Origin of the sequence: Micromonospora sp. R77 (genome assembly GCF_022747945.1) — a bacterium.
In the GTDB taxonomy this organism is placed as follows: Bacteria; Actinomycetota; Actinomycetes; order Mycobacteriales; family Micromonosporaceae; genus Micromonospora.
On sequence record NZ_JALDST010000001.1, the window covers coordinates 4847228 to 5074243 of the forward strand.

Genomic DNA, 227016 nt, shown 5'->3' on the forward strand with positions numbered 1-227016 from the left:
CTGGACGGCACGGTCGGCTTCGGCGGCGAGGAGAGCGCCGGCGCCTCGTTCCTGCGCCGCGACGGCAGCACCTGGACCACCGACAAGGACGGCATCCTGCTCTGCCTGCTCGCCGCCGAGATCATCGCCAGCACCGGGAGGACGCCCAGCCAGCACTGGGCCGAGCTGGCCGAGCGCTTCGGCGCGCCCGCGTACGCCCGGATCGACGCGCCGGCCACCCGGCAGGAGAAGGCCGTGCTCGGCAAGCTCTCCCCGGAGCAGGTGACCGCCACCGAGCTGGCGGGTGAGCCGATCACCGCCATCCTCACCACCGCCCCCGGCAACGGCGCCTCGATCGGCGGGCTGAAGGTGACCACGGAATCGGGGTGGTTCGCCGCCCGGCCCTCCGGCACCGAGGACGTCTACAAGATCTACGCCGAGTCGTTCCAGGGACCCGACCACCTCGCCCGGATCCAGGAGGAGGCGAAGGGGCTCGTCTCCGACGTGCTCGGGCAGGCCTGAGCCACCCGTCCCAGCAACCTCCCCCGGGGACGCCTCGTTGCTCCCCGGGGGAGCTGCCGTTCCCCGCGCGGGCGCGTACGCCGGCCGCGCCGGGCACGAGGAGGGGACCCTGCCATGACCCGCGTGATGACGGTGGTCGGCACCCGGCCGGAGATCATCCGGCTGTCCCGGGTGATGGACCGGCTGGACCGTACGGTCGAGCACGTGCTCGTGCACACCGGGCAGAACTGGGACCCGTCCCTCTCCGACGTCTTCTTCACCGAGCTGCGGCTGCGCCAACCGGACCGGTTCCTCGGCGTGGACACCTCCTCGCTGGGCCGGGTGCTCGGTGGCGTCCTGGTCGGGGTGGAGGAGGCGATCACCGCCTACCGGCCGGACGCGCTGCTGGTGCTCGGCGACACCAACAGCTGCATCGCCGCCCTGATGGCCCGGCGGATGCGGGTGCCCGTCTACCACATGGAGGCGGGCAACCGCTGCTTCGACCTGAACGTGCCGGAGGAGACCAACCGCCGGCTGGTCGACCACGTCGCCGACTTCAACCTGGTCTACACCGAGCACGCCCGGCGCAACCTGCTCGCCGAAGGGCTGCACCCGCGGCGGATCCTGCACACCGGTTCCCCGATGCGGGAGGTGCTGGAGCACCACCGCGCCGACATCGCCCGCTCCACCGTCCTGGACCGGCTCGAACTCACCCCCGGCGGATACTTCGTGGTCAGTTCGCACCGGGAGGAGAACGTCGACCGCCCGGACCGGCTGCACCGCCTGCTCGACTGCCTCCGGGCGGTACGCGACGAGTGGCGACTGCCGCTGCTGGTCTCCACCCACCCGCGGACCCGCAAGGCCCTGGAGGGGCTGGCGGTGGACGACACCGCGCTGGAGGGGATCGCCTTCCACGAGCCGTTCGGGTTCCTCGACTACGTGCACCTGCAGACGCACGCCCGGTGCACCCTGTCGGACAGCGGCACGATCAGCGAGGAGGCGGCGATCCTCGGCTTCCCGGCGGTCACGCTGCGCGAGTCGATCGAACGCCCCGAGGCGCTCGACGCCGGCGGCATCATCATGACCGGCCTCGACCCGCACGGCGTGGTCGAGGCGGTCCGGGTGGCCGTCGCGCAGGTCGACGCGGAGGGGGTGCCGTGCCCTGCCGACTACCGGGTGTCGGACACCTCCCGTCGGGTGGTGGACTTCATCCTCTCCACAGTCCGCCGGCACCACGGGTGGGCGGGCATCCGGGCCTGAGCGACCTCATGGCCCACCCTCGCGGCGGTCGAACTCCTCCCGCATCGGTGCGGGCAGCAGCTCCCGGAGCTGGTCCGGCAGCAGCGGCAGGTCCAGCAGGCTCAGCCGCAGCTGACTGCGCTCGCGGTGCCGCCGCGGGTCCAGGCGGACCACCAGGCCGGCGTCGCGCCGGTAACGGACCTCGATCGCGCCATCGTCGTCGATGTGCTTGATGACCTGCCCGTCGACCTCGACGGCGGCCCTGGCCGAGCCCGGTCGCAGCTCCAACCGGAGCACCTCGTCGGGGGAGAGCACCACCGGCCGGGAGATGCCCGCCATCGGCGCCGACGGGGTGACCACCACCGCCTGGGCCGCCGGGGAGACCAGCGGCCCGCCGGCCGCGTAGCTGTACGCGGTCGAGCCGGTGGGGGTGCTGACGATCAGCGAGTCGCAGCGGTAGTAGCCGTAGCGCTGGCCGTCGATGACGAGGGTGGCCAGCACGAAGCCCTCGCCCGGGTGCCGGCCCAGCACGATGTCGTTGAACGCGGTCACGTCGTCGCCGCAGACCTCGCAGGTCAGGCAGCTGTGCGGCTCCAGCGTGACGCTGCCGGCGGCCAGCCGGTCCAGCGCGGCCGGCAGGTCCGCCGGCTGCACCTCCACCAGGAAACCGAGCTGCCCCAGGTGCACCCCGAGCACCGGCGTCGGGTGGTCCACGGTCAGTCGGAGCGCGCCCAGCATCGTGCCGTCGCCGCCGATGCTGATCAGGGCGTCGCACTCGCGGGCCAGGGCGGTGGCCGGCAGCGCCGCCACCTCCGGCGGCACCCGGTCCCGATCCTCGGCCCGGACGGCCAGCCCGACACCGTGCCGGCTGGTCCAGTCGACGACGGTCCGGACCACCTCGGCGACGTCCCGGGTGGGATGCAGCACCAGACCCCACCGCCAGCTGCGCATGGCTACAGCTCACCACAACCCCTGGGGCCCGGCACCCGGACCGGGGGATCACCGGCCGGTCCGACGCCGGACCGGGTGCGGGCGGGCGCCCGGGGACCTCCCCGCAGCACCCGCCCGCACCGGCGTCACGGTCGGCTACGCGCGCCGGTCAGGTGGGCCAGCGACCGGGCGACCAGGTCGTCCCGGGCCGCCGGGGCCAGCCCCTCCAGGCCGAAGCCGAGGTACACCGAGTCGTCGGTGACCACCGCCGAACCCTCCTCGAACGCCTGCTGGCTGCGTGCCCAGTCGTTCGCCGCGGTGGCGGAACCGGCCGGCGGGCCGGCGACCGTCCAGCCACCCAGGTCAGGCGTCTCGAACGAGGTCTCCGCGAGCACCGCACCGTCGGCGAGCACCCGCGCGTCGTCGAGGAACACACCGAGGCCCTGGGTGCCCCAGTCCGACGCGTACGAGATGGAGACCTCGACCTTCTTGCCGGCGTACGCGGAGAGGTCGACGGCGAACTCCTGCCAGCCGTTGGAGGCGCCGGTGGCCGCGTTCCAGCTGCCGGTGCTGCCCGTGGCGGAGCAGTCCGCGCCCTGGTAGTGGCCGAGGAACGGGTGCAGCTGCGCCACCCAGCCGGACTGGCAGCTCTCCCCGGTCGACGTGCCGGTGTGCCCGTTCGCGTCCGGCAGCGTGGTCCACTGGTCGCTGCCCACCTCGTGCGCCTCGACGAACAGGAAGTCCCAGTCCTGCTCCACGTCGTACGAGGCGAAGAAGCGCAGCTGCGCGGCGCTGGCCGAGCTGAGGTCGACGGTCCGGGTCAGCCGCTTGTACGACTGGTCCGCCCGCCCGCTGTACAGGTACCAGTCGCCGGTCCGCGGGTCGAACGGCGCCGCCCCGGGCCGGGCCCAGTCCACCGTCGCCGAGCTGGCGAACTGCGGGAACTGCGCCGGCGGCAGGAAGCTCGACGTGGTCAGGAAGGACGCCGTGTGGTCCTGGTTGCCCGCCGATCCCGCCGCGTTGAGTCGGCCGTCGAACCCGGCGAACACCCCGTCCGACCCGCGCACCGGGTACGGGTTGCCGTCCGGGTCGGTGCCGCCGTCGCTGACGTAGTTGTACGCCCCCAGGTAGTACTGCTGGAAGTCGTTCAGCAGCGGCAGGCAGGCCACGTCGGCCGGGTCGGTGCACTCCGGCGGGGCGTCCGGCCGGTAGACGTAGCTGCCGTTGGCGCCCTGGGCGAAGAGCGCGTACTTGCCGCTCACCAGGACCTTGCCGCCCTCGTTGAGATAGTCACGGACGGCCAGTTCGGTGCCGAGCGCGGCCTCCGCGGTGGTCCCGCCGACCTGGCCGGGGGAGCGGAGGATGACGTCGTCCCCGGTCTCCCAGACCACCGCCCGGTAGTGCGACAGCACGCCGAGCGGGTGCGGCGCCTTCCGGCCCATCGCATCGAAGTCGTACACGTCGGCGTGGTGGCCGGCGGCCTCCACCGACGCGGCGATCCGGTCGGCGTACTTGGCGGTGGTGGCGTCCTGCGCCGGGCTGAGGCCGGTCACGTCCTCCACCGCGAGGACCAGCACGTCACCGCCGATGTCGGTGTGCACGCGGTAGGTGAAGTGCTCGCTGGCCACCGGTCCCGTGCGGGGCTTGACCCCGGTGAACCACACCTCCACCCGGTCGCCGGGCTTCGTGCCGGTCACCGTGCCGCGCAGCTCGGCGAAGTAGTCGTCGTTCCCGTCGCCGTACCGTTCGCCGCCGCGCCACTCGCGGACCTTGGCGGTCCTCGGCCGGCCACCGTTGACCACGTAGTGCATCCGGACGTCCCTGAGTGCCCGCCGGGCGATCGTGGCGACCTGCTGGGTCCGCCCGTACGAGGTGTCGAAGGCGTCCACCTGGAAGTCCGGCGTGCTCCGCCCGACCACCGACACCGGGTCGTCCGGGTGGGCCGCCGACTTCGCCACGGCGAGCGCGAACGGCAGGTTCTTCGCCACCTCCGCCGAGATCAGCTTCTCGTCGTCGGGGAAGATGAAGCCGCTGACGCAGTCCTCCGGGCGCCACTGGTCGTCCGGGTCGGAGGCGGCGGCGGTCTCGCAGGTGGACATCTCCGGGGTGAAGCCCAGGGTGCCGTACCGGGCCTGGGCGTGCGCGTCGGTGTCGCCGTTGGTCGTGTACAGCTCGGCGGAGATGTCCGGGTCGTAGCCGGGCACCGCCGGGTGGGCGTCGTCGCCGGCCATCGCCTGATAGATCACGTCGTCCGGCGTCCGGGTGCTGACCTGCCAGCCGACGCCGTAGAGCAGCAGCTGGGCGGCCGAGTGGTAGTTGACGAAGAACTCGAAGCCGACCCGCTTGAACAGGGCGTCGAGGGCCTTCGTCTCCGGCTCCGAGTCGGGACCGGTGCCCCGGTACGTCTCACTGGCCGGCTCCGGTGAGGAGCCCTCGTTGTCGTAGCCCCACTTGTAGGCGAAGTTGCGGTTCAGGTCGACGCCGTCGGTGCTGGTCAGCTGGCCGTCGCCGTCGTTGTCCCGCAGGTTCTTGCGCCACAACCGGTTGCCCGGGGTGAAGGTGTAGTCGTAGCCGTCCGGGTTGGCCACCGGCAGGAACCACAGCTCGGTGGTGTTCACCAGCCGGGTGATCCCCGGGTCGGTGCCGTAGTTGTCCAGCACGTGGTGCAGCAGCCGCCGGGTCATCTCCGGCGTGATCCACTCCCGGGCGTGCTGGGTGCTGGCGTACAGCACCGCGGGACGCCTGCCGTCCGGCACGGTCCGCGCGTTGCTGGTGACCTTCACCGCCAGGATCGGCTTGCCCTGCACCGTGCGGCCGATCGTCTCCACCTTGGCCAGCTTCGGGAAGCGGGCGGCGGTGGCGGTGAGCTCGTCCCGGATGCCGCCGGGCTCGCTGTACGAGCGGAACGCCTTCCAGCCGGCGGCGGCCTGTTCCCGTAAGGCCTGCGAGGCGTCCCTGCCGTGCACCTTCTTCACGGTGAGCTCGACGCCCTGGTCGGCGAGGCGGCGCGCCTCCCGCCGGCTGAGCACCGTCTCCACCGTCGTCGCACCGTCGGCCCGGGTGCCGCGACGGTCGTGGCTGAGGTCGACACCGGACGCCCGCAGCGTCTCCAGCTGCTCGGCGTTCACCGTGCCGACGTACACCTCCATGCCGTCGCGGCCGTCCGGTGCGGACGGTGGCCGCGCGCTCGCCGGTGCGGTCAGCGCCAGTGTGCCGACCAGAGTGACCACGCCGGCGATCGCCAGCCGTCTGCGCCTCATCGAGCCCCCTTCGTGGAAGGACCTGTGAGCGCGAGCTTTCTTTGCGTGACGATCGATGTCAATGGCCGGCCGGCAGGTGGCCCGATCGGAGCGGGCCCGGGCGCTCCTTTTCAGTCACCTTGCCTGGTCTGCGTCGTTGGGAGAGCGGATGCACGCCACCGCAGACCCGGCCGCCGCCGGTGACCGGATGAGCCGTCGGACAGGCAGAGGGGCCATGGACGAATCGACGACCGGTGCCGTCCCGCCACGGCGGAGCGGCAGCTTCCGGGCCCGGCTCGTCGGCCTGGTCCCCAGCGCCTTCTATCGCCAGGTGTCCTACCTGACGGCCGCGACCGCGGCGTCCCAGGTGGTCTCCCTGGGTGCCACCGTCCTGCTGGCCCGGTTGTACGCGCCGGTCGACTTCGGCCGGTTCTCCATCGCCGTGGCCGTCGCCACCATCCTCGCCACCGCGGCCACCCTGCGGCTGGAGATGGCGGTGCCGCTGGCCGAGGACGACCGGGAGGCGGCCACGGTGGCGCTCGCCGCGTTCCTGCTCGCCGTCCTGGCCGCCGTCGGCCTGGTGGCCGCACTGGCGGTGACGGTGCTGCTCACCGGCTCGGCCCGGGTCGGCCTGGGTGCGGGGCTCTCCATCTGGCTGGTGCCGCCGGCGGTCGCGGCGCTGGGGGCGCAGGCGGCGTTCCGGATGCTGCTGAGCCGGCAGCAGCGGTTCGGCGTGATCAGCCGGACCCGGTTCACCGCCTCGCTGGCGCAGAACGTGGTGCAGCTCGGCGCCGGCCGGGCCGGACTCGGTGGGGTCGGTCTGACCGTGGGCTTCGTGGTCGCCCAGGTGTGGAACACCGTGGCGATGTGGCGGAGCTGCGGCGTACGGAGCGTCCGGCTGCGCGACTGCCGGGCGGCCGTGGCCAGGTGGCGACGCTTCGCCCTGCTGCTGCTCGGGCCGAGTCTGCTCAACACCGCCACGGTCAGCGCCGTCGCGCCCCTGGTCGCGGTCTGCTACGGCGTGGCCGTGTCCGGCCTGTTCACCTTCTCCACCAGGATCCTCACGCTGCCGGCGACGCTGGTCGGGCAGGCGGTCGCCACCGTCTTCTATCCGAAGATGGCCGAACAGGAACGGACCGGGGTGGACCTGGAGCCGGCGATCCGGCGGGCGGTCACCGGACTGGCCATGCTCGGTACGCCGTTCTTCGGGCTGGTCATGCTGCTCGGCCCGGATCTGTTCGCGGTGGTCTTCGGCGAGCAGTGGCGGGCGGCCGGGCTCATCAGCGCGGTGCTCGCCCCCTGGCTGGCCGTCTCCTTCGTGTCGTCGCCGCTGAGCACCCTGATGACCGTCAAGAAGCAACTGGGCCGGCTGCTGGTGCTGTCGGTGCTGGAGACCTCGCTGCGCTTCGCCGCCCTCTCCGTCGGGGTGCTGCGGCACCGACCGATGCTCGGCATCGCCGCGTACTCGGCCAGCGGGGTGCTGATCTGCCTCTACTACGTGCGGTGGGCCCTGCGGGCGGCCGGTTCCCGGCTGCGGTCGTGGGCCTGGGCGAACCGGGGCTACCTGCTGGTCACCGGGGTCGGCTATCCGGCGCTGCTGCTGCTGCGCCAACCCCTGCCCCGTCCCTGGTACGTGGCCCTGACCCTCGCGTTGACCCTGCTCCTGCTCGGCTGGGCGGCGCGCTGGCTGTGGCGGGCGGGCCGGGGCGGCGACGGCGTGCCCTCGCCGGTGGCCCGCCGGGTCACGCCGGTGGCGGTCGGCGCGACCGAGTAGTGGACGAACGAGCCCTTTCCACGGCGACGAACCCTTTCCACGGCGACGGTGCGACGAGGAGACCTGATGACCCGAGCGGCGACCCGGCTGGCCGTCGGACCGGCGAACTACGCCGGGCAGGCGTACCGCTGGGCGGTGGCGGCGGAGCGGCACCTGGCCGTCCCGGCCACCTCGTTCACCTTCGACCCGACGCCGCCCGGCCGGCGGGGCCGGGCCGACTTCCGCTTCGCCGTCCACCAGCCCGTGCGGGCGCACCGGTTCACGACGCGCCGGGGCCGGGCCGCCCGGCTGGAACAGGTGCTGGGGCCGGCGACGCACGTCGCCCTCGACGGGTTCCTGCCGCTGACCGGCGCGGACCTCGGCGCCGACCTGCGCCGGCTGGGTGGCCGGGGGCAGCGGCTCGCCCTGATCGCGCACGGGACCGACGTCCGGGACCCGGACGCGCACCGGGAGCGGTACCCGTTCTCCTACTACGCGGACGCCGACCCGGAATGGGTGGCCGAGGCCCGCCGCCGGGCCGCCCGCAACCGGGCGCTCGCCGCCGAGTCCGGCCTGCCGGTCTTCGTCAGCACCCCGGACCTGCTGTCCTACCTGCCGTCGGCCACCTGGCTGCCGGTCACGGTGGACCCCCGGCAATGGTCCACCCCGCGACCGGCGTTCGCCGGCGGGCCACCGGTCGTCCTGCACCGGCCCAGTCGCAGCCGGCCGCCGATCAAGGGCACCCAGGTGATCGACCCGATCCTGCGCGAGATGGCGGCGCGGGGCCTGATCCGTTACCTGGCACCGGAGCGGGTCCCGCACGATGCCATGCCCGCGCTGGTGGCGCGCGCCGACGTCGTGGTGGACCAGATCCTCGGTGGCTACTACGGGGTGGCCGCGGTGGAAGGGCTCGCCGCCGGACGCCTGGTCGTCGGCTACGTCTGCCCGGCCACCCGGGCGGCGATGCCGGAGGAGCCGCCGGTGGTGGACGCCCCCGCGCAGGCCTTCGTCGAGGTGATGGCGCGCATCGTCGCGGACCCGGGGAGCTTTGCGCAGCAGGCGGCGGCCGGCCCCGCTTTCGTCCGGCGGTGGCACGACGGTACGGCCGCCGCCGAGGCGCTCGCCGCCTTCTGCGGTGTGGGCGACGGTGCGCGGGGAACGGCGGACGACGCAGAACGTGAAACAGCGATAAATCGGGATATGCCTCTTTAGGCTGGCAGGACGACCCCATGCCAGGAAGGTGGAGCAACCAGTGGGACACGGCTGCGAGAACACATGCGACTGCTGATCACCGGCGGTGCCGGATTCATCGGCGCCAACCTCGTCCGCAACGCCCTGGCCGAGCCGGCCGTCACGGACATCCGAGTCCTCGACGACCTCTCCACGGGCAGCCGGGCCAACCTCGCCGGTCTCGACGTCGACCTGCGCGAGGGCTCGATCCTGGACGAGACCCGGCTCGCCCGGGCCATGACCGGCCGGGACGTCGTCGTCCACCTGGCCGCCATGTCCAGCGTGCCCGGCTCGGTCGAGCACCCGATCGCCGCGCACGGCGCCAACGCCACCGGCACCCTCTGCGTGCTCGAGGCCGCCCGCCGCGAAGGCGTACGGCAGGTCGTGCTGGCGTCGTCGTCCTCCGTGTACGGCGCCAACCCGGACCTGCCGAAGCACGAGCTGACCTGGACCAGCCCGCTCAGCCCGTACGCCGCCGGCAAGCTGGCCGGCGAGGCGTACGCCTCGGCCTACCAGGCCTCCTACGGGCTGGCCACGCTCGCGTTCCGCTTCTTCAACGTCTACGGTCCCGGCCAGCGCCACGATCACCCGTACGCCGCCGTCATCCCGCGGTTCGTGCACGCCGCGCTGCACGGCGAGCCGGTGGTGATCCACGGCGACGGTCGACAGACCCGCGACTTCACGTACGTCGACACCGTGTGCGCGGTCATCCTCGACGCGGCCCGGCGCTCGGTGCACCACCCGCAGCCGGTGAACCTCGCCTTCGGCACCCGGACCGACCTGCACGCGGTGCTGGCGGAGCTGGAGCAGATCCTGGGCCGCCCGGTCGAGCGGAGCTTCGCGCCCCGCCGGGTCGGCGACGTCCTGCACTCCGAGGCGGACAACCAGCTCCTGCGGCGGCTCTTCCCCGAGGTGACCGCGGCGTCCCTGGCGGACGGGCTGCGGGCCACCGTGGCGTGGCACCGGGCGCAGGCCGCCCGGCGCGTGGACGTGGTCCCGCAGGGCAAGCGGCGGGTCGAGCCGGTCGCCGGCTGAGCGCCGCGGCACCGGCGCGTACGAGCGGAGGGGAACTGGTGTATCACCGAGACGGTGGCGGGACGGCGTCCCCGGTGGCGGTCCGGCACCCGGGTCCGCCCGGTACCCCGGCCGCCGGGACCGACGGGCGTCGGGTACCCCGGCGCGCCACCGGGCCGGACCCGGCGGGCCGCCGGACGACCGTCGCTGGCCTGCTGGTTGGCCGTCGCATACGTCGCCAGCGTGCCGTTCGACGGGCTCCCGCTGAACGGGCGCAGCGTCCCGTTCCTGGTCGGCGCCGTGCTGATACCGATCGTGCTGCTGGACCTGATGCGGCCGAAGCGGGTGCCGCTGTCCGGCTCGACGGCCGCGACGTTGGCCGTCTGCCTCTTCGTCGGTTACGCCACGGCCTCCTACTTCTGGGCGTTCGATCCGGACACCGTGATCGCCCGGCTGCCGGGCATGTTCATCCTGGCGGTGGTGACCCTGCTCCTGCCCGGCTACCTGCGCCCGGTCTGGCGGATCGCCCTGTGGGGCTACTGCGCGAGCGCCACGATCCTCGCGGTGGCCGTGCTCATGGCACCCGCCGACGCGTACGCCCAGCGGCGGACCGCGTCCGGCAACGCGAACGACGTCGCCACCTTCCTGGGCATCGCCGTCGTCCTGGCGCTCTACCTGGCGCTCACCACGTCGCGGGGCCGGGCCTGCCTCGCCCTCCTGCTGGCGGTGCCGAACACCGTCGGTCTGGTCGCCACCGGCTCCCGCACCGGGCTGATCGCGCTGATCGTCGGGACGGTCCTGGTGGTGGTCCAGGCGTTGTGGCGACAGCGCGGTGGCGCGGCCGCCCGGCTGCCCGTGCTGGCCGGTGCCGGGATCCTCGTCTCCCTCTTCCTGTCCACCCAGTACGTCCCGCCGCGCCTGCTGAAGGTCGTCGACTCCCTGGAGGAGGGCAGCCTCTCGGGCCGGGAGATCATCTGGAACGCGGTGCTCTCCGACGGGTTCACCCTGCGGGGTGTCGGACTCGGCGGGTCACCGAGCTATCTGGAGGCGGTGCACGGGATCCGGGCGGTGACCCACAACGTCCTGATCGAGCTGCTGCTGGAGCTGGGGCTTCTCGGGGTGCTGCTCTTCGCCGTCCTGGTGGTCACCGTCGCGGTACGGTGCCGCCGGTCCGTCTTCGCGCCGGTGCTGCTGCCGCTGGTCGCCTTCGTCGGCCTGATGTCGACGACGCTCTCGCTGGAGTGGCGTCGGGCGCTCTGGCTCGTGTTCGCCTTCGCGCTGACCGCCACCAGTTCCGTTCGGGCCGCACACCGGGAGCGCCGGTGAGCCGGCCGAAGGTGCTGCTGCTGGCACCGACCACGACCACCGGCGGGATCGCCTCGTGGGCGGCGATCCTGCGGGCCCGGGCCGCCCGGACCGACTTCGTGGTCGAGGACACCTCCCGGCGGTTCGCCGTGCTCGGGGCGCGGGAGACACCGCGACACCGCTGGCTGGCCGGCCGGGCGGCGGTGGCCCGGGTGATCCGGGTGGTCCGCCGGGCCCGCGCGGAGGCCGTCGACGCGGTCTACCTCACCTCGTCGCCGGGGCTCGGCTTCCTGCTGCGTGATCTCGTGCTGGTCCTGGCCCTGCGGGCCCTGCGTGTGCCGGTCGTCGTGCACCTGCACGGGGGCGACCACGCCGGCTTCTTCGGCGCCGGCCGGGCCCGGCAGCGGCTGACGCTCGCCGTGCTGGACCGGGCCGCCCTGGTCATCGCCATCACCCGGCCGATCGAGCGTCACCTCGCCGAGCGGCTGACCAGGGCAGCGGTGCGGTACGTGCCGAACATGCTCCCCGACGGGCACGGTGCGGAGGCGGCCGGCCGGCCCCGTCCCGACGGCATCCGGACCGGTGCCGAGCTGGCCCTGGTGGCCTGGCAGGCACCGCAGAAGGGCACCTTCGTCGCGCTGCGCGCCCTCGCCCGGCTGCCCGGCGACGTCCGGCTCCGGCTCGTCGGGCAGGCATCGGCCGAGAATGCCGCCGCGATCGACGCGATGGTCGCCGACCTGGGCCTGACCGGTCGCGTCGTGGTCACCGGCCCGCTGGACCGGGCCGGCGTCGACGAGGTCCTGGCGCGTACCGACGTGCTGCTCCTGCCGTCCGCGACCGAGGGCTTCCCCATGGTCCTGCTGGAGGCCATGGCGCACGGGGTGCCGATTGTCGCCACCCGGGTGGGTGCCGTCGCCGAGATCCTCGCCGAGGACCGACCGGACCGGTGCGGCCTGGTGATCCCGCGGCGCTCCGGCGACCCGTCACTGCCGGCGGAACCCGCCGACCTGGCCGGCGCGGTACGCCGGCTGCTCACCGATCGCGACCTGGCGGAGACGCTGGGTGCGGCCGGTCGACGACGGCTGGCGGACCGGTACCGCGCCTCCGTGGTGCTGCCCGAACTGGAGGACCTCATCGCGACGGTGACGTCCGGCCGCGCCGTGGGCAGGCGGGCGCCCGGACCGGCCGATCCGGTCGGTGCGCGGCCCCGGTGACCGGCCGGCGGGACGTGGATGACAGCGAGAGGGATGGCATGAAGATCCTCATGGTGGGACCGTTCCCGGTGGACACCGGCGCACCGACCGGCGGGGTGGAGGCGGCCACGGTCAACCTGGTCACCGGCCTGGCCGGGATCGACGGGGTCCGACTGGAGATCCTCGCCAACGCCGGTCCGGCCGTGCGCGAGCACATCGTCGAGCACCCGTTCGGGCGCGTCCACTATCTGCCCTGTGCCACCGGTTACCGCGGTTGGTTGCGGGACCTGCACGGTCGCTTCGTCCGCGCCGCCCGCCAGGAGGCGGACGTGGTGCACGTCCAGGGATGCGCCTCGGTGGCGGCGCGGCTGCCCCGGTCGGTGCTGACCGTGCACGGCATCGCCGAACGGGACACGCTGCTGACCCGCAGCGGGCCCGGTCGGCTGCCCCGGACCGCTGCGGCGATCGCCCTGGAGGGCCTGCCGAGACGCCGGGTCCGCCGGGTGATCGCGATCTCCGCCCACGTCGAACGGCGGGTGGGCCGCCCCGATCGACTCTGGCGGATCCCGAACGCGATCGACCCGACCTTCTTCGCCGGGGTCGACCAGCCGTCCGCCGGTGACCCGGACCTCTTCCTCTGGCTCGGCCGGATGACCCCGCTGAAGGACGTCGCCGGGCTGGTCCGGGCCTTCCGGGCCGTGGCGTCCGCCTCCGGCTCCGCCCGGCTGGTGGTCGCCGGCAGCGGCATGGACACCGGGTACGCGGGCCACTGTCGACAGCTCGCGGCCCGGCTCGGGTTGCGCCGGGTGGTCACCTTCCTCGGCCAGCAGTCCGTGACCGGTACCGCCGGGCTGCTGCGCGAGGCCGGCACGCTGGTGCTGTTCTCCCGACAGGAGAACGCCCCGATGGTGATCGCCGAGGCGCTGGCGAGCGGTCGGGGGGTGGTCGCCACGGAGGTCGGCGGGATCCCCGAGATGGTGCAGGGCCTGCCGGGCTGCCACCTCGTCCGGCCCCGGGACGAGGCGGCCCTGGCGGACCGGCTGCTGCGCCGCTGCCACGACGAATCCACCGCGGACGTGGCCGCCCGCCGGCAGGCCGCCCGCCGCTTCGATCCGGCGCACGTCGCCCGGGCGACCCACCAGGCGTACGCCGAGATCGTGGCGGCGGACCGCGGGACGCCGCGCCGACGGGTCGTGCCCCGGGTCGACGCGCCCGCGGCGAGCCACGGGCGGTCCCGCTGAGCGTGCGTCAGGAGGACCGCCGAGGCGCGGGCTTCCTCCCCCGCGAGCACCCGCCCCGTCTGCTGATCGTCGCCCACCACTTCCCGCCGGACGAGGCGGTCGGCGCGCGCCGACCCGCCGCGCTCGCCCGGATCGCGGCCGGGGACGGCTGGGACGTCCGGGTGCTCTGCGCGGCGGCGGCGGGCGACGGGGCGTCGGTTGTCGGGCTCGGTCCCGACGCCGTCATCCGGGCCGCGTCGTGGCGACTACCGGGCCGGCGTCGTCCCCGGTCGCCGCCGATCCGCCGGCCGCGTCCGGCCCGTCCGGCCGCCCGACGACGGGACGCGTGGTGCTCGGTCCGATCGTCCGGTCGATCCGGTATCTGGCCCGGGAGGCGCTGCACCTGCCGGACCCGCAGGCCGGCTGGATCGTGCCGGCCCTGCGGGCCTTCCGCCGGACCGGCCCGGGCTGGACGCCGGACGTCATCCTCGCCACCGGTCCGCCCTTCTCGGTCTTCGTGGTCGCCGCCGCGCTGGCCCGCCGTCACGGTGCGCCGTGGGTGGCCGACTACCGGGACCTGTGGACGGTCGGGAACGAGTACTGGGCGCACGGTCGCTCACGGCTGCGCCGTCTCCTCGACCACCGGCTCGAACGCCGCCTGCTCCGTACCGTGTCGCGGTGCGTCACCGTGTCGGAGCCGTTGGCCCGGTCGGTGCGGGCCGCCTTCGGGGTCCGCACCGACGTGGTGATGAACGGCATCGACCGGCAGCCGACGACCCCGGCCGGCGGTGCCGCGCGCGCGGCGCTCGGCGTCCCCCCGGGGACCCTGCTGCTGGCGCACACCGGGCTGCTCTATCCGGGACGACGCGATCCCACGCCGCTGCTGCGTGCGCTGTCGCTGCTCGGTGCCGAGCGGCAGCAGGTCCACGTCGTGCTCGCCGGACCGGAGACCGGCGTGGCCGGGGCGGCGGTGACGCGGTGCGGCGTGGCGGAGCTGGTCTCGGTCACCGGTCGGGTGACGGCGGCGGAGTCCTGGCAGCTCCAGGCCGAGGCCGACGTCCTCGTCCTGCTGATGTGGGACGACCCCCGGGACGCCGGGACCGTACCCGGGAAGCTCTTCGACTATCTCCGGGCCCGTCGGCCCATCCTGGCGATCGGCTGTGCCGACGGGGTGGCGGCGGACCTCGTCCGGTCCCGGGGCGCCGGGGTGGTGCTCAACGACCCGGTGGAGATCGCCGACCGCCTGCGGACCTGGCTCACCGAGAAGAGGACGACCGGGCAGGTTGCGGCGCTGCCCGGATCCGCCCTCGACGGCCTCTACCGGGAGGACCGGATGCGGGCGTACGTGGAGCTGCTCGGTGCGGTGGTGGCGGCGCGACGGTGACCGGAGCGCGTCGCTCAGCGTGCGCGCAGCGCGTCGTCCCGGCGGGCCGGTTGCGGCACCGGGGCGCCGGACCGGTAGGCCGCGCAGGACCGACGGACGAGACCGGCGACCCGGTCCAGGTCGCTGCCGTCGTAGCGCACGTCGGTGTGCAGGTGCAGCAGCCGGCGGGACAGGTCGAGCTGGCGCGGCGGGGTGTCCTGTTCGGGCAGGGTCCAGAGGGCCGCCGGATAGACCCGGTGCGCGATCAGCGCCTCTCGTACGGCGGCGCGCCGGTCCGGCGTGTCGAACTCCAGCAGCACCCCGAACGACCGGGGGTGTGCCCGTACCCCGTCGGCCCCGTCGAGCGCCGCGGCGAGCCGGTCCGCGTTGGCGACCCGGGACCGCCGCAGCGCCGCGGCGGGGAGTATCCGCAGTGCCTCCCGGGAGAAGTCCGAGATGCCGCTGACGGTACGCGACCGCAGGCCCGCCTCACCCGCCGCGTACAGCCGCAGGTAGTGCTCCTTGTCGCTCCCGGCGCCGGCCAGGTAGGCGGCCTTCAGGCACATGGCGGCGAGGTTGTGGCCGGCGGTGACGAGGTGCTCCGTGGTGGCCGCCACGGGCGGTGGCAGTGGGCCGCCGTCGGCGCTGAGCAGCAGGCCACCGTCGGGGATCGGCAGGGTCTTGCGCAGCGACGCGAGCACGTATCCGCTCCGCAGCCCGGACAACCACGGTGCGGTGGGGTCGTGGGTCACGTCCACCACGACGGTCGCCGGGGTGTCGGGCAGGACCGGCGGTTCGCCGAAGTAGGAGAGGGTCAGCACGACGTCGTCCGGCCCGGCGTCGGGGCCGGTGTCCGGTCCGAAGGGGCCGGTGTCGAAACGGTGGACCGGCAGGAGGTCGGTGACGCTCTCCACCACCTCCGGGCAGTAGTACCCGGGCACGTGCAGCCGGCGCCAGCCCAGCTCGTCCCGGCCGAACCGGAGCAGGGCGCGCAGGGCGTGCCGGCCCGAGCCGTACAGCCGTGCGTCGTCCGGCCAGTGCCGTTCGCCGTCGCCCGGCGGCAGCAGCAACGGGTAGCTGGAGCCGACCTCCCAGCGGTTCATCGGACGCGCTCCAGCACCGGCGGCACCAGACCCACGTCGTCGACCTCGGCGAGGGTCTGACCGACGATCTCGCCGCGGTGGAACGGCATCGCGAGGGTACGCACCAGGATCTTGACGTCCAACCAGAGCGACCAGTTGTCGATGTAGTCGATGTCGAGGTCCAGCCGTTGACCGAAGGTGAGCGTGCGGCGGCCGTTGACCATGGCCAGACCGGTGACGCCGGGACGCATCTCGTGCCGCCGGGCGTGCCTCGGGCTGTAGCGGGGGAGGTACTCCATCACCAGGGGTCGGGGCCCCACCAGACTCATCCGACCGGTGACCACCAGGGCCAGCTCCGGCAGCTCGTCGAGGCTGGTCCGGCGCAGCAACCGACCGAGGGTGGTGGACCGCACCTCGTCGGTGGTCCAGGGCTGTTCGCCGGGGCGGGGCGCCCGCATGGTGCGGAACTTGCACATGGTGAACGGCCTGCCGTGCCGGCCGGGCCGGACCTGTCGGAACAGGATCGGCCGCCCGGCGGTGGCCAGGATCGCCAGCGCGATGACCGCCATCACCGGACTGAGTACGACTAGCAGGAGGGACGCGATCAGCACGTCCATGATTCGCTTCACCTGCAGGGCGGACATGGGTTTCAACTCCTCGTCGGGTTCGGCGGCTCGGGAAGCGGCTGCCGGTAGGCGGGGAAGTAGCCGGGGTCGGGCTGCCAGCCCGGGTCCCGCCGGCGTGCCTCGGCCTCGTGGGCGGTGGTGAGCAGGCGGTAGGTCGGCGCGTCGAACACCCGCTGCCCCGTGCAGTACGGCAGGGTCGCGTGCGGGGCGAAGGACCGCTTGTAACGGAAGATGCCGTCGTCCGGCGCGTATCCGCCGCCGAGGACGAACCGGTCCGTGCCCTGTTCCCGGCCCCACCGGCAGATCTCGAACTTGAGCAGGTCGTTGGGGCGCAGGTCGAAGGCGTCGGCCGCCGTTCCGCCGAGGAAGGAATAGAGCTCACGGGCCGACCGGAGGACGAGTTCGGTGGAGACCACCCGACCCTCGTGCCGGGCGTGGAAGAACGCGATCTGCCCGCCGAGCCGGTCGACCAGCGTCCGGAAGAAGCCCTCGGAGAACAGGTAGTCCGACGCCGCGCGGCGACGCCGCATGGTGTCGAGGTAGACGGCCAGGAACTCGTCGAGCCGGGCCCCGGTCTCGTCGACCTCCACGGTGACCCCGCTGCGCCGGGCCTTGTTGACGTTCTTGCGGACCTTGTGCTCGACGTCGCGCCAGATCTCCTCCAGCGGCGGGCGCAGGTCCCGTACGACGTTCGGCAGCCGGGGTCGGACCTCCCCCGGGTAGGGCAGCAGCTCCGCCGGGAACAGGTGCAGCCGGACGAACTCGCTGACCACCCGCCGGGCCCGGCAGAAGTCGTCGAACAGGTGCCAGAACTCCTTGGCCGCCACCTCGTCGACCCGGTGCTGGAAGGCCCCGCCGCTGCTGCTGCCGTACGGGCTGGCGATGTCGTGCACCGGCCCGCCGTCGGTCGGCAGGTGCGGTGCGTCCACCGGGCGCAGCAGGAACGGATAGAGGACGAAGCCCTCCGCCGTCTCGGCGTAGGCGGCGAGCGGCTCGTCCCGGGCCGTGGCGAAGAGCGCGACGTACTCGGGATGCGCGGCGACCTGCCGCGCCGGCCATGCGGCGTGCACCGCCCGCCACCGGCGGGCGTCGGTGGGGTTACGGGCGTTCCAGATCTCCAGCTTCATCGGCCGTGGACGAACCCTTCGATGGTGCGGAGCACCCGGCCGATCTCCCGCTCACCCATCCCGGAGCCGCTGGGCAGGGCGATACCGTGCGCGAAGAGTCGTTCGGCGGCGCCGGTCAGGAAGGCGCGCGCACCGGCGAAGACCGGTTGCAGGTGCATCGGCTTCCACACCGGCCGGGTCTCGATCCGCTCCTGCGCCAGGCGGGCGGCGAGGTCGGCGGCGGACCAGCCGGCCTCCGCCGGATCGACGACGAGGGTGGTCAACCAGCAGTTGGCCCCGGCGTCGTCGTCGGCGAGCAGGCGTACGCCGGGCACGGCGGCCAGCAGCTTGGCGTACCGTTCGCGCAGCTGCCGCCGTCGCGCGATCATCGTGTCCAGCCGGGCGAGCTGGGCCCGGCCGAGCGCGGCCAGCAGATTGCTCAGCCGGTAGTTGTAACCGATGTCGGTGTGCTCGTAGTGGGGCACCGGTTGGCGGGCCTGGGTGGCCAGGTACCGGGCGCGACCGGCCAGGTCGGCGTCGTCGGTGACCAGCATGCCGCCGCCGGAGGTGGTGATGATCTTGTTGCCGTTGAAGGAGAAGACCGCCGCCCGCCCGAAGGCCCCGGCCGGCCGGCCGTCGCGCACCGCGCCGAGCGCCTCGGCGGCGTCCTCGACCACCGGCACCCCGGCCTCGGCGCAGATCGGCAGGATCCGCGCGTAGTCGGCGCAGGAGCCGAACATGTCCACCGGCAGCACGGCGGCGATCCGGGCGCCGCCGGTCCGCAGCCGGTCCAGCGTCTCCCGCAGCAGCGCCGGGTCGAGGTTCCCGGTGGCCGGGTCGCAGTCCACGAAGACCGGTTCGGCACCGGTGTAGGCCGCCGCGTTGGCGGTGGCCACGAAGGTGAGCGTGGGTACGACGACCACGTCTCCCGGGCCGGTGTCGAGCGCGAGCAGGGCCAGGTGCAGCGCCGCCGTGCCCGAGGAGACCGCCACCGCGTGCCGCCGCCCGGCCCGGGCGGCGAGTTCCGCCTCGAACGCCTCGACGTCCGGCCCCAGCGGCGCCACCCAGCCGGAGCGCAGGGCGCTGGCCAGGTAGGCCTCTTCCAGGGGGCCCACGTCCGGCGGCGACAGCAGGATCGGTGCGGACCTGTCGTCGGGTGCCACGCGGTGCCTCCGTTGCGGACGGTGGACGGGAGCAGCCGCGGACGCGGCTCGGGTTGCTCAACGACGGTCCCGGTGGTCGGTATCGGATCAAGAATGATTTGTTGGTCTTATAACCCTTATTGGGGATTAGGCCGCCACTTACCGTTCGGCCCTCTCGTTGTCAGGAGGTCCACCAACGAACGGGAGCAGCAGTGAGCGTTGTGCCTGCAGGCAGCCGGATCCTGATCACCGGGGGCACCGGTTCCTTCGGTCGGACGATGGTCCGTCGCCTGCTCGAACAGGACGTCGGCGAGGTGCGCGTGCTCAGCCGCGACGAGGCGAAGCAGGACGAGATGCGACGCCAGGTCGGCGACGACCGGGTCCGCTACCACGTCGGCGACGTCCGGGACCACGACAGCGTGCTGCTGGCCAGCCGCGAGGTGGACTTCGTCTTCCACGCCGCGGCGCTCAAGCAGGTGCCGTCCTGCGAATTCTTCCCGCTGGAGGCGGTCCGCACCAACGTGCTCGGCAGCACCAACGTGATCGAGGCCGCCCAGCGCAACGGCGTCGCCTCGGTGGTCCTGCTCAGCACCGACAAGGCCGTCTACCCGGTGAACGCGATGGGCCTGACCAAGGCGCTGATGGAGAAGGTCGCCCAGGCGCACGCCCGGAACAACCCGCGCAGCCCGACCGTCGTCTCGTGCGTCCGCTACGGCAACGTCATGTACTCCCGAGGGTCGGTCATCCCGCTCTTCATCGAGCAGGTCAAGGCGGGCCGCGCCCCGACCGTGACCGATCCGGCCATGACCCGTTTCCTGATGTCGCTGGCCGACTCCGTCGAACTCGTCGAGCACGCCTTCCAGCACGCCCGACCGGGGGACGTCTTCATCCGCAAGGCCGCCGCCTGCACCATCGGCGACCTCGCCGAGGCCGTCTGCCGGCTCTTCGACGTGCCGGCCAAACTCGACGTCATCGGCATGCGGCACGGCGAGAAGCTCGACGAGACCCTGGCCAGCCGGGAGGAACTGGTCCGCGCCGACGACTTCGGCGAGTTCTTCCGCGTGCCGCTGGACGCCCGCGACCTCAACTACGCGCTCTACGTCTCCGAGGGCGAGCTGGGGGAGAGCACGGTCGCGGAGTTCAACTCGGCCAACGCGCCACGGATCGACGTACCGCAGATCATGGACCTGCTGCTGACCCTGCCCGAGGTCCGGGCGGAACTGGCCTCGACCGACCCGGTCCTGTCGTGTTGAGACTGGCCCTCACCGGCGGCGACGGCTTTCTCGGCTGGCACGTCCGGGTGCTGGCCCGGGCGCTCGGCTGGCCGGAGCCGGTGCGGCTCGGCCGGGTCGAACTCGCCGACCCGGCCGTCGCGGCGGCCCGGATCGACGGGGTGGACCGGCTGCTGCACCTCGCCGGGGTGAACCGGGGTGACCCGGCCGACGTGGTGACCGGTAACGTCGAACTCGCCGCCGCGCTCGCCGCCGCGCTGCGCCGGTGCCCGGCACCGCCCCCGGTGGTGGTCTTCGCCAACTCGGTGCAGTGCGGCAACGGCACCCCGTACGGCGACGCCAAGGCGGTCGCCGCGGCCACCCTCGCCGAGACCGTCCCGCACCTGGTCGACGTACGGCTGCCGAACCTGTACGGCGAGCACGGCCGCCCCTTCTACAACTCCGTGGTGGCCACCTTCTGCCGACTGCTCGCCGACGGCGGACGCCCCCAGGTGCACGACGACCGCGAGCTGGAACTGGTGCACGTCACCGACGCGGCGGCGCACCTGATGGACGCGCCGTCGACGGGTGCCTGGGACGGCACGATGCCCGCCCTGCGGCTCTCCGTACGGGCGCTCGCCGACCTGCTGACCGGCCAGGCCGCCGACTACCGCACCGGGGACGTCCCCGCGCTGCGGGACCGGCACGCGGTACGGCTGTTCAACACCTACCGGTCGCACTGCTTCCCCGGCCACTACCCGATCCCGCTGCGGCGGCACGGCGACGCCCGGGGCGAGCTGGTGGAGACGGTCCGGGTGCACGACGGGCCCGGCCAGACCTTCTGCTCGACCACCCGACCGGGTGCCACCCGGGGCGAGCACTTCCACCTGGCCAAGGTGGAACGTTTCGTGGTGCTGCGCGGCACCGCCGAGATCAGCCTGCGCCGGATCGGCCACGACGACGTGGTCACCTTCCCGGTGCGCGGCACCGACCCCGTGGTGGTCGACATGCCGACCATGTGGGCGCACCGCATCGTCAACACCGGTCCGGACGAACTGGTGACCCTGTTCTGGACGAACGAGCTGTTCGACCCGCAGCGGCCGGACACCTACCGGGAGTCCGTCACGCCGGCCGGTCACCCCGCGGACCTGGTGACGGCATGAGGATCGGCCTGGTCAGCCAGTGGTTCCCGCCGGAGTCGGCGTTCATCCCCGGTAACCTGGCCGGGGAACTCGCCCGCCGCGGGCACGAGGTACGCGTCCTCACCACCTTCCCCAGCTACCCGTACGGGCGGATCTTTCCCGGCTACCGCCAGCGGTGGAACGAGCGCAGCAGCTCGTCCGGTGTGACGGTGCGCCGGGTGCCGTCGTACCTCAGTCACGACCGCTCCGCGGCCCGCCGGATCGCCAGCTACGTCTCCTTCGGGGTGACCAGCACCGCCGCGGCGGTGCGCTACCTCGCGGACACCGACGTCACGTACGTCTACCACCCGCCGGCCACCGCGGCCCTGCCCGCCCTGCTCGCCCGGCTCGGCCGGCGTACCCCGATCGTGCTCCACGTGCAGGACCTCTGGCCCGAGTCCGTCACCCAGTCCGGGATGACACCGGGTGGGCGGGCCGGCCGGCTGCTCGACCGGGCCCTCGGCGGGTCGATGCGGCGCCTGTACGGACTCTCGTCGGCGGTGGTGGCCATCTCCCCGCCGATGGGGGACCTGCTCGTCTCCCGGGGGGCGGACCCGGCGCGGGTCCGGGTGGTGCTGAACTGGACCGACGAGACGCTGTTCCGGCCGGTGCCGGTGACGCCGGAGGCCCGCGCGACGATCGGCCACACCGGTCGCTGCACGGTGATGTTCGCCGGCAACATGGGCGCGTTCCAGCGGATCGAGACCGCCGTGCGGGCCGCCGCGGCCGTCCGGGACCGGGTGGACCTCGTCCTGGCCGGCTCCGGCTCGGACGAGCAGTACGCGCGCCGGTTGGCCGCGGAACTCGGCGCCGACAACGTCCGGTTCCTCGGGCAGCGGCCGGCGGCGGAGATGGCCGCGCTCTACGCCGCCGCCGACTACCAGCTGATCTGCCTGCGGGACCTGCCGATGCTGCGCGGCACCGTGCCGTCCAAGCTGCAGGCCGCGCTCGCCTGCGGCGTACCGGTGATCATGTCTGCCGGCGGATACCCGGCCGACCTGGTCCGGGGCGCGGACGTCGGGTTCGACGCGCCGCCCGAGGACTGGTCCGCGCTGGCCGACCGGTTCGCCGCCGCGGCGGCCCTGCCGCCGGACCGCCGGGCCGAACTGGGCCGCCGCGCCCGATCGGTCTACCTCGAGCGGATGTCGCTGGCGGTGGCCGCCGACCAGTTCGAGGACGTCCTCGCCAAGGCTGCAGGGTCGGGCCCGGACCGGTGACGCCGGCCCACCGGTAGAGTGCTGCCCGGCCGGTGGCGTGGTGCCACCGGACGACCGCGGGAGGCGCGTCGGTGCTGCACCTGAGGATCATCGCGCCGGCCGACCTGTCGGCGGCGGTGGCGGAACTGCTCGCCGACGACCCCGGCGTGGCCCACCTGGCCGTCATTCCCGGCGCGGGCCGGCAACCCGCCGGTGACCTGGTCCTCTGCGACGTGGTGCGGGAGAGCGCCGACCGGGTCCTGCGCCGGCTCCAGGAGTTGGGGGTCGAGGCGCGCGGCGGCATCTCCGCCGACGACGTCGAGCTGACCCTCTCCGAGGCGGCGAAGCGGGCGGCCCGCGACGCGCCCGGGCACGGCGAGGACGCCGTGGTCTGGGACGAGATCGCGGCCAAGACCGGTGAGCAGACGGTGCTCACCGGCACCTACCTGGTGCTCATCATGGTGGCCACGATGATCGCCGGCATCGGCGTGCTGCTCGACCAGCCGATCCTGATCGTCGGCGCGATGGTGGTCGGTCCCGAGTTCGGTCCGCTGGCCGCGCTCTGCGTCGCGTTGCTGCGCCGCAACCGGCGGGTCGTCGCCCGGTCCCTGCAGGCGCTGGCGGTGGGATTCCTGGCCGCCATGGTGGTCACCGTGCTGAGCACCTGGGCGCTGACGGCCGCCGGCCTGGTCGACCGGTCCATGCTGCTGGCCGACCGGCCGCTGACGGACTTCATCTGGCGACCGGACGCGCTCTCCTGGGTGGTCGGCCTGCTCGCCGGGGTGGCCGGCATGCTGTCGCTGACCGCGAAGAAGTCCGGCTCGCTGGTCGGCGTGCTGATCTCGGTCACCACCGTCCCGGCGGCCGCCAACGTCGCCGTCGCCGCCGCGTACGGGGTGTGGCGCGAGGCCGGCGGTTCGGCGCTCCAGTTGGTGATCAACCTGGCCGCGATCGTGCTCGCCGGGCTGCTCACGCTGGGGGTGCAGCGGCTCTGGTGGTGGCACGTCGGCCGGCAGGTCCGGCGGCGGACGACTCGCGAGCGGGTGGCCGGCGGCTGAGCCGGTTCAGCCCCAGTCGTCGCCGGCGGCCAACCGTCGGGTGAGCAGGTCGCGCAGCGGGACGGACTCACCGTCCCGGCCGCCCCGACCGACCACCAGCGGCGCGGGGTCCGGCGCCGGAGTCGCGCCGAACAGCCGGGACCGCAGGCTGGCCGGCACGGTGAGCAGGTGGAAGCGCCCGTCGGTGTCCACCGCCCGGGTCCGTGCCCGGTCGACGTACCAGCCGGTGAGCCGGGTGCGGTAGTGGGCCCGCCCGTCGTAGGAACGGGCGGTCAGCCGGGTGGTCCGCAGCCCGCGGCGGTGCGCCTCGGCGGCGAACCAGGACACCAGTTCGGCCGCGGCGGCGTGCTCGGCGGCCCGGGCCCGCTCGTCCGCCTCGGCGTGTGCCCGCACCGCGCGGCGCTGCCGCTCCCGCCACTCCAGCCCGTCCTCCACCCCCACGACGCTACCCTCCCCTCCCACCCTCCACCCCTCCCGCCCACCCAACTGTTGATCATGAGGTTGGCGGCAGTGAAGGAGATCCACTTCGCCGCCAACCTCATGATCAGCCGAGGGTTCGGGAGGGGGAGGGGGTGGGGGTGGGGGAGGTCAGGCGAGGCCGGCGCGGCGGAGGGCCTCCAGCATCTCGCTGTTGGCGGGTGCGGGGGCGCCTCGGCCCTGCCGCTGCTGCGGGCCACCCCGGGAGCTGCCCTGGGCGCCGCGACCGCTGCCGGCCGGCGATCCGGCCCGGCCCCCTCGACCCGTGCCGGCGGGGGAGCCGGCCTCGCGACCCTGGCCACCGCCCTGCGGACCGCGCGGCCCGCCACGCTCCCGGCGACCGCCGTCGCCGCCGGCCGGCGCCTCGTCCGCCAACCGCAGGGTCAGCGAGATCCGCTTGCGGGGCACGTCCACGTCGAGCACCCGCACCCGCACCACGTCACCGGACTTCACCACGTCCCGCGGATCCTTGACGAAGGTCTGCGACATGGCCGAGACGTGCACCAGGCCGTCCTGGTGCACGCCGACGTCGACGAACGCGCCGAACGCGGCCACGTTGGTCACCACGCCCTCCAGCACCATCCCCGGCGTCAGGTCGCTGATCTTCTCGACGCCCTCGACGAAGGTCGCGGTGCGGAACTCCGGACGCGGGTCGCGGCCGGGCTTCTCCAGCTCGGCCAGGATGTCGGTGACCGTGGGCAGGCCGAAGGTGTCGTCGACGAAGTCGGTCGCCCGCAGGCCGCGCAGGATGGCGGACTTCCCGATCAGTGCGCGCAGGTCCTGCCCGGTGCTGGCCAGGATCCGCCGCACCACCGGGTACGCCTCGGGGTGCACGCTGGAGGAGTCGAGCGGGTCGTCGCCGCCGGGGATGCGCAGGAAGCCGGCGCACTGCTCGAACGCCTTCGGCCCGAGCCGGGCCACCTTCTTCAGCTCGGCGCGGGTGCGGAACGGTCCGTTGGCGTCCCGGTGCAGCACGATGTTCTCGGCCAGCCCGGCCCCGATGCCGGAGACCCGGGTGAGCAGGGGAGCCGAGGCGGTGTTCACGTCGACGCCGACCGCGTTGACGCAGTCCTCGACCACCGTGTCCAGCGAGCGGGAGAGCTTCACCTCGGACAGGTCGTGCTGGTACTGCCCGACGCCGATCGACCGCGGATCGATCTTGACCAGCTCGGCGAGCGGGTCCTGCAGGCGGCGGGCGATGGAGACCGCGCCACGCAGCGACACGTCCAGCCCGGGCAGCTCCTGGGAGGCGTACGCGGAGGCGGAGTAGACCGACGCGCCCGCCTCGGAGACCACCACCTTGGTGAGCTTCAGCTCCGGGTGCTGCCTGATCAGGTCGCCGGCCAGCTTGTCGGTCTCCCGGCTGGCCGTGCCGTTGCCGATCGCCACCAGCTCCACGCCGTGCGCCGCGGCCAGTCGGGCGAGGGTGGCCAGCGAGGCGTCCCACTGCCGGCGCGGCTCGTGCGGATAGATCGTGTCGGTGGCGACCACCTTGCCGGTGGCGTCCACCACGGCCACCTTCACCCCGGTGCGCAGTCCCGGGTCGAGACCCATGGTCGGTCGCGCGCCGGCGGGCGCGGCGAGCAGCAGGTCGCGCAGGTTGGTGGCGAAGACCCGGACCGCCTCCTCCTCGGCCGCCTGCCACAACCGCATCCGCAGGTCCGCGCCGAGATGGATGAGGATCCGGGTACGCCAGGCCCAGCGCACCGTGTCGGTCAGCCACTTGTCGGCGGGCCGTCCCCGGTCGCCGACCCCGAACCGGCCGGCGATCGCCGCCTCGTAGCGGGTCGGGCCGGTGGCCACGGCGTCGGAGTCGCCGTCGGCCTCCGGGTCCATGGTCAGGTCGAGCACGCCCTCCTTCTCGCCCCGGAACATGGCGAGGATCCGGTGCGAGGGCAGCCGGGTGTACGGCTCGGCGAAGTCGAAGTAGTCGGCGAACTTGGCCCCGGCGGTCTCCTGACCGTCGCGTACCCGGGAGACCAGCCGGCCCCGCGACCACATCTGCTCGCGCAGCGTGCCGATCAGGTCGGCGTCCTCGGCGAAGCGCTCGATCAGGATGGCCCGGGCACCGTCCAGCGCGGCAGCGGCGTCGGCCACGCCCCGGTCGGCGTCGACGAAGCCGGCGGCGGTGGCGCGCGGGTCCTGCGTCGGGTCGGCCAGCAGCGTCTCCGCGAGCGGTTCCAGCCCGGCCTCGCGGGCGATCTGCGCCCGGGTCCGCCGCTTCGGCTTGTACGGCAGGTAGATGTCCTCCAGCCGGGACTTCGAGTCGGCCGCGAGGATCTGCGCCTCCAGCGCCTCGTCGAGCTTGCCCTGGCCGCGGATGGACTCCAGCACCGCGGCGCGCCGCTCGTCCAGCTCGCGCAGGTAGCGCAGCCGCTCCTCGAGGGTGCGCAGCTGCGCGTCGTCGAGCAACCCGGTGGCCTCCTTGCGGTAGCGGGCGATGAACGGCACGGTGGCGCCGCCGTCGAGCAGCTCCACGGCCGCGCGTACCTGACGCTCGGCGACGCCGAGCTCCTCGGCGATCCGCTGGTGCACAGACTGGGTCACGATCTTGATCCGCCTTCTCCGGTGGGTTCCGCTGTGCATTCTGCCGGTCCGCCCCGACGCTCGCCGCCACCCCCGCCGGCTGCGCTAGCGTGGCGATCATGGAAGCACCTGTCGACCCGCGCGCCCGGCGGCTCTTCGGCGGCAGCGCCCGCGCCCTCGGTGACCTCGCCGCGAGCCCGTTCCGCGCGGACCGGGACCGGATCGTCGCGTCGCCCTTCTTCGCCCGGCTGGGCGGGGTCACCCAGGTGATCAGTCCGGGTGGCTCGGGGCTGCTGGTGCACAACCGGCTCACCCACAGTCTCAAGGTGGCCCAGGTGGCCCGCGCGATCGCCGAACGGCTCACCGCCGACGACGAGCACCGCGCGCTGCTGGACAAGCTCGGTGGCTGCGACCCGGACGTGGTGGAGGCGGCGGCGCTCGCCCACGACCTGGGTCACCCGCCGTTCGGGCACCTGGGGGAGCGGGTGCTGGACCGCCTGGCCCGACAGCGTCTCGGCCTGGCCGACGGCTTCGAGGGCAACGCGCAGTCCTACCGGATCGTGACCAGCACCGAGATCCGGGGCGCGGCCACCACCGGGCTGGACCTGACCGCCGCGGTCCGGGCGGCGATGCTGAAATACCCGTGGACCCGGCTGGACCACCCCGATCCGCACCCGCGCCACCTGGAGCCGGCCCCGCGCGGGGCCACCCCGCCGCCGGACGACGCGGAGAGCGGGTCGTCGAAGTTCGGCGCGTACCGGACCGAGGTCGACGACCTGCGGCAGGCCCGGGAGCCGTTCGCCGGTCGGATCCCGGACTGGCAGCAGACCGTCGAGGCGTCGATCATGGACACCGCCGACGACATCGCGTACGCCATCCACGACGTGGAGGACTTCTATCGGGTGGGGGTGCTCCAGCAGGGCGCGGTGGCCGCCGAGCTGATGGCCTGGCAGCGCGAGGGCGGACACCTGCGGTCGATCACCGACGCGGCGCTGGGCGGGGCGGGCCGCCGGCCCGGGGCGGCCATCGAGCGGCTGCGCCGCCAACTGCACCGCAAGGACGGCTGGATCGCCGACGACGACGCGTTCGCCGCCGCCGTCGAGCACGTCCGTGAGGAACTGGTGGAAGGGCTGCTCGCGCTCCCCTTCGACGGCTCGATCGAGGCGGAGCAGTACGTGGCCCGCTTCTCCGCCCGCTGGTCCACCCGGTTCGTCGACGCGATCACGGTGATCGGCGACCCGTCGGTGCGCTCCGGCCACGTGCTGCTGGCCGAGGCGCAGTGGCACGAGGTGCAGGTGCTCAAGTTCGTCCACCACCGGTTCGTGCTGGCCCGTCCGGATCTCGCCCTGCACCAGCGTGGGCAGGCCCGGCTGCTGGGCGCCCTGGTGGAGGCGCTCTGGGAGTGGCTGCTCGACCCGGAGGAGGAGTCCCGGCTGCCCCGTCGGCTGCACGACCTGGTGGAGCTGGCCGAGGCGGAGCTGCACCCGCGTACCCCGGACCGGATCGGCCGGGCCCGCGGCCGGGCGATCATCGACTTCGTCGCGCAACTCACCGACGGTCAGGCGGTGGCCATGCAGGACGCCCTGTCCGGCCGCTCCGGGGCCCTCTGGACCGACGCCTTCGTGCTCTGACCGGCCGCCAAGGCGCGGCAAAGGGCACGCCGCTCCCGCGTTTTGTCCCTGTTGATCCGGTCTGCCCTCCTACGATGCCGGAGTGACGGCCGTGACCCACGGGACGGGCGGGCCGCGCGAGGCGGAGGGGAGCGGGATGACGAAGCGGATCGTCTGGGTCAGTTTCGACACCATCGGCAGGGCCTGCCTGGAGGCGGCGGCCGAGGTCGGGGCGGAGGTGGCCGGGGTGGTCACGCTGCCCGGCCCGGTCCGTCCGGAGGTCTCCGGCATGTGCCGCTTCGACGACGTGGCGGAGCGGTACGGCGCCGAGCTGATCGAGGCCCGCAACGTCAACGACCCGGAGTGCGTGGCCGCCGTACGCCGGCTCGCCCCGGACACCCTCTGGGTGGTGGGCTGGTCGCAGCTGCTCCGCGACGAGTTGCTGGCCGTACCGCGGGCCGGAACCTTCGGCATGCACCCCACCCTGCTGCCCCGGCACCGGGGGCGGGCGCCGATCCCCTGGGCGATCCTGACCGGGCTGGCCCGGACCGGGGTGACCCTCTTCGAGATCCCGGACGCCACCGCGGACTCGGGGGCCGTGATCGGTCAGTCGGTCGTCGAGATCGCGCCCGACGAGACCGCCGGCACGCTCTTCGCCAAGTGCGCGGACGCCCACGTCGAACTGGTACGCGAATACTTCCCGCAGATCGCCGCCGGCACCGCCCCCCGTTTCCCGCAGGACCCGACCCGGGCCAGCCACTGGCCGAAGCGCACCCCGGCGGACGGCCTGATCGACTGGGAGACCAGGGCCGGCCATCTCGACGCCTGGGTCCGCGCCCAGACCCGGCCCTACCCCGGTGCCTTCACCTGGCTGGGGGACCGGCGGGTGGTGATCTGGCAGGCCCGGCCGGAGGCCGTGGACCACTCGGCGGTGGCCGGTGCCGTCCTGGCGCACCGCCGGGACGGGGTGCTGGTCGCCGCCGGCGACGGTGCCCTGCTGCTGCGTGAGGTCTCGGTCGACGGATCGGCACCGGCCCGGGACGCCGACCTGCACGGCCTGCTCGCAGTCGGGGCCGTGCTCGGATGAGCGCCCGGGTCCTGATCTTCGCCGCCCACCCGGACGACGAGATCCTCGGCATGGGTGGCACCATCGCCCGGCACACCGACCGCGGCGACGCGGTGCGGATCTGCTGCGTCACCGACGGCTCGTCCACCCAGTACGCCGGCAACCTGGAGATCCTGCGCCAGAAACAGCAGGAGGCGCGGAAGGCGGCCGAGACCCTCGGGGTGCACGACTACGTCCACCTCGACCTGCCCGACATGCGGCTCGACACGCTGCCGCACGTCGACGTCAACCGCGTGGTCGAGCGACAGATCGCCGAGTTCCGACCGGACACCGTCTATTCGGTCCAGGCCGACGTCAACCTCGACCACCGGACCGTGTTCGAGTCGGTGGCGGTGGCCACCCGGCCGGTGCCCGGTCAGACCGTGCGGCGACTGCTCACCTACGCGCCCACCTCCAGCACGGAGTGGACCCCCGCGCCGGTGACCTGGTGGCAGCCGAACTGGTTCGTGGACGTCTCCGCCACGCTGGAGCGCAAGCTGGAGGCGTTCCGGCACTACCGGTCGGAGTGGCGTGACTGGCCGCACCCGCGCAACGACCGCGCCCTGCGCGTCCACGCCGAGCACCACGGCACGATGATCGGCCGCTCCGCCGCCGAACCGTTCATGCTGGTCCGCGCCGTCCAGGACTGAGTACGTCGGCGGCGGGCAGCCGGTCGATCCGCCCGCCGCCGGCGTACCGGCGTGGCTACGGCCGGGCGGACGCCTCGACGGTCAGCGGTTCGTCGACCCGGCCGGACTGCGCCGGCACCCGGGTCGACGTCCCGCAGACCCGGTCGAGGTACTCGTCCGCGTGTGGCAGCGCCTCGAACTCGGGCCGCAGGATCGCCACCCGGAGCAGGTCGTGCCAGTGGCCTCCGCGGAACACCGCCTCCCGGTCCCGCCCCTCGACCTGCCAGCCGCACTTGCGCACGTACGCGCCGAGGCTGGCCTGGTTGAACGGCAGGATCGTGCTGTGCAGGCGGCGGAGCCCCACCTCGTAGAACGCCCAGGCCATCACCAGCATGATCGAGTCGCTGCCGGCGCCTCTCGGGCTGACCCCCGGCATCAGCTTGATCGCGGTGAGCGCCGAGCGGTTGTGCCAGTCGACCTCCCACAGGCCGGTGAGCCCGAGCGGCTCGTTCGTCGACCGGTCGACCACGGTCAGCCGTTGGACGTGCGGGTCGGCGTGGGACCGCAGCAGCCAGTCCTGCTGCGTGTCCCGGGAGATCGGCCAGTGCCAACCGCCCACGTTGTGCCGTACCTCGTCCTGGTTGGCCAGATCGGCCAGGAAATCGAGATCGTCCTTCCAGGTGGGACGGATGGCCACCAGTCGACCGTTCAGCATGTGACTCCTCGCGCATGACGACGGAACGGTGGGGGTGGCTGCACCGCCTCCGGTCTACCAGACCCCCGGGGCCGGACCGCCGCGAAACGCCCACCGGAACGCCGACACCGGCGCGGGAGTCGTCAGGCGACCGCCTGCCACCAGCCGTCCACCGGCGGCGGGTCGTCCACCACGACCCGCTCGCCGGGGCGGGGGACCGCCAGCCGGACGTCCCGGGCCTTCGCCTCGGCCCACAACCGGTCCACCGGCTCCGACCAGTCGTGCAGGGCCAGGTTGAACGTCGCCCAGTGCACCGGTACGAAGAGCCCGCCGCGCAGGTCGAGGTGGGCGGCGACCGCCTCCTCCGGGAACATGTGGATGCTCGGCCAGGCCCGGTCGTACGCCCCGATCTGCATCAGCGTCACGTCGAACGGGCCGTGCTCCGCGCCGATCGCGGCGTAGCCGTCGAAATAGCCGGAGTCGCCGGTGTAGAAGACCTTCCGGTGCGCGCCGGCGATCACCCAGGAGCTCCAGAGCGTGCCGTCGCGGCGCAGCCCGCGCCCGGAGAAGTGCTGGGCCGGGGTGGCGGTGAGGGTCAGCCCACCCACCTGGTGGCTCTCCGACCAGTCCAGCTCGACGATCCGCTCCGCCGGTACGCCCCACCGGTCCAGGTGGGCGCCGACGCCCAGCGGCACCAGGAACGGGGCGGACTGGTGGGCGAGCAGCCCTCGCACGGTCTCCAGGTCCAGGTGGTCGTAGTGGTCGTGGGAGATGAGGACGGCGTCCACCGGCGGCAGCTCGTCGAGGCGTACCGGCGGTTCGTGGATGCGGCGCGGGCCGACCAGCGCCGACGGGGAACACCGGTCGCTCCACACCGGGTCGACCAGCACCCGACGCCCCTCGATCTCGATCAGCGTGGACGCGTGGCCGTACCAGACGACGTTCAGTTCCCGCCCGGGGTCACCGGTCGGCACCGGGGCCGGGCGCAGCAGCGGGACGGACGTGGTCGGCCGGCGCTTCTGCTTGCCGAAGACCAGTTCCTTGAGCAGGTTGCGGTCCGGGGCACCGGCCATGCTGCGGCTGCTGCCCCGGTTGTGGAACGTGCCGTCGCGGAACTGCGGCGAGCGCGCCGCGCGTTCCGCGCGGGCCCCGGTGAGCCGGCCGCCGAGCTGGGCCGGCACGTCCCGGCCCACCCAGGCGAGCCCGGCCAGCGCCGCCACCCCGGCGACCCGCCACAGTCCCCGCCCCGCCGCCCGCTCGGCCGCCTCTTCCTCTGCTGCGCCCATCGTCTTCCCTCCGCCGTGTCCCGCACTACACGGTAGCCACCGGTCAGCGCAGCCGGCGCAGCACCGCCGCGCCGACCGTCGAGGTCGCCCCGCCCACCGACCGGACCACCTGGGACAGGTCGGGCAGCCAACCGCCCCGGACCGCCTCGCCGGCCGGGTTCGGGGCGAACACCGCCCCGTCGGTCGGGGCGACCGCCCGGTTGGTCAGCCCGCCGAGCCGCATCAACGGTCCGACCAGCACGTCGTAGACGGCCGGCAGCGCGGTGAAGCCGACCCGCATGAGGAGGTTGACCCGGCCCACCGAGGTCTCCCGGCGGGGCTTGTCGGCGCAGTGCGCGATCGCCCGGCCCACCCGTTCGGCGGTGGTGATCGGCAGCGGCGGCCGGCCGGCCCGGCCCAGGTAGTTCGCGGCCTGCTGGTAGACCGGGGTGTCCACGCTGCCGGGGGTGACCAGGCAGATGTTCACCCCCGGCAGGTCCCGGGACTCCTGGTGCAGCGCCCGGGCCAGTCCCTGCAGGCCCCACTTGCTGGTCACGTAGCCGCTCATGTACGGCGCGGTGATGTGTCCGAGCACCGAGCCGGTGAGGATCAGGGTGCCCCCACCGGCCCGGGTGAAGTGCCGCAGCGCCACCCGCGCCGCCCCGGCAGCGCCCAGCAGGTCGGTCCGGACCACGTGGTCGAAGACCTCCGCCGGGATCTCCTCGAAGCGCCCGTACGCCATCACCGCGGCGGTGTGCACCCAGACGTCGATCCGGCCGAACTCCCGCACCGCCGTGTCGGCCAGGGCGTCGAGGTCGCCGGCCACGGTGACATCCGTGGGCACCTCGCGTACCTCGGCGGCACCGGCGTCGGCGCACTCCCGGCGGACGTCGGCGAGGGTGGTCCGGGAGCGGGCCGCGAGGACCAGACGGTCCCCGCGCCCCGCGAACTCCCGGGCCGCCGCCCGGCCGATCCCGCTGGTCGCGCCGGTGATCACCACCGTCCTGGTCACGGCGCGAGCACGACCTTGACGCAGCCGTCCTCCTTCTTCTGGAACATCTCGTACGCCTGCGGCGCCTGCGCCAGCGGCAGCCGGTGGGTCCGCAGGTCCTCCACGCCCAGCGGGTCGTCGTCGCCGGAGAGCAGCGGGATGATCTCGTCCACCCAGCGCTTGACGTGGCACTGCCCCATCCGCAGCTGGATGCCCCGGTCGAACATCTCCATCAGCGGCATCGGGTCCTGCTCGCCGCCGTACACGCCGGAGATGGAGACGGTGCCGCCCCGGCGGACCGCCTTGAGTGCGGCGTGCAGGACGACCAGCCGGTCCACGCCCACCTTGTCGGTCATCGTCTGGGCCAGCTTGTCCGGCAGCAGCCCGGCGGCGGTCTGGGCGAACTTGCCCAGCGGTGCGCCGTGCGCCTCCATCCCGACCGCGTCGATCACCGCGTCCGGCCCGCGCCCGTCGACCAGGTCGATCAGCGCGCCCGGCACGTCGTCCAGCGCCGTGACGTCCAGCACCTCGATGCCGTGCCGGCGGGCCATGTCGAGGCGCTCCGGCACCAGGTCCAGCCCGATCACCCGGTCCGCGCCGAGGTGCCGGCCGATCCGGGCGCAGAGCTGCCCCACCGGGCCGAGCCCGAAGACGGCCAGGGTGCCGCCGCGCGGGGTGTCCGCGTACTTCACCGCCTGCCAGGCGGTGGGCAGGATGTCGGAGAGATAGAGCCAGCGCTCGTCCGGGCCGGTCTCCGGGATCTTGATCGGGCCGAACTGGGCCTGCGGTACGCGCAGGTACTCGGCCTGCCCGCCGGGGACCGAGCCGTAGAGCGAGGTGTAGCCGAACAGCGCGGCACCCTTGCCCTGCGCGGTGACCTGGGTGGTCTCGCACTGGGCGTAGAGCTGCCGCTCGCACATCCAGCAGTGCCCGCAGGAGATGTTGAACGGGACGACCACCCGGTCGCCCTTCTTCAGCCGGGTCACCCCCGGGCCGACCTCCTCGACGATGCCCATCGGCTCGTGCCCGAGCACGTCACCCGGCTTGAGGTACGGGCCGAGCACCTCGTACAGGTGCAGGTCGGAGCCGCAGATCGCGGTCGACGTGATCCGCACGATCGCGTCGGTGGGCTCCTCGATACGGGGATCCGGCACGTCCTCCACCCGGACGTCCCGCTTGCCTTGCCAGGTCAGTGCCTTCATGCCTCGATGTCCCCTCGTCGGTGCCGTCCATGGGACTGCTACCCGCGCCGGCCCAGTTGAACCAGCCACCCCCCGCCCTGTCCGAGCCCGCACATCCACGCGTCCACCCCACGTCGCCGACATGGCCCCGTCCGAGGCCTCCTGTCCGCGCCGTGTCGCGGACGTTGGCCCGTTCGAGCCCGCCTGTGCGCGCCGTGTCGCCAACGTGGCGGTGTCCGAGCCGGCGTGTCCGCGCCATGTCGGCGACGTGGCGGCGTCCCGGCTGTGCCGCGCCGGGGGTGTCCGGGACTGCGAGAGGTGCCCGTCTCGGGGATGTGGTGCCGGGTGTCCGGCGAGAGGTGCCCATCTCGGGGATGTGGTGCCGGGTGTCCGGTCCGGCGGTGGGTGGATCGGGCGCCATGGGGCGGGATGTCCGGTTCGGGGTGTGGCCGGGCGCACCGCTGGGCCGGAATCGTCGGGGGCTCGGGGTCGTTACATTCACCGTGCGACCGCGTAGCCGCCCGGTCGACGGGGCGGGTGGAGAGGCCCCGGAGATCGTGCCGGCGGCCAGCCTCCGGGAATGATGCTGGACCGGCGGTCGTTACCCATGGTCCCGGCGCCGCGAAGTGGCGAACCTCCTCTGCCCCGCGAGCTGCCGGTCGATGACTTCCCCCCTTTGTGATCGAGCGCCTGACGGTGCTTGCGTTCCCCACCCCCATGGGGAGCGCCAACCCCTGAGGAGCTTTCGATGAACACGATGCTGCGTAAGAGCGTGCTGGGTATCGCTGGTCTGGCGTTCGCCGGTGGTCTCGCGGCGGGTCCGCTGCACCACGGGGACACCACCCCGGTCACGTCGATGACCCCGGTCGCGGCCGTGCAGGCCGACAAGCCCGACACCAGCAAGCTGATCCCGCACGGCGTGCAGGGCAGCCAGTCGCACGTCGACCTGAACGACGAGCAGACCGCCAACGCCAAGGCGATCATCGCCGCGACGAAGAAGGCCGGCCTGCCCGAACGCGCCGCGGTCATCTCGATCGCCACCAGCCTGCAGGAGTCGAAGCTGGAGAACCTTGGCCACCTCGGCGACCGCAACGACCATGACTCGCTGGGTCTGTTCCAGCAGCGCCCGTCCAGTGGTTGGGGCACCCCCGAGCAGATCACCGACCCCGAGTACTCCACCCTCGCGTTCCTCAAGGGCCTCAAGCAGGTCGACGGCTGGCAGGACATGCCGCTGACCGACGCCGCCCAGACCGTGCAGGTGTCGGCCTACCCGGACGCGTACGCCCAGTGGGAGCAGCAGGCCGCCGACCTGGTCGCCCAGCACTGGACCAGCTGACCGAAGCAACAACCCGCCGCTGGCCGGCACCCCACGACGGGGTGCCGGCCAGCGGCATATCCAACCGCCGAATCTTGGACAGTTTCCGTTCGCTACGAACGACAACTGTCCAAGATCGGCGGGCGGGCGGGCGGCGGAGCGGGGCGGCGGAGCGGCCAGGGGTGGGGTGGTGGAGGAAAGGATGGCGAGGGGAGGAATGGCGAGGGAGGGATGGCGACGGGGGAGGAGGCGTTTGGGGTGTGGGGTCGTGGTGATGGCGGCCGGTCAGGCGCGGGCGGACCAGGTGCGGGTCGGGCTGGGGGCGACCGTGCCCGGCGCAGGGATCAAGCCTGACCGCCCGGAGCCGGGCACGGTCGCCCCCAGCCCCCAACCGCAACCCCCCGGAGCCCGACGTGCACGGAAGCCCGGCGAGGCCAACCCGGGAGCCCGACGTGCACGGAAGCCCGGCGAGGCCAACCCGGGAGCCCGACGTGCACGGAAGCCCGGCGAGGCCAACCCGGGAGCCCGACGTGCACGGAAGCCCGGCGAGGCCAACCCGGGAGCCCGACGTGCACGGAAGCCCGGCGAGGCCAACTCCGGAGCCCAAAGCGCACCGAAGCCCGGCCAGGCCGTCGGGACCCGTACCCCTTCGGAAACGGCGACCGCCGCGCCCCCGGAAGGGCGCGGCGGTCGGTGGGACGGTCGGGTCAGGCGCCCGGGGTGCCCGCCCGCTTGGAGGTGGCCGCGAGGTAGTCGCGGTTGAGTCGGCCGATGGTGTTCAGCGGGATGCCCTTCGGGCAGACCGCGGTGCACTCGCCGGCGTTGGTGCAGCCGCCGAAGCCGGCCTCGTCGTGCGCGTCGACCATGCCGATCACCCGGGTGTACCGCTCCGGCTGGCCCTGCGGGAGCAGCGAGAGCTGGGTGACCTTGGCGGCGGTGAAGAGCATGCCGGAGCCGTTCGGGCAGGCCGCCACGCAGGCGCCGCAGCCGATGCAGGCGGCCGAGGAGAAGGCGGCGTCCGCGTCGGCCTTGGCCACCGGGGTGGAGTGCGCCTCGGGGGCGCTGCCGGTCGGCGCGGTGATGTAACCGCCCGCGGCGATGATCTTGTCGAAGGCGTTCCGGTTGACCACCAGGTCCTTGATGACCGGGAAGGCGCGGGCCCGCCAGGGCTCGATGTCGATCGTCTCGCCGTCGCGGAACTGCCGCATGTGCAGCTGGCACGCGGTGGTGCCGCGCTGCGGCCCGTGCGCGTCGCCGTTGATCATCAGGCCGCACATGCCGCAGATGCCCTCGCGGCAGTCGTGGTCGAACGCCACCGGCTCCTCGCCGGCGAGGATCAGCCGCTCGTTGAGCACGTCGAGCATCTCCAGGAACGACATGTCCGGGGAGATGTCCTCGACCGGGTAGGTCACCATCCGACCCTTGTCCTCGGGGCCGGACTGGCGCCAGATGCGCAGGGTCAGGTTCACTTGTAGCTCCGCTGCGTGGGGTGGACGTATTCGAACTTCAGGTCTTCCTTGTGCAGCACGGCCGGCTCGCCGGTGCCGGTGTACTCCCAGGCCGCCACGTACGCGAACCGGTCGTCGTCGCGCTGCGCCTCGCCGTCCGGGGTCTGGTGCTCGGCCCGGAAGTGGCCGCCGCAGGACTCCTCGCGGTGCAGGGCGTCGACGCACATCAGCTCGGCCAGCTCGAAGAAGTCGGCCACCCGGCCGGCCTTCTCCAGCGACTGGTTGAGCCCCTCGCCGTCGCCCGGCACGCGGACCCGCTGCCAGAACTGCTCGCGCAGCGCCCGGATCTCGTCGATCGCCTTGCGCAGGCCGGCGTCACTGCGCTCCATGCCGCAGTGCTCCCACATGATCTGGCCCAGCTCCCGGTGGAACGAGTCCACCGTCCGGTCGCCGTTGACGGCCAGCAGCCGGGCGATCCGGTCCTCGACGTCGGTACGCGCCGCGACCGCCTCGGGGTGGCTGGCGTCGACCTTGTCGAGCGGGCCGGTGGCCAGGTAGTTGGCGATCGTGGCGGGCAGCACGAAGTAGCCGTCCGCCAGCCCCTGCATCAGGGCCGAGGCGCCGAGCCGGTTGGCGCCGTGGTCGGAGAAGTTGGCCTCACCGATCACGAACAGGCCGGGGATGGTGGACTGGAGGTCGTAGTCGACCCAGAGGCCACCCATCGTGTAGTGCACGGCGGGATAGATCCGCATCGGGACCTCGTACGGGTCCTCGCCGGTGATCCGTTCGTACATCTCGAACAGGTTGCCGTACTTGGCCTCGATGGCCTTGCGGCCGAGCCGGTTGATCGCGTCGGCGAAGTCGAGGTAGACGCCGAGCCTGGTCGGCCCGACGCCCCGGCCCTCGTCGCAGACGTTCTTCGCGGCGCGGGAGGCGATGTCCCGGGGGACCAGGTTGCCGAAGGAGGGATAGATCCGCTCCAGGTAGTAGTCCCGCTCGTCCTCGGGGATGTCCCTCGGGCTGCGGTCGTCGCCCTTGGCCTTCGGCACCCAGACCCGGCCGTCGTTGCGCAGCGACTCGCTCATCAGGGTCAGCTTCGACTGGTGGTCGCCGGAGACCGGGATGCAGGTCGGGTGGATCTGCGTGTAGCAGGGGTTGGCGAAGTACGCGCCCTTGCGGTGCGCCCGCCAGGTGGCGGTGACGTTGCAACCCTTGGCGTTGGTGGAGAGATAGAAGACGTTGCCGTAGCCGCCGGAGGCGAGCACGACCGCGTCGGCCATCTCGGTGCTGATCTCGCCGGTGACCAGGTCGCGCACCACGATGCCGCGCGCCTTGCCGTCGACGACCACCAGCTCCAGCATCTCGTGCCGGGAGTTCATCTCCACGTTGCCGAGGCCGATCTGCCGCTCCAGCGCCTGGTACGCGCCGAGCAGCAGCTGCTGGCCCGTCTGGCCCCGGGCGTAGAAGGTGCGCTGCACCTGCGCGCCACCGAAGGAGCGGGTGTCGAGCAGGCCGCCGTACTCGCGGGCGAACGGGACGCCCTGCGCGACGCACTGGTCGATGATGTTGACCGACACCTCGGCGAGCCGGTGCACGTTCGACTCGCGGGAGCGGAAGTCGCCGCCCTTGACGGTGTCGTAGAAGAGGCGGTGCACCGAGTCGCCGTCGTTGCGGTAGTTCTTGGCGGCGTTGATGCCACCCTGCGCGGCGATCGAGTGGGCCCGGCGCGGGCTGTCCTGGTAGCAGTAGGACTTGACGTGGTAGCCCTGCTCGGCCAGGGTCGCGGCGGCCGAGCCGCCGGCCAGCCCGGTGCCGACCACGATCACGGTCATCTTCCGCCGGTTGGCCGGGTTGACCAGCTTGGCCTCGAAGCGGCGGCGGTCCCAGCGGGTCTCGATCGGCCCGTCGGGAGCCCTGGTGTCGGCGATCGGGTCGCCCTCGGTGAAGAGATCCATGTCAGGACACCAATCCGGTGAGTACGGCGAACGGAACCACCAGGTAGCCGACGGTCAGCGCGACGGCGAAGACCAGGGCGAGGGCGCGGGCACGGCGCTCACCCTTCGGCGTCTGCTGACCGAGGCTGCGGAACGCGCTGAAGGCGCCGTGGCGCAGGTGGAAACCGAGCGCCACCACGGCCAGGGTGTAGAAGAGCGTCACGTACCAGCGCTCGGGGGCGAAGTCGGCCACCACGTTGCTGTGCGGGCGGGCCGAGTCGCCGACCGGGTTCAGGGTGCCGGTGGTGAGGTCCAGGATGTGGTAGATCACGAACAGCAGGATGATCACCCCACCCCAGCGCATGGTCCGGGCCGCGTAGCTGCCGTGCACCTTCTTGCGGTGCGCGTACTGCACCGGGCGGGCGGCCCGGGCGCGCAGCGCCAGCACGGTGGCGGCGGCGATGTGACCGAGCACGGCCACGGTGAGCACGCCCCGCTGCAGCCACAGGTACCAGCCGGGCGCGAGCAGGGGGGTGCCCAGGTCGCGCAGCCAGTGCGCGTAGTGGTTGAAGGCCTCGGCACCCGTGAAGATCTTCAGGTTGCCGAGCATGTGCGCGATGAGGAAGAGCACCAGGAGAATGCCCGTCACCGCCATGACGGCCTTGAGGCCGACGTTCGAGCGGATGGGCGACCGAGTTTTCGTGATTACCACGCCATCGACGCTAGGAGCAGTTCGATCAGGCGTCCAATGCATCGACTTCGCAGTCTTGATAGCCGTAGGCTATAGAGATGCAGCTGCATCAGTTGAAGTACTTCGTCGCGGTCGCAGAAGTACGACATTTCACCCAAGCTGCCGATCTGGTGGGCATCACCCAGCCTTCGTTGAGTAAGCAAATTCACGCCCTGGAGGCCGACCTCGGGGCCCCGCTCTTCGAACGGGTAAGGGGCAACATCGCCCTCACCTCGGCCGGCGAGGTGCTGCTGCCGCTGGCCAAACGGATCCTCGCCGACGTGGACACCGCCACCCGCGAGGTCCAGGAGCTCGTCGGTCTGCGCCGGGGCCGGGTCCGGCTCGGCGCCACCCCCAGCCTGGCCACCTCCCTCGCCCCGCCGGTGCTGCGCCGGTTCCGCGACGCCCACCCGACCGTCGACCTGCGCGTGGAGGAGGGCGGCTCGCAGGACCTGGTCCGCGACCTGGTCCGCGGCGACCTCGACCTGGCGCTGATCATCATGCCGGCCCAGGGCACCGACCCCGGCCTGCGCGCCGACCCGATCCTGCGGGAGAGCCTGGTGGTCGCCTCGGTGGACCCGCTGCCCGCCGCCGCGGCCGGCGGCGAGCTGCGCATCACCGACCTGCGCGACCAGCCCCTGGTCATGTTCCGCGAGGGGTACGACCTGCGCGACGCCACCCTCCAGGCGTGCCGGGAGGCCGGCTTCGAGCCCACCCTGTCGGTCGACGGCGGCGAGATGGACGCCGTGCTCAGCTTCGTCGAGGCGGGGCTCGGCGCCGCCCTGGTGCCCGGCATCGTGGTCGCCCGCCGGCCCGGCATCCGGGTCACCCGGCTCGCCCCGCCGGGCGTCCGGCGGACCATCGCGGTGGCCCGGCGCCGGGACGTCGTCCCCACCCACGCCGGCCGCGAGCTGCGCCGGATCCTGCTGGAGTACGTCCACGACGCCACCGCCACCGACCAGCTCCCGCCCGGCGTGGAGCCGTTGACCTAGCCCGGGCCGGCCGCGGGCCAGTTGCGCAGCAGGGCGTCGACCCCGTCCAGGACCCGGGCCCAGCTCTCCTGCGGGTCGGGGGCGCTGTGGTCGAACCCGCCGGCGAGCTCCAGGCTGACAAAGCCGTGGAAGACGCTGCCCAGCAGGCGGACGGCGTGCGTCCGGTCGGGTTCCGGCAGGTCGTAGGCGCGCAGCACCGCCCACGTCATCCGTGCGTGCCGGCCGCCGCCGCTGGCGGCCGCCGTCTCCGGGTCGAGCCTCAGCTGGGCGGCGGCCCAGCGGCCGGGGTGCTGGCGGGCGTAGTCCCGGTAGACGTTCGCGAAGGCGGTCAGGGCGTCCTTGCCGGACCGCCCGGCCAGCGCGTCGGCGGCCCGGTCGGCAAGCTCGTCCAGCGCGAGCAGCGCGATCCCGGTCCTGAGGTCGGACGAGTTCCGGACGTGCGAATAGAGGCTGGCCACCGTGACGCCGAACCGACGGGCCAGCGCCGAGACGGTCACCTGGTCGAACCCCACCTCGTCGCCCAGATCCGCCCCCGCCCGGATCAGCCGTTCCCTGGTCAGTCCCGCACGTGCCATGAGGGTCCCCTTCTTGTGTCTAGGCTCATTATGCATTTGCCTAACACCTTTAGGAAAATTACCGTGCCATGCATGACACCGCTGACCGAGTCCGAGATCCGTGCCGCCTTCGTGAACTGCACCAAGGGCGAGGCGAAGCGCCTGACCGTTCCGCGTGACCTGGCCGACCGCCCCTGGGCCGACCTCGACTACCTCGGCTGGCGGGATCCGCAGGCGCCCGACCGGGCGTACCTCGTCACCACGCTGGACGACCGGCCGACGGCCCTCGCGCTGCGCTGCCCCAGCCCCGGGCCCCGGCAGTCGCGGCGCAGCATGTGCTCCCTCTGCCTGACCGCGCCGGCCGGCGGCGTCGACCTGATGGTCGCGCGCAAGGCGGGCAAGGCCGGGCAGCAGGGCAACTCGGTGGGCACCTACCTCTGCGGCGATCTCGCCTGCTCCCTGTATCTGCGGGGGAAGAAGGACGCGGGGGCCGGTGCGCGGCTGCCCGAGTCGCTCACCCTCGACGAGAAGATCCAGCGGACGGTGGCGAATCTCGCCGCCTTCGTGGCCCGGGTGGTCGCCTGACCGCCGGCCGGTCCCGCCCGCCCGTTCGCGCACGCTGGAAGGCGCGTCCGACCCGGGGTGCTGCCTACGCTCCCCCCATGGCACCTGCCGGACGCGCCGTGGTGATCGGCGCCAGCATGGGCGGGCTGCTCGCGGCCCGCGCCCTGAGCGACGCGTACGCCGAGGTCGTCCTGCTGGACCGGGACGTCCTGCCGGACGGCCCGGCCAGCCGGCGCGGTGTCCCGCAGGGGCGCCAGCTGCACGTGCTGCTGGACCGGGGCCGGCAGGTGCTCGGCGAGCTCTTCCCCGGTCTCGGCGCCGAGCTGACCGCCCGCGGAGTCTGCCCGGTCGACCTGCACGGCGAGGTGCACTGGTACAACGACGGGCACCGGATGCGGCGGGCCCCGTCCGACCTGATCGCCTACGGCATGAGCCGCCCGCTGCTGGAGCAGGTGGTCCGCGAGCGGGTCCGCGCCCTGCCCGGGGTGCGGGTGCTGGCCGGGCACGAGGTGACCGGGCTGCTCCTCACCACCGACCGACGGCGGGTCACCGGCGTCCGGGTGGTCACCGCGGACCGGACCGAGCTGGCGCTCCCGGCCGACCTGGTGGTGGACGCCGGCGGCCGGGGCAGCCGGAGCCCGGTCTGGCTCGCCGACGCCGGCTTCCGGCCCGCCCCCGAGGAACGGGTCGAGGTGGACGTCACCTACGTCACCCGCACCTACCGGCGGGAGCCGGGCCAGCTGGAGGGGATGCTGGGCGCGCTGGCCAACGCGGTGCCCGGACGCCCGCGCGCCGGCATCGTCGCCCCGCAGGAGGACGGCCGGTTCGCGGTGGTGCTCAGCGGGGTGCTCGGGGAGCAGCCGCCCACCGACGACGAGGGGATGGCCGCGTTCGCGGCGACGCTGCCCGCCCCGCAGATCGGCGCGCTGCTGCGCACCGCACGGCCGGTGGACCCGCCGGCCCGGATGCGTTTCCCGGCCAGCGTCCGGCGCCGCTACGAGCGGCTGCGCCGGCTGCCCGAGGGCCACCTGGTCTTCGGCGACGGGCTGTGCAGCTTCAACCCGATCTACGGCCAGGGCATGACGGTGGCCGCCCTGGAGGCGCTGCTGCTGCGCCGGCTGCTCGCCGAGGGCGGCGACGGGCTGGCCCGGCGCTTCTACCGGGGCGCGGCCCGGCTGATCGACGCGCCCTGGCAGATCTCGGTCGGCACCGACCTGCGCTTCCCCGAGGTCACCGGCCGGCGCACCCTGCGGGTCCGGCTGGTCAACGCCTATCTCGCCCGGCTGCACGCGGCGGCCACCACCGACGCCCGCCTCGGCGCGGCCTTCCTGCGGGTGCTCAACCTGGTCGACCCGCCGACCCGGCTGCTCACCCCCGCCCTGCTGGTCCGCGTGCTGCGCGGCCCGCGCCGGCCGGAGCCGGTACCTCAGCGCCCCTCGGCGTCGTCCATCGCCCGGTAGATCCGCTGCTCCGACACCGGGTACGGGGTGCCGAGCGCCTGCGCGAAGACGTTCACCCGCAGCTCCTCGATCATCCAGCGGATCTGCCGTACCGCCGTCGACTGCCGTCGGCTCGGCGGCAGCGCGGCCAGCATGTCCTGGTACTCCTTCTGCACCACCGCGATCCGGTCCTGCTGCTGTTTGTCCCGCTGCGGGTTGCCGGCCAGCCGGTCCAGCCGCCGCTCGATCGCAGTCAGGTAGCGCAGCAGGTCGGGCAGGCGGGCGTAGCCGGCCTCGGTGATGAAGCCGGCGTGCACCAGGCCGCCGAGCTGGGCGCGGATGTCCGCCAGGGCGGCCACCACGGCCAGGTTCCGGGTGGCGCCGAGGCGCTGCTCGACGGCGTACGCGGCGGCCAGCACCCGGCGGACCCGGTCCATCACCTCGACCACGGTGTCGACCAGGTCGGCGCGGACCCTGTCGCGCAGCGCGGCGAAGCCCTCGGCGTCCCAGGCCGGGCCGCCCGCGTCGCCGATCAGCTTGTCGATCGCCGCGCCCGCCGCGTCCTCGATGAGCTGCTGGACCCCGCCGTGCGGGTTGCGCGACAGCGCCAGCTTCGCCTCGTTGCTCAGCCGCCCCTGGAGGAACTTCGCCGGCGACGGCACGGTGAGCCGCAGCAGCCGCCGGGTGCCCGCCCAGTGCGCGGCCTCCTGCTCGCCGGGGGAGTCGAACACCTTCACCCCGACCGTCGCGCCCTCGTCCACCAGCGCCGGGTACGCGGTCACCGCGTAGCCGGCCCGCACCTGCTCGATGGTGCGGGGAAGGGTGCCGATGTTCCATTCCTTGAGGCCGGTCCGGGCGACGTCCGGCGCGGCGGCGGCGACGACCTGGCGTACCTCCTGGCGGAGCTGGCGTTGCAGGGCCGGCAGGTCCTTGCCCTCGGCGACCGGCTTGTCGTCGTCGCCGAGCACCCGGAAGGTGACCCGCAGGTGCGGCGGGAGCTTCGGCAGGTCCCAGGCGTCCCGGGGGACGGTGACCCCGGTCATCCGGCGCAGCTGCCGGGTGAGCGCGTCGAGCAGCGGCTCCTCGCCGGCCGGCATCGCGGCGAGGGCCGCGCGGGCGTAGTCGGGCACCGGGACGAAGTTGCGCCGGATCGCCTTGGGCAGCGACCGGATCAGCGCCACCACCAACTCCTCGCGCAGGCCGGGCACCTGCCAGTCGAAGCTCTCGGCCGGCACCTGGGTGAGCAGCGGCAGCGGGATGTCCACGGTGACGCCGTCGGTGGGGGTGCCCGGCTCGAACCGGTAGGTCAGCGGCAGCGCCACCCCGTCGGCCCGCCACTCGTCCGGGTAGTCGGCCTCGTCCACCCCGCCGCGACCGGAGTTGACCAGCAGGTCGCGGGTGAAGGTGAGCAGGTCCGGCTGGTCGCGGCGGGTCTTCTTCCACCACGAGTCGAAGTGCCGGCCGGAGACCACGTCGGCGGGGATCCGCGCGTCGTAGAAGCCGAAGATCGTCTCGTCGTCGACTAGGATGTCCCGCCGGCGGGCCCGGCTCTCCAGCTCCTCGATCTCGGTGAGCAGCCGGCGGTTGTCGGCCCAGAACCGGTGGTGGGTGGACCAGTCGCCCTCCACCAGGGCGTGCCGGATGAACAGCTCCCGGCTCAGCGCCGGATCGATCCGGCCGAAATTGACCTTGCGGGAGGTGACCAGCGGGATGCCGTACAGGGTGACCTTCTCGTAGGCCATCACGGCGGCCTGCTTCTTCTCCCAGTGCGGCTCGCTGTAGCTGCGCTTGACCAGGTGCTGGGCGAGCGGTTCCACCCACTCCGGCTCGACCCGGCCGTTGACCCGGCCCCACAGCCGGGAGGTCTCCACCAGTTCGGCGGCCATCACCCAGCGCGGCGGCTTCTTGAACAGCGCCGATCCGGGGAAGAGGCCGAACTTCGCCCCCCGGGCGCCGAGGTATTCGTGCTTCTGCGCGTCCTTGAGCCCGACGTGCGACAGCAGGCCGGGCAGCAGCGACTGGTGCACCTTCGGGGTGTCGATCTCCTCCGGCAGGTCGGCGGCCGGCCCGCGCCGACCGTCACCCTTGTCCGGGGTACGCAACACCTGGCGCAACTGACTGACGATGTCCTGCCACTCGCGCACCCGCAGGTAGTTGAGGTATTCCGCCTTGCACATCCGGCGGAACGCGCTGGAGGACAACTCCCGCTGTTGCTCCCGCAGGTAACGCCACAGGTTCAGGAAGGAGACGAAGTCCGACTCCTTGTCGGCGAACCGGGCGTGCGCCTGGTCGGCCTGGGCCTGCTTGTCGGCCGGCCGTTCCCGGGGGTCCTGGATGGAGAGCGCGGCGGCGATCACCACCACCTCGGTGGCGCAGCCGTTGCGCTCGCCCTCCAGCACCATTCGGGCCAGCCGGGGGTCCACCGGGAGCTGCGCCAGCCGCCGGCCCAGCGCGGTGAGCCGCTTCGCCGGGTCGGTCTCGGCCGGGTCGAGCGCGCCCAGCTCGTGCAGCAGGTTCACGCCGTCGGTGACGTTGCGCCGGTCCGGCGGGTCGAGGAACGGGAAGGCGGCGACGTCACCCAGCCCGATCGAGGTCATCTGGAGGATGACCGAGGCCAGGTTGGTCCGCAGGATCTCCGGGTCGGTGAACTCGGGCCGGGCCGCGAAGTCCTGCTCGTCGTAGAGGCGGATGCAGATGCCGTCCGAGGTACGACCGCAGCGCCCCTTGCGCTGGTTCGCCGACGCCTGGGAGACCGGCTCGATGGGCAGCCGCTGCACCTTGAGCCGGCTGGAGTAGCGGGAGATCCGGGCCGTACCCGGGTCCACCACGTACTTGATGCCGGGGACGGTCAGTGAGGTCTCCGCGACGTTGGTGGCCAGCACCACCCGCCGTCCGCCGTGCGGGGCGAAGACCCGGTGCTGCTCGGCGGCCGAAAGCCGCGCGTACAGCGGCAGGATCTCGGTGCCCAGCAGCGAGCGCTTGGACTCCACCAGCTTGCCGAGCGCGTCGGCGGTGTCCCGGATCTCCCGCTCGCCGCTGAGGAAGACCAGGATGTCGCCGGGTCCCTCGGCGGCCAGCTCCTCGACCGCGTCGCCGATCGCCTGGATCTGGTCGCGGACGTTCTCCTCGTCCTCGGCGTCCTCCCCGTCGGCCTCGGTGACCTCCACCAGCGGCCGGTAGCGCACCTCGACCGGATAGGTCCGCCCGGAGACCTCGACGATCGGCGCGGGCTCGCCGTCGGCGTCGGCGAAGTGCTTCGCGAACCGGTCGGTCTCGATGGTCGCCGAGGTGATGATCACCTTGAGGTCGGGACGCCGGGGCAGCAGCTGCTTGAGGTAACCGAGGATGAAGTCGATGTTGAGGCTGCGCTCGTGCGCCTCGTCGATGATCAGCGTGTCGTACTGGCGCAGCATCCGGTCGGTCTGCAGCTCGGCCAGGAGGATGCCGTCGGTCATCAGCTTGACCAGGCTGTTGTCGCCCACCTGGTCGGTGAAGCGGACCTTGTAGCCGACCACGTCGCCCAGCTCGGTGCCGAGCTCCTCGGCGATCCGGTCCGCCACCGTCCGCGCGGCGAGCCGCCGGGGCTGGGTGTGCCCGATCAGCCCGGTGATCCCGCGCCCCAGCTCCAGGCAGATCTTGGGCAGCTGGGTGGTCTTGCCGGAGCCGGTCTCGCCGGCCACGATCACCACCTGGTGGTCGCGGATCGCCGCCGCGATGTCGTCCCGCCGCTCGCTGACCGGCAGCTGGGCCGGATAGGTGATCGTCGGGACGGCGGCCCGGCGGCCCGCCAGCCGCGCCTCGGCCCGGGCGACGTCGGCGCCGATCTCGGCGAGCGCGGCCTCGCGCCGCTGCGGGTCGCGCAGCTTGCGGACCCCGTCCAGCCGGCGCTGGAGCCGACGCTGGTCGCGGAACATCAGGGTGGGCAGGCGGCGGTGCAGCTCGCGGACGGAGTCGGGCGCGGCGGGTACGGCTGGATTCTGCATGTCGTCGCCAAGGATAGGCAGGCTCGCGGCGGACCGCCCCCGGGTTACCGGCCCGGCGGTCGGCCGGGGCGCGTTCCGGGCTCCACCGCGCGCGCCGTCCGAGGTCGGGGCCGGTGATCGGGCTAGAGTGGCCGCCGAGCGACGTCGAGCACGGGGGCGGGATGATCATGCGGGACACCGACCGGGCGCTGGTGCAGGCCGCCACCGCCGTCGCCAAGCTCCGCTGCCGCAGCGCCCAGCACACCGTCGCCGCCGCCGCGCGGACCACCGACGGCCGGCTCTTCACCGGCGTGAACGTCAACCACTTCACCGGTGGGCCGTGCGCGGAACTCGTGGTCGTCGGGGCCGCCGCCACCCAGGGGGCGGGCGAGCTGGAGACCATCGTCGCGGTGGGGGACCGGGGCCGGGGAGTCGTCCCGCCGTGCGGTCGCTGCCGGCAGGTGCTGCTCGACTACTTCCCGTCGCTGCGGGTCATCGTCGGCCCGCCGGACGCGCTGCGTCCGGTGCCGATCACCGAGCTGCTGCCCGAGACGTACGTCCGGACGGACCACCCGGTCGAGGTGCCGGCGGCGCCCCGGACCGGGGTGTGGCCGATGCCGGTGGTGCCGGGGAGCCGGGCCGCCGCCGAGGACTGAGCCGCAGGTCGGCGGGGCTCAGTCCCCGGCGGCCACCTCCAGCATCGAGGTCGGCACCGGCACCCGCTCGAATCGCACGTTGCCCTCCGGGACCATCCAGCTCATCACCTGGGCGACCAGCCGGCCGGCCCGGACCGCCGGGTCGTTGGCGTAGAGCTCCCGCGCCATCTCCGGGTCCACGGAGAGCACGGCGAAGCCGCGTACCCGCTCGTCGTCGCCGCCGAGGAACGGCCCGGCGGCGAGCACCGCGCCCTGCTCCACCAGCCCCGCCTGGTGGGCGAGGTGCGCGTCCTGCAACCGGTCGGCGACATCGCGGGGCAGGTCTGGCGCGTCGGTCGGGCGGACCAGGAGCACGACCGTGTGCTGGTCGAATCGCATGTGCCCAGCGTATGGCCGGGCGGTCCGTCAGAGGGGGCCGAACCGGATCGACACCCACGAGTTAGGTTCACCTAACATGCTCCGCTAAGGTAAGGCGAACCTAAGTTGAGGGGTGACATCGTCGTGACCACCGTTGCCGCCCGGCCCGTGCAGGCCGGTGCCCCGGCCCGCCGACCGGGCGTCCGCCGGCCCGTGGTCGTCGCGGCGGCGGTGCTCCTGCTGGTGCTGGCCCTGCTCGCCAGCCTCGCCCTCGGCAGCCGGCCGCTCGCCCTCGCGCAGGTGTGGCAGGCGCTGACCGCACCGGACGGCGGGGAGGCCAGCAGCATCGTCCGCGAGCTGCGGCTGCCGCGGACCGCCCTCGGACTCACCGTCGGCCTCGCGCTCGCCGTCGCCGGTGTGCTCTTCCAGGCGCTCACCCGCAACCCCCTCGCCGAGCCGCGGATCCTCGGCATCAGCGCCGGTGCCTCCTTCGGCGTGGTGCTGGCCATCGCGGTGTTCGGCGTCGGCACCCTCGGCGGATACGTCTGGTTCGGCATCGGCGGCGCCCTGCTGGCCGGCCTGCTGGTCTTCGCGGTGGCCAACCGCACCCGCGAGGGCGCCGGCCCGGTCACCCTCGCGCTGGTCGGCGCGGCCCTCGACGCCAGTCTCGCCTCCGTCGTGTACGCCCTGCTCAGCATCGACGCCCGCACCTTCGAGGAGTACCGGTTCTGGGTCGTCGGCGGCCTCACCGGCCGGGACCTCGCCGTCGCCGGGCAGGTGCTGCCCTTCGTCGCGGGCGGCGTGCTGCTGGCCGCCCTGGTCGCCCGGGGCCTCGACGCGCTCGCCCTCGGCGACGACGTCGCCCGCGGCCTGGGCCACCGCACCGGCCGGGTACGCCTCACCGGTGGCGTCGCCGCCGTGCTGCTCACCGGCGCCGCCGTCGCCGCCGCCGGCCCGATCGCCTTCGTCGGGCTCGCCGTGCCGCACCTGGCCCGCGCCCTGGTCGGCGCCGACCACCGGTGGACCCTGCTGGTCGCCGCCCTGCTCGGACCGACCCTGCTGCTCGGCGCCGACGTCGTCGGCCGGCTGATCGCCCCGCCCGGCGAGGTGCCCGCCGGCATCGTCACCGCGCTGGTCGGCGCCCCGCTGCTCGCCCTCCTCGTCCGCCGCGCCCGCGTGGTGACCGCGTGAGCGCGAGGAGTGAGCCGGGTTTGCGAGCCCCGCAGTCGCGAACGGAAGGCGGCTCGGTGAGCGCGAGGAGTGAGCCGGGTTTGCGAGCCCCGCAGTCGCGAACGGAAGGCGGCTCGGTGAGCGCGTTCGTCTCCACCACCGGTTCCGGCGTCGGTCACCTGCCGGGGCGGTGGCTGCTGCGGACCGGTCCGGTGAGCGTGCACGTCCGCCGCCGCTCCGTCGGCGTCGCCGTCGTGCTCACCGTGCTGCTGGCCGCCGCCGGGGTGCTCAGCCTCTCCCTCGGCACCCCGTACGTCGCCCCGGCCGACGTGCTGCGCGCGCTCACCGGCGCCGGCACCCCGTACGACCTGGTGGTGCTGGACCTGCGGCTGCCGCGGCTGGTGCTCGCGGCGGTGGCCGGCGCGGCGTTCGGGGTGGCCGGCACGCTGATCCAGAGCGTCGCCCGCAATCCCCTCGCCAGCCCCGACGTCATCGGCATCACCCAGGGCGCCGGGCTGGCCGCGACGGTCGCGTTGACCAGCGGGGCCGCCGCCGTCCTGGTGGCACCGGCCGCGCTGGTCGGCGCGCTGGCGGCTGCCGCCCTGGTGCTCGCCCTCGGTGCCCGGCACGGCCTGGCCGCGCAGCGGTTCGTCCTCGCCGGGGTGGCCGTGGCGTTCGCGCTGCGCGCGCTCACCGAGGTGGTCATGCTCACCGCCGACCCGATCGACGGGCGCGCGCGCGCAGCTGGCTGATCGGCACCCTCGCCGGCAAGGGCTGGTCCGAGGCCACCTGGATCGCGCTCACCCTCGCCGCGCTGCTGCCCGTCCTCGCCTGGGCGGGCTGGGCGCTGAACAGCACCGCCCTGGACGACGACACCGCCCGGGGATCGGGCTACGCCCGGCGGCCCGCCGCGTCGGCCTGGCCGCCACCGGGGTGGTCGCCGCCGCCAGCGTCACCGCCCAGGTCGGCGCGGTCGACTTCGTCGCCCTGGTCGCCCCGCAGGTGGCCCGCCGGCTGGTCCGCGCGGAGCGCCCGCCGATGCTCTGCGCCGCCCTGCTCGGGGCGTTGCTGTTGGTGCTGGCCGACCTGGCCGGCCGGCGGCTGTTCGCCCCCACCCAACTGCCGGCCGGGGTGCTCACCGCGGCGATCGGCGGCCCGTACCTGATGTTCCTGCTGCTCCGCGCCCGGCGGCGGTCCTGATGGCCGACGTCTCCCGCTCCGCGGCCCTGCGTCTCCGTGCGGCCCTGCGCCGCGGGGCTGACCTGCCCGGTGTCGTCGATCTGCCCTGTCCGTCGAGTCGCCCGAGGCCGCCGGTGTGCCAGGGTCCGGAGCTGCTTGCTCTCCCGGTACCCGACCGGGCCGGCCGCCCTGCCCCGCCGCCCGTTCCGGCCGGCCTGCTGACCCTGCCGAGGAGGACCCTTGCTCGCCACCCGTGACCTGGTCGTCGGCTATGACGACCGGCCCGTCCTCGACGGTCTCGACCTGGACCTGCCCGCCGACGCCTTCACCGTCATCGTCGGGGCGAACGCCTGCGGCAAGTCCACCCTGCTGCGCACCCTGGCACGGCTGCTCAGCCCGCGCCGGGGCGGCGTGCTCCTCGACGGCTCGGCCATCCGTGACCTGCCCACCCGGGAGGTGGCCCGACGGCTCGGCGTGCTGCCGCAGAGCCCGCTGGTGCCCGAGGGGGTGACCGTCGCCGACCTGGTCGGCCGGGGCCGGCAGCCCTACCAGCGCTGGTGGCGGCAGTGGTCCGCGCAGGACGCCGAGGCCGTACGACAGGCGATGGTGCTCGCCGACGTCGACGCGCTCGCCGACCGCCCGGTGGACAGCCTCTCGGGCGGCCAGCGGCAGCGGGTCTGGATCGCGATGACCCTCGCCCAGGACACCGAGGCGCTGCTGCTGGACGAGCCGACCACCTTCCTCGACCTGGCCCATCAGGTCGAGGTGCTGGACCTGCTGCACCGGCTGCGCGCCGAACGGGGTCGCACCGTCGTCGCGGTGCTGCACGACCTCAACCAGGCCGCCCGCTACGCCGACCACCTGATCGCCATGCGCGCCGGCACGGTGGTCGCCGCCGGACCGCCCCGGGACATCCTCACCGCCGACCTGGTCCGGGACGTCTTCGGTCTCGACTGTGTGGTGGTGCCCTGCCCGGTCACCGGCGCGCCGCTGATCGTCCCCGGCCGCCCCGGCCCTTCGCTCGTGCCGGCGACTCCGTCCGCCGATCCAGCGGGGGAGCCGGCCGTCCCGGGCCAGGCCGCACCGGTCACCCCGTCGGCTACTGCGCCCGCCACCGCGCCGGTCGCCTCACCGGTCACTGCGCCCGCCTCGGGGTCGGCGCCGGCCGGCTCCGTCACCGACGGCGCGGCTTCTCCGCCCGCCGATCCGTACCCCTCGAAAGGACACTGATGCGTCGTCTCGCCGCCGCCCTGACCGCGGCCGTCACCCTCGGCGTGGGCCTCACCGCCTGCGGAGAGAGCGATCCGGTCGCCGGTACCGCCACCGGGCAGACCCGGGAGATCACCCACGCGATGGGCACCACCAAGGTGCCGGCCGAGCCGAAGCGGGTGGTCGTCCTCGACACCGACAAGATCGACACGGCGCTCTCGCTGGGCGTGACGCCGGTCGGCGCGGCCACCGCCGGTGAGGCGAAGAGCTGGCCCACCTACTTCGGCGCCGAGAAGCTGGCCGGCATCACCGAGGTGGGCGTCCTGACCGAACCCGACCTGGAGGCGATCACCGCCCTCAAGCCCGATCTGATCCTCGGCAGCAGGTTCCGCCAGGAGAAGTTCTATGACGAGCTGGCCGCCATCGCGCCGACCGTCTTCACCGAGAAGGTGGGCATCACCTGGAAGGAGAACTTCCTCCTCGACGGCCGAGCCCTGGGTCGCGAGCAGCAGGCCCGCGACCTGCTGGCGACGTACGAGAAGCGGGCCAAGGACTTCGGCGCGAAGCTGGGCGACGCCGCGTCGCGGGAGATCTCCATCGTCCGCTTCATCCCGGGCAACATCCGGGTGTACGGCCCGGACTCCTTCTCCGGCATCGTCGTCGGCGACACCGGGCTGGGCCGCCCCGCGCGGCAGCGCCTCGACGGCAAGGAGGACAAGCGCTTCGACCTGGTCAGCCCCGAGCGGGTCAACGAGGTCGACGGCGACGTCATCTTCGTCACCGCGTACGGCGAGAAGGCCGCCGCCGAGCAGGCGAAGCTCACCGCCGGCACCCTCTGGCGGAACCTGTCCGCCGTACGGGCCGGCAACGCCCACGTCGTCTCCGACGAGACCTGGATGACCGGCATCGGCGTCACCGCCGCCAACAAGATCCTCGACGACCTACAAACCCACCTCCCCTCCTGACCCCCCACGCCCCACCCCCCGCGCGAATTCACGGAATGAGTGGCTATCCCGCTGGTAATAGCCACTCATTCCGTGAAAGTTCAGGCCGTACAGGAGGCTCGGCGGGCGGCCAAGGCGGTGCGGATCTCGGCGAGGACGGCAGGGAAGTCCTCCTTCATGCGTTTGCTCGTGACGTGAAGGACGATCCAGTCGTCGCCGAGCATCTTGTTCAGGCGCTGCCGGTCGCGATGAAACTGGTCCGGATCGCGGTGCCAGAGGCCGTCGTATTCGACGGCCACCTTGAGTTCGGGCCAGGCGAGATCGACCCGCGCGATGAAGCGGTTACCGCGTTCGATGACGTACTGGGTCACCGGTCGGGGAAGCCCCGCCCGAACGAGGCGCACTCGAAGCCGGGACTCGGGAAGCGACCCGGCGCCCCCGTCGACAAGGCTCAACACCTCGGCGAACCTCCGGACTCCTCGGGCCCCTCGGCGTCGAACCAGATAGGCCTTCAGTTGGGCCAGCCGAACGACGCCGACATGCAGTAACGCGTCGACCAGTGCGACTGCCTCCACCACGTCGAGCCAGCAGGCGAGATCCCAGCATGTGCGGACGGCGTTCGTCACCGGGACCTGCTCGATTCGCTGCACGTCATCTTCGGACCACCGGCAGACGTGAATGAGCAGTCCCGCCAGCGGACCGAATCGGGAGGCAGGGTCCACCAGCACCTCCACGGGTTCGTCCGGCCCGGGCACGGGGCCCCCGAGCAGTGCGACAGCGGAGCGGCCCGCCACCAGACACCCGGGCGGGAAGAGCCACGATGCGGCGGCCAGGCAACGGGTGCGGTGGGAGACGGCCAGGCGTGCGTCGGCGTACACGTTGTGGAACAACTGCCGCCACGCGCTGCTCCGCAATTCATTCCTGGTGAGCAGGCCGCGCTGAATCGCGTCCCGCGCAAAGAACACCTTCCCGGCAAGTTCGGCCGGACGACGAGGATGACGAGCCACCCTCCCACCCTCGACCCCCACCCCACCCCGCCGAAAGCCCCTGTGGACAACGCCCCGCTAAGCGCCGCACTTACACGGAAAGAGTGGCTATCCGACGAGGAATAGCCACTCTTTCCGTGAATTAGCGGCGGCGGGGTGCGCGCGGCGCGCGGCGCGCGGGGTGCGGGTGGGGTGGGGGTGGGTCAGGCGGCGGTGGACCAGATGGCGCGGAAGGCGGCGGCTTCGCCGGCCAGCCACTGTTCGACGTGGTCGGGCTTGATCGCGTCGGGCATGCGGTGGGTCTCGCCGCGGCGAACGTCCACCAGGACCGGCTCGGCGTGCGGCAGGACCGCGTCCATGTGGCGGGCCATCAGGTGCAGGGTCGCCAGCACCGCCTCCTCGCTGGGCGGGGTCTCGTCGAAGTGCAGCCGGACGGCCTCGGCGCGGCCGTCGGCGTACCGGATGCCGAAGTGGGGGTTGATCTTGACGGGGAGGTCGCCGAGCATGGCCAGGGCGTCGCGGGTCCGGGCCAGGTCGACCCCGGTCGGCTCGCCGAGCGACTGGAGCCATTGGGTCGCGCCCGGCACGAGCGCCTCGTAGAGCGGGCGCCAGCGCGGCTTGACCAGGTCGGCGACCTGGGCCAGGTGGGTGCCCCCGGTGTGGAAGGCGACGTCGGCCTTGAGCGCCTTGACGAACTGACCGTGCGGGTTGAACCCGTGCCGGCTGGCGCGCTGCTTGCGCAGGCCCCCGACGAAGCTGGCCTTGGTGGGCCCGGTGCGGTCCACGTACCGGGTGAAGCCGAGGAGGGTGGCGTACGGCGTGAGGGGGGCGGAGACGGGCGCAGTCACGAGCGTCCTCCCAGGTCAGGAACTCGATTAGTACATACATTCTAATCGACGGGGGTGACATCGCCCAGGGCGCAAAAGGGGCCGTCCGGACGCACCGGACGGCCCCTGGAAAGAACTTCTTACAGCTGGCCCACGGAGACGATCCGGACCACCGCCGCGCCCACCTCGTCGGAGGCCGCGAGGTCCACCTCCGCGCTGATGCCCCAGTCGTGGTCGCCGTCCGGGTCGTCCAGGATCTGCCGCACCGTCCACCGCTCCCGACCCTGTTCGATCATGAGCAGCGCCGGTCCACGTGCGTCCGGCCCCACCCCGATCGAGTCGTACGACTCGAAGTAGGGCTCCAGCGCGTCGGCCCAGGCGTCGGCGTCCCAGCCCGAGGCGGAGTCCAGCTCGCCGAGGTCGTACCAGCGGCGCAGGGCGGCCAGCTCGACCCGACGGAACAGCGCGTTGCGCACCAGCACCCGGAACGCCCGCGCGTTGCGGGTGACCGCGGGCGGCCGGTCGTCCAGGGCGGCGTGCGCCTGGGCCACCTCGGCCACGTCGGACGGGTTGCGCAGCCGCTCCCACTCGTCGATCAGACTGGAGTCGACCTGGCGGACCAGCTCGCCCAGCCACTCGATGAGGTCGACCAGCTCCTCGGTCTTGGCGTCCTCGGGCACGGTCTGCCGCAGCGTCTTGTACGCGTCGGCGAGGTAGCGCAGCACCAGTCCCTCGGAGCGGGTGAGGGAGTAGAACTGCACGTACTCGGTGAAGGTCATCGCCCGCTCGTACATGTCCCGGACGACGGACTTGGGGGAGAGCTGGTGGTCGGCGACCCACGGGTGCCCCTGCCGGTACATCTCGTAGGCGCCCTCCAGCAGCTCGGCGAGCGGCTTGGGCCAGGTCACCTCGTCGAGGAGTTCGAGGCGGGCCTCGTACTCGATGCCCTCGGCCTTCATCGCGGCGACCGCCTCGCCGCGGGCCTTGAACTGCTGCGCGGAGAGCACCTGGCGCGGGTCGTCGAGGATCGACTCGATCACCGAGAGCACGTCCAGGGCGTACGACGGGGACTCGGTGTCGAGCAGTTCGATGGCGGCCAGGGCGAGCGGGGAGAGCGGCTGGTTGAGGGCGAAGTCGAGCTGGAGGTCGACGGTGAGCCGGACCCGCCGGCCGGTCTCGTCAGGCTCGGCGAGCTGTTCGACCACGCCGCCGGCCAGCAGCGCCCGGTAGATGGCGATGGCGCGGCGGATGTGCCGACGCTGGGCGGCCGGGTCCTCGTGGTTGTCGGTGAGCAGGTGCCGCATCGAGGCGAACGCGTCACCGGGGCGGCCGATCACGTTGAGCAGCATCGAGTGGCTGACCTGGAAGCTGGAGGTGAGCGGTTCCGGCTCGGCCTCGACCAGGCGCTGGAAGGTCGGCTCGCCCCAGCCGATCGAGCCCTCCGGCGGCTTCTTCTTGACCACCTTGCGGCGCTTCTTCGGGTCGTCGCCGGCCTTGGCCAGGGCCTTCTCGTTCTCGATGACGTGTTCGGGGGCCTGCACGACGACCCGGCCGAGGGTGTCGAAGCCGGCCCGCCCGGCCCGGCCGGCGATCTGGTGGAACTCGCGGGCCTTGAGCAGCCGGGTCCGCACCCCGTCGTACTTCGACAGGCCGGTGAAGAGCACCGTGCGGATGGGCACGTTGATGCCGACGCCGAGGGTGTCCGTGCCGCAGATGACCTTGAGCAGGCCGGCCTGGGCGAGGGTCTCCACCAGCCGGCGGTACTTGGGCAGCATGCCGGCGTGGTGCACGCCGATGCCGTGCCGGACCAGCCTCGACAGCGTCTTGCCGAAGCCGGAGGTGAACCGGAAGTTGCCGATCGCGGCGGCGATCATGTCCTTCTCGGCGCGGGTGCAGACGTTGACGCTCATCAGCGCCTGGGCGCGTTCCAGGGCGGCGGCCTGGGTGAAGTGCACGACGTACACCGGGGCCTGCTTGGTCTGCAGCAGCTCCTCCAGGGTCTCGTGCAGCGGCGTCATCGCGTACGAGAAGAGGAGCGGGACCGGCCGCTCGGCCGAGCGCACGACGGCGGTCGGCCGCCCGGTGCGCCGGGTCAGGTCGTCGACGAACCGGGTGGTGTCGCCGAGGGTGGCGGACATCAGCACGAACTGCGCCTGCGGCAGCTCGATGATCGGCACCTGCCACGCCCAGCCCCGGTCGGGCTCGGCATAGAAGTGGAACTCGTCCATCACCACCTGGCCGACGTCGGCGCGGGCGCCCTCGCGCAGCGCCAGGTTGGCCAGCACCTCCGCCGTGCAGCAGATGATCGGGGCGTCGGCGTTGACGCTGGCGTCGCCGGTGAGCATGCCGACGTTCTCCGCGCCGAAGACCTCGCAGAGCGCGAAGAACTTCTCCGACACCAGCGCCTTGATCGGCGCCGTGTAGAAGCTGGTCCGGTCGTCGGCCAGGGCGGCGAAGTGCGCGGCGATCGCCACCAGGCTCTTGCCCGAGCCGGTCGGCGTATTCATGATCACGTTGGCGCCGGAGACGATCTCGATGACCGCCTCCTCCTGGTGGGGATAGAGGGCGAGGCCGCGCTCGGACGCCCAGCCGGCGAACGAGTCGTAGAGGGTGTCTGGGTCGGCGCTTCTCGGGAGCGCGGCGGTGAGCGTCATAGCGCCCCCATCGTGCCCGGATCATGGCCTCCCGCGCCAACCGGGTCGGCCGCGACGCCCGCCGGGCGCACCGCTCGTCCCGCGCGTCCCGCGCCGCGCCGCCCGTCGACCCGGGTCAGGGGTACGCGGCTCAGCCGGCCGCCCGGTGGTGGACCAGGTCGAAGATCGGCCGCCCCGCGGTCAGCGCGCGCCGCTCGAACTTGGTCACCGGACGGTGCGCCGGGCGGGGGGCGAAGCCGTCGTGCCCGTCCACCAGCCCGGGGTCGCCGGTCAGCGTCTCCCGCATCGCCTCGGCGTACTCGGCCCAGTCGGTGGCGCAGTGCAGCGTCCCGCCGGGGACCAGCCGGGAGCGCAGCAGGGCGACGTGGCTCGGCTGGATCAGCCGGCGCTTGTGGTGCCGGGCCTTGGGCCACGGGTCGGGGAAGAAGACGTGCACCGCGTCCACCGACGCCTCCGGCAGGGCCCGGACCAGGTCCAGCGCGTCGCCCCGGGCGACCTGGACGTTGCCCAGCCCGGCCCGTTCGGTCAGCTCCAGCAGGTTGGCGATGCCGGGCGTGTGCACCTCGACCGCCAGATAGTCGCGGTCCGGGTCGGTTGCCGCCATGGTCGCGGTGGCGTCGCCCATGCCGGACCCGATCTCCAGCACCAGCGGGGCCCGCCGGCCGAACAGCGCCGCCGGGTCGAACGCGCCGTCGAGGTCGGCGATCTCCAGCCCGTACGCCGGCCAGAGCCGGGTCAGCGCGTCGCGCTGCCGGTCGCTCATCCGCCCGCGGCGGGGGTGGAAGGTGCGGATCCGGGCGGCGTGCGCCGGCCCGGTGGCGGGGTTCTGGTCGGTGGAGGTCACAGCGACCCGAGGGTACGCGACGGTTCCGGTGGATCGGATGTGCGGTGCGCCCGGGAGTGAGAGGATTCATCCCTGAGGACGGGCGTTCCGTCGCCCGGGACCGTCCAACGGCGCCGGGAGGGGTCATGGTGTCAGTCACGCGCCGCGCCGCGCTGGTGCTCGCCGGGGCCGCGCTCGCCGTTCCCCTGCTCGGGATGCGTCCCGCCCTGGCCGCCGAGCCGGCACCCGGTCCGCCGCCGGGCGGGGAGCAGGGGCAGTTGCCGAGTGACCTGATCTTCGTGGAGGTCACCCCGAGCACCGTGCAGCCCGGCTACCTGGTGGGCATCCGGGCCAGCTGCCGGGACAACTCGATCCCCGCGATCGTGGTGTCGGACGCCTTCGGCCGGGTCCAGGTGCAGCCGCAGCGGGGCCTGCTGACCGCCTCCCCGATGGTCCGGGAGCGCACCCGCCCCGGCAACTACCGGGTCAAGCTGGAGTGCCCGAGCGGTCAGACCGCGTCGACGATGCTCCAGGTGGTCAAGGGGATGTCACCCACACCCACCCACGCGCCGCCCACCCGGGTGCCGCCCAGTCGTGGGCCGGCCACCGGCTTCGGTGGCACCGCCGACGGCCCGGGTCTCGGTGGCCTGCTGGTGCCCGGCGGGCTCGGCCTGACCCTGGCCGGCGCGGTGGTGGGGCTGATGGCGATCCGCCGGCCCGGTGCCGCCCGACGGTGAGCCGCGTCGTGGGCAGCCACCCCGCTCCGCAGCCGGCCGCCCGCCCGGTGGGGCGGATCCGCGGCCGGGGCGCAGTCCCTGGTCGGCGCCGCTCGCGGTGGTGCTGGTGCTGCTCGGCGTCTTCGCCACCGGGGCCGGGCTGGGTCGGACCGTGGGCCCGTTCGACCAGGTGGCCGGGGCGGCGCGACCGGCCCCCCACACCGCCGGTGCGGAGCCGGCCCGGCTGCCGGCGAGCCGGCCGGTACGCCTGGCGGTGCCGTCGATCGAGGTGTCCGCCCCGGTGACCCCGGTCGGGCAGGCCCCCGACGGTTCGGTCGACGTGCCGCCGCTGAGCCGGCACCACGAGACCGGCTGGTACGACCGCGGCCCCACCCCCGGTGAGCCGGGCCGGGCGATCATCGTCGGGCACGTGGACACCAAGAGTGGCCCGTCGGTCTTCTATCGCCTGCACGAGCTGGAGCCGGGCGACCGGATCGAGGTGACCCGGTCGGACCGCAGCGTGGTGACCTTCGCGGTCGAGAGCGTGGAGCACTTCGACAAGTCGAACCTCCCCGCCGACCGGGTGTACGGCGACGACGGCCCGCCCGCCCTGCGCCTGATCACCTGCGGCGGCGAGTGGATCGGCGGGCGGACCGGCTATGCGGACAACGTGATCGCCTTCGCGTCGCTGGTCGGCACCCGCCGCCCCTGAGGCCGGCGCAGGCCGCCCGGTCAGCCCTTGCCGGTCACCTGCTGGACCACCTCGAACTCCAGCAGCGTCGCGCCGGACGCGACCGGCCTGCGCTGCTCGCCACCCTCACCGCCCGCGTGCGCGGCGCGGGACGGCCCGGCGGCCCACGCCTGGTAGGCCTCCTCGGTCTCCCAGCGGGTGTAGACGAAGTAGCGGCTCTCCCCGGCGACCGGGCGGAGCAGTTCGAAGCCGAGGAAGCCGGGGGAGTTCTCCACCGCGCCGGCCCGGGCGGCGAACCGCTTCTCCAACTCCTCGCCGGCACCCGGCGGGACGTCGATCGCGTTGATCTTCACGACTGCCATGGCTCCACCCTAGCCACGCCCGGCGGATCGGGTCGGCCCGCCGCCGCGGCGGCTCAGAACGACTCGACGGCCGGCACCAGTTCCGCGTCGACCACGATCGGCGCGTGGTCGGAGGGCCCCTTGCCCTTGCGCGCCTCCCGGTCCACGTACGCGGAGGTCACCACGCGGGCGAACGGGGCGGAGGCGTACACCAGGTCGATCCGCATGCCCTTGTTCTGGTGGAACATTCCCGCCCGGTAGTCCCAGTAGGTGTAGGGGTGCGGGCCCTTCATCGGGGTGGGCACCACGTCGCTGAGCCCCAGGTCGCGCAGCGCCGCGAGGGCGGCCCGCTCGGCCGGGGTGACGTGGGTGGAGGTGGCGAAGAGCGCCGGGTCCCAGACGTCCGCGTCGGTCGGCGCGACGTTGAAGTCGCCGCAGACCGCGAGCGGCAGGCCGCCGGCCAGTTCCGCCTCCAGCGCGTCCCGCAGGCCGGCGAACCAGGCCAGCTTGTAGACGTAGTGCGGGTCGTCGGGGGAGCGGCCGTTGGGCACGTAGATCGACCAGACCCGCAGCCCGCCGCAGGTGGCCGAGATGGCCCGGGCCTCCGGCTCGGGAAAGCCGGGCTCGTCGGGGAAGCCGACGGCCACGTCGGCGAGGCCCACCCGGGACAGCAGCGCCACGCCGTTCCACCGGCCGTCGCTGTGGCTGGCCACCTCGTAGCCCAGTTCGCCCACCTCGGCGACCGGGAACGCCCCATCGGGGCACTTGGTCTCCTGCAGGCAGACGACGTCGGGCTTCGTGGTGGCCAGCCAGTCGAGCAGTCGGGGCAGGCGGGCCTTCACCGAGTTGACGTTCCAGGTCGCCAGGCGCATGGGTCCAGCCTGCCGCATCCGGTCCGGTCCCGCCGCGCGACCGCCCCGGGGTGTCGCGGCGGGGCGGACCGGCGTCGGGGCTGTCGGTCAGGTGCCGGGGGTGTCGCCCGGTCGCGGCTGTTCGGCCAGGAACCGTTCCAGCTCGGCGCCGAGCTCGTCGGCGGTGGGCAGCGGACCGGTCTCGGCGGCCAGCAGGTTCTTCTCGCCACGGCCCCGGGCGAAGGCGTCGTACTGCTCCTCGAGGGCCTGGACCAGGGTGGCCGCCTCGTCGGTCTGGGCGACCTGCCGGTCGATCTCCACCCGGACCACCTCGGCGGCGCTGCGCAGCCCGTCCCGGGGCAGCAGCAGCCCGGTGCTGCGGGACACCGAGGCGAGCAGCGCCTCCGCGGCGGCCGGGTATTCGGCCTGGGCCACGTAGTGCGGCACGTGCGCGGCGAACCCGAGGGCGTCGCGGCCCTGCTGACCGAGCCGGTATTCCAGCAGGTGGCCGACGCTGCCGGGGACCTGCACCCGCTGGAGCCAGGGCTCGTAGCCGGAGATCAGCTCCGGCCGGGTGGCGTGCGCGGTCACCCCGGCCGGCCGGGTGTGCGGCACGGCCATCGGGATCGAGTTCAGCCCGACGGTGAGCCGGACGTCCAGCCGGGCGGAGAGGGCGGCGACGGCGGCCACGAACCGCTCCCACTGCAGGTCCGGCTCGGGTCCGGTGAGCAGCAGGAAGGGCGTCTCGTCGTCGTCGTGCAGCAGGTGCAGCGCCAGCTCCGGGGCGTCGTAGTCGGCCCAGTGGTCCTCGACGAAGGTCATCACGGGGCGCCGGGAGCGGTAGTCGAAGAGCTGGTCGATGTCGAAGCGGGCGATCGGCCGGGCCTCGAGGGAGGTGAGCAGCTGCTCCCGGGCCAGCCGGGTCGCGCTGCCCGCGTCGACGAAGCCGGTGAGGGCCTGGATCAGCACCGGCTGACCGAGGTCGGGCAGCTCGTCGCTGAGTTCGTAGAGCTCGTGTGGGTCGAGCACCGGTTCGGACCTCCCTGGGAACGCGCGTCCGGGCGCCGCACGCCGACGGCACCCGTTCGGGGCAACGTACCCGCCATCCTCCTGCATTCCGGCGTGGGCCGGTCGGCCGGCGGCAGCATGATCACAGTTGGGTCACCGGAAGATCAAACCGGGACGGATCCGGTCGACCGCCCCGGCGGGTCGGCGGTAAGGACGAGGGGCTAGTCCACTGAACGGTGGAACTTAAGGATCATGGTGGTGGTCGGCCGGAACCGCGTGCTACCTACCCTCCGTCACCCTGCCGGGCGCGGGACGGAGGTTTGCGAGGTGGGAGAGGTGCGTCCCCGGCCTTCCGTGCCTGGTCAGCGACGTCCGATTGAATACGCCAGGAATGTGGCGAGGGCCACATAATCACGCTGGGTGATCTAGCCTCGCCCTGCCTAGCCTCGTCGGATGCGTGACGACGGCACCCTCGACGACCAGCGTGGCCTCGGCGGTTCGGCTGACCGTTCGGACGATACCCAATCCACCGAACGTTCTGCCACCGCTTCCCGGCTCTTCCCCCTCGGCTCCCTGCGTACCCGCCTCGGCGGCCTCGCTAACCCCCTCGCCGCCCGCCCCGGCCGGACCAAGGTGGCCGCCGCCACCGGCCTGGTCTGCTGCCTCGGACTGGTGGGCTTCGCCCAGGTCGGTGACGCCGCCGTCGGCGGTCCCCCCACCGCCGACCAGCGCGCCGAGCTCGCCCAGCGGGCCGCGCCCGAGGTCGCCTCGCGCGGCGAGGCCCGGCAGGCCCCGGCCCCGGTCGTCCCGAGCACCTCGGCGCCCAACCCCGACGTCTCCCCGTCGGCGACGACGAAGCCCAAGCCGAAGGCCAAGCCGAAGCCGAAGCCCAGGCCGAAGCGGATCGCTCCGGTCGCCGGGCTGGACCAGGCCCAGATGGACAACGCCAAGGCGATCGTCCGCGCCGGCCGCGCGATGGGCGTCCCCCGCCGGGGCCTGGTCATCGCCGTGGCCACCGCGATGCAGGAGAGCAACCTCTACAACTACGCCAGCGGCGTGCTGCCCGAGTCGCAGAACTACCCGCACCAGGCCATCGGTTGGGACCACGACTCGGTCGGGCTGTTCCAGCAGCGGCCGAGCAGCGGTTGGGGCTCGGTGGCCGACCTGATGCAGCCCGCGTACGCCACCCGCCAGTTCCTCACCGCCCTGGAGGAGATCCCCGGCTGGGAGGACCTGCCGCTGACCGTGGCCGCCCAGCTGGTGCAGGTCTCCGCCTTCCCCGACGCGTACGCCCAGCACGAGTGGCGGGCCGAGACGGTGGTGGCCGCGATCCTGGCCTGACCCGGTCGGGCCTCACCACTGTGGACGCTTACCGGTCGGCCGTCCCGGGTACAGGAGGTTGCCGGTCCCGAGTACACATGATGAGGGACCACGACAGGAGGACGACATGTCACTGGTGCAGCGGATCAGCACGTTCCTGCGGTCACCGCGGGGTCAGCAACTGGTCGACCAGGGTCGCCGCCAGCTGGCCAAGCCGGAGAACCAGCGCAAGCTCAAGCAGCTGGCCGGCCGGCTCTCCAGCCGTCGTCCCTCCTGACGTCCGTCCGACCCCTCCGGGAGCCCAGGTGACCGACCCCGTACCCGTCGACCCGACCGTTCCCGCGCCGCCGGCCGCACCCCAGGACGTCCCCGAGGCACCGCCGGCCACCCTCTGGGACCGGATGCGGGACGACCCGCAGTACGCGCCGGAGCACCTGGCCCTGGAGGCGGTCCGCCGGCTCGGCCCGGAGGCCGCCCAGTGGGTCGCCCGGGAACGCGCCGCCCGGCCCGGCGTCCCCGCCGAGGAACTGGCCGACCAGGCGGTCCGCCGGTTCGTCAACCGGGCCCGGCTCTCCGGCGCGGTGTCCGGGGCCGCCGGGCTGCCCGGCGCGGTCATCGACATCGGGGTGCTGGCCTGGACCCAGGCCCGGCTGGTGCTGCACGTCGCCGCCGCGTACGGCGTCGACCCGACGCACCGGGACCGGGCCACCGACCTGCTGGTGCTGCAGAAGGTGCACAAGGTCGCGGAGAGCGCCCGGCTGGCCCTCGGGGTGGCCGCCGGGCGGGAACGCGCCGGGGCGCTCTTCGGGCTGGCCGGCGAGCGTCCGCTGGGTCGGGTGATGCTCCAGCTCGGGGTCCGGCTGGCCCAGATGGCCGGGGTACGCGCCGCGAAGCGGATCGTCGCCAAGGTGGTGCCCGGGGCGGCGATCGTCCTCGGCACCTGGGCCAACTCCTCGGCCACCAAGGACCTCGCGGACCGGGCCCGCGCCCTCTACCGGGGTGGCCCGGAACACCTTCCGCAGCAGCGCCGCCCCTGAACCGGCCGCCGCCGGTTGCTCCGGCCTAGTGCGACCAGCCGGCGGCCGGCCAGCTCACCTCGGCGAGGCGGTTCTGCCCGGTCACGCTCGGGTGGAACCAGTCGAGGGTGTTGACCAGGTCGAGGTCGAAGCGGAGCCGGTGCACCGCCCCGCCGTCGTAGCGGCAACGGCTGCCGTACGCCCGGCAGGCGGCGCGGAGCTGGGCGTCGTAGTCGTCGATGCGCTGCCGGAACGCGGTGCGGCGGGCCACCGCGGCGGGCGCGGTCGACGTGGGATCGGCCAGCAGCGCGGGGCAGATGCCGTGCGACCAGGCACGGACGGCCCGGGACTCGGTGTGCCCGACCTCCCAGAGCCGATAGAGGTCGGGGATGCTCACCACCAGCACCCGCGCCTTCGGCCGGCCCTTGCGCAGCACCCGCAGGCCCTGGTCGACCCGGGTCCGGAAGGTCGCCACCGGGGTCATCGAGTTCACGTCGCCCCGGCAGGCGTCGTTCGCGCCGATCAGCACGGTGACGTAGTCGGCCTTGTCCCGGACCGCCGCCTCGGCCTGCCCGGTCAGCTCCGCCGCCCGCGCCCCCGGCTCGGCGTGGTTGTAGGCCCGCAGCCTCGGGTTGTCGTCGTGCAGCCGCTGGTAGTGGCTCTCCACCCGCACCCCGTTCCCGGTGGACCAGGAGTTGCGCATGCAGGCGATGAGCACCAGGCAGGAACCGAAGCCGGTGGTGATCGAGTCGCCGAGCGCGGTCAGCACCGCCGGGCCGCCGGGTGGTGGGGAGCCGCCCGACGGGCGCGGGGAGGCGGTACCGCCCCCCTCGCAGGCGAGCGCGACCAGGGCCGCGAGACAGGCGACGGCGGCGACCCAACGTCGAGGCATGGTGATCTCCCCGTCCCGCACGGAGCTACGGAAGATCGACCTTACGCGGGCGCGGGGGTCCGGCGGTCCGCTCCTGTCGGCTTTCCGGCATCGACCACCGTCGTTAAGACTGACGTGCTATACGCCGGGCGCGCCACGGTGCCGGCTGGCCGTGCAGCCACCAGTGCAGCGCCCGGGTGATCCGGGGCAGCACCAGGTAGGTCATCAACGGGGTCAGGCAGAGCGTCATGAGCAGGGTGCGCAGCGCCAGCGGGACGTCGGCGATGAACCGGGCGGTGAGCAGCGTCGCGGTCAGGCTCAACGGGAAGAACGCCAACCAGATCGTCACCGCCTGCTTCCACCGGGGCGGGGTGACCGGCGCGGCCGGCTCGGTGTCCAGCACCTCCACCACGTGGTCGACCGGCGGCTCGAACCAGCCCTCGATGCCCGTGCGACGCTCCACCCGGGTGTGCTCGACGATGCCCTGCGCCGAGGTGAGCCACCAGCGCCGCTGCGGGGACTCCTCCCAGCGGCTCAGCGTCTCGTGGTCGGCGAAGCGGTAGAGCATGTGCCACTCCGGCGAGCCGGGGGCGCTCTGCACCCACCCGGCGCCCAGGAAGCCGGGGAAGGTCTCGGCCAGCCCGGTGCCGGCCCGCATCCAGGCCACCATCTCGTGGCTCCGGGCGGGATCGGCGCGCCGGGCGATGGCGACGGTCACCGGTACCGCATGGGTCGTGGTCATGCCTGCATCCTCCCCGCCGCCGCCGGTGTGGGCCCGGTCCCGGCGCTGGGGTGTAACGCAGCGCACCGGCCGTCGCATCCGCCGGATACCCCCTGGGTGGCCGGGATCACCGGGCGCGGCACACCGGGGCCGGTCGGTTAGCTCCACCGTTTTCGGGGGTAGCCCTCCAGGATGACGAGATCGCAGCCCCGGCGCGCCCGCGGCACGGTCGGCCACGCGTACAGCGCGCTGAACCTCCGGCTCGCGCTGGCGGCGTTCGGCCTGGTCACCATGACCGTCTTCGCGGTGTGGGCGTTCCGGGTCCACGCCGGGTGGCTGGGCGTGCTCTGCGCCCTGCTCGCCGCCGTGGCCGTGGTCGACCTGGTCGTCGTCCAGCGCCGTCGGGTCGCCCGCCGTCGTGAGGAGCCGGGCGCGCACCACTCGCTCTTCGAGTGACAGGAGTACGAGATGTCCATCGCCACCACCAACCCCGCCACCGGACAGGTGCTCAAGTCGTACGACCCGATGTCGGACGAGCAGGTCGACGCCGCCATCGAACGCGCCGACCTGGCCTTCCGCCAACTGCACCGCACCACGATCGCCCAGCGGGGAGAGTGGCTGAACGCCGCGGCCGACCTGCTCGACGCCGAGCGCGACGAGACCGCCCGGCTGATGACCACCGAGATGGGCAAGACGTACGCGGCGGCGAAGGCCGAGGTGACCAAGTGCGCCACCGCCTGCCGCTTCTATGCCGCCCACGCCGAGCGGATGCTCGCCGACGAGCCCGCCGACGCCGGGGCGGTCAAGGCCCAGCGGGCGTTCGTCCGCTACCAGCCGATCGGGCCGGTGCTCGCGGTGATGCCGTGGAACTTCCCGCTCTGGCAGGTCATGCGGTTCGCCGCGCCGGCCCTGATGGCCGGCAACACCGGGCTGCTCAAGCACGCCTCCAACGTGCCGCAGACGGCGCTCTATCTGGAGGACGTGTTCCGCCGGGCCGGCTTCCCGGAGGGCGCCTTCAGCACCCTGCTGGTCGGCTCCGACGCGGTGGACCGCATCCTCAGCGACCCCCGGGTCCGGGCCGCCACCCTCACCGGCAGCGAGGGGGCCGGCCGCTCGATCGCCCAGATCGCCGGGCGGGAGCTGAAGAAGACCGTGCTGGAACTCGGCGGCAGCGACCCGTTCGTGGTGATGCCCTCGGCCGACCTGGACAAGGCCGCCGAGGTGGCCACCACCGCCCGCTGCCAGAACAACGGCCAGTCCTGCATCGCGGCGAAGCGGTTCATCGTGCACACCGACGTCTTCGACGCCTTCGCCGAGAAGTTCGCCGCCCGGATGTCGGCGCTGCGGGTCGGCGACCCGATGGACGCCGACACCGACGTGGGGCCGCTGGCCAGCGAGCGGGGCCGGGACGAGATCCACGCCCAGGTGCAGGACGCGGTGGACAACGGCGCGACCATCCTCTGCGGTGGCGAGAAGCCCGACGGCGACGGCTGGTACTACCCGCCGACCGTGGTCACCGACCTGCGGCCGGAGATGCGGATGTGGTCCGAGGAGGTCTTCGGGCCGGTCGCCGGCCTCTACCGGGCGTCGTCGTACGACGAGGCGATCGAGATCGCCAACGGCACCAGCTTCGGGCTCGGCTCGAACGCCTGGACCACCGACCCGGCCGAGCAGGAGCGCTTCGCCACCGACCTGGACGCCGGGAACGTCTTCGTCAACGGCATGACCACCTCCTATCCGGAGCTGCCGTTCGGCGGCGTGAAGAACTCCGGCTACGGCCGCGAGTTGTCGGCCGTCGGCATGCGCGAGTTCTGCAACACCAAGACCGTCTGGATCGGCGCGGGCGAGGCCGGCGCGGGCGCGGGCGCGCACTCCGAGTAACGCGGCCGCCGGCAGGGGCCCCGCCGCACCGGGGCCCCTGCTTACACCGGGGCCGGGCTGGGTAGGGAGTGCGGCCATGACGGTGTTCGCGTTCCACGCCTCGCACGAGCAGATCCACCCGGCCGAACTGCTGGCGGCGGTCATCCACGCCGAACGGGCCGGCTTCGACGGCGGCATGTGCTCCGACCACTTCTCGCCGTGGAGCGCCCGGCAGGGCCAGTCCGGCTTCGCCTGGTCCTGGCTGGGCGCCGCGCTCCAGGCCACCAACCTGCCGTTCGGCGTGGTGAACGCACCCGGCCAGCGCTACCACCCGGCGATCATCGCGCAGGCCATCGGCACCCTCGGCGCCATGTACCCGGGCCGGTTCTGGGCGGCGCTGGGCACCGGCGAGGCGAGCAACGAGCACATCACCGGCGACGGCTGGCCGCGCAAGGAACTGCGCAACGCCCGGCTGCGCGAGTGCGTCGACGTCATCCGGGCCCTGCTGGCCGGCGAGGAGGTCAGCCACGACGGCCTGGTCACCGTCGACCGGGCGAAGCTCTGGACCCGCCCCGAGCAGCCGCCCGCGCTGATCGGCGCGGCGGTCAGCGTGGCCACCGCCCGCTGGTGCGCCGAGTGGGCCGACGGTCTGGTCACCGTCAACGCGCCCGTGGACCACCTGCGGCAGATGATCGACGCCTACCGGGACGCCGGCGGGCGGGGGCCGCTGCACCTGCAGGTGCACGTCAGCTGGGCGGCCGACCAGGCCGAGGCCGAGGCGATCGCGTACGACCAGTGGCGCAGCAACGTCTTCGCCCCGCCGGTCTGCTGGGACCTGGAGACCGCCGAGCACTTCGACACCGTCAGCGCGGACGTGCCGATGGAGAAGGTCACCTCGACGGTCAACGTCTCGGCCGACCCGGGCCGGCACGTCGGGTGGCTGGAGGACTACCTGGAGCTGGGCTTCGACCAGATCGCCCTGCACCACGTCGGGCAGGAGCAGCGGGCGTTCATCGACACCTTCGGCGCCGAGGTGCTGCCGAAACTGCGGCCGGCCGGCTGACCGGCCCGGAAACGCAGGCGGCCTAGGCTCGTACCCCATGGAAGCTCTCTTCGAGGTCGTGGTCGTCCTCGCGATCGCGACGTTCGGTGCCGCGCTGGCCCGACGGCTGGGCCTGCTCGCGCCGATCCTGCTGGTCGTGCTCGGCCTCGCCCTCTCCTTCGTGCCCGGCTTCCCGCAGATCCGGCTCGACCCCGACCTGGTGCTGGTGGGCATCCTGCCGCCGCTGCTCTACGTGGCGGCCCTGGAGACGTCGGTGCCGGCGTTCAAGCTCAACCTCCGCCCGATCCTGCTGCTCGCCGTCGGGCTGGTGATCTTCACCGCGTTCGTGGTGGGCACCGTGCTGCACCTGTTCCTGCCCGACCTGCCGTACGCCATCTGCCTGGCCCTCGGCGCGGTGGTCGCGCCGCCCGACGCGGTCGCCGCCACCGCGGTGGCCCGGCGGGTCGGGCTGCCCCGCCGGATCGTCACCATCCTGGAGGGGGAGAGCCTGGTCAACGACGCGACCGCGCTGGTGCTGCTGCGGGTCGCGATCGTCGCGGCCACCGCGACCGGCGGCGGGGTGAGCGTCGGCGACGTGGGCCGCGAGGTGCTGGTCGCCACCGGCGGCGGCATCCTGGTCGGCCTGCTCGGCGTGGTGGTCTTCGGCTACCTGCACAAGCGGATCACCGACGCCGTGCTGGACAACGCGCTCTCGCTGATCGTGCCGTTCGCGGTGGTCTTCGCCGCCGAGGAGATCCACGCCTCCGGGGTGGTCGCCGTGGTGGTGACCGGGCTCGGCATCGGCCACAAGATGCCGATGCTGATGTCCGCCGCCTCCCGGCTGCAGATCGGCGCGTTCTGGCGGCTCACCCGGTTCCTGCTGGAGGGGCTGGTCTTCCTGCTGGTCGGGCTGCAACTGCGCGAGGTGGTCCGCGACCTGGACGAGCCGTTCGGCTTCCTGGTCGGCATCACGGCCGCGGTGGTGGCGGCGGTCTTCCTGGCCCGGTTCGTCTGGCTCTTCCCGGCCACCTACCTGGCCCGGCTCGTGCCCCGGGTCCGGCAGAAGGACCCGGCCCCGCCGATCCAGGTGCCGATCGTCATCGGCTGGGCCGGCATGCGCGGCGTGGTCACCCTCGCCGCCGCCCTCGCGCTGCCGCTGACCCTCGCCGCCGACCGCCCCTACCAGCGACAACTGTTCATCTGGCTCGCCTTCGCGGTGATCGTGGTGACGCTGGTCGGGCAGGGTGCCACCCTGCCCGCCGTCGCCCGCCGACTCAGGATCCCCGCCGACGACCCGGTGCAGGACGCGCTCTCGGCCGCCGCGGTGCAGCAGCAGGCCAGCCGGGCCGCCCGGGAACGCCTCGACGAGCTCGCCGAGGGGGCGCCCCCGGCCGTCGTCGAACGGTTGCGCGGGCTGGTGCAGAGCCGCACCAACCTGGCCTGGGAGCGGTTGGGGGGCACCGACCGGGAAACCCCGTCCCAGGCGTACGGTCGGCTGCGGCAGGAGATGATCGACGCCGAGCGGGAGGTGTTCCGGGCCGCCCGCGACTCGGGGAAGATCCCCGAGGAGGTGCTGGTGCGGGCCTACCGTGACCTGGACCTGGAGGAGTCGTTGCTGCGCCAGGAGACCGCCGACTGAGCGGCCGACGCGAGCGGGAGGACGAGCGATGAGCTGTCAGCATCTGGCCGAGCCGGGCGCGGCCGAACCGAGGACCACCGAGGAGTGCCCGGACTGCGTCGCCGTCGGCAACGCCGACTGGGTGCACCTGCGCGCCTGCCTGACCTGCGGACACGTCGGCTGCTGCGACTCCTCGGCGTACCAGCACGCGACGAAGCACTTCGAGTCGACCGGGCACCCGGTGATGCGGTCGATCCAGCCGGGCGAGGCGTGGCGCTGGTGCTTCGTCGACGAGGAGATCGGCTGAGGCGCGCCCGACTAGCGGGTCAGGCCCTGCGCGGGAGAGATCCGCGTCGCCCGCCGGGCCGGCGCCACACTGGCCAGCACCCCGGTCACCACCGCCGCCAGCAGCAACAGACCCAGCTGCCCCCAGGGCAGGCGGATGACCGGTGCGGCCGTCGCGCCGACCGTGGCGGTCACCCCGACCAGGCCCACCGGCACGCCGATCACGACACCGGCGGCCGCGCCGACCAGCGTGATGGTCACCGCCTCGATGGCGAGCATCGCCCGTAGCCGGCCGCGCCGGGCACCGAGCGCCCGCAGCAGCGCCATCTCCGGGGTCCGCTCGATCACCGACAGACCCAGCAGGTTCGCGATGCCGAGCAGCGCGATGATCACGGTCACGCCGAGCATCGCGAGCGACAGCCCGAGCAGGATGGCGAGCACGTCGGCGATGTCGCTGCCCTCCGTGATGCCGCCACCCAGCTCCACGCCGGGGTCGCGGGCCGCGACCGCGTTCACCCGATCGGTCAGCCGGTCCCGGTCGAACCCGGGACGTGCCACCCCCCAGACGGTCGTGGGCACCGTCGCGACGCCCTGGGCCGCGAGCGCGTCGGCGGAGGTCACCCCGAGGAGCTGACCCGTGGTGTCGGCCAGCCGGGAGGAGCGCGCGGTGAACTGCAGCGTCCGGTTCCCCACGCCGACGCTGACCGGGCTGCCGTCCGACAGGCCACGGGCGGTGAGATAGGCGGCGGGCAGCAGGACGACCGGCGGACCGGCGGAGGTGGCGAGGTCGGGGGCCAGGGTGCGGGTCAGCTCGCCGGGCAGGGCCGCGAGCGCGGCGGGAGTCGGCTTGCCGGCGTCGGCGAACCGGGCGTCCACGGTGCCCACGGTGGCCGCGACGGAGAGTTGGGGCACCGCGGCGAGATCCCGTACCGTCTCACCGCTGATGGGACCGCCGTCGGTGCGTGCGCTCACCGCCACCGGGTACCGGGCCTCCAGGTCGGCGTCCACGGTGGCGCGCCCCGTGGTGGCGGCCACGGCCAGGCAGGCGATCAGGGCCGCGCCGACCACCACGGCCATCGCCGCCGCGGCAGTCCGGCGGGCGTTCTGGCTGAGGCTGTTGCCGGCCAGGCCGGCGGCCACCCCGAAGCGCTCCATCAACCGGGTGGCCGGCGGCAGCAGCAGCGCGATCAGCCGGGGCAGGGCGATCAGCAGACCCGCCGCCAGCAGCACTCCACCGAGCAGGGCCAGTGGCAGCGAGACGGCGACCCCGGCCAGGCCGAGCACCGCGGCGGCGACGACGGTGACCACCACGCCGACGACCAGGCGACGCCCGCCGCGGACCGTGCCCGCCGGTGGTTCGGCGGCCTCCTGCAGCGCACGGACCGGCGGGACCCGGGTGGCGCGTCGCGTCGGGAACCAGGCGGCGGCCAGCGTGGCCAGGACTCCCACCAGCACGCTGCCCACCAGCGCGAGGGGGTTGACCCGCAGACCGCCACCGCTGATGTCGAGCAGGTCGGCGCCGAGGTAGCCGACGGCGACGCCGACCGCCGCCCCCGCTACCGCCCCGACCGTGCCCGCGATGGCGGCCTCGGCCAGCAGCACCCGCCCCACCTGGGCGCGGTGGCCGCCGACGAGCCGCAACAGGGCGATCTGCCGGATCCGCTGGACGATCACCACATGGAAGGTGTTGGCGATGACCAGCACGGAGGCCAGGAGGGCCACCGCGGCGAAGGCCAGCATCAGCACCACCAGTTGGGTGTTGCCCCCGGCGAAGCGCGCCGCGGCCTGGTCGGCTGCGGCGGCGGCGCTCATCGCCGAGGCGCCCGACGGGAGCGCCCGGTCGATCCCGTCGACGGTGTCCGCGAGCCGGTCCGGCTCGGCGACCGTGACCAGGGCCGCGGGGGGTACGTCGCCGGCGAAGAACGACGGGTCGGCATAGAAGCGGAACGACGATCCGGTCAACGGCCGGAAGCCGAGGTCGGTCGAGCCCGTGACGGTGACGGTCACCGGCTCCGCGTCGCCCTGTCGGAAGACCAGGTGGTCGCCCACCCCGACGCCCAGGTCGTCGAGCGTCCGCTGATCCGCGACGACCTGGCCGGCGCCGGTGGGCCAGGACCCGTGGTCCAGGTCGAACCAGCGGACCTCGGGCGTGGCGGCGATGCTCTGCACGTTCGCCGAACCGCGCCGGTCGCCACCGAAGACGCTGACCGTGCGCGCGTACTGCGGATCGACGGTGCGGACGCCGGGAACCTCCGCCGCTGCCCGGTACCAGCCCGGGTCGTGCACCGAACCTCCCGCGTCCAGGAGGATGTCCGCCGTGGTCAACGGCGCCGCGGCGGTGAGCCGCAACCCCTCACCCGAGGTGGCGGCGAAGGTGGCGGTGGCGGCAAGGAAACCCGTAGCCAGCAGCACTGCAGCGATGATCGCCAGCAGCCGTGCCGGATAGGTGCGGACCTGCGCCCAGGCGAGTGCGAAGATCATGGTCACACCGTCACCGAGGCGAGCGAGGCGAGGATGGTGTCCCGGGTGGGGCGACGCAGTTCGTCGTGGATACGGCCGTCGGCCATCACCAGGACCCGGTCGGCGTACGTCGCCGCTCCCGGATCGTGGGTCACCATGATGATCGTCTGCCCGTACTGCTGTGCCGCGTCCCGGAGGCCGCCGAGCAGGGCCCGTCCGGTGGCGATGTCGAGCGCGCCGGTCGGCTCGTCGGCGAAGACGACCGAGGGCTGGGCCAGCAGGGCCCGGGCGACCGCGACGCGTTGCTGCTGACCACCGGAGAGCTCCGCCGGCCGGTGTTCCAGGCGGTCGCCGATCTGCAGCGCGTCGGTGATGACCCGCAGCCGTGCCGCGTCGACCGGTCGGCCGGCGAGCCGCAGCGGCAGCGTGATGTTCTGCCGGGCGGTCAGGGTGGGCAGCAGGTTGAACGCCTGGAAGACGAACCCGATCCGGTCCCGGCGCAGGTCGGTGAGCGCCCGGTCGTCCAGCCCCGCCAGCGAGGTGCCGGCGACGCTGATCGCGCCCTCCGTGGGGGTGTCCAGGCCGGCCAGCAGATGCATCAGGGTGGTCTTGCCCGAGCCGGACGGGCCCATGATGGCGGTGAACTCGCCGGCGGCGAAGTCGGCGGAGACACCGTCCACCGCCCGCACCGCGGACTCACCGGCGCCGTACGTCTTGCGGACGTCCCGGCAGCTCACCATGTCGGCATACGTCGTCTGCGTCGTCACCTCATCGACGGTAGGGAGGTGCCCGACCGCCCACATCCGTCCGTGGCATCGAGTTTCCCGCTCGACCGATACCTAGGTATCAAGGCTGCGGTATGGATCGGAATGCCGTGATTCCGTTGCCGCGCCCCGCTGCCTAGGCTGGGGGAGTGCGGGCCGACACGAAACGGATGATGCGGGTCGACGCCGGCGTCGCGCTCGCCGTCGTGGCCGGCTGTCTGCTGCTGGGCGTCGCCGGTCTGCCCGACTGGTACTGGTCGGCGGCGGTCGCGGTGCCCCTGGCGATCCGTCGCGTCGCGCCACTGACCATGCTCGCGCTGGTGGCGGCCGTCTCGGGCACGCACCTGCTGCTCGCGCACAGTTTCCTGTTCCCCGGCGACCTGGTCGGCCTGGTCGCCATCCACGCGGTCGCCGCGTACGCGACCGATCGGCTGCGGCACGCGGGTCTGCTGCTCGGCGCGGCCGGCGCGCTCGTGGTCGCCGGCTACGCCCTGCACGACCGGCGGCTCGGCGCCGGGCTGCCCGGCGTCCTGATCATGGCGACGTCGCTGGCCGCGTGGTCGACCGGGCTGATGCAACGCCAGCAGCGCAGCGCCGTCGACCAGGCGGAGCGCCGCCGGCGGCTCGCCGAACGGGACAGCGCCATGCGCGCCCAGCTCGCGGTCCACGAGGAGCGGAGCCGGATCAGCCGGGAGATGCACGACATCATCGCGCACTCGCTGGCCTCGATCATCGCCCAGGCCGAGGGTGGCCGGGTCGCCGCCCGCGCCGACGTCGTGGTCGCCGGTCCGCTCTGCGACCAGATCGCGGGTACGGGTCGCGAGGCGCTCGCGGACGTCAAGCGCCTGCTCACCGCCGTCGACCGGGACGACGAGCTGGACGCCAAGGGGCTGCGCGACCTGCCCGCCCTGCTGACCAGCGTCGCCGCCGCCGGTCTGCGGGTGACCGTCACCACGGACGGTGGCGAGCAGCCCCTCGGACCCGGCATGGACCTCGCCGTCTACCGGGTGATCCAGGAGTCGCTCACCAACGTCATCAAGCACGCTCCCCGGCAACAGGCGCACCTGCGCATGTGCTGGACGCCGATGCTGCTCACCGTCACCGTGACCAGCCCGACGGCGGGGCAGGGCGGCGGCGCGCCGGTGGAGGGGCGGGGCCTGTCCGGTATCCGGCAGCGGTGTTCACTGTTCAACGGGGTCTGCACGCTCACCGCCGGGCCGGAGTTCACGATCACCACCACGTGGCCACTGGTCCAGGAGGGAGCGCCGCGATGACCGAGCCGCCCATCACGGTGCTCATCGCCGACGACCAGGATCTCGTCCGTACCGGGTTCGCGCTGGTCGTCAACTCGGCCCCCGACATGTGCGTGGTCGCCACCGCCGCCACCGGTACGGAAGCGGTCGCCCTCGCCGCCGAGCACCACCCGGACGTCATCCTGATGGACATCCGGATGCCGCACACCGACGGGATCACCGCCACCCGCGCGATCCTCGCGGCCCCCGGGCCCGCCCCGAAGATCGTGGCGCTGACCACCTACGACACCGACGACTACGCGACCCGGATGCTGAGCGCCGGAGCCAGCGGCTACCTGCTCAAGGACGCGACCGCCGAAGGGCTGACCGCCGCCATCCGCACCGTCCACCGTGGCGGTTCGGTCATCGCGCCCTCGACCACCCGGCGGCTGGTCGCCGGTCGCGACGCACCGTCGTCGACCCGCAACAACACGGCCGTCGACGGGTTCACCGCCCGGGAACGCGACGTCTTCGACCTGATCGTGGCGGGAGCGAGCAACGCCGAGATCGCCCAGCGGCTGCACCTCGCCGAGGTCACCGTGAAGACCCACGTCGGTCGGGTGCTGGCCAAGCTGGGCGTCCGGGACCGGGTCAACATCGTGATCTGGGCGTACCGCAACGGTGCCGTCCGCTGACCCGCGCCCGGGTGGCGGATCGCGGCCAACGCGCGAGCGGTCAACCGACCCGTCGGGCCAGCACCTGACCCGGCCACGGCGGCCGGCCCGGGCGCGTCACCGTGAACCGGTCGGTCGGCGTGAAGCCGCACCGCTCGTAGAAACCGACCAGCGCCCGGTCGTCACCGGCGTAGCAGTCCACCCGCAGCAGCCCGAGGCCGCGGTCGCGGGCCAGCTCCTCGGCGTACGCCAGCAGTCGCGCGCCGATCCCCAGGCCGGCGTGCGCGCGGTCGGTGAGCAGCAGGTTCACGTACAGTTCCGGCTCGATGGGCGGTGGCACGTAATCCGTCGCCGTGCCCACCACCAGCGCACCGACGACGTCGTCGTCGAGCAGGGCCAGGTGCAGGTCGCCGCCGCTCGCCCACGCCTGCGCCTGGGCGATCCGGGCCGGGTCGGTCGAGGCCGGCGCGGTGCCCCACTGGCCGGTCCGGCCGCGCGTGGTCAGCCAGGCGATGGCGACGTCGAACAGCCGCAGCACGCTGCCGGCGTCGCCCGGCCCGCCGCGACGGATACGGAGATCGTCGGTCACCCGGTTCATGCTGCTACACCGTCGCCGGCGGGTGCTCATCGGCCGGCCTGGTGGTCACCCGGTTCGCCAGCGCCCACCGCGCCAGTGCGGGGGCGGCCAGGCCGACCACGACGAAGAGCCCGCCCAGCGCCAGCCAGCCCGGCACACCGCCGTCGAGCAGCAGCAGGGTCAGCAGCGCCGGACCGAGCGCCCGGGCCAGACCGGCGAGCAGACCGTCCGCGCCCTGGTACGCGCCGATCGCGTCCGGCGGGGCCAGGTCGTAGGCGAGTCCCGCCGCCGCCGAACCGTGCCACAGGTCACCGACGGTGTAGACCGCCGTGGCGGCCAGCAGCAGGACGACCGCCGTCACGGTGGGCACGCCGGCCGCGACCGCGTAGAGCGGTGTCGCGGCGGCGAGGACCAGGCCGGCCCGGCGCAGCTGCCGGGCCGCCCGGACGGCCGTGTCCGCGCCCCGGCTCAGCCGCACCGCCAGCAGTACGGTGAGCACCGTGTTGGTGAGCAGCACCGCCGAGACCACCGGTGGGGGCGCGCCGGCCCGGTTCACCGCCCAGAGCGGCACCACGAGGGTGAGCATGGTCAGGTGCAGGGTGAGCACCGCCGAGGCACCGCTGACCGCGAGGAACCGCCCGTCCCGCAGCGCCCGCGCGCGTCGCGGCCGGGCCGCCGCCGGGTGGCGCGGGGCCGGTGGGAAGGCCGGAAGTCGGCGCAGGAGTGCCGCCGACAGCAGATAGGTGGCCGCGTTACCGACCACCAGCAGCTGGTACGCCAGGTGGGTGTCCGCCGCCAGTGCGAACCCGGCCAGCGCCGCCCCGACGGCGATGCCCAGGTTCGCCACCGCGCGCAGCGTGGCGAAGGCGTGCACCCGCCCCTGGGGACCACCCACCGCCGCGACCAGCGCGGCGCGTACCGCCAGGTTGCCGGAGGTGAGCAGCGCGTCCAGCACCGCCACCGCCAGGAAGGCCGGGAACGAGCCGACCAGCAGGTACGCCGCGGCCACCACCGCCTGGCACAGCTGGAGAAGGGCGCGTAGCGTACGCGGGTCGTGCCGGTCCGCCAGGCCGCCGAGCGGCACACTGGCGGTGAGCCCGACCAGCCCGGCCAGGGTGAGGCCGACGCCGACCGAGGCGGCGGAGAGTCCTACGTCCCGGGTGAGATAGAGCGCCGCCCCGGCCGTCCAGAGTCCGGAGCCGACGGTGTTGGCCAGGGTGGCCAGGGAGAGGGTGCGCAGCAGGCCGGGCGGCGGGATCGGCGAGGCCCAGCTCATGCCTCCGACCCTAGGAAAGGCCGGGCGGTCCGATCGCCCCGAACGGCGCGACGCCGATCACACCGGACGTACCGCGGCCGCCCGCTCCCACGGGTGCGGTACGCGTACCGATGCCATGCCGGCCGCCGTCGCGGCCTGCACGCCGAGGTCGGTGTCCTCGAAGACCAGGCAGTGCTCCGGCGGTACGCCCAGCCGCCGGGCGGCGAGCAGGAAACCGGCCGGATCGGGCTTGGCCCGGGTGTAGTCGCCGGCGCAGACCAGCGTCTCGAACCGGTCGAGCAGTCCCAGTGCCGTCAGCGAGGCGGTGACCGACTCGCGGGTGCTGCCCGAGACGACCGCGAACGGCACCCGCCCGTACGCGTCCTCGATGTGCGCCAGCACCTCCGGCACAGCCGTCAGCTCGGGCAGGAACCGCTGGTAGAGCTCCTCGCGACGGGCGGCCACCAGGTCGACGGGCATGGCGAGCCCGTGCCGGGAGTTGAGGTCGACCACGATGTCGGCGACCGGCCGGCCGCCCCAGGCGTAGAAGAGCTCCTCGGGAAACTCGCAGCCCCACTCGTCCAGCGCCCCGCACCAGGCGCGGTGGTGCACCGGCATCGAGTCGACGATCGTGCCGTCGCAGTCGAAGAGGTATGCGCGGAACTCGCCGGGCGGCAGGATCAGGGCCATCGCTGCAGGGTACGTGCCCGGTCCGGAAACTCGCTGGCCCGTACCGGCCCGCTGGTGCCAGGGTCGGCGCCGTGGAGAGCATCAGGACGGCGCGGGCGGACGAGTTGACCGAGGTGCAGCGGATCGAGGTGGCCTCCGGGGCGCCGTTCCGGGAGATCGGCATGACCGAGGTCGCCGACATGCCGCCGCTGCCGCTGGACGTGCTGGTCGCCGCGCAGCGGGTCGGGTGCGTCCGGGTGGCCGTGGACGAGGCCGACCGGCCGGTCGCCTTCGTGGTGGTCGATCTCGTCGACGGCTGCGCGCACGTGCAGCAGCTCAGCGTCGACCCCGGGTACGCCCGGCGGGGGATCGGACGGCGGTTGCTCGACGAGGTGGCGGGTTGGGCGGCCGGCCAGGGCCGGCCGGCGCTGACGCTGACCACGTTCCGCAGCGTGCCGTGGAACGGGCCGTACTACGTGCGCTGCGGGTTCCGGGAGCTGACCGGGGCAGAGGTGACCCCGGGGCTGATCGGGTTGCTGGCGGCGGAGGCGGCGCTGGGACTGGACCCGGCCGACCGGATCGCGATGCGCCGGCCGGTCGGTTGACCGTCAGCGCCGCCCCGGCGGTGGACCGCCGTACAGGTGCGCCCGGTCGTCCCGGTCCCGGGTCCACCGGGCCGCGCGGAACAGGTCGAGTCGGCCACGGAGGGTGGCGGCGGCGTCACGGCTGGTCCACCGCAGCCGGATCCGCTGCACCACCAGGCCGCTCACCCGTCCGCCGCCCCGGTCAGGCGTTCCGTCGCCAGGCAGGAGATCAGGCAGCGTTCCTTGGCGTCGCCGGTCAGCCGGGCCGTCCAGTCGGTGAAGCCGCCGTCGCCGACCTCCAGCGCGTCGCCGTGCAGGGTGAGGCGCAGCGCGGCGCCCCGGTAGTAGCCGCGCCCGCGTTGCCGCTCCGGCTCGTCGTGCAGCGGCACACCGTCGGCGCTGAGCGCCGGCCGGACCGTGTCGGCGAGCCGTTCCCCGAGGACCGGGTCCAGAACGGTGAGCCGCAGCCGGGGCGCGGCCGTGGGGCCCAGGTCGGCGAGGGCCGCGTGCCAGAAGGCGAGGTGCCGGACCAGCAGCCGCGCCTCGGTCCGCCCCGACCCGGTGTCCCGGGCGGTGGACACCAGCGTGAAGAGCCGGAAGTGCGCCGACGCCCCCGGGCCGAAGTCCTGCGCCCGCAGCACCCGGTGCGCGGCGGCCAGGTGCACCTCGTCGGCGTGCTGCCGGCGTACGGCTGCCTCCACCGCGAGGGCGTTCGTCGGGTCGCTCACCACCTCGGTGCCCCGCATGGTGCTGACGATCCGGTGCTGGCTGACCGGGGCGACGGCGGCGCAGGTGCCGAGCGGGGCGACCGGGGACAGTTCCACCCCCGCCACGTCGGCCGGCAGCAGCTCCCACAGCCGTCCCTCCACCCGCGACAGGGCGCGGGGGTCGACGTCCGCCGGTCGGACGAAGCGGTCCTCGCGCCAGCGCCGGACCACGTCCGCCGGACGTGCCGCCGCCGCGCGGTCGCCGGCGACCGCCAGCAGCGCGGTCCGCAGGTCGGCACCGGGCAGGCCGGCGAGTGCCGCACGGGTCCCCGTCGGCAGCGCCGCCCACACCCGGCGTTCCGCGCCGGTCCGTCCGTCTGCGTCCATGCCCGCCACCATCGCGTACGCGCCAGGGTGCGTCCACCCGGTTTCGGCCTAGTGCGCGCCACCGAGGTTCAGCACCACCACCCCGGCGATGACCAGTCCCGCCCCGATCACCTTGACCGCGCTCAGCGGCTCGTCGAGGAAGACCGCGCCGATGCCCACGATGGCCGCCGTGCCCAGCCCCGACCAGATCGCGTACGCGACGCCGACCGGGATCTCCTTGACGGTCAGGGAGAGCAGCCCGAACGACGACAGGTAGGCGACCGCCACACCGAGGGTGGGCCAGAGCCGGGTGAAGCCGTCGGTGGCCTTGAGCAGGCTGGTGCCGATCACCTCGGCGGCGATCGCGCCGAACAGGAAGAGGTACGCCATCAGCGGACCGTACCGGGGCGCCGGTCGGCCGCGCGGGAGGAACCGGACCGGCGCGCGGCGGGGACGGCCGCCTGCTGCCGGGGCCCGCACCGACCACGAAGGATCGTGCATCCACGGATCGTGGTCAGGACGAAGCCTCTACCGCAGGACCACACATCGTCCGGACAGAAGGGAATTCACCATGAAGAAGATGATGTACGCCGGGGGCGTCGTCGCCGCGTTCGCCGCGAGCCTCGCCGTCGCCGCGCCCGCCTCGGCCGCTCCGGCCAACGAGGGCGCGGCCTGCACCCAGGCCGGACTCGGCACGCTGAAGAGCCTCGGCCTGCTCCGGGCGGCGGCGCAGCAGAAGATCGACTACTCGACCCTGGCCGACCCGACGGCCGGCCCGATCTTCGCCGACCTGCCGGCCGGCTCGTACCTGTCGCTGGGCCAGGTCGTGAAGCTGCACCACACCAACCCGGAGCTGTTCGCCTGGTGCCGCTGACCCGTGGGCCCGGCGGCCGGAGCTGAGCCGACCGTGCCTCGATGCGAGTGGGGCCACCCTTTGCCGGGGTGGCCCCACTTTCACGGAAAGAGTGGCCTCCGAGCTTCCGGAGGCCACTCTTTCCGTGAAAATGCGCGGATCTGGGGAGGGGGGTCAGGAGAGGGTGCAGGCGGTGTTGTTGAGGGTGATCAGGGTGGGGTTGGGGTTGGGGCCGCCGGCCGTCGCCCCGTTCAGGCCGAAGGTGACCGTGCCGCCGGGAGCGATCTTCGCGTTCCACGAGAGGTTCTTCGCGGTGACCGTGGCGCCGGACTGGGCGACCTGCGCCGACCAGTAGCTGCTCACCTTCTGGTCGCCGGTGAACGCCCAGCGCAGGCTCCACCCGTCCACCGCCGTCGTGCCGGTGTTGCGGACGGTGACCTGGGTGGTGAAGCCGTCCGGCCAGCTGCCGTGGGTGGTGTAGGTGACCGCGCAGGTCGACGCCGGCACCGCCTTCGCGTCGCCCTGATCGGCGAGGAACGACGCGAGCCAGGCCAGCGCCGAGTTCCAGTTGATCGCCACCTCGTTGGTCGAGTACGAGTTGATGTCGTCCACGTAGCAGAACATCGGCTTGCAGCCGGCCAGCAGGTTCGCCGCGTACGGGTCCTGGATGCCGGCGTTGGCGCCACCGGCGAGGGAGCCGGCCGGCGGGTTCGGCAGGGCCGGGTCCAACTGGTGGGCGAAGATCCGGCTGTGCTGGTTGTGCGCGTTCTGCTCGCCCCAGCCGGTCACGTACGACATGTTCAGCGCGTTGCGGCCGAGCAGGTAGTCGGCGGTCTGCACCGCCCCGTCCCGGTACTTCGCGTCCCGGGTCAGGTCGAACGCGGTGGCCAGCACGACCGCGTTGTTGACGATGTTGCTGTTGCTGCCCCAGACATAGCTGGCCGCGTCACCCGGCAGCGGCAGCCCGTACGCCTGGGCGCGCAGCGCCGTCAGGTAGCGGTCGGCGGCGGCGGTCACCGAGGCCCGGACGCGGGTCTTCTCGGCGGCCGGCAGCCCGTTCGGCACGGTGGCCAGGTCGAGCCGGCCCAGCGCGCCGACGCTCTGCCACCCGAACGCGCCGCTGGCGTCGAAGACGTCGGCGGTGTGCAGCGGGGACGCGGTCAGGTCGGTCAGGTAGCTCTTCTCCCCGGTGGTCAGCCAGAGTTCGACGGCCGCCCAGTAGAACTCGTCGGCGACCTTGTCGTCCTCGTACGCGCCACCGCCGGTGCCGTCTGCCGCGCTGGCGAGGATCGCCGGGTGCGCCTTCGCCGCCGCGTAGGCGGTCTTCGCGGCCTTGCCGCAGCGGGCCGCGAACGCCGCGTCGTAGGGGGCGAACAGCCGGGCGCACTGGGCCGCGACGGCGGCCAGGTTGAGGGTGGCCGCGGTGGACGGCGGGTGCAGCTCGCGGGGCTGCGGGTCGTCCTGCGGGGCGAGCGGCAGGCCGGTCCACGCCTTGTCGTGGATCTTGTGGTGGGCCATCCCGGCGAGCGGCTGGCCGGCGGGCACCTGCATGCGCAGCAGGAACTCCAGCTCCCAGCGGGCCTCGTCGAGCACGTCGGGGACCTTGTTGCCGCGCTCGGGCACCCGCAGCGTCGCATCGCCCAGTGCGGCGCCGGCCGCCGCGGTCTCCGCGGTCTTGGTCCGCTCGAAGGCGTTGAGCAGCTGGTAGGTGGCGATGCCGCCGTTGACCACGTACTTGCCGTGGTCGCCGGCGTCGTACCAGCCGCCGCGCACGTCGAGGCGGTAGTCGCAGACGCCGGGCTGGCACGGCACGTCGGTGTCGCCCTGGTTGGGGGCCACGCCGAGGTGACCGGCCGGGCGGGCGTACGCGGCGCCGATCAGGTCGCCGTCGATCGGGGTGCCGCTGCGCTGGGCGTAGAAGAACTGGAGCGAGTCGGCGCGCAGCCGGTCGTAGAGGGTGCCGGAGATGTCGAACGGGTGGCTGGTCTCCCCGTCGACCGTCAGCCGGTAGCCGGTGCCGGGGGTGCGGAACGCCGAGAAGTCGACGGTCTGCACGTTCTGGTCCGATGCCGCGTCCACGCCGCGCGGGGTGGTCCGGCCGCTGGCCACCACCGCACCGGCGGCGGAGGTGAGCTGCCAGTCCAGCGGATCGGTGGCGGTGGTGACCACGGTGGCGTTCTTCGGGCCGCCGGGCAGGTAGCCGACCTGGTTGACCCGGACCCGTGGCCCGGTCTCCGGCTCGTACGGCGGGGCCGCCTCGCCACCGCGGAGCGAGACGTTGTCCAGGCAGAAGGTCTGCGCCGCCGCGTTGCCGCCGAGCTGGAAGACGAGCTGGGCGCCGGCGTTGTCGGCGGGGGCGGTGAACGTGGTGGTGACGTGGGTGGCGGTGCCGGTCGCGGTGGCGTCGACGCTGGCGTACGCGGTGTAGGGCGCGCTGCCCTGTTGCAGCACGGCCTTGACGGCCGCCCCGGGGGTGGCGGAGACGTCGAAGGAGAGCTGGTACTCGGCACCGGCGGTCAGCGGGACGGCGTCCTCGCCGATGCCCGCGTCCCACGGGTTCGCCAGGCCGCCGGCCACGGTGGTGCAGAGCCGGCCGTCGGTGACCGCGAGCGGTCCGGTGCCGTACGAGAACCAGGGCGCCACGCCGGCGCTGAAGTCACCGTTCTGGAGCTGTTCCGGGGCGTCCGGTGGCACCTCGGCGTGGGCCACGCCGGCGGTGGCGCCGGTGAGGACCAGGGTGGTGGCCGCGGCGAGCGCCGTGCGGCGACGTCGGGATAAGGTCACGGAGGTTCCTTCCGTGCAGGGGAGTGGGGGATGCGAGGCGGTAGAGCTGGGAGCGCTCCCAATACCAGCCAGATGTTTCCAGTGCGTCACCGGTCTGTCAATCGATCCGATCCGATGACCTGACCGGCTCCGGATCTGCCGGTCTCCAGTGAGATTCGCCGCGCCACGCGGCAACCTGCTGATCTCCTAGAGACAACCGAGGGCTTCGCCTGGCAGGCTGCCTCCCATGACCCTGAAGCTTCGTTCCGTGGGGGCGAGCGACCGTGGGCTGATCCGCAGCGGCAACCAGGACGCCCTCCACGCCGGCCGGTGGCTCGTCGCCGTCGCCGATGGCATGGGCGGCATGGCGGCCGGTGACCTGGCCAGCCGGATCGCCATCGACGCGGTCGGGCCGCTCGACCTGGAGACCCCCGAGGACGCGTTGGTCGCCGCCCTGCAGAGCGGGATCGAGCTGGCCACCGCGCGGATCCACCAGGCCGTCGTCGAGGACCCGGAACGCCAGGGCATGGGCACCACGCTGACCGCGCTGCTCTTCGCCCGTACCGGCAGCTGCCTGGCCCTGGCCCACGTCGGCGACTCCCGGGCCTATCTGTTCCGCGAGGGCGTGCTCAAGCAGGTCACCCGGGACGACACCTTCGTGCAGATGCTCGTCGACCAGGGCCTGATCACCGCCGACCAGGCCGCCAGCCACCCCCGCCGGGCGGTCGTGACGCAGGCGTTGCAGGGCGAGCAGGTGTCCCCGGCGTACGCGACGATGGTCCCCTGGGCCGGGGACCGCTGGCTGCTGTGCAGCGACGGCCTCTCCAACGTGGTCCGGGCCGACACCCTCGCCGAGGTGCTGGCCGGCTACCCCGACCGGGAGGCGTGCGCCCGGAAGCTGATCGACCTGGCCCTGCACGCCGGCGGCCCGGACAACGTCACCGTGGTGATCGCCGACATCGTCGACGAGTAGTCGCGGTCAGCGCCGCCGGGGGGTGGCGTGCCGGGTCGGTGCGGCGCTGGTCGGGTCCTCCGGCCAGGGGTGGCGCGGATAGCGTCCGCGCAGCTCCGCGCGGACCTGCGGATAGCCGACCCGCCAGAACGAGGCCAGGTCGGCGGTGACCGCCACCGGCCGGCCGGCGGGGGAGAGCAGGTGCAGCAGCACCGGCACCCGGCCGTCGGCCACCCGGGGCGCGTCCCGCCAGCCGAACGTCTCCTGGAGTTTCACCGCGAGCACCGGCGCGGCCGGATCGCCGTAGTCGACCCGGATCCGCGAGCCGCTGGGCACGTCGAGTCGCTCCGGGGCCAGCGCGTCCAGCCGGGCCGCCTGCGACCAGTCCAGCAGCCGGCGCAGCGCGCCGGCCACGTCGATCCGGGCGAGGTCCGCCCGGCGGCGGGCCCGGGCCAGTTCCGGGCCGAGCCAGCGGGGCGCGTCGGCCAGCAGCGCCTCGTCGGTCACCTCCGGCCAGCCGTCGCCGAGCGCGGACCGGCAGAACGCCAGCCGCTGCCGCAGCGCCGTGGCGGCCGGCGTCCAGGTCAGCAGGCCCAGGCCGCCCTGACGCAAGCCGGTCAGCACCGCCGTGGCGACCAGCTCCCGGTCCGGCGCGGCAGCGGCCGGTCCACCAGCTCGATCGCCCCGAGTCGGACCACCTCGCGGGCCACCACGTCCCCGCCGGACCAGCCGACCTCCCGCTCGGCGCGCAGCAGCGGGCCACCCGCCTCCGCGCGGTCGCCTCGTCCACCGGGGTCGCCAGGCGGACCCGGGCGGTCGGCGCGCCGGGGGAGCGGTCGGCCACCGCGACGGCCAGCCACGCGGACCCGGCCAGCCCCGACCCGGCCGCCAACTCCGCCGCGGTCCCGCCCACCATCAGGTACGACGACCCACCGGCCCGCCGGGCCCGGGCCAGCCGTTCCGGTACGCCAACCCGACCAGCAGCCCCGCGGCGAGATCGTCGGGGAGGCGGTCCCCGGCGGCCGGGGCACCCCTGGTGGGGCGGGCCACCTGGGGGTGCGGCCCGGGCGGTCGGGGCACCCTCGGCAGCCCCGTCCCGCCGGGTGCCGCTCCTGGCCGGCCCGGCGTCGCCGGCACCACCCCGGCCGGCAGTGCGGACCGCAGGCGGCGTACCTCGGTCCGCCAGCGGGCGGTGGCCGCCGCGTCGGTGCCGGTACGCAGCCGGCGCCACAGCGCCGCCAGGTCGTCGCCCGGACCTGCCACCGACTCCTCGGCCAGCAGCGCGACCACCTCGGCGGCCCGGTCCGCGCCCACCTGCTCCGCGCCGTCCAGCAGGGCACGGGCCAGCCGGGGGTGGGCCCCCGCCCCGGCGATGGCCCGGCCGCGCGGGGTGATGCGGCCCTTCCGGTCGATCGCGTCGAGCGTGCGCAACGTCTCCCGGCCACGGTCATCGCGGCCGCGGGTGGCGGGTCCGGCAGTGCGAGGCCGACGCCGTCGGGGCTGCCCCAGGCGGCCAGCTCCAGCGCGAAGCCGGTCAGGTCGGCGGTGGCGATCTCCGGCTCCGGCTGCGCGGGTAGCCGCGCGTGGGTGGCCTCCGACCAGCACCGGTAGACGTGTCCCGGGGCCTCCCGACCGGCCCGGCCGGCCCGCTGGGTGGCCGCCGCCCGGGAGACCGGGACGGTGACCAGCGCACCCAGCCCACGGGCCAGGTCCGTCCGGGGACCCGGCTCAGCCCGGCATCCACCACCACCCGCACGCCGGGCACCGTCGAGGCTGCTCTCCGCCACCGCGGTGGCCAGCACCACCCGGCGGCGGTCCGTCGCCCCGGGCGGTGCGGGCGCAGCGCGGCGTCCTGTGCCGCGCCCGAGAGCCGGCCGTGCAACGGCAGCACGTCGACCCGGCCCCGCAGGTCGGCCAACCGGCCCGCGACGGCGGCGATCTCCCCGCTGCCGGGGAGGAAGACCAGCAGGTCACCGTCGCGTTCGGTCAGGGCCCGCCGGACGGTGGCCGCCACGTGGTCGAGCAGGGCCCGGTCCACCCGGCCCGCGCCGGGCGGGGTCACCGGTCGGGGTGGCGGTGTCCAGATCCGGGTCACCGGGTGCAGCGCCGCCTCCGCCCGGACCACCGGGGCGGGTCGCCCGGCGTCGCCGAGCAGCGCGGCGAACCGGTCCGCCTGCGGGGTGGCCGACATGGCCAGCAGCCACAGGTCGGGGCGGAGCGTGCCGCGCGCCTCCACGGTGAAGGCGAGGGCCAGGTCGGCGTCGAGCTGTCGTTCGTGGCACTCGTCGAGCAGCACCGCGCCGACCCCGGGCAGCTCCGGGTCGCGGTGCAGCCGCCGGACCAGCAGGCCGGTGGTGACCACCTCGACGCGGGTGTCCGGGCCGACCCGGCGCTCGCCGCGGACCGCGTACCCGATGCGCCGGCCGACCCCCTCACCGAGCAGCCCGGCCATCCGGCGGGCGGCGGCACGGGCGGCGACCCGCCGGGGCTGCGCGACCAGCACGCGGCCGGTGACCTCGTCGGCGACGGCGAGCGGGGCGAGGGTGGTCTTGCCGGTACCGGGCGGCGCCACCAGGACGGCGCTGCCGGCGGCGTGGAGCGCCGCGACCAGTGCCGGCAGCACCGGACGGACCGGCAGCGCGAGTGTCACGTCGGAGAGCACACCCCACTCTCCCAGGTCGGCGGTCGCGGCTCCTGGTCACCGCCGCCCGTGCGGCCGGGGCGGCCGGTCGACAGCGGCCGGTGCCGGCCGGGCAGACGGAACGGCCCGGTCGGCGAACCGCCGACCGGGCCTCGTGGACGTGACGGTGACCGGGCCCGCCGACCCGGCCACCGTTCCCACCCCCTAGTACGTTCCGTCGAGCTGTCCCCGCAGCTTGGTCAGCGCCCGGGCGAGCAGCCGGGACACGTGCATCTGCGAGACGCCGATCTGGTCGGCGATCTGCGACTGGGTCAGGTTGCCGTAGAAGCGGAGGGTGAGGATCTTCTGCTCACGCTCGTCGAGGGTGGCCAGCGCCGGTCCCAGCGCGACCCGCAGCTCGGCCAGCTCGAACTCGCTGTCCTCACCGCCGAGCATGTCACCCAGCTCGGTCGCCCGCTCGCCGTCGCCGGTCGGGGTGGAGAGCGAGACCGCGTTGTAGGCGCGGGCGCCCTCCAGGCCCTCCAGGACCTCTTCCTCGGTGAGCTTGAGGTGGGCGGCGATGTCGGCGACCGTGGGCGAGCGGCCCAGCGTCTGCAGCAGGGTGCTGTTGGCGTCGGAGATGGCCAGCCGCAGCTCCTGGAGGCGACGCGGCACCCGGATGTCCCAGGTGCGGTCGCGGAAGTGCCGCTTGAGCTCGCCGATGATGGTCGGGATGGCGTAGCCGGCGAAGTCGACGCCGCGCGACGGGTCGAACTTGTCGATCGCCTTGATCAGGCCGACGGCGGCGGTCTGCGCGAGGTCGTCGGTGGGCTCGCCCCGGCCGCTGTAGCGGTGGGCGAGGTGGTTGGCGAGCGGCAGCCAGGCCTCGATCGCCCTGTCCCGCATGGCGGCGCGCGACGGGTGGTTCGCGGGCAGCGCGGCCATCGCGTTGAGCAGGTCGGCGGCGCTGTCGGTGAGGGCGCGCGGATCCAGCTTCCCGGTGGTGGACGGCGTTGTGGCCGCCTGCTCGCTGACGGTTTGCGCGGTCATGGGTGGTCCTCCCTGCACCTCGTCCGCGGAAAAATGACGTGACGCTTTGGTTTAGCTCCAGGTAGTACGTTCGGGAGTCACCTTAACCTGATCGTCTCTAGGAAATCTAGCCGAAAGTACGATGTACTTAAGTAATTTCCGGGCATGAAGGGCAAGAAAAGGGCATACCCAGCGGGTCTGTGATCACGGTTACCGGTCCGGAGGTTCGCCCTCGGGGTGGCCGTCCGGTCCACGGCGGACGCCGACCGGTCAACGTGAAACCCGACAGTCGGGCAGGAGTGTCGGCTTTCCGTCGTTGTTCCGTCCACGGGACCGCCCGTAGCGTCGCGGGTACACGTCTACGGAGGCACCGTGCTGGATCCCGCCGCCCCGCAACTCGTCGTCAACGCCCGCGTCCTGCTGGTGAGCTGGCTGCCGGCGGATCCCGACGCGGTCGCGGCGCTCGTCCCCGCCGGGCTGCGACCCCACCCCGACCGGCAGGTGTTCCTCTGCCAGTACGAGGTCGACGACGAGAGCCAGACGTCCGGCTTCGGGGCGTACTCGCTGACCTACCTGGGCGTGTCGCTGGCCGATCTTCAGCCGCCCGGCGGGGACACGCCGGGCGGCTGGTGGACCCACTACCTCGCCTCCAGCGCGCTGGTCCGCGACTACGCCGCCGCCCGGGGCGCCCCGGCAGCGGCCGGGCAGACCAGCGTCGAGGTGCGTCGGGGCATGCTGAGCACCCAGACCCGGGCGGCCGACGGCACCCCGTTGATCCGGGTGCGCGGCGGGGTGGGCCAGACCACCCACGTCAGCCACAGCGGGCACCACCGCTACGTCACCGCCCGCGACGGCGAACTGCTCGTCGCCGACTACCCGTACGTGGCGGAGCCGGTGTCGCCGTTCGAGATCGAGTCGGTGGAGTTCCTGGCACCGGAGCACTCCGCCTACCCGCTACGACCGGCGAACCCGCTCACCATCGCCTGGGGCTTCTATGCCCCGCGGTTGTCGTTCGCGTACCCCGGGCAGAGCGCGCCCGACGGCGCGCCGCCCGAGCCGGTCGCGGCGGGTCACCAGGTCCCGGCGCGCCGGGCCCGCAGCGGCCTGCCGTCCGGGTCGTAGACCAGCCGGTACGCCGGTAGCGCCCAGACGCGGGTGAGCCAGGGCAACCGCTCCGGCCGGTGCGGTCGCAGCCGCCCCGGTGGCCGGGGCCCGACCCGCCCCCCATCGTGCCACCGCTGCAACGCCTCCGCCGCGTCGGTGATCGCCTTGACCGCGGCGACCGGGTCGAGCAGGTCGTGGTCCTCGGCGCCGTCCGGGTCGCGGTCGAGGTGCTCGCGCCACAGTCGCAACCGCAGGTCGCGGGCGAAGACCCGGGCCCCGTCGCCCAGTCCGGCCGGGTCGACGGGGGCCCGGTCGTCACGGGTGTCGTCCAGCACCGCGCAGGACAGCTCGCTGTCGTGCGTCCAGGACCGGCGGTTGAAGTTGTCGCTGCCCACGCTCGACCAGACGTCGTCGACCACGCACACCTTGGCGTGCACATAGACCGGCGTGCCCTCGTGGTTCTCCACGTCGAAGACGTGCACCCGGTCCGGGGCGGCCCGCTGGCAGAGCGAGAGCGCCTGCTCCCGCCCCACCATGTTCGGCGGCAGGGCCAGCCGGCCGTCCACGTCCGGGTGGCGCGGCACCACGGCGACCAGGTGCAGCTCCGGGTGCTCCCGCAACGCCTGCGCGAAGAGTTCGGCCACCTCGCTGGACCAGAGGTACTGGTCCTCCAGGTAGATCAGCTTCCGGGCCCGGCGGACCGCCTTCGTGTAGCCCCGCGCCACGGTCCGCTCGCCGTCCGGGGCGAAGGAGTAGCGGGGCCGGACCGCCGGGTAGGTGCGCAGCACCTGGATCCGGTGCGGGCCGCAGGGCGGCGGATCGGCCGGCTGGTCGGGCAGCGGGTCCGGGGTCAGGTCCGACCCGCGCAGCCGGTCCCGCAGGTAGGCGAGGGGGTTCTCCGAGTCCAGCGGCATCGGGTCGGTCCACCGCTCGCGGAAGGTGGTGTCCAGCGCCCCGACCACCGGGCCGCGGACGGCGAGCTGCACGTCGTGCCAGGGCGGGTGCGGGCCGTACCGGGGCGACATGGCGACGGCCTGGCGGTCGCCGGCGTGGTCGGCGTCGTCCCGCCGGCTGTGGCACAGGTCGATCCCGCCGGCGAAGGCGATGTCCCGCTCCGGGGCGTCGGGGTGGCGCAGCACCACCAGCTTCTGGTGGTGCGAGCCGCCGCGCCGCACCCGCTGGTCGAGCAGCACCTCCCCGCCGGCCGCGCAGATCGCCTCGCTGAGGCTGCGGTTCTCCGACTCGCTGTAGGAGAGCGCGTCGAGGTGGGAGCGCCAGATCAGGCCCTTCACCACCACCCCACGCTGGGCGGCCTGCGCGAAGAGCTGCGTGACGGTCGGCCCGTCCGGCCGCATCCGCTGGTCGGGGTCGCCCCGCCAGTCGGTGAAGAACAGGTGGTCGCCGGCCTGCAACGCCTCGACCTCGCGGACCAGGCGGTCGAAGTACGCCGCGCCGTGAATCAACGGCTCGGCGAGGTTTCCCGTCGTCCAGACGGGTAACTCTGAGACCGGGTTGGCGCGTTCTGCTGCGGTCAGGAACCAGTCCTGCATCGCCACGTACCTCCCCTCCCGAGGTCGACAACGTCCTCACGGTAGGGCCCCCGCGACGGCTCCGCACGACATGCGCCGCCGTGGCACCCCACCGGACCCCTCAGACGCGAGAAACTCAAGGAGGCAACACCATGTCCGCCGAGACGACGAACGCCGTGTCCGAGTACCGCGAGCCGGCGGTGGAGGGTGAACGGGGCGTGCTGGTGGCGGTGTTGCTGATGGTGATCCTCGGGGTGGCGGGCATCTTCGCCGTCTCCTGAGCGCGACGACGCCGAGCGACGGGCGTCCCGGGTGACACCGGGACGCCCGTGCCGGTACGGGGCGATCAGGGACGGACGTCCTGGCCGCCGGTGTGCGGCAGGCGCTCGGCCGGCACCACACCGAGCTTGCCGGCCTTGAAGTCCTCGAACGCCTGGACCAGCTCGTCGCGGGTGTTCATCACGAACGGGCCGTAGTGCGCCACCGGCTCCCGGATCGGCTGCCCGCCCATGATGTAGAGCTCCAGGGTCGGGGTGTTGCCGTCCTGCTGGGCGTCCGCGGTCACCCGCAGCGCGTCGCCGGGCCCGTGCACCGCGAGCTGGCCGAGGTGGATCGGCCGGCGGTCGGTGCCGACGGTGCCCCGGCCGGCCAGCACGTAGACCAGCGCGTTGAAGTCCGGGCGCCAGGGCAGGTCCAGTTCGGCGCCGGGCTGGAGCGTGACGTGGGTGATGGTGATCGGGGTGTGGGTCGAGCCCGGCCCCCGGTGCCCGGCGACCTCACCGGCGATGACCCGGATCAGCGCGCCCCCGTCGGGGGTGGTCAGCAGCGCCGACTCCTTGCCGCGGATGTCCTGGTAGCGCGGCGGATTCATCTTGGCGACCCGGGGCAGGTTGACCCAGAGCTGGAGGCCGTGGAAGAGGCCCCCGCTGGCCACCAGGTGCTCCGGCGGCGCCTCGATGTGCAGCAGGCCGCTGGCAGCCGTCATCCACTGGGTGTCGCCGTCGGTGATGGTGCCACCGCCGCCCAGCGAGTCCTGGTGGTCCATGATCCCGTCGATCATGTAGGTCACCGTCTCGAAGCCGCGGTGCGGGTGCCAGGGGGTGCCCTTCGGCTCGCCCGGCGCATAGTCCACCTCGCCCATCTGGTCGAGGTGGATGAACGGGTCCAGCTCGGTCAGCGGCACGCCGGCGAAGGCCCGGCGGACCGGGAACCCCTCACCCTCGTAGCCGCTGGGCGCGGTGGTCAGCCGGCGGACCGGCCGGAAGGTGGTGGACTCGTCGAGCCGGGGGAGGCGGGGCAGGACGAGGACGTCGTCGACGGTGATGGCGGGCATCTCGGGCTCCTTAGTTGTCGGCCGGGGTGGACGACACGTCGCGGGCGGCGCGCAGGCGCCGGCCGATCCGTTCGAAGACCCGGGTGAGGCAGGCGACCTCGGCGTCGTCGAGGTCGTCCATGAGGTGGGTACGCACCGACGCCAGGTGGTGCGGCGCGGCCTCCCGGAGGGCGAGCAGCCCGGCGGCGGTGAGCACCGCCTCGCTGCCCCGGCGGTCGTCCGGGCACGACTGCCGCGCGACCAGGCCGCGCTTCTGCATCGAGGAGATCTGGTACGTCAGCCGGCTCGGTGAGAAGACCAGTCGACCCGCCAGCTCGCCCATCCGCAGCCGCTGCCCCGGTGCTTCGGAGAGCAGCACCAGCACGTGGTAGTCGGCGAAGGTCAGCTCGCTCGCGGTGCGCAGGTCCTCCTCGAGCTGCGTGAACAACCGCTGGCTCGACTCGATGTAGGCCCGCCAGGCGATCGTCCGCTCGGGGCTCAGGCTCTCGGTCACGAGCGCAACAGTAGCACAATTTAAAATTTGAACAAGCCCCCCTGGGTTGGTCTGATCTGCTGCTCGTTCATGCTTGACGCGGGCGCTTTCGTGATTTGAACCAGTTCTGTGGAGCGGGCCGTTCGAGACAGGGCGACGCCCCGGCGCGGATCGCGCCGGGGCGTCATGCGGTCGCCGGTCAGCGGGCGGTCGCGCCGGTCGGGGTGAGGTGCATCCGACCCAGCAGTTGCCGCGCCTGCTCGGCCAGGCCGGCGTCCACGGTCACCGCGTACTGGCCGGCCCGCAGCGAACTGGCCGAGGTGAAGTCGCGTTGACCCCCGCTCATCGCGTGCGCCACCGCGCCGAACACCGCGCCCCAGATCGCACCGATCACCAACCCGACCAGGATCACCGCCACCCAGTTGCCGGCGGTGAAGATGCCGAACAGCAGGCCGATGAACAGGCCGAACCAGGCACCCGTACCGGCGCCGATCAGGGCCGCCCGGCCGGTCGTCAGTCGGCCCATCACGGTCTCCACCAGGGTCAGGTTCGTCCCCACGATGGCCGTGCGTTCCACCGGGAACCGGTTGTCGGCGAGATAGTCCACCACCCGCTGGGCCGACGGATAGTCCGGGTACGACCCGATCGTCACGCTCGGTGGACCCGCCTGCGGTCCGTGGCCGTCCCCGCTGGGCGCGGCCGGGCGGCCGGCCGGACCGGACGGGAGGTTGTCGTTGCCCGGCATCCCGGGTCGCCAGGCCGTGGTCGAGGTCGAGGGTCTGGTCATGAGCATCCTCCTTCGTCGACCTCCCGCCTTCCCGCCACCGCCGGGCGGTAACGCGTCCCGGGCCACCGACGGCCGCCCGGGATTGCCGGACCGGATCAGGTGTGCCGCTGCGGCGGCTCGGGTAGGCAGCACCGTGCCAGGGGGACGGATCAGCGCGCACGGGTTTCTCGCCGACGGTCGCAGCGCGGTGCTGGTGGACCGGGACGGCGCGGTGAACTGGTGGTGCCCCGCCCGGTTCGACGGGCCGTCGGTCTTCGGGCGGTTGCTCGACGACCGGGCCGGGCACTGGAGCATCCGGCCGGTCGACGCGTACACCACGGAGCGGTCCTATCTGGACGACTCGCTGGTGCTGCGGACGGTCTTCACCACCCGTACCGGGACGGTCGCGGTGACCGACGCGCTCGCGCTGGAACCCGGCGCGCGGGGCCACGACATCGGCCTGCGCTCGCCCCGGGTCCTCGCCCGGCTCGTCGAGGGGCTCGCCGGTGAGGTGCCGGTGCGGGTCGACTACCAACCCCGCTTCGAGTACGGCCGGGTCCGTGGCTACCTCACCGACACCGGCGGCGTGATCGGGGCGACCGCCGGCGCGACCCGGCTCGACCTGCGCAGCGACACCCCGCTGCACTGCGCCGAGGGCGGCGCCACCGGCGGCTTCACCGCCCGCGCCGGTTCCGTCCACCGCTTCACCCTCGGGTACGCCCCGACCTACGACGGCGGGGAACCCGCCCTGCCCGACGCCGACCGGGTGGTCGCCGACGCCGTCGCCGGCTGGCGGTCCTGGGCCGACCTGCACGACTACCGTGGTCTGTACCGCGACCAGGTCCGGCGCAGCGCGCTGGTGGTGCAGGGGATGACCTACCAGCCCAGCGGCGCGATCGTCGCGGCGGCGACCACCTCGCTCCCCGAACAGCTCGGCGGCGACCGCAACTACGACTACCGCTACGTCTGGGTCCGCGACTTCAGCCTCACCCTCCAGGCGCTCTGGCGGGCCGCCTGCCCCGACGAGGCGAACCGCCAGTTCGCCTGGGTGGCCCGCGCGATGGGCCGGATCGACGACGCGCCGGTGCCCATCATGTACGGCGTCGAGGGCGAGCGGGACCTCACCGAACACCCCCTCGACCACCTCGCCGGCTACGCCCACAGTCGACCGGTCCTGGTGGGCAACGACGCCTGGCGGCAGCGGCAGACCGACGTGCTCGGCGAGATCCTCGACGCCGCCTGGCTGATGCGGCACTACCTGGACCCGATGTCGCCCGAGGTGCGTCACCTGCTGCACGCCCTGGCCGACCAGGCGGTGCTCGACTGGCACCGGCCGGACGCCGGGATGTGGGAGGCGCGGGACGCCGAACGGCACTACCTGTCGTCCAAGGTCCAGTGCTGGACCGCGCTGGACCGGGCGGTCCGCTTCGGGCCCCGGATCGGCGAGCCGGCCGACGTGGCGCGCTGGGCGACGGCCCGGGACGAGGTACGCGCGGCGGTGCTGAGCCGGGGCTGGAACGAGCGGCTGGGCGCGTACACCGGGGCCTTCGACTCCGACGAGCTGGACGCCTCGGTGCTGATCATGCCGCTGGTCGGTTTTCTCCCGGCGGACGACCCCCGGATGCGCGCCACGGTGGACGTGGTGGAGCGGGAGCTGTCCCGCGACGGCCTGCTGCGGCGCTGGGACGGCGACCCCGCCGGCTTCGTCATCTGCTCGTTCTGGCTGGTCGGCTGCCTCGCCGAGGCCGGCGACCTGGACCGGGCCCGGCGGCTGTTCGACCAGCTCGCGGCGCGGGTGAACGACCTCGGGCTCTATGCCGAGCAGATCGACCAGGCCACCGGCGAGCAGCTCGGCAACTTTCCCCAGGCCTTCTCGCACATCGGCCTGATCAACGCCGCCGGGCGGCTCACCGAGGCCGCCGAACGACTGGGCGCGACCGCCGCGCCGGCCCGACACCCGAGCGGTGCGGGCGCCACGGAGGGGGCACGCAGATGACCGGACGACTCACCGGACGGACCGCCATCATCACCGGTTCCGACTCGGGCATCGGACAGGCCACCGCGATCGAGTTCGGTCGGGAGGGCGCCGACGTGGTGGTGCACTACCTGGAGGACCACGCCGGGGCGAACCACACGAAGGCGGAGATCGAGAAGACCGGCCGGCGGGCCGTCGTGGTGCAGGGCGACATCAGCGTCGAGCACCAGGTCGAGGCGATGTTCGACGAGGCCCTCGCCGAGTTCGGCACCCTCGACATCCTGATGAACGACGCCGGGGTGGACGCCTCCGGCATCCCGGTCGTCGACCTGGACACCGAGACCTGGGACCGGGCCATCCGCACCAACGTGTACGGCACGTTCTTCTGCTCGCGCCGGTTCGTCCGGCACCGCCGCGACCAGGGCGGACACGGGAAGATCATCAACATCACCTCGATCCACCAGGAGGTGGCCCGGGCCGGGGGCGCCGACTACGACTCCAGCAAGGGCGCGATGCTCGAGTTCGCCAAGAGCCTCGCCCTGGAGGTCGCCCCGATGCACATGAACGTCAACAACATCGGACCGGGCATGGTGCTCACCCCGTTCAACCAGCGGGCCATCGACGACCCGGGCTATCTGGAGGAGCAGGTGCAGAGCATCCCCTGGAAGCGGGCCGCGCAGCCGGCGGAGATCGCCAAGCTCGCCGTCTTCCTGGCCAGCGACGACGCCGACTACGTGACCGGGTCGACGTACTTCATGGACGGGGGCCTCATGCAGAACCAGGGTCAGGGCGCCTGAGCCGACGAACCGGCGGCCCTGGCAGGATCGACGGATGCAGCTGGTGATCACGGCCGACACGCACGTACCGAAGCGGGCGCGCGACCTGCCGGCGCCGCTGTGGGTCGCGATCGACGCCGCCGACGTGGTGCTGCACGCCGGGGACTGGGTGGACGTGGCGTTGCTCGACGCGGTCGAGGCCCGGGCCCGGCGGCTGGTCGGGGTGTACGGCAACAACGACGGGCCGGCGCTGCGTGCCCGGCTGCCCGAGGTGGCCCGGGTCGAGTTGGCCGGCCTGCGGGTGGCGGTGGTGCACGAGACCGGCCCGAAGGACCGTCGCGAGGAGCGCTGCGCCGCCCGTTTCCCCGACTGCGACCTGCTGGTCTTCGGTCACTCGCACATCCCGTGGGACAGCGTCGCCCCGGGCGGTCTGCGGCTGCTCAACCCGGGCTCGCCGACCGACCGGCGGGCCCAGCCGTGGTTCACCTGGCTGACCGCGCGGGTGGCGGCGGGGCGGCTCGACGAGGTCGAGCTGCACCGCCTGCCCCCGCGCTGAGTCACTGCCCGCGTCCGGTCTCCTCCTGGAGCTCGTCGATCCGCCGGGACGCCTCCGCCTTGGTCAGGTCGTCCGGCACCTCGGTGCCGGCCTCCCGGGCCAGGGTGTGCAGGTACGACTGCTGAGCGGCGGTCGGCGGTTCCTCGCCGGTCACCCACTCGTCGGGGTCCTTGATGGCGGCCTGCGGGTTCGCGCCGTCCGTGCTGCTGTTGCGGTCAGCCATGATGATCACCTCTCCTCGAACAGGTGTACCAGTACCCCGGGTGTCGGCCCTTCATGCCGGCCGCGACGTCGCCGCCGCATACGATCATCCGGTGACGGCGGGACGAGCGGGTGTGGTGGTGGTCGGCGCGGGAATCGCCGGGGTGGCGTGCGCGACCGAGCTGGCCGCGGCCGGCATCCCGGTGGAGATCCGGGAGCGGGCCCGGGTGGTCGGCGGGCGGATGGCCAGCAAACGCTTCGACGGCCGGCCCGCCGACCTCGGCGCGGCGTACTTCACCGTCAGCGACCCCGACTTCGCCGTCGTGGCGCAGCGCTGGCAGGCCGCCGGGCTGGCCCGCGAGTGGACCGACACCTTCGTCGCGTACGGGCCGGACGGCCGGCGGGAGGTGCCCGGGCCGACCCGCTGGGCCGCCCCGCGCGGCCTGCGTTCGCTCGTAGAACACCTGGCCCGGGACCTGCCGGTGGTGCTCGACCGGCTGGTGCTCGGCGTGGCGCCCGGCCCGGCGGTGGACGGCCGGTCGTGCGAGGCGGTGGTGCTCGCCATGCCCGGCCCGCAGGCGGCCCTGCTACTCGACCCGGCGCTGGCCGACGCCACCCGGGCGGTGGCCGGTCAGCGCTGGTCGCCCGCGCTGACCGGGGTGCTGCGCTTCCCCGCCCGCCGCTGGGCCGACTTCCGGGGCGCCTTCGTCAACGACCACCCGGTGCTGAGCCTGGTCTGCGACGACGGCGACCGGCGCGGTGACGGCGCACCGGTGCTGGTCGCCCACACCACCGCCGAGTTCGCCGCCGGGCACCTGCTCCAGCCCTCCGCCGCCGGCCCGGCCGTCGAGCAGGCCGTCCGGGACCTGCTCGGCCTGCCCGAACCGGCCGCGCTGACCCATGTGCACCGCTGGACGTACGCGAAGCCGACGACCGGCGACGAGGGCACGTATCATCTCGACGCCGATGGCGTCGGGATCGCCGGCGACGCCTTCGGCAAGCCCCGGGTGCAGAGCGCCTGGCGCTCCGGCCGGGACCTGGGCCGGGCCCTCGTCCACCGGCTGCTCGCGGACGGTCGCTGACCGACCCCGCTGTGCGAGGCATCATGGTCGCCTGCGGGTATCGTGGCGAGGCGGGGGAGGTGCGCGCGAGGTGGACGCAGCCGGCGGTCGACCGGGGGAGATGGTGACCGGGGACGGCCGGTCGTCGTCGTACCCGCCGGACGGCCTGCGGCACGACGCGCTGCTCTACGACGACGACCGCGACTACCTAGACGCGATCCGGGCCTTCGTGGCCGACGGCCGGGCCCGCGGCGAGCCCGTCCTGGTCGCCGTCCCCACCCACCGGCTGGCACCGGTCCGGTCGGCCCTCGCCGCGCTCGACGGGGTCGAGTTCGCCGACCTGGCCGTGCTCGGCCGGAACCCCGCCGCGATCGTCCCCACCGCGCTGCACCGCTTCGTCCGCCGCTTTCCCGGCCGCCGGCTGCGGATCATCGGCGAGTCGCTCTGGCCGGAACGGCCCCCGGCGACCCACCGGCACTGCGTGGAGCACGAGGCCGCGCTGGAGTTGGCGTTCGCCGGGCTCCCGCTGGCCGCCCGCTGCCTCTTCGACCGCACCCGACTGCCCGCCGCCGCGCTCGCCGACATCCGCCGCACCCACCGCTGGCTGACCGCGCGGGGGTGACCCGGATCAGCCCGGACCACCAGCCGCCCCACGACGTGCTGGCCGGGCCCGCCGGTCCGCTCCCGGCACCCCCGCCGGACGCGGTGACCCGGCCCGTGGCGGCGAGCGGCCTCGCCGCGCTGCGCCGCGCGGTCGCCGCCGTGGCCACCGCCGCCGGCCTCGCCGCCGAGCGGGTCGACGACCTGCGGATCGCGGTCACCGAACTGGCGTCGAACGCGCTGACCCACGCCGCGCCGCCGGCCACCGCGCGCTGCTGGGTGACGTCGGGTGAGCTGCTCTGCGAGGTGACCAGTCGCGGCGAGCTGCGCGACCCGCTCGCCGGCCGGGTGCCGCCGCCGGCCGGCAGCGTACGGGGGCGGGGCCTGCTCCTGGTCCAGCAGCTGTGCGACCTGGTGGACATCCGCACCACGGACGGCGTGACCACCGTGCGGCTGCACCTGGCCCTGCCGGCCGACCCGCGCGGACCGGCGTCAGCCCCGGGCACCGCCCAGGGCGGGCGTGCGCTCGCTCTCTGACGGGTCCTGTGTCCGGTCACCCGCCCGGTCGAGCAGCTGCATCACCGGAGTCGCCGCGATGCCGTGCACCACCACCGAGACGATCACCACCAGGCCGACCGTGGCCCAGATCAGCTCGGCTTGCGGGAAGTCGGTCTTGCTGGTGGCGTACGCGAGGTAGTAGAACGAGCCGACGCCCCGGATCCCGAACAGGGCGATCACCCAGTGTTCGGCCGGCCGGCCGGGTGCCCCGCGCAGCGCCAGCCAGCCGGTCAGCGGCCGGATCACGAAGACCAGGGCCAGCCCGACCAGCGCCGCCTTCCAGGTCAGCGGGGCGAGCAGACCACCGATCACCGCACCGCCGAAGAGCAGCAGCAACAGCACGGTGAGCAGCCGCTCGATCTGCTCGGCGAAGTCGTGCAGCACCGAGTGGAACTCGTGGGTCCGCTCGGCGGCCCGGATCGCCCGGGCGGCGACGAAGACGGCCAGGAAGCCGTACCCGCCCACCACCTCGACCAGCCCGTACGCCAGGAAGGTGGCGGCCAGCGCGAGGAAGCCCTCCGCGTGCCGGGCCAGCCGCAGCTCGCTCGGCGCCCGGAAGAAGAGCTTGCCGAGCAGCCAGCCGATGAGCAGCCCGCCGCCGACGCCGACGGTCAGCTTCCAGAGCACGTCGACCGTGAACCAGTGCGCCATCCAGTCGCGGGGGGCGAGGCTGGTGGTGGCGATCGCGATGGCCGCGTACACGAAGGGGAAGGCCAGGCCGTCGTTGAGCCCCGCCTCGGAGGTCAGCGCGAAGCGCACCTCGTCCTCGGAGTCCTCCGCGTCGGTCGGCTCGCCCACCTGCACGTCCGCGGCGAGCACCGGGTCGGTGGGGGCGAGCGCGGCGCCGAGCAGCAGCGCGGCGGCCGGCACCAGGCCCGCCCACCACCAGCCCAGCAGGGCCACCGCCGCGATGCAGAGCGGCATGGCGATGGCCAGCAGCCGCCACGTCGACGACCAGCGGGACCAGCTGAGCGGACGGTCGATCTTCAGGCCGGCGCCCATCAGGGCGACGATCACCCCGACCTCGGTGAGATGGGTGGTGATCTCCGGCCAGCGCAGCGGGTCGGGCGTGGGCAGGCCGGTGGGGAGCAGGAAGACCAGCATCCCCAGGCCGAGGAAGGCGATCGGCATGGAGAGCGGTCGGCGCTCCAGCAGGCGCGGCAGGATCCCTGCCAGCAGGGCGCCGACACCCACCAGCGCGAACGCGACATCCACCGGTTCCACGGCACCACCCTTCCCGCCGCCCGCGGCGCGGGCAGGTGGTCCCCTGTGCCCCGTGCCGCCGTCGGCTAAGCCTGGGTGTCCGGCTTGTCCCGGGTGGGTCCGGTCACGCCCCGACCGGAGTGCCGGGGTGGCTCACCGGAGGTCGGCGATGGCGCTCTCGCCGAGACCGGCCAGCAGCGCGGCCGGGTCGTCGTAGACCGCCACCGCGCCCGCGCCGGCCAGCTCGGCCCGGCCGGTGCCGCCGCAGGTCAACCCGATGCAGGGGATGTCCAGCTTGCCGGCCGCCGCCACGTCCCACACCGAGTCGCCGACGAAGACCACCCGGTCCGCCCGCAGCCCGGACTGCTCCAGCGCGGCCACCAGGATGTCCGGTGCCGGCTTGCTCTCCTGCGCGTCGGCGGCGGAGGTGACCGTGTCGATCACGTCGTCGGCGTCGATGACCTTGCGCAGCGCCGTCGCCTCGTGCTCGGCCGCCGAGGTGGCCAGCACCACCCGGAGCCCCCGCGCCGCGCAGGCCCGCAGCAGCTCCACCGCGCCGGGCAGCGGCGCCAACCGCTGCCAGTACTCGGCGTAGAGGCTGTCGTGCGCGTCGCGCAGCCTGCCGTCGCCGTCCCGGTCGCGTTCCGGGCCCAACAGGTGGTCGAGGAGCTTGTCCGAGCCCATCCCGATGGACCGGTGGATGTGCGTCATCGGCACCAGGTGGTCGGCCTGACGCAGCGCCTCCCACCAGCTCACGGTGTGCAGATAGGTGGTGTCGACGAGGGTCCCGTCCACGTCGAGGAGGACGCCGCTGCGGTTGTCGGAAGGCATGCCCGTCCTCCTACCCCGTCGACGCGCGCCTCACCCGGCCGGGACGAGGATCTCGAACCAGACGGTCGAGCCGCGCACCGTCGGGTCGGTGCCCCACGCGTCGCTCAGCTCCTCGATCAGCCCCAGACCGCGCCCCCGGCTGCTCAGGGTGTCGGTCTGGGCCCGGGTCACCGTGCCCCGGGTGCCCGAGTCGGCCACCGAGACCAGCAGCCGTTCGGCGCTCAGGTCGATCTCCACCCGGGCCGCCGTGCCGGCGTGCAGCAGGGCGTTGGTGGTCAGCTCGCTGGTGCACAGCACCGCCGCCCCGATCACGCCCTCCGGCACCCGCCACTCGGTGAGCTGGGCGGTCAGCCAGTGCCGGACCCGGCTCGGGGCGGTCGGCTCGGCCGGGACCTCCATGCTCGCGGAGCGGCTCGGCTTGACCGCGTGCTCCACCGCCAGCACGGCCACGTCGTCCTCGGTGGCACCGGGCACCGCGGCGGTGGCCACCGCGCAGAGCGCCCGCGGGTCGCCGCTGCTCGCGCCGCTGAGCGCGTCGCCCAGGCCGCCCAGCCCGTCGGCGAGGCCCTGCCACCGTCGCTCGACGACCCCGTCGCTGTAGAGCAGCAGGGTGTCGCCCGGGGTGAACGGCACGGTGACGGTGCCGGGCCGGCTGTCCAGCCCCAGCGGCGCCCCGGGCGGCACGTCGACGTACTCGGCGACCGGCGGGCCGTCCGGCGGGCAGCGGCGGATCAGTGGTGCGGGATGGCCGGCGCTGGCCAGCGTGACCGTCCCGCGGTCCACCTCGATCACGCCGAAGACCACCGTGACGAAGAGTTCGTGCGTACCCGACTCGACGCCCAGGCTGGTCACCAGCCGGTCCAGGCCGGCGAGCACCGCGTCCGGTCGTGGGTCGGACAGGGCGAGGGCCCGTAGCGCCGCCCGGACCTGACCCATCCGCGCGGCGGCCCGCAGGTCGTGACCGGCCACGTCGCCGAGCACCACCGCCAGCGCCCCGGAGGGCAGCACGAACGCGTCGTAGAAGTCGCCGCCGGCGGCGTTGCCGTCCACGCCGGGCTCGTAGCGGGCGGCGATCCGCAGCCGGGGCAGGTCCGGCAACTGGTCCGGCAGCATGCTGCGCTGCAACAGCTGGGCGGTCCCGTGCTGGGTCTCGAACCGGCGGGCCCGCTCGGCGGCCTGACCGACCAGCTCCGCCGAGGCGGCGAGCAGCGCCCGTTCTGCCGCCGACCAGGTGTGCGGCAGTTGGTAGCCGACGGTCAGGGCACCCCGGATCACCGTGGACCGCAGCGGCAGCGCGGCGATCGCCCGGATCTTCTCGTCGTGCCGGTCGGCGGCGTTCTCCCGCAGCGGCTGCCCGTCGGAGGCGAAGTACGGCACCCCGCTGCGCGCGGTCGTCACCACCGGGAACGGCGACTCGGCCGTCATCCGTCGCCACAGCGGCGGCAGCCGCTCGTCCGCCTCGTCGAGCAGCTCCCCGCGGATCCGCCGGACCATCCGCCAGGCCGAACCCTCGTCCACCGCGAGTGACACCCGGTCGGCGTCGAAGGAGTCGATGCAGTAGCGCAGCGTCACCCGGGCGACGTCGTCCAGGGTGAGCGTGCCGGAGAGCGCGGCGGCGAACTCGCTCAGGCTCTGCAGCTGCTGGGTGAGCTGCGTGGTCTGGGCGGCGACGGTGAGCACCCCGATGATCCGGCCGGCGCTGTCCCGGACGGGGGAGTGGCCGCGGGTGAAGACCGCCGGTTCGCCCGTGCCGTCGGGCAGGTGCCGGTGGATCGGGAGCACGGCCTCCCGGGCGAGGAAGGACTCGCCGTTGCGGTACGCCCGCTGGAGCACCTCGCCGGTGCCCGGGTCGTCCCAGATGTCGGCGAAGACCTCCGCCGCGGGCCGGCCCAGCGCCTCGGGGTGCCGCCCGCCGATCAGTTCGGCGTAGCCGTCGTTGTAGAGCATCACCAGGTCGTCGCCGTAGAGCAGGGCCATCGGCACCGGCGAGGCGACGATGAGCTCCACCACCGCGCGGAGTGCCGGGTCCCAGCGCTGCGGCGGGCCGAGCGGGGTGTCGGCCCACGGGTGGGCGAGCACGGACGCGGAGCCGGTGACCCCGGGCTCCGCTGCTGTTCGCGTCGCGGGAGCCGATGGTGTGGGGACCCGCCCGACCGTGCCTGGCATGGACGCAGCCTAACCGGAGCGTCGGCGGCACGTTCCGATCATGCCCGGTGACCGCCGGTCCGAGCCGCTGGCCACGGACATAGCAGCAGGTCAGGGCCGGTTTCGGGGGAGGTGTCGGGAAATTGCTGACGGCCGGTGCGGCGTGCTGACGGAACGACCGGGTATGCGGGCGTCGCAATTCACGCGACAGGAAGGGACACCCATGCCTAGGACCGTCGCGGTCGGGCAGGCCGACATCGGTGCCGCCCTGACCGATTTCTGGAGGTCGGTGCTGCTCTTCATCCCGAGGGCCATCGCGTTCGTCGTGATCCTCGTGGTGGGGTGGCTCATCGCCCGAGCCGTCCTCAAGATCGTGGACGCGGCACTGGAACGGGTGGGATTCGACCGTGCGGTCGAACGTGGTGGCATCAAACGCGCACTCGAGAGAACGAAGTACGACGCCAGCGACATCCTGGCCAAACTGGCCTACTACGCGGTGCTGCTGTTCACCCTGCAGTTCGCCTTCGGGGTGTGGGGACCGAACGCGATCAGTGACCTGATCCGAGGAGTGATCTCCTGGCTGCCGCGGGCCTTCGTGGCGATCGTCATCGTGGTGGTCGCCGCCGCCATCGCCAACGCCGTCCGGGACCTCATCACCGGCGCGCTGGGCGGGCTCTCCTACGGCAAGGTCCTCGCCGACCTGACGGCGATCTTCATCCTGGCGCTCGGCGTGATCGCCGCGCTCAACCAGGTGGGCATCGCCACCACGGTCACCACGCCGGTGCTGATCGCGGTGCTCGCCACGGTGGCCGGCATCCTGATCGTCGGCGTCGGCGGTGGTCTGGTCAAGCCGATGCAGAACCGCTGGGACGGCTGGCTCGACCGGGCCGCCGAGGAGTCCCGGGCGATCCGCGAGCAGCGGCAGGCGCAGGGGGCGGGGCGCAGCGACTACGAGCGCCAGATGGCCGACCGGGGCGGGCAGCGTACCCAGGTCATGCCGGAGTCCTCGATGACCGGCACCCGGCCGATGGGCTCGGGCGAGCAGACCCAGCAGTTCCGGCGGCCGAACGGCTGAGCCGGGGGGTGCGAGGCAGGGTGTCCGCGGGGCGATCGCGGGCACCCTGCGCCGTGCTCAGGCCAGGTACCGCGGGTCCAGCGAACGGGCCAGCGCGCAGACCCCCAGCAGTCGCAGCCGCAGCCAGTCCGGCTCCGCCCAGTCGGTCCCGTCGGCCGGCGGCTGCCAGCCGTGCTCCAGGGCCGCCGCGCGGACCCCCTCGGCGTAGCCGGCGAGCGCGGCCACCGTCAGCGGCCGGCGGTCGCCGCCGAGGCTGTCGCGTACGGCGGCCGCGTGCTGGTCCACCAGGGCCAGCAGGCCGGGACGGGCGGCGGCCGCGGCGAGGCCCGTGGTGCCGACGGAGGAGGTGAGCACGGCGAGGGCGGACCGCGCGGAGCTTGCGGCGGTACGGGTCGCGACCCGGTTGTACGGCACACGCATGGTGACCGAGGCTAATCGTCGCGCGACCGGTGCGACCTCGGCCGACCGGCCGATGACCGGATCCGCCGCCGGTCGGCGGGGTTCCCCCGGGGGGATTGACCCGGCCGGGACGGGGCAGAAGGGAAACCACGCGAACCCGCGCAGCCGATCCCGGGAGGACCGCAATGGGACACGTCGACGGACCCGACGAGGCGCACCGCCGCCCGGCCGGCGTGAGCGACGACACGGTCGCGGCGCTGGGCAAGCTGAGCGAGGCCCTGGAGACCGTCGAGCGGGTACGCGGGCACCTCTACTCGCTGCACCAGCTCGTCGGGCACGCCGACCTGATGCTCGACGACGCGGTCGAGCTGTTCCGCAAGGCCGGACACGAGGCGATCGCCGACCGGATCGGACGGGACCTGCTCGGCCGTAACGTGATCGCCGGACGCTGGACGTTCCAGATCGTCGAGGACTTCGACGACGGCTACTACGCCCTCTTCCGGGAGCTGGACCGGCAGGCCCGCGACGAGTTGGTCGACGGCCGACGCCACCTGTACGAGGCGGAGATGAAGGAACGCCGGCGGACCCGCGGCTGGCCGGGGCACGAGGCGCGCCCCGGCGCGGACGGCTAGTCGGAGGAGCGGGCCTGCGCCGGCTGCCGCCGGGCGGCGTCGTCCGCGATGATCACGGTGGCCACCATCAGCGCGACGCAGAGGCTGAACAGCCAGGAGCTGTCCGCGACGAACTTCGCGGCGACGGGTGCCTGGATGGCGGCGAGCAGGAAGCCCAGCCAGGCCAGGCGACGCTGACGTGGGGTGAGGATGCCGGAGCCCTGTTGCATTCCGAAAGTCTTGCGCGAAGCACCCGCTCTGCCGTCACCCGTTCGGCCGATTCTGGATGGGCTGTCCGTTTCTCGACCCGCCCGGACCGTAATTCTTGCCGTTCCGGGGGACGCGGCAGCGACTGTTCCGTGTTAAAGGTGACCGGACGACGCCGGGCGCCGGTGGCGCCCGGCGTCCGGCTCACATGGTGTCCGGGCCGGTCCGTCCGGTGGTCGACGGCCGGTACGCCCGGTCCGCGTCGGTCATCTCGCGCCGCTCGGCCTCCGGGCCGGCACCCCGGTCCACCGCCTCCGGACCGTGTCCGAACGCGGCCTCCTCCCCGGCGTCGTTGCCGGTGACGTCGTCGGCCTGCCCGTCCAGGGTCGACCGGGCGACCGCCCGGTCCAGCTCGTGCAGGGGAGTGCGGTCCTCGTCGCGCCAGACGTGGCTGTCGTTGTCGGTCATTCCGTTGCGGTACCCGGGGGCGATGATCGCAAACGGCCGCCGCCGGCCCGGCTGCCGACGCACGACGACGGCCGCCGGATCACCGGCGGCCGTCGGACGTGTGGTCAGCGGGGGTACGTGCTCACGGGGTCGGCCGGTCGACCGAGCCCCGCCAGGCCCCGGTCTCCTGACCGCGTCGCTCGATGAACTGCTTGAACCGCTCCAGGTCGCCCTTGGCGCGGCGGTCGACGACGCCGAGCTTGTCGCCCGCCTTCTCGACCACGCCGTGCGGCTCGAACTCCAGCTGCAGGGTGACCCGGGTGTCGTTCTCGTCCAACCGGTGGAAGGTCACCACGCCGGCGTGCTGGGTGCCGCCGGTGGACTTCCAGGCGACCCGCTCGTCGGGCAGCTGCTCGGTGATCTCGGCGTCGAACTCGCGCTTGACCCCGGCGATCTCCACCGTCCAGTGGGTCATCGTGTCGGAGAGCTGCCGGACCTCCTGGACACCCTCCATGAAGTGGGGGAACTCCTCGAACTGGGTCCACTGGTCGTACGCGGTCCGGATCGGGACGGAGACGTCCACGTGCTCCATTACGCCGCTCATCAGGATTTCCTCCTCTGCCGCCGGTGACGCTCCGGATCGTGGGCCGATCCGGTCACCAGCGCGTCGTCTCGTTCTTGTGCCCGAGGGCGGCCCACACCTCGGAAATCGTCTGGTAACGGGTGCCCTCCGGCAGTCGCTCCAACGCCGCCACGATGTCGGCCGGGGCCTCGTTCTCGCGGGCGTTGGCGACCAGCGCGTCGCGGTCACCGGGCAGGGCGGTCGTCGTGATGAACCGGCCGAGGCGGCTGCGCGCCTCGACGTCCTGGGAGCTCATGCCCTGCGGGGCACCGCTGCGCAGCTCGCCGGCCGGGGCGGTGGTCGCCTCCGGCTGGTCCTCGCCGGCCGGCTCCGGCTGACGGAACTCGTCCACCCGGGAGCCGCCGGTCCCCGGTCCCTGGACGAGCCCGCTGACCTCCTGGCTCATCTGCTCGTCGACCCTGGGTGAGTGCTTGCTGCTGCCACGTTCCATGCCGTCAGGGATGCCCGGGCGGGCGGCCGGTAAACCGGGGCCGGGCCGTGAAGCCGGTCATCCGGTCACGAATCGGCCGGGGCCCGGGGCGGCAGCACCGGCTCACCCGGGTCACCGGCACCCGACTGGAGCACCCGGCCGCGCTGCAGTTCCGCATTCACCTGGACGCCCAGCATCAGCGCGCAGTTGGACAGGTAGAGCCACACCAGGAAGGCGATGACCGCGCCCAGGCTGCCGTAGGTGACGTCGTACGAGCCGAAGTTCGACACGTAGAGGCCGAAACCGAAGGAGGCGAGCACCCAGGCGACCAGGGCCAGGCCGCCGCCCGGGGTGAGCCAGCGGAACCGGGGCTGCCGCACGTTCGGGGCGATCCAGAACAGCAGCGACAGCAGCGCCATCACCAGCAGGGCGAGCGCCGGCCACTTCGCCACGCCCCACACCGTGCGGGCCAGCCCGCCGGCGTGCACCAGGTCGCCGACCGCGTCCGCGACCGGACCGCTGACGATCAGGCCGAGCGCCACCACGGCCAGCAGCAGCAGCGACAGCGCGGCCATGCCGATCTGCAACGGCCGCAGCCGGTAGAAGGGGCGGCCCTCCTCGACGCCGTAGATCGCGTTGGAGGCCCGGGTGAACGCCCCGATGAAGCCGGACGCCGACCACAGCGCGCCGAGCAGACCGAAGCTGAGCAGCACCCGCGCCGAGCTCTGCTGGTCGACCACGCCGCGGATCACGTCGACGAAGCCCTCGTTGCCGACCACCGAGCCGGCGCCCACGTCACGGGCCAGCCCGATCACGGTGTCCACGGTGCGCTCCCCGTCGGAGACGAGCCCGACCAGCGCGACCACCACGATGGTGGCGGGGAAGAGCGCCAGCACCCCGTAGTAGGTGAGCGCGGCGGCCCAGTCCGCGCAGTTGTCCTTGACGAAGTTCCGGCCGCTGCGGACCAGCACCCCGCGCCAGGTCGCCCAGCTCAACTGGCGGATGCGCCGGGGGAACCGGGCCCGCTGCCGGTCGGTGACCACCGGCTGACTCGTCGCTGCCATGACCGCTCCCTGTGTCCCGCGCCCGGGCGCACCCCCGCCGCGTGCCAGAGCCGGTACCCCGGGCGAAAAATCGACAAACGGTATGCCGGTTTGTCCCGGTCCCGGGCGGGAACCCCAGGAGGTGACCCAGCGACGCGGAGGAGGACGAGATGCCCGGGCGCGAGGTACTGCCCAGCACGCTGCGGCGCTCCCCGGAGAAGGCCCAGCGCACGTGGGAGAAGACGCACGACTCGGCGGTGGAGACGTACGGCGAGGGGGAGCGGGCCCACCGCACCGCCTTCGCCGCGGTGAAGCACGAGTTCGAGAAGGTCGGTGACCACTGGGAGCCGAAGGGCCGCAAGGGCCCCAGCGACCGGCAGGCGGCGGGCGGCGGCCCGGCCCGGCGGGCACCCACCGCGGGCGGTGTGGACGCCAACGCCACCAAGGACCACCTGATGGCGGTGGCGAAGAAGCTCGACGTGCCGGGCCGGTCCCGGATGACCAAGCCGGAACTGGTCAAGGCCATCGAGAAGGCGAACACCAACGCGACCCGCAAGGCGCGCGGCGGCCGCTGACGTACGACACACGGGAGCCCGGGACCGGCTGGTCCCGGGCTCCCGTCGTCGGTCGACGGGTCACCAGTGGCCGCCGCCCGGAGCCTCGATGTGCACCGCCTTGACCGTGCTGAACTCGTCGAGCAGCTCGGGGCCGTACCCGAAGCCCTGGCCGCTGCCCCGGCGCGGCTGCGCGGCACCGCCCGGCGCGCCCCCGAAGACCGCGTTGACCTTCACCGTGCCGACCGGCAGTTCCCGCCAGGCCCGCTGGGCGTGGCTCATCGACCCGGTGAGCACCGTGGCCGCCAGCCCGTACGGCGAGTCGGCGGCGCAGCGCAGCCCCTCGCTGAACGAGTCGACCACGACCACCGGGGCGACCGGCCCGAACGTCTCCTCGCGGACCAGCGTCATCTCGTGCCGGCAGTCGGTCACCACGGTGGCCGGATAGAACGCCCCGGGGCCGTCCGGCACCGTCCCGCCAGTCCGCACCTGCGCCCCCTCGGCCACCGCGGCGGTGACCTGACCGTGCACGTGGTCCCGGTGCCGCCGGTCCACCAGCGGACCGAGCTGCGTCCGCGGGTCGGTGCCGGCGCCGACGGTGAGCGCCTCGGCCCGCTGGACCAGCGCCGTCACGAAGTCCTCCGCCACCTCCCGGTGCACGTAGATCCGTTCCACCGCGACGCAGATCTGCCCGGCGTTGGCGAAACAGCCCAGGGCCGCCTGCTCGGCCGCCCAGACCGGGTCGACGTCGGCGTCCACCACCAGCGGGTCGCTGCCACCGTTCTCCAGCAGCACCTTCGCGCCGGTGCGGGCGCCGGCGGCGGCGATCGCCCGGCCGGTGGCGGTGGACCCGACGTGGGCCACCACGTCGACCTCCTGGCCGGCCAGCGCCGCACCCACCTCGGGACCACCGGTGAGCAGGGAGAGCACCCCGGCCGGCAGCGCCGAGTCGAGGGCCTTGGCCAGTAGCCAGCCGGTCCCGGGGGTCCGCTCGCTCGGCTTGTACAGCACCACGTTGCCGGTGACCAGGGCGGCGCCGAGCAGCCCGCAGGAGACCGCCACCGGGTCGTTCCAGGGGGTGATCGCGGCGACCACGCCCCGCGGTTCGGGTGCCATGAAGTCGATCGCGGCGGAGCCGCCGTGCAGCGTCCGGCCGCCCCGGACCGGGCCGAGTTCCGCATACTGTCGCAGGGTGCCGACGCCGGCCGCGACGCCGCCGCGGGCGTCGTCCAGCGGCTTGCCCATCTCGGCCGTGGTGGCCCGGGCCAACTCCTCGGCGGCGGCCTCCACCGCGTCCGCGGCCCGGTGCAGCGCCGCGGCCGCTCGGCCGGGGCGGTCGCCGCCCACTCGGCCGCCGCGTCGCGCACGGCCTCGACCACCTTGGCCACCTCGTCCGCCGTCGCCACCGGCACCGTGGTCACCGGGGAGCCGTCGGCCGGATCGGGTACGACCAGCTCGCCTCCCGCGCCCCCCGCGCCCCACACTCCACCTATGAGCTGCGCAACCGTGTACATGCGGCAGTGGATGCCCCGGTCCCGTCGAGGCAAACGCGTTTCGCCCGGTAACCGGCCGGGTAGGCGGATCGGATGACTTCGACCGGCATCTCGACCGGTCCGGAGAGCGCGGACGCCGTCGTCATCGGCGCCGGGCACAACGGACTGGTCGCCGCCAACCTGCTGGCCGACGCGGGCTGGGACGTGCTCGTGCTGGAGGCGACCCAGGCCCCCGGTGGCGCGGTCCGTTCCGCCGAGGTCACCGCCCCGGGCTATCTCAGCGACCTCTACAGCTCCTTCTACCCGCTCGGGTACGCCTCGCCGGTGCTGCGCGGCCTGGACCTGGACCGGCACGGGCTCACCTGGACGCACGCGCCCGACGTGCTGGCGCACCTGCTGCCCGACGGCCGGGCCGCCGTGGTCAACCGGGACCCGGACGTCACCGCCGCGTCGCTGGAGGCGTTCGCGCCCGGCGACGGGGACCGCTGGCGCAACGCGTACACGGACTGGCGGGAGGTGTCCGGGCCGATGCTCGACACCATCACCACGCCGTTCCCGCCGGTGCGGGGTGGGCTGACCCTGCTGCGGAGGCTGCGCGTCGGCGGGGCGCTGCGGCTGGCCCGCCGCCTCGTGGTGCCGGTACGCAAGCTCGGCGACGAACTCTTCGAAGGGGCCGGCGGGCCCGCGCTGCTGGCCGGCTGCGCCCTGCACACCGACCTGTCCCCCGAGGAGGCCGGCTCCGGGGTGTACGGCTGGCTGCTCGCCATGCTCGGTCAGGAGGTCGGCTGGCCGGTGCCGGTCGGCGGGGCCCAGAAGATCACCGACGCCCTGGTGTCCCGGTTGATCGAGCGGGGCGGCCGGATCAGCTACGGCGCCCACGTCGACCGGGTGCTCACCGCGCGGGGTCGCGCGATGGGCGTACGGACGGTCGGGGGCGCGACCTGGCGGGCCCGCCGGGCGGTGCTCGCCGACGTGCCCGCCCCGGCGCTCTTCCTGGATCTCGTCGGTGCGGCGGCGCTGCCGCCCCGGATGGTGGAGGACCTGGCCCACTTCAAGTGGGACGGCTCGACCCTCAAGGTCGACTGGGCGCTCTCCGCGCCGGTGCCGTGGAAGAACCGGTCGGTGGCCACCGCCGGCACCGTGCACCTGGGCGCGGACCTCGACGGGCTGACCACCTACTCCGCCGAGTTGGCCCGGGGTGAGGTGCCGCGTGACCCGTTCCTGCTGGTGGGGCAGATGTCGGTGGCCGATCCGAGCCACTCGCCGCCCGGCACGGAGTCGCTCTGGTCGTACACCCACCTGCCGTTCCGGCGCGAGTGGCGGGCCGAGCAGATCGCGGAGCACGTGACCCGCATGGAGGAGGTGCTGGAGGAGGCCGCGCCCGGGTTCCGGTCGCTGATCGTGGGCCGGCACGTGGCCGGTCCGGCCGACCTGGAGAAGGGCGACCCGAGCCTGGTCGGCGGGGCGCTCGGCGGCGGCACCGCGGCCGCGTACCAGCAGCTCTTCCTGCGGCCGATTCCCGGCCTGGGCCGCGCGGACACCCCGGTGGACCGGCTCTTCCTGGCCAGTTCGTCGGCGCACCCCGGCGGCGGCGTGCACGGCGCGCCGGGGGCGAACGCCGCCCGGGCGGCCCTGGCCGCGACCGCGCGCTCACCGGCGGCCTGTACGCCGGTGCGATCGGCGCGGCGCACCGGACGATCTACCGCTGAACGCCCCGGCCGAGGTCTGGCCGGGGCGTTCCGTCGTCCTGTCGGGACCGGTCAGTTCTCGATGTTGCGGTGCCGGGAGCGCAGCTTGAACGGCATCAGCGCGCTCTCGACCTTGGTGGCGGTGGTCATCTTCGACGCGCCCTCGCGGCGCTCCTCGAAGCGGATCGGCACCTCCAGGATGGTGTGCCCGAGCTTCGTGGCGAGGTAGTGCATCTCCACCTGGAAGCTGTAACCGTTGGACTGCACGCGCGCCAACCCGATGTCGCGCAGCGCGTCGGCCCGCCAGATCTTGAAGCCCGCGGTGAGGTCACGGATCCGCACCCGCAGCAGGGTGTGCACGTACAGGTTGGCCCAGCCGCTGAGCGCGCGCCGGTAGAGCGGCCAGTTCTCGTCGAGCTGTCCACCGGGCACGTAACGGGAACCGATCACCACGCCGGCCTGCGTCGACAGGAGCGCGCCCAGCATCCCCGGCAGCGCCTCCGGCGGGTGCGACAGGTCCGCGTCCATCTGCGCCACGTACTCCGCGCCGCCGTCCAGGGCCCGCCCGATGCCGTCCACGTACGCCCGGCCCAGGCCCTCCTTGCCGGCCCGGTGCACCACCTGGATCCGGTCCGGGTGCTCGATGGCCAGCTTGTCGGCCACCTCGCCGGTCCCGTCCGGGGAGTTGTCGTCGGCAACCAGCACCTTGAGCCCCGGCAGCGGGAGCGCGAGGAGCCGCTCGACCAGCACCGGGAGGTTACCCGCCTCGTTGTAGGTGGGAACGACGACGGTCAGGCGCACGTCCCGCCAGGGAGAAGGCAACTGAACGGGTTCGATCATCACGGACATCCTCGGTTTGCCGACAGGGTTCACCGAAGAGGGTATCGAGTGGTCTCCCCGACGTCGTCAGCGACGCCCGCGCAGCGCGTCGGAGCCCTTCTGCCGGGTGGCGATGTCGGAGAGCCGGTTCAGCGTCTCCTTGTTGCGCTGGTGCAGCACCAGGTCGTTGAGCTTGTTGCGGACCCAGCGCAGCGGCCCCGCGGCGAAGTCCTCGCCGATGCGTACCCGGGTGGCGTGCTCGTCCACCGGTTCCAGGGTGAAGACCACGATCGCCTCACCGGCCGGCCAGAGTCCCGCCTTGATGACCATCTTGCGCGGCGGCTCGCAGACCAGCACCGTCGAGGAGTCCTGCAACGAGAACGGCCACGGCCCGGCCCGGTGGTGCAGCTGAGCGCCCACCCGGGGCCAGGCGTCGTCGACGTCCCGCACGTGCGCGGTGCCGACCACCCAGTCGCTGTAGGTCCATCCGTCAGCGAGGACGTCGAAGACCTGCTGCGGGGAAGCCTGGATCACTTTCTCCACGATCGCCACCGTCCTCCAGTACCCCTGCCCGGTCGGCCCGTAACAGGCCCGCCGGGTTAGCTTCTCCCGGGCGGCGGGTATCGCCGGACCGGGCCGGCGGCAGTCGACGGCCGGCCGGCGACGACGCGGGGCCGGGCCGGGCGAAGATGATGTTTACTCCTCGGGGCGTCGGGAACCCGCCCGCCGTGCGACGGGACCACGAGCGGGATCAGTGCAGGTCAGCCCGGGTTGACCCGGGTGCTGACCGGTTTCCGCCCGGTCCCGGTCTCTTCGACGCGGTGCTGCTCGACCGGGACGGCACGCTGGTCGAGGACGTGCCCTACAACGGCGACCCGGAGAAGGTCCGGCCGCTGCCGGGCGTCCGGGAGGCCCTCGACCGGCTGCGGGCGGCCGGGCTGCGGCTGGCCGTGGTGACCAACCAGTCCGGGCTGGCCCGGGGCCTGTTCACCGCCGCGCAGCTGCGGGCCGTGCACGACCGGATCTCCGAACTGCTCGGCCCCTTCGACAGCTGGCACGTCTGCCCGCACGACGACACCGACGGCTGCGCCTGCCGCAAGCCCGCGCCCGGTCTGGTGCACGCCGCCGCCACGGCGCTCGGCACCACCCCCCGCCGCTGCGTCATGGTCGGCGACATCGGCCGGGACGTCACCGCCGCGCTCGCCGCCGGCGCGACCGCCGCCGTCATGGTGCCGACCCCGGCGACCCGTCCGGCCGAGGTGGCCGCCGCGCCCCGGGTGGTGGCCGACCTGCCGGCCGCGGCCACCGAGATCCTCGACCGGATGGCGCTGGTCGCCGGCCCGGCCCCGACCGGCCGGCGCGGTCGGGTGCTGGTGGTCCGCAGCGACGCGGCCGGGGACGTCCTGGTCACCGGCCCCGGCATCCGCGCCGTCGCCGCCTCGGCCGACCACGTCACCCTGCTCTGCGGCCCGCGCGGGCGCCCGCCGCCGAACTCCTCCCCGACATCGACCAGATCATCGACTGGCCCCTGCCCTGGATCGACGGCGACCCCGCACCCGTCGACCCGACCGACATCCACCGCCTCACCGAACGCCTCACCACCGTCCACGCCGACGAAGCCGTCATCTTCACCAGCTACCACCAGTCACCCCTACCCCTCGCCCTGCTCCTACGCCTCGCCGGCGTACCCCGCATCAGCGCCATCAGCGACGACTACCCCGGCTCGCTGCTCGACGTCCGCCACCGCGTGCCCGTCGGCGTACCCGAACCCGAACGGGCCCTGTCCCTGGCCGCCGCCGCCGCTTCGCCCTGGCCGCCGGGGACGAACCGGGCCTGCGGCTGCGGGCCGCGGCCCTGCCGCCGGCCCGGTCGAGCCGGGGTACGTGGTGCTGCATCCCGGCTCGTCGGTGCCGACCCGGGCCTGCCCGCCCGAACTGGCCACCCGGATCGTGCGGGTGCTCAGCGCCGCCGGCTACCGGGTGCTGGTCACCGGCGGCGCGGGCGAGCGGGACCTCACCGCCCGGGTCGCCGCAGCCGGCGGCACCGACCTGGGCGGGCGCACCGGGCTCGGTGAGCTGGCCGCGGTGATCGCCGGTGCCGGCGCGCTGGTGGTGGGGAACACCGGGCCGGCGCACCTGGCCGCGGCGCTCGGCGTGCCGGTGGTCAGCCTCTTCGCCCCGACCGTCCCCTACGGACAGTGGGGTCCCTACCGGGTGCCCACCGTGCGCCTCGGCGACGCGGCGGCACCCTGCCGGGACACCCGCGCCACGCGCTGCCCGGTGCCCGGGCACCCCTGCCTCGCCGCGGTCGAGCCGGGACGGGTCCTGGAGGCGTTGCGCCTGCTCGGCGTACCCCCCGAGGCGCCGGAGACCGGCGGGGGTCCGCGATGAACATCCTCGTCTGGCACGTACACGGGTCGTGGACCACCTCCTTCGTGCACGGCAAGCACCGCTACCTGGTGCCGGTCACCCCGGACCGGGGCCCGTACGGCCTCGGCCGGGCGCGGACCTATCCGTGGCCCGACAGCGCCGTCGAGGTGACCCCGCAGGAGCTGCGTCGGGCCGAGGTGGACGTCGTCCTGCTCCAGCGTCCCGAGGAGTTCGACCTGGCCTGCGACTGGCTGGGCCGGCGGGTGGGCCGGGACGTCCCGGCGATCTACGTCGAGCACAACACCCCCAAGGGCGACGTGCCCAACACCCGCCACCCGATGGCCGACCGGGACGACCTGCTGCTCACCCACGTCACCGGATTCAACGAGCTGTTCTGGGACAACGGCGGCACCCGCACCGCCGTCGTCGAGCACGGCGTGGTGGCGCCTTCCGTCGAGTGGACCGGTGAGCTGGACCGGCTGGCCGTGGTGATCAACGAGCCGGTACGCCGGTGGCGGGTCGCCGGCACCGACCTGCTGTCCCGGTTCGCCGCAGTCGCGCCGCTGGACGTCTTCGGCATGGGCGTGGCCGGGCTGGCCGACCGGCTCGGCCTGCCCGCCGACCGGGTCACCAGCCACGACGACGTCCCGCAGCACGTCATGCACGCGGAACTGGCCCGGCGGCGGGCGTACCTGCACCTGTGCCGGTGGACGTCGCTCGGGCTGAGCCTGGTCGAGGCGATGACCATCGGGATGCCGGTGGTCGCGCTCGCCACCACCGAGGCCGTGGAGGCGGTGCCGCCGGCCGCGGGTGCCCTCTCCACCCGCGTCGACGTGCTGCTCGACGCCGCGCGGGGGTTCCTGGACGACCCGGACGCGGCCCGCCGGGCCGGCGCGGCGGCCCGGGTCGCCGCCCGGGACCGCTACGGACTGGACCGATTCCTCGCCGACTGGGACCGGCTGCTGGAGGAGGAAACATGCGCGTCGCGATGATCTCGGAGCATGCCAGCCCGCTCGCCGTCCTCGGCGGCGAGGACGCCGGTGGCCAGAACACGCATGTCGCCGAACTCTCCGCCGCGCTCGTCGCCGCCGGCCACGACGTCCGCGTCTACACCCGCCGGGACGCGGTGGACCTGCCGGTCACGGTACGCGCGCCGGGCGGCTTCGACGTGGTGCACGTACCCGCCGGTCCGGCCGAGCCGGTCGCCAAGGACGACCTGCTGCCGTACATGCCGGAGTTCGGCGGGTGGCTGGCCGAGCGGTGGCGCACCGGCGACTGGCAGCCCGAGGTGGTGCACGCGCACTTCTGGATGAGCGGTCTCGCCGCGCTCGCCGCCGGTCGGCGCACCGGGGTGCCGGTGGTGCAGACGTACCACGCGCTCGGCACGGTCAAGCGCCGCCACCAGGGCGCGCAGGACACCAGCCCGCCGGGGCGGCTCGACCACGAGCGGGACCTGGGCCGCGCGGTCGACCGGGTGATCGCCCAGTGCCAGGACGAGGTCGCCGAGCTGGTTCGGATGGGGGTGCCCCGGGCCCGGATCACGGTGGTGCCGTCCGGGGTCAACCTGGGCACCTTCGCCCCGCTGGGCCCCGCCGCCGACCGCGACGGCGACCGGCCCCGGATCCTCACCGTCGGCCGGCTGGTGGAACGCAAGGGCTTCCAGGACGTGATCCGGGCGGTGGCCGACGTCCCCGAGGCGGAGTGCGTGGTGGTCGGCGGGCCGCCCGCCGGGCTGCTGGAGACCGACCCGTACGCGCTGCGGCTGCGTGCCCTCGCCGAGTCCCTCGGCCTCGCCGACCGGGTCAGGCTGGTCGGCGCGGTGCCCCGCGAGGAGATGGGCCGCTGGTACCGCTCGGCCGACGTGCTGGTCGCCGCCCCCTGGTACGAGCCGTTCGGGCTCACCCCGCTGGAGGCGATGGCCTGCGGCGTGCCGGTGGTCGCCAGTGCCGTCGGCGGGCTCATCGACACCGTGGTCGACGGGCGCACCGGGGACCTCGTACCGGCCCGCGACCCGCAGGCGTTGGGGGCCGCGGTGCGGCGCCTGCTGGGCGACCGGATCCGGCGCTTCGCGTACGCCACGGCGGCCCTGGAACGGGCCCGCCGCTGCTATTCCTGGTCGACCACGGCGGACCGGCTGGCCGAGGTGTACGGCGCGGTCGCGGCCGTGCGCCGGCCGACCCGGGTGGTCGCCTGATGACGGCGGGGGTCGGCACCGGCGGGGTCGACGGCAGCGTGCTCGACGTGCACCTGGCCAACCTGGCCGCGGCCCTGCTGCCGTTCCGGCGCTCGGCGGAACTGCTGGAACGCTGGGGCGGGGAGTTGGCGCACCGGTTGGCCGAGGGGGGCCGGCTGCTGGTGGCCGGCAACGGCGGCAGCGCCGCCGAGGCCCAACACCTCACCGCCGAACTCGTCGGCAAACTCCGCGACGACCGCGAACCACTCTCCGCCATCGCCCTGCACGCCGAAACCAGCGCCATGACCGCCATCGGCAACGACTACGGCTACGACGAGGTCTTCGCCCGCCAGGTCCGCGCCCACGGCCGACCCCACGACATCCTCCTGCTCCTGTCCACCAGCGGCACCAGCACCAACCTCCTCACCGCCGCCCGGGCCGGACACGACACCGGACTCCGCTGCTGGGCCTTCACCGGCCCCACCCCCAACCCCCTCGCCGACGCCTGCCACGAGGTGCTGGCGATCGACTCGGCGGACGGTCAGGTGGTGCAGGAGCTGCACCTGGTCGCCACCCACGTGCTCTGCGAGCACGTCGACCGGGCCCTGCCGGCGGCGCTCGCCGGTCGGCTGCCGGCCGGCGACACCCGGACCGGCCCGGTCCGTACCGGTGTCGAGGTGGTGCTCGGCGACGGCACCGGCCGGGAGGTCGAGACCCGATGAGGAGGTCGAGCGTGACGGGACCCGTCGTGGTGGTCGGTGACATCCTGCTGGACCGGGACGTCGAGGGGCTGGTGAACCGGCTCTGTCCGGACAGTCCGGTGCCGGTGCTCGACGAGACCACGTACGTCGACCGCCCCGGCGGTGCCGGCCTGGCCGCGGTGTTCGCCGCCGACCAGGGCGCCGAGGTGGCCCTGGTGACCGCGCTCGCCGACGACGCCGGCGGTGCCCGGCTCACCGCCCTGCTCACCGCCGCCGGGGTGCAGGTGTACGCGCTGCCGCTGGCCGGCCACCCGGAGAAGATCCGGCTGCGCGCCCGGGGCCGGGTGCTGCTGCGGCACGACCGGGGTGGCGCGGCCGGCGTACCGGGCGAACCGGCGGAGGCGGTGCTGCGGCTGCTCGCCCACGCCTCCGCCGTGCTGGTCAGCGACTACGGCCGGGGCGTGGCCCGGCAGCCGGCGCTGCGCGCGGCGCTGGCCGCCACCCGGGCCCCGGTGGTGTGGGACCCGCACCCGCGCGGCCCGTCGGCCGTGCCCGGGGCACACCTGGTGACCCCGAACGAGCCGGAGGCGCGGGAGCTGACGAAGCCGGCACCGGGCACGTCCCGGCTGGTCAGTGCGGCCCGGGCGGGCCAGGCGCTGCGCCGACGGTGGCGGGCCGGCGCGGTCGCGGTCACCTCGGCGGCGAGGGGCGCTGCTCTGCCGCCGGTGCGGCACCGCTGATGGTGCCCGCCCCGGCCGCCGCCGAGGGGACACCTGCGGGGCGGGGGACCGGTTCGCCGCGACCGCCGCCGTTGCCCTGGCCCGGGGCGCGCTGGTCTCCGAGGCCGTGCAGGCGGCGGTCACCGAGGCGTCCGCGTACGTGGCCGGCAGGGGAGTGGCGACGGCGGTGCCGGCGCCGGTGCCGGCGGTGTCCCCGGTGGTGGTGACCGGGGGCGGGGAACGGATCGGGGCGGCGGCCGCCGAGGCGGTGGTCGCCGAGGTGCGGGCGGCGGGCGGCACGGTGGTGGCGACCGGCGGCTGTTTCGACCTGCTGCACGCCGGCCACGTGGCGACCCTCCAGGCCGCCCGCCAGCTCGGCGACTGCCTGGTCGTCTGCCTGAACTCCGACGCCAGCGTGGCCGGGCTGAAGGGGGCCGACCGGCCGGTCGTACCGCAGGGCGACCGGTGCCGGCTGCTCGCCGCGCTGAGCTGCGTCGACGCGGTGCTGATCTTCGACGAGCCGACCCCGCACGCCGCGCTGTCCTGGCTGCGGCCGGACATCTGGGTCAAGGGCGGCGACTACGGCGGCGAGGAGTCGCTGCCCGAGGCGGAGATCCTGCGCCGCTGGGGCGGCGACACCGTGGTGGTGCCCTACCTCGACGGGCGGTCCACCACCGACATGATCGCCGCGGCGCGGGCGGGCCGGGGCTCCGGCGACTGGCCGGCGACGACCGTGGCGCAACCGGCGGGCGGGACGACGGTCGCCCCGTCGACCGTGGAGGAGGGGGCACGATGAGCGAGCGGATCGTCAGGTCCGGGACCCGGGTCGCCGGCCGTCGGTGGGCGGCGGCATGAGCAGCGAACTGCCCGGCAGCGGACCGACCGTCCTGGTCACCGGCGGGTCCAGCGGGCTCGGCGCGGCCGTGGTCACGGCGGTGGCCCGGGCCGGCGGCCGACCGCTGGTGCTGGACCGGCAGCGCCCGCGGACGGGGTGCCGTGGATCCAGTGCGACCTGGCCGACACCCGGGCCGCCGAGGCCGCCACCCGGGACCTGGCCGAGCGGTCCGGCGGCCTGGACGCGGTGGTGACCGCCGCCGGGATGGACGTGCCCGGCCGACTCGCCGACGTGCCGGGGGAGACCTGGGAACGGATCGTCACGGTTGACCTGCTCGCCACCGCGGCGGTGATCCGGGCGGCGCTGCCCTACCTGGCGGCGTCGCGGGGCAGCATCGTCACCGTCGCCTCCACGCTGGGGGTGAAGGCGGTCAGCGACGCGACCGCGTACTGCGCGGCGAAGTTCGGGGTGGTCGGCTTCACCCGAGCGCTCGCCGCCGAGCTGGCCGGTTCGGTCGGGGTCACCCTGCTCGTCCCCGGCGGCATGCGGACCGCGTTCTTCGACGAGCGGGACGCGCAGTACCGGCCGGGGCCGGACGCCGCGCTCAACGAGGCCGCCGACACCGCCGCCGCGATCATGTTCGCGCTCTCCCAGCCGCCCGGCTGCGCGGTACGCGAGCTGGTGGTCTGCGCCGAGCAGGAGTCGTCGTACCCGTGATCCTGGCCCTGCGGGCGCTCGGGGTCGGCGACCTCGCCGCCGCCGTCCCCGCGCTGCGCGGGCTGCGCGCCGGCTTTCCCGGCCGGGAGTTGGCGCTGGCCGCGCCGGACTGGCCTGGCACCGCTGGCCGCGCTGGTCGGCGGCATCGACCGGTGCTGCCCACCGCCGGGCTGGCCGACCGCCCGGCCTGGCCGGAGCCCGGCACCGGAGGTGGCGGTCAACCTGCACGGGCGGGGCCCGCGGTCGCACCGGATGCTGGCCGCCGCCCACCCCGGCCGGCTGCTGGCTTCGCCAACCCGCCGCCGGAGTTCACCGACAGGCCGCGCTGGGACGACGACGAGCACGAGGTCCGCCGCTGGTGCCGCCTGCTGCACTGGTACGACCTGCCGGCCGACCCGGCCGACCTGGCCCTGCGCCGCCCGCCCCGGGCCGGGGTGCCGGCCGGCGCCGCCGTCCTGCACGCGGGCGGCAAGGTGCCCGCCAAGCGCTGGCCGGCCGACCGGTTCGCCGCGCTCGCCCGCGCGCTGACCGACCGGGGGCACCGGGTGGTGCTGACCGGCTCCGCCGACGAACAGGACCTGGCCGTCCGGATCGCCCGCGCGGCCGGGCTGCCGCCCGAGTCGGTACGCGCCGGCCGCACCGACCTGGCCGACCTGGCCGCCCTGGTGGCCGACGCCCGGGTGGTGGTCAGCGGCGACACCGGCGTGGCCCACCTGGCCACCGGGTACGGCACCGCCTCGGTGGTGCTCTTCGGACCGGTCTCCCCGGCCCGCTGGGGACCACCGGCGGACCGGCCGTGGCACCGGGTACTGGACGCCGCCGAGTGGTCCGGGACCGACAGCGATTGGGCCGGTGCCGAAGGGGTAGGAAGCCGTTCGACGGTGGCGGTCGTCCCGGTGGACCAGGTGCTGGTCACCGTGGACGAGGTGGAACGGGCGGTGCGGGATTCCGGTGCGGTTGCGGCGCAGTGATCCGGGCAGGCCGGGCTACGGCCGGCGCCGGCGCGGCCGGGGCTGGCTCTTCCTCGACCCGGCCGGCGAGCCGGTCCGCGACCCCGACGCCCTGGCCCGGCTACGGGACCTGGTGATCCCGCCCGCCTGGCAGGACGTCTGGATCTCGCCGTACCCGAACGGGCACATCCAGGCCATCGGGATGGACGCGGCCGGCCGCAAGCAGTACCTCTACCACCCGGCCTGGCGCGAGAAACGCGACGAGGCGAAGTTCGACCACGTGCTGGAGGTGGCCCGCCGGCTGCCGTCGCTGCGGGAGCGGGTCGAGCACGACCTGACCGGGCGGGGGCTCAACCGGGACCGGGTGCTGGCGACGGTGACCCGGCTGCTCGACATGGGCATGTTCCGGGTCGGCAGCGACCAGTACGCCACCGGCGACGACCCCACGTTCGGCGTCGCCACCCTGCGGCCCGAGCACGCCCGCTCCCGCCGGGGCTGCGTGGTCTTCGAGTTCCCCGCCAAGGGCGGCATCGACCAGGTCCGCCGGATCGAGGACCCGGAGCTGTGCCGGGTGCTGACGAACCTGCGCCGCCGGCGTCGGGCGGCCGAACGCCTCTTCGGCTACTGGGACGGCCGGAGCTGGCGGGACGTACGCAGCGACGAGGTGAACGACTACCTGCGCGACGCCAGCGGCGGGGAGATGACGGCCAAGGACTTCCGTACCTGGCACGCCACCGTGCTGGCGGCGACCGAGCTGGCCGTCCTCGGCCCGCAACGGTCCGTCACCGCCCGCAGGAAGGCGGTCGCGGCGGTGATGCGCAGCGTCTCCGAACTGCTCGGGAACACCCCGACGGTGGCCCGCACGTCCTACGTGGATCCCCGGGTGGTGGACCTCTACCACGACGGGTCGCTGGCCCCGGTCGAGCCGGAGATGCCCCGCGAGGCGGCGGAGAAGGCGGTCCTGACGCTGCTCGAGGAGGCCTGACAACCGGGCGGCCGCCCGCGACGGATCTGTCGCGGGCGCCTCGCCACGGCCCCCCGTTACCAGTGGGCCGGCCCGGTCTCCCGGTGGCGGCCCGGATTCAGTATGTCGGCTCCGAGTTGACCAGGGACGCCGCCGTGTTGACGATCCGTGCCTGTTCCAGCTCCCGGGCCCGGTACTCCTGCGGGGTCAGCCCGTGGGCCGCGCGGAACGCCCGGCTGAAGTGCGCCTTGTCGCGGAACCCCCACCGCGCGGCGATCAGCTGGATGGGCCGGTCCCGCAGGGCCGGGTCGGCGAGGTCGCGCCGGCAGTGCTCCAGCCGCAGGTCCCGGATGTACGCCGCGACCGTGGTCTCCTCGGCCTCGAAGACCCGGTGCAGCGAGCGGACCGAGACGTGGTGCGCCTCGGCGACCTGCCGCGGGGTCAGCGTCACCTCGCCCAGGTGCTGCCGGATGAAGGAGCGGACCTGGCTGAGCAGCGCCCGGCGGCGTACCTCGGTCGGCACGGCGTCCTCGGACACCAGGTGCCGACCGAGCATCGTGGAGATCAGGTCGAGCCCGACGCCGGCCAGCCGGCCGGCGTCCGCGGCGTGGTACTGGTCGGGGTGGTCGGTGATCTGCGTCAGGTACTGCGCGACCAGGGCGCCGATCCCGTCGGTGCCGGACATCCGGCCGGCGAAGAGCGGGGCGAGCCGCCCCGGCGGCAGCGGCAGCGCGTCGTACGGGATGAAGGCGACGACGGAGCTGGCCGCCTCCCGGCCGTGGTCGTCGCCGTAGTGGTTCACCTCGTGCGGGCGGGAGCAGTCGTAGAAGGTGAACTCGTACGCGCCCAGCGCGCTGCGCTGCCCGTCCTGGGCGGTCACGCCCCGGCCGGAGGTGGTCAGGGCCAGCAGGTAGTAGTCCGGGTCGGAGCGTTGCACCAGCTTGCGGGTGCGGACGCACTCCACCGACGGGTAGCGGTAGTTGACCAGCCGGATCGGGCCCAGCTCGATGAACTCCGCCCGCGCGACGAAGTCCTCGGCGTGGTCGGTGCGGACCCGCAGCGGCGCCGGCGAGCTGGTGATCATGTCGAGCCACATCCCGAACCGGTCGGCCGGCGGAACCAGCCCGGTGTCGAGGACCTGCCGGTGCAGCGTTCCGTCCATCAGCGACCCTCCTCGTCCGTCGTCCTCCAGGATCGAGGACGCCCCACGGTGTCGCCGGGCGACATCCGTGGGGCGTCGAGTATCCGTCATCGACGGCGGTGGCCCGTCCACTGTGGGCCGGGCGGGCCGTCAGTCGTTGAGCACGTGCGAGAGCCGGTCCCGGAAGCGCCGCTCCGAGTCGCTGACCACGTCGCCGCCCAGGCCGAGGATGCCGCCGCTGGACGCGGCGGTGACCACCTGCTCGGCGATCTCCACCAGCCAGTGCCGGTACGCCCCCGACTCGCCCTCGTCCACCTTCGCGGCGAGCAGGGCCGCCGCCTGGCCGGCCCGGGCCAGCACGTCGTCGATCATCGCCTGCGGGTCGGCCGGCGCGATCACCGGCAGTTCCTCGCCGGCCTCCGGGTCGCCCACCCGGGAGACGATCTCACCGGCGACCGCGGCCACCAGCGGGCTGGCCGACTGCCGGCCGGCGGCGATGGTCTCCAACCCGGCGGCGTTCTCGGCCATCGTCCGCCTGGTGCCGTCGGCCTCCGCCGCGCTCGCCGCGGTCAGCACCGACTGCGGGAGGCCGACCAGCAGCCCCCACTCCTCGTCGGAGAAACCGAACCCGGTGTACGCCGGCTGCTCGATCACGATCAAGCCCCTCTCGCCCTGGTCGTCGTTGTCGCCGGGCACCTTTGGCGGTGCCCGGGTCAGGCTAGTCCAGCGTCAGCAGGCCCTGTTCGGACACCACGCGGACCGACAGGGTCTTGTACCCCACCTCGTCGAAGAGCACCGTCATCCGGTCCTCCTCGTAGCTGAGCACCAGCCCGGTGCCCCATTCCGGGTGCCGGACCTGGCTGTGCACCGGGAAGGGGCCGCTCGCCCCGTCGTCGGCGACGCTGGTGCCGGCGTGGCAGTTGTCGCAGTGCCCGCAGACCTCGCTCATCTGCTCACCGAAGTACGCCAGCAGCGCCTGCCCCCGGCACCCGGTGGTCTCGGCGAACGCCCGCATCATGTCGGTCCGGGACCGGGTCACGGTCTGCTGGCGTTCCGCCTCGGCCAGGGCGGCGCGACCCGCCTCGGCGGGCTTCGGGGCGTACCGGGGGGCGCCCATCTTCTGCTTCGCCCGGGGCTCGGCGGCACCCACCTGCTCCAGCAGGGACAGGTACTGGCCGAGCTTGCGCGGGCCGAGGCCGCTCAGCTCGCGCAGCTCCTTGCGGGTACGGGCCTGCTTGCGCAGCAGCGCGGCCAGCTCGCGCAGTTCGGTCTCGTCGGGCAGGCCGCCGCTGAAGTAGCGCTGCAGGCCGACGTCCTCGGCGCGCCAGAGCAGCAGCACCCGGGCCGGTTCCCCGTCCCGTCCGGCGCGACCGATCTCCTGGAAGTAGCTGTCCGGCGAGTCGGGCAGCGCGGTGTGCACCACCCAGGCGATGTTGGGCTTGTCGATGCCCATGCCGAACGCCGACGTCGCCACCATGATCGGCACCTGGTCGGCGAGGAACGCCTCGTGCAGTTCGTGGCGGGCGTTGGTGGGCATCCCACCGTGATAGAACTTCGTCGGCCAGCCGGCGTCGGTGAGCCGGGCGGCCAGCTCCTCGGCGGCCCGCCGGGTCGGCACGTAGATGATGCCGGGCCGCTTGTCGTCGCGCAGCAGCGCGGTCAGCCGCCGCCAGCGGTAGTCCTCGGTGGGGCAGTGCGCCACCTCGAGGAAGAGGTTGGGCCGGTCCAGGCCGGAGACCACGATCTCCGGCTCGCGCAGCCGCAGCCGGGCGACGATGTCGTCGCGTACCGGCGGGGAGGCGGTGGCGGTGAGCGCCACCACGGGGGGCCGGCCGAGGCCGTCGATGAGGTGGCCGAGCGCCAGGTAGTCGGGGCGGAAGTCGTGCCCCCAGGCGGAGATGCAGTGCGCCTCGTCGATCGCGACCAGGGCCGGCTTCAGCGACTTGACCTCGGCCATCCGGTCCGGGTTGCTGAGCGCCTCGGGGGTGATGAAGAGGAACTCCGCCCGCCCCCGGCGGATCTCCTCGATCGCCTCCGCCTGCTGGGCGGCGCTCTCGTCGGAGCTGATCCGCACCGCCCGCAGCTCGGGGCGTTGCCGCTCGTTGAGCGCCGCGATCTGGTCCTGCTGGAGGGCCAGCAGGGGGGAGATGACCACCGTCGGTCCGGGGATCAGGCTGGCCGGGATCTGATAGATCGCCGACTTGCCGGCGCCGGTGGGCAGGACCACCAGGGCGTCGCGGCGCTTCATCACCGCGCGCATCGCGGCCAGTTGGTTGGGCCGCAGCGCGGTCCAGCCGAAGAGGCTCCGCGCCGCGCGGCGCAACGTCGTCGAGTGCGTGGACAGTTTCATCGAGGGCCGGTGGTACCCGGGCCGATCAACGCCGAAACCGTTGGTGCCCGGGGACCACCCGACCCTGCGCTTCCTCAGCGCAGGCGCGGCAGCACCTCGCGCCGGTAGAGGTCGAACAGCCCCTGCCAGTTCGGGCCGGTGTTGGCCACGTAGACCTCGTCGAAGCCGGCCTTCGCGTACTTGTCGATCATCTCCAGGTGGGCGTCGACGCTGTTGCCGCAGACGAACGCCTCCTTCATCATCTCCGGCTGCACCAGCTGCGCGGCCTGCTCGAAGTGCCGGGGGGAGGGGAGCACCTGGGAGAGCTCGCCGGGCACCCCGGCGTTCGGCCACTTCTCGTACGCGATCCGTACGCCCTCGTTCTCGCTGTCGGCGTACGCCGCCTTGAAGCCGGCCTGGCACGGCTTGTCGCCGCCGCCGTTCTCCCGGAACCGGCGGACCATGTCGGCGTCCGGCATGGTGCTGACGTAGCCGTCCCCGATCCGGGCGGCCAGGTCGATGGCCTTGGGGCCGAAGCCGGAGACGTAGACCGGCGGGGGCGTGTCGGGCAGGGTGTAGATCCGGGCGTGCTCGACCGTGTAGTGGGTGCCGTGGTGGTTGACGAAGTCGCCCTGCCACAGCTCGCGCATCACCTCGACGGCCTCCTCCAGCATCGCCAGCCGGACGTCGGTCTGCGGCCAGGCGTCGCCGAGGATGTGCTCGTTGAGCGCCTCGCCGCTGCCCACGCCGAGCACGAAGCGTCCCTCGTGCAGCACCGCGCTCGTCGCCGCCGCCTGCGCCAGCACCGCCGGGTGGATCCGGACGGTGGGACAGGTGACCGCGGTGGTCACCGGCAGCCGGCAGACCTGGCTGAGCGCGCCGATGGTGGACCAGACGAACGGGCTCTGACCCTGCGCGTCGACCCACGGGTGGTAGTGGTCGGAGATCCACAGTGCCTCGAAGCCGGCCTCCTCGGCGCCGCGCGCCTGGGCCAGCAGCTCCGCCGGGGTGTACTCCTCGCTGGACAGAAAGTAGCCGATCCTCATGGTTCCCCCTCGCCGCGTCCGTGCCTTCTCGTCGCAGCGGTACCCGCCGGGCCGCCGGCCAACCCGCCGCGGGTGGTCTCAGCGGCGGAACATGGCCCGGATGGCGATCAACAGGAAGAGTCCGCCGACGACCAGGCCGAGCAGGCGTACGCCGGGGATGTCGGCCGCGCTCGTGGCGTCGGCGAGCAGCGCGGGATCCATCTGGGAACTCTCCCACGGGCCGCCGTCCGACGCGAGCCCGTAACAGTAAGGTTTATTGACTATTTAGGGACGCGGTGTGACCATGGCAGCACCCGCCGGGGCGGCGGACCGTGGGAAAGACGGGGGTACGACGGCGACATGAGCGAGCGGAACACTGCATCGGACGAGCTGGCGCGACTCGCGGCGGCCGTGCTCCAGCCGGGATTCGTCGGCACCGTCCCGCCGGCCTGGGTCTGCCGGTGGCTCGGCGAAGGGCTCGGCGCGGTGGTGCTCTTCGCCCGCAACGTCGTGGACCCGGCGCAGGTCGCCGCGCTGACCGCGACGCTGCGCGCCGAGCGCCCCGACGTCATCGTCGCGATCGACGAGGAGGCCGGCGACGTCACCCGGATCGAGTCCGCCCGGGGCAGCTCCCGCCCGGGCAACCTGGCCCTCGGCGCGGTCGACGACCCGACGCTGACCGAGGAGGTGGCCCGCGACCTCGGCGCGGAACTGGCCGCGGCGGGCGTCACCCTCAACTACGCCCCGGACGCCGACGTCAACAGCGATCCCGACAACCCGGTGATCGGCGTCCGCTCCTTCGGGGCCGAGCCCACCCTGGTCGCCCGGCACACCGCCGCCTGGGTACGTGGACTCCAGTCCGGCGGCGTGGCCGCCTGCGCCAAGCACTTCCCCGGCCACGGCGACACCCACGTCGACTCGCACCACGACCTGCCCCGCATCGGCGCCGACCGGGCCCGCCTCGACGCCGTCGAGCTGGCCCCGTTCCGGGCCGCCGTGGCCGCCGGCGTGCAGGCGGTGATGACCGGCCACCTGCTCGTCCCGGCGCTGGACCCGGAACTGCCGGCCACCCTCAGCCCGCGCATCCTCGGCGGACTGCTCCGCGAGGAACTGGGCTTCGGTGGGGTGGTGGTCACCGACGCGGTGGAGATGCGGGCGGTCGCCGACCGGTACGGCTTCGCCGGCGCCGCGGTCCGTGCCCTCGCCGCCGGCGCGGACGCGATCTGCGTCGGCGGCGAACGGGCCGGTGAGCAGGACGCCCGGCTGCTGCGCGACGCCATCGTCGCGGCGGTCGTGGCCGGCGAGCTGCCGGAGGAGCGGCTGGCCGAGGCGGCCAAGCGGGTCGGTCAGCTCGCCGCCTGGACGGTCGCCGCCCGGGCCGGCCGGGCGCCCTGCCCCCGGTGGGAGCCGACGGCTCCACGATCGGCCTGGCCGCCGCCCGCCGCGCGGTACGGGTCGTCACCGCCCCGGCCGGCACCGGCGTCCTGCCGCTGACCGGGCCGGCGCACGTGGTGGAGTTCGCCCCGCCCCGCAACATCGCGATCGGCGAGGAGACCCCGTGGGGCTCGCCGCGCCGCTGACCGCCCTGCTGCCCGGCACCACCACCACCCGGTACGCCGCCGGCGCTCCGCCGGCCGACCCGGTGGCCGACGCCGCCGGCCAACCCTCGTGCTGGTGGTCCGGGACCTGCACCGGCACGACTGGATGCGGGCCGCGGTGCACCGCGCCCTGGCCGCCCGACCCGACGCGGTCGTGGTGGAGCTGGGGGTGCCGGCGCTGGTCACCGGCGCGGTGCACGTGGCCACCCACGGGGCGACCCGGGCCGCCACCCGGGCCGCCGCCGAGCTGCTCACCGGCGCCCGCTGACCGGCGGCCGGAGCCGGCGCGGCACCGGTCAGGACTCGTGGACGACCAGGTCGGCGTACTCGGGGTGGCGCTCGATGAAGGCCGCCATGAAGGGGCACTTCGGCACCACCCGGCCGCCCCGCTCGCGGATCTGGTCCAGGGTGGCGCGGATCAGGGCCGCGCCGACCCCCTTGCCCTGGAACCGGTCGTCGACCTCGGTGTGCGTGAAGACCAGCACCTCCCCGCGCGGCACATAGGCGGTGAAGCCGGCCAGCGCGTCGTCGACCAGGATCTCGAAGCGGTGCTTGGCGGGGTTCTCCTCGACCAGGAAACTCACCGGACCATTCTCCCTCCACCGGCGGCCACCCGGTCCAGTTCGGCCAGCAACCGGTCCACCTCGTCGACCGTGTTGTAGTGGTAGACGCTGGCCCGGACCGCGCCGCCGCTGTCCCGCAGGCCCATCGCCTGGAAGTACTCGTAGGCGTAGTAGTCGCCGGCGGAGAGGCAGAAGCCGGCCGCGCCCAGCGCCGCCGCCGTCTGCGCCGGGGAGAGGCCGGCCAGCCGGAAGGAGACCGTGGGGCAGCGTCGCGCCGGGGAGCCGTAGACGGTGACGTCGGGGTGCGCGGTCAGGCCGGCGAGCAGCCGGTCGAAGACCTGCTCCTCGTGGGCCTGGGCGGCGGTCAGGCCGGCCCGGATCCGGTCGGCCCGGCTCCCGGTCGCGTCCGGGTCCAGACCGGCCAGGTGGTCCACGGCGGCGGTCACCCCGGCCAGCAACGGGAAGCTCGGCGTGCCGTACTCGAACCGGTCCGGGACCGCGTCGGCGGAGGGGAGCAGCTTCGCCGGGCGCAGCGCCTCCCAGTGGGCCGGGTCGGCGACCATCGCGGCCAGGTGCGGCCCCGACCACTTGTAGGCGCTGGTGACCAGGAAGTCCGCGCCGATCGAGGCGAGGTCGGTCGGGCCGTGCGGCACCGAGTGCACCCCGTCGACGCAGACCAGCGCACCGGCCGCGTGCGCGGTCTTCGCGATCGCCGCCACGTCCGGCGCGGTGCCGATGGCGTTGCTGCCGGCGGTCACCGCGACCAGCCGGGTCCGCGCGCCGACCAGGTCGGCGTACTGGCTGGCGGGCAGCTCACCGGTGGCCGGATCGAACTCTGCCCAGCGGACGGTCGCGCCGGCCGCCTGGGCGGCCTGCACCCACGGCCGCACGTTGGCGTCGTGGTCGAGCCGGGAGACCACCACCTCGTCGCCCGGCCGCCAGCCCGCGCCGAGCGTCCGGGCCAGGGTGTACGTCAGCGCGGTCGCGCTCGGCCCGAGCACCACCCCCTCCGGCCGTGCGCCGAGCAGGTCGGCCACCGCCGACCGGGCCGCCGCCACCAGCTCCAGCGACCGCCGGCCGGGGACGAAGGCGCTGCTGCGGTTGCCGATCGCGGTACGCATCGCCGCGCTGACCGCCTCGATCACCGGCTGCGCCGTCTGGGTGCCACCGGCACCGTCGAAATGGACGAAGCCCTCGGTCAGGGCGGGGTACGCGGCCCGGGTGCGGGCGATCTCGAACGGCATCCCCGCAGTGTAAGGAGGGGGCCCCCGTTAACGCCTGGTGTGGGTAAGGGGGCCCCTCCTTACACTGCGGCCGGGCGGCGCGGTGGCTGACGCCTCGTACCCTTGGCGGGGTGACGAACCGACGCTCCCCCTCGCCGACCCCCGTCCGCCGCGCCGCCGCCCTGGTGGCCGGCCTCACCCTCGGCGTGGCGCTGCTGGCCGGATGCAGCTCGGAGGGCGCCTCCACGAACTGCGGCCTGGACGCCTGCACGGTCACCTTCGACCGGGGCGTGAACGCCAGCGCCAGCATCCTCGGGGTCGAGGCGAAGCTGATCGGCGCCCAGAACGACCAGGTGACCGTCGAGGTCGCCGGCGAGCAGCTCTCGCTCACCATGGGCCAGCAGGCAGCGCAGGTGGGTGGCCTCCAGGTCAGCCTGGACAGCGTCACCGACCAGCAGGTGCAGATCCGGGTGGCGCGCAACCCCAACGGCTGACCGGGGCGGGCCGGCGGCGCCCGACGTTTGGAAATCTTTCCATCCGGAGATTCTGCCGCCATGTCACTCACCCGGAACGCCGAAGCCACCGCCGCGCAGGCCGCGAACAGCAGGTGGCTGGAACTGTTGACCCGGGCCGGTTTCATCGGCTACGGGATCGTGCACCTTCTGTTCGCCTGGCTCGTGCTGCAGATCGCCTTCGGCAAGTCCGGCGAGGAGGGCAACCAGAACGGTGCGCTGCGCACCCTCGGCACCCAGCCGATGGGCAAGTTCCTGCTGGTCACGATCGCGATCGGGCTCTTCGCCATGGCCATCTGGCAGGCGTTCGAGGCGGCGATCGGGCACCGCGGGCTGCGCGACAAGGACCGGCTGTTCGAGCGGATCGCCTCGGTGGTCCGTACCGTCGTCTTCGTCTGGCTCGGCTGGACCGCGATCAAGGTCTTCCAGGAGGCCAGCTCCAACGCCGCCGACAAGCAGGAGGCGCTGTCGGAGAAGCTGATGGCCTCCACCGGTGGCCGCTGGCTGGTGGGGATCGCCGGGCTGGTGCTCGCCATCGTCGGCATCGGCATGGTGATCTACGGGCTGAAGAAGAAGTTCGAGCGGAACCTCAAGATCGGTGAGATGAGCCCGAAGACCCGTACCCTGGCCCGCCGCCTGGGCATGGCCGGCTACGCGGCCCGGGGCACCGTCTTCGCCGTCGCCGGCGTCCTGATCATCGTGGCCGCGGTGAAGTACGACCCGGAGAAGGCCCGTGGCCTGGACGCCGCCCTGCGCACCATGCGCGACCAGCCGTGGGGTCCGGTGATCCTGGCGCTGATGGCGCTCGGTATCGCCGCCTTCGGCGTCTACTGCTTCCTCCAGTCCCGGTACCGTCGGGTCTGACCTGGTCGATATCCGGTCCGCCGGGCACCATGGGCACCTGCCCGATCGCCCGGCCGGAGGGAGAAGGACCTGTGCGGAGCTACCTCGTGACGATCGTCGCCGCGCTCGCCGCGGCGGCGATCGCGCTGTTGCTGGTCGAGGTGGTGCACCGGGTGACCCGCCGGCTGGGGCGGCGTTCCCTGCTGATGACCGAGCTCACCGAGCACTCGCACCGGCCCTTCCAGGTGGCCGGCACCGTGCTCGCCGTGCAGCTCGCCGTCCGCTTCACCACCCTCTACGCGGTGGGCAGCCCGTGGCGGCAGGCCGTCCTGCACGTCCTGGTGATCGCCCTGATCGCCGCCGCCGCCTGGCTGGTCGCCTCGCTGCTGGTGGTGATCGAGGACACCGCGCTGGCGAAGTTCCGGGTGGACGTGCCGAACAACCGCCATGCCCGCCGGGTACGCACCCAGGTGGTGCTGCTGCGCCGGCTGACCATCGCGGTGATCGTGGTGCTCGCCGTCGGCGTGACGCTGATGACCTTCCCCGCCGTACGCGGTATCGGGGCCGGGGTGCTGACCAGTGCCGGTGTGGTCGGTGTGGTGGCCGCCCTCGCCGCGCAGAGCCTCCTCGGCAACGTCTTCGCCGGCCTCCAGCTCGCCTTCAGCGACGCGGTACGCCTCGACGACGTGGTCGTGGTCGAGGGGGAGTGGGGCCGGATCGAGGAGCTGACGCTCAGCTACGTGGTGGTGCAGATCTGGGACGACCGCCGGCTGATCCTGCCCACTTCGTACTTCACCAGCAAGCCGTTCGAGAACTGGACCCGGACCGAGGCGGCGGTGCTGGGCACCGCCGTGTTCGACGTCGACTGGGCGCTGCCGGTGCAGGCGATGCGGGAGGAGCTGCGCCGGCTGGTCGAGTCCAGCGACCTGTGGGACGGCCGGGTCTGCGTCCTGCAGGTGGTCGACGCCACCGGCGGCATGATCCAGGTGCGGGCGCTGGTCAGCGCCGCCGACGCCGGCAGCCTCTGGGACCTGCGCTGCCTGGTCCGCGAGCACCTGGTGGCCTGGGTACGCGACCACCGGCCCACCGCCATGCCCCGGGTGCGGGCCGAGGTCGGCGACGCGACCGGCGCCCTGCCCTGGCAGGCGGTGCAGCCCCGCCGGCCGGTCCGGCGGCTGCCCGACACCGACGTGCCGGACGACGCCCGGGTCTTCGGCGGCAGCGACGACGGCGAGGCCCGCAGCGAGGCGTTCGTCGGCCGGGAGGAAGCCGCCGACTCCCGCCGCTGACAAGCAGCCCACCACGGAACCCCCGGCCGTCCCGCCGGGGGTTCCGTGCGTCGCGCGTGACCTCGCCGGCACCGTACCCGTTGCACCTGCCGGACGCCGGTCGGTGCGGGTCCGGTCGCCCCTGGCGGTGAGATCTGCCCCGCCGGGGTTTGGTCCGCCGCTTCCGGGGGACCTGCTGCGCACGCCCTGGCTCCGGCCCGCGCCGGACGGCGGGCGGCGCGACCGGGTGGACCGGCCGCTCCGCGCAGGATTGACGGGTGGCGACTCCGGGCATACAGCGCGGTGATGATGAAAGGAGGACAGCATGGCTGACGTCGCGAGTCGCAGCACGTCCCGGACCGGGAGCGAGCCGTCCACCGCCGAGTTGGTGCAGCGGGCCACCGAGCAGGTCTCCCGCCTGGTGCGGGACGAGCTGGCGCTGGCCCGGGCGGAGCTGACCGAGAAGGGCAAGCACGCCGGGATCGGAATCGGTCTCTTCGGCGGCGGCGGGGTGATGGCGCTCTACGGGGCCGGCGCCCTGGTCGCCACGGTGATCCTGCTGCTGGCGCTGATCATGCCGGCCTGGTTGGCCGCCCTGATCGTGGCGGTGGTGCTCTTCGTGCTCGCCGGAATCCTGGCCCTGGTCGGCAAGAAGCAGGTCAGCCGTGCGGTCCCACCGGTGCCGGAGGCGGCGGTCCGCAGCGTCCGGGCGGACGTGGACACCGTCACCGCCGCGGTGAAGGACGGGAGGCGGGCATGACGGGCAACGGGACCGGCGACCGGGAGGCGCTCCGCGAGGAGATCCGGCGTACCCGGGTGGAGTTGGGTGAGACGGTGGAGCTGCTGGCGGCCAAGGCCGACGTCAAGGCCCGGCTGAAGGACTCCGCCGAGCAGGCGAAGGAGCGGATGCGCGAGCAGGCCGCCCAGACCGTGGCCCGGATGCGTGGGCAGGCCGCGCAGAAGGCGGTCGAGCTCCGCGGGCAGGCCGCCGAGAAGGCCCGGGTCGCCCGGGATCAGGCGTACGAGACTCAGGTGGCGGTCCGGCGCAACCCGGTGCCGTGGGCGACGGTCGCGGCCGGCGCGCTGGCGACCGTGGTGGTGCTGCTGATCGTCCGGGGGAGGCGCAGGTGAGCAAGGCAATCGGCAGGGCCGCCTACAAGCCGGTCGGGGTGCTGCTCGGGCTGGCCGCCGGTACGGTCGCCGGGGCGATCTTCCGGCAGGTCTGGAAGGTCACGGCCGGCGACGGCGAGGCGCCCAGCGCCACCGACGAGGACCGCGGCTGGGGCGAGATCCTGGCCGCCGCGGCGTTGCAGGGCGCGATCTTCGCGGTCGTCCGGGCCGCCGTGGACCGGGGCGGGGCCGTCGGCGTACGCCGGATGACCGGCCGCTGGCCCGACTGATCCCAGGTCGCGCGGGCCCCTTTCCCACCTCGTGGGGAAGGGGCCTTTCGCATGCTTCCGCCGGCCCGCGCAGTGGATCTCACGCATCCGTCAGGTCACATGTCGGAGAAATTCGTCCGGTACTCTGTGCAGAGTTTTCGCTACGTGGTTTGCTGTTCCACGCTGTTGCGAGACGGCGTGGGTTGAGAGAAGTCTCCTTGACCGGGGGCCGCCTCAGGCACCGCTGCTCGAAAACGGCCAATCGGCCGCACGGCGTGCTCGGCCGCCAGTTTTAGAAGGAGATACACATGGCGCAGGGAACCGTGAAGTGGTTCAACGCAGACAAGGGCTTCGGCTTCATCACCGTCGACGGCGGGGGTGCTGACGTGTTCGTCCACTTCTCGGCCATCCAGACCAGCGGCTACCGCACGCTGGAGGAGAACCAGCGGGTGGAGTTCGAGATCGCCCAGGGTCAGAAGGGTCCGCAGGCCGAGCAGGTCCGCCCCATCTGAGCAGTGCCGGCCGCGCGTCGGCCGGTGCGATCCGGTCACCCGGATCGAAGCGAAGCCCCGCAACCCGTACCGGGTGGCGGGGCTTTCCGCGTCTCGCGTCGTGCGTCAGGGACGGGGTCGGCGGGCCCGCATGCCGTACCAGAGCGCGCCGAGTCCGATGAGGACCAGCAGCGCGCCGAGCACGGCCCAGACCCGCTGGTCGGTCATCACGCTGCCGCCGGCATAGCCGAGCCCCTGCACCGTCCACACCGCACCGGTCACCACGGCCAGCAGGCCGAGCGTGAGCGGGAGCCAGCCCCTCATCCGTTTCCCTTTCGACGACTGTCTCCAGCATGCCGGCCGGCGCGCGCCGGCCGGGACGCCGCGCCGGTGGCGAGCGGCGTCACCACCGGTCGTGCACCTGCGGGCGGATCAGCTCGTCGTAGGTGGCCCGGACGGCGGCCAGTTCCGCCTCGCCCAGCGGCGGCAGGTCGGCCGCGGCGGCGTTGCGCCGGGCCTGCTCGGCGTCGCGGGCGCCGGGGATGACCACGGTGACGCCGGGCTGGTCGAGGATCCAGCGGAGCGCGAACTGGGCCATCGTCCGGTCGGTGCCGACCAGCGGGGCGAGCCGGCGCACGGCGGTCAGCCCGAGGTCGTAGTCCACGCCGGAGAAGGTCTCCCCGACGTCGAAGGACTCGCCGTGCCGGTTGAAGTTCCGGTGGTCGTCGGCGGGGAAGGTGGTGTGTTCGTCGTACCGGCCGGAGAGCAGGCCGCTGGCGAGCGGCACCCGGGCGATGATGCCCACCCCGGCCGCGGTGGCGGCGGGCAGCACCCGTTCCAGGGGCTTGTGCCGGACCGCGTTGAGGATGATCTGCACGCTGGCCACGCCGGGGCGGGCGATGGCGGTGAGCGCCTGGTCGCAGGTCTCCACGCTGACGCCGTACCCGGCGATCCGCTTCTCGGCGACCAGCGTGTCCAGGGCGTCGAAGGCCCGGTCGTCGGTGAAGACCGCGCTGGGCGGGCAGTGCAGCTGGACCAGGTCGAGGGTGTCGACACCGAGGTTGGCCCGGGACCGGTCGGTCCAGGCCCGGAAGTTGTCCAGGTGGTATTCCTCGGGCCGCTGCTCGACCCGGCGGCCCATCTTGGTGGCCACGGTCAGCCCGTGCCCGGGGTGTTCCCGCAGGAACCGGCCGATCAGCTGTTCGCTGCGGCCGTCGCCGTAGACGTCGGCGGTGTCGAGGAAGGTGACCCCGGCGTCCACGGCGGCGGCGAGGACGGCCATCGCCGCGTCCTCGCTGACCTGGCCCCAGTCGGCGCCGAGTTGCCAGGCGCCGAGGCCGACGATGCCGACGTGCCGGCCGAGCCGGTCGAAGCTGCGCTGTTCCATCCCACCGAGCCTAGTGAGGTGCTTGCCGGTCCGCGCGGCGGGCCGTAGGGTCGCAACAAGACGGACGTACGGTTTGGGAGGCTGTCATGTGGGATCCCGGCACCTATCTGCGCTACGCCGACGAACGGTCCCGCCCCTTCCACGACCTGGTCGCCCGGATCCCCGCCGACGCGCCCCGCGCCGTGGTCGACCTCGGCTGCGGGCCCGGCACCCTCACCGCCACCCTGGCCGACCGCTGGCCGGCGAGCCGGATCGCCGGCCTCGACTCCTCGCCGGAGATGATCGGCGAGGCCGCGGCGCTGGCCGCCGGAGTGGACTTCGCCGTGGGCGACGTCCGCGCCTGGCGACCCGGGCCGGACGTCGACGTGGTGGTGGCCAACGCGGTCCTCCAGTGGGTCCCCGAGCACCGTGAGCTGCTCACCCGCTGGGCCGCCGAGCTGCCGGCCGGGGCCTGGCTCGCGTTTCAGGTGCCGGGGAACTTCGCCGCCGCGTCGCACCGGGCCCTGCGCGAGGTCGCCGGCCGGCCACGCTGGCGCGGCACCGTCGCCCCGCTGCTGCGGGCGGAACCGGTCGACGACCCGGCCGACTACGCGGCGCTGCTGGTCGGTGCCGGCTGCGCCGTCGACGCCTGGGAGACTACCTACGTGCACCTGCTCCCGGCCGCCGCCGACGCGGATCACCCGGTGCTGAGCTGGATGGAGGGGACGGCGCTGCGCCCGGTGCGCGCCGCGCTGGACGCCGCCGGCTGGGCCGACTTCCGCACCGAGCTGGGGGTACGCCTCGCGCAGGCGTACCCGGTGCGGCAGGGTCAGGTGTACTTCCCGTTCCGCCGGATCTTCGTGGTGGCCCGCACCGGCACCCGCGCAGAGGAGAACCTGTGACCGACCTGCCCACCTTCATCGCCGGACTGCCCAAGGTGGAGCTGCACGTGCACCACGTCGGCTCCGCGTCGCCCCGGATCGTCTCCGAGCTGGCCGCCCGGCACGAGGGGCGCAGCCCCGTCCCCGCCGACCCGGACGCGCTCGCCGACTACTTCGCATTCCGCGACTTCGCCCACTTCATCGAGGTCTACCTCAGCGTGGTCGACCTGATCCGCGACCCCGAGGACGTCTGGATCCTCACCCACGAGGTGGCCCGGGAGCTGGCCCGCCAGCAGGTCCGGTACGCGGAACTCACCGTCACCCCGTACTCGCACGTGCACCGGGGCATCCCCGCCCCGGCGTTCTGCGAGGCGATCGAGGACGCCCGCAAGCGGGCCGAGGCCGACTTCGGCATCGCGCTGCGCTGGTGCTTCGACATCCCCGGTGAGGCCGGCCTGCCCGCCGCCGAGCAGACCCTGCGGATCGCGCTGGACGAGCGGCCCGACGGGCTGATCAGCTTCGGCCTCGGCGGCCCGGAGATCGGGGTGCCCCGGCCGCAGTTCACGCCGTACTTCGACCAGGCCCGGGCGGCCGGGCTGCGCTCGGCCCCGCACGCCGGGGAGACCACCGGCCCGCAGACCGTCTGGGACGCGCTGCGCGACCTCGGTGCCGAACGGATCGGGCACGGCATCTCCGCCGCGCAGGACCCGGAGCTGCTGGCCCACCTGGCCGAGCGGCGGATCGCCCTGGAGGTGTGCCCCACCTCCAACGTCCGCACCCGGGCGGTCGCCACCATCGAGGAGCACCCGCTGCCCCGGCTGGTCGAGGCCGGCGTGCTGGTCACCATCAACAGCGACGACCCGCCGATGTTCGGCACCACCCTCAACGACGAGTACGCCGTCGCCGCCCGGCTGCTCGGCCTCGGTCCGGACGGTCTGGCCGCCCTGGCCCGTGACGCGGTGACCGCCTCGTTCCTGGAGCCGGCGGAGAAGACGCGGATCAGCGCCGAGATCGACGCCTACCTGGCGGCCGCGACCCGCTGACCGGGCCGGCCGGCACCGGCCGCCGCGACAGCCGTGGCGGCCGGTGCCGGCGGTGGCGCATCAGTCCGAACCCGACGACCGCGCCCAGCGCGGTGGCCGCCGACAGCCGGGCGACCGAACCGTCGAGCGGCGGGCGGTCCGTCCCGTACGCCAGCACCGGGTCCTGCCACGCGGCGAGGGTGAGGGTTATCCCCAGCCCGATCACGGCGGCCCAGCGGAGCAGCCGGCTGACGGTCGGCGTCATCACGGTCACCTCACGCCCGGGTGCGGGTCGACGGGGAGTGGCGCGCGGTGGGGGCGAGGTGTGGGGGGACCGCGACCCCCACCGCGCGCACGGCTCCGTCGGCCGAGGGTCTTGCGGGGCGTTCCGACCGACGGAACTGGTGGGTTCGTCCCTGATCCTGTCAGCACCGGCCGGCCGGACCGGCCCCGTTAATCCGGATCTAAGGAAGACTTGCGCCGGCGCACAGCCGTCCTCAGCGCGGCCGGGGCCAGCGCCGGGGCTTCGACTCGCGCGCGTCCCGGGCCATCCGGCCGACCAGACCGAACCGGTTGACCTGCCGGGGCGTCGCCTCCGGGTCGGCCAGCAGCATCACCACGCTGGCCCCGCCGAGCCGGGCCCGGTCGATGCTCACCGAGCCGTTGGCCTGCAACGCCACCCGCCTGGCGATGTCCAGCCCCAGCCCGGTGGAACCCTGGTCGCTGGCGCCGCGGCGCAGCGCCCGGTCCGGGTTGGCGATGCCGGGGCCGGCGTCGTCGATGCGGATCGCCACATAGCCGTCCCGCCGGCTCACCGCCACCTCGAAGGCGGTGCCCTGCGGGGTGTAGCGGAACACGTTGCCGATCACCGCGTCGAGCGCGGCGGCCAGCTCGGCCCGCGGCACCGGGGCGGGGATGCGCAGCTGGGCGCCGCTGACCCGGTGCGGGCGGTTCTGGTCGCCGGCGAGGGCCGCCCAGAACACCATCCGGTCCCGGACCACCTCGCTGACGTCGCACGTCGCCGGGCCGGTCTCGTGGGTCACCGCCTTGCGGGTGGTCTTGATCAGCTGGTCGACCTCGCCCTCCAGGGTGACGATCGCCTGCCGGATCCGCCGGATCCCGCGCCGCCGGTCCAGCTCCGCCTCGCTGAACGTGCCGATGCTGGTGTCGTCGGACTCCAGCGCCTCGGCGTCCAGCCGCAGCACGGTCAGCGGGGTACGCAGCCGGTGCGAGAGGTCCGCGACCAGCTCCCGCTCGTCGGTCCGCAGCGCGACGAGGCGGTCCGCCATCCGGTTGAAGGCGTGCCCGGCCTCGGCCAACTCGCGTGGGCCGCTCGGCTCGACCCGGACGGCGAAGTCACCGTCGCCCACGGCCAGGGCCGCCCGGACCAGGTCCGCGGTCGAGTCGACCGCGCGGGCGGCGACCCGGTCGACCACGATCACCGTCGCGCCGACCAGGGCGACCGCCACGGTGAGCAGCAGCAGCCAGCGTCCGCCCCCGCCGGAGTCCAGCACCGCGTCGGGCACGAAGACCTCGACCACGGCGACCCGGTCGCCGAGCACCACCGGGTCCAGCCGGAGCACGCCGCCGTCGACGTCGGTGACCACCGAGCGACGCTCGGCGGTGGCCAGGCCAGGGCCGCCGCGTCGGCGCGGCCGGCCGACTCGTCGCCGCCGAGCCCGTGCACGACGGGCCGGGTGGCCGGATCGTCACCGGCGGCGGCCACCGCCCGCTGCACGGCCGCCGGGTCGGTGCTGACCGCGAGCGCCCCGGTGACCAGCGCGGCCCGCCGGGCCGCGTCGGCGAGCTTCTCCTCCCGCGCCTGCGCACGCAGGCTGAGCCCGAGCGGGACGAGGAAGGCGAGCGCGAGGAGGGCGCACATGCCGGCCGTGAGCCAGGCCAGCGTGGGCCTCAGTCCGGCGCCACCAGCCGGAAGCCGACCCCCCGCACGGTGCGCAGGTAGCGCGGCTTCGCCGCGGACTCGCCCATTTTGCGGCGGAGCCAGTACAGGTGAACGTCGATGGTCTGGTCCTCGCCGACCGATGGCTGCCGCCATACCTCCTCCAAGAGTTCCCGCCGGGACACTACCCGGCCGGGACGTGCGGCGAGATACGCCAGCAGGTCGAATTCCTTGCGGGTGAGCGCCAGCGGCTCGCCGTCCAGCAGCGCACTGCGCTCGCCCACGTCCACCCGCAGCCCGCCGACGGTGTGCACGGCCGGCTGGACCGTACGGCTGGCCCGACCGGCCCGGCGCAGCACGGTGGTGATCCGGGCGTCCAGGTGCGCCCCGGTGAACGGCTTCACCATGTAGTCGTCGGCGCCGGCCCGCAGCAGCCGGACCACCGACTGCTCGTCGTCGCGGGCGGTGGCGATGATGATCGGCACGTCGGTGATGCCGCGCAGCATCCGCAGCGCGTCCGAGCCGTCCAGGTCGGGCAGGCCGAGGTCGAGGACGACCAGGTCGGGCGTCTCGGCGGCGACCCGGCGCAACGCGTCCAGGGCGGTGCCCACGGCGTGCACGGCGTGCCCCCGGTCGGTGAGGGACCGCAGCATCGCGCCGCGTACGACGTGATCGTCTTCGACCAGGAGCACGGTGGCCACGTCAGCACCGTACTTGGCGTGGCAAGTTGATCGCGTTGCGGCACTCCCCGGAACCGGGCAAGCTGGGACGGCGATGACGTTCACCCTCTTTCCCGACACCCGCCTCACGTTGGCCCGGGACTCGCTCGCCGGCCTGTCGGTCGGCGACGCCCTCGGCAGCCAGTTCTTCGTGCCGGGCCGCCGCCCCGGGGATCTCGCCGCCGGGCGGCTGCCGCCGCCACCGTGGCCGTGGACCGACGACACCGAGATGGCCTGCTCGGTGGTGGCCGCACTGGCCGAGGTGGACGGCATCGACCGGGACCGGCTGGCGCTGGACTTCGCCGAGCGCTGCGAGCCCTACCGGGGCTACGGCCCGGGGGCGGTGACCATCCTGCGGCTGATCCGCACCGGCACGCCGTGGCCGGTGGCCGCCGCGGCGGCGTTCGACGGGCAGGGCTCGTGCGGCAACGGCGCGGCCATGCGGGTGGGCCGCTCGGCGCCTGGTACGCCGACTCCACCCGGCGGGCCGCCGCGCAGGCCCGCGCCACCGCCGAGATCACCCATGCGCACCCCGAGGGGATCGCCGGGGCGGTGGCGGTGGCCGTCGCCGCCGCGCTCGCCGCCCGGGCCCGGCTCGACGGTGACCGGCCCGAGCCGGCCCGCTGGCTCGCCGCGGTGACCGCCGCGCTCGACCCGGCCGGCGAGGTCCACGCCGGGGTACGCCGGGCCGCCGTCCTCCTGGGCCGCCCGCCCGGCGAGGCCGCCGCCGTGCTCGGCAACGGTTCCCGGGTGACCGCCCAGGACACCGTCCCGTTCACCCTCTGGGTGGCCGCCACCCACCTGGACGACTACCCGACCGCGATCCGGGTCTGCGTGGAGGCGGGCGGGGACGTCGACACCACCGCCGCGATCGTCGGTGCGGTGGTCGCCGCGTACACCGGGGTCGGCACCGCCGGTGGCGTGCCGGACGGCTGGCTCGCCGCCCGCGAGCCGCTGCCCGACTGGCTGCCCGCGCACCCCTGATCCCCTCCTCCCCGTGCCGGCCCGACCTGTGCCCGGCCGGGGAAGCCAGGTCGGCGACGTGGCCGTCGGCTGTGCGCGGACCGCCACGTCGGCGAGCTGGTGTCGGGGCGGCGGGTCAGTGGGCGGCGGCCCGGGTGCCGCCGCGCACCGAGAGGACCGGCTCGCCGCCGTCGCCGCGGTGGGGTGGCTCGTCCTCGGTGGGGTCGAGGTCGTCCTCCGTGGGGTCGGCGTCGTCGGCCGCCGCGTCGGGGAGGGTCAGCGCGGTGCGGCGTCGACGGCTGAACAGCCAGCCCAGTGCCGCGCCGCCGGCCAGCCCGACGAGCAGCCCGCCGCCCAGCAGCAGGTCGGCGCTCGGGCCGTCGTCGGCACCGGCCGCCGCCGGGGCCGGCCCGTCCGCCGGTGCCTCGGCGGCCGAGCCGTGGCCGCCATGCCCACCCGCGCCGGGCAGCGCCGGCAGCAGGGTGACCGTCGGGGCCGGGTGCGCCCCACCCGGCGGGTCCGCCCACCGGACCACCGTGCCGTCGGCGTACGTCTGGACCACCTGGAAGGTCAACCGGTCGGTGGCCGGCATCGGGCCCATGCCGAGCGAGAGCCGGGCCGGGCCGGTCGCCGCGTCCGGCACCCGGATCCAGGTCACCGCCTCGGTCACCTGGTCCAGTTCCGGGGCGTGGATGCCGGCGACCGGCCGGTCCAGGGTGCGGGTGGTGATCCGGGGCGCCCAGCCCGGCACCGACAGCGGATAGACCTCACCGATCGGCGCGTCCGCCGGCATCCGCAGCTCGATCCGGGTGGTCCGGCTGCCGGTCCGCTCCTCGGGCAGCACGACGGCCACCTCCACCGCGTCGCCCTGGTGCACCTCGGCCGGCGAGGTCGAGATCGTCACCTCGGCGGCGTGCGCGGCGCCGGGCCAGCTCACCGGCCCCAGTACGGCGGTCAGCAGCAGCGTGCCCGCCCACCGCCGACCCCGACGGGTCATCCTCATGGTCGTCCCCATCCGTCTCGACGCGGCCGGTTCCGGCGCCGGCCACACCCGGTAGTTCGGCCCGGGGCGCGGAAAGGTTCAACGCGGGGCTGAACTCGTCCGGGCCACCGACCGGGACAGCGCGGCGCGGCCGACGGGGCGCGGGGGACGCCCGATAGCATCGCAGGAGCCGCTCAGTCGGCACTCGAAGATCCCCATCGACGACAGGAGTCACCGTGTCCGCACCCCGTACCCCCGCCGTGGCCGACCCCGTCGTCGTCGCCACCGGGACGACGGCGGCCGACGCGGTGGCCGCGGCCGGCCTGCCGATGACCGGCCCGAAGGCCGTCGTGGTGGTCCGCGACCCGCAGGGCCAGCTGCGCGACCTGGACTGGACGCCGGCGCAGGAGGTCACCGTCGAACCGGTGACCCTCGACTCGCCGGACGGCCTGAACGTGCTGCGGCACTCGACCGCGCACGTGCTCGCCCAGGCCGTGCAGGACGTCTTCCCCGACGCCAAGCTCGGCATCGGCCCGCCCATCGAGAACGGCTTCTACTACGACTTCGCGGTCGACAAGCCGTTCCAGCCGGACGACCTCGGCAAGCTCGAGAAGCGGATGCAGGAGATCGTCAAGTCCGGGCAGCGGTTCCGGCGGCGGCGCTTCGGCAGCCTGGACGAGGCCAAGGCCGAGCTGGCCGCCGAGCCGTTCAAGCTGGAGCTGATCGACGTCAAGGGGGAGGGGCTGGACTCCTCCGAGGTGATGGAGGTGGGCGGCGGCGAGCTGACCATCTACGACAACCTCGCCGCGAACGAGGACAAGGTCTGCTGGTCGGACCTGTGCCGGGGCCCGCACCTGCCGAACACCCGGCTGATCGGCGCGTTCAAGCTGATGCGCTCGGCCGCCGCCTACTGGCGCGGGTCGGAGAAGAACCCGCAGCTGCAGCGGGTCTACGGCACCGCGTGGCCGACCCGGGACGAGCTGAAGGCGTACCTGAAGCTGTTGGAGGAGGCCGCCCGGCGCGACCACCGCAAGCTCGGCGCGGACCTGGACCTGTTCAGCTTCCCCGACGAGATCGGCTCCGGCCTCGCGGTCTTCCACCCCAAGGGCGGCGTGATCAAGCGGGTGATGGAGGACTACGTCCGCGCCCGCCACATCGAGGAGGGCTTCCAGTACGTCGGGACCCCGCACATCTCGAAGGAAGGGCTCTTCCACACCTCGGGCCACCTGCCCTACTACGCCGACGGCATGTACCCGCCCATGGAGCTCGAGGGCGCGGACTACTACCTCAAGGCGATGAACTGCCCGATGCACAACCTGATCTACCGGTCGCGCGGGCGGTCCTACCGGCAGCTGCCGATGCGGCTGTTCGAGTTCGGCTCGGTCTACCGCTACGAGAAGTCCGGCGTGGTGCACGGCCTGACCCGGGTGCGCGGCCTGACCCAGGACGACTCGCACTCCTACTGCACCAAGGAGCAGGCGCCGGGTGAGATCAAGCACCTGCTCGGGTTCGTGCTCAGCCTGCTGAAGGACTTCGGCATCGACGACTTCTACCTGGAGCTGTCGACCCGCGACGAGAGCAGGCTCGACAAGTTCGTCGGCTCCGACGAGGACTGGGCGACGGCGACCGCGGTGCTGGAGCAGTGCGCCCGGGAGACCGGCCTGGACCTGGTGCCCGACCCGGGTGGCGCGGCCTTCTACGGCCCGAAGATCTCGGTGCAGGCCAAGGACGCCATCGGCCGGACCTGGCAGCTGTCGACCATCCAGTACGACTTCAACCAGCCGAAGGGCTTCGGCCTGGAGTACCAGGCGGCCGACGGCACCCGGCAGCAGCCCGTCATGATCCACTGCGCGAAGTTCGGCTCCATCGAGCGGTTCATCGGGGTGCTCACCGAGCACTACGCGGGCGCCTTCCCGGCCTGGCTCGCCCCGGTGCAGGTGGTCGGCATCCCGATCCGCGACGACCACGCCGACTACCTCCAGGAGTTCGTCGGCACGCTGACCCGGCAGGGGATCCGGGCCGAGGTCGACTTCGGCGACGACCGGATGCAGAAGAAGATCCGCAACGCGCAGCAGCAGAAGATCCCGTTCATGGTGATCGCCGGTGACGACGACGTGGCCGCCGGCACGGTCTCCTTCCGCTACCGGGACGGCTCGCAGCGCAACGGCGTACCGACGGCCGAGGCGGTCAGCCACATCCTCGACGTGGTCCGCTCCCGCACCAACGCCGGCCCCTCCGCCGAGAGCTGAGATGTAAGCAGGGGCCCCCTCTTAACGCCTGGCGTAGAGAAGGGGCCCCTTCTCACACCTCTCCGGCCGCCCAGCGTGATCGGCACGGGCCACGGGTGGACCGTAGGATCGCTGGTGTGACTGGGGCGGAGCGGCACAGCGGGAACGGCACCGACGACGGGCTGGCGGACGGGCTGGAACGGCTCTGGACGCCGCACCGGATGACCTACATCTCCGGCGAGGACCGGCCCGAGGGCGGCTACGAGAAGCCGACCGGCTGCCCGTTCTGCCTGGCCCCCGGCCTGCCGCCGGAGGAGAGCCTGGTCGTCGCCCGGGGCGAGCACGTCTTCGCGGTGCTCAACCTCTATCCGTACAACCCGGGGCACCTGCTGGTCTGCCCCTACCGGCACGTCGCCGACTACACCGAGCTGGACGCGCCGGAGACCACCGAGCTGGCCGCCTTCACCAAGGACGCCATGCGGGTGGTCCGGCAGGTCTCCAACGCGCACGGCTTCAACCTGGGCATGAACCAGGGCGGGGTGGCCGGCGCGGGCATCGCCGCGCACCTGCACCAGCACGTGGTGCCCCGCTGGGGCGGCGACGCCAACTTCATGCCGGTCATCGGCCGCACCAAGGTCCTGCCGCAGCTGCTCGCCGACACCCGCGACCTGTTCGCCAGGGCCTGGCCGGCCTGACCCGCGCCCGGTCGGGTCGCAGCCGTCAGCGCAGCGGCACGCGGAGGCGGGGCAGCCGGCGACGGCCGGCACCCTCGGCGTGCGCCAGTTCGGCCCGGGCGGCGAGCTGCCGCAACCGGCGCTCCACCATCCGGTCACCGTGCCGCGCGATCCACACGCACACCGCGGCGAGCGGCAGCTCCACCAGCGCGGCCAGCAGGATCGACAGCGCCAGGTCCGGCCCGGCCGGGGTGGTGACCACGTCGAACCAGGCGTCCACCAGCAGCATGGTGGCGGTGCCGCCGGCCGCGGGCACCACCAGCCGGTGCCCCCGGTACGCGTACCAGGCGGTCAGCGCCAGCATCGCCACCAGCCCCAGGTCGAAACCCACCCACGCGGCCCGGTAGTGCACCGTCACCGCATGGTGGGGCAGCGTCAGCGCGAGGTAGCCGATCCAGGGCAGGGTGAGCAGCGCCAGCAGCCCGAACACGGGTGCCACCCAGCGCGGCGCCGGCTGTATCTCGGTCGCCCGTGTGATCTGTTCCGACGTGCCGGTCATGGCCCCCTCCGGCAGCGCTAATGCCTCCGCGACCCGGTCACCAAACGTACGCCGGGCGGCGAGGTCGCACGGCGGCCTCTACGATTCCGCGCATGGCGTTGCTGCACCGGGCGGAGATCCGCCCCACGAAGCTCGAGCTGCTGGCGACGTGGCTGCCCGGCCGGCGCTGGTTCCACGGGCCGGCGGGCACCGAGCCGGTCCGGGTGGCGGGCTTCCGGTTCGACGACCCGGCCGGCGAGGTCGGCATCGAGACGATCCTGGTCCGGGCCGGGGACGGCCCGGTCCACCAGGTGCCACTGACCTACCGGGGGGCGCCACTGGCGGGCGCGGACGGCTGGCTCGTCGGCACCACCCACCACACGGTGCTCGGCCCGCGCTGGGTCTACGACGGCTGCGGCGACCCGGTCTATGCCGCCGCGCTGGCGGACGCCATCCTGGCCGGCACCGGCCAGGCCCGGGAGTTCTTCGAGGTCGACGGCGAGCGGCAGTACCGCGAGCCGAGCATGACCGTGGCCGCCACCGGCACCGGGGACGCGCCGGCGCCCGCCGTCGGCGCGCCCCGCCGGGTGGTGGATGCCGACCCCGCGCTCATCCTGACCGACGCGGTCGAGCTGGTCGTCCGGCGCCGCCTCGACGGCGACGGGGAGCCGGCCGGTGCGTTCGCGCTGACCGGCACCTGGCCGGACCGCCCGACGCCGGTGCCGCTGGCGTACGCCACCCCGCGCTGACCGGCGGCCCGGGCGGGCGTACGCCACCCCGCGCTGACCGGCGGCCCGGGCGGTCACCCTCCGGCCGGGCCCGGCGTGAGCTGCGCGGCGAGGACGGCTGCCAGCTCCGGCCAGCTCGCCACCCGGTGCACGCCGGCCTCCTGCGCCGCCGCGACCGCGCTCCGCGGCGCACCGAGCAGGTAGCGGTGCGGCACGGTGTCGAGACAGGTCAGCACGTCCAGCCGGTCGTCGACGAAGTGGGTCAGCCGCAGCCGGGCGGCGATTGGCCCCTTCTCCGGCCGGGTGGCGCAGAAGTACCACCGGTCCGGGTCGATCCCGGTCCGGGCGGCGAAGTCGTGGTGGGCCAGCCAGTCCCGGGTGCGCCGCTCGGTCGGCTCCGAGCACTTCGACACCACGTACGCCTCGTCGAAGCGTGGCACCAGCGCGGCCAGCGCCTCGAACACCCCGGTCAGCGGCGGCGTACGCAGGTAGTCCGGCCCGAAGAACGAGGTGTCGTCGTCGCCGTCGGACCGTTCGATGATGACCCCGCCGACATCCACCCCGAGCCGTCTCATGTGGTCGATCATGCACCACGGGTGACGTACCCGCCCGCCACCGCGCGGGAGGTGACAGGATGCGGCGATGGCAGTCACCACGCGGACGTTGGGCCGCAGCGGTATCGAGGTCAGCGCGCTCGGCATGGGCTGCTGGGCGATCGGTGGTCCGTGGGCCGAGGCCGGCCGCCCGCTCGGCTGGGGCGCGGTGGACGACGACGAGTCGGTCCGCGCGGTACGCCGGGCGCTGGAGCTCGGGGTGACCTTCTTCGACACCGCCGACACGTACGGTGCGGGGCACGGCGAGCGGATCCTCGGCCGGGCGCTGGCCGGCCGCCGCGACGAGGCGGTGATCGCCACCAAGTGGGGCTACACCTTCGACGAGGCCACCCGGGAGGCGACCGGGGAGGACGCCTCCCCGGCGTACCTGCGCCGGGCGGTGACCGACTCGCTGCGCCGGCTGGGCACCGACCGGATCGACCTCTATCAGCTGCACCTGGGTGACCTGCCGGTGCCCCGGGTCGAGGCGCTGGTGGGCACCCTCGAGGAGTTGGTCGCCGACGGCCTGGTCCGGGCGTACGGCTGGAGCACCGACCGGGCCGACCGGGCTGCCGCCTTCGGCCAGCTCGCCCCCGGCGCCAGCGTGGTGCAGCACGGCCTGTCCGTGCTGCGGGACGCGCCGGCGATGCTGGCGGTCTGCGACAAGCTCGACCTGGCCAGCGTGGCCCGTGGTCCGCTCGGGATGGGCCTGCTGACCGGCAAGTACGGCACCGACTCCACGCTGCCCCGGGACGACATCCGGGGGACCGCGTCGACCTGGCTGGAGTGGTTCCGCAGCGGCCGGCCCGCCCCGGAGTGGCTGCGCCGGGTGGCCGCCGTGCGGGGTGCGCTCACCGCCGACGGCCGGACCCTCGCCCAGGGTGCGCTCGGCTGGATCTGGGCGCGCAGCGAGCGCGCCGTGCCGATCCCCGGCGCCCGTACGGTCGCCCAGGTCGAGGAGAACGCCGCCGCCCTGCGCCGGGGTCCGCTCGCCCCCGACCACTTCGCCGAGGTGGAACGCCAACTGGCGGCCCTGCGCAGCGCCGCCCTCCGCGACGCCGACCGCCCCCACTGGCCCATGCCCCCCGTCCCCACCGCCCGCCCCTGACCGCCCCCACCCCCCGCCCCAGCGCAAATTCACGGAAACAGTGGTCATTCCGCTTCGGGAAGCCACTCTTTCTGTGAATTTTGCCGCCGCCTGGGCGGGTGGGTGGGTGGGTGGTGCGGAGGGGGAGGAGGTGGGGCGGGGGTCAGGTGCGGGTGGTGTGTTCCTTGCGGGCCTGGTCGGCGAGGTGGGTGGGCATCGGGTCGTAGCGGGCGAACTCGCGGCGGAAGGTGCCGGTGCCGGCGGTCATCGAGCGCAGCTCGACGGCGTAGCGGAGCAGCTCGGTGGCGGGCACCTCGGCCCGGACCAGGGTGCGGCCCTCCGCGTCCGGGTCGGGTTCGGTGCCGAGCACCCGGCCGCGCCGGCCGGAGAGGTCGCCCATCACCGCGCCGACCGCCGAGTCGGGCACCCGCACGGTCACCTCGTCGACCGGCTCCAGCAGGGTCGGCTGCCCCTTCTCGGCGGCGTCGCGCAGGGCGAGCGCCCCGGCGGTCTGGAAGGCCGCGTCGGAGGAGTCCACGCTGTGCGCCTTGCCGTCGAAGAGGGTCACCCGCAGGTCCACCACCGGGAAGCCGGCGACCAGACCGCGTTCCAGCTGTGCCCGGACGCCCTTCTCCACCGACGGGATGTAGTTGTGCGGGACGGCGCCGCCGACGACCTTGTCGACGAACTCGAAGCCGGCCCCGCGCGGCAGCGGCTCGACCTCGATGTCGCAGACGGCGTACTGGCCGTGGCCGCCGGACTGCTTGACGTGCCGGCCGTGCCCCTTGGCGGCGGTGGTCAGCGTCTCGCGCAGCGCCACCCGTACCGGCTCGGTCTCCAGCTCGACCCCGCCGGCCCGCAGCCGGTCCAGCACCACGTCGGCGTGCGCCTCGCCCATGCACCAGAGCACCAGCTGGTGGGTCTCGGGGTTGCGTTCCAGCCGCAGCGTCGGGTCACCGGCGACCAGCCGGCCCAGGTTCCGGGCGAGCGCGTCCTCGTCGGCCCGGCTGTGTGCCACGATGGCCACCGGCAGCAGCGGCTCGGGCATCTCCCACGGGGCGATGAGCAGCGGCTCCTCCTTGGCGGAGATGGTGTCGCCGGTCTCCGCGCTGCCCGACTTGGTGATCGCGCACAGGTCACCCGCCACGCAGGCGGTCACCTCGCGCAGGGTCGCGCCGAGCGGCGTGTAGAGGTGCCCGACCCGCTCGTCGGCGTCGTGGTCGGGGTGCCCGCGCTCGGCCATGCCGTGCCCGGAGACGTGGATGACCTGGTCGGGGCGGAGCGTGCCGGAGAAGACCCGGACCAGGGAGACCCGACCGACGTGCCGGTCGACGGTGGTCTTGACCACCTCGGCCACCAGCGGGCCGGTCGGGTCGCAGTGCAACGGCGGCCGGGGCGAGCCGTCCACCCCGGTGATCTCGGGCAGCTCGTGCTCCAGCGGGGAGGGGAACGCCGACACCAGTCCGTCCAGCAGCACGTCCAGGCCGACGCCGGTCTCCGCGCAGACCGGCACCACCGGATAGAAGTGGCCCCGGGCGACCGCCTTCTCCAGGTCGGTGATCAGCACCTCGGTGTCGATCTCCTCGCCGCCGAGGTAGCGGTCCATCAGGGTCTCGTCCTCGCTCTCGGCGATGACCCCCTCGATCAGCTCGTTGCGGGCCTCCAGGATGGCCGGCAGGTGCTCCGGGTCGGGTTCCCGGATCTCGGCGGGCAGCCCGGTGGAATAGTCGAAGACCCGCCGGGTGATCAGACCCATCAGCCCGGCGACGGACTCGCCGTCGTCGCCGAGCATCGGCAGGTAGAGCGGCAGCACGTTGTCGCCGAAGACCCGCTGGCAGAGCGCCACCGACTCGTCGAAGTCGGCGCGCGGGTGGTCGAGCCGGGTCACCGCGACGGCGCGCGGCATGTCGACGGCGGCGCACTCCTCCCACAGGGCGGCGGTGGCGGCGTCCATCCCGTCGACCGCCGACACCACGAAGAGCGCGGCGTCGGCGGCGCGCAGGCCGGCGCGCAGCTCGCCGACGAAGTCGCCGTAACCGGGGGTGTCCAGGAGGTTGACCTTGACGTCGGCGTGCAGCAGCGGGGCACAGGCCAGGCTCACCGAGCGCTGCTGGCGGACCGCCGCCGGATCGTGGTCGCAGACCGTGGTGCCGTCGGTGACGGAGCCGGCCCGGCCGATCGTGCCGCTGGCCGCGAGCAGCGCCTCGACCAGGGTGGTCTTGCCGGCCCCGGAGTGCCCCACGAGCACCACGTTGCGGACCCTGTCGGGTGCGGTCACCACCGGCGCGCCGCCGGTGACACCCTTCTCCTGATTTTTCTGCGCCATCGCGGCGCACCTCCCTCAGCCGGTGGTGGTGGACCGCCGCACGCGACGGGGAAGCGGGCCCGGGCGGGTGCCGCGGCGATATCCTCCGGTGGTCTCGGCGACCACGGATCTCGGACGGGTGATCCGGTGAAGTGGCTCACCTCCCACCCCGATCTCACACCCGTTGCCCACCGGCGCACAAGCCTGTCGGACGGCTCGCCGCCACCGGCCGTACCGCCCTGGACGGGCGGCCGATATCGTGGGACCGCCATGGCGAAGATCTTCCAAGTGACGGCCCGCGCGGGGATGACCCGCGTCGTGGAGCCGGTCGCGCGCGGACTGCTCCGCGCGGGTGTGTCCCCCAACGCGGTCACCGTGACCGGCACCGTCGGCGTGCTCGTCGGCGCCCTCGGCTTCGGCGCCCGCGGCCAACTGGTCGCCGGGGCGCTGATCGTCACGTTCTTCGCGCTGACCGACCTGCTCGACGGGACGATGGCCCGGATGAGCGGCGGGTCGACGCGGTTCGGCGCGTTCCTCGACTCGAGCATGGACCGGATCGCCGACAGCGCGGTGTTCGGCGCGGTCGCGTACTGGCTGGCCACCGAGGGCGACCACGCCGGGACGGCCGCCGCGCTGATCTGCCTGGCCGCCGGTGGGCTGGTCTCCTACGTCAAGGCCCGCGCCGAGGGTCTCGGGATGACCTGCAACGTCGGTATCGCCGAGCGGACCGAGCGGCTGCTCATCGTCGGGGTGGGCGGCCTGCTCACCGGTCTCGGGGTGCCGCTGGCGCTGGAGATCGCGCTCTGGCTGCTCGCCGCCGTCTCGATCTTCACGGTCGGGCAGCGGATGGCCCACGTGTACCGGCAGGCCCAGCTGGTCGGCCGGGAGTGAACCTCACCGAACTCGGCTACGTCGCCGGCTGGCGCCTGGTCCGCGCGCTGCCCCGGCCCGTGGTGGCCGCGGCCTTCCGGGCGGGCGCCGACCGCGCCGCCCGGCGCCCCGGCGGGGGTACGGCCCGACTGCGCGCCAACCTGCGCCGGGTGGTCGGCCCGGACCTGCCCGAGGCCGAACTCGACGACCTGGTCCGGCGCGGCCTGCGCTCGTACGCCCGGTACTGGATGGAGGCGTTCCGGCTGCCCGCGCTGAGCCGCCGGCAGATCCTCGACGGGTTCCGCCTCGACGGGATGGAACTGCTCGCCGACGACGTGGCCGCCGGTCGGGGCGCGGTGGTGGCGCTGCCGCACGCCGGTAACTGGGACGCCGCGGGCGCCTGGGTGGCCGCCACCGGCTGGCCGATCACCACGGTCGCCGAGCGGCTCAAGCCGGAGGGCCTCTACGAGCGGTTCCTCGCCTTCCGGCAGGGCCTCGGGATGGAGATCCTGCCCACCCACGGCGGCGACCGGCCGGCCTTCGACGTGCTGGTGGACCGGCTGCGGGCGGGCGCGGTGGTGCCGCTGCTGGCCGACCGGGACCTCTCCGCCCGGGGCATCGAGGTGGACTTCTTCGGTGGCCGGACCCGGATGCCGGCCGGGCCGGCCCTGCTGGCCATCCGCACCGGGGCGCCGCTCTACGTCGCCTCCCTGTGGTACGAGCCGGACACCGCCCGCGCCGCCATCGAGGGCCCGCTGGAGCTGCCCGACCCGGCCAGCGGGCCGCTGGACCAGCGGGTCCGGGTGCTGACCCAGCGGATTGCCGACGGTCTGGCGGCGGGCATCGCCCGGCATCCGGAAGACTGGCACATGTTGCAGCGGATGTGGCTGGACCAGCGCACGACGACCGACGGTGGGACGCCGTCGCCGGCCGCCACCGGAACCAACTGAGGCGGGCTGTGGTGGGCGCGAGGAGTGCAGCGCAGCGGAGCTCCGCAGTCGCGAGCGAGGGGCACGCTGCGGTGAGCGCGTGCAGCGCAGCGCAGCGGAGCCCCGTAGTCGCGAGCGAGGGGTACTGACGTGCGGATCGGCATCGTGTGTCCGTACTCCTTCGACGTGCCGGGTGGGGTGCAGAACCACGTCACTGACCTGGCCGAGGCGTTGCTCGGGCTGGGCCACGAGGTGAGCGTGCTCGCCCCCGCCGACGAGGAGTCGACGCTCCCGCCGTACGTGGTGTCGGCGGGGCGGGCGGTGCCGCTGCCGTACAACGGCTCGGTGGCCCGGATCGCGTTCGGGCCGGTCTCCACCGCCCGGGTGCGGCGGTGGATCGTCCGGGGCGACTTCGACGTGCTGCACGTGCACGAGCCGTTGACGCCCAGCCTGTCGATGCTCGCCGTGCTCTGCTCGCGGGGTCCGGTGGTGGCGACCTTCCACACCGCGATGACCCGGTCCCGGGTGCTGTCGGCCGCGCAGGGGCTGCTGCAGATCCTGCTGGAGCGGATCACCGCCCGGATCGCGGTCAGCGCGCTGGCCCGCAAGGTGCAGGTCGAGCACATGGACGGCGGGGCGGTGGAGATCCCGAACGGGGTGACCGTGGCGAAGTTCGCCGGGGTGGCGCCGCTGCCCGACTGGCCGGGGGAGTGCGGGCCGGGCGTCGGCGGCACCCTCGGCTTCCTGGGCCGGTTCACCGAGCCGCGCAAGGGCTTCCCGATCCTGCGGGACGCGTTCGTCGCGCTCGCCCCGCACCGGCCGGGCCTGCGGCTGCTGGTCGCCGGCCCCGGCGACCGGGACGACCTGTACGACCGGTTCCCGGCCGAACTGCGGGACCGGGTCACCTTCCTCGGCCTGGTCTCCGAGGCGGACAAGGCGCGCATGCTGCGCAGCGCGCACCTCTATGTGGCACCGAACACCGGCGGCGAGTCCTTCGGGATGATCCTCACCGAGGCGCTCGCCGCCGGCACCACCGTGGTGGCGAGCGACCTCGACGCGTTCCGCCGGGTGCTCGACGGGGGACGGGCCGGCCGGCTCTTCCCGACCGGGGACCCGGTCGCGCTGGGCGCCGTGCTGACCGAGTTGCTCGACGACGCCGACCAGCGGGCCGCGCTGACCGCCTGCGGCGACCAGGTGGTGGCGAATTTCGACTGGCCCGTGGTGGCCCGGCGGGTCGTGGAGGTGTACGCAGCGGCGATCGAGGCCACCGACGGCCGGGTCATCGACCAGGAATGGGTGGGGCTGGGCTGAGCGCCCGGGGCGGATGGGACCGCGGTGACGGGTGCGTCCCGCGGCGGGTGTGACCGGGCGGGAACGGAGCAGCACTACGATGCCGGGCATGTGGTGGGTGGTGGTCGCGATCGTGGTCGTCGGGCTCGTCTCGACGTACCTGATCTGGACGGCCGGCCGGGTCCAGCGGCTGCAGGCCCGGGCGGAGGCGGCGGCCCGGGCGCTCGACGCGCACCTGCTGCGCCGTGCGGCGGCCGCCGCGGTCCTGGCCGAGCAGCGGTTCGGCGTCGAGCTGTACGCGGCGGCGCGGGTCGCGCTGGACGCCGAGCCGCAGGAGCGCGAGGTGGCCGAGAACGACCTGACCCGGCAGCTGCGGGCGGTGGTGCTGGACCCGGCCGACCCGGTCTGTGAGGCGGTGATCGCGGCCAGCCGGCGGCTCGCCCTGGCCCGGCAGGTGCACACCGATCTGGTCCGGGACGCCCGCTCGGCGCGCAGCCGCCCGCTGGTGCGGCTGTTGCGGATGGGGCGCGGACGCGAGTGGCCGCGCTATTTCGACATCGACGACCCCACGCTGGCCGTGCCGGCCGACGTCCCCACCGGCTGACCGTCGGCCGCCGCCGGCCCGGCGGAGCGGCCGTGACCCGGGCCACAGAGCAGGCCACCCGGGGTCTGATTGGCTGTCGGAGCGGCGTTGCGCCCGTCGTAGCATTTTTCCCGCAGCCACCCGCAGCCCGTCCAAGGAGCGATGACCCGTGCCCGAATCCACCTCCCCGAACTCCGACGCCACGCCCGTGATCGGCACCGCCCGCGTCAAGCGGGGCATGGCCGAGATGCTCAAGGGCGGCGTGATCATGGACGTGGTCACCCCCGAGCAGGCGAAGATCGCCGAGGACGCCGGCGCGGTCGCCGTCATGGCGCTGGAGCGGGTGCCCGCCGACATCCGCGCCCAGGGCGGGGTGTCCCGGATGAGCGACCCCGACATGATCGACGGCATCATCGAGGCGGTCTCCATCCCGGTGATGGCCAAGGCCCGGATCGGCCACTTCGTCGAGGCGCAGGTCCTCCAGTCGCTCGGCGTGGACTACGTCGACGAGTCCGAGGTGCTGACCCCGGCCGACTACGCCAACCACATCGACAAGTGGCAGTTCACCGTCCCCTTCGTCTGCGGCGCGACCAACCTGGGTGAGGCGTTGCGCCGGATCACCGAGGGCGCGGCCATGATCCGCTCCAAGGGCGAGGCCGGCACCGGTGACGTCTCCAACGCCACCATGCACATGCGGAAGATCCGGCAGGAGATCGCCCGGCTGGCCTCGCTGCCGGCCGACGAGCTCTTCGTCGCCGCGAAGGAGCTCCAGGCGCCGTACGAGCTGGTCAAGGAGGTCGCCGAGACCGGCAAGCTGCCGGTGGTGCTCTTCACCGCCGGTGGCATCGCCACCCCGGCCGATGCGGCGATGATGATGCAGCTCGGCGCCGAGGGCGTCTTCGTCGGCTCCGGCATCTTCAAGTCCGGCAACCCGGCCCAGCGCGCCGCCGCGATCGTCAAGGCCACCACCTTCCACGACGACCCGGACGTGCTGGCGAAGGTCTCCCGTGGCCTGGGCGAGGCGATGGTCGGCATCAACGTCGACGAGATCCCCCAGCCCCACCGTCTGGCCGAGCGCGGCTGGTGACGTGAAAGGAGGGGCCCCTTCTTAACGCCTCAGGTATAGAAGGGGCCTCTTCTCACCCCGCACGAGAGGAGTGGCGAGTGACGACACCCGTCATCGGTGTGCTCGCCCTGCAGGGCGACGTCCGCGAGCACGTGGCCGCCCTGGCCGGCGCCGGCGCGGACGCCCGCCCGGTCCGCCGCCCGGTCGAGCTGGACGCCGTCGACGGCCTGGTCATTCCCGGGGGCGAGTCCACCACGATCAGCAAGCTCGCCGACATCTTCGAGATGCGGGAGCCGATCGACAAGCGGATCGCCGCCGGCATGCCCGTCTACGGCTCCTGCGCCGGCATGATCATGCTGGCCGACGAGGTGCTCGACGGCCGTCCGGACCAGCGCGGCTTCGCCGGCATCGGGATGACCGTCCGGCGCAACGCGTTCGGGCGGCAGGTCGACTCGTTCGAGGCCCCGGTGGAGATCACCGGCGTCGAGGGCGAGCCGTTCCACGCCGTCTTCATCCGCGCCCCCTGGGTCGAGCGGGTGGGGCCGGGTGTCGAGGTGCTGGGTCGGGTCACCGACGGACCCGCCACCGACCGGATCGTCGCGGTCCGGCAGGGCAACCTGCTGGCCACCTCGTTCCACCCGGAACTCACCGGCGACCTGCGGCTGCACCGGCTCTTCGTGGACCTGGTGCGGGCCGCGTCCTGACCCGCCGGGGCGGCCCGGCAGCGCTCGCGCCGACACCCCACCTCGGGCGGGTGTGACACCGCTGGATCCCGCCTCGGTAGGATTGCCCCCGGTTCGGCTGGGCTCACCGCCCGCCGCAGCCCTCCATCCGACCGGCCGCCGGTCGCGGCGTGGAGTTGGCGCGGGCAGTCGACGCAGGCGTGGGTCAACAGACGGAGGTATGAGATGTCCGGCCACTCAAAGTGGGCGACCACCAAGCACAAGAAGGCCGTGATCGACGCCAAGCGCGGCAAGATGTTCGCCAAGCTGATCAAGAACGTCGAGGTCGCGGCGCGGACCGGCGGTGGTGACCCGGCGGGCAACCCGACGCTCTACGACGCCATCCAGAAGGCCAAGAAGAACTCCGTCCCGAACGACAACATCGACCGGGCGGTCAAGCGCGGCTCCGGCCTGGAGGCCGGCGGCGCCGACTGGCAGACCATCATGTACGAGGGCTACGGCCCGAACGGTGTGGCCATGCTCATCGAGTGCCTCACCGACAACCGTAACCGGGCGGCGACCGAGGTCCGCACCGCGCTGACCCGCAACGGCGGCTCGCTCGCCGACGCCGGCTCGGTGTCGTACATGTTCTCCCGCAAGGGCGTGGTGATCGTCCCCAAGGCGGGCACCAGCGAGGACGACGTGATGATGGCGGTCCTCGACGCCGGCGCCGAGGAGGTCAACGACCTCGGTGAGGCGTACGAGGTGGTCTCCGAGCCGACCGACCTGATCGCGGTCCGCACCGCCCTGCAGGACGCCGGCATCGAGTACGAGTCGGCCGAGTCCTCCCTCATCCCCAGCATGAACGTGCCGCTGGACGAGGAGGGTGCCCGCAAGGTATTCAAGCTGATCGACGTCCTGGAGGACTGCGACGACGTGCAGAACGTCTACGCGAACTTCGACGTCTCGGACGAGGTGATGGCGGCCGTCGACGCCTGATCCGGCCGACGCGCACCGACCGGCCCCCGTACGTCGCGACCCGCGGCGTACGGGGGCCGGTTCCGTTCCCGGGTCCCGATCCGTCCGGGGCCGCCCTGCCCCGTGCCGGGACGGCCCCCGGACGGATCGGCTCCGGTCACCCGGCGGCGTAGCGCCGGGCGACCGCGTGGAAGGCCGCCTTGCGGCGTCGCGCGCTGTCGGGCAGCACCGCGACCAGGCCGTAGCCGGCGGCGTCCAGGTCGTACGCGGGTTCCGTGTGGTGCGGGTAGCTGAACGCCGCGTACGTGAAGACGAAGGTGCCCTCGACGCCGGCGGCGTCCGCCGCGTCGAGCAGCGCGCCCACCTCGCCGGCCTGCCCGTCCTCGTCCCGGGTCACCGGCTCGCGCAGCCGGGGCGGGTCGACGCCCCGGTCGACCACCGTCCACGCCGTGGTGCCCCGCCGCGCGGCTCCGGCGTAGGTGGCGCAGCCCAGCTCGGTCAGCACCACGGGTAGCCCGTGCCGACGCCGTTCGGTGATCGCCCGGGCCCACTCGTCCAGCGGCTCGCCGCTGCGGTAGTGGTCGAGGCCCACCTGGTCGAACGGTCGCCAGTCGACGGTCTCGAAGTCGGCCGCCGCGTAGGTCACCGGGCCGGCGAAGTGCTGCCGGGCGGTCCGGGCGGCCCGGCGCAGGCGTCGGTTGAGCGCCCAGGGGAAGGGCCCGTGCCGCAGCGTGCTCGCCAGCAGCCGGGCCGGGCTGCCCATGGTGGCCATCCGGTCGGCGGCGGTCGCCCCGCTCACCGTGCCGCGCTGGAAGAGCGTGGCCTCCCAGCCGGCCACCAGCACCACGTCGGCGCCCTCGGCCCGCAGCCGTTCGGCGTCGGCCGCGCAGGCCGCCAGGTGGGCCAGCGCGGCGGCCGGCCCGGGGTCGCCCAGCGCGGGGGAGAGCCAGACCGCGAGGCCGGCCTCGGCCGCGGCCCGGGCGGCCAGGCGGAGCCGGTCGAGGTCCTGCCCGACCAGGCGTACGGCGGTGGCGTGCAGCCCGGTGGCGATCTCCCGGAGGTCGGCCCGGACCTCGTCGGGGTCGAAGTCCGGTCGGGAGGGTCGGCCCCGCAGCACCTCGACGCCGGTGTCGTAGACGACGCCCCGGATCCGCATGCCCGCTCCCTGCCCCCATGATGGTGAAAAACGCCCCGCCGACGCTATCGATACGCCGTATCGGTAGGGATACACTGTATCCCCATGAGCGTCATCTGGGAACGCCCCGAGCCGATCCGACGGCACCAGCCCCCGCTGGACCGCCCGGCGATCGTCGCCGCGGCCTGCGCGCTCGCCGACGCGGGCGGCCTGGAGGCGGTCACCCTGCGCGGCGTGGCGACCCGGTTGGACGTGCTCCCGATGCGGCTCTACCGGCACCTCGACTCGCGGGACGACCTGCTCGACCTGATGGCCGACGCGGTCTGCGGCGAGATCGCGCTGCCCGACCCGGCGGTGGGGGACTGGCGGGCGCGGCTGCGCGCCCTCGCCGCCGCGACGGTCGTGGTGGCCCGCCGCCACCCCTGGTACGTCTCCCTGCTCGGCAGCCGCGCCCAGGACGGGCCGCACGGCCTGGCGTACTCCGAATGGCTCTTCTCGGCGCTGGACCGGCCCGGCCTGCCGGCGGAGACGCTGATGCACGCCACCAACACCTTCCTCGGCTATCTGGTCGGCCAGGTGCACCTGGAACTGCTCCAGGTGCCGGTCGGCGCGGTGGCGCACGTGCCGTCGCCGGAGCGGCTGCGGTACCTGGCCCGGGCGGTCGGCGACGGCCGGCACCCGACCCTGGCGCGGCTCTTCGCCGAAGGCTGCCAGCTCGACGCGATCGAGGCGTTCGACGCCGGGCTGGAGATCGTCCTCGACGGCATCGCGGCGAAGCTGGGCTGAGTGGCCCGGCGCCCCCGGGCGCGCCGGGCCGGTCGCGGCTCAGCGGCTGGCGCGGTAGGTCTTGATCCCGGCCTCGACGATGCCCCAGATCAGCACCAGGACCACCCCGGCGGTGACGATGTCGACCAGGGTGTCGACGTTGCCGGCGTCGCGGAACCACTCGACCTGCCGGATCAGTGCCGGGTTGAGCAGCCGGTCGGTCCGCAGCAGCCACAGCACCGGCAGCCAGAAGGCCACGTCGAGGGCGACCCGCGCGCCGAACAGCGGCCAGGTCCAGCGCCCGACCCGGTACTTGACGATCTCGAAGGCGGCGCCGAGCAGCAACACCCCGATCAGCGCGGGCAGCCAGCCGCTCCACAGTGCCGGGTCGAGCAGGGGGATGTCCCGCCCGTCCGGCCCGGCGACCCAGGAGCGGAAGTGCTGCCCCACCAGGAACCCGCCGAGCAGCACGAGCATCACCACCGCGGCGCAGGTCTCGGGGAGCCGCGCGTCCCGCTCGACCGGCACCTCGGCGAGTCGGTCCGGGGTCCAGGCGGGCAGCTCCAGCGGGGTGCGGGTGCGCTCCAGCACGGCGAAGACCAGGGTCGTCCAGAAGCCGATCTGCGCCGCCGTCTGGATGGCGGCGCTGATCCCGGTGCCGACCGCGCCACCGGGCGCGTCGGAGGTCGCCGCGTGGACCGTCCCGGCCACCACGCCCACCGCGGCCGGGATCCAGGTGAGCAGCCGGCGCAGCAGGTTCCACCAGATCAGGTAGTAGGTGGGGCCGATCAGGTGCAGCACCCGGTCGGTGTAGCGGGCGGCGAGCAGGTCGGGCGGCCCCAGCTCGGTGAGCACCGCGCGCTCGGCCGTCGCCGGGTCCTGCCCGGTGCCGACCCGGTCGTCGACCATGTCCCGGATGGAGGCGCGCAGCTCACCGGCGATGTCGTCGCGCCGCTGCGGCGGCACGGTGCGCAGGGTCGCGGCGAGATAGCGGTCGGTCAGCGAGGTCATCGGTCCGCTCCTTCGATCAGTCCGGTCACGGAGGTCTGCACGGCGGCGAGGTCGTCGAGGAGGTGGCGCAGCACCTGCTCGCCGTCGGCGCTGGTGCGGTAGAACTTGCGCGGCCGGCTCTCCTCGGTGTTCCACTCGCTGGTCAGCAGGCCCTGCTCCGCCAGCCGCCGCAGCAGCGGATAGAGGGTGTTCGCGTCCACCGGGAACCCGTGCGCCGTGAGGCGTTGCAGCAGCGCATAGCCGTAGTCGGGGCGGCGGAGGGCGACCAGGCACGCCACCACCACGGTGCCGCGGCGCAATTCCTGCAGGTGGGTACGGAGGAGTTCCTCACTGACCATGCGTCACACCATACTGTGTGCCACACACTAATGTCGAGGGCGCAGGCTCCGCCCCGCCGGACGGGCCCGGGACGGCGGTCGAAGGAGACTCGGACCACCCTCGGCGCGGGCGGTGGAGGCGCCGAGATCACCTCGGTAGGGTGGGACCCGGTCGACTCCGACCACCCAAGATCCACACCGCCGGGGGGCGCCACGCATGGCTGATTCGTTCGCGCATCTGCACGTGCACACGGAGTACTCGATGCTCGACGGGGCGGCCCGGCTCAAGGACCTCTTCGCCGAGGCCAACCGGCTCGGCATGCCGGCGGTGGCGATCACCGACCACGGCAACATGCACGGCGCGAACGACTTCTACAAGCAGGCCATGGCCGCCGGCATCACCCCGATCCTGGGCGTCGAGGCGTACGTGGCGCCGGAGTCGCGGTATCACAAGGCCCGGGTCAAGTGGGGTCGGCCGGAGCAGAAGAGCGACGACGTCTCCGGCAACGGCGCGATCACCCACAAGACCATGTGGGCGCGGAACGCGCAGGGCCTGAAGAACCTCTTCACGCTGAACTCGCGCGCCTCCATGGAGGGCCACTACGTCAAGTGGCCCCGGATGGACATGGAGCTGATCGCCGAGCACGCCGAGGGGATCATGGCCACCACCGGCTGCCCGTCCGGCGCGGTGCAGACCCGGCTGCGGCTCGGCCAGTTCGACGAGGCGCTCAAGGTCGCCGCCAGCTACCAGGACATCTTCGGCAAGGAGAACTACTTCCTGGAGATCATGGACCACGGGCTCGACATCGAGCGCCGGGTCCGCGACGGCCTCACCGAGATCGCCCGCAAGCTGGACATCCCGCCGGTGGTCACCAACGACTCGCACTACACCCACGAGGCGCAGGCCACCGCGCACGACGTGCTGCTCTGCGTGCAGACCGGCAGCAACATCGACGACCCGAACCGGTTCCGGTTCGAGGGCGGCGGCTACTTCATCAAGTCCGCCGAGCAGATGCGGGCGGTCGACTCGTCGGAGCTGTGGCAGCAGGGCTGCCGCAACACCCTGCTGGTCGCCGAGAAGGTCGACCCGACCGGGATGTTCGAGTTCCACAACCTGATGCCCCGCTTCCCGGTGCCCGACGGGGAGACCGAGGAGTCGTGGTTCCGCAAGGAGACCTTCGCCGGGCTGGCCCGCCGCTACCCCGGTGGCATCCCGGAGGGGCACCTGGTCCAGGCGGAGTACGAGCTGGGCGTCATCAACCAGATGGGCTTCCCGTCGTACTTCCTCGTGGTGGCGGACTTCATCCAGTGGGCGAAGAGCCAGGGCATCGCGGTGGGTCCGGGCCGTGGTTCGGCCGCCGGTTCCCTGGTCGCGTACGCCCTGGGCATCACGGACCTGGACCCGATCCCGCACGGGCTGATCTTCGAGCGGTTCCTCAACCCGGAGCGCGTCTCGATGCCCGATGTCGACATCGACTTCGACGAGCGTCGGCGCGGTGAGGTGATCAAGTACGTCACCGACAAGTGGGGCGAGGACAAGGTCGCGCAGATCGCGACGTTCGGCACGATCAAGGCGAAGGCCGCGATCAAGGACTCGGCCCGGGTGCTGGGCTACCCGTACGCGGTGGGGGACCGGATCACCAAGGCGATGCCGCCGGCGGTGATGGGCAAGGACATCCCGCTGACCGGCATCTTCGACCCGAAGCACCCGCGCTACGCCGAGGCCGGCGAGATCCGGGGCCTGTACGAGTCGGACCCGGACGTGCGGAAGGTGATCGACACCGCGAAGGGGATCGAGGGGCTGATCCGACAGACCGGTGTGCACGCCGCCGGGGTCATCATGTCCGCCGAGCCGATCATCGAGCACATCCCGTTGATGCGGCGGGACGCCGACGGGGCGATCATCACCCAGTTCGACTACCCGACGTGCGAGTCGCTCGGGTTGTTGAAGATGGACTTCCTCGGCCTGCGCAACCTGACCATCATCGACGACGCGGTCAAGAACATCGAGCTCAACCACGGCAAGCAGCTCGACCTGCTGGCCCTGCCGCTGGACGACAAGGCGGCCTACGAGCTGCTGGCCCGGGGCGACACGCTGGGGGTGTTCCAGCTCGACGGCGGGCCGATGCGGTCACTGCTGCGGCTGATGAAGCCGGACAACTTCGAGGACATCTCCGCCGTGCTGGCGCTCTACCGGCCCGGCCCGATGGGTGTCGACTCGCACACCAACTACGCGCTGCGCAAGAACGGCCAGCAGGAGATCACCCCGATCCACCCGAAGCTGGAGGAGCCGCTGCGGGAGATCCTGGAGCCGACCTACGGCCTGATCGTCTACCAGGAGCAGGTGCAGCGCGCCGCGCAGATCCTCGCCGGTTACACCCTCGGTCAGGCGGACCTGCTGCGCCGGGCGATGGGTAAGAAGAAGAAGGAGATCCTCGACAAGGAGTTCATCCCGTTCCGGGACGGCTGCCGGGAGCGCGGCTACCCCGACGACGCGATCCAGGCGGTGTGGGACGTCCTGGTGCCGTTCGCCGGGTACGCCTTCAACAAGGCGCACTCCGCCGCGTACGGGCTGGTGTCGTACTGGACCGCGTACCTCAAGGCGCACTACCCGGCCGAGTACATGGCCGGGCTGCTCACCTCGGTCGGTGACGACAAGGACAAGATGGCGCTCTATCTGTCCGAGTGTCGCCGGATGCGGATCCAGGTGCTCCCGCCGGACGTGAACACCTCGGCCGGGCCGTTCACCCCGGTCGGCAAGGACATCCGCTTCGGCCTGGCGGCGGTGCGCAACGTCGGCGCGAACGTGGTCGCCTCGATCATGCGCTGCCGCGAGGAGAAGGGCGAATACGCCGACTTCTACGACTTCCTGTCCAAGGTCGACGCGGTGGTCTGCAACAAGAAGACCATCGAATCGCTGATCAAGGCCGGCGCGTTCGACTCGCTGGGACACCCCCGCAAGGGGCTGCTCGCCGTGCATGCCGACGCCATCGACGCGTACGCCGACGTCAAGCGCAAGGAGGCCGTCGGCCAGTACGACCTCTTCGGCGCCGGCTTCGGTGACGCGGACACCGGCAGCACCACCGTCATGCCGGTCATCGGTGAGAGCGAGTGGGACAAGCGCGACAAGCTCGCCTTCGAACGCGAGATGCTCGGCCTCTACGTCTCCGACCACCCGCTCTTCGGGCTGGAGCACGTCCTGGGTGCGGCGGCGGACTGCACCATCGCCTCCCTGTCGGAGGAGGGCACCGTGCCCGACGGGGCGGTGGTCACCCTGGCCGGCATCCTCTCCGGTGTGCAGCGCCGGGTCACCAAGCAGGGCCGGGCCTGGGCGTCGGCGACCCTGGAGGACCTGGCCGGCGGGGTGGAGACGCTGTTCTTCCCGAACACCTACGAGGTGATCGGGCAGTACATCGCCGAGGACGCGATCGTGGTGGTCAAGGGGCGTGTCGACCGCCGCGACGACACTCCGCGGATCATGGCGATGGACATGTCCATGCCGGACGTCACCAGCAACCCGGGGACCAAGCCGGTCACCCTCACCATCCCGGTGCACCGCTGCACGCCACCCCTGGTGGAGCGCCTCAAGGAGACCCTGGTCCTGCACCCCGGCGACACCGAGGTGCACGTCAAGCTCCTCAACGGCGGCAAGACCACCACCCTGCGCCTCGGCCCGTTCCGGGTCGCCGCCACCACCGCCCTCATGGGCGACCTGAAGAGCGTCCTCGGCCCCGCCAACGTCAGCTGACCCATCGGCACGACCACGGTCGGCGTACGGGATTGTCAACCGACGAACGTGTTCGTTACGATCGCGTTCATGAGTCCTCGTCGGGTGCCCGTGAGTCGGCGCGACCGTCCGGCCAAGCCGCCGCTGAGCCGCGACGGCCTGGTCGCCGTCGCGCTGCGGATCATGCGCGAGGAGGGCCTGGAGCGGGTCACCATGCGCCGACTGGCGAGCGAACTCGACACCGGGCCCGCCTCGCTCTACGTCTATGTGGAGAACATGGCGGAGTTGCACGGCGCCCTGCTGGACGAGCTGGTCGCCGACCTCGCCGTGCCGGACGGCGGTGCCCCCGGGCGCTGGCGCGACGACCTGATCGATCTGCTGGCGGCGTACACCGTGCTGCTGATGCGGCAGCCGAGCCTGGCGCGGTCGGTGCTGACGCTGCGCCCGTCGGGGCCGCACTACCTGCGGCTGCTCGACGCGCTGCTCGGTCTGCTGCACGCCGGCGGGGTGCCGGCGCGGCAGGCCGGGTGGGGCGTCGACCTGCTCCTGCAGCACGCCACCGCCACGGCGGCCGAGCAGGGCGCCCGGGACTCCTCGACGGCCACCGCGAGCGAGGAGCGGCACCTGGCGGTGGCGGTACGGGAGGCCGCCGCCGCCGACTACCCGCACCTGCACCGCGCCCGCGACGAGCTCTTCTCCGGCACCGGGGAGCAGCGGCTGCACTGGTCGTTCGCGGTGCTGGTCGGCGGCATCGCCGCCACCCGCACCCCGTAGTCGGCGGCATCGCCGCCACCCGCACCCATGGTCGGCGACATCCACGGCTCACCGGCGAGCCGGCACCCTTACGCACCTATCGCGAACATGTTCGTCCCGAACATGTTCAACCAGGAGGAACCATGACCACACCGTCGATCACCATCGTGGGCGCCGGGCTGGGCGGGCTGATGCTGGCCCGCGTCCTGCACCTGCACGGCATCGCCGTCACCGTCCACGAGCGGGACGAGTCGCCGACCAGCCGCACCCAGGGCGGCATGCTCGACATCCACCACGACAGCGGCCAGGTCGCCCTGCGCGCCGCCGGCCTGACCGACCGGTTCCGCGACATCGTCCACCCCGGCGGCGAGGCGGTGCGCGTCCTGGCCGGCAACGGCACCGTGTACGTCAACGAGGTCGACGACGGCGACGGCGGCCGCCCGGAGGTCGAGCGGGGGCAGCTGCGCCGCCTGCTGCTCGACTCGCTGCCGGCCGGCACAGTCCGTTGGGGCAGTCGGGTCACCGGGGTCCGGGCGCTGGGTGGCGGCCGGCACGAACTGGCCCTCGCCGATGGCGGCACCGTCACCACCGGCCTGCTGGTCGGCGCCGACGGGGCCTGGTCCCGGATCCGGCCGCTGCTCTCCGCCGCCGAACCGGCGTACGCCGGGGTGTCCTTCGTCGAGCTGGAGCTGACCGACGCGGACCGTCGGCAGCCCGGCTGCGCCGCCGTGGTCGGCACCGGGATGCTCTTCGCCCTCGGCCCCGGGCGGGGCCTGCTGGCCCACCGGGAGACCGACGGCAGCCTGCACGTCTACGCCGCGCTCACCGGCCCGGCCGACTGGCTCGCCGGTCTCGACGGCGCCGACCCGGCCGAGGTCCGGGCCCTGCTGGCCGGACGGTTCGCCGACTGGGCGCCCGAACTCCGGGCCCTGGTCACCGAGGCCGACGGGCCGGTCGTGCCGCGCCGCATCCACGCCCTGCCGGTCGCGCACCGCTGGGACCGGGTGCCGGGGGTCACCCTGCTCGGTGACGCCGCGCACCTGATGTCCCCGTTCGCCGGGGAGGGCGCCAACCTCGCCATGCTCGACGGCGCCGAGCTGGGCCGGGCGGTCGCCGCCCACCCGGGCGACCTCGAGACCGCCCTCGCCGAGTACGAGCGGGCACTCTTCCCGCGCAGCGCGCGGGCCGCCGCCGAGGCCGCCGCGAACCTGGAACTCTGCTTCCGCGACGACGCCCCGCACGGCCTCGTCGACCGGTTCGCCGGCTACGCGCAGGCCGCCCCGCCCCGGGCGGAGGCCACCACCGCCTGATTGGCGCTGACCGCAGCGGCGGGGCCGTCGCTAGCGTCGAGGCATGGAACTGGAACAGGCGCAGAAGCTCTGGCAGCCCGAGCCGGGCTGGCTCAACACGGCCACCTACGGGCTGCCGCCCGAGCCGGCGTGGGTGGCGCTGCAGGACGCACTCGCGGGCTGGCGGGTGGGACGGATGTCCTGGGAGGGCTGGTCGGAGTCGGCCGGCCGCGCCCGGGTGGCCTTCGCCGGTCTGGTCGGGGTGGCACCGGACGACGTGGCGGTCGGCAGCACCGCCTCCCAGCTGCTCGCCCCGGTCGCCGCCGCGCTGCCGGCGGACGCCACGGTGGTGGTGCCCGAGGTGGAGTTCACCTCGAACCTGTTCCCGTGGCTGGTGCAGCAGGAACGCGGGGTGCTGGTGCGTACGGTGCCGCTGGCCGGGCTGGTCGACGCGATCGACGACGCCACCGACCTGGTCGCGTTCAGCCTGGTGCAGTCCGCCGACGGCGCCGTTGCCCCGTACGAGAAGATCGTCGCGGCGGCCCGCGCGCACGGCGCCCTGGTCGCGGTGGACGCCACCCAGGCCTGCGGCTGGCTGCCCTTCGACGCCGGGCTGGCCGACGCGGTGGTGGTGTCGGCCTACAAGTGGCTGATGTCGCCGCGCGGCACGGCCTTCGCCTACCTGGCCCCGGCGCTGCGCGAGCGGATGCGCCCGGACGCCGCCTGCTGGTTCGCCGGGGCGGACCCGTACGCCTCCTACTACGGCCCGCCGCTGCGGCTGGCCGGCGACGCCCGCCGCTTCGACATCTCCCCGGCCTGGTTCTGCTACGTCGGGGCGGCGCCCGCCCTGGAGCTGCTGGCGCAGATCGGGCTGCCGGCGGTCCGGGACCACGACGTGGCGCTGGCCAACCGGTTCCTCGCCGGGCTGGGCCGGCCGCCGGGCGAGAGCGCGATCGTGGCGGTCGAGGTGCCCGACGCGCAGGAGAAACTGGCCCGGGCCGGGGTACGCGCGGCGGTCCGCGCCGGCCGCGTCCGGGCCGCCTTCCACCTCTACACCACCGAGGCGGACGTCGACCTGGCGCTGGACGCGCTGACGAGCTGAGCGCCGCGGTGCCCGCCCCGGTGCCGGGACGGGCACCCGGCTCAGGCCAGGTGGCCGCCGATCCTCGTGTAACCGCGCAGCAGGTCACGGGCGATGATCAGCCGCTGCATCTCGTCGGTGCCCTCGAAGATCCGATAGAGTCGCACCTGCCGGTACCAGCGCTCGATCGGCAGCTCCCGGGTGTAACCCATGCCGCCGTGGATCTGGAGCACCCGGTCCACCACCCGGTTGACCATGCCGGCGCCGTAGAGCTTCGCCATCGAGGAGGCGTGCCGGGGGTCGAGGCCCTGGTCGACCGTCCAGGCGGCGCGCAGCACCAGCCAGCGCGCGGCCTCCAGCTCGACCTCGGAGTCGGCGATCATCCACTGGATCGCCTGGTTGGTGCCGATCTTCGCGCCGAACGTCTCCCGGGTGTTGGCCTGGTCGATCGCCATCTGCAGGGCCCGTTCGGCGATGCCGAGGGCGTGCGACGGGATGGTGTAGCGGCCCTTGCCGATCCACTCCATGCCGAGCGCGAAGCCCTGGCCGACCTCGCCGAGGATGTTGCGGTGCGGCACCCGTACGCCGTCGAAGATCAGCGCCGCCGGGCCGCCCTCACCCATGGTCTGGATGAACTCGGACCGCCAGCCCATCGCCCGGTCCACCAGGAACGCCGTCGCGCCGCCGTTGCGGGCGCCCTTCTCCGGGTCGGTGACCGCGATGACGATGGCGAAGTCGGCGTCGTTTCCTCCTGTGATGAAGGTCTTCTCGCCGTCCAGCACCCAGTCGTCGCCGTCGCGGCGGGCGCGCAGCCGGATGTTCGCCGCGTCCGAGCCGGCGCCCGGCTCGGTGATCGCGAAGCAGGAGATCCGTTCGCCCTCGATGGTGGGCAGCAGGAACTCGCGCTGCTGCGCCGGGGTGGCGTGGAAGAGGATGTTGTCGGCCTCGCCGCCGAAGCGGAACGGCAGGAAGGTCCGGCCCAGCTCCGTCCAGATCAGCGACTGGGTGACCGCGGGCAGGGCCATCCCGCCGTACTCCTCGGGGGTGGCCAGGCCCCAGAAGCCGAACTTTCGCGCCCGGCGCTGCAGCTCGCGCAGCTCGGCGCGCTCCAGGCCGGGCCGGTGCGCGCGCTCGCGGCGCAGCGCCTCCTGCTCCAGCGGCATCACCTCGCGGGTGACGAAGGAGCGAACGGTGTCCCGGACCGCGCGTTGCTCGTCGGTGGGTGCGAAATCCATGGTGGTTCCCTCCCGGTGCGGCGACGCCGTCGCGCCCTAAACTAGCGGCGCAAGTTTTGCCGCGTCCATACCCCCGAGGAGACCACGTGCCGCGACCCCGGCAGCCGCTGCTCGACCGGCAGCGGATCGTCGACACGGCCCGGGCGGTCATCGACGCCGAAGGGCTGCCCGCGCTCTCCACCCGCCGGCTCGCCGCCGAGCTGGGCGTGCAGGGGCCGTCGCTCTACCACTACTTCGCCACCAAGCAGGCCATCCTCGACGCCGTCGCCGACAGCGTCACCGCGACCGTGGACACCTCCGCCTTCGCCACCTGCGACTGGCGGGAGGCGCTGCGCCGGTGGGCGGTGTCCTACCGGCGGGCGCTGCGCGCGCACCCGAACATCGTGCCGCACCTGGCGCAGGGGCCGGGGCGGCGACCGGCCGCCCTGGCGATGGCCGACGCGGTCTACGGCGGCCTGGTACGCGCCGGCTGGCCACCGGCCCGGGCCACCCACATCGGCGCCGCGCTGCGCTACTTCGTGGCCGGGTCGGCGCTCGGCTCGTTCGCCCGGGGCTTCGTCGAGGACCCGGAGCTCTACGCCGCCCACTACCCGCACCTGACCCAGGCGCACCGGCTCGCCGCCCACCAGCGCCAGGTCGACGAGGGCGCCTTCACCCTCGGCCTGGACGCGCTGCTGCGCGGCCTGGCGGCCGAGTACGAACGGACCGTCGGACCGCTGGAGCCGGCGGGCCGCCCGGAGTAGCGTCCCACCTCGCAGTGCCAGTTTCCGGCCTCCCCGAAGGACGACATGGATCTCGCCGCCGCGCCCCCCGCCCTCCTTCACCGCCGCCATCTGCACGTCGCAGGTGACTGGGTCGACCCCGCCGAGGGGGAGACCGTCCCGGTCGAGAACCCGGCGACCGGTGACATCATCGGGCAGGTCCCGGCCGGCACCCCGGCCGACGTCGACCGGGCCGTGGCCGCCGCCCGGGCCGCCTTCCCCGACTGGGCCGCCACCGATCCGGCCGAGCGCGCCGCCCACCTCGGCCGGCTGCACACCGCTCTCGCCCTGCGGGCCCGCGAGATCACCCGCACCATCGCCCTGGAGCTGGGCGCCCCGCTCAAGCTCGCCGGCCGGGTGCAGACCGGCCTGCCGCTGACCGTGCTCCGCTCGATGGTGGAGCTGGCCGCCGACCCGCCGGCCGAGGAGACGATCGGCAACTCCCTGGTGGTCCGCGAACCGGTCGGCGTGGTCGGCGCGATCACCCCGTGGAACTACCCGCTGCACCAGGTGGTGGCCAAGGTGGCCCCCGCCCTCGCGGCCGGCTGCACCGTGGTGCTCAAACCCAGCGAGCTGACCCCGCTCACGGCGTACCTGCTCTTCGACGCGATCACCGAGGCCGGGCTGCCGGCCGGCGTGGTCAACCTGGTCCCCGGGACCGGGCCGGTGGTCGGCGAGGCGCTCGCCGGCCACCCGGACGTCGACCTCGTCTCGTTCACCGGCTCCACCGCCACCGGCCGCCGGATCGCCCACCTCGCCGCCGACCGGATCGCCCGGGTCGCCCTCGAACTCGGCGGCAAGTCGGCCAACCTGATCCTCGCCGACGCCGACCTGGCCACCGCGGTCAAGGCCGGCGTGGGCAACGCCCTGCTCAACTCCGGGCAGACCTGCACCGCCTGGACCCGGATGCTGGTGCACCGGGACCGCTACGCCGAGGCGCTCGACCTGATCGCCGCGGCCGTCGCGGCGTACCGGTTGGGGGACCCGTTCGACCCGGACACCCGGCTGGGCCCGCTGGTCTCCGCCGCCCAGGCCGAGCGGGTGCGCGGGCACGTCGACCGGGCCCTGGCCGACGGGGCGCGGCTGGTCGCCGGTGGTCCCGGCGCGCCGCTGCCACCACGTGGCCACTTCGTCGCGCCGACCGTCCTGGCCGACGTGCACCCGGACAGCGCCCTCGCCCAGGAGGAGGTCTTCGGTCCGGTGCTCGCCGTCATCCCGTTCGCCGACACCGACGAGGCGGTCGCCATCGCCAACAACTCCCGCTACGGCCTGGCCGGCGCGGTCTGGTCCGCCGACGAGGAACGGGCCCTCGCCGTCGCCCGCCGGCTGCGGACCGGCCAGGTGGACGTCAACGGCGGCGCGTTCAACCCGCTCGCCCCGTTCGGCGGCTACCGGCAGTCCGGCCTCGGCCGGGAGCTGGGCCGGTACGGGGTCGAGGAGTTCACCGAGGTCAAGGCGATCCAGCGATGAGGGCGCTGGTGTCCAGGGGGCCCGGCCAGCCGCTGGCCGTCGAGGAGATCCGGCTGCCCGCGCCCGGGCCCGGCGAGTTGCGGGTGCGGATCCGCGCCGCCGGCATCTGCCACTCCGATCTGTCCATGGTGGACGGCACGCTGGCCGCCGCGTACCCGCTGGTGCTCGGGCACGAGGCCACCGGGGTGGTCGTCGAGACCGGCCCCGGTGCCGGGCCGGCCGTCGGCACGCCCGTGGTGCTCAACTGGGCGCCCGCCTGCCGGGCCTGCTGGTTCTGCCGGCACGACGAGCCGTGGCTCTGCGCCGCCAACACCGCGCCCGCCGTGGCCCGGGGCGAGACCGCCGACGGCACCCCGCTGCACGTCACCCTCGGCCTCGGCGCGCTCGCCGAGGAGGTGGTGATCCCGGCGCACGCCGCCGTGGCCGTACCCGCCGGGCTGCCGCCCGAGCAGGCGGCGCTGCTCGGCTGCGCGGTGCTCACCGGCACCGGCGCGGTCCGCAACACCGCGCGGGTGGCCGCCGGCGAGTCGGTCGCGGTGATCGGCCTCGGCGGGGTCGGGCTCGCCGTGCTCGGCGCCGCCCGGGCCGCCGGTGCGACGCCGATCCTCGCGGTCGACGTCGCCGAGGCGAAGCGCGAGCCGGCCCTGGCGGCCGGCGCGACCGAGTTCCTCCGCTCGGACCACCGACTCGCCAAGGAAATACGGGCCCGCACCGAGGGACGGGGCGTCGACCACGCCTTCGAGTGCGTCGGCCGGTCCGCCACCATCCGCGCCGCCTGGCGGGCCACCCGGCGCGGGGGAGCGGTCACCGTGGTCGGCATGGGCGGCAAGGAGGACCTGGTCAGCCTCTCCGCGCTGGACATCTTCCACTCCGCGCGCACGTTGCGCTCCTCGGTGTACGGCTCGGCCGATCCGGATCGGGAGGTGCCCGAGCTGGCCCGGTCGCTCGGCGCCGGCAGCCTGGACCTGCGTCCGCTGGTCAGCGGCACGATCCCGCTGGACGAGGCGCCCGCCGCGGTGGACCGGCTGGCCCGGGGCGAGGGCGCCCGCTGGGTGGTCACCTTCCCGGAGTGACCCCCGGGACCGGACCGGTCGCCGCCGGCCCGACCAGCGCGGCGCACCCGTCGAGGAACCGGTGCAGGCCGAACTCGAAGACGCTGTCCAGGTCGAGGTCCACGTCGCCCTCGGCGGTCAGCGCCGCCATGGTGGTGTAGCCCCCGGCGACGATCACCCGTCGGAAGGTGTCCTCCTGGCGGTCCACCCACTGGTCGTCGGTGAGGCCGGTGTCCTGCTCGGCCTGCGCCCGCATCTCCAGGTTCGTGGCGATCCCCCGCACGTACGCCACCAGGGTGATCGCGATGTGCCAGCGCAGCTGCCGGTCCAGGCCCAGGCCGTCGGTGGCGCGCAACGCCCACTCGGTGTGCGCCATGCCGTGCGGCATCAGCTGCGGGCGGGGGATCGAGATGACGTGCGGCAGCCAGCGGTGCCGCCGGTAGGCTGCCCAGTGCGCCCGGGCGAGCAGCTCCAGGCGGGCCCGCCAGCCCGTCGGCTGCCGGGCCGGCAGCGGCGCGTCGCCGAGCACCGTGTCGGCCATCGCCAGGACCAGCTCGTCGCGTCCGCGTACGTGCCGGTAGAGCGACATGGTGGCGACGCCCAGCTCGGCGGCGAGCTGCCGCATGGAGACGGCGGCCAGACCACCGGCGTCGGCGAGGGCGATGGCGGTCCGCACCACCCGGTCCCGGGTCAGCTCCGGCTCGGACCGTCCCGTCCGGGTCGCCGGGCCGGGCCCGGGGGCGACGACGGTGCCCGCACCGGGCCGGGTCAGCACCAGCCCCTCGTCGCGCAGCAGGGCGAGCACCTTGGTGGCGGTGGCGATGGCCACCCCGTGCTCGCGGGTGATCCGCCTGGCCGACGGGACCGGGTCGCCGGCGCGCAGCTCGCCGAGCGCGATCCGGCGGCGGATCTCCGCGGCGATCCGACGGTACGGCGGCTCGGCGGGGGACATGGGCGACACCTCCGCCGCGAAGCGTACTAGTACGAGTGGCCGCCGGGGGTGCCGCGACCGGGAGCGTACTAGGTCGTCCCGAGCGACGACTGCTGCGCGGGGCCTAGCGTCCACCGCAGCAGGGCACCGTCCCGGCGACCCGCCGGCTGACGGTGTACGCACAACCGTGAGGAGCGTCCGGTGGACGACAGGACCGTGCTCATCTCCGGCGCCGGCATCGCCGGCCCGGCCCTCGCCTTCTGGCTGCGCCGGCACGGCTTCCGCCCGACCGTGGTGGAGCGCGCGCCCGGCCTGCGCCCCGGCGGGCAGGCGGTCGACGTGCGCGGCACCGCCCGTACGGTGCTCGACCGGATGGGGCTGACCGCCCGGGTCCGCGCCGAGTGCGTGGCCGAGCGGGGGATGGCCTACGTGGACGCCCGGGGCGCGGTGACCTGCCGGATGCCGGTGCACGCCTTCGCCGGTGAGGGCATCGTCGCGGACCTCGAGATCGAGCGCGGTGACCTGGCCCGGCTGCTGTACGAGGAGACCCACGCCGAGGTGGAGTACGTCTTCGACGACTCGATCGAGGCGCTGACCGACACCGGTGACGGGGTGCGGGTCACCTTCGCGCGTTCCGCCCCGCGCACCGTGGACCTGGTGGTGGGGGCCGACGGGATGCACTCGCGGACCCGGGAGCTGGCGTTCGGGCCCGAGGCGGGGTACGTCCGGCCGCTCGGCGCGTACCTGGCCTACTTCGGCACCCCGTACCCGGACACCGACGGCTGGTTCCTGATGCACAACGCGCCCGGCGGTCGGGTGGTCGGCACCCGCCCCACCCGGCACGGCCGGACCAGCGCGCTGTTCAGTTTCACCTCCCCGCCGCTGGCGATCGACCGGCGGGACGTGGCCGGCCAGCAGCGCCTGCTCGCCGAGCGCTTCGCCGACGTGGGCTGGCGGACCCGGGAACTGCTCGCCGTGCTGGCCGACGCCCCCGACTTCTACTTCGACGCCTACGGGCAGGTGCGCGCGCAGCGGTGGAGCGCCGGCCGGGTGGCGCTGCTCGGCGACGCCGCCTGGTGCCCGTCCCCGCTGACCGGCCAGGGCACCAGCCTCTCCCTGGTCGGCGCGTACGTCCTCGCGGGCGAGCTGGCCGCCGCCGGTGGCGACCACATCCGGGCCTTTCCGCGCTACGAGGCGGCGCTGCGGGCGCACGTCGCCAAGGGTCAGCAGCTGCCCGGGGGCGGGATCTCCGGGTTCCTGCCGGCCAGCCGTACCGCGATCCGGCTGCGGGACGCGTCGATGCGGGCGATGACCTGCCGCCCGCTGCGGCGGCTCACCACCCGGCTCTTCTTCAGCCAGGCCGACGGCCTCGCCCTGCCGGAGTACGCCGCCACCCGCTGACGCCCGGTGGGGTCCCCACATGTCGCCGCCTATCGGCGGTCACCGATCCCTTCCGATGCCCGTCGACGGGGGTCGGTGGGCCCGCCGCTATGGAGGGTGGGCCCGCCCGACCCGGGGCGAATGTGTGGGACATCGACATGGCTCGACCCGGACGGTGCCCCGTAGGTTTCCCCCACGCGACGACCCTGTGACCGCCGTCACCGACCCGGTCGCCGCGTGCGGACTGCGGAGGATGTGGCGATGGCCGGGCAAGTGCTCCTGTCGGCCCGTGGGCTGACCCGCGACTTCCGGGGCTTCCGGGCGGTCGACGGCGTCGACCTGGACGTGGCACCGGACACCGTGCACGCCCTCGTCGGCCCGAACGGCGCCGGCAAGACCACCCTGTTCAACCTGCTCACCGGCTTCCTGCCGCCCACCGCCGGGCGGATCGAGCTGGCCGGCCGGGACGTCACCGGGCTGCCCCCGGAGCGGGTCGCCCGGCTCGGGGTGGCCCGCTCGTTCCAGATCACCAGCCTCTTCCCGCAGCTGGGTGCCCGCGAGCACGTCGAACTGGCGTTGCAGTCGCCCAGCGGGCTGGGCTGGCGGTTCTGGCGCTCGGCGAAGCTGATGCGCCGCTACCGCGAACGCGCCGACGAACTGCTCGCCATGGTCGGCCTCGCCGAACTGGCCGAGGCGCCCGCCGAGGCGCTGGCGTACGGGCGCAAGCGGGCGCTGGAGCTGGCGATCGCCCTCGCCCTGGACCCGAAGGTGCTGCTGCTCGACGAGCCCACCGCCGGGATGGGGCTGGAGGACGTCGACCGCACCGTCGACCTGATCTCGACCGTCCGGCGGGGCCGCACGGTGGTGATGGTCGAGCACAACATGAGCGTCGTCGGCCGGCTCGCCGACACCGTCACCGTGCTCCAGGCCGGCAAGGTCCTGGTCGAGGGGGCGTACGAGCAGGTCCGGGCCGACGAGCGGGTCATCACCGCCTACCTGGGAGCCGCGGATGCTGCGCATTGACAACCTCTCCGCCGCCTACGGTGAGGCGCAGGTGCTGCGGGAGGTGAGCCTGGAGGTGGCCGCCGGTGAGGTGGTCACCCTGGTCGGCCGCAACGGCGCCGGCAAGTCCACCCTGCTGCGCTGCGTGATGGGGCTGCACCCCGGGCAGCGGGGCACGATCAGCCTCGACGGGCGCGACCTGACCAGGCTGCCGGCGTACAAGCGGGCGCGGCTCGGGCTCGGCTGGGTGCCCGACGACCGGGGCGCGTACGCCACCCTCACCGTCACCGAGAACCTGACCCTGCCGCCCCGGGTCGGCCCCGACCCGTGGTCGCTGGAGCGGGTCTACGAGGCGTTCCCCGCGCTGTGGACCCGGCGGGACTCGGCGGCCACCATGCTCTCCGGCGGCGAGCAGCAGATGCTCGCCCTGGCTCGGGTGCTGCGGATGGGCGCCCGGCTGCTGCTCTGCGACGAGCCCACCGAAGGGCTCTCCCCACTGCTCGTGCAGCAGGTCGCCGACCTGCTGCGGGAGGCCAAGCGGCACGGGGTGACCGTGCTGCTGGTCGAGCAGAACCTGCACTTCGCCACCGGCGTCGCCGACCGGCACTACCTGCTGGCCGAGGGACGGATCGCGGAGGCGATGGAGAACTCCGAGGTGCGCTCGCGGGAGCGCGAGCTGTTGGCGTACCTCGGCATCTGACCGACGGCTGACCCGCGCGGACCGCGCGGTACGAAAGGGATGGACATGCGTAGGAGCGTGGGTGTGGCCGCCGCCTCGGCGGCGGTGGTGCTGGTCGCCGGCTGCGGCGGGGGTGGTCCGGCCTCCGGCGGCGACCAGAAGCTGACCGGCGACAAGATCGTGCTCGGCGTGCTGAACGACCAGTCCGGGGCCTACTCGGAGCTGTCCGGCAAGAACTCGGTCAAGGCCGTGGAGCTGGCCATCGCCGACTTCAAGGCCAAGTACGGCGACAAGGCCGTCACGAAGAACATCAGCGTGGAGACCGCCGACCACCAGAACAAGCCGGACATCGCCAACAGCAAGGCCGCCGAGATGTACGACCGCAAGGGCGTCGACATCATCCTGGACGTGCCCACCTCGTCGGCCGCCCTGAAGGTCGCCGACGTGGCGAAGGAGAAGAAGAAGCTCTATTTCAACATCGGTGCGGCGACCACCGACCTGACCGGCAAGAGCTGCAACAAGTACACGTTCCACTACGCGTACGACACGTACATGCTGGCCAACGGCACCGGGAGGACCACTACCGAGCAGGTCGGCAAGAACTGGTACATCCTCTACCCGAACTACGCCTTCGGCCAGGACATGGAGAAGAACTTCTCCGCCGCCATCGCGCAGGCCGGCGGAAAGGTGGTCGGCAAGGACGGCGCACCCTTCCCGAACACCAGCGGCGACTACTCGTCGTTCCTGCTCAAGGCGGCCGGGATGAACCCGAAGCCGCAGGTGCTGGGGACCATGCAGGCCGGCGCGGAGCTGGTGAACGTGGTCAAGCAGTACAACGAGTTCAAGCTCCGGGAGAAGGGCATCGGGCTGGCCGTGGGCCTGATGTTCATCTCGGACATCCACTCGCTCACCCCGGCGGCGCTCGCCGGCACCACCTACACCGACGCCTGGTACTGGAACTTCGACCAGCAGAACCGCCAGTGGGCGGACCGGTTCCAGTCCGAGACCGGCACCCGGCCGTCGTTCGCGCACGCGGCCAACTACTCCGCCGCCATGCAGTACCTGGAGGCCGTGCAGGCCGCCGGCACCGACGACGCGGACGCGGTGGTGAAGAAGCTGGAGGGCAAGGAGGTCAACGACCTCTTCCTGCGGAACGGCAAGATCCGCGCGGAGGACCACCGGGTGATCCACGACGCGTACCTGGCCCAGGTGAAGCCGCAGGCCGAGGTGACCGAGCCCTGGGACTACGTGAAGATCCTCAAGACCATCCCCGCCGCGGAGGCGTTCCGCGCCCCCTCGCCGGACTGCAAGCTGTGAGTACGTTTCTGCAGAACACGTTCAACGGGTTGGTGAGCGGGGCGTTCTACGCCCTGCTCGCCCTCGGGCTGGCGGTCATCTTCGGCATGCTGCGGGTGGTGAACTTCGCCCACGGCGCGTTCTACATGCTCGGCGCGTTCGGGGCGTACGTGCTGCTCACCGAGGCGGGCGTGCCGTTCTGGGTGGCGCTGGTGGTGATGCCGGTCGGCCTGGCGGTGCTGGGCATGGCGCTGGAACGGGCCGTCATCCACCGACTCACCCGGCTCGACCCGCTCTACAACTTCCTGCTCACCTTCGGACTCACGCTGATCCTCCAGGACCTGGTGAAGTCCCGCTACGGCAGCCAGTCCAGCCCGTACGCGACGCCGTCCGCGCTGCGCGGCTCGGTCGACTTCGGGCTCTTCGACTTCCCGACGTACCGGGTCTTCATCCTCGGCTTCACCGTGCTGCTCTGCGTTGCGGTGTGGTGGGTGCTGGGCCGGACCCGGATCGGCATGGTGGTCCGGGCCGCCACCGAGCGGCCGGAGCTGACCCGTGCGCTCGGCATCGACGTGGGTCGGTGGGTCACCCCGGTCTTCGGCTTCGGCATCGGCCTGGCCGGGCTGGCCGGCGTGCTCGCCGCGCCGATGCGGGCGGTGCACCCGCTGATGGGCGCCGACCTGATCATCGTGGTCTTCGCGGTGGTGGTGATCGGCGGGCTCGGCTCGATCTTCGGCTCGGTCGCGGCCGGCTTCGGCATCGGCCTGGTCCAGGCGTGGGGCGAGGCATACCTGTCGGACTTCCCGATCGTCTCCCAGACGATCGTCTTCGTGGTGATGGCCGTCGTGCTGCTCTGGCGCCCGGCCGGCCTGTTCGGCCGTGAGGAGGCCCCGGCATGACCAGTGCCGTCGACAGCCCCGCCGAGGCGAAGGCCACCGGGTCGGGGCTGCTCACCGTGGCGCGGGCCCCCGGCTGGGTCCGGTACGCCCTGCTCGCCGTCGGTCTGGTGGTGGCGCTCTGGCTGCCCAACGGCCTCTATCCGGCGGTCGCGGTGGACATCCTCTGCTGGGCGCTCTTCGCCGTCTCGGTGGACCTGCTGCTCGGCTTCACCGGGCTGATGTCCTTCGGGCACGCCGCCTTCTGGGGCACCTCGGCGTACCTGACGGGTCTCGTCGCGATCCACGCCGGCCTGCCCTTCCCGGTGGCCGTGCTGGCCGGTGCGCTCGGCGCGGCGCTGCTGGCGCTGCCGATCGGCTACCTGGCGGTGAGGCGGACCGGCATCTACTTCGCGATGGTCACCCTGGCCTTCGCCCAGCTGGTCTACTACGTCGCCAACGAGTGGCGGTCGGTCACCCGGGGCGAGAACGGCCTGCAGGGCGTGCCCCGGGAGTTCTTCGGCGTGGACCTCACCGACGACTACTACTTCTACTACGCGATCCTGCCGATCGTGCTGCTCGGGCTGGCCGCCGCCTGGCGGATCGTGCACTCGCCGTTCGGTCGGGTGCTGGTCGGCATCCGCGACAACCCGGCCCGCGCCCGGGCGCTCGGCTATCCGGTGCACCGCTACAAGCTGACCGCGTTCGTGCTCTCCGGGTTCATCGCCGGGCTCGGCGGCGGGCTCTTCGCCGTCGGTCACCGCTTCGTATCGCTCGACGTGCTGCACTGGACCACCTCCGGCAAGGCGGTCATCGTCGTGGTGCTCGGCGGGATCGGCACCCTGTGGGGCGGGGTGCTCGGCGCGGCGCTGGTGGTGCGGTTGGAGGACTGGCTGTCGTTCTCCGGGTTCGAGGCGATCGGCCTGGTCACCGGCGGCATCTTCGTCCTGGTCGTGCTGCTGTTCCGCCGCGGTCTCTGGGGCACGGTGGCCGGCCTCGCGCTGCGCCGGGGGGCCGCCCGCCGCAGATGACCCGGCCGGCGGCGCATCCGGACGGCGCCGTCCCGACGAATCCCCTGGTAGGGATCGCCTACCAGGGGGTTACGTCGTGTCGTCAGATCCGATCCGGGCCGGGGCCGTGGAGTCGGCCCGCAAGCAGCTCGCCACCGCCGCCGAGGACCTGGACGGCAACCGGGTCGCCGGCCAGGTCGTGGAGTCCGCCCGGGACCTGGGCGTGGTGCCGGTCTGGGAGCAGGTCTGCGTCCCGCTGCTGGCCACGCTGCGCGGCCACACCGCCGCTGAGATCGCCGTCGAGCACGCCCTGGCCGAGGGGGTCCGGGTCGGCCTGGACGTGCTGCACCGTGAGCCCGGCCGACAGTTGCCGACCGGCGGGGTGCTGATCGCGGGTGCCGAGCAGGAGCACCACTGCCTGGGCCTGCACGCGCTCGCCGCCGCGCTGCGCGAGCAGGGTCGCGGTTGCCTGCACCTCGGACCGGCGCTGCCCTGGGCGGCCCTGGCCAGCGCGGTGGTGCGGACCAGGCCGCACACGGTGGTGGTCTGGTCGCAGACCCCGGTCACCGCCCGCGCACACCGCCTGGTCCGTCTCGGCCGGGACTTCCCCGGGGTACGCGTGCACGGCGCCGGCCCCGGCTGGATCGAACCGGCCGCGCCGCCCTCGATCCGCCTGACCTCCCTCTCCGCCGCCCTCGCCGCCTGTCTCACCCCGCCCGGAGCGGCGTCCCGACCCACCCGGTGAGGCGCGGTGGCGTGACCTCGACCACAAACGATACGGATCGGTTCCGTATCGAAACCCTCTCACCTAGGCTCAGGCCCGTTACGAGTCTGCCCCGTTTCGTATCTGCGACACGGGTGAGCCGGGGGGAGCACCGGACATGGAACCGCACGAGAACACCGGACATCCGAGGAGGTGGGCGATCCTCGGGGTGCTGGTGATCAGCCTCCTCGTCGTCGTCCTCGACAACACCATCCTCAACGTGGCGCTGCGTACGCTCGCCGACCCGGTGCACGGCCTCGGGGCCAGCCAGGGGGAGCTGGAATGGGCGATCAACTCCTACACCCTGGTCTTCGCCGGGCTGCTGTTCACCTTCGGCGTGCTCGGTGACCGGGTCGGCCGCAAGCGCTTCCTGGTGATCGGCCTGGTCCTCTTCGGCCTGGCGTCGCTGCTGTCGGCGTACGCGCAGAGCCCCGCGCAGCTGGTCGGTGCCCGCGCCCTGATGGGCATCGGTGGCGCGGCCATCATGCCGGTCACCCTGTCGATCATCTCCAACGTCTTCGACCCGCGCGAGCGCGGCCGGGCGATCGGCGTCTGGGCCGGGGCGGTGGGGCTCGCCGTCGCGATCGGTCCGATCCTCGGTGGCGCCCTGCTGGAGCACTACTGGTGGGGTTCGGTCTTCCTGATCAACGTGCCGGTGGTCGTGGCCGGCGTGGTGCTGGTCGCCCTGCTGGTGCCGGAGTCCCGCGACCCGCAGCCGGGCCGGGTGGACCTGCTCGGCGTGCTGCTGTCGGTGGTCGGCCTGGTGGCGCTCACCTACGGCATCATCGACGGCGGTGAGCACGGCTTCGACCGGCCCGTCGTCTGGGCCGCGATCCTCGGCGGCCTCGCGGTGCTCGGCTGGTTCGTCGTGCACGAGCTGCGCAGCGACCACCCGTCGCTGGACGTCCGGCTGTTCCGGGTGCCCCGGTTCGCCGCGCCGGTGGCGATGGTCGGCCTGATCTTCTTCGCCGCGATGGGGGTGATGTTCTTCAGCTCGTTCTACCTCCAGCTGGTCCGGGGCTACCGCCCGCTGGAGACCGGCCTGCTCTTCCTCCCGTTCGCCGCCGCTCAGCTGATCTTCGCCCCGCGCAGCGCCGCGATGGTCCGCCGGTACGGCGGCCGGGCGGTCTCGGCGGTCGGGCTGGCGCTGACCGTGGTGGCGCTGGGCGCGTTCGCGTTCGTCGACGCGACCACCCCGATCTGGGTGGTGCTGGTCTTCTTCTTCCTCCAGGGCGCCGGCATGGCCAACATCATGCCGCCGGCCACCGAGTCGATCATGTCGGCGCTGCCCCGGGAGAAGGCCGGCGTCGGCTCGGCGGTCAGCAACACCGTCCGCCAGGTGGCCGGTGCGCTCGGGGTCGCGGTGCTCGGCTCGGTGCTCTCCGCGGTCTACCGCAACGACGTCGCCTCGGCGCTCGCCGGCCTGCCCGCCCCGGCCCGGGAGGCCGCCGACGAGTCCCTCTCCGGCGCGTACGCGGCGGCGGCCCGGCTCGGGCCGGCCGGCCCGAAGCTGATCGCGGCGGCCAACGACTCGTTCGTCTCGGCGATGCACTGGGCGGCGGCGCTCTCCGCCGTGGTGGCCGCCCTGGGCATCCTCATCGTGCTGCGCTGGATGCCCGGCCGCCCGGCGGTCCCGTCGACCCCCGCGCGACCGGGCCCCGAGCGGGAGTTGGCCGCAACCGCCTAGGTTGGGCGACAATGTCTGACATGACTTCCACCGCCGATGCTCCGCGGTCGCCCGGGCGACCGCGGAGCGTCCGCGCGGACGAGGCGATCGTCCAGGCCACCCTCGACCTGCTCGCCGAGGGCAGCACCATCGAGGCGCTCTCCATCGAGGCGATCGCCGCCCGGGCCGGGGTCGGCAAGGCCACCATCTACCGGCGCTGGTCCGGCAAGGACGCGCTGCTGCTGGACGCGCTGCGCCGGCTCAAGGGCGTCATGCCGCAGCCGGCCGGTCACTCCGTCCGCGACGACCTGGTCGTGCTGGTCGGCGCCGTGGGGCTCAACCTCGACCCGCGCGCCGCCAAGATCATGCCGTGCCTGGTGCCCGAGGTGAACCGCAGCCCGGACCACTTCCAGCTCTACCAGAACATCATCGAGCCCCGCCGGAAGCTGATGCGCGAGGTGCTCCAGCGCGGCGTGACCAGCGGCGAACTGCGCGCCGACCTCGACATCGAGCTGGTGATGGCGCTGCTCACCGGGCCCATGCTGATCCAGCGGATGCTGCGCTGGCACCCCGAGCTGGACGACCGGGTCCTGCCCGACCGGATCGTCGACGCCGTCCTGGAGGGCATCCGCGCCCGCTGACCGGGCCCGGGCGGAGGCCCGTGGTGGTCGTCCAGCGGTGGGCGGCGTCGCTCACCCCGGTACACCCACGGAGGCGGCAGCCCGACTAGGATCCAGCTCACTATGCTCATCCAGCGCATCCGCCGGATCGCCGCCGACGCGTCGGCCGATCACACCGCGCGTCCCCGAGTCACCCTGCCGAACTGGCTCCTCATCCCCGGCCTGGCCCTGCTGGTCCTCTCGGTCGCGGCATACGTCGCCTTCGTGCGCGACCACCCGTTCCGGGGGACGGACTTCAACATGTACCTCGGGGCCGCCCACGCGTTCCTCGACGGGGAGCCCGTCTACCAGCTCGGCTACACCAGGCTGCAGCTGCCCTACACCTACCCGCCGATCACCCTGCCGTTCCTGGTCCCGCTGACCTGGTTCGACGACCGGACCGCGCTCAACCTGATGAACGCGGTGGGTGTCGTGGCGATGCTCGCGGCGCTCTGGTTCACCACCCGGATCCTCGGGTACGAGGGCACCCGCGGCCGGCTCGGTCTGGTGGCCGCCGCCGGCGCGGTGGTGCTCTGGACCGAGCCGCTGCAGCGCAACCTCGACCTGGGGCAGATCAACATCTTCGTCATGCTGCTCGTCGTGGCGGACCTGGCGCTGCCCGACCGCAGCCGGTTCAAGGGCGTACTCATCGGCGCGGCGACCGCGACCAAGCTGCTGCCCGGCCTCTTCGTGGTCTATCTGCTGCTCACCCGGCGGTTCCGCGCCGCGGTCGTGGCGGCCGGCACCTTCGTCGGGCTCACGCTGCTGGGCGCCGTCATCCAGCCCGGCGGGTCCTACGACTACTGGCTGACCGGGCGGGCGTTCGACTCGCACCGGGTGCTGATGACCTCCGGCCCCCGGTACGGCGGCAACCAGTCCCTGCAGGGCTTCACCGCGCGCCTGCTGCAGACCGACGAGCAGAACACCATCTGGTGGATGGCGTCGGTGGTCGTGGTGCTGGTCGCCGGGCTCGCCCTGGCGACCGCGCTCCAGCGGCACGGCGAGGAGGCCATGGCGCTGGTCGTCGTCGGCTTCACCATGCTGCTCATCTCGCCGGTGAGCTGGTCGCACTACTGGCTCTGGATCGGCCCGATGGCCATCGTGCTCGTCGACGTCGTCCGCCGCTCGGCCGGCGTGGCCCGGGTGGTCGCCGGCGTCGTGGCGGTCGCTGCGATCCTGCCCTTCCTCATGTGGCCGATCACCTACCGGGGCGGGCTCCTCCCGAGGGGCCTGATCTGGTCGGCGGGTCGCCTGCAGGGGCCGGCGCAGCGCTTCGCGGTCGACCCGTACGTGCCGACGGTGCTGGTGCTCTTCGTGCTCGCCGCGCTGTGGCTGTACCGTCGGGCACGGGCGGAACAGCCGGTCGTGCCGGCCGTCGGCACCACCGGTGCCTGATCAAGTCCGATGGCCGACGGCGGCTCGCGACCGCCTCGAAGACCAGGAGAAGACGTCGATGACGCAGGCGATGGACGAGCGCGCGGTCGCCGGGCCGACGACCGAGCCGACGCAGCCGAGCCCCCGTGCCGGCCTGCCCCGGCAGACCGTCGCGGAGCCGGCGACCGCCGAACGGCCGCCGGCCGCGCGGCGGCCGCGGCTGCTGGTCCTGGACGGGCTGCGCCTCGGTGCGGCGCTCATGGTCGTCGCGTACCACCTCGTCGGGGACAAGATCGGCGTGTGGCAACCCTCCGCCGCGAGCTCCTTCGGCCCGGTGCACTCCGCCGCGAAGTACGGCTTCCTCGGCGTGCAGTTGTTCTTCGTCATCAGCGGCTTCGTCATCTGCATGAGCGCCTGGGGCCGCTCGGTCGGTGACTTCTTCGTCTCCCGCGTCGTGCGGCTCTACCCCGCCTACTGGTTCGCCGTCCTGCTCTCCACCGGCGTGCTGGTGGCCGTGCCGAGGGGCCCCGAGCTCACGGTGCGCGACGTGGTGGGCAACCTGACGATGATGCAGGAGTTCCTCGGCATCCGGCACCTCGACATGTCGTACTGGACGCTCACCGTCGAGCTGGTCTTCTACGTCCTCTTCGCCGTGCTGGTGGCGCGTGGCCTGACCTACCGCGGCGTGGTCGCCTTCTGCGCCGTCTGGACGGTCGCCTCCCTGTTCGTGCCAAAGTTCGGCAACGCCGGGCTCACCAGCGTCGTGGGCGCCGCCTACTCCAGCTACTTCATCGCGGGTATCGCGCTCTATCTCATCCACCGGTTCGGCTCGACGCTGCTGCTGTGGTCGATCGTCGGCCTCTCCTGGCTGATCGCGCTCACCCGGCTGCCCAGCCTCGCCCACGCCCGCGACGTCGCCTTCGTGCCGACGGCCGTCATCGTGACGGGCTTCTTCCTGGTGATGGCGGCGGTCGCCCTCAACCACTTCCGCTGGGTGACCTGGGGCTGGGTCGCGACGGCCGGAGCGCTGACGTACCCGCTCTATCTCATCCACCAGACGGTCGGGCTCGCCGTCATCGAGCGGGCCCAGGGCCACCTCTCGCCGTGGCTGCTGATCACCGCTGTGGTGGCGGGACTGCTGCTCGCCGCGTGGCTGATCCACCGGGTCGTCGAGCGGCCCGCCGCCCGCTGGATGAAACGGCAACTCGGCGAGTCGCTGCGCCAGGTGCGGACGGCCCGCTGACCGCTGCCGGCGACGCCCGGCCGGCAATGAGGAATTGACAAATAATGTCCGGGTGCGGGACGAAAAAAAGAATGCGGGAACAGGCCATCCCTGATACCGGGATGGCCTGTTCCCACTTCAGTTGATCAGAGGTTTACCTCGCGGCAGTGTCCGCGGAATTCCGACGGCATGGAAAGGGGACCGCAGGAATGTGTCATCCGACGGACACTTCCCTGCCTCAGAGGGTGTAGGTCCGGCAGGACGGGTTGCCGATGGGCTGCTTCTCGCAGATCGAGAACCCGAGGACGTCGCCGCCGAACGTCTTGTTGCCGCAGCCGGCGGCCGAGCCGTTGCCGTCGCTGACGGTGTTGCCACCCGTGCTGCCCCGGACGGTGAACGTGGCGTACACGCCGTTGCCGTCCTGCTCCATGTCGCAGACCTCGACCCACCGACGGTCAGCGCCCACCCCCGCGTAGTCGCTGCCCTCGTAGCCCCGGAAGTACGAGGCGGCCTGAGCCGGCGTGGAGGCCAGGAGCGCAATTGCCCCAGCCCCGGCAAGCACCGAGGCGACCCGGCCGGCAGTTACCTTGATCTTCATTTGTCTCTCCCCGTCTGCTACGTCCTCGCGACGCAGCGTGGCGATCATAACCATCACTTTCCCGGGAGATCAATCGTCAATTCCTGACCGATGTCCTCAGTGGATACGCGGCGTCGGCTGATGTGCGGCACAAAGTGCCGCTCCGCGCGTCTGACAGCGAGTGGGAGTTGTCGTGCCGGTATTTGCCGTCGACCACCCCCGATGACCGACCGCGGACCGGGGACCGGCCGAGGGATCACGTCCGGTGCGCGGCGGGGGCGGTTCAGCCGGTGGGCGTACGCAACCGGTGCAGGCGCAGCGCGAGCTGCACCTCCAGCGCCCGCTCCGGCTTCTGCCAGTCCGTGCCGAGCAGCTGACCGACCCGCTCCAACCGCTGGGTCACCGTGTTGACGTGCACGTGCAGCAGCTCCGCCGCCCGGGCCAGACTGCCGCCCACCCCGAAGTACGCCTCCAGCGTCCGCACCAGGGCGGTGCCCCGCCGCGCGTCGTAGTCGACCACCGGCCCCACGGTGCCGGTGAGGAATTGCTCCACGTCCCGGTCGCCCGAGTCGCCCACCGCCCCCAGCAGCAGCCCCACGAAGCCCAGCTCGGCGGTGCTCGCCCCCTGCCCGGACCGGCCCAGCGCGCCCAGCGCGGTCAGGCAGCGTTCCGCCTCGGCGAAGGTGGCGGCCAGCGACGCCGGACCACGGGACGGGCCACTCGCCCCGGCGGTCACCGGGCGGCCGGTCACCTGGGACAGGTCGCGGGCCACCGCCCGCGCGCTGCCGCCGGCGTCCTGGCCGGGCAGCATCAGCACCACCCGGCCGTCCGGGCCGCCGCCAGGCCGCCCCGGGTCGAGGCGTACGTGGTGGCCCAGGAGAGCACCCGCTGCCGGGCCGACCCGGTCGCCGCGATCGCGTCGTCGCCCACCGCCACGAGTACACACGGGGCGTCCAGGTCCACGCCGAGCCGGCGGGCCCGGCTGCGCAGCGCGTCGGTGTCCCGCAGCGGCCGGGCGATCAGGTCGTCCAGCAGCTCGCCCCGGACCCGCCCCTCCGCCTCGGCGACGGTCCGGCGGAACAGCAGCAGCAGCGCGGTGACCAGCGCCGCCCGCTCCAGGATCCGCTGGTCGGCGTCGACCAGCTCGCCGTCCGGGCGCAACACCAGGGCGCCCAGGTTCTCCGCCCCGGCGACCACCGCCGCGTACCAGAGCGGACCCCGCGCCACGCTGCGCCCCTCTGTACGCGACGCGGCCACCGCCTCCACCATGTCGGCCCGGTCCGGCTCCTCGATCTGCCCGACCCGGGCCAGCTGGCGCCCCTCGGCGTCCAGCGCCAGCAGCGCCCCGCCCAGCACGTCGGTCACCGCCGACGCGACGTCCTCCACCCCGCCGCCGCGCAGCACCAGCGCGGTCATCCGGTCGTGCGCCGCCGCGGCCCGCTCCACCGAGCTGCTGTGCGCCCGGATGGTGGTGTTCGCCGCGGAGAGCTCGGCCAGCGCCGAGCGGGTCTCGGCCAGCAGCCGGGCGGTGTCGATCGCCACCGCGGCGTGCGCCGCCAGCGACACCAGCAGCGACACCTCCTCGCGGGCGAACGGCCGGGCCGACCGGTTCGCCGCGTACAGCACGCCGATCACGCTGGAGCCGAGCCGCAGCGGTACGCCCAGGATGGCCACCAGGCCCTCCTCGCCGACCCCGCCGTCGATCTCCCCGGTGTGCCGGAACCGCTCGTCCTCCTGATAGTTCGAGGTCACGTACGGGGTGCCGGTCTGGGCGACCAGGCCACCGAGGCCGTCCCCCATCTCCAGCCGCAACCGCTGGAACCGGGCCGAGATCGAACCGTCGGTCACCCGCATGTAGGTGTCGCCGCGCTCCTCGTCGTTGAGCGTCATGTAGGCCACGTCGGTGCCGAGCAGGTTGCGGGCCCGGTGCACGATCGCCCGGAGCACGTCGTCCAGGTCACGTAGCCCGGCCAGGTCGCTGGCCGTGTCGTACAGGCCGGAGAGCTCGATCTCGCGGCGGCGCCGGCGCTCCAGCAGCGCGCGGACCCGCAGCGCCACCACCTTCGCCTGCTCCAGCTCGGCCAGCCGGTCGGCCGGCAGGCCGGCGGCCCGGGCGGCCACCAGCGGCCCTTCGAACTCGACCGCAGCGGCCTCCCGGGCCAGCAGTTCCAGGAACTCCACCGGCGACGACATGAGCGACATTGTGCGCGCGGCCACTAGTTGGCCGTCCAGCCCCCGTCGAGGGCGATCGAGGCGCCGGTGATGAAGGCCGCCGGCGGGGAGCAGAGGTACGCCAGCAGTTCCGCCACCTCCTCCGGCTCGATCAGCCGCTTGATCGCCGCCCGGGCCAGCATGATCTTCTCGACCACCTCGTCCTCGCCGATGCCGTGGGTGGCGGCCTGGTCGGCGATCTGGCTCTCCACCAGCGCCGTCCGCACGTACGCCGGATTGATGCAGTTGGCGGTCACCCCGTGCGCGGCGCCCTCCAGCGCGACCACCTTCGACAGCCCCTCCAGGGCGTGCTTGGCCGCCACGTACGCCGCCTTGTACGGCGAGGCGCGCAGCCCGTGCACCGAGGAGATGTTGACCACGCGCCCCCAGCCCTGCGCGTACATGTGCGGCAGCGCCCGCCGGACCAGCCGGAACGGCGCCTCCACCATCACCCGCTGGATGTACGCGAAACGCTCGGTGGGGAAGTCCTGCACCGGCGCGACGTGCTGGAGCCCGGCGTTGTTGACCACGATGTCCACGTCGGCGTCGAGCCGGTCCACCGCGGCCGGGTCGGCCAGGTCGACGCCCTCCGCCCGACCGCCCGCCTCGGCGGCGACCGCCTTCGCGGCCTCGGTGTTGCGGTCCACCACCAGCACCGCCGCGCCGGCCGCCGCCAGCCGCAGGGCGCACGCCCGGCCGATGCCGCTGCCACCACCGGTCACCAGGGCGCTGCGACCGGAGAGGTCGAGGCGTACGACGTGGGGGACCGCCACGGGTTCTGCCGTCATGGCGCAAGAAGTTACGAGCTGTGTGGCCGGCGGCACATGGGGCGGCGACACATACTCCGGCCCCGGAGTGTGTGGCACACGCGGCGGCCGACGGGGGTCGGCGTGTCCGCCCGGGACGGCGTCGGGGCGGACCAGTAGGGTATCGAACACACGTACTGCTGGCGGCTGGGGGAGGAGGCGGCGTGCGCGTGCTCGGCGTCGACCCGGGGCTGACCCGGTGCGGGGTCGGCGTGGTCGAGGGGGTGCCGGGCCGGCCCTGCACGCTGATCGCCTACTACGTCGTCTACACCGATCCGTCCGACGAGCTGCCGCTGCGCCTGCTGCACCTGGACCGGTCGCTGACCGAGCTGGTCGCCGAGCACCGGCCCGACGCGGTGGCCGTGGAGCGGGTGTTCAGCCAGCACAACGTCCGCACGGTGATGGGCACCGCCCAGGCCAGCGGCATCGCCGTGCTCGCCGGGGCACGCGCCGGGCTGCCCGTGCAGACGTACACGCCGAGTGAGGTGAAGGCGGCGGTGACCGGTTCCGGTCAGGCCGACAAGAAGCAGATGACCACCATGGTGACCCGGCTGCTGCGGCTGGCGGAGCCGCCCAAGCCGGCCGACGCCGCCGACGCCCTGGCCCTGGCCATCTGCCACGTGTGGCGCGGCGGCACCCGGTCCAAGCTGGCCGTGGCCGCCGAGCGGGCCCGACGAGGAGGAGCAGCACGATGATCGCCAGCGTGCGCGGCACGGTGACCGCGACCGGTCCGGACCACGCGGTGGTGGAGGTGGGCGGGATCGGCCTGGCGGTGCAGTGCGCCCCCGGCACCCTCGCCGACCTGCGGGTCGGCCAGCCGGCCCGGCTCGCCACCAGCCTGGTGGTCCGGGAGGACTCGCTCACCCTCTACGGCTTCGCCGACGACGACGCCAAGCAGCTGTTCGAGCTGCTCCAGACCGCCAGCGGGGTCGGCCCCCGGCTGGCCCAGGCGGTGCTCGCCGTGCACACCCCGGACGCGGTCCGCAAGGCCATCGCCAACGCCGACACCGCCGCGCTGACCCGGGTGCCGGGAATCGGCAAGAAGGGCGCCGAACGCCTGGTCCTGGAGCTGCGCGACCGGATCGGCCCGGTGCCGATCGGCCCGGACGGGGCGGCCGGGGTGACCGGTGGCGCCTGGCCGGAGCAGGTCCGCCAGGCCCTGGTCGGGCTCGGCTGGAGCGGCGCCCAGGCCGAGCAGGCCGTGGCCGCCGTCGCGGAGACCGTCGACGGCGAGACCCCGCCCGTGCCGGTCCTGCTCAAGCAGGCCATCCGCCTCCTGGGCCGCACCCGATGACGAGCGCGAGGAGTGAGCCGGGTTTGCGAGCCCCGCAGTCGCGAGTGAAGGTCAGCGCATGACGGGGGAGAACCTGGTCTCGGCGTACGTCAACGACGCGGAACTGGACGCGGAGGCCAGCGTCCGGCCGAAGCGGCTCGAGGAGTTCATCGCCCAGCACCGGGTCCGCGACCAGCTCGACCTGCTGCTCAAGGGCGCGATGCGGCGCGGCTCCCCGCCCGACCACATTCTCCTCTCCGGGCCACCTGGCTTAGGTAAGACCACCCTGGCCAACATCGTGGCCGCCGAGCTGGGTTCCGGGATCCGGGTGACCAGCGGTCCGGCGATCGAGCGTTCCGGTGACCTGGCGGCCATCCTGACCAGCCTCGCCGAGGGTGACGTGCTGTTCATCGACGAGATCCACCGGATCGCCAAGCCGGCGGAGGAGTTGCTCTACAGCGCGATGGAGGACTTCCGGGTCGACGTGATCGTCGGCAAGGGGCCGGGCGCCACCGCGATCCCGCTGGACGTCGAGCCGTTCACGCTGGTCGGCGCGACCACCCGGTCCGGGCTGCTGACCGGGCCGATGCGCGACCGCTTCGGCTTCGTCGCCCATCTCGACTTCTATTCCCCGGCCGACCTGGAGGCGTTGCTGCGCCGCTCGGCCCGGATCCTCGGGGTGCCGATCACCGACGAGGGGGCGGTGGAAATCGCCGGTCGGTCGCGGGGGACGCCGCGGATCGCCAACCGGCTGCTGCGCCGGGTCCGCGACTACGCCGAGGTCCGGGCCGACGGGGTGGTCACCCTGGAGACCGCCCGCGCCGCCCTCACCGTGTACGACGTCGACGCCCTCGGTCTGGACCGGCTGGACCGGGCGGTGCTGACCGCCCTGGTCGACTCGTTCCGGGGTGGCCCGGTCGGGCTCTCCACCCTGGCGGTGGCGGTGGGGGAGCAGCCGGACACGGTCGAGGAGGTCTGCGAGCCGTTCCTGGTCCGGGCGGGGCTGCTCGCGCGGACGCCGCGGGGCCGGGTGGCGACCGAGGCGGCCTGGCGCCATCTGGGGCGTACCCCACCGAATGGTACATTTGGCACCGGCACCCCTCCGGTGCCCGATCTGTTCTCCGCACCGCCCGATCAGCCGTGATCCGAACGTGATCTGGGTCGCATTCGGTCTTCTCAGGTGCAGGGATTAGACTTCGCCGCGGTCTGTACAGGATGTGAGAATTCGCCTCCGCTCCGATGCCCTCGGGTCAGGTGCGGCGGCCAACGGGAAGGTCGACAACCGTGCATAACCTTGCAGCGGGCGGCGGAGGAGCCGGCGGCCTGACGCCGATCCTGATGATCGCTCTGCTCTTCGGCGTCATGTACTTCATGATGATCCGCCCCCAGCAGAAGCGCCGCCGTGAGGCCGAGCAGATGCAGTCCACCCTCTCCCCGGGTGACGAGGTCGTCACCATCGGCGGCCTCTACGGCACCGTCACGGGCGTGGACGACGACACGGTCCTGCTCGAGGTCGCCCCGGGCGTGCAGACCCGGTACGCCCGTCCGGCCATCGCCCGGGTGGTCAACCAGGCCGAGCGCCCGGAGTCGACCGAGCCCGTCACCGAGGACGCCGAGGTCGTCAAGGACTGATTGCCGGCCCGGACGGGGCAGCGGATCGATCCGGATAAGTGGATAGTTTGGGTCGGCGCCGGACGCCGACACGTGCCACCTCCCTGCGACGCCGCCGCGTCGTGACCCGGAGGGCGTGTCGGTCGGGGCGTCGACCCACCAGAGCGGTCGGCCGGAGATCCCCGGCCCGACCTTCGCCGCCGCTGGCAGCAGCGGCGCGACCGTACAGGGAGACAGGACAGCCGTGGCACCACCTCAGGGACAGATGCGCCCCGGACGGCAGCTCGCCGTGCTCGGGTTCATCTTCGTCGTCCTCTATCTTTTGGTGTTCTTCTCGGGCGGCGCCAGCGGCAGCTGGAAGGACCGGCTGGAGCCGCGGCTCGGCCTGGACCTGATCGGCGGCACCCGGCTGACGCTCGAGGCCACCAACAGCGTGGACGGCAAGCCGCCGACGGCCGCCAACCTCGAGGAGGCGCGCCAGATCATCGAGAACCGGGTCAACGGCTACGGCGTGGCCGAGGCCGAGGTGGTCACCGAGGGCAACCGCAACATCGTCATCTCCCTGCCCGGTCAGAACCGGGCCCTGACCGACGTCGGCAGCGCCGCCGAGCTGCGCTTCCGCAAGGTGCTCAAGGCGACCGACGGCAGTGGCGGGGTCGCCGCCCCGCCGCCCGCCGCCACCCCGGCGCCGTCCGGCAGTGCCGCGCCGAAGCCGTCGGGCAGCGCGGTGCCGAAGCCGTCGACCAGCGCGTCGGCGAAGCCCGGTGCGAAGGTCACGGCGTCGCCGAGCGCCGGCGGTCAGGGCGGCATGGCCCCGACGCCGAGCGCCCGCCGCGGCGACCCCGTCCGCCTCCCCGAGCGCCGCGGCACCCTCGCCGAGCGCCAGCGCCGCCCCGGTGCCGCAGAGCATCGAGGAGCAGCGCAAGGCCGTCCAGCAGAAGGTCGGTCCCGCCGTCTGGGCCGCCGCGAGCGCCCTTCAGGCGCCCCCGGCCGACCCCGCGCAGGCCGCGCAGCTGAAGCCGTTCGGCACGCTCTCCCCCGAGGAGGTCGCGGTGCTGACGCCGGAGATGCAGTTCAACGTGCCGACCATCAGCTGCGCCCAGCTCGACAAGCGCCCGCCGGCGTCGATCAAGGACGAGAAGCAGAAGGCCGTCGCCTGCGAGAGCGGCGCGAAATACCTGCTCGACGTCGCGAAGGTCGCCGGCACCGACATCAAGAACGCCTCCGCCCAGCTCGACCAGACCAGCTCCTGGGTGGTCAGCCTGCAGTTCAAGAGCGACGGCCAGGAGAAGTGGACCGCGCTCACCCGCGAGGCGTTCACCAACGAGGGCCAGGCCTGTGACCAGACCGCCCTCGGGCAGGGCGGCAAGTGCCGGGTCGCGGTGGTCCTGGACAACGAGATCGTCTCGTCCCCGGAGATCCAGGGCGTGCTGACCGGCGACTCGCAGATCACCGGCAACTTCGACAACAAGAGCGCGAACGCGCTGGCCAGCCAGCTGCGCTACGGCGCCCTGCCGGTGACCTTCAAGCAGCAGGACAAGCAGGACGTGACGGCCACGCTGGGCGACAGCCAGCTGCGGGCCGGTCTGCTCGCCGCCGGCATCGGCATGCTGCTGGTCATCATCTACTCGTTCTTCTACTACCGGCTGCTCGGCTCGGTGATCTTCCTGAGCCTGGTGCTCTCCGGGCTCCTGGTCTTCGGTGCGCTGGTGGTGCTCGGCCGGCAGATCGGCTTCACCCTCACCCTCGCCGGCATCGCCGGCATGATCGTCTCACTCGGTGTGGCGGCGGACTCGTTCGTCATCTACTTCGAGCGGCTCAAGGACGAGATCCGAGAGGGCCGCAGCCCGCGCAGCGCGGTGCCGCGGGCCTGGGTCCGGGCCCGCCGGACGATCATCTCGGCGAACGCGATCACCCTGATGTCGGCCGTGGTGCTCTACATCGTCTCGGTCGGCACGGTGAAGGGCTTCGCCTTCGCCCTCGGCCTGGCGACGGTGCTCGACCTGGTGGTCGTCTTCCTGTTCCGGCACCCGATCATGACGATGTTCGCCAGTACCCGGGCGTTCCTGTCCCCCCGGGTGAGCGGTCTGGGCCGGGCGCTGCCGGCCCGGTCGACCGAGCAGGTCACCGCCCGCAACCCGCGCGTCGTCAAGGAGGCCTGAGATGGCTAAGAGTGGTCTGGCGTCCCGGCTCTACCGGGGCGAGGCCGATCTCAACATCGTCGGCCGGCGCAAGGTCTGGTTCGGCGTCGCGGCCCTGCTGGCGCTGATCGCGGTGCTCAGCTTCGCGGTGCGGGGCTTCCACCTCGGCATCGAGTTCGCCGGCGGCAACTCGCTCGTCGTGCCGGCCACCGTCGGCACCCTGGACGACACCGAGCGGCAGGTCAACGACATCCTGGCGACCAAGGGTGGCGGTGTCCAGGTGGCCACCGCGCAGAAGGTCGGCGGCACCAACGGCGACTCCTACGAGATGCGTACGCCGGAGCTGACGCCCACCCAGGCGGACGACGTGAAGGTCGCGATGGCCGACAAGTTCGGCATCCCGGTCGACCAGGTCGGTGGCAACCAGGTCAGCGCGTCCTTCGGTGGACAGGTCACCGAGCGCGCGCTGCTCGGTCTGCTGATCTTCCTCGCGGTGGTGGCGATCTATCTGATCCTGCGCTTCGAGTGGCGGATGGCCGCCGCCGCCATCACCTCGCTCTTCATGAACCTGGTCCTGACCGCCGGCATCTACTCGCTGGTCGGCTTCGAGGTCACCCCGTCGACGATCATCGGTTTCCTCACCATCCTGGGCTTCGCCCTCTATGACGTGGTGGTGGTCTTCGACAAGGTCCAGGAGAACACCCGGGGCATCACCGCGAACAACAACCAGACCTACGGCGAGGCGGCCAACCTGGCGCTGAACCAGAGCCTGATGCGGTCGCTGAACACCTCGGTGGTCGCCCTGCTCCCGGTGGGTGGTCTGCTCTTCATCGGTGCCGGCCTGCTCGGCGCGGGCACCCTGAAGGACCTCGGCCTGGTGCTCTTCGTCGGTATGGCGACGGCCTTCCTGACCTCGATCCTGCTCGCCACGCCGCTGCTGGTGCTGTTGAAGAACCAGGACCCGCGGATCAGCGCGCACAACAAGCGGGTGCTGGCCCGCCGGGGTGCGATCGCCCGCGGCGAGCTGACCCCGAAGGGGGCACCGCGGGCCACCGCGGTCGCCGACGAGCCCGTCGACCCGGAGGCGGCGGCGCTGGCCGGCGCGCGCGCCGAAGGTGGGTTCCCGGCCGGCCGGGAAGCGCCCGACCGCGGGCCGGGGCAGGCGCCCGAGCGGCGGCGGAAACCGGCCGGGCGGCGCGAAACGGCGCTGAGCAGGGCCGGGGCGACCCGGTCGTGAGCAACGTGACGGCGTCCTTCATGCTGTGCGAGCAGCATGAAGGACGCCGTCGTCGTACGAAGGGGAACGGAAGCGCCGTGACGGAGACCCACAGCACCGGGGTACGCGGGGACAGCGGCATCGAGATGGCCCGGTTGGTGGCCAGCCGGGTGCTGGACGTGCCGGACTTCCCGAAGCCCGGAGTCATGTTCAAGGACCTGATGCCGCTCTTCGCCGACGGCGAGGTGTTCCGCCAGGTGATCGACGGGATCGTCGCCCACCACGGGCGGGAGTCCTTCGACGCGGTGGTCGGCATCGAGGCCCGGGGCTTCGTGATCGCCGCCGCCATCGCGTACGCCACCGGCGTCGGTGTGGTGCCGGTGCGCAAGGCCGGCAAGCTGCCCCGCCCGGCCTACTCGGCCTCCTACGCCCTGGAGTACGGCGAGGCGACGCTGGAGGTGCACCAGGACGCGTTCACCGCCGGGCACCGGGTGCTGGTCGTCGACGACGTGCTGGCCACCGGAGGCACCGCCGAGGCGACGCTCGACCTGGTGGAACGGGCCGGCGGCACGGTGTCCGGCTTCACCGTGCTGCTGGAGCTGGGTTTCCTCGCCGGCCGCGAGCGGCTCGCCCCGCGCCCGGTCCATGCCCTGCTGACCGTTTGATGCCCGGGCCCGTCGGGCGGACCCCGCGAGGGCCGTCCGGCGGAGCGGCAGGGCACCCTGCGTACGGGTAGCATTGCCCTTTGCTGACCGGGCGACCTCTGCCCGGCGGCGCGGAACAGGCCGGCCCCCGGGCCGGTTGCAGAGAACGTCGACCAGACGGTCGACGCGTTCCCGGCGAGCGGTGAGGAGGCCGGTGTCCCACGATGTCGTCCCTCCGGTGGAGGGCACGGTGCACCCGACAGGCGACGCGGACGGCTCGGTGACCGAGCGGAGCGGCAACCCGCCGGCCCGGGTGACGGGCGCCGGCAACGGCGCCGCCCCCGAGACGACGGCGGACGGCGGCTCGTCGGCCGGTGAGACGGTCGTGGTGCCGTTCCCGACCGATCCGGCCGTGGACCCCTCGCCCAGCGGTGGCTTCGCGTTGTCCAACGCGCCCACCGGCCGGCGGGTGCGGGCCCGGTTGGCGCGGTTCAACGCCCCGTGGCAGACCTCGCAGGTCAGCGAGGTGCTGGAGCCGCTGATCGCCACGCACCGGGAGAACCACCCGAAGGCCGACGCCAAGCTGCTGCAGCGGGCGTTCGACACCGCCGCGCGCTGGCACTCCGGTCAGTACCGCAAGTCCGGTGACCCGTACATCACCCACCCGCTGGCGGTGGCCACCATCCTGGGCAACCTGGGCATGGACACCACCACCCTGGTCGCCGCGCTGCTGCACGACACCATCGAGGACACCGAATACACGCTCGACCAGATGCGGGCGGACTTCGGCCCGGAGGTGACCCTCCTGGTCGACGGCGTGACGAAGCTGGACAAGGTCAAGCTGGGTGACGCGGCCAAGGCGGAGACGATCCGCAAGATGGTCGTGGCGATGGCCAAGGACCCCCGGGTGCTGGTGATCAAGCTGGCGGACCGGCTGCACAACATGCGTACCCTCACCTTCCTGCCCCGCCCCAAGCAGGAGCAGAAGGCCAAGGAGACGCTGGAGATCCTGGCTCCCCTCGCCCACCGTCTGGGCATGAACACGATCAAGTGGGAGCTGGAGGACCTCGCCTTCGGGACCCTGTTCCCGAAGCGGTACGAGGAGATCAACCGGCTGATCGGGGAGCACCAGCCGCAGCGGGAGGCGCTGCTGCGGCAGGTGACCCAGAAGGTGTCCACCGACCTGAAGGCCGCCAAGATCAAGGCGGAGACCACCGGCCGGCCCAAGCACCTCTACTCGATCTACCAGAAGATGATCGTGCGGGGTCGCGACTTCAACGACATCTACGACCTGGTCGGGGTGCGGATCCTGGTCGACACGGTGCGGGACTGCTATGCGGCGCTGGGCGTCATCCACGCCAACTGGCAGCCGGTACCGGGCCGGTTCAAGGACTACATCGCGATGCCCAAGTTCAACATGTACCAGTCGTTGCACACGACGGTCATCGGGCCCACCGGCAAGCCGGTGGAGATGCAGATCCGCACGTACGCGATGCACCGCACCGCCGAGTTCGGCATCGCCGCCCACTGGAAGTACAAGGAGCACAAGGGCACCCAGATCGTCGGCCCGCCCGCGCACATCGACGAGATGACCTGGCTGCGGCAGCTGCTGGACTGGCAGCGGGAGGCGGCCGACCCGAGCGAGTTCCTCGACGCGCTGCGCTTCGACCTGTCCAGCCAGGAGGTGTACGTCTTCACCCCGAAGGGTGACGTCATCCCGCTGCCGACCGGGTCGACGCCGGTGGACTTCGCGTACGCGGTGCACACCGAGGTCGGGCACAAGTGCATCGGCGCGCGGGTCAACGGCAAGCTGGTGCCGCTGGAGTCGACGCTCTCCAACGGCGACGTGATCGAGATCTTCACCTCGAAGTCCGACACGGCCGGCCCCACCCAGGACTGGCTGGGCTTCGTCAAGAGCCCGCGCGCCCGCACCAAGATCCGCCAGTACTTCAACAAGGAGCGGCGCGAGGAGGCGATCGAGGCCGGCAAGGACGCGATCGTCAAGGCCATGCGCAAGCAGGGCATGCCGCTGCAGCGGATGCTCACCTCCGACAACCTGATGGCGATCGCCCGGGACCTGCACCTGGCCGACGTGGCCTCGCTCTATGCCGCGGTCGGCGACAGCCAGGTCTCCGCCCAGTCGGTGGTGCAGAAGCTGATGGCCACCTACGGGGGCGAGGAGGGCGCGGCGGAGGACATCGCCGAGACCGCCGTCGCCACCCGGCCGCCGCGCAGCCGGCAGAACAGCAGCGATCCCGGCGTGGTGGTCCGGGGCGTCAGCGACGTCTGGATCAAACTGGCCCGCTGCTGCACCCCCGTGCCACCGGACAGCGTCTTCGGCTTCGTCACCCGCTCCGGCGGGGTGAGCGTGCACCGGGACGACTGCGCCAACGCCGAGGACCTGCGGGCGCAGGCCGAGCGGGTGGTGGAGGTCAGCTGGAAGCTCACCTCCGCGTCGACGTTCCTGGTCGCCATCCAGGTCGAGGCGTTGGACCGGCACAAGCTGCTGGCGGACGTGACCCGGGTGCTGTCGGAGGAGCGGGTGAACATCCTCTCCGCCACCGTCACCACCACCCGGGACCGGGTGGCGGTGAGCCGGTTCAGCTTCGAGATGGCCGACCCGAAGCACCTCGGGCACCTGCTCGCGGCCGTGCGCAAGGTCGACGGGGTGTTCGACGCGTACCGGGTGACCTCGGGCGCCTGAGGCAGGGACAACGGAAGCGCCCGCCGGCTGGAGCCGGCGGGCGCTTCGTCGTACGGGGTGGATCAGCCCTGGATGTCGCTCATCGTCAGCTTGTTGATGACGACTTCCTTCTTCGGGTGACCATCGCCCTTCTGGTTCACGTTGTCGCTACCGACCGCAGCGACCTGCTTCACCAGGTCCAGTCCACCGGTGATCTTGCCGAGCACGGTGTAGTTCGGGTCGAGCTGCGAGTCGCCGTAGACGATGAAGAACTGGCTGCCGGTAGTGCCCGGATCCTGCGTCTTGGCCATCGCGATCACGCCCTCCGGATAGGCGGGGCGCTGGTCGGTGGGCAGGTTCTCCTCGGCCATCCGGTAGCTCGGGCCGCCGGTGCCGTCGGTCTGCCGCCAGCCCTTACCAGTGACACTCGGGTCGCCGCACTGCAGCACCTTGATGCCCTCGGTGACGAGCCGATGGCACTTGGTGTTGTCGAAGAAGCCCTTGCTGGCCAGGTGGGTGAAGCTGCCGGCGGTGCAGGGCACCTTGCTGCGGTCGATCTTCGCGGTGATCGGGCCCAGGTTGGTGTCGATCGTCATGGTCTGGGTGCCGGTGTTGCGCTGCTGGGTCTCCGGCAGCCCGACGTCCTTGATCTGCTTGCTGAGCGCCTCCTTCGGGAGTTCGGGGTAGGCGCACTGCGCCGCCCCGCCCGAAGCGGCGGTGTTCTGCTTCTTGTCGTCGTCGCCACCGAGGGCGGTGGCCAGCCAGACGGTGCCGGCGACCACGAGCAGCAGGACCGCGCCGGCCCCGACGATCGCCTGGGTCTGCCGGCGCTTGCGGGCCTTGGCCGCGCGTTCGGCCATCTCCCGCTCGAGGCGGGCCCGCGCCGCCGCGCGCTGCCGCTCTCTCGTGGACGTCACGTCGCTCCTCCTGGACTGTCTCGCCGCGCGGACGCTGCGGTGGTGTGGTGGGCCGGATCAGCCGGCGCTGGGGGTGGCCGACGGCGTCGTGGTGGAGGCGCCGGTGGCGGCCGGGGTGTCGGCCACCTCGCCGACGGTGAGGCTCTTGATCACCACGTCGGTCTTCGGCTTGACCTTGGCCCCACTCCCATTGTCCACGGTCGGCAGGGCACCGATCTTCGTCAGCACGTCCAGGCCGGCGGTGACCTTGCCGATCACCGGGTAGACCGGCTTGGCCGGGTTGTAGTCCTTGAAGAAGAGCAGGAACTGGCTGCCGTTGGCGCCCGGTGGGTTGGCGACCAGCGCCACCGTGCCCTTCGGGTACGCCGGCTTGCCGGACCCGCTCGGCACCGGCACGGGGACGTTCTCGTCGTAGAACGTGTAGGTGGGGCCGCCGATGCCGGTGCCGCTCGGGTCGCCGCAGTGCAGCGCCCCCTCGGCGGTGATCTCGTGGCACTTGGTGTTGTCGAAGAACGAGCGACCGGCCAGGTGGGCGAAACTCGCCCCGGCGCACGGGGCGGCGGTCAGGTTCAGCGCGGCGGTGATCGGGCCGCCCTGGTTGGTGGTGACGGTCATCGGGCGGGTGCCGGCGGTGGGCAGACCGGTGGTGGCCGGGGTGCCGACGTCCTTGAGGTTGGTGTTGCCGCCGCCGTCCTGTGGGGTCCACACGCAGACGTCCTGGGCCGCCTTCTTCTTCTCCGGGTCGGAGTCGAACGCGCCCAGCGCCCACGCCGAGCCGACCACGATCAGTGCCAGCACGAGGGCGGCGCCCACGCCGGCCTGGATCTGCCGGCGCCGCTTCGCGGCGGCGGCCCGCCGGGCGAGCTGCCGGTCGAGCTTGGCACGCGCCAGTTTGCGCGCCCGGTCCCTGCTGGAAGCCACCCGTGCTCCCCTTCCTCTACCCTGGTCGTCGGCGGCGCTCGGGCGTGGTCCGCCCGTCGGGCGGCAGGTGCGCCACGCCACACGCCCGCCAGAGTGTACGGGTAGCGGCTGGGAAAGTCGTGTACGAGGTGCGGCCTGGCTTTATCGGGCTGCGTCACTGTGCCGGTGGGGCGGGCGGGACGGCTGGGTCGGCGGAATCCGTTCGGCGGGGCGGCTAGGCTGACCGGGGACGACTCGACGGAAGGGGAGCGGACGTGCTCGTGGCCGGCTTTCCCGCGGACGCCTTCGGCACCAACTGTTACGTGGTGGCGACCGCGCCGGGGGAGCAGTGCGTGGTGGTCGATCCCGGCATCGGGGTGCTCGACCGGCTCGACGCCGTGCTGGCCGAACACCGCCTGCACCCGGCCGCGGTGCTGCTCACCCACGGCCACCTCGACCACACGTTCTCCGTCGCCCCGGTCTGCGGCGCGCGCGGCATCCCGGCGTACGTCCACCCGGACGACCGGGAGCTGCTGGCCGATCCGGCCAAGGCGCTCTCGATGGACCTCACCCAGCTCTTCGGCGGGCGGCTGCCCTACACCGAGCCGGACGACGTGGCCGAGCTGACCGACGGCGCCACCCTGGCCCTGGCCGGCCTGGAGATCACCGTCGACCACGCGCCGGGCCATACCGGCGGGTCGGTGCTGTTCCGACTGCCCGGCGCGGGCTCGCCCTGGGAGGCCGAGCAGGTCTGCCTCTCCGGGGACGTGCTCTTCGCCGGCTCGATCGGCCGCACCGACCTGCCGGGCGGCAGCATGCCCCGGATGCTGTCCAGCCTGCGGGAGAAGGTCCTCCCGCTGGCCGACGACACGGTCGTCCTGCCCGGCCACGGCCCCGCGACCACCATCGGCCGCGAGCGCGCGACCAACCCGTACCTCCGAGAGGTGGCGGGGACCGGCGGCGCGCGCCCGGCGCCCACCCGCGGCCTGTAGACCGCCGCGATCACGACGGCCCGCGCGGACCGCGCGGGATCAAGGAGTACGCCATGAGCAAGCCCACGCCCATCTCCGGCTTCCCGGAGTGGACGCCCGCCCAGCGGATGATCGAGCAGTTCGTCCTCGACCGGATCCGCGGCACCTTCGAGCTGTACGGGTTCGCCCCGCTGGAGACCCGCTCGGTCGAGCCCCTCGACCAGCTGCTGCGCAAGGGGGAGACCTCGAAGGAGGTCTACCTGCTGCGCCGGTTGCAGGCCGACGCCGACGGTCCGGCCGGCGACGACTCGCTGGGGCTGCACTTCGACCTGACCGTGCCGTTCGCCCGGTACGTGCTGGAGAACGCCGGCAAGCTGCAGTTCCCGTTCCGCCGCTATCAGATCCAGAAGGTGTGGCGGGGTGAGCGCCCGCAGGAGGGGCGCTACCGGGAGTTCCTCCAGGCCGACATCGACATCGTCGACCGGGACACGCTGCCGGCGCACTACGAGGCGGAGATGCCGCTGGTGATCGGCGACGCGCTGCGGTCGCTGCCGATCCCGCCGGTGCGGATCCAGGTGAACAACCGCAAGATCTGCGAGGGCTTCTACCGGGGCGTCGGGATCGACGACCCGGCGGCGGCGCTGCGCGCGGTGGACAAGCTCGACAAGATCGGCCCGGCGAAGGTGGCCGAGCTGCTCGGCGAGACGGCCGGGGCGACGGAGGCGCAGGCCAAGGCGGCCCTGGCGTTGGCCGAGATCTCCGCGCCGGACGCCTCCTTCGCCGACGCGGTACGCGCCCTCGGGGTGAGCGACCCGCTGCTCGACGAAGGGCTCGCCGAGTTGGTCGCGGTGATGGAGACGGCGGTCGCGCACTCGCCCGGGCTCTGCGTCGCCGACCTGCGGATCGCCCGCGGCCTGGACTACTACACCGGCACCGTCTACGAGACGCAGATGGTGGGTTACGAGCGGTTCGGCTCGATCTGCTCCGGCGGCCGGTACGACAACCTGGCCAGCTCCGGCACCGTCTCGTTCCCCGGGGTGGGCATCTCGATCGGGGTGACCCGCCTGCTCGGCCTGCTCTTCGGGGCCGAGGCGCTGACGGTGTCGCGGAGCGTGCCGACCTGCGTGCTGGTCGCCGTCACCAACGAGGACGAGCGTGCGGCGAGCAACCGGGTCGCGGAGGCGCTGCGCTCGCGCGGCGTACCCACCGAGGTGTCGCCGAGCGCGGCGAAGTTCGGCAAGCAGATCCGGTACGCCGAGCGGCGCGGCATCCCGTACGTCTGGTTCCCGGGCGCCGACGGCGACCAGGTGAAGGACATCCGATCCGGGGAGCAGGTCGCCGCGGCGGCGGGGGAGTGGATGCCGCCCCGGGCGGACCTGAAGCCGCTGGTCAGCTGAGCTATTACTCGCGCGTACGGCCGCGGGGCCCTACGGTGGCGTAAGTTACGCCACCGTAGGGAGGCCCCGTTGACCGCACTCAGCCAGACCGCGCTGCTGCGCGAACTCGAACCCGTCGTCGCCACCAACCTCGACCGGCACCTGACCATGACCAAGGAGTGGTTCCCGCACGAGTACGTCCCGTGGAGCGAGGGCCGCACCTTCGACGGCCCACTCGGCGGCGAGCCGTGGTCTCCGCAGGACAGCGGCATCTCCGACGTGGCCCGCACGGCGCTGATCGTCAACCTGCTCACCGAGGACAACCTGCCCTCGTACCACCACGAGATCGCGACGCTCTTCGGGCGCGACGGGGCGTGGGGGACCTGGGTGCACCGGTGGACCGCCGAGGAGGGGCGGCACGGCACGGCGATCCGCGACTACCTGACCGTGACCCGGGCCGTCGACCCGGTGGCCCTGGAGCGGGCCCGGATGGTCCACATGTCCGAGGGCTACCAGAACGCCCACGGGGACGAGGTGCTGCACTCGCTGGCGTACGTCTCCTTCCAGGAGCTGGCCACCCGGATCTCGCACCGCAACACCGGTCGGGCGACCGGCGACCCGGCGTGCGAGGCGCTGCTGGCCCGGGTGGCCGCCGACGAGAACCTGCACATGGTCTTCTACCGCAACCTGCTCGGCGCGGCGTTCGAGCTGGCCCCGAGCCAGGCGATGCGGGCGGTCGCCGACGTGCTCGCCGACTTCCAGATGCCCGGCGTCGGCATCGAGGGCTTCGCCCGCAAGTCCGTGGCGATCGCCCTGGCCGGCATCTACGACCTGCGTCAGCACCGCGACGAGGTGGTCGTGCCGGTGCTGCGCCAGTGGGACGTCTTCGATGTGACGGGCCTGGACGCCGACGGCGAGACCGCCCGCGACCAGATCGCCGCCCACCTGGACGACCTGGAGCGCGGCGCGTCCCGCTTCGAGGAGAAGCGCGCCGCCCGCGCCGCCCGCCTCGCCACCACCCGCGCCTGACCACGCCGACTCCGGCCTTCCGCGCCGACTCCGGCCCTCCGCGCCGGCTCCGGCCCTCCGCGCCCGCTCTGGGCTCCGCGCCCGACGCGGAATGGCCACTTTTTCCAGGAAAGAGTGGCCATTCCGCGTCCCGATGCCACTTTTTCCGGGAAATAGGCCCCTCGTGCGGGCGGCGCGGCGCGGTCGTGCGGGCGGGCGGGACGGTCGTGCGGGCGGGCGGGACGGTCGTGCGGGTGGAGGGGGGTCAGGCGGGGGTGTCGAGGGGGAAGAGGAGGCAGGTGGAGGTGGCGTGGGCGACGAGGCGGCCCCGGCCGTCGGTGAGGCGGGCCTCGGCCAGCGCGGTGCGGCGGCCCCGCTGCAGGACGGTGCCCTCGCAGCGCAGGAGGCCGCTGGCGACCGTCACCGGGCGGAGGAACTTCACGTTCAGGTCCAGCGAGGTGTAGCCGACGCCGGCCGGCAGGGTGGTGTGCACCGAGCAGGCGGCGGCGGTGTCGAGCAGCGTGGAGATGACGCCGCCGTGGACGGTGCCGAGCGGGTTGTAGTGGAACTCCTGGGGGACCAGTTCCACGGCGACCCGGCCCTCCTCGGCCTCCATCCGGGCCATGTCGATCAGGTGCATGATCGGCGGTGCGGCGAGTTCGCCGGCGATCATGGCGTGCAGCAGCTCCAGACCGCTGCGCCGGCCGACGTGGGCCGCGCCGGCCGCCGGGTCGGCCCAGGTGAAGGTGCGGCTACGGTCCTGCGTCTGTGTCATGGACTCAGCCTGCAACGCGTTGCTGGGTCTGTCAATCAGACCTAGCCTGGTCGGCATGAGACCCGCGGCACTGGACTGGTCGGTGGAGAACTGCACCATCGCCCGCGCGATGGAGATCCTCGGCGAGCGCTGGACCCTCGTGGTGCTCCGCGAGGTCTTCAACGGCATCCGCCGCTTCGACGACATGCGGGTCCGCACCGGCATCCCTCGGCAGGTGCTCACCAACCGGCTCGCCATGCTGGTCGAGCAGGGCGTGCTGCGCCGGGAGCCGTACCGGGAGCCGGGCAGCCGGGAGCGGCACGAGTACCGGCTCACCGACAAGGGCCTCGACCTGTGGCCGGTGCTGGTGGCCGTCCTCGGCTGGGGGGACCGCTACCTCGCCGATCCGGAGGGCTCGCCGCTGCGCGTGACGCACCGGGACTGCGGCGCCGAGGTCCGCGCCGAGTTGCGCTGCGCCGAGGGGCACGAGGTGGCCGACCCGCGCGAGGTGCTGCCCCGGCCGGCCCGGGAGCGCGCCGCCGGAGCTGACCCGGCGCGGTCGCCGCGCGGGCGGTCCGGCCGCCCGCGCGCCGCCCGGAGGGGCTACCAGCCGAAACCGCCGGCGTACGAGATGCTGGCCAGCACCGCCTGGCCGCTGGTGTTCGGGTGGAAGTAGTCCCAGGTGGAGACCTGGCCGAGCACGAACGGGTAGTTGAACACCGCGTTGTCGTCGAAGTCGCAGTTCGCGCCGTACGCGGCGCAGGCCTGGGCGAGCTGGGTGTTGAAGTCGATCACCCGCTGCCGGACCCGGGCCCGCCGGTCGACGTCGGCCTGCGCGGTGGAGGTCGGGTTGGCCAGCATCGACTGGCAGATGCCGAAGGCCGACCAGGTGCTGCGGGCGCTGCCGCTGTCCTTGCCGATGTACCAGAGGCGGTAGATGTCCGGCACGCTGATCACCTGGACCCGGGCGGCCGGCAGGCCCGCCTTGATCCGGTTGAGCGCGCTGTCGATGTTCGCCCGGTACGTCGACACCGGCGTCATCGTCGACTCGGAGCCGGTGCAGGCGTCGTTCGCGCCGATCAGCAGGGTGACGTACTCGACGCCCTGGCTGACCGCGGTGCCGGCCTGGCCGTACATGTCGGCGGACTTCGCGCCGCTGCGGGCGTCGTTGTGGTTGCGCCCCTGGATCGCGGCGTTGACCGCGCGGATGCGCAGGTACTGGCTGTTCACGCTCGCGTAGTCGCCGGTGCTGAACGACCGCGAGGTGCAGTCGACGTACCAGCCGCAGGCGTTGAAGCCCCGGGTGATCGAGTCGCCCAGGCTGGCCATCGAGTTGGGCGGTGGGGTGGCGGCTGCGGCGGCCGGGTCGGCGCCGAGCAGGACGAGGGCGGTGAGGCTGGCGAGGGTGGCCAGCAGGCGTCGGGGGATGGTCATCGTGGCCTCCGGTTCTCGGGTGCCGGGAATGCGACGGTGACCGGATCGTATAGATGACAGTCTGTGTCCACAATGTGGCGACGGTGTTACATGTGGCCGTTGGGTGAATTCGGACGTAGGCGACTCTTGTCAACGATCTTAAATATGTGAATACTTCACTCCAGCCCGACCGGTTCCCCCAGCTCGGCCGGGTTGGTCCAGGGCCCGCCACGTGCGGGGCCCCCATCCCCCATCCGGGAGGCTGTACATGCGACCCACGAGGTCATCGCTCCGTCGCGCCGTCACCGTCGCCGTCGCCGGAACCCTGGTTGCCGGCCGCGCTGCTCGGCGCGCCCGCCCAGGCCGCCCCTCCTCGCCCGCTTCGCCCGACGCCGCGGCCAGCCTGGCCCAGCGGCTCGGCGACCGCGCCGCCGGCACGTACGCCGACGCCAGCGGCACGATGGTCGTGGCCGTCACCGACGCCGCCGCCGCCCGCGCGGTCCGCGCCGCCGGCGCCACCCCGAAGCTGGTCACCCGGGGCGCCGCCGCCCTCAAGGCCGCCACCAGCGAACTCGAGCGGTCCGCCCGGATCCCCGGCACCGCGTGGTGGACCGACGCGGCCACCAACCAGGTCGTCGTCTCCGTCGACAGCACCGTCACCGGCGCCAAGCTGGACAAGGTGAAGGCCGCCGCCGCCCGCACCAACGGCGCGGTCCGGGTCGTCTCCGAGCCCGGCGTGCTGAGCAAGCGCCTCTCCGGTGGCCAGGCCATCTACACCGGTGGCTACCGCTGCTCGCTCGGCTTCAACGTCCGCAGCGGCACGACCTACTACTTCCTCACCGCCGGGCACTGCACCAACCTCGGCACGACCTGGTACTCCAACTCCAGCCAGACCACCGTGCTGGGCAGCCGGGCCGGCACCAGCTTCCCGGGCAACGACTACGGCATCGTGCGCTACACCAACGGCAGCACGCCGCCCGGCAACGTCTACCTCTACAACGGCAGCTACCAGGACATCACCAGCGCCGGCAACGCGTACGTCGGCCAGGCCGTCAAGCGCAGCGGCAGCACCACCGGCGTGCACAGCGGCTCCGTCCAGGCCACCGGCGCCACGGTGAACTACGCCGAGGGCTCCGTCTCCGGCCTGATCCGGACCAACGTCTGCGCCGAGGGTGGCGACAGCGGCGGCTCGCTCTTCGCCGGCACCACCGCCCTGGGCCTCACCTCCGGCGGCAGCGGCAACTGCTCCTCCGGCGGCACCACCTACTTCCAGCCGGTCACCGAGCCGCTGAGCGTCTACGGCGTCAGCGTCTACTGATCGACCTCTCGCGAGCGGGCCGCCGGGCGACCGGCGGCCCGCTCCGCGTCCGGGGTCGCTGCCCGACCCGCCGGGATCGTGGATCACCGGACTGAGCCGGCCCCGGCGGGGTACGTTCCGCCCGGTGAGCACCCCCGTGACACCGACCGCCGAGCATCCCGCGTCCGCCTGGGCCCCGCTGCGCGTCGCCGCGTTCCGCAGCCTCTGGCTCGCGGTGCTGGCCAGCAACATCGGCACCTGGATGCAGACCGTCGGCGCCCAGTGGCTGCTGGTGGACCAGCCCAACGCCCCGACCCTGGTCTCCCTGGTGCAGACCGCCAGCATGCTGCCCGTACTCCTGCTGGCGCTGCCGGCCGGGGCGCTCGCGGACACCCTGGACCGGCGCCGGCTGCTGATCGGGGTGCAGGGTTTCCTGGCCGCGGTCGGCGTGCTGCTCACCGCGCTCACCGCGGCCGACCGGATGCCGCCCGCCCTGCTGCTCACCCTCACCTTCGGCCTCGGGGTCGGGCAGGCGCTCACCCTGCCCGCCTGGCAGGCCGTGATCCCGGAGCTGGTACCCCGCGCCCAGCTCGTCTCCGCCGCCGCGCTCGGCTCGATCAGCGTCAACCTGGCCCGCTCCGTCGGCCCGGCGGTGGCCGGTCTGCTGGTGGCGCAGGCCGGCGTCGCGGTGGTCTTCGCCGTCAACGCCGCCTCGTTCGTGATCTTCGCGGTGGCCCTGCTGCGCTGGCGGCCCGAGCGGCCCGACACCGACCACCTGCCGGAACGGTTCACCGCCGCGCTCCGGGCCGGCGGCCGGTACGTCCGGCACTCCCCGGTGGTGCGCCGGATCCTGCTGCGCGCCGCGCTCTTCGTGGTGCCCGGCAGTGCGCTCTGGGCCCTGCTGCCGCTGGTCGCCAGCCGCCGCCTCGGTCTCGGCGCCGGCGGCTACGGCGTGCTGCTCGGCGCGCTCGGCGTCGGCGCGGTGGCCGGCGCCCTGGTGCTGCCCCGGATCCGCCGGGTGCTCACCAGCAACCACCTGCTGCTGCTCGCCGGCCTGCTCTATGCCGCCGTGCTGCTGGTGCTCGCCCTGGTGCCGGTGCCGCTGCTGGCGGTCGCCGCGCTGGTCCCGGCCGGGCTGGCCTGGATGACGGTGATGTCCAGCATCAACGCCGCCATGCAGCTCTTCCTCCCCGGCTGGGTGCGGGCCCGGGGCCTCTCCGTCTACCAGATGATCTTCGCCGGTGGACAGGCGCTCGGGGCGGTGGCCTGGGGCGCGCTCGGCGAGGTGACCAGCCTCGTCGTCGCGCTCGCCGTCGCCGGGGCGGTGATGGCGGTCGGCGCGCTGAGCGTGCTGCTCTGGCCGCTGCGGGAGACCGGCGGCGTCGACCGGAACCCGGCCGCCTACTGGCCGGAGCCGCACCTCGCCCTCGACGCCGAGCCGCGCGGCGGGCCGGTGCTGGTCACCGTCTCCTACACGGTCCCGCCGGAGCGGCAGCGGGCGTTCGTCGAGGCGATGCAGGCCGTGGGGCGGTCCCGCCGGCGTACCGGGGCGATGCGGTGGGGACTGTTCCGGGCCGGTGAGCGGCCGCACGGCTTCGTCGAGGTCTATCAGGTGCCGTCCTGGGAGGAGCATCTGCGCCAGCACGGCGGCCGGCTCACCGGCGCCGACCGGGCGGCCGAGGAACGCGCGCGGGCCCTCACCGAGGAGCCCGTCACCGTCCACCACCTGCTCCCCACCGACGAGGGGTAAGCACGGGCCCCCTGTTAACGCCTTCGGTAGAGCAGGGGCCCCCTGTTAACACCCGGCCTCCAGTGCCCGACGGGGGCGGTGGAGGGCGAGCACGACCAGGAGCGGGCAGATCGCCTCCGCACCGGCGGCCAACCGCTCGGCCAGCCCGACCCGGGGACCACCGGCGATCAGTTCCACCACGAACCAGCCGACCAGCGCCAGCAGCAGCACAGCTGCGGTCGTACCCCCGGACGCAGGGAGGCCGACGGCGCGGTCCGGCGTGCGGCGGCCGAGGACCGCGGCGGCCGGCCAGAGGGCCAGCGCGGTGAAGGCGACCGCGGCGGCGACGCCGTGGCGGTCGAGGAGCCGCCCCCGGCCGGCAGCGGGAACGCGGCGACGCCGACGGTGGCGACGCCGCCGAGCGAGCAGCAGCCGGCCGGCGCGGCGCAGCGGGCGCAGCCCGGCCGCGGTCACGCAGTGGCTCGGCAGACCGAGGCCGAGCAGGGCGGCCGTCCTGATCCAGCGATCGGCGGCGTCGCGCGCGGCGAGCGCGCTGATCGTCCCGGCGACCGGGTCGAAGCCGCCGGGCTGCCGGGCCGCCGCGATGGTCCAGCCGCCGATCAGCATGACCGGCGCGGCGGCGGCGGAGAGCAGGGCCCACGGCGGTACGACGCGCACCGACACACGGTACGGCGCGGTGTCGGTGTTAACAGGGGACCCCTGCTCTACCGGAGGCGTTAACAGGGGGCCCTTCCTTACCCCGCAACCGGGCGGGCGGGGCGGCTGACAGAATGCGGGAGGAAGACGTAGCAGCAGACGAGGAGACGCAAGCCGTGATCCGTACCCACAATGCCGGAAGCCTGCGCGCGGCGGACGCCGGCTCGACGGTGACCCTCGCCGGTTGGGTGGCCCGCCGGCGCGACCACGGCGGTGTCATCTTCGTCGACCTGCGCGACGCCTCCGGCGTGGTGCAGGTGGTCCTGCGCGAGGAGGACGCGCACGCGCTGCGCAACGAGTTCTGTGTGAAGGTCACCGGCGAGGTGACCCGCCGGCCGGCCGGCAACGAGAACCCGGAGCTGCCCACCGGCGAGGTCGAGGTGACCGCCAGCGAGCTGGAGGTGCTCTCCGAGGCGGCCCCGCTGCCGCTGCCGGTCGACGACCAGGTCGAGGCCGGCGACGACATCCGGCTCAAGTACCGCTACCTGGACCTGCGCCGGGGCGGCCCGGCGAAGGCGATGCGGCTGCGCTCGCGGGCCAACCAGCTCGCCCGGGGCGTGCTGCACGAGCGGGACTTCCTGGAGATCGAGACGCCGACGCTCACCCGGTCCACCCCGGAGGGTGCCCGCGACTTCCTGGTCCCGGTCCGCCTGCAGCCCGGCAGTTGGTACGCCCTGCCGCAGTCCCCGCAGCTGTTCAAGCAGCTGCTGATGGTCGGCGGCATGGAGCGGTACTACCAGATCGCCCGCTGCTACCGGGACGAGGACTTCCGCGCCGACCGGCAGCCGGAGTTCACCCAGCTCGACATCGAGATGTCCTTCGTCACCGAGGACGACGTGATCGACCTCGGCGAGGCGATCGTCTCGGCGCTCTGGAAGGACCTGGCCGGGCACGAGATCTCCCGGCCGATCCCGCGCATCACCTGGCACGACGCGATGGCCCGGTACGGCTCCGACAAGCCCGACCTGCGCTACGGCGTCGAGCTGACCGAGCTGACCGACTACCTGCGCGGCACCGAGTTCCGGGTCTTCGCCGGCGCGATCGACGCGGGCGGGTACGTCGGCGCGGTCGTCATGCCGGGCGGCGCGTCCCAGACCCGCAAGGAGCTGGACGGCTGGCAGGACTGGGCCAAGGCGCGTGGCGCGCGGGGCCTGGCGTACGTGGTGCTCGACGCGGAGACCGGCGAGGCGCGGGGACCGGTCGCGAAGAATCTCTCCGCCGAGCACCTGGCCGGGCTGGCCGACGCGGTCGGCGCGAAGCCGGGCGACGCGGTCTTCTTCGCCGCCGGCACCAACACCCGGGAGGCGCAGGAGCTGCTCGGCGCGGCCCGGATCGAGATCGCCAAGCGGGCCAAGCTGGTCGACGAGAGCGCCTGGGCGTTCTGCTGGGTGGTCGACGCGCCGATGTTCGAGCGCACCGACGAGGGCGGCTGGACGGCCGTGCACCACCCGTTCACCTCGCCGAACGCCGAGTGGATGGACCGCTTCGAGGAGGCCCCCGACCGGGCCCTGGCGTACGCGTACGACATCGTCTGCAACGGCAACGAGATCGGCGGCGGCTCCATCCGTATCCACCGGGGCGACGTGCAGCAGCGGGTCTTCGACCTGCTCGGCATCACCCCGGAGGAGGCGCAGGACAAGTTCGGCTTCCTGCTGGAGGCGTTCAAGTACGGCGCCCCGCCGCACGGCGGCATCGCCTTCGGCTGGGACCGGGTCTGCATGCTGCTCGCCGGCGCCGACTCGATCCGGGAGGTCATCGCCTTCCCGAAGACCCGCGGCGGCTTCGACCCGCTGACCGGTGCCCCCACCCCGATCACCGCCCAGCAGCGCACCGAGGCCGGCATCGACGCCAAGCCCAAGGCCGCCGCCGCCCCCCACACCGGCACCGCCGGCCCCGCCGCCCCGGTGGCCGACCCGGTCTAACCCCCACCCGGCCCCGGGCCCTCACCCTGTTGATCAAGAGGTTTGCGTCATGATTCGCCGGCAGGCGTGACGCAAACCTCTTGATCGTTTCTGGGGAGTCGGAGGGTCGGATGGGGACGGTGCTGGTGGTGGGGGCTAGTGGGTTTCTCGGGGCGGAGGTGTGTCGGCAGGCGGTGGGGGGCGGGTGGCGGGTGGTGGGGACGTACCACTCGGCGGCGGTCGCGGTGCCGGGGGTGGAGGCCCGGGGGCTCGACGTCACCGACCGGGCCGCCGTGCGTGCGCTGGTCACCCGGGTACGCCCCGACGCCGTGATCGGCACCCCCTACCGGTACGCCGACTGGGCGGTCACCGCCGACGGGGCGGCGCACGTCGCGTACGCCGCCGCCGAGGTGGGTGCCCGCCTGGTGCACCTGTCCAGCGACGCGCTGCACGCCGGCCGGGACACGCCCTACCTGGACGACGAGCCGCCCACGCCGGTCTTCCCGTACGGGGCGGCCAAGGCGGCGGCGGAGACCGCGGTACGGGCGATCGACCCGGCGGCGGTGCTGGTGCGGACCTCGCTGATCGTGGGGGAGGGGAGCAAGCAGATCCAGCTCTGCCGCGACGCGCTCGCGGGCCGGGCCACCCTCTTCACCGACGAGCTGCGCTGCCCGGTCGACGTGACGGACCTGGCCGCCGCCGTCCTGGAACTGGTGCCCGCCGATTACGCCGGCCCGCTCAACGTGGCCGGCCCGGACACGGTGAGCCGCGCCGAGCTGGGCCTGCTGGTGGCCCGCCGGGAGGGCGTCGACCCGGCCGGGATGAGGACCAGCACCGGCACCGCCGCAGGGGCGTCACGCCCCACCGAGGTACGCCTCGACTCCCGCCGCGCCGCCGGCCTGCTCCGCACCCGGCTGCGCGGCGTCCGCGAACTCCTCGCCCGCTGACCGGTCCACCCGCCGCTGTCGAATCTTGCACACTTCTTGTGCACACAAAGTGTGCACAGATATTGTGCATGGCATGGAGAGTTCCACACCGGAGAGCCGGCGGGCGCTGCGCGAGGTCCGCATCGACCACCGCCAGGTGCGGGTGCTGGCCCACCCGCTGCGCCTACGACTGGTCGGCGCGCTGCGGGTGCACGGGCCGGCCACCGCCACCACCCTCGCCCAGCTGCTCGACACCAACACCGGTGCCACCAGCTATCACCTCCGGCAGCTCGCCGACGTCGGCCTCGTCGTCGAGGACCCCGACCGGGGCACCGGCCGGCAGCGCTGGTGGCGGGCCGCCCACGACGTCACCAACTGGGAGCCGACCGACTTCGACGACGATCCCGACGCCCGGGCCGCCATCGAGTGGATCCAGGGCGACCAGGTACGCCTGCTCGTCGAACACGCCGAGCGCTGGTTCGCGGTCCAGCACGAGTGGTCACCCGCCTGGCGGGACGCCCTCGGCATGGGCGACGCCTTCCTGACCATCTCGCCGGCCCGGCTCGAGGCGCTCAAGGCGGAGCTGTGGCAGGTCCTGGAGCGCTACCGGGCCGAGCCGGATCCCGCCGCGTCGGACGCCACGTCGGTGCAGCTCTTCCTCGCCGCGTACCCACTGCTGAAGGGACGGCCGTGAGCGCCCTGTCCGGACGCCAGGTCCGGTTTCGCTACCTCACCCTGTACGGCCTGCGCTGGCTGCCCACCGGCCTGATGATCCCCGTGATGATCCTGCTGATGCAGGAGCGCGGCCTGTCGCTCACCCAGATCGGCCTGGTCAGCACCGCCCAGGGCCTGATCGTGCTGGCGCTGGAACTGCCGACCGGTGGCCTCGCCGACGCGCTCGGCCGCAAGCCGGTGCTGGTGACCGCCTGGATGGTGTGCCTCGTCTCGCTGGCCGTCTTCGCGGTGGCCGACTCGTTCTGGCTCTTCTTCCTGTCCTGGGCCCTGCAGGGCGTCTACCGCGCGCTGGACAGCGGCCCCCTGGAGTCCTGGTACGTCGACGCCACCCTCGCCGCCGACCCGGACGCCGGCTACGAGCGCGGCCTCGGCCACGCCGGCACCGTCATCGGCGTCGCCATCGGCGCGGGCGCCCTGCTCAGCGGTGGCCTGATCGCGCTCGGCCCGGTCGGACCGGTCAGCGCGCTCACCCTGCCCGTGCTGGTCGCCATCGCCCTCCAGGCGGTGGCCCTGGTCGCCGTGCTCGCCCTGCTGGTCGAGGTCCGGCCGGCCCGGGGCGCCGGTGCGCTGCGCGCCTCGGTCGCCGAGGCGCCCCGGATGGTCGGTCAGGCGGTCGGGCTGCTGCGCCGCAACCGGGTGCTGCTCGCCCTGGTCTGCGTCGAGCTGTTCTGGGGCTTCGGGATGGTCACCTTCGAGTCGCTGCTGCCGCTGCGGCTCGCCGAGGCGGTCGGCGACGCCGACCGGGCCGCGGTGCTGCTCGGGCCGGCCAGCTCGGTGGCCTGGCTGGCGAACGCGGCCGGCGCCGCCCTGACCCCGCTGCTGCTGCGCCGGGTCGGCGCGGCGCCCGCCGCCGCGCTGATGCGGATCCTGCAGGGTGCGACCGTGGTCGGGATGGGGCTCCTCGCCGGCCCGGTCGGCGTGCTGGTGGCCTACCTGGCCTGCTACGCCGTGCACGGCGCGTCCAACCCGCTGCACGCCGGGCTGCTGCACCGCCAGGTCGACGGGCCGTACCGGACCAGCGTGCTCTCGCTGAACTCGATGATGGCCCAGCCTGCCGGGGCGCTCGGCATGGTCGTGCTGGCCGCCGTGGCCGACCGCACCAGCGTCAGTGTCGCCATGGTCGTCGGCGCGGTGGTGCTCGCCCTGGCCGCCCCGCTCTACCTGCCGGCCTGGCGGGCGGGCCGGACCGCGACCGCCGACCGCAGCGGTACGCCCCCGGGCGCTCAGCCCAGCCGGACCGAGGTGCGCGGCTCGGTGCCGGTGAAGCCGAGCCCACGGTAGAGCCGGAGCGCGCCGACGTTGTCGGTGTAGACGCCGAGCGCCACGTGGTCGTACCGGGCGAACAGCGCCCGGGTCATCCCGGCGGTCAGCGCCGCGCCGAGGCCCCGGCCCCGCCGGTCGGTCGCCACGGTCAGGCCGGCCAGGAAGCCGATGTCGCCCCGGCTGCGGTCCGCCCCGCAGGCCACCAGGCGGTCGCCGTCGCGGATGCCGTACCAGTCGACGATCCCGGGATCGCCCGGCCGGGAGGTGCTGGTGGGGAACGACTCCTCGATCAGTGCGGCGAGGGCGGGGTGGTCGGCCGCACCGAGGCGGACCACCCGGTCCTCCTCCGGCGGTGGCGGCGGGGGTGCGGTCGTCCACCGGAACTCCCACTGGTCGAGCCGGTCGACGGTCAACCGGCCGGCCAGCTCCTCCGCCGAGGTGCCGGGCAGGTGCAGCCGTCGGCCCGGGCGGAGCGTCCCGTCCGCCAGGAGGGCGGCGAACAGGTCAACCGCCGGGCCGGCCGCACCCAGCGCCGCGCCCGCCGGTCCCTGATCCGGCGCGATCAGCCAGGCCACCGTCCCGTCCCGGCGCCAGCCGTGCGCCGCGCGGTCGCGCCGGAGCGCGTGCCGGGCGTACGGGTGGTGTCCGGTGGCCGCCAGCAGGGCCGCCGGTCCGGTGAGGACCTGGTCGACGGTGATCATGTCGTCAGCCTAGAACGGTCCGGACCTGGCCGGTGCGGCCGCCGGAACCTGCCGTTCCACGGTGGAGATTGACGAACAGACCGATTGGGTACATCAGCGCCGACCCACTGGTAACCCCCACCGGAGGATACGAAAATGCTCGCCATTCTCGCGGCCGTCGTGTTCGGCTTCGCGCTGCTCATCGACTTCCTCAACACCAACTTCGGCGCGCCGGATCTGTTCAACACGCACACCCTCATGCTGATCGGCTTCCTGCTGCTCTCGCTCTACCTGGCCGGCGTCGGCTCCGGCCCGCGCGGCGGTGGCGGCGGTGGCGGTGGCCGCTGGTACCGGGGCCGTCGTCCCGGTCGCGGCTGACCGGAAAAGACCATCCCGGGCCCGGCCCGCGGCGCGATTCCGGCGTCGCGGACCGGGCCCGGTACTGTCTTCGGTGATGGAATCCGACGCCCTCTTCACCCTCGGCGGACCCGCCGGCGCGCCCGGCGCCGCCGCGGGTCCCGCCGGTGTCGACGGCCTCACCGCCCCCGGCGAGGACTCCCCGCTGCCCGTCCGGATGCGGCCCGCCTCCCTCGACGAGCTGGTCGGGCAGGGCCACCTGCTCGCCCCCGGCGCGCCGCTGCGTCAGCTGGTCGGCGGCGACGCGCCCATGTCGGTGATCCTCTGGGGGCCGCCGGGCAGCGGCAAGACCACCATCGCGCACCTGGTCGCGCGGGCCACCGACCGCCGGTTCGTCGCCATGTCGGCGCTCTCCGCCGGGGTGAAGGACGTCCGGGCGGTGATCGACACCGCGCGGCGGCAGCGGCGCGCGGGCGGGCCGCCGACCGTGCTCTTCATCGACGAGGTGCACCGGTTCAGCAAGACCCAGCAGGACTCGCTGCTGGCCGCCGTCGAGGACCGGACCGTGACCCTGCTCGCGGCGACCACCGAGAACCCGTACTTCTCGGTCATCTCGCCGCTGCTGTCCCGGTGTGTGCTGCTCACCCTGCAGCCGCTGGACGACGACGCCGTCCGTGGCCTGCTGCGCCGGGCGGTCGCCGACGAACGCGGGCTGCGGGGCGCGCTCACCCTGGCCACCGACGCCGAGGACCACCTGGTCCGGCTGGCCGCCGGTGACGTCCGTAAGGCGCTGACCGCGCTGGAGGCCGCCGCGGCCACCGCGACGGCGCTCGGCACCGGCCGGATCGACCTGGCCACCGCCGAGCGGGCGGTCGACGTGGCCGCCGTGCGCTACGACCGGGACGGCGACGCGCACTACGACGTGACCAGCGCGTTCATCAAGAGCATGCGCGGCTCGGACGTCGACGCCGCGCTGCACTGGCTGGCCCGGATGCTGGTCGCCGGGGAGGACGCCCGGTTCATCGCCCGCCGGCTCGTGATCTTCGCCAGCGAGGACGTCGGGATGGCCGACCCGACCGCGCTCCAGGTCGCCACCGCCGCCGCCCACGCCGTGGAGTACGTCGGTCTGCCCGAGGTGCAGCTCAACCTCGCCCAGGCCGTGATCCACCTGGCCACCGCCCCGAAGTCCAACTCGGCCACCACCGCCATCGGCGCGGCCATCGCCGACGTACGGGCCGGACGGGGCGGGCCGGTGCCCCGTGGCCTGCGGGACGCGCACTACGCCGGCGCCCGGGGGCTCGGGCACGGCGCCGGCTATCGCTACCCGCACGACGACCACCGGGGTGTGGTCACCCAGCAGTACGCTCCGGACGACCTCGTCGGGACCGACTACTACGAGCCCAGCGGACACGGCGCCGAGCGGTCGGTGGCCACCCGCCTGCCGTTGCTGCGCCGTATCGTCCGGGGGCTGCCCACGCCGACCGTCCGCGCGGAGGCACCCGCGCCGGCCACCGTGAACGGTCGTCGCCCGGCAGGCACCGAACAGGTCAGCGCGGCGGATGAGGGCGGCAGCGACGCCGTCGAGGAGGGGCAGCAGTGATGGCGCGTGGTCCGGAGCGACCCGAGGACGGTGCCGACGAGCGGCGCGACTCCCGTGCCAAGGGCCGCCGGTGGGGGCGGGGCAAGGCGGACCCCGAACCCGGGGAAGCCGCCGTCGGCGAGGAGTTCGGCTGGATCGACGACCTCCGTACCGCCAAGCAGGAGCGCGCCGACCTCGGCCCCGGCGGAGCGCCAGGACCGGTCCCGCCCCGGGGCGCGGTCCCACCCGGCCCCGGGCCGCGCCCGGCGCCGACCCGGCACGGCCGCCGCGTCCGGGATCCGGGCCACCGCCCGGTGCCGTCCGCCCGGACGGCCCGCCCGTCCACCGGGACGCGCCCGCCGGCCCGGCCGTCCCACCGAACCGCCGGGGTACGGCGGAACCGATCGCCCGGCCCCGCCCCGTCGACGGGCCGTGGCCCGGCTCGCCCGAGGCGCCACCCGTCCGTCGTCCCCGGGACGGGCCACCCCAGCAGTCCCGTCCGCCCCGGCGCCCGGCTGACGGACCCACCGGCCAGCACGCTCCCGTCGCCCCTTCCCCGACCGGCCAGCACGGCCGGGCCGGCGCGCCGGAAGGACAGCCGCGGCCGGCACAGCCTGGTGTCGCGGCATCCGGTGACCGACCCGGAACGGCGCGACCCGCGGGCGGCTGGCCCGCGGCGCCGGCAGCCGGATCACGTCCCGGCCCGCAGCCCGGCCCGGCCGGCCGAGGCCACGCCGACGGACCCGGCGTGGCCGGTGCGGGGCGCCCCGGTTCCCGACGGCACCGATCCCGCCGGCCGCGCGGTCCCCGGAATGGGCCGGGGCGGCAGCGACACCGAGGGTCCCGCGCCGTCGCAGCGGCCCGGCCGACACCGCCCCCGACCCTCGTGCCACGCCGCCCGCCCCCGGTCCCCGCGCCACGCCGCCCGCCGCCGGTCGCCCGGGCGCCGACCCGAGAGCCGCGTCGCCGCGTGTCCCGGGCGGTGACCCGGAGCCGGGCCGCCGCCGGGGGCCGGCCGGGCCGCCGGACCCGGTGACCGGCACCGGAGCGGTACCGACGGTGCCCGGCCCGACCGGAGCCGGGCCCGTGCCGCCGCCTGCCGGTCGCCGCCGGGCCGGGGAGCCGGTCGTGCCCGTCGTGCCGAGGAGCGGCAACACCGGCTCGGTGCCGGTGAGCGGCAACGCGCCGCCGGTGCCCGGCGGTGGCGCCGCGGTACCCGTGCCGAGGAGCGGCAACGCGCCGCCGGTGCCCGGCAGCGCGCCGCCGCCGGTGGCGAACGGCAACCCCCCGCCCGCCCCGGAGGGCCGTGGCGTCCGGACGCCGAACGCGGACCCGTCCACCGGTCGTCGCCCCGGGCCGGGCCCGGACGCGCCGGTCGGCCGCCGCGCCGCCGCGCCGGCCACGCCGGAGACCACCGGCGGACGGCACGAGACCGGCGACACCAGGAGCAACCGACCGGAGCGGCCGGCGGACTGGCTGCGCCAGGCCGGCCGTGGTCACCACAGCGACCCCGCCCCGCCGGCGGCACCCGCCGGTCCGCCTCCCGGCGACCGACGCGCGACCCCGACCGGACCGGCCGGCGTTGCCGTGCCACCCGGATCGGCCGCCGGCGCCCGGGGTGCCGCCCGGCCCGGAGCCGCGCCGCCTCCGGGCCCCGGCGTGCCCCCCGCCGGCACCGGGACCGACCTGCCGCCCGTCCGCCGGGGCGCGTCCGCGCCCACCGGCCGGCCACCCGCCCCGGACCGACCCGGTGTCGACACGCCACGACCCGGCGCGGCCGGTGCGGCGCCCCGCCGGGCGTCGTACGGCGTGAGCCCGACGGGCCGGTGCGCGGCTCCGCCCGTCCCGGTCCCGCCCCGGGCGGACCCGGCGCGGGCGCCGGCCGGTCCGGTCTCGACGGCCCGGCGCGCGGCGCGGCCCGGCCGGCCCCCGACGGCCCGGGGCGAGGCGGGCGTCGGCCTCGGCGTCCCCCCGCCCGGCACCCCCGGCCCGGCCCCGACGGACCTCCGCGCGCAGCCCGGCCCGACGTCGACGGACCTCCGCGCGCAGCCCGGCCCGGCCCCGACGGACCTCCGCGCGCAGCCCGGCCCGACGTCGACGGGCCTCCGCGCGGCACGGCCCGACCCGGCCCCGACGGGCCCTCGCGCGGCACGACCGGACCCGACGTCGACGGACCTCCGCGTGGCGCGGTCCGACCCGGCCCGGACGGGGCTCCGCGCGCAGCCCGGTCCGAGAGCGACGCGCCTCCGCGCGGCACGGTCCGCCCCGGCGTCGACGGATCTCCGCGCCAGGCCGGCCCGTCGGGCCCCGACGGACCGGTGCCCGGCCCGGCCCGGCCCGGCCCGGACGGGCCGGCGCGGGGCGCGGCACACCCAGGGGTGCGGCCGGACGGCCCGCTGCCCGGCGGCCCGGGCGAGGGGCCCGGCGGCCCGGACGCCGACGCGCGTACCGGTGGGCGGCCGGGGTGGCCCGGGCCGCCGCCGCGGTCGCCCGTCCCGCCGTCGGACCCGACGAACGGGTCACCGGCCGGGTGACCCCGCAACGGGCCGAGGCGGACGGGCCGACACCCGCGCCCTGGTCGTCCGGCTGCGCCGGCGGTGGCGCGTGCGGCCGTCGTACCCCGCCGGAGCCGGCGGGGCCGCGGCCGAAACGGCCGACGGACCGGCGCTGCGCCGGGCCGAGCAGGAACCGGCGGAGCCCGCCGCCGGCGGTGGCCTGCGGGCGCCCGGTCGGAGCTGCGCCGGCAGATGCGTGCCCGGCGGCGGCTCCGGATGGGCATCCTCGCGCTGGTCAGCCTGGTGCTGCTCGGCGCGGTACCGCTCTACTTCGGCATCCGCACGCTCGCCCGGGATCCGGTCTTCGACAACCTCGACGCGCTCGACGTGCCGGGCTGGGCGGCGGTGAAGACCGTCGACAACGTCAGCGGCAGCCGCTGGTGCCTGCAGGACTGCCGGCTGCGGGAGCGCACCGTCGAGTCGGAGCGGTCCGCGAAGGAGACCGGCCCGGTGTACGAGCGGGCCCTCGTCGCCGACGGCTGGCGACGCTGGAAGGTGGGCCGCTGCCCGGAGCAGCCGGCCAAGGGCAGCTACACCTGCTGGCGGCGCGACGAGCTCACCCTCGACCTGTGGGTACGCGACCCGACCTGCGCCCTGCCGCCGGTGAACGGTCAACCGGCGCCCTCTCCCGCGCCGTCGCCCGCAGCGGGGAAGTGCACCGGGTCGTTGGTGTCGGTGAAGGTGCGCAACGCGATCGACGACGAGCGGACCCGACCACAGCCGAGCACCGACCCGTCACTCACCGGTGAGGATCCGTTCCCCACCCTCACCGATGATCCACTCGGCGAGTTGACACGCTCACCGTCGTGAGCCGCTTTCCATCACGGACGGTAGGGTCTGGGGCTGGTGGGCCGTCCGCGCCCGCCGACCGGTGGTGGGTCGGCGTGCGGCGCAGCGGACAGGACGGTCGCCGCATCACGGGGCGTCGGGCCCCGGGACACTGCTTGAGGAGGACATGGGCGTGAGTGGTGGAGAGATCGCTTGGCTGATCCTGGCCGGCGCGTTCCTGATGCTGGTGCTCGTGCTGGCGGTGCCGATCCTGCGGCTGCGGCACACCGTGGACGCGACGACCCGCATGATCAACGACCTGAACGACCGCACCACGCCGTTGCTCGGTGACGTCAACACGACGGTGAAGAACGTCAACGTCGCGCTGGAGCAGGTGCAGACCTCCCTGGACGGGGTGAACCTCCAGCTCGCCAAGGTTGACACCATGACCACCCACGCGCAGAACGTCACGGCCAACGTGGCCAACCTGGCCACCGTGGTCTCCGCCGCCGCGGCGAACCCGCTGGTGAAGGTGGCCGCCTTCGGCTACGGCGTACGCCGGGCCGCCTCGGCCCGCCGGCACGCCGAGACCGAGCGTGAGGTGCGCGACACCATCAAGTCCCAGCGCCGGGCCGCCAAGCGCGGCAACGGTTGAGCCGCGACGACCGGGAGGATCGATCATGAGGCGGTTGTTCTGGCTCGGCATCGGGCTGGCGGTGGGCGTGCTGGTGGTCCGCAAGGCGACCCGGACCGCGCAGGCGTACACGCCGGCCGGCATCGCCAGCGGGCTGTCGGAATCCGCTGGCGGCCTCGTCGAGTCGCTGCGTAGCTTCGTGGAGGACGTCCGGATCGGGATGGCCGAACGCGAGCAGGAGATCCACGAGGCCTTCGCCCGCGGCGAGGCGTTCGACGACCAGTTCGCCGAGCTGCGGGAGGACCCGCGTATCGGCGACCGAGAGATTTTCCCGGAGGAGCACCAGCGATGAAGACGGCGGAGATCAAGCGGCGGTACCTCGCGCACTTCGAGGCGAACGGCCATGCCGTGGTGCCGTCCGCTCCGCTGCCCGCCATCAGTGACCCGAACCTGCTCTTCGTCAACGCCGGCATGGTGCAGTTCGTGCCCTACTTCCTGGGTCAGCAGACCGCGCCGTACTCCCGCGCGGTCAGCGTCCAGAAGTGCATCCGCACCCCGGACATCGACGAGGTCGGCAAGACCAGCCGGCACGGCACGTTCTTCCAGATGAACGGCAACTTCTCCTTCGGCGACTACTTCAAGGACGGGGCGATCCCGCTCGCCTGGGACCTGGTCACCAAGCCGGTCGAGGCGGGCGGCTTCGGGCTGGACGCGGAGCGGATCTGGCCGACCGTCTACCACGACGACGACGAGGCGTTCCAGATCTGGCGGTCGGTGGGCGTACCGGCCGAGCGGATCGTGCGGCGGGGCAAGAAGGACAACTTCTGGTCGATGGGCATTCCCGGCCCGGCCGGCCCCTGCTCGGAGCTGTTCTACGACCGTGGCCCGGAGTACGGTCGCGCCGGTGGTCCGGAGGTCGACGAGGACCGCTACATGGAGTTCTGGAACCTCGTCTTCATGCAGTACGACATCGCCGACGTCCGCAGCAAGGAGGAGTTCCGGATCGTCGGTGAGCTGCCGGCGAAGAACATCGACACCGGCATGGGCCTGGAGCGGATGGCCTCCATCCTGCAGGGCGTCGACAACCTCTACGAGATCGACGAGGTCCGCCCGATCCTGGACCGGGCCGCCGAGCTGACCGGCAAGCGGTACGGCGCCCACTCCGGCCACGTGGCCAGCGAGTCGCACCCGGACGACGTCCGGCTGCGGGTGATCGCCGACCACGTGCGGACCGCGCTGATGCTGATCGGCGACGGGGTCACCCCGTCGAACGAGGGCCGGGGCTACGTGCTGCGCCGGATCATGCGCCGGGCGATCCGCGCGGTCCGGCTGCTGGGCTACCAGGACCGGGCGCTGCCCGAGCTGCTGCCGGTGGCCCGGGACTGCATGGCCCCGTCGTACCCGGAGCTGGCCGAGGAGTTCGGCCGGATCTCCCAGTACGCGTACGCGGAGGAGGACGCGTTCCTCGCCACCCTGCGGGCGGGCACCACGATCCTGGACACCGCGATCGCGGAGACCAAGTCGTCGGGTCGGCCGGCGATCTCCGGTGACAAGGCGTTCCAGCTGCACGACACGTACGGCTTCCCGATCGACCTGACCCTGGAGATCGCGGCCGAGCAGGGGCTCCAGGTCGACGCGGAGGGCTTCCGCCGGCTGATGGCCGACCAGCGCAGCCGGGCCAAGGCGGACGCGCGGGCGCGCAAGACGGGGCACACCGACGTGTCGGCGTACCGGTCGGTGCTGGAATCCGGCGGCGCGGTCGAGTTCACCGGCTACACCGAGCTGAACCGGGAGTCCCGGGTGCGGGCGCTGCTCTCCGGCGGCGCGACGGTCGGCGCGGCGGTCGAGGGCGACACCGTCGAGCTGGTGCTGGACACCACCCCGTTCTATGCCGAGGGCGGCGGCCAGCAGCCCGACCAGGGCCTGATCACGGTCGGCGGCGGCCAGGTCGAGGTCTTCGACGTGCAGCAGCCGGTGCCGGGGCTGATCGTGCACCGGGCCCGGGTGCTCCGGGGCGAGGTGCGTGCCGGCGAGACCGGGTACGCCGAGATCGACGTGTCCCGGCGGCGGGCGATCTCCCGCTCGCACACCGCCACCCACCTGGTGCACCAGACCATGCGCAACTTCCTCGGCGAGTCGGCGACCCAGGCGGGTTCGCTGAACGCGCCGGGCCGGCTGCGGTTCGACTTCAACACCCCGACCGGGGTGGCGCCGAGCGTGCTGCACGACGTGGAGCAGCAGGTCAACGAGGTGCTGCTGGCCGACATGGAGGTGCACGCCTTCATCACCACACAGGAGGAGGCCCGCCGGATCGGCGCGATGGCCCTGTTCGGCGAGAAGTACGGCGAGCGGGTCCGGGTCGTCGAGGTCGGCGACTACGCCCGCGAGCTGTGCGGCGGCACGCACGTGGCCCGGTCGGCGCAGCTCGGCCTGGTGAAGATCCTCTCCGAGGCGTCGGTCGGCTCGGGCGTACGCCGGATCGAGGCGCTGGTCGGCATGGACGCCTTCGGCTTCCTGGCCCGGGAGCACCTGCTGGTGTCCCGGCTGGCGGAGCTGTTCCGGGTGCCCGGCGAGCAGGTGGCCGACCGGGTGGAGCAGACCGTCACCCAGCTCCGCGACGCGGAGAAGGAGCTGGAGAAGCTCCGCGCCCAGCTGGTGCTGGGCGGTGCGGCGGCGCTCGCGGCGCAGGCGAAGGACGTGCACGGGGTCGCGTACGTCGGCACCGAGGCGCCCGAGGGCGCGGCCGGCAACGACGTGCGGACCCTCGCGCAGGAGATCCGGGGCCGGATCGACCCGGCGCGGCCGGCGGTGGTGGCCGTGGCGGCCCGGGCCAACGGGAAGGCCTCCCTGGTGGTGGCCGTCAACCAGGCGGCCCGGAGCCGGGGAGTGACCGCGAAGGACCTGGTCAAGGCGGCCTTCTCGGGCCGGGGTGGTGGCAGCGACGACCTGGCCCAGGGTGGTGGCCTGCCCGCGGCGGAAGCGCCGAAGCTGCTGCTCACCGTGGAGAAGGCGATCGCCGAGGCGTGATGACGCACCAGCAGGTGCCAGGGCGGACCGACCCGGTCCGCCCTGGCCCCGTTCACGGGAGATGTCCGACAGATGGTTGAGTTGTCCCGTGGTGTCCGGCTCGGCGTGGACGTCGGTCAGGTCCGGGTGGGCGTGGCCCGGTCCGATCCGCACGGCATCCTGGCCACCCCGCTGGTCACCCTGGCCCGGGACCTGACCGCCGAGCCCGACGCGGTGCCCGCCGACATGGCGCAGCTGGTGGACCTGATAGCGGAGCACGAAGCGGTGGAGGTCGTCCTCGGCCTTCCGGTCAACCTCGCCGGCAGACACGGGCCTGCGGCGGCACATGTGTCGGCGTACGCTGCCCGACTGGCCGATGTAATAGCGCCGGTTCCGGTGACGCTGACGGACGAGAGGATGTCGACCGTCGTGGCGAGTCGTAGGCTGGCCGAACGGGGCGTCCGGGGAAAGCGCCAACGGGCGGTGGTCGACCAGGCCGCCGCCGTGGAGATTCTGCAGAGCTGGCTGGACGCGCAGCGGAGGCGGACCTGATGATCGACGATCTGGATCTGGGATTCGACGAGCCGGAGAGGGGGGAGAAGGGCCGGCATCGCCGTGGCGCCGTCAACAAGCGCAACGGCAAGTCCGGCGGCCGGGGCAAGACGATCTTCGCCCTGCTGATGGCCCTGGTCCTGCTGGGCGGCATCGGTGGCGTCGGTTATGTCGGCTTCGACCGGATCCGCAACCACTTCGTCACCCCGGACTACGACGGTCCCGGCACCGGTGAGGCGATGGTCGAGGTGAAGGCCGGCGACACGCTCACCGACATCGGCAACTCCCTCTACGACGCCGGTGTGGTGAAGAGCACCAAGGCCTTCATCGAGGCCGCCGACGCGAACTCCCGCAGCAAGAACATCCAGGTCGGGCGGTACAAGGTCCGCAAGCAGATGAAGGCCGCGGACGTGATCCCGCTGATGCTCGACCCGAAGAGCCGGATCGTCAACGGGGTGACCATCCCCGAGGGCACGATCAGCCTGGCGATCTACGACATCCTCTCCAAGCAGACCAAGATCCCGGTGGCCGACTTCAAGGCCGCCGCGAAGGATCCGGTCGCGCTGGGGGTGCCGGAGTTCTGGTTCAAGCGCAACGACGGCAAGAAGAGCGCGAAGAGCGTCGAGGGCTTCCTCTTCCCGGCCACCTACGAGATCCCGCCGAAGGCCACCGCCGAGCAGATCCTGAAGATGATGGTGGCGCAGTTTCTCGCCGTCACCCAGCAGATGAACTTCGTCGACAAGGCGCAGCAGGAGCGGAAGATCTCCCCGTACGAGGCGCTGATCACCGCGTCCATCGCCCAGGCCGAGTCGGTCAACCACGAGGACATGCCGAAGGTCGCCCGGGTGATCTACAACCGGGTCTACACCGACAAGTACCACTGCAAGTGCCTGGAGATCGACAGCGCGATCAACTACTGGCTGCGGATCCAGGGCAAGGACCCCAAGGACTCGGATGTCATTAAGCAGTCCGAGATCAACGACCCGAAGAACCCGTACCGCACACACGGCGTCGATGGGCTGACCATTACCCCGATCAGCAACCCGGGTGAGGAAGCGCTCAAGGGCGCGGTGAACCCGCCGGCCGGGGACTGGATCTACTTCATGACCATCGACCAGAAGGGCACGATGGGCTACGGCAGTAACGATGCCGAGTACATCAAGCTCCGGAAGACGATGTGCACCAACAAGGTGTTGACCGGGGAGAACTGCCGATTTTGAGAGCCGCCGTCGTCGGTAAGCCGATCGCCCACTCGCTCTCCCCGGTGATCCACACCGCCGGCTATGCGGCGGCCGGGCTGACCGGGTGGTCGTACACCCGGATCGAGTGCGGGGAGTCGGAGCTCGCCGGCCTGGTCGCCGGCCTGGGCCCGGAGTGGGCCGGGCTGTCGGTGACCATGCCGGGCAAGGAGGCGGCGCTCGCGCTCGCCGACGAGGTCTCGCCGGTCGCCGCCGCCGTCGGGGCCGCCAACACGCTGGTACGCCGCCCCGACGGCACCTGGTACGCGGACAACACCGACGTCGCCGGCATGGTGGACGTGCTGAGCGCCGCCGGGGTGGCGACCGGGGCGACGGTCACCGTGCTCGGCGCGGGCGGCACCGCGCGGGCGGCGCTCGCGGCGGCGGCCCGGCTCGGTGCCGCCGAGGTGACCGTGGTGGCCCGCCGGCCGGAGGCGTGCGAGGAACTGTTGCCGGTGGCCCGCGCCGTCGGGGTGCCCCTCGCCCCGGCCGCCTGGGACGACGCTCCCGCGCACGCCCGGGCCGACGTGGTGATCTCCACCGTGCCGAAGGGCGTCGCCGACCCGCTCGCCGAGAACTTCGACTGGCGACCGGACACGGTCTTCTTCGACGCGCTCTACGACCCGTGGCCGACGCCGCTGGCCGCCGCGGCCCTCGCCGCCGGCTGCCGGGTGGTCTCCGGGCTGGACCTGCTGCTGGCCCAGGCGGTCGGGCAGTTCGCGCAGTTCACCGGAGTGGACCCGCCGGTGGAGGCGATGCGCGCCGCGCTGGTGGCCGCCCGTCGCACCGACTGACCGCGGTGCACCGGCATCCGCCCGGACTGTCCACCGCGTCCGCAGGGCGGGACGCGGCGGGCACGGCGTCGGGGCGGGCACCCGGCGTGACAGACTGACCGCTGTGTTGCGCTGGCTGACTGCAGGTGAATCGCACGGACCCGCCCTCGTCGCGATGCTGGAGGGGGTGCCCGCCGGGATCGAGGTGACCACCACCGAGATCGCCGACGAGCTGGCCCGCCGCCGGCTCGGCTACGGCCGGGGTGCCCGAATGTCGTTCGAGCGGGACGAGGTCGAGCTCATCGGCGGCCTCCGGCACGGCGTCACCCTGGGCAGCCCGGTCGCCATCCGGGTGGGCAACTCCGAGTGGCCCAAGTGGCAGACGGTGATGGCCGCCGACCCGGTGGACCCGCAGGAGCTGGCCGCGCAGGCCCGCAACGCGCCGCTGACCCGCCCCCGGCCGGGCCACGCCGACCTGGCCGGCATGCAGAAGTACGGCCACACCGACGCCCGCCCGATCCTGGAGCGGGCCAGCGCCCGGGAGACCGCCGCCCGGGTCGCCGTCGGCACCGTCGCCAAGGCGCTGCTGCGGCAGGCCCTCGGCGTCGAGATCGTCTCGCACGTGGTGGAGCTGGGCCCGGTGGCCGCCAAGCCGGGGCTGCGCCCCACCCCGGAGGACGCCGCGCGGATCGACGCCGACCCGCTGCGCTGCCTCGATCCGGAGGCCAGCGCCCGGATGGTCGCCGAGGTCGACGCCGCGAAGAAGGCCGCCGACACGCTCGGCGGCGTGGTCGAGGTGCTGGCGTACGGGGTGCCGCCAGGGCTGGGCAGCCACGTCCAGTGGGACCGCAAGCTCGACGCCCGGCTGGCGACCGCGCTGATGTCCATCCAGGCGATCAAGGGCGTGGAGATCGGCGACGGCTGGCAGCAGGCCCGCTCCCGGGGCTCCGAGGCGCACGACGAGATCATTCCCACCGTGACCGGCGTCCGCCGGGTCACCGACCGGGCCGGTGGCCTGGAGGGCGGCATCACCACCGGCGAGCCGCTGCGAGTGAAGGCGGCGATGAAGCCGATCTCGTCGCTGAACCGGGCCCTCTCGACGGTCGACGTGACCACCGGTGAGCCGGCCACCGCCATCAACCAGCGTTCCGACGTCTGCGCGGTGCCCGCCGCGGCGGTCGTCGCCGAGGCGATGGTGGCGCTGGTGCTGGCCGAGGCGGCGGTGGAGAAGTTCGGCGGCGACTCGGTCGCGGAGATCCGCCGCAACCTGACCGGCTACCTCGACGCGCTGGTGATCCGGTGACCGGCCTCGACGGGGAGCACGTGCCGCTGACCCGGCCGGTCTGCGTGCTGGTCGGAGCGCCCGGCTCCGGCAAGACCACCGTCGGGCAGGCACTCGCCGACGCGTTGGGCGTCGAGTTCCGGGACACCGACGCCGACATCGAGCAGTTGGCCGGCAAGCCGATCCCGGAGATCTTCGTGGACGAGGGGGAGGAGCACTTCCGTACCCTCGAACGGGCGGCGGTGGCGGCGGCGCTGGCGTCGCACGGTGGCGTGCTCGCCCTCGGCGGCGGCGCGATCCTCGCCGAGGAGAACCGGGCCGCGCTGATCGGACACACGGTGGTGCACCTGTCGGTGGAGCTGCCCGACGCGGTGCAGCGGGTCGGGTTGGGCGCGGGTCGGCCGCTGCTGGCGATCAACCCACGGGCCACGCTGAAGCACCTGATGGAGCAGCGCCGCCCGCTCTACGCGGAGGTGGCCACCGCCACCGTGATCACCGACGGGCGCACCCCGGAGGAGCTGGCCGCCGAGGTCGCCGCCCTGCTCAAGCCCTGAGCGCCGCCTGCCGCACCCGCGTCGACTCCGGGCGCCAGGTGACGAGCAGGGTGAGGGCGAGCAGGATCTCGGCGAGGTCACCGCCGTAGTACATGAGCGTCGCCGCGGCGCGCAGCTCGCCCACCGTCGCCGGGACGTCGACCAGCAGGCCGGCGTAGAGCAGCTGGGCGATCGTGGCGTGCGCCGCCACCGCGAGGCCGAGCACCACCAGCCGGACCGG

General features: G+C 73.7%; 202 protein-coding genes and 16 pseudogenes (2 of these 218 only partly in view). 131 read left to right on the forward strand and 87 right to left on the reverse strand.

The window, feature by feature from the left end; genetic code table 11:
• Together pgm and wecB are read left to right on the forward strand one after the other, a co-directional pair.
• Window positions 1-501 carry the end of a phosphoglucomutase (alpha-D-glucose-1,6-bisphosphate-dependent) gene (gene pgm, locus MRQ36_RS22840; protein WP_242798543.1) on the forward strand. It extends 1143 nt beyond the left edge of the window, so the window shows 501 of its 1644 coding nt (coding positions 1144-1644); its start codon lies beyond the left edge, outside the window; its stop codon occupies window positions 499-501.
• A 114-nt stretch (window positions 502-615) separates the two neighbouring features.
• On the forward strand, window positions 616-1740 hold the full coding sequence (wecB, locus tag MRQ36_RS22845; protein ID WP_242798544.1) for a non-hydrolyzing UDP-N-acetylglucosamine 2-epimerase: 1125 nt from the start codon (window positions 616-618) through the stop codon (window positions 1738-1740).
• A gap of 6 nt (window positions 1741-1746) precedes the next feature.
• On the opposite strand, the gene MRQ36_RS22850 is transcribed toward wecB, so the two are convergent.
• Together MRQ36_RS22850 and MRQ36_RS22855 are read right to left on the reverse strand one after the other, a co-directional pair.
• The gene (locus MRQ36_RS22850) at window positions 1747-2670 is read right to left on the reverse strand and encodes an NAD(+)/NADH kinase (protein WP_242798546.1); all 924 of its coding nucleotides are present in this window, start codon (window positions 2668-2670) and stop codon (window positions 1747-1749) included.
• A gap of 125 nt (window positions 2671-2795) precedes the next feature.
• On the reverse strand, window positions 2796-5909 hold the full coding sequence (locus MRQ36_RS22855; protein ID WP_242798548.1) for a M14 family metallopeptidase: 3114 nt from the start codon (window positions 5907-5909) through the stop codon (window positions 2796-2798).
• 214 nt (window positions 5910-6123) lie between these two features.
• On the opposite strand from MRQ36_RS22855, the gene MRQ36_RS22860 reads away from it, so the two are divergent.
• The 7 genes from MRQ36_RS22860 to MRQ36_RS22890 all read left to right on the forward strand — a co-directional run bounded on the left by MRQ36_RS22860 (window position 6124) and on the right by MRQ36_RS22890 (window position 14987).
• The gene (locus MRQ36_RS22860) at window positions 6124-7662 is read left to right on the forward strand and encodes an oligosaccharide flippase family protein (protein WP_242798550.1); all 1539 of its coding nucleotides are present in this window, start codon (window positions 6124-6126) and stop codon (window positions 7660-7662) included.
• A gap of 66 nt (window positions 7663-7728) precedes the next feature.
• The gene (locus MRQ36_RS22865) at window positions 7729-8853 is read left to right on the forward strand and encodes a glycosyltransferase (protein ID WP_242798552.1); all 1125 of its coding nucleotides are present in this window, start codon (window positions 7729-7731) and stop codon (window positions 8851-8853) included.
• 63 nt (window positions 8854-8916) lie between these two features.
• Entirely contained in the window at window positions 8917-9906 is a 990-nt protein-coding gene (locus MRQ36_RS22870; protein ID WP_242798554.1) for an NAD-dependent epimerase/dehydratase family protein, read from the forward strand.
• Window positions 9907-10104: 198 nt separating this feature from the next.
• Window positions 10105-11211: an O-antigen ligase gene (locus MRQ36_RS22875; RefSeq protein WP_242798556.1), complete on the forward strand. Its 1107-nt coding sequence runs from the start codon at window positions 10105-10107 to the stop codon at window positions 11209-11211.
• The gene (locus MRQ36_RS34045) at window positions 11208-12404 is read left to right on the forward strand and encodes a glycosyltransferase family 4 protein (RefSeq protein ID WP_242798558.1); all 1197 of its coding nucleotides are present in this window, start codon (window positions 11208-11210) and stop codon (window positions 12402-12404) included. The genes MRQ36_RS22875 and MRQ36_RS34045 overlap by 4 nt, the downstream gene beginning before the upstream one ends.
• A gap of 38 nt (window positions 12405-12442) precedes the next feature.
• Window positions 12443-13624, forward strand: a complete 1182-nt coding sequence (locus MRQ36_RS22885) for a glycosyltransferase family 4 protein (RefSeq protein ID WP_242798560.1) — start codon at window positions 12443-12445, stop codon at window positions 13622-13624.
• 166 nt (window positions 13625-13790) lie between these two features.
• Window positions 13791-14987: a glycosyltransferase gene (locus tag MRQ36_RS22890; protein WP_374251175.1), complete on the forward strand. Its 1197-nt coding sequence runs from the start codon at window positions 13791-13793 to the stop codon at window positions 14985-14987.
• A 14-nt stretch (window positions 14988-15001) separates the two neighbouring features.
• Here MRQ36_RS22890 and MRQ36_RS22895 read toward each other — a convergent pair whose 3' ends face one another.
• The 4 genes from MRQ36_RS22895 to MRQ36_RS22910 are packed head-to-tail and all read right to left on the reverse strand — an operon-like array spanning window position 15002 to window position 18943.
• Window positions 15002-16069, reverse strand: a complete 1068-nt coding sequence (locus MRQ36_RS22895) for a hypothetical protein (RefSeq protein ID WP_242798564.1) — start codon at window positions 16067-16069, stop codon at window positions 15002-15004.
• Window positions 16066-16692: a sugar transferase gene (locus tag MRQ36_RS22900; RefSeq protein WP_242798566.1), complete on the reverse strand. Its 627-nt coding sequence runs from the start codon at window positions 16690-16692 to the stop codon at window positions 16066-16068. Before MRQ36_RS22900 ends, MRQ36_RS22895 begins: the two co-directional genes overlap by 4 nt.
• A 5-nt stretch (window positions 16693-16697) precedes the next feature.
• Window positions 16698-17801 carry a GNAT family N-acetyltransferase gene (locus MRQ36_RS22905; RefSeq protein ID WP_242798568.1) on the reverse strand — a complete coding sequence of 368 codons (1104 nt, stop codon included), beginning with the start codon at window positions 17799-17801 and terminating at the stop codon, window positions 16698-16700.
• Window positions 17798-18943, reverse strand: coding sequence for a DegT/DnrJ/EryC1/StrS aminotransferase family protein (locus MRQ36_RS22910; protein ID WP_242798570.1), 1146 nt, complete (start codon window positions 18941-18943; stop codon window positions 17798-17800). The genes MRQ36_RS22905 and MRQ36_RS22910 overlap by 4 nt, the downstream gene beginning before the upstream one ends.
• A 191-nt stretch (window positions 18944-19134) precedes the next feature.
• On the opposite strand from MRQ36_RS22910, the gene MRQ36_RS22915 reads away from it, so the two are divergent.
• The 4 genes from MRQ36_RS22915 to MRQ36_RS22930 all read left to right on the forward strand — a co-directional run bounded on the left by MRQ36_RS22915 (window position 19135) and on the right by MRQ36_RS22930 (window position 23568).
• Window positions 19135-20175, forward strand: a complete 1041-nt coding sequence (locus MRQ36_RS22915; protein ID WP_308194901.1) for a polysaccharide biosynthesis protein — start codon at window positions 19135-19137, stop codon at window positions 20173-20175.
• Window positions 20169-21296, forward strand: coding sequence for an NAD-dependent epimerase/dehydratase family protein (locus tag MRQ36_RS22920; RefSeq protein WP_242798572.1), 1128 nt, complete (start codon window positions 20169-20171; stop codon window positions 21294-21296). Before MRQ36_RS22915 ends, MRQ36_RS22920 begins: the two co-directional genes overlap by 7 nt.
• The gene (locus MRQ36_RS22925; protein WP_242798574.1) at window positions 21293-22531 is read left to right on the forward strand and encodes a glycosyltransferase family 4 protein; all 1239 of its coding nucleotides are present in this window, start codon (window positions 21293-21295) and stop codon (window positions 22529-22531) included. The genes MRQ36_RS22920 and MRQ36_RS22925 overlap by 4 nt, the downstream gene beginning before the upstream one ends.
• Window positions 22532-22602: 71 nt before the next feature.
• A complete protein-coding gene (locus MRQ36_RS22930) occupies window positions 22603-23568 on the forward strand; it encodes a DUF389 domain-containing protein (protein ID WP_242798576.1) in 966 nt (321 codons plus the stop codon).
• Window positions 23569-23574: 6 nt separating this feature from the next.
• On the opposite strand, the gene MRQ36_RS22935 is transcribed toward MRQ36_RS22930, so the two are convergent.
• Window positions 23575-24009 carry a hypothetical protein gene (locus tag MRQ36_RS22935; RefSeq protein ID WP_242798578.1) on the reverse strand — a complete coding sequence of 145 codons (435 nt, stop codon included), beginning with the start codon at window positions 24007-24009 and terminating at the stop codon, window positions 23575-23577.
• Window positions 24010-24156: 147 nt separating this feature from the next.
• Window positions 24157-26692 (reverse strand): annotated as a pseudogene (locus MRQ36_RS22940) (Tex family protein).
• Here MRQ36_RS22940 and MRQ36_RS22945 point away from each other — a divergent pair.
• The 3 genes from MRQ36_RS22945 (at window position 26691) to MRQ36_RS22955 (ending at window position 29936) form a co-directional block, all read left to right on the forward strand.
• Window positions 26691-28202, forward strand: a complete 1512-nt coding sequence (locus tag MRQ36_RS22945) for a deoxyguanosinetriphosphate triphosphohydrolase family protein (protein WP_242798582.1) — start codon at window positions 26691-26693, stop codon at window positions 28200-28202. The pseudogene MRQ36_RS22940 and the gene MRQ36_RS22945 overlap by 2 nt on opposite strands.
• 82 nt (window positions 28203-28284) lie before the next feature.
• Window positions 28285-29268 (forward strand): methionyl-tRNA formyltransferase, encoded by a 984-nt coding sequence (locus MRQ36_RS22950; protein WP_242798584.1) that lies wholly within the window; start codon window positions 28285-28287, stop codon window positions 29266-29268.
• Complete coding sequence (locus tag MRQ36_RS22955) at window positions 29265-29936, forward strand: PIG-L deacetylase family protein (RefSeq protein WP_242798586.1); 672 nt, start codon at window positions 29265-29267, stop codon at window positions 29934-29936. Before MRQ36_RS22950 ends, MRQ36_RS22955 begins: the two co-directional genes overlap by 4 nt.
• Before the next feature lie 55 nt (window positions 29937-29991).
• Here MRQ36_RS22955 and MRQ36_RS22960 read toward each other — a convergent pair whose 3' ends face one another.
• The 4 genes from MRQ36_RS22960 to MRQ36_RS22975 form a co-directional block, all read right to left on the reverse strand.
• Window positions 29992-30630: a GNAT family N-acetyltransferase gene (locus tag MRQ36_RS22960; RefSeq protein WP_242798588.1), complete on the reverse strand. Its 639-nt coding sequence runs from the start codon at window positions 30628-30630 to the stop codon at window positions 29992-29994.
• A 122-nt stretch (window positions 30631-30752) separates the two neighbouring features.
• Window positions 30753-31895 carry an MBL fold metallo-hydrolase gene (locus MRQ36_RS22965; RefSeq protein WP_242798590.1) on the reverse strand — a complete coding sequence of 381 codons (1143 nt, stop codon included), beginning with the start codon at window positions 31893-31895 and terminating at the stop codon, window positions 30753-30755.
• 43 nt (window positions 31896-31938) lie between these two features.
• Complete coding sequence (locus MRQ36_RS22970) at window positions 31939-32886, reverse strand: SDR family NAD(P)-dependent oxidoreductase (protein WP_242798592.1); 948 nt, start codon at window positions 32884-32886, stop codon at window positions 31939-31941.
• On the reverse strand, window positions 32883-34067 hold the full coding sequence (locus MRQ36_RS22975) for a zinc-dependent alcohol dehydrogenase (protein ID WP_242798595.1): 1185 nt from the start codon (window positions 34065-34067) through the stop codon (window positions 32883-32885). Before MRQ36_RS22975 ends, MRQ36_RS22970 begins: the two co-directional genes overlap by 4 nt.
• A 727-nt stretch (window positions 34068-34794) precedes the next feature.
• Here MRQ36_RS22975 and MRQ36_RS22980 point away from each other — a divergent pair.
• The gene (locus MRQ36_RS22980) at window positions 34795-35382 is read left to right on the forward strand and encodes a hypothetical protein (RefSeq protein ID WP_242798597.1); all 588 of its coding nucleotides are present in this window, start codon (window positions 34795-34797) and stop codon (window positions 35380-35382) included.
• 686 nt (window positions 35383-36068) lie between these two features.
• Here the strand turns inward: MRQ36_RS22980 and MRQ36_RS22985 are convergent.
• Genes MRQ36_RS22985 through MRQ36_RS22995 form a run of 3 tightly spaced genes read right to left on the reverse strand, consistent with a single transcriptional unit; the run spans window position 36069 to window position 39497 of the window.
• Window positions 36069-36830: a succinate dehydrogenase/fumarate reductase iron-sulfur subunit gene (locus tag MRQ36_RS22985; RefSeq protein WP_242798599.1), complete on the reverse strand. Its 762-nt coding sequence runs from the start codon at window positions 36828-36830 to the stop codon at window positions 36069-36071.
• Window positions 36827-38764: a fumarate reductase/succinate dehydrogenase flavoprotein subunit gene (locus tag MRQ36_RS22990; RefSeq protein ID WP_242798601.1), complete on the reverse strand. Its 1938-nt coding sequence runs from the start codon at window positions 38762-38764 to the stop codon at window positions 36827-36829. The genes MRQ36_RS22985 and MRQ36_RS22990 overlap by 4 nt, the downstream gene beginning before the upstream one ends.
• A gap of 1 nt (window position 38765) precedes the next feature.
• Window positions 38766-39497 carry a succinate dehydrogenase cytochrome b subunit gene (locus MRQ36_RS22995; RefSeq protein WP_278187579.1) on the reverse strand — a complete coding sequence of 244 codons (732 nt, stop codon included), beginning with the start codon at window positions 39495-39497 and terminating at the stop codon, window positions 38766-38768.
• 29 nt (window positions 39498-39526) lie between these two features.
• Here MRQ36_RS22995 and MRQ36_RS23000 point away from each other — a divergent pair, with 29 nt between their 5' ends.
• Window positions 39527-40465, forward strand: a complete 939-nt coding sequence (locus MRQ36_RS23000; RefSeq protein ID WP_242801313.1) for a LysR family transcriptional regulator — start codon at window positions 39527-39529, stop codon at window positions 40463-40465.
• On the opposite strand, the gene MRQ36_RS23005 is transcribed toward MRQ36_RS23000, so the two are convergent.
• The gene (locus tag MRQ36_RS23005) at window positions 40462-41040 is read right to left on the reverse strand and encodes a TetR/AcrR family transcriptional regulator (protein ID WP_242798603.1); all 579 of its coding nucleotides are present in this window, start codon (window positions 41038-41040) and stop codon (window positions 40462-40464) included. The genes MRQ36_RS23000 and MRQ36_RS23005 overlap by 4 nt on opposite strands.
• 72 nt (window positions 41041-41112) lie before the next feature.
• Here MRQ36_RS23005 and MRQ36_RS23010 point away from each other — a divergent pair, with 72 nt between their 5' ends.
• On the forward strand, window positions 41113-41604 hold the full coding sequence (locus MRQ36_RS23010; RefSeq protein ID WP_242798605.1) for an FBP domain-containing protein: 492 nt from the start codon (window positions 41113-41115) through the stop codon (window positions 41602-41604).
• A 77-nt stretch (window positions 41605-41681) separates the two neighbouring features.
• Window positions 41682-43043: an NAD(P)/FAD-dependent oxidoreductase gene (locus MRQ36_RS23015; protein ID WP_242798607.1), complete on the forward strand. Its 1362-nt coding sequence runs from the start codon at window positions 41682-41684 to the stop codon at window positions 43041-43043.
• Here MRQ36_RS23015 and hrpA read toward each other — a convergent pair.
• Window positions 43010-47005 carry an ATP-dependent RNA helicase HrpA gene (gene hrpA, locus MRQ36_RS23020; RefSeq protein ID WP_242798609.1) on the reverse strand — a complete coding sequence of 1332 codons (3996 nt, stop codon included), beginning with the start codon at window positions 47003-47005 and terminating at the stop codon, window positions 43010-43012. The two genes, MRQ36_RS23015 and hrpA, sit on opposite strands and share 34 nt — an antisense overlap.
• 113 nt (window positions 47006-47118) lie before the next feature.
• Between hrpA and MRQ36_RS23025 the strand changes: the two genes are divergently transcribed.
• Window positions 47119-47640, forward strand: coding sequence for a cytidine deaminase (locus tag MRQ36_RS23025; RefSeq protein ID WP_242798611.1), 522 nt, complete (start codon window positions 47119-47121; stop codon window positions 47638-47640).
• An 18-nt stretch (window positions 47641-47658) separates the two neighbouring features.
• Here the strand turns inward: MRQ36_RS23025 and MRQ36_RS23030 are convergent, their stop codons facing one another.
• Entirely contained in the window at window positions 47659-48018 is a 360-nt protein-coding gene (locus MRQ36_RS23030; protein WP_242798613.1) for a YciI family protein, read from the reverse strand.
• Window positions 48019-48141: 123 nt separating this feature from the next.
• On the opposite strand from MRQ36_RS23030, the gene MRQ36_RS23035 reads away from it, so the two are divergent.
• From MRQ36_RS23035 to MRQ36_RS23050, 5 genes and pseudogenes are all read left to right on the forward strand, one after another.
• Window positions 48142-49188: an iron ABC transporter permease gene (locus MRQ36_RS23035; protein WP_242798615.1), complete on the forward strand. Its 1047-nt coding sequence runs from the start codon at window positions 48142-48144 to the stop codon at window positions 49186-49188.
• 116 nt (window positions 49189-49304) lie between these two features.
• On the forward strand, window positions 49305-49919 hold the full coding sequence (locus tag MRQ36_RS33435; protein WP_308194902.1) for an iron chelate uptake ABC transporter family permease subunit: 615 nt from the start codon (window positions 49305-49307) through the stop codon (window positions 49917-49919).
• Window positions 49919-50367 (forward strand): annotated as a pseudogene (locus tag MRQ36_RS33440) (iron chelate uptake ABC transporter family permease subunit). Before MRQ36_RS33435 ends, MRQ36_RS33440 begins: the two are co-directional and overlap by 1 nt.
• Window positions 50368-50586: 219 nt before the next feature.
• Window positions 50587-51399 (forward strand): annotated as a pseudogene (locus tag MRQ36_RS23045) (ABC transporter ATP-binding protein); the annotation flags it as partial.
• 176 nt (window positions 51400-51575) lie between these two features.
• Window positions 51576-52520: an ABC transporter substrate-binding protein gene (locus MRQ36_RS23050; protein WP_242798617.1), complete on the forward strand. Its 945-nt coding sequence runs from the start codon at window positions 51576-51578 to the stop codon at window positions 52518-52520.
• Window positions 52521-52600: 80 nt separating this feature from the next.
• Here MRQ36_RS23050 and MRQ36_RS23055 read toward each other — a convergent pair whose 3' ends face one another.
• The 4 genes from MRQ36_RS23055 to trmB all read right to left on the reverse strand — a co-directional run bounded on the left by MRQ36_RS23055 (window position 52601) and on the right by trmB (window position 57810).
• Entirely contained in the window at window positions 52601-53506 is a 906-nt protein-coding gene (locus tag MRQ36_RS23055) for an endonuclease domain-containing protein (RefSeq protein ID WP_242798619.1), read from the reverse strand.
• A 182-nt stretch (window positions 53507-53688) separates the two neighbouring features.
• The gene (locus MRQ36_RS23060) at window positions 53689-54333 is read right to left on the reverse strand and encodes a hypothetical protein (RefSeq protein WP_242798621.1); all 645 of its coding nucleotides are present in this window, start codon (window positions 54331-54333) and stop codon (window positions 53689-53691) included.
• A 119-nt stretch (window positions 54334-54452) separates the two neighbouring features.
• A complete protein-coding gene (locus MRQ36_RS23065; RefSeq protein WP_242798623.1) occupies window positions 54453-56966 on the reverse strand; it encodes an RNA helicase in 2514 nt (837 codons plus the stop codon).
• Window positions 56967-57096: 130 nt separating this feature from the next.
• Window positions 57097-57810, reverse strand: a complete 714-nt coding sequence (trmB, locus tag MRQ36_RS23070) for a tRNA (guanosine(46)-N7)-methyltransferase TrmB (RefSeq protein ID WP_242798625.1) — start codon at window positions 57808-57810, stop codon at window positions 57097-57099.
• Window positions 57811-57935: 125 nt separating this feature from the next.
• Between trmB and MRQ36_RS23075 the strand changes: the two genes are divergently transcribed.
• Together MRQ36_RS23075 and MRQ36_RS23080 are read left to right on the forward strand one after the other, a co-directional pair.
• Window positions 57936-58526 (forward strand): hypothetical protein, encoded by a 591-nt coding sequence (locus MRQ36_RS23075; protein WP_242798627.1) that lies wholly within the window; start codon window positions 57936-57938, stop codon window positions 58524-58526.
• A complete protein-coding gene (locus tag MRQ36_RS23080) occupies window positions 58510-59217 on the forward strand; it encodes a class F sortase (RefSeq protein ID WP_242798629.1) in 708 nt (235 codons plus the stop codon). Before MRQ36_RS23075 ends, MRQ36_RS23080 begins: the two co-directional genes overlap by 17 nt.
• Window positions 59218-59237: 20 nt before the next feature.
• Here the strand turns inward: MRQ36_RS23080 and MRQ36_RS23085 are convergent, their stop codons facing one another.
• The 3 genes from MRQ36_RS23085 to MRQ36_RS23095 form a co-directional block, all read right to left on the reverse strand.
• The gene (locus MRQ36_RS23085; protein ID WP_091246605.1) at window positions 59238-59558 is read right to left on the reverse strand and encodes an antibiotic biosynthesis monooxygenase; all 321 of its coding nucleotides are present in this window, start codon (window positions 59556-59558) and stop codon (window positions 59238-59240) included.
• Between the two features lie 53 nt (window positions 59559-59611).
• Window positions 59612-60409 (reverse strand): exodeoxyribonuclease III, encoded by a 798-nt coding sequence (locus MRQ36_RS23090; RefSeq protein ID WP_242798631.1) that lies wholly within the window; start codon window positions 60407-60409, stop codon window positions 59612-59614.
• A gap of 87 nt (window positions 60410-60496) precedes the next feature.
• Window positions 60497-61417, reverse strand: a complete 921-nt coding sequence (locus MRQ36_RS23095) for a proteasome assembly chaperone family protein (RefSeq protein ID WP_242798633.1) — start codon at window positions 61415-61417, stop codon at window positions 60497-60499.
• A gap of 432 nt (window positions 61418-61849) precedes the next feature.
• On the opposite strand from MRQ36_RS23095, the gene MRQ36_RS23100 reads away from it, so the two are divergent.
• The 3 genes from MRQ36_RS23100 (at window position 61850) to MRQ36_RS23110 (ending at window position 63753) form a co-directional block, all read left to right on the forward strand.
• The gene (locus MRQ36_RS23100; protein WP_242798635.1) at window positions 61850-62737 is read left to right on the forward strand and encodes a peptidase M23; all 888 of its coding nucleotides are present in this window, start codon (window positions 61850-61852) and stop codon (window positions 62735-62737) included.
• 106 nt (window positions 62738-62843) lie between these two features.
• Window positions 62844-62993, forward strand: coding sequence for a hypothetical protein (locus MRQ36_RS23105; RefSeq protein WP_242798637.1), 150 nt, complete (start codon window positions 62844-62846; stop codon window positions 62991-62993).
• A 28-nt stretch (window positions 62994-63021) separates the two neighbouring features.
• Window positions 63022-63753: an EcsC family protein gene (locus MRQ36_RS23110; RefSeq protein ID WP_242798639.1), complete on the forward strand. Its 732-nt coding sequence runs from the start codon at window positions 63022-63024 to the stop codon at window positions 63751-63753.
• A gap of 25 nt (window positions 63754-63778) precedes the next feature.
• On the opposite strand, the gene MRQ36_RS23115 is transcribed toward MRQ36_RS23110, so the two are convergent.
• The gene (locus MRQ36_RS23115) at window positions 63779-64624 is read right to left on the reverse strand and encodes a GDSL-type esterase/lipase family protein (protein WP_242798641.1); all 846 of its coding nucleotides are present in this window, start codon (window positions 64622-64624) and stop codon (window positions 63779-63781) included.
• Window positions 64625-64727: 103 nt separating this feature from the next.
• Complete coding sequence (locus tag MRQ36_RS23120; protein ID WP_242798644.1) at window positions 64728-65345, reverse strand: antibiotic biosynthesis monooxygenase; 618 nt, start codon at window positions 65343-65345, stop codon at window positions 64728-64730.
• Window positions 65346-65516: 171 nt separating this feature from the next.
• On the opposite strand from MRQ36_RS23120, the gene MRQ36_RS23125 reads away from it, so the two are divergent.
• The 5 genes from MRQ36_RS23125 (at window position 65517) to MRQ36_RS23145 (ending at window position 70151) form a co-directional block, all read left to right on the forward strand.
• A complete protein-coding gene (locus tag MRQ36_RS23125) occupies window positions 65517-65780 on the forward strand; it encodes a DUF6343 family protein (protein WP_242798646.1) in 264 nt (87 codons plus the stop codon).
• 12 nt (window positions 65781-65792) lie between these two features.
• Window positions 65793-67205, forward strand: coding sequence for an NADP-dependent succinic semialdehyde dehydrogenase (locus tag MRQ36_RS23130; RefSeq protein ID WP_242798648.1), 1413 nt, complete (start codon window positions 65793-65795; stop codon window positions 67203-67205).
• Between the two features lie 76 nt (window positions 67206-67281).
• Complete coding sequence (locus tag MRQ36_RS23135) at window positions 67282-68247, forward strand: TIGR03885 family FMN-dependent LLM class oxidoreductase (RefSeq protein ID WP_242798650.1); 966 nt, start codon at window positions 67282-67284, stop codon at window positions 68245-68247.
• 37 nt (window positions 68248-68284) lie between these two features.
• The gene (locus tag MRQ36_RS23140) at window positions 68285-69865 is read left to right on the forward strand and encodes a Na+/H+ antiporter (protein ID WP_242798652.1); all 1581 of its coding nucleotides are present in this window, start codon (window positions 68285-68287) and stop codon (window positions 69863-69865) included.
• 28 nt (window positions 69866-69893) lie between these two features.
• A complete protein-coding gene (locus tag MRQ36_RS23145) occupies window positions 69894-70151 on the forward strand; it encodes a UBP-type zinc finger domain-containing protein (RefSeq protein ID WP_242798654.1) in 258 nt (85 codons plus the stop codon).
• 11 nt (window positions 70152-70162) lie between these two features.
• On the opposite strand, the gene MRQ36_RS23150 is transcribed toward MRQ36_RS23145, so the two are convergent.
• Both MRQ36_RS23150 and MRQ36_RS23155 read right to left on the reverse strand, forming a co-directional pair.
• Entirely contained in the window at window positions 70163-72616 is a 2454-nt protein-coding gene (locus MRQ36_RS23150; protein ID WP_308194904.1) for an ABC transporter permease, read from the reverse strand.
• Window positions 72613-73392 carry an ABC transporter ATP-binding protein gene (locus MRQ36_RS23155; RefSeq protein WP_242798658.1) on the reverse strand — a complete coding sequence of 260 codons (780 nt, stop codon included), beginning with the start codon at window positions 73390-73392 and terminating at the stop codon, window positions 72613-72615. Before MRQ36_RS23155 ends, MRQ36_RS23150 begins: the two co-directional genes overlap by 4 nt.
• A gap of 110 nt (window positions 73393-73502) precedes the next feature.
• Here MRQ36_RS23155 and MRQ36_RS23160 point away from each other — a divergent pair, with 110 nt between their 5' ends.
• Together MRQ36_RS23160 and MRQ36_RS23165 are read left to right on the forward strand one after the other, a co-directional pair.
• A complete protein-coding gene (locus MRQ36_RS23160) occupies window positions 73503-74627 on the forward strand; it encodes a sensor histidine kinase (protein WP_242798660.1) in 1125 nt (374 codons plus the stop codon).
• Window positions 74624-75280: a response regulator transcription factor gene (locus MRQ36_RS23165; protein WP_242798662.1), complete on the forward strand. Its 657-nt coding sequence runs from the start codon at window positions 74624-74626 to the stop codon at window positions 75278-75280. The genes MRQ36_RS23160 and MRQ36_RS23165 overlap by 4 nt, the downstream gene beginning before the upstream one ends.
• Before the next feature lie 40 nt (window positions 75281-75320).
• On the opposite strand, the gene MRQ36_RS23170 is transcribed toward MRQ36_RS23165, so the two are convergent.
• From MRQ36_RS23170 to MRQ36_RS23180, 3 genes are read right to left on the reverse strand one after another with little or no spacing between them, the layout of a single operon-like run.
• Complete coding sequence (locus MRQ36_RS23170; RefSeq protein ID WP_242798663.1) at window positions 75321-75848, reverse strand: GNAT family N-acetyltransferase; 528 nt, start codon at window positions 75846-75848, stop codon at window positions 75321-75323.
• Between the two features lie 13 nt (window positions 75849-75861).
• Window positions 75862-77112, reverse strand: coding sequence for an MFS transporter (locus MRQ36_RS23175; RefSeq protein ID WP_242798664.1), 1251 nt, complete (start codon window positions 77110-77112; stop codon window positions 75862-75864).
• Window positions 77113-77169: 57 nt separating this feature from the next.
• The gene (locus tag MRQ36_RS23180) at window positions 77170-77781 is read right to left on the reverse strand and encodes an HAD family phosphatase (RefSeq protein WP_242798665.1); all 612 of its coding nucleotides are present in this window, start codon (window positions 77779-77781) and stop codon (window positions 77170-77172) included.
• A gap of 71 nt (window positions 77782-77852) precedes the next feature.
• On the opposite strand from MRQ36_RS23180, the gene MRQ36_RS23185 reads away from it, so the two are divergent.
• A complete protein-coding gene (locus MRQ36_RS23185; RefSeq protein WP_242798666.1) occupies window positions 77853-78365 on the forward strand; it encodes a GNAT family N-acetyltransferase in 513 nt (170 codons plus the stop codon).
• A 3-nt stretch (window positions 78366-78368) separates the two neighbouring features.
• Here MRQ36_RS23185 and MRQ36_RS23190 read toward each other — a convergent pair whose 3' ends face one another.
• From MRQ36_RS23190 to MRQ36_RS23200, 3 genes are read right to left on the reverse strand one after another with little or no spacing between them, the layout of a single operon-like run.
• Complete coding sequence (locus MRQ36_RS23190; protein WP_242798667.1) at window positions 78369-78530, reverse strand: hypothetical protein; 162 nt, start codon at window positions 78528-78530, stop codon at window positions 78369-78371.
• Window positions 78527-79438 carry a hypothetical protein gene (locus tag MRQ36_RS23195; protein WP_242798669.1) on the reverse strand — a complete coding sequence of 304 codons (912 nt, stop codon included), beginning with the start codon at window positions 79436-79438 and terminating at the stop codon, window positions 78527-78529. The genes MRQ36_RS23190 and MRQ36_RS23195 overlap by 4 nt, the downstream gene beginning before the upstream one ends.
• A gap of 48 nt (window positions 79439-79486) precedes the next feature.
• Window positions 79487-79807, reverse strand: coding sequence for a multidrug efflux SMR transporter (locus tag MRQ36_RS23200; RefSeq protein WP_242798671.1), 321 nt, complete (start codon window positions 79805-79807; stop codon window positions 79487-79489).
• A gap of 181 nt (window positions 79808-79988) precedes the next feature.
• Between MRQ36_RS23200 and MRQ36_RS23205 the strand changes: the two genes are divergently transcribed.
• Window positions 79989-80291, forward strand: a complete 303-nt coding sequence (locus tag MRQ36_RS23205; protein ID WP_242798673.1) for a hypothetical protein — start codon at window positions 79989-79991, stop codon at window positions 80289-80291.
• 153 nt (window positions 80292-80444) lie between these two features.
• On the opposite strand, the gene MRQ36_RS23210 is transcribed toward MRQ36_RS23205, so the two are convergent.
• Entirely contained in the window at window positions 80445-83054 is a 2610-nt protein-coding gene (locus tag MRQ36_RS23210; RefSeq protein ID WP_242798675.1) for a glycoside hydrolase family 9 protein, read from the reverse strand.
• 226 nt (window positions 83055-83280) lie between these two features.
• Between MRQ36_RS23210 and MRQ36_RS23215 the strand changes: the two genes are divergently transcribed.
• Window positions 83281-84006 (forward strand): PP2C family serine/threonine-protein phosphatase, encoded by a 726-nt coding sequence (locus MRQ36_RS23215; RefSeq protein ID WP_242798677.1) that lies wholly within the window; start codon window positions 83281-83283, stop codon window positions 84004-84006.
• A 6-nt stretch (window positions 84007-84012) separates the two neighbouring features.
• Here the strand turns inward: MRQ36_RS23215 and MRQ36_RS23220 are convergent.
• Window positions 84013-86647 (reverse strand): annotated as a pseudogene (locus tag MRQ36_RS23220) (ATP-dependent RNA helicase).
• A 183-nt stretch (window positions 86648-86830) separates the two neighbouring features.
• A complete protein-coding gene (locus tag MRQ36_RS23225; RefSeq protein ID WP_242798679.1) occupies window positions 86831-87655 on the reverse strand; it encodes a SigB/SigF/SigG family RNA polymerase sigma factor in 825 nt (274 codons plus the stop codon).
• A gap of 351 nt (window positions 87656-88006) precedes the next feature.
• Between MRQ36_RS23225 and MRQ36_RS23230 the strand changes: the two genes are divergently transcribed.
• Window positions 88007-88756, forward strand: coding sequence for a hypothetical protein (locus tag MRQ36_RS23230; protein WP_242798681.1), 750 nt, complete (start codon window positions 88007-88009; stop codon window positions 88754-88756).
• Here MRQ36_RS23230 and MRQ36_RS23235 read toward each other — a convergent pair.
• Window positions 88705-90294 carry a phospholipase D-like domain-containing protein gene (locus MRQ36_RS23235; protein WP_242798683.1) on the reverse strand — a complete coding sequence of 530 codons (1590 nt, stop codon included), beginning with the start codon at window positions 90292-90294 and terminating at the stop codon, window positions 88705-88707. The two genes, MRQ36_RS23230 and MRQ36_RS23235, sit on opposite strands and share 52 nt — an antisense overlap.
• Before the next feature lie 125 nt (window positions 90295-90419).
• Here MRQ36_RS23235 and MRQ36_RS33445 point away from each other — a divergent pair, with 125 nt between their 5' ends.
• Window positions 90420-90548: a hypothetical protein gene (locus tag MRQ36_RS33445; RefSeq protein ID WP_278187584.1), complete on the forward strand. Its 129-nt coding sequence runs from the start codon at window positions 90420-90422 to the stop codon at window positions 90546-90548.
• Between the two features lie 65 nt (window positions 90549-90613).
• Here the strand turns inward: MRQ36_RS33445 and MRQ36_RS23240 are convergent, their stop codons facing one another.
• The 3 genes from MRQ36_RS23240 to MRQ36_RS23250 all read right to left on the reverse strand — a co-directional run bounded on the left by MRQ36_RS23240 (window position 90614) and on the right by MRQ36_RS23250 (window position 92859).
• The gene (locus tag MRQ36_RS23240) at window positions 90614-91600 is read right to left on the reverse strand and encodes a pirin family protein (RefSeq protein ID WP_242798685.1); all 987 of its coding nucleotides are present in this window, start codon (window positions 91598-91600) and stop codon (window positions 90614-90616) included.
• Window positions 91601-91610: 10 nt separating this feature from the next.
• Complete coding sequence (locus MRQ36_RS23245; protein ID WP_242798687.1) at window positions 91611-92093, reverse strand: MarR family winged helix-turn-helix transcriptional regulator; 483 nt, start codon at window positions 92091-92093, stop codon at window positions 91611-91613.
• A gap of 178 nt (window positions 92094-92271) precedes the next feature.
• A complete protein-coding gene (locus MRQ36_RS23250; protein WP_242798689.1) occupies window positions 92272-92859 on the reverse strand; it encodes a general stress protein in 588 nt (195 codons plus the stop codon).
• A gap of 133 nt (window positions 92860-92992) precedes the next feature.
• Between MRQ36_RS23250 and MRQ36_RS23255 the strand changes: the two genes are divergently transcribed.
• From MRQ36_RS23255 to MRQ36_RS23265, 3 genes are read left to right on the forward strand one after another with little or no spacing between them, the layout of a single operon-like run.
• The gene (locus MRQ36_RS23255) at window positions 92993-94834 is read left to right on the forward strand and encodes a glycoside hydrolase family 15 protein (RefSeq protein WP_242798691.1); all 1842 of its coding nucleotides are present in this window, start codon (window positions 92993-92995) and stop codon (window positions 94832-94834) included.
• Window positions 94831-95610 carry a glucose 1-dehydrogenase gene (locus MRQ36_RS23260; protein ID WP_242798694.1) on the forward strand — a complete coding sequence of 260 codons (780 nt, stop codon included), beginning with the start codon at window positions 94831-94833 and terminating at the stop codon, window positions 95608-95610. The genes MRQ36_RS23255 and MRQ36_RS23260 overlap by 4 nt, the downstream gene beginning before the upstream one ends.
• A 34-nt stretch (window positions 95611-95644) precedes the next feature.
• Window positions 95645-96145 (forward strand): metallophosphoesterase, encoded by a 501-nt coding sequence (locus tag MRQ36_RS23265; protein ID WP_242798696.1) that lies wholly within the window; start codon window positions 95645-95647, stop codon window positions 96143-96145.
• 1 nt (window position 96146) lies between these two features.
• On the opposite strand, the gene MRQ36_RS23270 is transcribed toward MRQ36_RS23265, so the two are convergent.
• Window positions 96147-96368 carry a DUF3072 domain-containing protein gene (locus MRQ36_RS23270; RefSeq protein WP_242798700.1) on the reverse strand — a complete coding sequence of 74 codons (222 nt, stop codon included), beginning with the start codon at window positions 96366-96368 and terminating at the stop codon, window positions 96147-96149.
• A gap of 112 nt (window positions 96369-96480) precedes the next feature.
• Here MRQ36_RS23270 and MRQ36_RS23275 point away from each other — a divergent pair, with 112 nt between their 5' ends.
• The 3 genes from MRQ36_RS23275 (at window position 96481) to MRQ36_RS23285 (ending at window position 98544) form a co-directional block, all read left to right on the forward strand.
• Complete coding sequence (locus MRQ36_RS23275; RefSeq protein ID WP_242801315.1) at window positions 96481-97428, forward strand: NAD(P)/FAD-dependent oxidoreductase; 948 nt, start codon at window positions 96481-96483, stop codon at window positions 97426-97428.
• 70 nt (window positions 97429-97498) lie between these two features.
• Window positions 97499-98029, forward strand: a complete 531-nt coding sequence (locus MRQ36_RS23280) for an MEDS domain-containing protein (RefSeq protein WP_242798702.1) — start codon at window positions 97499-97501, stop codon at window positions 98027-98029.
• A complete protein-coding gene (locus tag MRQ36_RS23285; protein ID WP_242798704.1) occupies window positions 98026-98544 on the forward strand; it encodes an ATP-binding protein in 519 nt (172 codons plus the stop codon). Before MRQ36_RS23280 ends, MRQ36_RS23285 begins: the two co-directional genes overlap by 4 nt.
• Here MRQ36_RS23285 and MRQ36_RS23290 read toward each other — a convergent pair.
• The 3 genes from MRQ36_RS23290 to MRQ36_RS23300 all read right to left on the reverse strand — a co-directional run bounded on the left by MRQ36_RS23290 (window position 98500) and on the right by MRQ36_RS23300 (window position 102765).
• Window positions 98500-99789: a sodium:proton antiporter gene (locus tag MRQ36_RS23290; protein ID WP_242798706.1), complete on the reverse strand. Its 1290-nt coding sequence runs from the start codon at window positions 99787-99789 to the stop codon at window positions 98500-98502. The two genes, MRQ36_RS23285 and MRQ36_RS23290, sit on opposite strands and share 45 nt — an antisense overlap.
• Before the next feature lie 132 nt (window positions 99790-99921).
• Window positions 99922-100599 (reverse strand): HAD family hydrolase, encoded by a 678-nt coding sequence (locus tag MRQ36_RS23295; RefSeq protein ID WP_242798708.1) that lies wholly within the window; start codon window positions 100597-100599, stop codon window positions 99922-99924.
• Window positions 100600-100629: 30 nt separating this feature from the next.
• Window positions 100630-102765 (reverse strand): SpoIIE family protein phosphatase, encoded by a 2136-nt coding sequence (locus MRQ36_RS23300; protein WP_242798710.1) that lies wholly within the window; start codon window positions 102763-102765, stop codon window positions 100630-100632.
• 202 nt (window positions 102766-102967) lie between these two features.
• Between MRQ36_RS23300 and MRQ36_RS23305 the strand changes: the two genes are divergently transcribed.
• Window positions 102968-103819: a hypothetical protein gene (locus MRQ36_RS23305; RefSeq protein ID WP_242798712.1), complete on the forward strand. Its 852-nt coding sequence runs from the start codon at window positions 102968-102970 to the stop codon at window positions 103817-103819.
• Between the two features lie 57 nt (window positions 103820-103876).
• On the opposite strand, the gene MRQ36_RS23310 is transcribed toward MRQ36_RS23305, so the two are convergent.
• Window positions 103877-104239 (reverse strand): DUF6401 family natural product biosynthesis protein, encoded by a 363-nt coding sequence (locus MRQ36_RS23310; RefSeq protein WP_242798714.1) that lies wholly within the window; start codon window positions 104237-104239, stop codon window positions 103877-103879.
• Window positions 104240-104403: 164 nt separating this feature from the next.
• Between MRQ36_RS23310 and MRQ36_RS23315 the strand changes: the two genes are divergently transcribed.
• The gene (locus MRQ36_RS23315; protein WP_242798716.1) at window positions 104404-104850 is read left to right on the forward strand and encodes a hypothetical protein; all 447 of its coding nucleotides are present in this window, start codon (window positions 104404-104406) and stop codon (window positions 104848-104850) included.
• Here the strand turns inward: MRQ36_RS23315 and MRQ36_RS23320 are convergent.
• From MRQ36_RS23320 to MRQ36_RS23340, 5 genes are all read right to left on the reverse strand, one after another.
• The gene (locus MRQ36_RS23320) at window positions 104847-105059 is read right to left on the reverse strand and encodes a hypothetical protein (RefSeq protein ID WP_242798718.1); all 213 of its coding nucleotides are present in this window, start codon (window positions 105057-105059) and stop codon (window positions 104847-104849) included. The two genes, MRQ36_RS23315 and MRQ36_RS23320, sit on opposite strands and share 4 nt — an antisense overlap.
• Before the next feature lie 181 nt (window positions 105060-105240).
• The gene (locus MRQ36_RS23325; RefSeq protein ID WP_242798720.1) at window positions 105241-105504 is read right to left on the reverse strand and encodes a hypothetical protein; all 264 of its coding nucleotides are present in this window, start codon (window positions 105502-105504) and stop codon (window positions 105241-105243) included.
• A gap of 121 nt (window positions 105505-105625) precedes the next feature.
• Complete coding sequence (locus tag MRQ36_RS23330) at window positions 105626-106087, reverse strand: SRPBCC family protein (RefSeq protein ID WP_242798722.1); 462 nt, start codon at window positions 106085-106087, stop codon at window positions 105626-105628.
• 52 nt (window positions 106088-106139) lie between these two features.
• Window positions 106140-106556, reverse strand: coding sequence for a DUF2795 domain-containing protein (locus MRQ36_RS23335; RefSeq protein ID WP_242798724.1), 417 nt, complete (start codon window positions 106554-106556; stop codon window positions 106140-106142).
• Between the two features lie 65 nt (window positions 106557-106621).
• A complete protein-coding gene (locus MRQ36_RS23340) occupies window positions 106622-107599 on the reverse strand; it encodes a YihY/virulence factor BrkB family protein (protein WP_242798726.1) in 978 nt (325 codons plus the stop codon).
• Between the two features lie 149 nt (window positions 107600-107748).
• Between MRQ36_RS23340 and MRQ36_RS23345 the strand changes: the two genes are divergently transcribed.
• A complete protein-coding gene (locus MRQ36_RS23345) occupies window positions 107749-108153 on the forward strand; it encodes a ChaB family protein (protein ID WP_242798728.1) in 405 nt (134 codons plus the stop codon).
• Window positions 108154-108213: 60 nt separating this feature from the next.
• Here the strand turns inward: MRQ36_RS23345 and MRQ36_RS23350 are convergent.
• Window positions 108214-109646: pseudogene (locus tag MRQ36_RS23350) on the reverse strand (aldehyde dehydrogenase).
• 72 nt (window positions 109647-109718) lie between these two features.
• Here MRQ36_RS23350 and MRQ36_RS23355 point away from each other — a divergent pair.
• A pseudogene (locus tag MRQ36_RS23355) lies at window positions 109719-111334 on the forward strand (phytoene desaturase family protein).
• A 51-nt stretch (window positions 111335-111385) separates the two neighbouring features.
• Here the strand turns inward: MRQ36_RS23355 and MRQ36_RS23360 are convergent.
• Window positions 111386-112153 carry a polyprenol monophosphomannose synthase gene (locus tag MRQ36_RS23360; protein WP_242798730.1) on the reverse strand — a complete coding sequence of 256 codons (768 nt, stop codon included), beginning with the start codon at window positions 112151-112153 and terminating at the stop codon, window positions 111386-111388.
• A gap of 66 nt (window positions 112154-112219) precedes the next feature.
• Window positions 112220-112675 (reverse strand): SRPBCC family protein, encoded by a 456-nt coding sequence (locus tag MRQ36_RS23365; protein WP_308194905.1) that lies wholly within the window; start codon window positions 112673-112675, stop codon window positions 112220-112222.
• A gap of 278 nt (window positions 112676-112953) precedes the next feature.
• Between MRQ36_RS23365 and MRQ36_RS23370 the strand changes: the two are divergent.
• The 8 genes and pseudogenes from MRQ36_RS23370 (at window position 112954) to MRQ36_RS23405 (ending at window position 121581) form a co-directional block, all read left to right on the forward strand.
• Window positions 112954-114522 (forward strand): annotated as a pseudogene (locus MRQ36_RS23370) (HAD-IIIA family hydrolase).
• The gene (locus MRQ36_RS23375; protein WP_242798734.1) at window positions 114519-115493 is read left to right on the forward strand and encodes a glycosyltransferase; all 975 of its coding nucleotides are present in this window, start codon (window positions 114519-114521) and stop codon (window positions 115491-115493) included. The pseudogene MRQ36_RS23370 and the gene MRQ36_RS23375 overlap by 4 nt, the downstream one beginning before the upstream one ends.
• Entirely contained in the window at window positions 115478-116695 is a 1218-nt protein-coding gene (locus tag MRQ36_RS23380) for a glycosyltransferase (protein WP_242798736.1), read from the forward strand. The genes MRQ36_RS23375 and MRQ36_RS23380 overlap by 16 nt, the downstream gene beginning before the upstream one ends.
• Window positions 116695-117396 (forward strand): SIS domain-containing protein, encoded by a 702-nt coding sequence (locus MRQ36_RS23385; RefSeq protein WP_242798737.1) that lies wholly within the window; start codon window positions 116695-116697, stop codon window positions 117394-117396. The genes MRQ36_RS23380 and MRQ36_RS23385 overlap by 1 nt, the downstream gene beginning before the upstream one ends.
• An 11-nt stretch (window positions 117397-117407) precedes the next feature.
• Window positions 117408-118890: pseudogene (locus tag MRQ36_RS23390) on the forward strand (PfkB family carbohydrate kinase).
• Window positions 118891-118945: 55 nt separating this feature from the next.
• Window positions 118946-119646 (forward strand): annotated as a pseudogene (locus MRQ36_RS23395) (SDR family oxidoreductase).
• Window positions 119643-120617: pseudogene (locus MRQ36_RS23400) on the forward strand (glycosyltransferase family 9 protein). Before MRQ36_RS23395 ends, MRQ36_RS23400 begins: the two co-directional pseudogenes overlap by 4 nt.
• Window positions 120598-121581 (forward strand): DNA topoisomerase IB, encoded by a 984-nt coding sequence (locus MRQ36_RS23405; RefSeq protein WP_242798738.1) that lies wholly within the window; start codon window positions 120598-120600, stop codon window positions 121579-121581. The pseudogene MRQ36_RS23400 and the gene MRQ36_RS23405 overlap by 20 nt, the downstream one beginning before the upstream one ends.
• Window positions 121582-121678: 97 nt before the next feature.
• Here MRQ36_RS23405 and MRQ36_RS23410 read toward each other — a convergent pair whose 3' ends face one another.
• The 5 genes from MRQ36_RS23410 to MRQ36_RS33450 all read right to left on the reverse strand — a co-directional run bounded on the left by MRQ36_RS23410 (window position 121679) and on the right by MRQ36_RS33450 (window position 126277).
• Window positions 121679-122722, reverse strand: a complete 1044-nt coding sequence (locus MRQ36_RS23410; RefSeq protein ID WP_242798739.1) for a helix-turn-helix domain-containing protein — start codon at window positions 122720-122722, stop codon at window positions 121679-121681.
• A gap of 129 nt (window positions 122723-122851) precedes the next feature.
• Entirely contained in the window at window positions 122852-123355 is a 504-nt protein-coding gene (locus MRQ36_RS23415; RefSeq protein WP_242798740.1) for a hypothetical protein, read from the reverse strand.
• A 64-nt stretch (window positions 123356-123419) separates the two neighbouring features.
• A complete protein-coding gene (locus tag MRQ36_RS23420; RefSeq protein WP_242798741.1) occupies window positions 123420-125051 on the reverse strand; it encodes a RecQ family ATP-dependent DNA helicase in 1632 nt (543 codons plus the stop codon).
• 74 nt (window positions 125052-125125) lie between these two features.
• Window positions 125126-126076, reverse strand: a complete 951-nt coding sequence (locus MRQ36_RS23425; protein ID WP_242798743.1) for a TIGR03557 family F420-dependent LLM class oxidoreductase — start codon at window positions 126074-126076, stop codon at window positions 125126-125128.
• Between the two features lie 78 nt (window positions 126077-126154).
• Window positions 126155-126277 carry a hypothetical protein gene (locus MRQ36_RS33450; RefSeq protein WP_278187586.1) on the reverse strand — a complete coding sequence of 41 codons (123 nt, stop codon included), beginning with the start codon at window positions 126275-126277 and terminating at the stop codon, window positions 126155-126157.
• A gap of 138 nt (window positions 126278-126415) precedes the next feature.
• Between MRQ36_RS33450 and MRQ36_RS23430 the strand changes: the two are divergent.
• Window positions 126416-127921: pseudogene (locus MRQ36_RS23430) on the forward strand (glycoside hydrolase family 3 protein).
• 28 nt (window positions 127922-127949) lie between these two features.
• Here MRQ36_RS23430 and MRQ36_RS23435 read toward each other — a convergent pair.
• Both MRQ36_RS23435 and MRQ36_RS23440 read right to left on the reverse strand, forming a co-directional pair.
• On the reverse strand, window positions 127950-128237 hold the full coding sequence (locus MRQ36_RS23435; protein ID WP_242798745.1) for a GNAT family N-acetyltransferase: 288 nt from the start codon (window positions 128235-128237) through the stop codon (window positions 127950-127952).
• Window positions 128234-129460 (reverse strand): cysteine desulfurase-like protein, encoded by a 1227-nt coding sequence (locus tag MRQ36_RS23440; RefSeq protein WP_242798747.1) that lies wholly within the window; start codon window positions 129458-129460, stop codon window positions 128234-128236. The genes MRQ36_RS23435 and MRQ36_RS23440 overlap by 4 nt, the downstream gene beginning before the upstream one ends.
• A gap of 110 nt (window positions 129461-129570) precedes the next feature.
• Between MRQ36_RS23440 and MRQ36_RS23445 the strand changes: the two genes are divergently transcribed.
• From MRQ36_RS23445 to MRQ36_RS23475, 7 genes are all read left to right on the forward strand, one after another.
• Entirely contained in the window at window positions 129571-129933 is a 363-nt protein-coding gene (locus MRQ36_RS23445; protein WP_242798749.1) for a hypothetical protein, read from the forward strand.
• A gap of 60 nt (window positions 129934-129993) precedes the next feature.
• Window positions 129994-130815, forward strand: a complete 822-nt coding sequence (locus MRQ36_RS23450; RefSeq protein ID WP_242798751.1) for a DUF1206 domain-containing protein — start codon at window positions 129994-129996, stop codon at window positions 130813-130815.
• A gap of 71 nt (window positions 130816-130886) precedes the next feature.
• Entirely contained in the window at window positions 130887-132083 is a 1197-nt protein-coding gene (locus MRQ36_RS23455) for a mechanosensitive ion channel family protein (protein ID WP_242798753.1), read from the forward strand.
• A 304-nt stretch (window positions 132084-132387) separates the two neighbouring features.
• Window positions 132388-132822: a phage holin family protein gene (locus tag MRQ36_RS23460; RefSeq protein ID WP_242798755.1), complete on the forward strand. Its 435-nt coding sequence runs from the start codon at window positions 132388-132390 to the stop codon at window positions 132820-132822.
• Window positions 132819-133193 (forward strand): DUF3618 domain-containing protein, encoded by a 375-nt coding sequence (locus MRQ36_RS23465; protein WP_242798757.1) that lies wholly within the window; start codon window positions 132819-132821, stop codon window positions 133191-133193. The genes MRQ36_RS23460 and MRQ36_RS23465 overlap by 4 nt, the downstream gene beginning before the upstream one ends.
• Window positions 133190-133462 carry a DUF4235 domain-containing protein gene (locus tag MRQ36_RS23470; RefSeq protein ID WP_242798759.1) on the forward strand — a complete coding sequence of 91 codons (273 nt, stop codon included), beginning with the start codon at window positions 133190-133192 and terminating at the stop codon, window positions 133460-133462. The genes MRQ36_RS23465 and MRQ36_RS23470 overlap by 4 nt, the downstream gene beginning before the upstream one ends.
• A gap of 287 nt (window positions 133463-133749) precedes the next feature.
• Window positions 133750-133953, forward strand: a complete 204-nt coding sequence (locus MRQ36_RS23475; RefSeq protein ID WP_007075740.1) for a cold-shock protein — start codon at window positions 133750-133752, stop codon at window positions 133951-133953.
• A gap of 105 nt (window positions 133954-134058) precedes the next feature.
• Here MRQ36_RS23475 and MRQ36_RS23480 read toward each other — a convergent pair whose 3' ends face one another.
• Together MRQ36_RS23480 and MRQ36_RS23485 are read right to left on the reverse strand one after the other, a co-directional pair.
• Window positions 134059-134256, reverse strand: a complete 198-nt coding sequence (locus MRQ36_RS23480; RefSeq protein ID WP_242798761.1) for a hypothetical protein — start codon at window positions 134254-134256, stop codon at window positions 134059-134061.
• 79 nt (window positions 134257-134335) lie between these two features.
• Window positions 134336-135319, reverse strand: a complete 984-nt coding sequence (locus MRQ36_RS23485) for an aldo/keto reductase (RefSeq protein WP_242798763.1) — start codon at window positions 135317-135319, stop codon at window positions 134336-134338.
• An 86-nt stretch (window positions 135320-135405) separates the two neighbouring features.
• Here MRQ36_RS23485 and MRQ36_RS23490 point away from each other — a divergent pair, with 86 nt between their 5' ends.
• On the forward strand, window positions 135406-136200 hold the full coding sequence (locus MRQ36_RS23490) for a trans-aconitate 2-methyltransferase (RefSeq protein ID WP_242798765.1): 795 nt from the start codon (window positions 135406-135408) through the stop codon (window positions 136198-136200).
• On the forward strand, window positions 136197-137222 hold the full coding sequence (locus MRQ36_RS23495; protein WP_242798767.1) for an adenosine deaminase: 1026 nt from the start codon (window positions 136197-136199) through the stop codon (window positions 137220-137222). The genes MRQ36_RS23490 and MRQ36_RS23495 overlap by 4 nt, the downstream gene beginning before the upstream one ends.
• On the opposite strand, the gene MRQ36_RS23500 is transcribed toward MRQ36_RS23495, so the two are convergent.
• The 4 genes from MRQ36_RS23500 to MRQ36_RS23515 form a co-directional block, all read right to left on the reverse strand.
• Entirely contained in the window at window positions 137179-137466 is a 288-nt protein-coding gene (locus tag MRQ36_RS23500; protein ID WP_242798769.1) for a hypothetical protein, read from the reverse strand. The two genes, MRQ36_RS23495 and MRQ36_RS23500, sit on opposite strands and share 44 nt — an antisense overlap.
• A 232-nt stretch (window positions 137467-137698) precedes the next feature.
• Complete coding sequence (locus MRQ36_RS23505; RefSeq protein WP_242801318.1) at window positions 137699-138715, reverse strand: HAMP domain-containing sensor histidine kinase; 1017 nt, start codon at window positions 138713-138715, stop codon at window positions 137699-137701.
• Window positions 138640-139083, reverse strand: a complete 444-nt coding sequence (locus MRQ36_RS23510; RefSeq protein WP_242798771.1) for a hypothetical protein — start codon at window positions 139081-139083, stop codon at window positions 138640-138642. The genes MRQ36_RS23505 and MRQ36_RS23510 overlap by 76 nt, the downstream gene beginning before the upstream one ends.
• 29 nt (window positions 139084-139112) lie before the next feature.
• The gene (locus MRQ36_RS23515; RefSeq protein ID WP_109800074.1) at window positions 139113-139802 is read right to left on the reverse strand and encodes a response regulator transcription factor; all 690 of its coding nucleotides are present in this window, start codon (window positions 139800-139802) and stop codon (window positions 139113-139115) included.
• Between the two features lie 73 nt (window positions 139803-139875).
• Here MRQ36_RS23515 and MRQ36_RS23520 point away from each other — a divergent pair.
• Window positions 139876-140804: pseudogene (locus MRQ36_RS23520) on the forward strand (ADP-ribosylglycohydrolase family protein).
• 115 nt (window positions 140805-140919) lie between these two features.
• On the opposite strand, the gene MRQ36_RS23525 reads toward MRQ36_RS23520, so the two are convergent.
• Window positions 140920-141786: a DUF1775 domain-containing protein gene (locus tag MRQ36_RS23525; RefSeq protein ID WP_242798773.1), complete on the reverse strand. Its 867-nt coding sequence runs from the start codon at window positions 141784-141786 to the stop codon at window positions 140920-140922.
• 215 nt (window positions 141787-142001) lie between these two features.
• Here MRQ36_RS23525 and thrS point away from each other — a divergent pair, with 215 nt between their 5' ends.
• Both thrS and MRQ36_RS23535 read left to right on the forward strand, forming a co-directional pair.
• Entirely contained in the window at window positions 142002-144014 is a 2013-nt protein-coding gene (gene thrS, locus MRQ36_RS23530; RefSeq protein WP_242798775.1) for a threonine--tRNA ligase, read from the forward strand.
• A 116-nt stretch (window positions 144015-144130) separates the two neighbouring features.
• Window positions 144131-144688: an HIT domain-containing protein gene (locus tag MRQ36_RS23535; protein WP_374250637.1), complete on the forward strand. Its 558-nt coding sequence runs from the start codon at window positions 144131-144133 to the stop codon at window positions 144686-144688.
• A 25-nt stretch (window positions 144689-144713) separates the two neighbouring features.
• On the opposite strand, the gene MRQ36_RS23540 is transcribed toward MRQ36_RS23535, so the two are convergent.
• A complete protein-coding gene (locus MRQ36_RS23540; protein WP_242798777.1) occupies window positions 144714-145157 on the reverse strand; it encodes a hypothetical protein in 444 nt (147 codons plus the stop codon).
• Between the two features lie 161 nt (window positions 145158-145318).
• Between MRQ36_RS23540 and MRQ36_RS23545 the strand changes: the two genes are divergently transcribed.
• Window positions 145319-145954: a hypothetical protein gene (locus MRQ36_RS23545; protein ID WP_242798779.1), complete on the forward strand. Its 636-nt coding sequence runs from the start codon at window positions 145319-145321 to the stop codon at window positions 145952-145954.
• 53 nt (window positions 145955-146007) lie between these two features.
• Here MRQ36_RS23545 and MRQ36_RS23550 read toward each other — a convergent pair whose 3' ends face one another.
• A complete protein-coding gene (locus MRQ36_RS23550) occupies window positions 146008-146508 on the reverse strand; it encodes a hypothetical protein (protein ID WP_242798781.1) in 501 nt (166 codons plus the stop codon).
• Between the two features lie 67 nt (window positions 146509-146575).
• Here MRQ36_RS23550 and MRQ36_RS23555 point away from each other — a divergent pair, with 67 nt between their 5' ends.
• Window positions 146576-147634 (forward strand): aldo/keto reductase, encoded by a 1059-nt coding sequence (locus tag MRQ36_RS23555; protein WP_242798783.1) that lies wholly within the window; start codon window positions 146576-146578, stop codon window positions 147632-147634.
• Window positions 147635-147776: 142 nt separating this feature from the next.
• Here the strand turns inward: MRQ36_RS23555 and MRQ36_RS23560 are convergent, their stop codons facing one another.
• On the reverse strand, window positions 147777-149939 hold the full coding sequence (locus tag MRQ36_RS23560) for an elongation factor G-like protein EF-G2 (RefSeq protein WP_242798785.1): 2163 nt from the start codon (window positions 149937-149939) through the stop codon (window positions 147777-147779).
• A gap of 249 nt (window positions 149940-150188) precedes the next feature.
• Between MRQ36_RS23560 and pgsA the strand changes: the two genes are divergently transcribed.
• The 7 genes from pgsA (at window position 150189) to MRQ36_RS23595 (ending at window position 156317) form a co-directional block, all read left to right on the forward strand.
• Entirely contained in the window at window positions 150189-150809 is a 621-nt protein-coding gene (gene pgsA / locus MRQ36_RS23565) for a phosphatidylinositol phosphate synthase (RefSeq protein ID WP_242798787.1), read from the forward strand.
• The gene (locus MRQ36_RS23570) at window positions 150806-151738 is read left to right on the forward strand and encodes a phosphatidylinositol mannoside acyltransferase (protein WP_242798789.1); all 933 of its coding nucleotides are present in this window, start codon (window positions 150806-150808) and stop codon (window positions 151736-151738) included. Before pgsA ends, MRQ36_RS23570 begins: the two co-directional genes overlap by 4 nt.
• Before the next feature lie 129 nt (window positions 151739-151867).
• On the forward strand, window positions 151868-153028 hold the full coding sequence (locus tag MRQ36_RS23575; protein ID WP_242798791.1) for a glycosyltransferase family 4 protein: 1161 nt from the start codon (window positions 151868-151870) through the stop codon (window positions 153026-153028).
• Between the two features lie 79 nt (window positions 153029-153107).
• Window positions 153108-153611, forward strand: a complete 504-nt coding sequence (locus MRQ36_RS23580) for a hypothetical protein (protein ID WP_242798793.1) — start codon at window positions 153108-153110, stop codon at window positions 153609-153611.
• A gap of 148 nt (window positions 153612-153759) precedes the next feature.
• Window positions 153760-154677: a pyridoxal 5'-phosphate synthase lyase subunit PdxS gene (pdxS, locus tag MRQ36_RS23585; RefSeq protein WP_308194906.1), complete on the forward strand. Its 918-nt coding sequence runs from the start codon at window positions 153760-153762 to the stop codon at window positions 154675-154677.
• 77 nt (window positions 154678-154754) lie between these two features.
• Window positions 154755-155360 (forward strand): pyridoxal 5'-phosphate synthase glutaminase subunit PdxT, encoded by a 606-nt coding sequence (gene pdxT / locus MRQ36_RS23590; protein ID WP_242798795.1) that lies wholly within the window; start codon window positions 154755-154757, stop codon window positions 155358-155360.
• Between the two features lie 204 nt (window positions 155361-155564).
• Window positions 155565-156317, forward strand: coding sequence for a YebC/PmpR family DNA-binding transcriptional regulator (locus MRQ36_RS23595; protein WP_242798797.1), 753 nt, complete (start codon window positions 155565-155567; stop codon window positions 156315-156317).
• Window positions 156318-156453: 136 nt separating this feature from the next.
• Here MRQ36_RS23595 and MRQ36_RS23600 read toward each other — a convergent pair whose 3' ends face one another.
• A complete protein-coding gene (locus MRQ36_RS23600) occupies window positions 156454-157452 on the reverse strand; it encodes a hypothetical protein (protein ID WP_242798799.1) in 999 nt (332 codons plus the stop codon).
• A gap of 84 nt (window positions 157453-157536) precedes the next feature.
• On the opposite strand from MRQ36_RS23600, the gene MRQ36_RS23605 reads away from it, so the two are divergent.
• Complete coding sequence (locus tag MRQ36_RS23605) at window positions 157537-158217, forward strand: TetR/AcrR family transcriptional regulator C-terminal domain-containing protein (RefSeq protein WP_242798801.1); 681 nt, start codon at window positions 157537-157539, stop codon at window positions 158215-158217.
• 39 nt (window positions 158218-158256) lie between these two features.
• Here the strand turns inward: MRQ36_RS23605 and MRQ36_RS23610 are convergent, their stop codons facing one another.
• Both MRQ36_RS23610 and MRQ36_RS23615 read right to left on the reverse strand, forming a co-directional pair.
• Complete coding sequence (locus MRQ36_RS23610; RefSeq protein ID WP_242798802.1) at window positions 158257-159207, reverse strand: permease prefix domain 1-containing protein; 951 nt, start codon at window positions 159205-159207, stop codon at window positions 158257-158259.
• Window positions 159204-159545, reverse strand: coding sequence for a PadR family transcriptional regulator (locus MRQ36_RS23615; RefSeq protein WP_242798803.1), 342 nt, complete (start codon window positions 159543-159545; stop codon window positions 159204-159206). Before MRQ36_RS23615 ends, MRQ36_RS23610 begins: the two co-directional genes overlap by 4 nt.
• A gap of 196 nt (window positions 159546-159741) precedes the next feature.
• On the opposite strand from MRQ36_RS23615, the gene dnaE reads away from it, so the two are divergent.
• From dnaE to MRQ36_RS23635, 4 genes are all read left to right on the forward strand, one after another.
• Entirely contained in the window at window positions 159742-163272 is a 3531-nt protein-coding gene (gene dnaE, locus MRQ36_RS23620; protein ID WP_242798804.1) for a DNA polymerase III subunit alpha, read from the forward strand.
• A gap of 69 nt (window positions 163273-163341) precedes the next feature.
• A complete protein-coding gene (locus tag MRQ36_RS23625) occupies window positions 163342-164025 on the forward strand; it encodes a TetR/AcrR family transcriptional regulator (protein WP_242798805.1) in 684 nt (227 codons plus the stop codon).
• A 122-nt stretch (window positions 164026-164147) separates the two neighbouring features.
• Window positions 164148-165314, forward strand: coding sequence for an NAD(P)/FAD-dependent oxidoreductase (locus MRQ36_RS23630; RefSeq protein ID WP_242798806.1), 1167 nt, complete (start codon window positions 164148-164150; stop codon window positions 165312-165314).
• 43 nt (window positions 165315-165357) lie between these two features.
• Complete coding sequence (locus tag MRQ36_RS23635) at window positions 165358-166395, forward strand: aminotransferase class V-fold PLP-dependent enzyme (RefSeq protein ID WP_242798807.1); 1038 nt, start codon at window positions 165358-165360, stop codon at window positions 166393-166395.
• A 41-nt stretch (window positions 166396-166436) separates the two neighbouring features.
• On the opposite strand, the gene MRQ36_RS23640 is transcribed toward MRQ36_RS23635, so the two are convergent.
• Window positions 166437-167609: an acyl-CoA dehydrogenase family protein gene (locus MRQ36_RS23640; RefSeq protein WP_242798809.1), complete on the reverse strand. Its 1173-nt coding sequence runs from the start codon at window positions 167607-167609 to the stop codon at window positions 166437-166439.
• 86 nt (window positions 167610-167695) lie between these two features.
• On the opposite strand from MRQ36_RS23640, the gene MRQ36_RS23645 reads away from it, so the two are divergent.
• The 3 genes from MRQ36_RS23645 to MRQ36_RS23655 are packed head-to-tail and all read left to right on the forward strand — an operon-like array spanning window position 167696 to window position 170913.
• Complete coding sequence (locus MRQ36_RS23645) at window positions 167696-168352, forward strand: TetR family transcriptional regulator (protein ID WP_308194907.1); 657 nt, start codon at window positions 167696-167698, stop codon at window positions 168350-168352.
• 45 nt (window positions 168353-168397) lie between these two features.
• Window positions 168398-169840, forward strand: a complete 1443-nt coding sequence (locus MRQ36_RS23650; RefSeq protein ID WP_242798811.1) for an aldehyde dehydrogenase family protein — start codon at window positions 168398-168400, stop codon at window positions 169838-169840.
• A gap of 8 nt (window positions 169841-169848) precedes the next feature.
• A complete protein-coding gene (locus MRQ36_RS23655; RefSeq protein WP_374250646.1) occupies window positions 169849-170913 on the forward strand; it encodes a zinc-binding dehydrogenase in 1065 nt (354 codons plus the stop codon).
• Here MRQ36_RS23655 and MRQ36_RS23660 read toward each other — a convergent pair.
• On the reverse strand, window positions 170897-171844 hold the full coding sequence (locus MRQ36_RS23660) for a TetR/AcrR family transcriptional regulator C-terminal domain-containing protein (RefSeq protein WP_242798815.1): 948 nt from the start codon (window positions 171842-171844) through the stop codon (window positions 170897-170899). The genes MRQ36_RS23655 and MRQ36_RS23660 overlap by 17 nt on opposite strands.
• 180 nt (window positions 171845-172024) lie before the next feature.
• Here MRQ36_RS23660 and MRQ36_RS23665 point away from each other — a divergent pair, with 180 nt between their 5' ends.
• The 11 genes from MRQ36_RS23665 to MRQ36_RS23715 all read left to right on the forward strand — a co-directional run bounded on the left by MRQ36_RS23665 (window position 172025) and on the right by MRQ36_RS23715 (window position 183770).
• Window positions 172025-173224 carry an FAD-dependent monooxygenase gene (locus MRQ36_RS23665; RefSeq protein WP_242798816.1) on the forward strand — a complete coding sequence of 400 codons (1200 nt, stop codon included), beginning with the start codon at window positions 172025-172027 and terminating at the stop codon, window positions 173222-173224.
• Window positions 173225-173464: 240 nt separating this feature from the next.
• Window positions 173465-174226 carry an ABC transporter ATP-binding protein gene (locus MRQ36_RS23670; RefSeq protein WP_242798817.1) on the forward strand — a complete coding sequence of 254 codons (762 nt, stop codon included), beginning with the start codon at window positions 173465-173467 and terminating at the stop codon, window positions 174224-174226.
• On the forward strand, window positions 174213-174905 hold the full coding sequence (locus MRQ36_RS23675; RefSeq protein ID WP_242798818.1) for an ABC transporter ATP-binding protein: 693 nt from the start codon (window positions 174213-174215) through the stop codon (window positions 174903-174905). Before MRQ36_RS23670 ends, MRQ36_RS23675 begins: the two co-directional genes overlap by 14 nt.
• 39 nt (window positions 174906-174944) lie before the next feature.
• Window positions 174945-176201: an ABC transporter substrate-binding protein gene (locus MRQ36_RS23680; protein ID WP_242798819.1), complete on the forward strand. Its 1257-nt coding sequence runs from the start codon at window positions 174945-174947 to the stop codon at window positions 176199-176201.
• Complete coding sequence (locus tag MRQ36_RS23685) at window positions 176198-177079, forward strand: branched-chain amino acid ABC transporter permease (RefSeq protein WP_242798820.1); 882 nt, start codon at window positions 176198-176200, stop codon at window positions 177077-177079. The genes MRQ36_RS23680 and MRQ36_RS23685 overlap by 4 nt, the downstream gene beginning before the upstream one ends.
• Window positions 177076-178086: a branched-chain amino acid ABC transporter permease gene (locus MRQ36_RS23690; RefSeq protein WP_242798821.1), complete on the forward strand. Its 1011-nt coding sequence runs from the start codon at window positions 177076-177078 to the stop codon at window positions 178084-178086. The genes MRQ36_RS23685 and MRQ36_RS23690 overlap by 4 nt, the downstream gene beginning before the upstream one ends.
• Before the next feature lie 76 nt (window positions 178087-178162).
• A complete protein-coding gene (locus MRQ36_RS23695) occupies window positions 178163-178810 on the forward strand; it encodes a transcriptional regulator (RefSeq protein ID WP_242798822.1) in 648 nt (215 codons plus the stop codon).
• A gap of 136 nt (window positions 178811-178946) precedes the next feature.
• Entirely contained in the window at window positions 178947-180515 is a 1569-nt protein-coding gene (locus MRQ36_RS23700; protein WP_242798824.1) for an MFS transporter, read from the forward strand.
• 11 nt (window positions 180516-180526) lie between these two features.
• Window positions 180527-181135: a TetR/AcrR family transcriptional regulator gene (locus tag MRQ36_RS23705; protein WP_242798826.1), complete on the forward strand. Its 609-nt coding sequence runs from the start codon at window positions 180527-180529 to the stop codon at window positions 181133-181135.
• 102 nt (window positions 181136-181237) lie between these two features.
• Complete coding sequence (locus tag MRQ36_RS23710) at window positions 181238-182548, forward strand: glycosyltransferase 87 family protein (RefSeq protein ID WP_242798828.1); 1311 nt, start codon at window positions 181238-181240, stop codon at window positions 182546-182548.
• A gap of 58 nt (window positions 182549-182606) precedes the next feature.
• Window positions 182607-183770, forward strand: a complete 1164-nt coding sequence (locus tag MRQ36_RS23715) for an acyltransferase (RefSeq protein ID WP_242798830.1) — start codon at window positions 182607-182609, stop codon at window positions 183768-183770.
• A 217-nt stretch (window positions 183771-183987) separates the two neighbouring features.
• On the opposite strand, the gene MRQ36_RS23720 is transcribed toward MRQ36_RS23715, so the two are convergent.
• The 3 genes and pseudogenes from MRQ36_RS23720 to MRQ36_RS23730 all read right to left on the reverse strand — a co-directional run bounded on the left by MRQ36_RS23720 (window position 183988) and on the right by MRQ36_RS23730 (window position 187325).
• Window positions 183988-184347 (reverse strand): hypothetical protein, encoded by a 360-nt coding sequence (locus tag MRQ36_RS23720; RefSeq protein ID WP_242798832.1) that lies wholly within the window; start codon window positions 184345-184347, stop codon window positions 183988-183990.
• Between the two features lie 262 nt (window positions 184348-184609).
• Window positions 184610-186528: pseudogene (locus MRQ36_RS23725) on the reverse strand (helix-turn-helix domain-containing protein).
• Between the two features lie 14 nt (window positions 186529-186542).
• The gene (locus MRQ36_RS23730) at window positions 186543-187325 is read right to left on the reverse strand and encodes a 3-hydroxybutyrate dehydrogenase (RefSeq protein ID WP_242798834.1); all 783 of its coding nucleotides are present in this window, start codon (window positions 187323-187325) and stop codon (window positions 186543-186545) included.
• A gap of 182 nt (window positions 187326-187507) precedes the next feature.
• On the opposite strand from MRQ36_RS23730, the gene ruvC reads away from it, so the two are divergent.
• The 8 genes and pseudogenes from ruvC (at window position 187508) to MRQ36_RS23770 (ending at window position 196932) form a co-directional block, all read left to right on the forward strand.
• A complete protein-coding gene (gene ruvC, locus MRQ36_RS23735) occupies window positions 187508-188038 on the forward strand; it encodes a crossover junction endodeoxyribonuclease RuvC (RefSeq protein ID WP_242798836.1) in 531 nt (176 codons plus the stop codon).
• Entirely contained in the window at window positions 188035-188637 is a 603-nt protein-coding gene (ruvA, locus tag MRQ36_RS23740) for a Holliday junction branch migration protein RuvA (protein ID WP_242798838.1), read from the forward strand. Before ruvC ends, ruvA begins: the two co-directional genes overlap by 4 nt.
• Window positions 188638-188695: 58 nt before the next feature.
• Window positions 188696-189760, forward strand: coding sequence for a Holliday junction branch migration DNA helicase RuvB (gene ruvB / locus MRQ36_RS23745; RefSeq protein ID WP_242798840.1), 1065 nt, complete (start codon window positions 188696-188698; stop codon window positions 189758-189760).
• Window positions 189761-189855: 95 nt separating this feature from the next.
• Window positions 189856-190248, forward strand: coding sequence for a preprotein translocase subunit YajC (yajC, locus tag MRQ36_RS23750; RefSeq protein WP_278187588.1), 393 nt, complete (start codon window positions 189856-189858; stop codon window positions 190246-190248).
• A gap of 223 nt (window positions 190249-190471) precedes the next feature.
• A pseudogene (gene secD, locus MRQ36_RS23755) lies at window positions 190472-192389 on the forward strand (protein translocase subunit SecD).
• Between the two features lies 1 nt (window position 192390).
• Window positions 192391-193579 (forward strand): annotated as a pseudogene (secF, locus tag MRQ36_RS23760) (protein translocase subunit SecF).
• Window positions 193580-193682: 103 nt separating this feature from the next.
• On the forward strand, window positions 193683-194249 hold the full coding sequence (locus tag MRQ36_RS23765) for an adenine phosphoribosyltransferase (protein ID WP_242798845.1): 567 nt from the start codon (window positions 193683-193685) through the stop codon (window positions 194247-194249).
• A gap of 193 nt (window positions 194250-194442) precedes the next feature.
• On the forward strand, window positions 194443-196932 hold the full coding sequence (locus MRQ36_RS23770; RefSeq protein ID WP_374250653.1) for a bifunctional (p)ppGpp synthetase/guanosine-3',5'-bis(diphosphate) 3'-pyrophosphohydrolase: 2490 nt from the start codon (window positions 194443-194445) through the stop codon (window positions 196930-196932).
• 62 nt (window positions 196933-196994) lie between these two features.
• Here the strand turns inward: MRQ36_RS23770 and MRQ36_RS23775 are convergent, their stop codons facing one another.
• Both MRQ36_RS23775 and MRQ36_RS23780 read right to left on the reverse strand, forming a co-directional pair.
• Entirely contained in the window at window positions 196995-197828 is an 834-nt protein-coding gene (locus MRQ36_RS23775) for a peptidylprolyl isomerase (RefSeq protein WP_242798847.1), read from the reverse strand.
• A 57-nt stretch (window positions 197829-197885) separates the two neighbouring features.
• A complete protein-coding gene (locus tag MRQ36_RS23780; RefSeq protein ID WP_242798849.1) occupies window positions 197886-198749 on the reverse strand; it encodes a peptidylprolyl isomerase in 864 nt (287 codons plus the stop codon).
• 254 nt (window positions 198750-199003) lie between these two features.
• On the opposite strand from MRQ36_RS23780, the gene MRQ36_RS23785 reads away from it, so the two are divergent.
• The 3 genes from MRQ36_RS23785 to MRQ36_RS23795 all read left to right on the forward strand — a co-directional run bounded on the left by MRQ36_RS23785 (window position 199004) and on the right by MRQ36_RS23795 (window position 202104).
• Window positions 199004-199720, forward strand: a complete 717-nt coding sequence (locus MRQ36_RS23785; protein ID WP_242798851.1) for an MBL fold metallo-hydrolase — start codon at window positions 199004-199006, stop codon at window positions 199718-199720.
• Between the two features lie 53 nt (window positions 199721-199773).
• Window positions 199774-201096, forward strand: coding sequence for a histidine--tRNA ligase (hisS, locus tag MRQ36_RS23790; protein WP_242798853.1), 1323 nt, complete (start codon window positions 199774-199776; stop codon window positions 201094-201096).
• A 69-nt stretch (window positions 201097-201165) separates the two neighbouring features.
• Entirely contained in the window at window positions 201166-202104 is a 939-nt protein-coding gene (locus MRQ36_RS23795) for an acyl-ACP desaturase (protein ID WP_242798855.1), read from the forward strand.
• A 244-nt stretch (window positions 202105-202348) separates the two neighbouring features.
• On the opposite strand, the gene MRQ36_RS23800 is transcribed toward MRQ36_RS23795, so the two are convergent.
• Window positions 202349-202858: a PaaI family thioesterase gene (locus MRQ36_RS23800; protein ID WP_242798857.1), complete on the reverse strand. Its 510-nt coding sequence runs from the start codon at window positions 202856-202858 to the stop codon at window positions 202349-202351.
• 55 nt (window positions 202859-202913) lie between these two features.
• Here MRQ36_RS23800 and MRQ36_RS23805 point away from each other — a divergent pair.
• Window positions 202914-203386: pseudogene (locus MRQ36_RS23805) on the forward strand (winged helix-turn-helix transcriptional regulator).
• 54 nt (window positions 203387-203440) lie between these two features.
• Here the strand turns inward: MRQ36_RS23805 and MRQ36_RS23810 are convergent.
• Window positions 203441-204271, reverse strand: coding sequence for an SGNH/GDSL hydrolase family protein (locus tag MRQ36_RS23810; protein ID WP_242798859.1), 831 nt, complete (start codon window positions 204269-204271; stop codon window positions 203441-203443).
• A 247-nt stretch (window positions 204272-204518) separates the two neighbouring features.
• On the opposite strand from MRQ36_RS23810, the gene MRQ36_RS23815 reads away from it, so the two are divergent.
• Together MRQ36_RS23815 and MRQ36_RS23820 are read left to right on the forward strand one after the other, a co-directional pair.
• A complete protein-coding gene (locus MRQ36_RS23815; RefSeq protein ID WP_242798862.1) occupies window positions 204519-205568 on the forward strand; it encodes a S1 family peptidase in 1050 nt (349 codons plus the stop codon).
• Window positions 205569-205692: 124 nt separating this feature from the next.
• Window positions 205693-207297, forward strand: coding sequence for an MFS transporter (locus MRQ36_RS23820; RefSeq protein ID WP_242798864.1), 1605 nt, complete (start codon window positions 205693-205695; stop codon window positions 207295-207297).
• A 45-nt stretch (window positions 207298-207342) separates the two neighbouring features.
• Here the strand turns inward: MRQ36_RS23820 and MRQ36_RS23825 are convergent, their stop codons facing one another.
• Window positions 207343-207954 carry a DUF998 domain-containing protein gene (locus tag MRQ36_RS23825; RefSeq protein ID WP_242798866.1) on the reverse strand — a complete coding sequence of 204 codons (612 nt, stop codon included), beginning with the start codon at window positions 207952-207954 and terminating at the stop codon, window positions 207343-207345.
• Window positions 207955-208109: 155 nt separating this feature from the next.
• Between MRQ36_RS23825 and aspS the strand changes: the two genes are divergently transcribed.
• The 4 genes from aspS to MRQ36_RS23845 all read left to right on the forward strand — a co-directional run bounded on the left by aspS (window position 208110) and on the right by MRQ36_RS23845 (window position 212836).
• Window positions 208110-209915, forward strand: coding sequence for an aspartate--tRNA ligase (gene aspS, locus MRQ36_RS23830; protein ID WP_242798868.1), 1806 nt, complete (start codon window positions 208110-208112; stop codon window positions 209913-209915).
• A gap of 110 nt (window positions 209916-210025) precedes the next feature.
• Window positions 210026-210841, forward strand: coding sequence for a sugar nucleotide-binding protein (locus MRQ36_RS23835; RefSeq protein ID WP_242798870.1), 816 nt, complete (start codon window positions 210026-210028; stop codon window positions 210839-210841).
• Between the two features lie 73 nt (window positions 210842-210914).
• The gene (locus MRQ36_RS23840; protein ID WP_242798872.1) at window positions 210915-211514 is read left to right on the forward strand and encodes a helix-turn-helix transcriptional regulator; all 600 of its coding nucleotides are present in this window, start codon (window positions 210915-210917) and stop codon (window positions 211512-211514) included.
• On the forward strand, window positions 211511-212836 hold the full coding sequence (locus MRQ36_RS23845) for an MFS transporter (protein WP_242798874.1): 1326 nt from the start codon (window positions 211511-211513) through the stop codon (window positions 212834-212836). The genes MRQ36_RS23840 and MRQ36_RS23845 overlap by 4 nt, the downstream gene beginning before the upstream one ends.
• Here the strand turns inward: MRQ36_RS23845 and MRQ36_RS23850 are convergent.
• Window positions 212779-213519, reverse strand: coding sequence for a GNAT family N-acetyltransferase (locus MRQ36_RS23850; RefSeq protein WP_242798876.1), 741 nt, complete (start codon window positions 213517-213519; stop codon window positions 212779-212781). The two genes, MRQ36_RS23845 and MRQ36_RS23850, sit on opposite strands and share 58 nt — an antisense overlap.
• 135 nt (window positions 213520-213654) lie before the next feature.
• Between MRQ36_RS23850 and MRQ36_RS23855 the strand changes: the two genes are divergently transcribed.
• From MRQ36_RS23855 to MRQ36_RS23910, 11 genes are all read left to right on the forward strand, one after another.
• On the forward strand, window positions 213655-213876 hold the full coding sequence (locus MRQ36_RS23855; RefSeq protein ID WP_242798879.1) for a hypothetical protein: 222 nt from the start codon (window positions 213655-213657) through the stop codon (window positions 213874-213876).
• 76 nt (window positions 213877-213952) lie between these two features.
• Entirely contained in the window at window positions 213953-215455 is a 1503-nt protein-coding gene (locus MRQ36_RS23860) for a replication-associated recombination protein A (protein ID WP_242798881.1), read from the forward strand.
• A gap of 2726 nt (window positions 215456-218181) precedes the next feature.
• Window positions 218182-218799 (forward strand): hypothetical protein, encoded by a 618-nt coding sequence (locus MRQ36_RS23870; RefSeq protein WP_242798883.1) that lies wholly within the window; start codon window positions 218182-218184, stop codon window positions 218797-218799.
• 145 nt (window positions 218800-218944) lie between these two features.
• Window positions 218945-219412 (forward strand): DUF948 domain-containing protein, encoded by a 468-nt coding sequence (locus MRQ36_RS23875; RefSeq protein WP_278187591.1) that lies wholly within the window; start codon window positions 218945-218947, stop codon window positions 219410-219412.
• Between the two features lie 25 nt (window positions 219413-219437).
• On the forward strand, window positions 219438-219743 hold the full coding sequence (locus MRQ36_RS23880) for a hypothetical protein (RefSeq protein WP_242798887.1): 306 nt from the start codon (window positions 219438-219440) through the stop codon (window positions 219741-219743).
• A complete protein-coding gene (gene alaS / locus MRQ36_RS23885; RefSeq protein WP_242798889.1) occupies window positions 219740-222418 on the forward strand; it encodes an alanine--tRNA ligase in 2679 nt (892 codons plus the stop codon). The genes MRQ36_RS23880 and alaS overlap by 4 nt, the downstream gene beginning before the upstream one ends.
• Before the next feature lie 72 nt (window positions 222419-222490).
• Entirely contained in the window at window positions 222491-222949 is a 459-nt protein-coding gene (gene ruvX / locus MRQ36_RS23890) for a Holliday junction resolvase RuvX (protein WP_242798891.1), read from the forward strand.
• Window positions 222949-224169 (forward strand): endolytic transglycosylase MltG, encoded by a 1221-nt coding sequence (gene mltG / locus MRQ36_RS23895; RefSeq protein ID WP_242798893.1) that lies wholly within the window; start codon window positions 222949-222951, stop codon window positions 224167-224169. Before ruvX ends, mltG begins: the two co-directional genes overlap by 1 nt.
• Window positions 224166-224981 (forward strand): shikimate dehydrogenase, encoded by an 816-nt coding sequence (locus tag MRQ36_RS23900; RefSeq protein WP_242798895.1) that lies wholly within the window; start codon window positions 224166-224168, stop codon window positions 224979-224981. Before mltG ends, MRQ36_RS23900 begins: the two co-directional genes overlap by 4 nt.
• A 103-nt stretch (window positions 224982-225084) precedes the next feature.
• Entirely contained in the window at window positions 225085-226263 is a 1179-nt protein-coding gene (gene aroC, locus MRQ36_RS23905; RefSeq protein ID WP_242798897.1) for a chorismate synthase, read from the forward strand.
• Between the two features lie 26 nt (window positions 226264-226289).
• A complete protein-coding gene (locus tag MRQ36_RS23910) occupies window positions 226290-226796 on the forward strand; it encodes a shikimate kinase (protein WP_242801329.1) in 507 nt (168 codons plus the stop codon).
• Here MRQ36_RS23910 and MRQ36_RS23915 read toward each other — a convergent pair.
• A protein-coding gene (locus tag MRQ36_RS23915) for a cytochrome c oxidase assembly protein (protein WP_242798899.1) crosses the window boundary here: on the reverse strand, window positions 226786-227016 show its 3' portion. It continues 540 nt past the right edge of the window; the window shows 231 of its 771 coding nt (coding positions 541-771); the start codon falls outside the window, past its right edge; the stop codon is at window positions 226786-226788. The genes MRQ36_RS23910 and MRQ36_RS23915 overlap by 11 nt on opposite strands.

Coding starts and splice junctions, on each gene's coding strand:
- wecB (WP_242798544.1), top strand. CDS start 616: ATGACCCGCGTGATGACGGTGGTCGGCACCCGGCCGGAGATCATCCGG.
- MRQ36_RS22850 (WP_242798546.1), bottom strand. CDS start 2,670: ATGCGCAGCTGGCGGTGGGGTCTGGTGCTGCATCCCACCCGGGACGTC.
- MRQ36_RS22855 (WP_242798548.1), bottom strand. CDS start 5,909: ATGAGGCGCAGACGGCTGGCGATCGCCGGCGTGGTCACTCTGGTCGGC.
- MRQ36_RS22860 (WP_242798550.1), top strand. CDS start 6,124: ATGGACGAATCGACGACCGGTGCCGTCCCGCCACGGCGGAGCGGCAGC.
- MRQ36_RS22865 (WP_242798552.1), top strand. CDS start 7,729: ATGACCCGAGCGGCGACCCGGCTGGCCGTCGGACCGGCGAACTACGCC.
- MRQ36_RS22870 (WP_242798554.1), top strand. CDS start 8,917: ATGCGACTGCTGATCACCGGCGGTGCCGGATTCATCGGCGCCAACCTC.
- MRQ36_RS22885 (WP_242798560.1), top strand. CDS start 12,443: ATGAAGATCCTCATGGTGGGACCGTTCCCGGTGGACACCGGCGCACCG.
- MRQ36_RS22895 (WP_242798564.1), bottom strand. CDS start 16,069: ATGAACCGCTGGGAGGTCGGCTCCAGCTACCCGTTGCTGCTGCCGCCG.
- MRQ36_RS22900 (WP_242798566.1), bottom strand. CDS start 16,692: ATGTCCGCCCTGCAGGTGAAGCGAATCATGGACGTGCTGATCGCGTCC.
- MRQ36_RS22905 (WP_242798568.1), bottom strand. CDS start 17,801: ATGAAGCTGGAGATCTGGAACGCCCGTAACCCCACCGACGCCCGCCGG.
- MRQ36_RS22925 (WP_242798574.1), top strand. CDS start 21,293: ATGAGGATCGGCCTGGTCAGCCAGTGGTTCCCGCCGGAGTCGGCGTTC.
- MRQ36_RS22945 (WP_242798582.1), top strand. CDS start 26,691: ATGGAAGCACCTGTCGACCCGCGCGCCCGGCGGCTCTTCGGCGGCAGC.
- MRQ36_RS22955 (WP_242798586.1), top strand. CDS start 29,265: ATGAGCGCCCGGGTCCTGATCTTCGCCGCCCACCCGGACGACGAGATC.
- MRQ36_RS22960 (WP_242798588.1), bottom strand. CDS start 30,630: ATGCTGAACGGTCGACTGGTGGCCATCCGTCCCACCTGGAAGGACGAT.
- MRQ36_RS22965 (WP_242798590.1), bottom strand. CDS start 31,895: ATGGGCGCAGCAGAGGAAGAGGCGGCCGAGCGGGCGGCGGGGCGGGGA.
- MRQ36_RS22975 (WP_242798595.1), bottom strand. CDS start 34,067: ATGAAGGCACTGACCTGGCAAGGCAAGCGGGACGTCCGGGTGGAGGAC.
- MRQ36_RS22980 (WP_242798597.1), top strand. CDS start 34,795: ATGAACACGATGCTGCGTAAGAGCGTGCTGGGTATCGCTGGTCTGGCG.
- MRQ36_RS22990 (WP_242798601.1), bottom strand. CDS start 38,764: ATGGATCTCTTCACCGAGGGCGACCCGATCGCCGACACCAGGGCTCCC.
- MRQ36_RS22995 (WP_278187579.1), bottom strand. CDS start 39,497: ATGCATTGGACGCCTGATCGAACTGCTCCTAGCGTCGATGGCGTGGTA.
- MRQ36_RS23005 (WP_242798603.1), bottom strand. CDS start 41,040: ATGGCACGTGCGGGACTGACCAGGGAACGGCTGATCCGGGCGGGGGCG.
- MRQ36_RS23010 (WP_242798605.1), top strand. CDS start 41,113: ATGACACCGCTGACCGAGTCCGAGATCCGTGCCGCCTTCGTGAACTGC.
- MRQ36_RS23015 (WP_242798607.1), top strand. CDS start 41,682: ATGGCACCTGCCGGACGCGCCGTGGTGATCGGCGCCAGCATGGGCGGG.
- hrpA (WP_242798609.1), bottom strand. CDS start 47,005: ATGCAGAATCCAGCCGTACCCGCCGCGCCCGACTCCGTCCGCGAGCTG.
- MRQ36_RS23030 (WP_242798613.1), bottom strand. CDS start 48,018: ATGCGATTCGACCAGCACACGGTCGTGCTCCTGGTCCGCCCGACCGAC.
- MRQ36_RS23050 (WP_242798617.1), top strand. CDS start 51,576: ATGCGTCGTCTCGCCGCCGCCCTGACCGCGGCCGTCACCCTCGGCGTG.
- MRQ36_RS23065 (WP_242798623.1), bottom strand. CDS start 56,966: ATGACGCTCACCGCCGCGCTCCCGAGAAGCGCCGACCCAGACACCCTC.
- MRQ36_RS23075 (WP_242798627.1), top strand. CDS start 57,936: ATGGTGTCAGTCACGCGCCGCGCCGCGCTGGTGCTCGCCGGGGCCGCG.
- MRQ36_RS23085 (WP_091246605.1), bottom strand. CDS start 59,558: ATGGCAGTCGTGAAGATCAACGCGATCGACGTCCCGCCGGGTGCCGGC.
- MRQ36_RS23090 (WP_242798631.1), bottom strand. CDS start 60,409: ATGCGCCTGGCGACCTGGAACGTCAACTCGGTGAAGGCCCGCCTGCCC.
- MRQ36_RS23100 (WP_242798635.1), top strand. CDS start 61,850: ATGCGTGACGACGGCACCCTCGACGACCAGCGTGGCCTCGGCGGTTCG.
- MRQ36_RS23105 (WP_242798637.1), top strand. CDS start 62,844: ATGTCACTGGTGCAGCGGATCAGCACGTTCCTGCGGTCACCGCGGGGT.
- MRQ36_RS23115 (WP_242798641.1), bottom strand. CDS start 64,624: ATGCCTCGACGTTGGGTCGCCGCCGTCGCCTGTCTCGCGGCCCTGGTC.
- MRQ36_RS23120 (WP_242798644.1), bottom strand. CDS start 65,345: ATGACCACGACCCATGCGGTACCGGTGACCGTCGCCATCGCCCGGCGC.
- MRQ36_RS23125 (WP_242798646.1), top strand. CDS start 65,517: ATGACGAGATCGCAGCCCCGGCGCGCCCGCGGCACGGTCGGCCACGCG.
- MRQ36_RS23130 (WP_242798648.1), top strand. CDS start 65,793: ATGTCCATCGCCACCACCAACCCCGCCACCGGACAGGTGCTCAAGTCG.
- MRQ36_RS23135 (WP_242798650.1), top strand. CDS start 67,282: ATGACGGTGTTCGCGTTCCACGCCTCGCACGAGCAGATCCACCCGGCC.
- MRQ36_RS23140 (WP_242798652.1), top strand. CDS start 68,285: ATGGAAGCTCTCTTCGAGGTCGTGGTCGTCCTCGCGATCGCGACGTTC.
- MRQ36_RS23145 (WP_242798654.1), top strand. CDS start 69,894: ATGAGCTGTCAGCATCTGGCCGAGCCGGGCGCGGCCGAACCGAGGACC.
- MRQ36_RS23155 (WP_242798658.1), bottom strand. CDS start 73,392: ATGTGGGCGGTCGGGCACCTCCCTACCGTCGATGAGGTGACGACGCAG.
- MRQ36_RS23165 (WP_242798662.1), top strand. CDS start 74,624: ATGACCGAGCCGCCCATCACGGTGCTCATCGCCGACGACCAGGATCTC.
- MRQ36_RS23175 (WP_242798664.1), bottom strand. CDS start 77,112: ATGAGCTGGGCCTCGCCGATCCCGCCGCCCGGCCTGCTGCGCACCCTC.
- MRQ36_RS23180 (WP_242798665.1), bottom strand. CDS start 77,781: ATGGCCCTGATCCTGCCGCCCGGCGAGTTCCGCGCATACCTCTTCGAC.
- MRQ36_RS23195 (WP_242798669.1), bottom strand. CDS start 79,438: ATGGACGCAGACGGACGGACCGGCGCGGAACGCCGGGTGTGGGCGGCG.
- MRQ36_RS23200 (WP_242798671.1), bottom strand. CDS start 79,807: ATGGCGTACCTCTTCCTGTTCGGCGCGATCGCCGCCGAGGTGATCGGC.
- MRQ36_RS23205 (WP_242798673.1), top strand. CDS start 79,989: ATGAAGAAGATGATGTACGCCGGGGGCGTCGTCGCCGCGTTCGCCGCG.
- MRQ36_RS23215 (WP_242798677.1), top strand. CDS start 83,281: ATGACCCTGAAGCTTCGTTCCGTGGGGGCGAGCGACCGTGGGCTGATC.
- MRQ36_RS23225 (WP_242798679.1), bottom strand. CDS start 87,655: ATGACCGCGCAAACCGTCAGCGAGCAGGCGGCCACAACGCCGTCCACC.
- MRQ36_RS33445 (WP_278187584.1), top strand. CDS start 90,420: ATGTCCGCCGAGACGACGAACGCCGTGTCCGAGTACCGCGAGCCGGCG.
- MRQ36_RS23240 (WP_242798685.1), bottom strand. CDS start 91,600: ATGCCCGCCATCACCGTCGACGACGTCCTCGTCCTGCCCCGCCTCCCC.
- MRQ36_RS23250 (WP_242798689.1), bottom strand. CDS start 92,859: ATGACCAGACCCTCGACCTCGACCACGGCCTGGCGACCCGGGATGCCG.
- MRQ36_RS23260 (WP_242798694.1), top strand. CDS start 94,831: ATGACCGGACGACTCACCGGACGGACCGCCATCATCACCGGTTCCGAC.
- MRQ36_RS23265 (WP_242798696.1), top strand. CDS start 95,645: ATGCAGCTGGTGATCACGGCCGACACGCACGTACCGAAGCGGGCGCGC.
- MRQ36_RS23270 (WP_242798700.1), bottom strand. CDS start 96,368: ATGGCTGACCGCAACAGCAGCACGGACGGCGCGAACCCGCAGGCCGCC.
- MRQ36_RS23295 (WP_242798708.1), bottom strand. CDS start 100,599: ATGCCTTCCGACAACCGCAGCGGCGTCCTCCTCGACGTGGACGGGACC.
- MRQ36_RS23300 (WP_242798710.1), bottom strand. CDS start 102,765: ATGCCAGGCACGGTCGGGCGGGTCCCCACACCATCGGCTCCCGCGACG.
- MRQ36_RS23305 (WP_242798712.1), top strand. CDS start 102,968: ATGCCTAGGACCGTCGCGGTCGGGCAGGCCGACATCGGTGCCGCCCTG.
- MRQ36_RS23310 (WP_242798714.1), bottom strand. CDS start 104,239: ATGCGTGTGCCGTACAACCGGGTCGCGACCCGTACCGCCGCAAGCTCC.
- MRQ36_RS23315 (WP_242798716.1), top strand. CDS start 104,404: ATGGGACACGTCGACGGACCCGACGAGGCGCACCGCCGCCCGGCCGGC.
- MRQ36_RS23320 (WP_242798718.1), bottom strand. CDS start 105,059: ATGCAACAGGGCTCCGGCATCCTCACCCCACGTCAGCGTCGCCTGGCC.
- MRQ36_RS23325 (WP_242798720.1), bottom strand. CDS start 105,504: ATGACCGACAACGACAGCCACGTCTGGCGCGACGAGGACCGCACTCCC.
- MRQ36_RS23330 (WP_242798722.1), bottom strand. CDS start 106,087: ATGAGCGGCGTAATGGAGCACGTGGACGTCTCCGTCCCGATCCGGACC.
- MRQ36_RS23335 (WP_242798724.1), bottom strand. CDS start 106,556: ATGGAACGTGGCAGCAGCAAGCACTCACCCAGGGTCGACGAGCAGATG.
- MRQ36_RS23340 (WP_242798726.1), bottom strand. CDS start 107,599: ATGGCAGCGACGAGTCAGCCGGTGGTCACCGACCGGCAGCGGGCCCGG.
- MRQ36_RS23345 (WP_242798728.1), top strand. CDS start 107,749: ATGCCCGGGCGCGAGGTACTGCCCAGCACGCTGCGGCGCTCCCCGGAG.
- MRQ36_RS23360 (WP_242798730.1), bottom strand. CDS start 112,153: ATGATCGAACCCGTTCAGTTGCCTTCTCCCTGGCGGGACGTGCGCCTG.
- MRQ36_RS23375 (WP_242798734.1), top strand. CDS start 114,519: ATGAACATCCTCGTCTGGCACGTACACGGGTCGTGGACCACCTCCTTC.
- MRQ36_RS23380 (WP_242798736.1), top strand. CDS start 115,478: ATGCGCGTCGCGATGATCTCGGAGCATGCCAGCCCGCTCGCCGTCCTC.
- MRQ36_RS23385 (WP_242798737.1), top strand. CDS start 116,695: ATGACGGCGGGGGTCGGCACCGGCGGGGTCGACGGCAGCGTGCTCGAC.
- MRQ36_RS23410 (WP_242798739.1), bottom strand. CDS start 122,722: ATGGACGGAACGCTGCACCGGCAGGTCCTCGACACCGGGCTGGTTCCG.
- MRQ36_RS23420 (WP_242798741.1), bottom strand. CDS start 125,051: ATGAAACTGTCCACGCACTCGACGACGTTGCGCCGCGCGGCGCGGAGC.
- MRQ36_RS23425 (WP_242798743.1), bottom strand. CDS start 126,076: ATGAGGATCGGCTACTTTCTGTCCAGCGAGGAGTACACCCCGGCGGAG.
- MRQ36_RS33450 (WP_278187586.1), bottom strand. CDS start 126,277: ATGGATCCCGCGCTGCTCGCCGACGCCACGAGCGCGGCCGACATCCCC.
- MRQ36_RS23440 (WP_242798747.1), bottom strand. CDS start 129,460: ATGCCGTTCGAGATCGCCCGCACCCGGGCCGCGTACCCCGCCCTGACC.
- MRQ36_RS23450 (WP_242798751.1), top strand. CDS start 129,994: ATGTCACTCACCCGGAACGCCGAAGCCACCGCCGCGCAGGCCGCGAAC.
- MRQ36_RS23460 (WP_242798755.1), top strand. CDS start 132,388: ATGGCTGACGTCGCGAGTCGCAGCACGTCCCGGACCGGGAGCGAGCCG.
- MRQ36_RS23465 (WP_242798757.1), top strand. CDS start 132,819: ATGACGGGCAACGGGACCGGCGACCGGGAGGCGCTCCGCGAGGAGATC.
- MRQ36_RS23475 (WP_007075740.1), top strand. CDS start 133,750: ATGGCGCAGGGAACCGTGAAGTGGTTCAACGCAGACAAGGGCTTCGGC.
- MRQ36_RS23480 (WP_242798761.1), bottom strand. CDS start 134,256: ATGAGGGGCTGGCTCCCGCTCACGCTCGGCCTGCTGGCCGTGGTGACC.
- MRQ36_RS23485 (WP_242798763.1), bottom strand. CDS start 135,319: ATGGAACAGCGCAGCTTCGACCGGCTCGGCCGGCACGTCGGCATCGTC.
- MRQ36_RS23490 (WP_242798765.1), top strand. CDS start 135,406: ATGTGGGATCCCGGCACCTATCTGCGCTACGCCGACGAACGGTCCCGC.
- MRQ36_RS23500 (WP_242798769.1), bottom strand. CDS start 137,466: ATGACGCCGACCGTCAGCCGGCTGCTCCGCTGGGCCGCCGTGATCGGG.
- MRQ36_RS23510 (WP_242798771.1), bottom strand. CDS start 139,083: ATGTGCGCCCTCCTCGCGCTCGCCTTCCTCGTCCCGCTCGGGCTCAGC.
- MRQ36_RS23525 (WP_242798773.1), bottom strand. CDS start 141,786: ATGAGGATGACCCGTCGGGGTCGGCGGTGGGCGGGCACGCTGCTGCTG.
- MRQ36_RS23545 (WP_242798779.1), top strand. CDS start 145,319: ATGGCGTTGCTGCACCGGGCGGAGATCCGCCCCACGAAGCTCGAGCTG.
- MRQ36_RS23550 (WP_242798781.1), bottom strand. CDS start 146,508: ATGAGACGGCTCGGGGTGGATGTCGGCGGGGTCATCATCGAACGGTCC.
- MRQ36_RS23555 (WP_242798783.1), top strand. CDS start 146,576: ATGGCAGTCACCACGCGGACGTTGGGCCGCAGCGGTATCGAGGTCAGC.
- MRQ36_RS23560 (WP_242798785.1), bottom strand. CDS start 149,939: ATGGCGCAGAAAAATCAGGAGAAGGGTGTCACCGGCGGCGCGCCGGTG.
- pgsA (WP_242798787.1), top strand. CDS start 150,189: ATGGCGAAGATCTTCCAAGTGACGGCCCGCGCGGGGATGACCCGCGTC.
- MRQ36_RS23580 (WP_242798793.1), top strand. CDS start 153,108: ATGCCGGGCATGTGGTGGGTGGTGGTCGCGATCGTGGTCGTCGGGCTC.
- MRQ36_RS23595 (WP_242798797.1), top strand. CDS start 155,565: ATGTCCGGCCACTCAAAGTGGGCGACCACCAAGCACAAGAAGGCCGTG.
- MRQ36_RS23600 (WP_242798799.1), bottom strand. CDS start 157,452: ATGCGGATCCGGGGCGTCGTCTACGACACCGGCGTCGAGGTGCTGCGG.
- MRQ36_RS23605 (WP_242798801.1), top strand. CDS start 157,537: ATGAGCGTCATCTGGGAACGCCCCGAGCCGATCCGACGGCACCAGCCC.
- MRQ36_RS23610 (WP_242798802.1), bottom strand. CDS start 159,207: ATGACCTCGCTGACCGACCGCTATCTCGCCGCGACCCTGCGCACCGTG.
- MRQ36_RS23615 (WP_242798803.1), bottom strand. CDS start 159,545: ATGGTCAGTGAGGAACTCCTCCGTACCCACCTGCAGGAATTGCGCCGC.
- dnaE (WP_242798804.1), top strand. CDS start 159,742: ATGGCTGATTCGTTCGCGCATCTGCACGTGCACACGGAGTACTCGATG.
- MRQ36_RS23625 (WP_242798805.1), top strand. CDS start 163,342: ATGAGTCCTCGTCGGGTGCCCGTGAGTCGGCGCGACCGTCCGGCCAAG.
- MRQ36_RS23630 (WP_242798806.1), top strand. CDS start 164,148: ATGACCACACCGTCGATCACCATCGTGGGCGCCGGGCTGGGCGGGCTG.
- MRQ36_RS23635 (WP_242798807.1), top strand. CDS start 165,358: ATGGAACTGGAACAGGCGCAGAAGCTCTGGCAGCCCGAGCCGGGCTGG.
- MRQ36_RS23640 (WP_242798809.1), bottom strand. CDS start 167,609: ATGGATTTCGCACCCACCGACGAGCAACGCGCGGTCCGGGACACCGTT.
- MRQ36_RS23650 (WP_242798811.1), top strand. CDS start 168,398: ATGGATCTCGCCGCCGCGCCCCCCGCCCTCCTTCACCGCCGCCATCTG.
- MRQ36_RS23660 (WP_242798815.1), bottom strand. CDS start 171,844: ATGTCCCCCGCCGAGCCGCCGTACCGTCGGATCGCCGCGGAGATCCGC.
- MRQ36_RS23670 (WP_242798817.1), top strand. CDS start 173,465: ATGGCCGGGCAAGTGCTCCTGTCGGCCCGTGGGCTGACCCGCGACTTC.
- MRQ36_RS23675 (WP_242798818.1), top strand. CDS start 174,213: ATGCTGCGCATTGACAACCTCTCCGCCGCCTACGGTGAGGCGCAGGTG.
- MRQ36_RS23680 (WP_242798819.1), top strand. CDS start 174,945: ATGGACATGCGTAGGAGCGTGGGTGTGGCCGCCGCCTCGGCGGCGGTG.
- MRQ36_RS23690 (WP_242798821.1), top strand. CDS start 177,076: ATGACCAGTGCCGTCGACAGCCCCGCCGAGGCGAAGGCCACCGGGTCG.
- MRQ36_RS23700 (WP_242798824.1), top strand. CDS start 178,947: ATGGAACCGCACGAGAACACCGGACATCCGAGGAGGTGGGCGATCCTC.
- MRQ36_RS23705 (WP_242798826.1), top strand. CDS start 180,527: ATGTCTGACATGACTTCCACCGCCGATGCTCCGCGGTCGCCCGGGCGA.
- MRQ36_RS23710 (WP_242798828.1), top strand. CDS start 181,238: ATGCTCATCCAGCGCATCCGCCGGATCGCCGCCGACGCGTCGGCCGAT.
- MRQ36_RS23715 (WP_242798830.1), top strand. CDS start 182,607: ATGACGCAGGCGATGGACGAGCGCGCGGTCGCCGGGCCGACGACCGAG.
- MRQ36_RS23720 (WP_242798832.1), bottom strand. CDS start 184,347: ATGAAGATCAAGGTAACTGCCGGCCGGGTCGCCTCGGTGCTTGCCGGG.
- MRQ36_RS23730 (WP_242798834.1), bottom strand. CDS start 187,325: ATGACGGCAGAACCCGTGGCGGTCCCCCACGTCGTACGCCTCGACCTC.
- ruvA (WP_242798838.1), top strand. CDS start 188,035: ATGATCGCCAGCGTGCGCGGCACGGTGACCGCGACCGGTCCGGACCAC.
- ruvB (WP_242798840.1), top strand. CDS start 188,696: ATGACGGGGGAGAACCTGGTCTCGGCGTACGTCAACGACGCGGAACTG.
- yajC (WP_278187588.1), top strand. CDS start 189,856: ATGCCCTCGGGTCAGGTGCGGCGGCCAACGGGAAGGTCGACAACCGTG.
- hisS (WP_242798853.1), top strand. CDS start 199,774: ATGAGCAAGCCCACGCCCATCTCCGGCTTCCCGGAGTGGACGCCCGCC.
- MRQ36_RS23800 (WP_242798857.1), bottom strand. CDS start 202,858: ATGACACAGACGCAGGACCGTAGCCGCACCTTCACCTGGGCCGACCCG.
- MRQ36_RS23810 (WP_242798859.1), bottom strand. CDS start 204,271: ATGACCATCCCCCGACGCCTGCTGGCCACCCTCGCCAGCCTCACCGCC.
- MRQ36_RS23815 (WP_242798862.1), top strand. CDS start 204,519: ATGCGACCCACGAGGTCATCGCTCCGTCGCGCCGTCACCGTCGCCGTC.
- MRQ36_RS23835 (WP_242798870.1), top strand. CDS start 210,026: ATGGGGACGGTGCTGGTGGTGGGGGCTAGTGGGTTTCTCGGGGCGGAG.
- MRQ36_RS23840 (WP_242798872.1), top strand. CDS start 210,915: ATGGAGAGTTCCACACCGGAGAGCCGGCGGGCGCTGCGCGAGGTCCGC.
- MRQ36_RS23850 (WP_242798876.1), bottom strand. CDS start 213,519: ATGATCACCGTCGACCAGGTCCTCACCGGACCGGCGGCCCTGCTGGCG.
- MRQ36_RS23855 (WP_242798879.1), top strand. CDS start 213,655: ATGCTCGCCATTCTCGCGGCCGTCGTGTTCGGCTTCGCGCTGCTCATC.
- MRQ36_RS23860 (WP_242798881.1), top strand. CDS start 213,953: ATGGAATCCGACGCCCTCTTCACCCTCGGCGGACCCGCCGGCGCGCCC.
- MRQ36_RS23870 (WP_242798883.1), top strand. CDS start 218,182: ATGCGTGCCCGGCGGCGGCTCCGGATGGGCATCCTCGCGCTGGTCAGC.
- MRQ36_RS23875 (WP_278187591.1), top strand. CDS start 218,945: ATGGGCGTGAGTGGTGGAGAGATCGCTTGGCTGATCCTGGCCGGCGCG.
- MRQ36_RS23880 (WP_242798887.1), top strand. CDS start 219,438: ATGAGGCGGTTGTTCTGGCTCGGCATCGGGCTGGCGGTGGGCGTGCTG.
- alaS (WP_242798889.1), top strand. CDS start 219,740: ATGAAGACGGCGGAGATCAAGCGGCGGTACCTCGCGCACTTCGAGGCG.
- ruvX (WP_242798891.1), top strand. CDS start 222,491: ATGGTTGAGTTGTCCCGTGGTGTCCGGCTCGGCGTGGACGTCGGTCAG.
- mltG (WP_242798893.1), top strand. CDS start 222,949: ATGATCGACGATCTGGATCTGGGATTCGACGAGCCGGAGAGGGGGGAG.